203 protein-coding genes and 1 tRNA gene (2 of these 204 running past the window's edge) are annotated in these 230,686 nt (G+C 33.9%); 123 read left to right on the top strand and 81 right to left on the bottom strand.

Annotated elements, in window-relative coordinates; genetic code table 11:
* From I5M07_RS04680 to I5M07_RS04665, 4 genes are all read right to left on the bottom strand, one after another.
* Positions 1–1,125, bottom strand: partial view of a RagB/SusD family nutrient uptake outer membrane protein gene (locus I5M07_RS04680; protein WP_200105032.1) — the 5' portion only. It extends 354 nt beyond the left edge of the window; the window shows 1,125 of its 1,479 coding nt (coding positions 1–1,125); the start codon lies at positions 1,123–1,125; its stop codon lies off the left edge, out of view.
* A gap of 12 nt (positions 1,126–1,137) precedes the next feature.
* Positions 1,138–4,863, bottom strand: coding sequence for a SusC/RagA family TonB-linked outer membrane protein (locus tag I5M07_RS04675; RefSeq protein WP_200105031.1), 3,726 nt, complete (start codon positions 4,861–4,863; stop codon positions 1,138–1,140).
* A 159-nt stretch (positions 4,864–5,022) separates the two neighbouring features.
* The gene (locus tag I5M07_RS04670) at positions 5,023–6,138 is read right to left on the bottom strand and encodes a FecR family protein (RefSeq protein ID WP_200105030.1); all 1,116 of its coding nucleotides are present in this window, start codon (positions 6,136–6,138) and stop codon (positions 5,023–5,025) included.
* A gap of 100 nt (positions 6,139–6,238) precedes the next feature.
* A complete protein-coding gene (locus I5M07_RS04665; RefSeq protein WP_233621942.1) occupies positions 6,239–6,847 on the bottom strand; it encodes an RNA polymerase sigma factor in 609 nt (202 codons plus the stop codon).
* Between the two features lie 236 nt (positions 6,848–7,083).
* Here I5M07_RS04665 and I5M07_RS04660 point away from each other — a divergent pair, with 236 nt between their 5' ends.
* The 5 genes from I5M07_RS04660 to I5M07_RS04640 all read left to right on the top strand — a co-directional run bounded on the left by I5M07_RS04660 (position 7,084) and on the right by I5M07_RS04640 (position 11,298).
* Complete coding sequence (locus tag I5M07_RS04660) at positions 7,084–8,361, top strand: MFS transporter (RefSeq protein WP_200105029.1); 1,278 nt, start codon at positions 7,084–7,086, stop codon at positions 8,359–8,361.
* A 200-nt stretch (positions 8,362–8,561) separates the two neighbouring features.
* Positions 8,562–8,948, top strand: a complete 387-nt coding sequence (locus I5M07_RS04655) for a lanthionine synthetase LanC family protein (RefSeq protein WP_200105028.1) — start codon at positions 8,562–8,564, stop codon at positions 8,946–8,948.
* Positions 8,949–9,260: 312 nt separating this feature from the next.
* Complete coding sequence (locus I5M07_RS04650) at positions 9,261–9,695, top strand: hypothetical protein (RefSeq protein ID WP_200105027.1); 435 nt, start codon at positions 9,261–9,263, stop codon at positions 9,693–9,695.
* Positions 9,696–9,746: 51 nt separating this feature from the next.
* Positions 9,747–10,097 (top strand): hypothetical protein, encoded by a 351-nt coding sequence (locus tag I5M07_RS04645; protein ID WP_200105026.1) that lies wholly within the window; start codon positions 9,747–9,749, stop codon positions 10,095–10,097.
* Positions 10,098–10,275: 178 nt separating this feature from the next.
* Positions 10,276–11,298 carry an alpha/beta hydrolase gene (locus I5M07_RS04640; RefSeq protein ID WP_200105025.1) on the top strand — a complete coding sequence of 341 codons (1,023 nt, stop codon included), beginning with the start codon at positions 10,276–10,278 and terminating at the stop codon, positions 11,296–11,298.
* Between the two features lie 50 nt (positions 11,299–11,348).
* Here the strand turns inward: I5M07_RS04640 and I5M07_RS04635 are convergent, their stop codons facing one another.
* Complete coding sequence (locus I5M07_RS04635) at positions 11,349–11,549, bottom strand: hypothetical protein (protein ID WP_200105024.1); 201 nt, start codon at positions 11,547–11,549, stop codon at positions 11,349–11,351.
* A gap of 572 nt (positions 11,550–12,121) precedes the next feature.
* On the opposite strand from I5M07_RS04635, the gene I5M07_RS04630 reads away from it, so the two are divergent.
* From I5M07_RS04630 to I5M07_RS04595, 8 genes are all read left to right on the top strand, one after another.
* On the top strand, positions 12,122–13,195 hold the full coding sequence (locus tag I5M07_RS04630) for a Fic family protein (protein WP_200105023.1): 1,074 nt from the start codon (positions 12,122–12,124) through the stop codon (positions 13,193–13,195).
* A gap of 204 nt (positions 13,196–13,399) precedes the next feature.
* Entirely contained in the window at positions 13,400–15,622 is a 2,223-nt protein-coding gene (locus tag I5M07_RS04625) for a B12-binding domain-containing radical SAM protein (protein ID WP_200105022.1), read from the top strand.
* Between the two features lie 10 nt (positions 15,623–15,632).
* Positions 15,633–16,097 (top strand): GNAT family N-acetyltransferase, encoded by a 465-nt coding sequence (locus I5M07_RS04620; protein WP_200105021.1) that lies wholly within the window; start codon positions 15,633–15,635, stop codon positions 16,095–16,097.
* A gap of 42 nt (positions 16,098–16,139) precedes the next feature.
* Positions 16,140–17,720, top strand: coding sequence for a L,D-transpeptidase family protein (locus I5M07_RS04615; protein WP_200105020.1), 1,581 nt, complete (start codon positions 16,140–16,142; stop codon positions 17,718–17,720).
* A gap of 149 nt (positions 17,721–17,869) precedes the next feature.
* On the top strand, positions 17,870–18,973 hold the full coding sequence (locus I5M07_RS04610; protein WP_200105019.1) for an SGNH/GDSL hydrolase family protein: 1,104 nt from the start codon (positions 17,870–17,872) through the stop codon (positions 18,971–18,973).
* The gene (locus I5M07_RS04605; RefSeq protein WP_233621941.1) at positions 18,963–20,357 is read left to right on the top strand and encodes a sialate O-acetylesterase; all 1,395 of its coding nucleotides are present in this window, start codon (positions 18,963–18,965) and stop codon (positions 20,355–20,357) included. Before I5M07_RS04610 ends, I5M07_RS04605 begins: the two co-directional genes overlap by 11 nt.
* Before the next feature lie 43 nt (positions 20,358–20,400).
* Positions 20,401–22,629: a beta-glucosidase BglX gene (gene bglX / locus I5M07_RS04600; protein WP_233621938.1), complete on the top strand. Its 2,229-nt coding sequence runs from the start codon at positions 20,401–20,403 to the stop codon at positions 22,627–22,629.
* Between the two features lie 233 nt (positions 22,630–22,862).
* Positions 22,863–23,822 carry an SRPBCC family protein gene (locus I5M07_RS04595; protein ID WP_200105017.1) on the top strand — a complete coding sequence of 320 codons (960 nt, stop codon included), beginning with the start codon at positions 22,863–22,865 and terminating at the stop codon, positions 23,820–23,822.
* Positions 23,823–23,896: 74 nt separating this feature from the next.
* Here I5M07_RS04595 and I5M07_RS04590 read toward each other — a convergent pair whose 3' ends face one another.
* The 5 genes from I5M07_RS04590 to I5M07_RS04570 all read right to left on the bottom strand — a co-directional run bounded on the left by I5M07_RS04590 (position 23,897) and on the right by I5M07_RS04570 (position 30,239).
* Entirely contained in the window at positions 23,897–25,183 is a 1,287-nt protein-coding gene (locus tag I5M07_RS04590; RefSeq protein ID WP_200105016.1) for a glycoside hydrolase 5 family protein, read from the bottom strand.
* Between the two features lie 93 nt (positions 25,184–25,276).
* Positions 25,277–26,476, bottom strand: coding sequence for an AGE family epimerase/isomerase (locus tag I5M07_RS04585; RefSeq protein WP_200105015.1), 1,200 nt, complete (start codon positions 26,474–26,476; stop codon positions 25,277–25,279).
* A 3-nt stretch (positions 26,477–26,479) separates the two neighbouring features.
* On the bottom strand, positions 26,480–27,664 hold the full coding sequence (locus tag I5M07_RS04580; RefSeq protein ID WP_200105014.1) for a glycoside hydrolase family 130 protein: 1,185 nt from the start codon (positions 27,662–27,664) through the stop codon (positions 26,480–26,482).
* A 19-nt stretch (positions 27,665–27,683) separates the two neighbouring features.
* On the bottom strand, positions 27,684–29,075 hold the full coding sequence (locus tag I5M07_RS04575; RefSeq protein WP_200105013.1) for an MFS transporter: 1,392 nt from the start codon (positions 29,073–29,075) through the stop codon (positions 27,684–27,686).
* Positions 29,076–29,108: 33 nt separating this feature from the next.
* Positions 29,109–30,239 carry a glycoside hydrolase family 26 protein gene (locus tag I5M07_RS04570; protein WP_200105012.1) on the bottom strand — a complete coding sequence of 377 codons (1,131 nt, stop codon included), beginning with the start codon at positions 30,237–30,239 and terminating at the stop codon, positions 29,109–29,111.
* Between the two features lie 282 nt (positions 30,240–30,521).
* Here I5M07_RS04570 and I5M07_RS04565 point away from each other — a divergent pair, with 282 nt between their 5' ends.
* The 9 genes from I5M07_RS04565 (at position 30,522) to I5M07_RS04525 (ending at position 44,923) form a co-directional block, all read left to right on the top strand.
* Positions 30,522–31,400: an AraC family transcriptional regulator gene (locus I5M07_RS04565; protein ID WP_200105011.1), complete on the top strand. Its 879-nt coding sequence runs from the start codon at positions 30,522–30,524 to the stop codon at positions 31,398–31,400.
* A 311-nt stretch (positions 31,401–31,711) separates the two neighbouring features.
* Complete coding sequence (locus I5M07_RS04560) at positions 31,712–34,906, top strand: SusC/RagA family TonB-linked outer membrane protein (RefSeq protein WP_200105010.1); 3,195 nt, start codon at positions 31,712–31,714, stop codon at positions 34,904–34,906.
* A gap of 11 nt (positions 34,907–34,917) precedes the next feature.
* Positions 34,918–36,519: a RagB/SusD family nutrient uptake outer membrane protein gene (locus I5M07_RS04555; protein ID WP_200105009.1), complete on the top strand. Its 1,602-nt coding sequence runs from the start codon at positions 34,918–34,920 to the stop codon at positions 36,517–36,519.
* 15 nt (positions 36,520–36,534) lie between these two features.
* Positions 36,535–37,590: an IPT/TIG domain-containing protein gene (locus tag I5M07_RS04550; RefSeq protein ID WP_200105008.1), complete on the top strand. Its 1,056-nt coding sequence runs from the start codon at positions 36,535–36,537 to the stop codon at positions 37,588–37,590.
* A gap of 91 nt (positions 37,591–37,681) precedes the next feature.
* Positions 37,682–40,549: a beta-galactosidase GalA gene (gene galA, locus I5M07_RS04545; RefSeq protein WP_200105007.1), complete on the top strand. Its 2,868-nt coding sequence runs from the start codon at positions 37,682–37,684 to the stop codon at positions 40,547–40,549.
* Complete coding sequence (locus I5M07_RS04540; protein ID WP_200105006.1) at positions 40,546–41,781, top strand: glycoside hydrolase family 27 protein; 1,236 nt, start codon at positions 40,546–40,548, stop codon at positions 41,779–41,781. The genes galA and I5M07_RS04540 overlap by 4 nt, the downstream gene beginning before the upstream one ends.
* Positions 41,782–41,790: 9 nt before the next feature.
* Positions 41,791–42,750, top strand: a complete 960-nt coding sequence (locus tag I5M07_RS04535) for a glycoside hydrolase family 5 protein (protein WP_200105005.1) — start codon at positions 41,791–41,793, stop codon at positions 42,748–42,750.
* 188 nt (positions 42,751–42,938) lie between these two features.
* Positions 42,939–43,949: an aldo/keto reductase gene (locus I5M07_RS04530; RefSeq protein ID WP_200105004.1), complete on the top strand. Its 1,011-nt coding sequence runs from the start codon at positions 42,939–42,941 to the stop codon at positions 43,947–43,949.
* 59 nt (positions 43,950–44,008) lie between these two features.
* Positions 44,009–44,923, top strand: coding sequence for a helix-turn-helix domain-containing protein (locus I5M07_RS04525; protein ID WP_200105003.1), 915 nt, complete (start codon positions 44,009–44,011; stop codon positions 44,921–44,923).
* 115 nt (positions 44,924–45,038) lie between these two features.
* Here I5M07_RS04525 and I5M07_RS04520 read toward each other — a convergent pair whose 3' ends face one another.
* Entirely contained in the window at positions 45,039–46,280 is a 1,242-nt protein-coding gene (locus I5M07_RS04520; protein ID WP_200105002.1) for an ABC transporter permease, read from the bottom strand.
* A gap of 148 nt (positions 46,281–46,428) precedes the next feature.
* Between I5M07_RS04520 and hisS the strand changes: the two genes are divergently transcribed.
* The 3 genes from hisS (at position 46,429) to purU (ending at position 49,631) form a co-directional block, all read left to right on the top strand.
* On the top strand, positions 46,429–47,802 hold the full coding sequence (gene hisS, locus I5M07_RS04515) for a histidine--tRNA ligase (RefSeq protein ID WP_200105001.1): 1,374 nt from the start codon (positions 46,429–46,431) through the stop codon (positions 47,800–47,802).
* A 204-nt stretch (positions 47,803–48,006) separates the two neighbouring features.
* The gene (locus I5M07_RS04510; RefSeq protein ID WP_200105000.1) at positions 48,007–48,723 is read left to right on the top strand and encodes a DUF4197 domain-containing protein; all 717 of its coding nucleotides are present in this window, start codon (positions 48,007–48,009) and stop codon (positions 48,721–48,723) included.
* A 53-nt stretch (positions 48,724–48,776) separates the two neighbouring features.
* The gene (purU, locus tag I5M07_RS04505; protein WP_200104999.1) at positions 48,777–49,631 is read left to right on the top strand and encodes a formyltetrahydrofolate deformylase; all 855 of its coding nucleotides are present in this window, start codon (positions 48,777–48,779) and stop codon (positions 49,629–49,631) included.
* A 325-nt stretch (positions 49,632–49,956) separates the two neighbouring features.
* Here the strand turns inward: purU and I5M07_RS04500 are convergent, their stop codons facing one another.
* The gene (locus I5M07_RS04500; RefSeq protein WP_200104998.1) at positions 49,957–50,757 is read right to left on the bottom strand and encodes an ABC transporter substrate-binding protein; all 801 of its coding nucleotides are present in this window, start codon (positions 50,755–50,757) and stop codon (positions 49,957–49,959) included.
* Positions 50,758–50,762: 5 nt separating this feature from the next.
* Positions 50,763–51,578: an orotidine-5'-phosphate decarboxylase gene (gene pyrF / locus I5M07_RS04495; protein ID WP_200104997.1), complete on the bottom strand. Its 816-nt coding sequence runs from the start codon at positions 51,576–51,578 to the stop codon at positions 50,763–50,765.
* Between the two features lie 154 nt (positions 51,579–51,732).
* On the opposite strand from pyrF, the gene I5M07_RS04490 reads away from it, so the two are divergent.
* The 11 genes from I5M07_RS04490 to I5M07_RS04440 all read left to right on the top strand — a co-directional run bounded on the left by I5M07_RS04490 (position 51,733) and on the right by I5M07_RS04440 (position 58,173).
* Positions 51,733–52,206 (top strand): Dps family protein, encoded by a 474-nt coding sequence (locus tag I5M07_RS04490; protein WP_200104996.1) that lies wholly within the window; start codon positions 51,733–51,735, stop codon positions 52,204–52,206.
* A 98-nt stretch (positions 52,207–52,304) separates the two neighbouring features.
* A complete protein-coding gene (locus I5M07_RS04485; RefSeq protein WP_200104995.1) occupies positions 52,305–52,490 on the top strand; it encodes a CsbD family protein in 186 nt (61 codons plus the stop codon).
* A 174-nt stretch (positions 52,491–52,664) separates the two neighbouring features.
* Positions 52,665–53,219: a helix-turn-helix domain-containing protein gene (locus I5M07_RS04480; protein WP_200104994.1), complete on the top strand. Its 555-nt coding sequence runs from the start codon at positions 52,665–52,667 to the stop codon at positions 53,217–53,219.
* 25 nt (positions 53,220–53,244) lie between these two features.
* Positions 53,245–53,694 (top strand): response regulator, encoded by a 450-nt coding sequence (locus tag I5M07_RS04475; protein ID WP_200104993.1) that lies wholly within the window; start codon positions 53,245–53,247, stop codon positions 53,692–53,694.
* Between the two features lie 27 nt (positions 53,695–53,721).
* Positions 53,722–55,509, top strand: a complete 1,788-nt coding sequence (locus tag I5M07_RS04470) for a sensor histidine kinase (RefSeq protein WP_200104992.1) — start codon at positions 53,722–53,724, stop codon at positions 55,507–55,509.
* A 137-nt stretch (positions 55,510–55,646) separates the two neighbouring features.
* Complete coding sequence (locus tag I5M07_RS04465; RefSeq protein ID WP_200104991.1) at positions 55,647–56,219, top strand: hypothetical protein; 573 nt, start codon at positions 55,647–55,649, stop codon at positions 56,217–56,219.
* 68 nt (positions 56,220–56,287) lie between these two features.
* A complete protein-coding gene (locus I5M07_RS04460; protein WP_449536176.1) occupies positions 56,288–56,896 on the top strand; it encodes a porin family protein in 609 nt (202 codons plus the stop codon).
* A gap of 31 nt (positions 56,897–56,927) precedes the next feature.
* Positions 56,928–57,080, top strand: coding sequence for a lmo0937 family membrane protein (locus I5M07_RS04455; protein ID WP_200104989.1), 153 nt, complete (start codon positions 56,928–56,930; stop codon positions 57,078–57,080).
* A 48-nt stretch (positions 57,081–57,128) separates the two neighbouring features.
* The gene (locus I5M07_RS04450; RefSeq protein WP_200104988.1) at positions 57,129–57,419 is read left to right on the top strand and encodes a YtxH domain-containing protein; all 291 of its coding nucleotides are present in this window, start codon (positions 57,129–57,131) and stop codon (positions 57,417–57,419) included.
* Positions 57,420–57,457: 38 nt separating this feature from the next.
* A complete protein-coding gene (locus I5M07_RS04445) occupies positions 57,458–57,817 on the top strand; it encodes a phage holin family protein (RefSeq protein ID WP_200104987.1) in 360 nt (119 codons plus the stop codon).
* A 20-nt stretch (positions 57,818–57,837) separates the two neighbouring features.
* The gene (locus I5M07_RS04440) at positions 57,838–58,173 is read left to right on the top strand and encodes a hypothetical protein (RefSeq protein ID WP_200104986.1); all 336 of its coding nucleotides are present in this window, start codon (positions 57,838–57,840) and stop codon (positions 58,171–58,173) included.
* A gap of 253 nt (positions 58,174–58,426) precedes the next feature.
* On the opposite strand, the gene I5M07_RS04435 is transcribed toward I5M07_RS04440, so the two are convergent.
* Together I5M07_RS04435 and prfA are read right to left on the bottom strand one after the other, a co-directional pair.
* The gene (locus tag I5M07_RS04435) at positions 58,427–59,758 is read right to left on the bottom strand and encodes a DUF5723 family protein (protein WP_200104985.1); all 1,332 of its coding nucleotides are present in this window, start codon (positions 59,756–59,758) and stop codon (positions 58,427–58,429) included.
* Positions 59,759–59,894: 136 nt separating this feature from the next.
* On the bottom strand, positions 59,895–60,971 hold the full coding sequence (gene prfA / locus I5M07_RS04430; RefSeq protein WP_200104984.1) for a peptide chain release factor 1: 1,077 nt from the start codon (positions 60,969–60,971) through the stop codon (positions 59,895–59,897).
* 224 nt (positions 60,972–61,195) lie between these two features.
* On the opposite strand from prfA, the gene I5M07_RS04425 reads away from it, so the two are divergent.
* Positions 61,196–61,675, top strand: coding sequence for a DUF6265 family protein (locus I5M07_RS04425; RefSeq protein ID WP_200104983.1), 480 nt, complete (start codon positions 61,196–61,198; stop codon positions 61,673–61,675).
* 114 nt (positions 61,676–61,789) lie between these two features.
* On the opposite strand, the gene I5M07_RS04420 is transcribed toward I5M07_RS04425, so the two are convergent.
* On the bottom strand, positions 61,790–62,314 hold the full coding sequence (locus I5M07_RS04420; RefSeq protein WP_200104982.1) for a hypothetical protein: 525 nt from the start codon (positions 62,312–62,314) through the stop codon (positions 61,790–61,792).
* Between the two features lie 575 nt (positions 62,315–62,889).
* Between I5M07_RS04420 and mtaB the strand changes: the two genes are divergently transcribed.
* A complete protein-coding gene (gene mtaB / locus I5M07_RS04415; protein ID WP_200104981.1) occupies positions 62,890–64,218 on the top strand; it encodes a tRNA (N(6)-L-threonylcarbamoyladenosine(37)-C(2))-methylthiotransferase MtaB in 1,329 nt (442 codons plus the stop codon).
* Positions 64,219–64,290: 72 nt separating this feature from the next.
* Here mtaB and I5M07_RS04410 read toward each other — a convergent pair whose 3' ends face one another.
* A complete protein-coding gene (locus I5M07_RS04410) occupies positions 64,291–65,007 on the bottom strand; it encodes a 3-ketoacyl-ACP reductase (RefSeq protein WP_200104980.1) in 717 nt (238 codons plus the stop codon).
* A 167-nt stretch (positions 65,008–65,174) separates the two neighbouring features.
* On the opposite strand from I5M07_RS04410, the gene I5M07_RS04405 reads away from it, so the two are divergent.
* Positions 65,175–66,062, top strand: a complete 888-nt coding sequence (locus tag I5M07_RS04405) for a L,D-transpeptidase (RefSeq protein ID WP_200104979.1) — start codon at positions 65,175–65,177, stop codon at positions 66,060–66,062.
* Positions 66,063–66,132: 70 nt separating this feature from the next.
* Here the strand turns inward: I5M07_RS04405 and I5M07_RS04400 are convergent, their stop codons facing one another.
* Complete coding sequence (locus I5M07_RS04400; RefSeq protein ID WP_200104978.1) at positions 66,133–66,969, bottom strand: DUF6929 family protein; 837 nt, start codon at positions 66,967–66,969, stop codon at positions 66,133–66,135.
* A gap of 138 nt (positions 66,970–67,107) precedes the next feature.
* Here I5M07_RS04400 and I5M07_RS04395 point away from each other — a divergent pair, with 138 nt between their 5' ends.
* Positions 67,108–67,983: a PPK2 family polyphosphate kinase gene (locus I5M07_RS04395; RefSeq protein WP_200104977.1), complete on the top strand. Its 876-nt coding sequence runs from the start codon at positions 67,108–67,110 to the stop codon at positions 67,981–67,983.
* 80 nt (positions 67,984–68,063) lie between these two features.
* On the opposite strand, the gene I5M07_RS04390 is transcribed toward I5M07_RS04395, so the two are convergent.
* The gene (locus I5M07_RS04390) at positions 68,064–69,167 is read right to left on the bottom strand and encodes a pectate lyase family protein (protein ID WP_200104976.1); all 1,104 of its coding nucleotides are present in this window, start codon (positions 69,165–69,167) and stop codon (positions 68,064–68,066) included.
* A gap of 245 nt (positions 69,168–69,412) precedes the next feature.
* On the opposite strand from I5M07_RS04390, the gene I5M07_RS04385 reads away from it, so the two are divergent.
* Together I5M07_RS04385 and I5M07_RS04380 are read left to right on the top strand one after the other, a co-directional pair.
* A complete protein-coding gene (locus I5M07_RS04385; protein ID WP_200104975.1) occupies positions 69,413–69,982 on the top strand; it encodes a Crp/Fnr family transcriptional regulator in 570 nt (189 codons plus the stop codon).
* 79 nt (positions 69,983–70,061) lie between these two features.
* Positions 70,062–73,502 carry a methylmalonyl-CoA mutase family protein gene (locus tag I5M07_RS04380; RefSeq protein ID WP_200104974.1) on the top strand — a complete coding sequence of 1,147 codons (3,441 nt, stop codon included), beginning with the start codon at positions 70,062–70,064 and terminating at the stop codon, positions 73,500–73,502.
* An 86-nt stretch (positions 73,503–73,588) separates the two neighbouring features.
* On the opposite strand, the gene I5M07_RS04375 is transcribed toward I5M07_RS04380, so the two are convergent.
* The 13 genes from I5M07_RS04375 to trmD all read right to left on the bottom strand — a co-directional run bounded on the left by I5M07_RS04375 (position 73,589) and on the right by trmD (position 86,683).
* Positions 73,589–73,996: a secretion protein gene (locus I5M07_RS04375; protein ID WP_200104973.1), complete on the bottom strand. Its 408-nt coding sequence runs from the start codon at positions 73,994–73,996 to the stop codon at positions 73,589–73,591.
* A gap of 320 nt (positions 73,997–74,316) precedes the next feature.
* Positions 74,317–75,612, bottom strand: coding sequence for an APC family permease (locus I5M07_RS04370; protein WP_200104972.1), 1,296 nt, complete (start codon positions 75,610–75,612; stop codon positions 74,317–74,319).
* 105 nt (positions 75,613–75,717) lie between these two features.
* Positions 75,718–76,380 (bottom strand): thiamine diphosphokinase, encoded by a 663-nt coding sequence (locus tag I5M07_RS04365; RefSeq protein ID WP_200104971.1) that lies wholly within the window; start codon positions 76,378–76,380, stop codon positions 75,718–75,720.
* A gap of 37 nt (positions 76,381–76,417) precedes the next feature.
* Complete coding sequence (locus I5M07_RS04360) at positions 76,418–76,897, bottom strand: GyrI-like domain-containing protein (protein ID WP_200104970.1); 480 nt, start codon at positions 76,895–76,897, stop codon at positions 76,418–76,420.
* Between the two features lie 5 nt (positions 76,898–76,902).
* The gene (locus I5M07_RS04355; protein WP_200104969.1) at positions 76,903–77,721 is read right to left on the bottom strand and encodes a DUF4249 domain-containing protein; all 819 of its coding nucleotides are present in this window, start codon (positions 77,719–77,721) and stop codon (positions 76,903–76,905) included.
* Between the two features lie 25 nt (positions 77,722–77,746).
* Positions 77,747–80,128 carry a TonB-dependent receptor gene (locus I5M07_RS04350; protein WP_200104968.1) on the bottom strand — a complete coding sequence of 794 codons (2,382 nt, stop codon included), beginning with the start codon at positions 80,126–80,128 and terminating at the stop codon, positions 77,747–77,749.
* 110 nt (positions 80,129–80,238) lie between these two features.
* Positions 80,239–81,507 (bottom strand): MFS transporter, encoded by a 1,269-nt coding sequence (locus tag I5M07_RS04345; protein WP_200104967.1) that lies wholly within the window; start codon positions 81,505–81,507, stop codon positions 80,239–80,241.
* A gap of 70 nt (positions 81,508–81,577) precedes the next feature.
* A complete protein-coding gene (locus I5M07_RS04340; protein WP_200104966.1) occupies positions 81,578–81,748 on the bottom strand; it encodes a hypothetical protein in 171 nt (56 codons plus the stop codon).
* A gap of 5 nt (positions 81,749–81,753) precedes the next feature.
* The gene (locus I5M07_RS04335) at positions 81,754–82,344 is read right to left on the bottom strand and encodes a TetR/AcrR family transcriptional regulator (protein WP_200104965.1); all 591 of its coding nucleotides are present in this window, start codon (positions 82,342–82,344) and stop codon (positions 81,754–81,756) included.
* Positions 82,345–82,480: 136 nt separating this feature from the next.
* Positions 82,481–84,718 carry an NADP-dependent isocitrate dehydrogenase gene (locus I5M07_RS04330; protein WP_200104964.1) on the bottom strand — a complete coding sequence of 746 codons (2,238 nt, stop codon included), beginning with the start codon at positions 84,716–84,718 and terminating at the stop codon, positions 82,481–82,483.
* 285 nt (positions 84,719–85,003) lie between these two features.
* The gene (gene rplS / locus I5M07_RS04325; RefSeq protein WP_200104963.1) at positions 85,004–85,354 is read right to left on the bottom strand and encodes a 50S ribosomal protein L19; all 351 of its coding nucleotides are present in this window, start codon (positions 85,352–85,354) and stop codon (positions 85,004–85,006) included.
* A gap of 224 nt (positions 85,355–85,578) precedes the next feature.
* Entirely contained in the window at positions 85,579–85,938 is a 360-nt protein-coding gene (locus tag I5M07_RS04320; protein WP_200104962.1) for a hypothetical protein, read from the bottom strand.
* Between the two features lie 67 nt (positions 85,939–86,005).
* Positions 86,006–86,683, bottom strand: a complete 678-nt coding sequence (gene trmD, locus I5M07_RS04315; RefSeq protein ID WP_200104961.1) for a tRNA (guanosine(37)-N1)-methyltransferase TrmD — start codon at positions 86,681–86,683, stop codon at positions 86,006–86,008.
* A 265-nt stretch (positions 86,684–86,948) separates the two neighbouring features.
* On the opposite strand from trmD, the gene I5M07_RS04310 reads away from it, so the two are divergent.
* The 5 genes from I5M07_RS04310 (at position 86,949) to I5M07_RS04290 (ending at position 93,787) form a co-directional block, all read left to right on the top strand.
* The gene (locus I5M07_RS04310; protein ID WP_233621953.1) at positions 86,949–89,021 is read left to right on the top strand and encodes a M3 family metallopeptidase; all 2,073 of its coding nucleotides are present in this window, start codon (positions 86,949–86,951) and stop codon (positions 89,019–89,021) included.
* A gap of 180 nt (positions 89,022–89,201) precedes the next feature.
* Positions 89,202–90,197 carry an alpha/beta fold hydrolase gene (locus tag I5M07_RS04305; protein ID WP_200104959.1) on the top strand — a complete coding sequence of 332 codons (996 nt, stop codon included), beginning with the start codon at positions 89,202–89,204 and terminating at the stop codon, positions 90,195–90,197.
* A 78-nt stretch (positions 90,198–90,275) separates the two neighbouring features.
* Positions 90,276–91,412 carry an MFS transporter gene (locus I5M07_RS04300; protein WP_233621937.1) on the top strand — a complete coding sequence of 379 codons (1,137 nt, stop codon included), beginning with the start codon at positions 90,276–90,278 and terminating at the stop codon, positions 91,410–91,412.
* 60 nt (positions 91,413–91,472) lie between these two features.
* Positions 91,473–92,405: a peptidylprolyl isomerase gene (locus I5M07_RS04295; protein WP_200104957.1), complete on the top strand. Its 933-nt coding sequence runs from the start codon at positions 91,473–91,475 to the stop codon at positions 92,403–92,405.
* A gap of 152 nt (positions 92,406–92,557) precedes the next feature.
* Positions 92,558–93,787, top strand: a complete 1,230-nt coding sequence (locus I5M07_RS04290; protein WP_200104956.1) for a PQQ-dependent sugar dehydrogenase — start codon at positions 92,558–92,560, stop codon at positions 93,785–93,787.
* A 101-nt stretch (positions 93,788–93,888) separates the two neighbouring features.
* Here I5M07_RS04290 and pepT read toward each other — a convergent pair whose 3' ends face one another.
* The 3 genes from pepT to I5M07_RS04275 form a co-directional block, all read right to left on the bottom strand.
* Positions 93,889–95,154, bottom strand: a complete 1,266-nt coding sequence (gene pepT / locus I5M07_RS04285) for a peptidase T (protein WP_200104955.1) — start codon at positions 95,152–95,154, stop codon at positions 93,889–93,891.
* A 95-nt stretch (positions 95,155–95,249) separates the two neighbouring features.
* The gene (locus I5M07_RS04280) at positions 95,250–96,389 is read right to left on the bottom strand and encodes a formylglycine-generating enzyme family protein (RefSeq protein WP_200104954.1); all 1,140 of its coding nucleotides are present in this window, start codon (positions 96,387–96,389) and stop codon (positions 95,250–95,252) included.
* Between the two features lie 112 nt (positions 96,390–96,501).
* Entirely contained in the window at positions 96,502–97,560 is a 1,059-nt protein-coding gene (locus I5M07_RS04275) for a DUF6515 family protein (protein WP_200104953.1), read from the bottom strand.
* A gap of 233 nt (positions 97,561–97,793) precedes the next feature.
* On the opposite strand from I5M07_RS04275, the gene I5M07_RS04270 reads away from it, so the two are divergent.
* Positions 97,794–98,813 carry a quinone-dependent dihydroorotate dehydrogenase gene (locus I5M07_RS04270; protein ID WP_200104952.1) on the top strand — a complete coding sequence of 340 codons (1,020 nt, stop codon included), beginning with the start codon at positions 97,794–97,796 and terminating at the stop codon, positions 98,811–98,813.
* Here I5M07_RS04270 and I5M07_RS04265 read toward each other — a convergent pair.
* Positions 98,799–99,509: a DUF3307 domain-containing protein gene (locus I5M07_RS04265; protein ID WP_200104951.1), complete on the bottom strand. Its 711-nt coding sequence runs from the start codon at positions 99,507–99,509 to the stop codon at positions 98,799–98,801. The two genes, I5M07_RS04270 and I5M07_RS04265, sit on opposite strands and share 15 nt — an antisense overlap.
* Complete coding sequence (locus tag I5M07_RS04260; protein WP_200104950.1) at positions 99,506–100,117, bottom strand: SatD family protein; 612 nt, start codon at positions 100,115–100,117, stop codon at positions 99,506–99,508. Before I5M07_RS04260 ends, I5M07_RS04265 begins: the two co-directional genes overlap by 4 nt.
* Before the next feature lie 195 nt (positions 100,118–100,312).
* Here I5M07_RS04260 and I5M07_RS04255 point away from each other — a divergent pair, with 195 nt between their 5' ends.
* The 8 genes from I5M07_RS04255 to I5M07_RS04220 all read left to right on the top strand — a co-directional run bounded on the left by I5M07_RS04255 (position 100,313) and on the right by I5M07_RS04220 (position 107,522).
* A complete protein-coding gene (locus I5M07_RS04255) occupies positions 100,313–101,179 on the top strand; it encodes a beta/alpha barrel domain-containing protein (protein WP_200104949.1) in 867 nt (288 codons plus the stop codon).
* Between the two features lie 79 nt (positions 101,180–101,258).
* The gene (locus I5M07_RS04250; RefSeq protein WP_233621936.1) at positions 101,259–101,762 is read left to right on the top strand and encodes a hypothetical protein; all 504 of its coding nucleotides are present in this window, start codon (positions 101,259–101,261) and stop codon (positions 101,760–101,762) included.
* Positions 101,759–103,156: a DUF5723 family protein gene (locus tag I5M07_RS04245; protein ID WP_200104947.1), complete on the top strand. Its 1,398-nt coding sequence runs from the start codon at positions 101,759–101,761 to the stop codon at positions 103,154–103,156. Before I5M07_RS04250 ends, I5M07_RS04245 begins: the two co-directional genes overlap by 4 nt.
* A gap of 211 nt (positions 103,157–103,367) precedes the next feature.
* Positions 103,368–104,840, top strand: coding sequence for an IMP dehydrogenase (gene guaB, locus I5M07_RS04240; RefSeq protein WP_200104946.1), 1,473 nt, complete (start codon positions 103,368–103,370; stop codon positions 104,838–104,840).
* Positions 104,841–105,055: 215 nt separating this feature from the next.
* Complete coding sequence (locus I5M07_RS04235) at positions 105,056–105,490, top strand: PaaI family thioesterase (protein ID WP_200104945.1); 435 nt, start codon at positions 105,056–105,058, stop codon at positions 105,488–105,490.
* A gap of 2 nt (positions 105,491–105,492) precedes the next feature.
* A complete protein-coding gene (locus I5M07_RS04230; protein ID WP_200104944.1) occupies positions 105,493–106,563 on the top strand; it encodes an isochorismate synthase in 1,071 nt (356 codons plus the stop codon).
* Between the two features lie 92 nt (positions 106,564–106,655).
* Positions 106,656–107,372, top strand: a complete 717-nt coding sequence (gene bshB1, locus I5M07_RS04225; RefSeq protein ID WP_200104943.1) for a bacillithiol biosynthesis deacetylase BshB1 — start codon at positions 106,656–106,658, stop codon at positions 107,370–107,372.
* Between the two features lie 76 nt (positions 107,373–107,448).
* Positions 107,449–107,522, top strand: a tRNA-His gene (locus tag I5M07_RS04220).
* Between the two features lie 118 nt (positions 107,523–107,640).
* Here the strand turns inward: I5M07_RS04220 and I5M07_RS04215 are convergent.
* The 6 genes from I5M07_RS04215 to I5M07_RS04190 form a co-directional block, all read right to left on the bottom strand.
* Positions 107,641–108,816 (bottom strand): OprO/OprP family phosphate-selective porin, encoded by a 1,176-nt coding sequence (locus tag I5M07_RS04215; RefSeq protein WP_233621935.1) that lies wholly within the window; start codon positions 108,814–108,816, stop codon positions 107,641–107,643.
* A 109-nt stretch (positions 108,817–108,925) separates the two neighbouring features.
* Positions 108,926–109,207: a GNAT family N-acetyltransferase gene (locus I5M07_RS04210; protein WP_200104942.1), complete on the bottom strand. Its 282-nt coding sequence runs from the start codon at positions 109,205–109,207 to the stop codon at positions 108,926–108,928.
* Between the two features lie 2 nt (positions 109,208–109,209).
* Positions 109,210–109,605 (bottom strand): OsmC family protein, encoded by a 396-nt coding sequence (locus tag I5M07_RS04205; protein ID WP_200104941.1) that lies wholly within the window; start codon positions 109,603–109,605, stop codon positions 109,210–109,212.
* A gap of 3 nt (positions 109,606–109,608) precedes the next feature.
* The gene (locus tag I5M07_RS04200; RefSeq protein ID WP_200104940.1) at positions 109,609–110,490 is read right to left on the bottom strand and encodes a pirin family protein; all 882 of its coding nucleotides are present in this window, start codon (positions 110,488–110,490) and stop codon (positions 109,609–109,611) included.
* Between the two features lie 71 nt (positions 110,491–110,561).
* Entirely contained in the window at positions 110,562–112,520 is a 1,959-nt protein-coding gene (locus I5M07_RS04195; protein ID WP_200104939.1) for a heavy metal translocating P-type ATPase, read from the bottom strand.
* Positions 112,521–112,576: 56 nt separating this feature from the next.
* Entirely contained in the window at positions 112,577–113,677 is a 1,101-nt protein-coding gene (locus tag I5M07_RS04190; protein WP_200104938.1) for a DNA alkylation repair protein, read from the bottom strand.
* A gap of 290 nt (positions 113,678–113,967) precedes the next feature.
* Here I5M07_RS04190 and nadC point away from each other — a divergent pair, with 290 nt between their 5' ends.
* The 4 genes from nadC (at position 113,968) to priA (ending at position 118,886) form a co-directional block, all read left to right on the top strand.
* Entirely contained in the window at positions 113,968–114,825 is an 858-nt protein-coding gene (gene nadC / locus I5M07_RS04185; RefSeq protein WP_200104937.1) for a carboxylating nicotinate-nucleotide diphosphorylase, read from the top strand.
* Between the two features lie 14 nt (positions 114,826–114,839).
* Positions 114,840–115,766: a YihY/virulence factor BrkB family protein gene (locus I5M07_RS04180; RefSeq protein WP_200104936.1), complete on the top strand. Its 927-nt coding sequence runs from the start codon at positions 114,840–114,842 to the stop codon at positions 115,764–115,766.
* Between the two features lie 87 nt (positions 115,767–115,853).
* The gene (locus tag I5M07_RS04175) at positions 115,854–116,285 is read left to right on the top strand and encodes a DUF2147 domain-containing protein (RefSeq protein WP_200104935.1); all 432 of its coding nucleotides are present in this window, start codon (positions 115,854–115,856) and stop codon (positions 116,283–116,285) included.
* A 150-nt stretch (positions 116,286–116,435) separates the two neighbouring features.
* Positions 116,436–118,886 (top strand): replication restart helicase PriA, encoded by a 2,451-nt coding sequence (priA, locus tag I5M07_RS04170; RefSeq protein ID WP_200104934.1) that lies wholly within the window; start codon positions 116,436–116,438, stop codon positions 118,884–118,886.
* Positions 118,887–118,890: 4 nt separating this feature from the next.
* Here priA and I5M07_RS04165 read toward each other — a convergent pair whose 3' ends face one another.
* Positions 118,891–119,592, bottom strand: coding sequence for a LytR/AlgR family response regulator transcription factor (locus I5M07_RS04165; RefSeq protein ID WP_200104933.1), 702 nt, complete (start codon positions 119,590–119,592; stop codon positions 118,891–118,893).
* A 179-nt stretch (positions 119,593–119,771) separates the two neighbouring features.
* Between I5M07_RS04165 and rpsF the strand changes: the two genes are divergently transcribed.
* The 6 genes from rpsF (at position 119,772) to I5M07_RS16095 (ending at position 124,422) form a co-directional block, all read left to right on the top strand.
* Entirely contained in the window at positions 119,772–120,116 is a 345-nt protein-coding gene (gene rpsF, locus I5M07_RS04160; protein ID WP_200104932.1) for a 30S ribosomal protein S6, read from the top strand.
* A gap of 1 nt (position 120,117) precedes the next feature.
* Positions 120,118–120,414: a 30S ribosomal protein S18 gene (gene rpsR / locus I5M07_RS04155; RefSeq protein WP_125017757.1), complete on the top strand. Its 297-nt coding sequence runs from the start codon at positions 120,118–120,120 to the stop codon at positions 120,412–120,414.
* A gap of 74 nt (positions 120,415–120,488) precedes the next feature.
* On the top strand, positions 120,489–120,926 hold the full coding sequence (rplI, locus tag I5M07_RS04150; RefSeq protein WP_200104931.1) for a 50S ribosomal protein L9: 438 nt from the start codon (positions 120,489–120,491) through the stop codon (positions 120,924–120,926).
* Positions 120,927–121,111: 185 nt separating this feature from the next.
* Positions 121,112–121,585, top strand: a complete 474-nt coding sequence (locus I5M07_RS04145; protein ID WP_200104930.1) for a DUF6495 family protein — start codon at positions 121,112–121,114, stop codon at positions 121,583–121,585.
* Between the two features lie 137 nt (positions 121,586–121,722).
* A complete protein-coding gene (ligA, locus tag I5M07_RS04140) occupies positions 121,723–123,723 on the top strand; it encodes an NAD-dependent DNA ligase LigA (protein WP_200104929.1) in 2,001 nt (666 codons plus the stop codon).
* Positions 123,724–124,422, top strand: a complete 699-nt coding sequence (locus I5M07_RS16095) for a lysoplasmalogenase family protein (RefSeq protein ID WP_394369037.1) — start codon at positions 123,724–123,726, stop codon at positions 124,420–124,422.
* Here I5M07_RS16095 and I5M07_RS04130 read toward each other — a convergent pair.
* Together I5M07_RS04130 and I5M07_RS04125 are read right to left on the bottom strand one after the other, a co-directional pair.
* Positions 124,408–125,319 carry a bifunctional metallophosphatase/5'-nucleotidase gene (locus tag I5M07_RS04130; RefSeq protein WP_200104927.1) on the bottom strand — a complete coding sequence of 304 codons (912 nt, stop codon included), beginning with the start codon at positions 125,317–125,319 and terminating at the stop codon, positions 124,408–124,410. The genes I5M07_RS16095 and I5M07_RS04130 overlap by 15 nt on opposite strands.
* 4 nt (positions 125,320–125,323) lie before the next feature.
* Complete coding sequence (locus I5M07_RS04125) at positions 125,324–126,103, bottom strand: 5'-nucleotidase C-terminal domain-containing protein (protein WP_200104926.1); 780 nt, start codon at positions 126,101–126,103, stop codon at positions 125,324–125,326.
* Positions 126,104–126,150: 47 nt separating this feature from the next.
* Here I5M07_RS04125 and I5M07_RS04120 point away from each other — a divergent pair, with 47 nt between their 5' ends.
* The 14 genes from I5M07_RS04120 (at position 126,151) to I5M07_RS04055 (ending at position 140,207) form a co-directional block, all read left to right on the top strand.
* Positions 126,151–126,672: a DUF6913 domain-containing protein gene (locus tag I5M07_RS04120; protein WP_200104925.1), complete on the top strand. Its 522-nt coding sequence runs from the start codon at positions 126,151–126,153 to the stop codon at positions 126,670–126,672.
* Between the two features lie 3 nt (positions 126,673–126,675).
* A complete protein-coding gene (gene dapA, locus I5M07_RS04115; protein ID WP_200104924.1) occupies positions 126,676–127,563 on the top strand; it encodes a 4-hydroxy-tetrahydrodipicolinate synthase in 888 nt (295 codons plus the stop codon).
* 129 nt (positions 127,564–127,692) lie between these two features.
* Positions 127,693–128,487 (top strand): outer membrane protein assembly factor BamD, encoded by a 795-nt coding sequence (locus I5M07_RS04110; protein ID WP_200104923.1) that lies wholly within the window; start codon positions 127,693–127,695, stop codon positions 128,485–128,487.
* Positions 128,488–128,495: 8 nt separating this feature from the next.
* Positions 128,496–128,813: a DNA-directed RNA polymerase subunit omega gene (locus tag I5M07_RS04105; protein ID WP_200104922.1), complete on the top strand. Its 318-nt coding sequence runs from the start codon at positions 128,496–128,498 to the stop codon at positions 128,811–128,813.
* Between the two features lie 7 nt (positions 128,814–128,820).
* Entirely contained in the window at positions 128,821–130,029 is a 1,209-nt protein-coding gene (gene coaBC, locus I5M07_RS04100) for a bifunctional phosphopantothenoylcysteine decarboxylase/phosphopantothenate--cysteine ligase CoaBC (protein ID WP_200104921.1), read from the top strand.
* On the top strand, positions 130,026–130,910 hold the full coding sequence (gene porD, locus I5M07_RS04095; RefSeq protein WP_200104920.1) for a type IX secretion system protein PorD: 885 nt from the start codon (positions 130,026–130,028) through the stop codon (positions 130,908–130,910). The genes coaBC and porD overlap by 4 nt, the downstream gene beginning before the upstream one ends.
* Positions 130,911–130,948: 38 nt before the next feature.
* Entirely contained in the window at positions 130,949–132,601 is a 1,653-nt protein-coding gene (recN, locus tag I5M07_RS04090) for a DNA repair protein RecN (protein WP_200104919.1), read from the top strand.
* 85 nt (positions 132,602–132,686) lie between these two features.
* Positions 132,687–133,877, top strand: a complete 1,191-nt coding sequence (gene fabV / locus I5M07_RS04085; RefSeq protein ID WP_200104918.1) for an enoyl-ACP reductase FabV — start codon at positions 132,687–132,689, stop codon at positions 133,875–133,877.
* A gap of 5 nt (positions 133,878–133,882) precedes the next feature.
* The gene (locus I5M07_RS04080; RefSeq protein WP_200104917.1) at positions 133,883–134,719 is read left to right on the top strand and encodes an enoyl-ACP reductase FabI; all 837 of its coding nucleotides are present in this window, start codon (positions 133,883–133,885) and stop codon (positions 134,717–134,719) included.
* Positions 134,720–134,816: 97 nt separating this feature from the next.
* A complete protein-coding gene (locus I5M07_RS04075) occupies positions 134,817–135,812 on the top strand; it encodes a glycosyltransferase (RefSeq protein WP_200104916.1) in 996 nt (331 codons plus the stop codon).
* A 6-nt stretch (positions 135,813–135,818) separates the two neighbouring features.
* Positions 135,819–136,415 (top strand): dephospho-CoA kinase, encoded by a 597-nt coding sequence (gene coaE / locus I5M07_RS04070; protein WP_200104915.1) that lies wholly within the window; start codon positions 135,819–135,821, stop codon positions 136,413–136,415.
* 59 nt (positions 136,416–136,474) lie between these two features.
* Positions 136,475–138,058: a sensor histidine kinase gene (locus tag I5M07_RS04065; RefSeq protein WP_200104914.1), complete on the top strand. Its 1,584-nt coding sequence runs from the start codon at positions 136,475–136,477 to the stop codon at positions 138,056–138,058.
* 4 nt (positions 138,059–138,062) lie between these two features.
* Positions 138,063–138,779, top strand: a complete 717-nt coding sequence (locus tag I5M07_RS04060) for a response regulator transcription factor (RefSeq protein ID WP_200104913.1) — start codon at positions 138,063–138,065, stop codon at positions 138,777–138,779.
* A gap of 96 nt (positions 138,780–138,875) precedes the next feature.
* Positions 138,876–140,207 (top strand): DEAD/DEAH box helicase, encoded by a 1,332-nt coding sequence (locus I5M07_RS04055; protein WP_233621934.1) that lies wholly within the window; start codon positions 138,876–138,878, stop codon positions 140,205–140,207.
* Positions 140,208–140,249: 42 nt separating this feature from the next.
* Here I5M07_RS04055 and I5M07_RS04050 read toward each other — a convergent pair whose 3' ends face one another.
* The 5 genes from I5M07_RS04050 to I5M07_RS04030 form a co-directional block, all read right to left on the bottom strand.
* A complete protein-coding gene (locus tag I5M07_RS04050; protein WP_200104912.1) occupies positions 140,250–140,393 on the bottom strand; it encodes an SsrA-binding protein in 144 nt (47 codons plus the stop codon).
* 31 nt (positions 140,394–140,424) lie between these two features.
* Complete coding sequence (locus tag I5M07_RS04045) at positions 140,425–142,176, bottom strand: M56 family metallopeptidase (protein ID WP_200104911.1); 1,752 nt, start codon at positions 142,174–142,176, stop codon at positions 140,425–140,427.
* A 3-nt stretch (positions 142,177–142,179) separates the two neighbouring features.
* Entirely contained in the window at positions 142,180–142,542 is a 363-nt protein-coding gene (locus I5M07_RS04040) for a BlaI/MecI/CopY family transcriptional regulator (protein WP_200104910.1), read from the bottom strand.
* A gap of 163 nt (positions 142,543–142,705) precedes the next feature.
* Positions 142,706–143,608, bottom strand: a complete 903-nt coding sequence (locus tag I5M07_RS04035) for a right-handed parallel beta-helix repeat-containing protein (protein ID WP_200104909.1) — start codon at positions 143,606–143,608, stop codon at positions 142,706–142,708.
* A gap of 380 nt (positions 143,609–143,988) precedes the next feature.
* Positions 143,989–145,188 carry an MDR family MFS transporter gene (locus I5M07_RS04030; RefSeq protein ID WP_200104908.1) on the bottom strand — a complete coding sequence of 400 codons (1,200 nt, stop codon included), beginning with the start codon at positions 145,186–145,188 and terminating at the stop codon, positions 143,989–143,991.
* A gap of 95 nt (positions 145,189–145,283) precedes the next feature.
* On the opposite strand from I5M07_RS04030, the gene I5M07_RS04025 reads away from it, so the two are divergent.
* Genes I5M07_RS04025 through I5M07_RS04005 form a run of 5 tightly spaced genes read left to right on the top strand, consistent with a single transcriptional unit; the run spans position 145,284 to position 148,860 of the window.
* Positions 145,284–145,886: a DUF1684 domain-containing protein gene (locus I5M07_RS04025; RefSeq protein ID WP_200104907.1), complete on the top strand. Its 603-nt coding sequence runs from the start codon at positions 145,284–145,286 to the stop codon at positions 145,884–145,886.
* Positions 145,886–146,542, top strand: a complete 657-nt coding sequence (locus I5M07_RS04020; protein ID WP_200104906.1) for a TatD family hydrolase — start codon at positions 145,886–145,888, stop codon at positions 146,540–146,542. Before I5M07_RS04025 ends, I5M07_RS04020 begins: the two co-directional genes overlap by 1 nt.
* A 10-nt stretch (positions 146,543–146,552) precedes the next feature.
* Complete coding sequence (locus I5M07_RS04015) at positions 146,553–147,281, top strand: tRNA threonylcarbamoyladenosine dehydratase (RefSeq protein WP_200104905.1); 729 nt, start codon at positions 146,553–146,555, stop codon at positions 147,279–147,281.
* 3 nt (positions 147,282–147,284) lie between these two features.
* On the top strand, positions 147,285–147,953 hold the full coding sequence (locus tag I5M07_RS04010) for an HAD family hydrolase (protein ID WP_200104904.1): 669 nt from the start codon (positions 147,285–147,287) through the stop codon (positions 147,951–147,953).
* Between the two features lie 58 nt (positions 147,954–148,011).
* A complete protein-coding gene (locus I5M07_RS04005; RefSeq protein ID WP_200104903.1) occupies positions 148,012–148,860 on the top strand; it encodes a DUF2911 domain-containing protein in 849 nt (282 codons plus the stop codon).
* 66 nt (positions 148,861–148,926) lie between these two features.
* Here I5M07_RS04005 and I5M07_RS04000 read toward each other — a convergent pair whose 3' ends face one another.
* Positions 148,927–150,654 (bottom strand): sodium:solute symporter, encoded by a 1,728-nt coding sequence (locus I5M07_RS04000; protein WP_200104902.1) that lies wholly within the window; start codon positions 150,652–150,654, stop codon positions 148,927–148,929.
* Between the two features lie 117 nt (positions 150,655–150,771).
* Entirely contained in the window at positions 150,772–153,303 is a 2,532-nt protein-coding gene (locus I5M07_RS03995) for a PIG-L family deacetylase (protein WP_200104901.1), read from the bottom strand.
* A gap of 107 nt (positions 153,304–153,410) precedes the next feature.
* On the opposite strand from I5M07_RS03995, the gene I5M07_RS03990 reads away from it, so the two are divergent.
* Positions 153,411–154,373: an alpha/beta hydrolase gene (locus tag I5M07_RS03990; RefSeq protein WP_200104900.1), complete on the top strand. Its 963-nt coding sequence runs from the start codon at positions 153,411–153,413 to the stop codon at positions 154,371–154,373.
* 48 nt (positions 154,374–154,421) lie between these two features.
* On the opposite strand, the gene ccsA is transcribed toward I5M07_RS03990, so the two are convergent.
* Positions 154,422–157,655, bottom strand: coding sequence for a cytochrome c biogenesis protein CcsA (ccsA, locus tag I5M07_RS03985; RefSeq protein ID WP_200104899.1), 3,234 nt, complete (start codon positions 157,653–157,655; stop codon positions 154,422–154,424).
* A 194-nt stretch (positions 157,656–157,849) separates the two neighbouring features.
* Here ccsA and I5M07_RS03980 point away from each other — a divergent pair, with 194 nt between their 5' ends.
* The 8 genes from I5M07_RS03980 (at position 157,850) to I5M07_RS03945 (ending at position 165,027) form a co-directional block, all read left to right on the top strand.
* A complete protein-coding gene (locus I5M07_RS03980) occupies positions 157,850–158,611 on the top strand; it encodes a Rossmann-like and DUF2520 domain-containing protein (RefSeq protein WP_200104898.1) in 762 nt (253 codons plus the stop codon).
* Positions 158,595–159,122 (top strand): KdsC family phosphatase, encoded by a 528-nt coding sequence (locus tag I5M07_RS03975; protein ID WP_200104897.1) that lies wholly within the window; start codon positions 158,595–158,597, stop codon positions 159,120–159,122. Before I5M07_RS03980 ends, I5M07_RS03975 begins: the two co-directional genes overlap by 17 nt.
* 66 nt (positions 159,123–159,188) lie before the next feature.
* Positions 159,189–160,121: a geranylgeranylglycerol-phosphate geranylgeranyltransferase gene (locus I5M07_RS03970; protein ID WP_200104896.1), complete on the top strand. Its 933-nt coding sequence runs from the start codon at positions 159,189–159,191 to the stop codon at positions 160,119–160,121.
* Positions 160,114–160,698 (top strand): Maf-like protein, encoded by a 585-nt coding sequence (locus I5M07_RS03965; protein WP_200104895.1) that lies wholly within the window; start codon positions 160,114–160,116, stop codon positions 160,696–160,698. The genes I5M07_RS03970 and I5M07_RS03965 overlap by 8 nt, the downstream gene beginning before the upstream one ends.
* Positions 160,699–160,711: 13 nt before the next feature.
* Complete coding sequence (locus tag I5M07_RS03960) at positions 160,712–161,242, top strand: mechanosensitive ion channel family protein (protein ID WP_200104894.1); 531 nt, start codon at positions 160,712–160,714, stop codon at positions 161,240–161,242.
* A 172-nt stretch (positions 161,243–161,414) separates the two neighbouring features.
* Positions 161,415–161,879, top strand: coding sequence for a hypothetical protein (locus I5M07_RS03955; RefSeq protein WP_200104893.1), 465 nt, complete (start codon positions 161,415–161,417; stop codon positions 161,877–161,879).
* 157 nt (positions 161,880–162,036) lie between these two features.
* Positions 162,037–163,146: an AI-2E family transporter gene (locus I5M07_RS03950; protein WP_200104892.1), complete on the top strand. Its 1,110-nt coding sequence runs from the start codon at positions 162,037–162,039 to the stop codon at positions 163,144–163,146.
* 57 nt (positions 163,147–163,203) lie between these two features.
* A complete protein-coding gene (locus I5M07_RS03945; protein WP_200104891.1) occupies positions 163,204–165,027 on the top strand; it encodes a BamA/TamA family outer membrane protein in 1,824 nt (607 codons plus the stop codon).
* Here I5M07_RS03945 and I5M07_RS03940 read toward each other — a convergent pair.
* Positions 165,024–166,778, bottom strand: a complete 1,755-nt coding sequence (locus tag I5M07_RS03940) for an ABC transporter ATP-binding protein (protein WP_200104890.1) — start codon at positions 166,776–166,778, stop codon at positions 165,024–165,026. The genes I5M07_RS03945 and I5M07_RS03940 overlap by 4 nt on opposite strands.
* A gap of 131 nt (positions 166,779–166,909) precedes the next feature.
* The gene (gene truA / locus I5M07_RS03935) at positions 166,910–167,677 is read right to left on the bottom strand and encodes a tRNA pseudouridine(38-40) synthase TruA (RefSeq protein WP_200104889.1); all 768 of its coding nucleotides are present in this window, start codon (positions 167,675–167,677) and stop codon (positions 166,910–166,912) included.
* A gap of 109 nt (positions 167,678–167,786) precedes the next feature.
* Here truA and I5M07_RS03930 point away from each other — a divergent pair, with 109 nt between their 5' ends.
* Positions 167,787–168,284 (top strand): metallophosphoesterase family protein, encoded by a 498-nt coding sequence (locus I5M07_RS03930; protein ID WP_200104888.1) that lies wholly within the window; start codon positions 167,787–167,789, stop codon positions 168,282–168,284.
* A gap of 1 nt (position 168,285) precedes the next feature.
* Here the strand turns inward: I5M07_RS03930 and I5M07_RS03925 are convergent, their stop codons facing one another.
* Complete coding sequence (locus tag I5M07_RS03925) at positions 168,286–169,971, bottom strand: tetratricopeptide repeat-containing sensor histidine kinase (RefSeq protein ID WP_200104887.1); 1,686 nt, start codon at positions 169,969–169,971, stop codon at positions 168,286–168,288.
* Between the two features lie 263 nt (positions 169,972–170,234).
* Positions 170,235–170,900 carry a response regulator gene (locus tag I5M07_RS03920; RefSeq protein WP_200104886.1) on the bottom strand — a complete coding sequence of 222 codons (666 nt, stop codon included), beginning with the start codon at positions 170,898–170,900 and terminating at the stop codon, positions 170,235–170,237.
* Positions 170,901–171,190: 290 nt separating this feature from the next.
* Here I5M07_RS03920 and I5M07_RS03915 point away from each other — a divergent pair, with 290 nt between their 5' ends.
* A complete protein-coding gene (locus I5M07_RS03915; RefSeq protein ID WP_200104885.1) occupies positions 171,191–172,144 on the top strand; it encodes a phosphoribosylaminoimidazolesuccinocarboxamide synthase in 954 nt (317 codons plus the stop codon).
* Positions 172,145–172,282: 138 nt separating this feature from the next.
* Entirely contained in the window at positions 172,283–172,861 is a 579-nt protein-coding gene (locus I5M07_RS03910) for a glutathione peroxidase (RefSeq protein ID WP_200104884.1), read from the top strand.
* A 57-nt stretch (positions 172,862–172,918) separates the two neighbouring features.
* On the opposite strand, the gene I5M07_RS03905 is transcribed toward I5M07_RS03910, so the two are convergent.
* A complete protein-coding gene (locus I5M07_RS03905) occupies positions 172,919–173,239 on the bottom strand; it encodes a YbaB/EbfC family nucleoid-associated protein (RefSeq protein WP_200104883.1) in 321 nt (106 codons plus the stop codon).
* 142 nt (positions 173,240–173,381) lie between these two features.
* Between I5M07_RS03905 and I5M07_RS03900 the strand changes: the two genes are divergently transcribed.
* The 3 genes from I5M07_RS03900 to I5M07_RS03890 all read left to right on the top strand — a co-directional run bounded on the left by I5M07_RS03900 (position 173,382) and on the right by I5M07_RS03890 (position 177,777).
* Positions 173,382–175,442 (top strand): S9 family peptidase, encoded by a 2,061-nt coding sequence (locus I5M07_RS03900; protein ID WP_394369036.1) that lies wholly within the window; start codon positions 173,382–173,384, stop codon positions 175,440–175,442.
* Positions 175,443–175,511: 69 nt separating this feature from the next.
* Complete coding sequence (locus I5M07_RS03895) at positions 175,512–176,552, top strand: PLP-dependent cysteine synthase family protein (protein WP_200104881.1); 1,041 nt, start codon at positions 175,512–175,514, stop codon at positions 176,550–176,552.
* Positions 176,553–176,865: 313 nt separating this feature from the next.
* A complete protein-coding gene (locus I5M07_RS03890) occupies positions 176,866–177,777 on the top strand; it encodes a LamG domain-containing protein (protein WP_200104880.1) in 912 nt (303 codons plus the stop codon).
* Between the two features lie 62 nt (positions 177,778–177,839).
* Here the strand turns inward: I5M07_RS03890 and I5M07_RS03885 are convergent, their stop codons facing one another.
* Positions 177,840–178,409, bottom strand: coding sequence for a 2'-5' RNA ligase family protein (locus I5M07_RS03885; RefSeq protein ID WP_200104879.1), 570 nt, complete (start codon positions 178,407–178,409; stop codon positions 177,840–177,842).
* Between the two features lie 240 nt (positions 178,410–178,649).
* On the opposite strand from I5M07_RS03885, the gene I5M07_RS03880 reads away from it, so the two are divergent.
* The 3 genes from I5M07_RS03880 to I5M07_RS03870 all read left to right on the top strand — a co-directional run bounded on the left by I5M07_RS03880 (position 178,650) and on the right by I5M07_RS03870 (position 182,841).
* Entirely contained in the window at positions 178,650–180,575 is a 1,926-nt protein-coding gene (locus tag I5M07_RS03880; RefSeq protein ID WP_200104878.1) for an amino acid permease, read from the top strand.
* A 179-nt stretch (positions 180,576–180,754) separates the two neighbouring features.
* Positions 180,755–182,158: a dihydrolipoyl dehydrogenase gene (lpdA, locus tag I5M07_RS03875; RefSeq protein WP_200104877.1), complete on the top strand. Its 1,404-nt coding sequence runs from the start codon at positions 180,755–180,757 to the stop codon at positions 182,156–182,158.
* 143 nt (positions 182,159–182,301) lie between these two features.
* Complete coding sequence (locus I5M07_RS03870) at positions 182,302–182,841, top strand: lipocalin family protein (RefSeq protein ID WP_200104876.1); 540 nt, start codon at positions 182,302–182,304, stop codon at positions 182,839–182,841.
* Positions 182,842–182,894: 53 nt separating this feature from the next.
* Here I5M07_RS03870 and I5M07_RS03865 read toward each other — a convergent pair whose 3' ends face one another.
* Entirely contained in the window at positions 182,895–183,269 is a 375-nt protein-coding gene (locus tag I5M07_RS03865) for a DoxX family membrane protein (RefSeq protein ID WP_200104875.1), read from the bottom strand.
* A gap of 222 nt (positions 183,270–183,491) precedes the next feature.
* Between I5M07_RS03865 and I5M07_RS03860 the strand changes: the two genes are divergently transcribed.
* The 3 genes from I5M07_RS03860 (at position 183,492) to I5M07_RS03850 (ending at position 188,284) form a co-directional block, all read left to right on the top strand.
* Positions 183,492–184,790 carry an anthranilate synthase component I family protein gene (locus I5M07_RS03860; protein WP_200104874.1) on the top strand — a complete coding sequence of 433 codons (1,299 nt, stop codon included), beginning with the start codon at positions 183,492–183,494 and terminating at the stop codon, positions 184,788–184,790.
* A 78-nt stretch (positions 184,791–184,868) separates the two neighbouring features.
* The gene (tilS, locus tag I5M07_RS03855) at positions 184,869–186,182 is read left to right on the top strand and encodes a tRNA lysidine(34) synthetase TilS (RefSeq protein ID WP_200104873.1); all 1,314 of its coding nucleotides are present in this window, start codon (positions 184,869–184,871) and stop codon (positions 186,180–186,182) included.
* Positions 186,179–188,284 (top strand): protein-disulfide reductase DsbD family protein, encoded by a 2,106-nt coding sequence (locus tag I5M07_RS03850; RefSeq protein WP_200104872.1) that lies wholly within the window; start codon positions 186,179–186,181, stop codon positions 188,282–188,284. Before tilS ends, I5M07_RS03850 begins: the two co-directional genes overlap by 4 nt.
* 87 nt (positions 188,285–188,371) lie before the next feature.
* Here I5M07_RS03850 and I5M07_RS03845 read toward each other — a convergent pair whose 3' ends face one another.
* The 7 genes from I5M07_RS03845 to I5M07_RS03815 form a co-directional block, all read right to left on the bottom strand.
* Positions 188,372–189,685: an ammonium transporter gene (locus I5M07_RS03845; protein ID WP_200104871.1), complete on the bottom strand. Its 1,314-nt coding sequence runs from the start codon at positions 189,683–189,685 to the stop codon at positions 188,372–188,374.
* A gap of 211 nt (positions 189,686–189,896) precedes the next feature.
* The gene (locus tag I5M07_RS03840) at positions 189,897–190,970 is read right to left on the bottom strand and encodes an alanine/ornithine racemase family PLP-dependent enzyme (protein WP_200104870.1); all 1,074 of its coding nucleotides are present in this window, start codon (positions 190,968–190,970) and stop codon (positions 189,897–189,899) included.
* Position 190,971: 1 nt separating this feature from the next.
* A complete protein-coding gene (gene alr, locus I5M07_RS03835) occupies positions 190,972–192,120 on the bottom strand; it encodes an alanine racemase (RefSeq protein WP_200104869.1) in 1,149 nt (382 codons plus the stop codon).
* A complete protein-coding gene (locus I5M07_RS03830) occupies positions 192,110–193,264 on the bottom strand; it encodes an amidohydrolase (protein ID WP_200104868.1) in 1,155 nt (384 codons plus the stop codon). The genes alr and I5M07_RS03830 overlap by 11 nt, the downstream gene beginning before the upstream one ends.
* Positions 193,265–193,269: 5 nt before the next feature.
* A complete protein-coding gene (locus tag I5M07_RS03825; protein WP_200104867.1) occupies positions 193,270–193,704 on the bottom strand; it encodes a GNAT family N-acetyltransferase in 435 nt (144 codons plus the stop codon).
* A complete protein-coding gene (locus I5M07_RS03820; protein ID WP_200104866.1) occupies positions 193,689–195,155 on the bottom strand; it encodes a sodium:solute symporter family protein in 1,467 nt (488 codons plus the stop codon). Before I5M07_RS03820 ends, I5M07_RS03825 begins: the two co-directional genes overlap by 16 nt.
* A gap of 322 nt (positions 195,156–195,477) precedes the next feature.
* On the bottom strand, positions 195,478–196,680 hold the full coding sequence (locus tag I5M07_RS03815) for an NAD(P)/FAD-dependent oxidoreductase (RefSeq protein ID WP_200104865.1): 1,203 nt from the start codon (positions 196,678–196,680) through the stop codon (positions 195,478–195,480).
* A gap of 152 nt (positions 196,681–196,832) precedes the next feature.
* Between I5M07_RS03815 and I5M07_RS03810 the strand changes: the two genes are divergently transcribed.
* Positions 196,833–198,368: a YifB family Mg chelatase-like AAA ATPase gene (locus I5M07_RS03810; RefSeq protein WP_200104864.1), complete on the top strand. Its 1,536-nt coding sequence runs from the start codon at positions 196,833–196,835 to the stop codon at positions 198,366–198,368.
* A 53-nt stretch (positions 198,369–198,421) separates the two neighbouring features.
* On the opposite strand, the gene I5M07_RS03805 is transcribed toward I5M07_RS03810, so the two are convergent.
* The 3 genes from I5M07_RS03805 to I5M07_RS03795 form a co-directional block, all read right to left on the bottom strand.
* The gene (locus I5M07_RS03805; protein WP_200104863.1) at positions 198,422–199,636 is read right to left on the bottom strand and encodes an RsmB/NOP family class I SAM-dependent RNA methyltransferase; all 1,215 of its coding nucleotides are present in this window, start codon (positions 199,634–199,636) and stop codon (positions 198,422–198,424) included.
* A gap of 126 nt (positions 199,637–199,762) precedes the next feature.
* Positions 199,763–201,730, bottom strand: a complete 1,968-nt coding sequence (locus tag I5M07_RS03800) for a KUP/HAK/KT family potassium transporter (protein WP_200104862.1) — start codon at positions 201,728–201,730, stop codon at positions 199,763–199,765.
* Between the two features lie 124 nt (positions 201,731–201,854).
* A complete protein-coding gene (locus tag I5M07_RS03795; protein ID WP_200104861.1) occupies positions 201,855–203,084 on the bottom strand; it encodes a hypothetical protein in 1,230 nt (409 codons plus the stop codon).
* Positions 203,085–203,178: 94 nt separating this feature from the next.
* Here I5M07_RS03795 and I5M07_RS03790 point away from each other — a divergent pair, with 94 nt between their 5' ends.
* A complete protein-coding gene (locus I5M07_RS03790) occupies positions 203,179–204,231 on the top strand; it encodes a WD40/YVTN/BNR-like repeat-containing protein (RefSeq protein ID WP_200104860.1) in 1,053 nt (350 codons plus the stop codon).
* Between the two features lie 68 nt (positions 204,232–204,299).
* Here the strand turns inward: I5M07_RS03790 and I5M07_RS03785 are convergent, their stop codons facing one another.
* The 4 genes from I5M07_RS03785 to I5M07_RS03770 are packed head-to-tail and all read right to left on the bottom strand — an operon-like array spanning position 204,300 to position 206,925.
* Entirely contained in the window at positions 204,300–204,749 is a 450-nt protein-coding gene (locus I5M07_RS03785) for a sensor of ECF-type sigma factor (protein WP_200104859.1), read from the bottom strand.
* Positions 204,750–204,756: 7 nt separating this feature from the next.
* Positions 204,757–205,170: a hypothetical protein gene (locus I5M07_RS03780; RefSeq protein ID WP_200104858.1), complete on the bottom strand. Its 414-nt coding sequence runs from the start codon at positions 205,168–205,170 to the stop codon at positions 204,757–204,759.
* 30 nt (positions 205,171–205,200) lie between these two features.
* The gene (locus tag I5M07_RS03775) at positions 205,201–205,743 is read right to left on the bottom strand and encodes an RNA polymerase sigma factor (protein ID WP_200104857.1); all 543 of its coding nucleotides are present in this window, start codon (positions 205,741–205,743) and stop codon (positions 205,201–205,203) included.
* A 60-nt stretch (positions 205,744–205,803) separates the two neighbouring features.
* Complete coding sequence (locus tag I5M07_RS03770; RefSeq protein ID WP_200104856.1) at positions 205,804–206,925, bottom strand: SRPBCC family protein; 1,122 nt, start codon at positions 206,923–206,925, stop codon at positions 205,804–205,806.
* A gap of 371 nt (positions 206,926–207,296) precedes the next feature.
* Here I5M07_RS03770 and I5M07_RS03765 point away from each other — a divergent pair, with 371 nt between their 5' ends.
* Positions 207,297–207,677, top strand: coding sequence for a pyrophosphohydrolase domain-containing protein (locus I5M07_RS03765; RefSeq protein WP_200104855.1), 381 nt, complete (start codon positions 207,297–207,299; stop codon positions 207,675–207,677).
* A gap of 60 nt (positions 207,678–207,737) precedes the next feature.
* Here the strand turns inward: I5M07_RS03765 and I5M07_RS03760 are convergent, their stop codons facing one another.
* The gene (locus tag I5M07_RS03760; RefSeq protein ID WP_200104854.1) at positions 207,738–208,808 is read right to left on the bottom strand and encodes a branched-chain amino acid aminotransferase; all 1,071 of its coding nucleotides are present in this window, start codon (positions 208,806–208,808) and stop codon (positions 207,738–207,740) included.
* A gap of 288 nt (positions 208,809–209,096) precedes the next feature.
* Between I5M07_RS03760 and mnmD the strand changes: the two genes are divergently transcribed.
* Both mnmD and I5M07_RS03750 read left to right on the top strand, forming a co-directional pair.
* Complete coding sequence (gene mnmD, locus I5M07_RS03755) at positions 209,097–209,762, top strand: tRNA (5-methylaminomethyl-2-thiouridine)(34)-methyltransferase MnmD (RefSeq protein ID WP_200104853.1); 666 nt, start codon at positions 209,097–209,099, stop codon at positions 209,760–209,762.
* Positions 209,763–209,928: 166 nt separating this feature from the next.
* Positions 209,929–210,126, top strand: a complete 198-nt coding sequence (locus I5M07_RS03750; protein WP_200104852.1) for a hypothetical protein — start codon at positions 209,929–209,931, stop codon at positions 210,124–210,126.
* Between the two features lie 33 nt (positions 210,127–210,159).
* Here I5M07_RS03750 and I5M07_RS03745 read toward each other — a convergent pair whose 3' ends face one another.
* A complete protein-coding gene (locus I5M07_RS03745) occupies positions 210,160–211,101 on the bottom strand; it encodes a LysR substrate-binding domain-containing protein (protein WP_200104851.1) in 942 nt (313 codons plus the stop codon).
* Positions 211,102–211,217: 116 nt separating this feature from the next.
* Between I5M07_RS03745 and I5M07_RS03740 the strand changes: the two genes are divergently transcribed.
* Positions 211,218–211,697: a Dps family protein gene (locus tag I5M07_RS03740; protein WP_200104850.1), complete on the top strand. Its 480-nt coding sequence runs from the start codon at positions 211,218–211,220 to the stop codon at positions 211,695–211,697.
* A gap of 75 nt (positions 211,698–211,772) precedes the next feature.
* Here I5M07_RS03740 and I5M07_RS03735 read toward each other — a convergent pair whose 3' ends face one another.
* The 3 genes from I5M07_RS03735 to I5M07_RS03725 all read right to left on the bottom strand — a co-directional run bounded on the left by I5M07_RS03735 (position 211,773) and on the right by I5M07_RS03725 (position 215,102).
* The gene (locus I5M07_RS03735; protein WP_200104849.1) at positions 211,773–213,212 is read right to left on the bottom strand and encodes an MFS transporter; all 1,440 of its coding nucleotides are present in this window, start codon (positions 213,210–213,212) and stop codon (positions 211,773–211,775) included.
* Between the two features lie 164 nt (positions 213,213–213,376).
* Positions 213,377–214,078 carry a LytR/AlgR family response regulator transcription factor gene (locus I5M07_RS03730; protein WP_200104848.1) on the bottom strand — a complete coding sequence of 234 codons (702 nt, stop codon included), beginning with the start codon at positions 214,076–214,078 and terminating at the stop codon, positions 213,377–213,379.
* The gene (locus tag I5M07_RS03725) at positions 214,068–215,102 is read right to left on the bottom strand and encodes a sensor histidine kinase (RefSeq protein WP_394369035.1); all 1,035 of its coding nucleotides are present in this window, start codon (positions 215,100–215,102) and stop codon (positions 214,068–214,070) included. The genes I5M07_RS03730 and I5M07_RS03725 overlap by 11 nt, the downstream gene beginning before the upstream one ends.
* A gap of 279 nt (positions 215,103–215,381) precedes the next feature.
* Here I5M07_RS03725 and I5M07_RS03720 point away from each other — a divergent pair, with 279 nt between their 5' ends.
* The 6 genes from I5M07_RS03720 to I5M07_RS03695 all read left to right on the top strand — a co-directional run bounded on the left by I5M07_RS03720 (position 215,382) and on the right by I5M07_RS03695 (position 226,956).
* Positions 215,382–218,414, top strand: a complete 3,033-nt coding sequence (locus I5M07_RS03720) for a SusC/RagA family TonB-linked outer membrane protein (protein ID WP_200104846.1) — start codon at positions 215,382–215,384, stop codon at positions 218,412–218,414.
* 10 nt (positions 218,415–218,424) lie between these two features.
* On the top strand, positions 218,425–219,993 hold the full coding sequence (locus tag I5M07_RS03715; protein WP_200104845.1) for a RagB/SusD family nutrient uptake outer membrane protein: 1,569 nt from the start codon (positions 218,425–218,427) through the stop codon (positions 219,991–219,993).
* A gap of 93 nt (positions 219,994–220,086) precedes the next feature.
* The gene (gene nagB, locus I5M07_RS03710; protein WP_200104844.1) at positions 220,087–222,024 is read left to right on the top strand and encodes a glucosamine-6-phosphate deaminase; all 1,938 of its coding nucleotides are present in this window, start codon (positions 220,087–220,089) and stop codon (positions 222,022–222,024) included.
* Between the two features lie 136 nt (positions 222,025–222,160).
* Complete coding sequence (locus tag I5M07_RS03705) at positions 222,161–224,230, top strand: beta-N-acetylhexosaminidase (RefSeq protein ID WP_200104843.1); 2,070 nt, start codon at positions 222,161–222,163, stop codon at positions 224,228–224,230.
* A gap of 326 nt (positions 224,231–224,556) precedes the next feature.
* Positions 224,557–224,973, top strand: coding sequence for a lipocalin family protein (locus tag I5M07_RS03700; RefSeq protein ID WP_200104842.1), 417 nt, complete (start codon positions 224,557–224,559; stop codon positions 224,971–224,973).
* Between the two features lie 366 nt (positions 224,974–225,339).
* On the top strand, positions 225,340–226,956 hold the full coding sequence (locus I5M07_RS03695) for an ABC-F family ATP-binding cassette domain-containing protein (protein ID WP_200104841.1): 1,617 nt from the start codon (positions 225,340–225,342) through the stop codon (positions 226,954–226,956).
* Positions 226,957–227,020: 64 nt separating this feature from the next.
* On the opposite strand, the gene I5M07_RS03690 is transcribed toward I5M07_RS03695, so the two are convergent.
* Positions 227,021–227,197 (bottom strand): hypothetical protein, encoded by a 177-nt coding sequence (locus I5M07_RS03690; RefSeq protein ID WP_200104840.1) that lies wholly within the window; start codon positions 227,195–227,197, stop codon positions 227,021–227,023.
* A 196-nt stretch (positions 227,198–227,393) separates the two neighbouring features.
* Here I5M07_RS03690 and pyrR point away from each other — a divergent pair, with 196 nt between their 5' ends.
* The 5 genes from pyrR to pdxH form a co-directional block, all read left to right on the top strand.
* Positions 227,394–227,933 carry a bifunctional pyr operon transcriptional regulator/uracil phosphoribosyltransferase PyrR gene (gene pyrR, locus I5M07_RS03685; RefSeq protein ID WP_200104839.1) on the top strand — a complete coding sequence of 180 codons (540 nt, stop codon included), beginning with the start codon at positions 227,394–227,396 and terminating at the stop codon, positions 227,931–227,933.
* A gap of 48 nt (positions 227,934–227,981) precedes the next feature.
* On the top strand, positions 227,982–228,908 hold the full coding sequence (locus I5M07_RS03680; protein WP_200104838.1) for an aspartate carbamoyltransferase catalytic subunit: 927 nt from the start codon (positions 227,982–227,984) through the stop codon (positions 228,906–228,908).
* 70 nt (positions 228,909–228,978) lie between these two features.
* Positions 228,979–229,311: a ribonuclease Z gene (locus I5M07_RS03675; protein WP_200104837.1), complete on the top strand. Its 333-nt coding sequence runs from the start codon at positions 228,979–228,981 to the stop codon at positions 229,309–229,311.
* Positions 229,312–229,383: 72 nt separating this feature from the next.
* Positions 229,384–230,301, top strand: a complete 918-nt coding sequence (locus tag I5M07_RS03670) for a ribonuclease Z (RefSeq protein ID WP_200104836.1) — start codon at positions 229,384–229,386, stop codon at positions 230,299–230,301.
* An 11-nt stretch (positions 230,302–230,312) separates the two neighbouring features.
* Positions 230,313–230,686 carry the 5' portion of a pyridoxamine 5'-phosphate oxidase gene (pdxH, locus tag I5M07_RS03665; protein WP_200104835.1) on the top strand. It continues 274 nt past the right edge of the window, so only the first 374 of its 648 coding nucleotides appear in the window; its start codon is at positions 230,313–230,315; the stop codon falls past the right edge of the window.

The following is a 230,686-nucleotide window of genomic DNA, read 5'->3' as shown; positions in this document are numbered from 1 at the left end:
AGCCAAATCAATTTGACCCGCCATTACATGGGCTTCAATTCGGTTTAAGAAGAACTCATCATTACTTAATAATACTTCGGCTACATAAGGTTCGCCAATTCCGGCGGTTACGTTTGTATATTTGAAATATTCATAAAATTTAGGCATGAATACGGTAATACTGCTGTTATACGAGTAAAAATTGAATAACCAACTTTTGTTAAATAAACTGGTACTAGAACCTAAAATTTCAGAATAACGCGCTCCCGATAAATAATACCTGCTTTGAGAAGCCGATCTCATAATGATTGAATTGGCTGAAACAAGCAATAAATTGGTTGGAGCATCACTAGCAGCGTAAGCAACACGTTGTTGATCTGCTGTCATTAAATCATAAGAAGCAAAATCACGAAGTCTACCTTCTGGTCTAGAACCCAAATCGTTTGATAAATCAATTACTTTTTGCCAATCTCCTTTAATTAAATAGAAGCGGCTAGCAAATGCTTTAGCTGCATCTTTATTGAAATGAAATTTAGGTTCTTTGTAATCGTTGGTAACCAAGGGCAAACCTTCGGTAATGTCGGCCTCAATAAAATCAAAAACTTCTTGAACGCTATTTCTTTCATAGGATGCCAATAAAGAAGTTTCGGGTGCAGTTACATACGGAATTCCCATATCTGTGCTAGCTGTAGCCGGATTGTATCGTTGTGACCAAAGTGATACCAACATATAATGAGAATACGCTCTAGCCAATAAAGCTTCTCCTTTTTGCGGATTTAAATTGCTCGGACTTCCTAATTCTTCAATGGCTTGTAAAGCCGTATTGGCATGCGCAATAGCTCTGTAGCATGCATCCCAATAATAAGCTTGTGTGTCAATATTATTGGTTTCGGTTTGAATTTCCCAATTGTAATTTTGCTCGTTTTTTTGCAAAGTTTCGGCCATTCCGCTATCAAAAACGTTATCCGACATGGTTTCGGCAATGTCAAAATAACTCATCTGAGGATAGGCGTAGACTAAAATTTCAGAAATTTTTTCGGGTGTATTAATTTCGGTTCGGTTATCTGGTTTTTCAGACAAGAAATCATCACAACTACTCACACTTATAAGTAGTAACATTAAATATAGTGGGTTTAATTTTTTCATACTCATGAATTGTTAAAATGAAATGTTTAAAGCAAGTGTGTACTGTGTAGTTACCGGCATGGCAACACCACCGCTGTTACGGAATTCAGGATCTTGGCCGTTCAGTTTTTTATCTGAATAAATTAACCAAGGGTTTACTGATGAGGCTCTTAATGTGAAAGCGTTTACTCCTAAGTCTTTTTTGAAATTACTTGGGAATTCCCAGCTTAACGAAATGTTTTTTAATCGAACAAAATCACCATCGGCAATTCTAACATCCGAGTAATTGTAAGTGTTGTATGCTCTTGCTAAGGTTCTTGCACCTCCGTAATTAGAATTTAAACGTTGATCGGCAATAACAGGAACATTCGTGAAGTTTTCGTCGCCAGGATTAATCCAACGGTTGGTGAAGTCTTTGGTAAATACTGTTAAATCATCATAAGTACTGTCGTAAATAGGATTTAAACGAACTTTGTTTCCACCCGATCCTACAAAAAACACATACAAAGACCAATTTTTATAAGTAAACGTGTTGGCCAAACCAATCGATTTATTAGGTTCTATTGAACCTTCGTATTTCAAGTAATCGGTCACATTTTGATTGTCTTGAAAATCGGCACCCGTAATATTATCGGTTTCACCATCAGGCATAATAAAAGTAGGTAAACCTTGATCGTTCAATCCTGTAAATTGATAAGAATAGATAGAATTACGAGGATGTCCTACTGTATTTCCGCCATTACCATCAATTAAATCAAAAACAGTTGGTTTGTTTTCCAATTTCGTGATTTCTTGGTGGTATACTGAGAAATTTAAAGTAGTTGACCATTTAAAGTTATCAGAGTTGATATTTTTAGTAGTAAAACCAACTTCGATACCTTTGGTTTCCATATTTGCATTATTACCTTGTTTGATGCGTTGTCCGCCAACTCCAGAAGTAATTACGTAATCTACCAAGTCAAATGCTTTACGACGGTAAATATCTGTAGTAAGTTGTAAACGGTTGTTGAACATTCCTAAATCAACTCCTAAGTTGGTTTCAAATTGTTTTTCCCAAGTTAAGTCACCATTTTGTAATTCGTCAATTTGAATTCCAGTTTCTCTATCATCTAAACTAAAACGATCAGTAACATAACTTCTGTAAATAGCTAATGAATTGGTTGCTGGACCTGCTGTAGCTGTTAGTCCATAAGAACCTCTAACACTTAAATTGTTGATAGATTCTACGTTTTGCATAAAACTTTCTTCCGAAATATTCCACTTTCCACTGAATGTGTAGGTTGGTAACCATCTCGAAGATCCACTGTCGCCTTGTCTGTTAGATCCGTCATAACGACCAGTAACGGATGCAGTGTAACGACGATCAAAAGTATAACCTACTTTTCCGAAGAAACCAACGGTTCTTTCTTTTTCTTCGTTAAAACCAAAATACGAATCACCTCCATTGATGATTTTTTCGATAATTCTAGGATCGGTAAAAGCCGTTAAACCTCTGTCAAATTGAATACCTGCAGCCGTAAAATTATCGCTACTACGGTCTACAACACGCATTTCAGTTCCAAAAAAGCCTTCCACTTCGTGTTTGTCGTTAAAAGTATTTCGGTAATTGATACTGTTTCTAAGGTTATAAGAAGTCATGTCGTTGGTGAATTTTCTTAAAAACCCGCCATTTGGTAAAACGGATACTTTTGGAGCCGTTAAATCGTTTGGATCTTGGTATAAAAAGATGTTTTGATCTCTTACTAAGGTATTTACACCATCTTCACCTTCGGGAGTTCCGGCTCTGTAAGCACCTACTACGTTAGAGTTCTCTAAGATTTTATGTTCGCGACTGGTATTGGCATATCGCGCCGAACCGGTTAGGTTGTAGGTTAAATGCGGATTTATTTTGTAATCCAAATCCAATTGAAAGCGAATGTCTTTTACTTCAATTTCCATGAAGTTATTTTCCAATTCGTTCAAAATGTTCATTTTGGCCCAGTTATTACGGTAATATTCTAAATTTCCGTTGTCGTCGTAAGGTCTTAATGTTCTGCTAGTATTTAAAACGTAGTTAAATGGGTTAATGTCAAAATCACGAGTTACTTTTCCAAAAACCACATCTTTTTCGCTTTCATAACTTCCTGGTGCTTCTTGATCACGAACCGAAGCCAAAGTAGACAGCGTTACGTTTAATTTATCGTTTATAAAAAAAGTGCCTTTAATGTTGGAAGAAAGTTGGTGCACTTTGTCCGCAATGGTCCATCCCGGATCGGTATAGTACCCTAAAGAAGCATAAAAAGTATTGTTTTTTCCACCTCCAGAAAAACTCAACGAATGATTTTGAGTAATCGACGGACGGAATAAAACGTTAAACCAATCGGTATTAGCCAATTCGTATTTCTTTAAAAAATTATTTCGGCTAACAGGATCGTTATTTACTAAATAACCACCAGTTTCGGGCACAAAAGTATTGATGGCTCTTCCTAAAATATTATAAGCACCGCCATATCGACCGTTTACTGTTGATGGCAAGTCTAAATATCCTTTAGACTCCATTTCTTTAAAAATACTCATCGATTCTTGCGAATTCAAGATGTCAAATTGGTTGTAGTTGGGTACAGTTCTAACGGATTGCTCTAACGAATACGTAACTTTTAAAGGCGCATCACGTCGACCTTGTTTGGTAGTTACTACAACAACACCGTTCAAAGATCTCGAACCATAAATCGAAGTTGCCGATGCATCTTTAAGAATTTCGATACTTTGAATATCGTTGGCATTAAGACCTGCAATAGAAGAACTTAATAGTGTTTCAGAATTTCCAGAAGCCAAATCAGCAAAAGATAAATTAATGATGTCTTCTTGAACTACACCATCAATAACCCAAAGTGGTTTGGTATCACCAAAAATAGAAGAAGATCCGCGAACGGTAATTTTAGGTGCTGTACCAAAAGTTCCGGTAACGTTTTGTACCGTTACACCGGCTGCTTTTCCTTCTATCATACGGCTCACATCCACCACACCATCTACTTTTAATTCGGCTGCACTAATTTTGCTAACAGCACCTGTAAAAGTTCGTTTTGATGTTTTTTCATAACCCGTTGTGATTACCACTTCGTTTAAGTTCTGACCCAATTCAGGTAATACCACGGTAACATAATCACCCGTAGCATCAATTTCTTTGGATTGCATTCCAATATAGCTAATAACTAATTTTGTGCTATTGGCCGGCATATCAATGGAAAAATTTCCATCAAAATCGGTTAAAACGGCTAATTTGGTGTCTTTCACCATTACAGTAGCTCCCGGAAGCGGATTGCCTAATTGGTCTACTACTTTTCCTTTTACGGTTAAAAATATAGGTTTAGAAGTAGCAAACGGCGACTGAAATAACGCCTCGCTCGTTTCTTTCTTCGTGTTGTTTTGTAAAACAATTTGATTACTTACTTCTGCAAAACCGATATGTAATGGTTTTAAAATTTCATCTAAAACAATCGAAAGCCTTTGATCGGTAGCCGAAAAAGTAATTCGTTGGTTGAGTTGTGATATCCTTGAGTTATACGAAAATTTTACATTCGCAGATTTTTCAATCTTTGATAACGCATCGGTTAAACTCAAATTAGTGATCGAAATGGTAACTTTTGTATCTAATTTTTTTTGCCCCTTGACACTATTGGCCATCATAACGGTCGAAAATACAAAAGCCAATACCATTTGAAAGAATGTTATTTTCATGATTCGATAGAGTAATCGTTGTGTAACAACAGGTTTTTTCATAATTTTGGGTTTGTTTTAATTAATACTTTTTAGACAGGTGTTTTTTAAAAAAACGCTTCAAAAAGCTTTTTACAGAAAGCATTTTTGATTCCAATTAAGCACCGATTTGTTACAGCATTTCGGTGCATTTTTTTAATCATTATTACATAGGCAATTTTTTTAGTTGCATCCCTCTGAAGAGATGATAATTACGTTTCCATTCATTTCGTAGGTGGTGTTATTTCCTAAACTTTTACAAATAATTTTTAGTTTTTCTGGCAAAGGTTGATCGCTTAACGAAGTAGTTAAATGACAATTTTTTAAAGCTTCTTTTGGAAAATCAATTTCAACTTGGTAGGCTTGTTCTATCGTTTTAAATATTTGATTAACCGGAATATCTGTGAATTCAAAACTAAGCTGTTCAATATTTTTGGTTGCTTGTTTCAAAATAACATCTTTAGTAATATCGGTTATTTTGTCAAATTTGGCCGTTTGTCTTACAAAACGGATGGCTTCGTTAGGCAATAAAGTAACTTCTTCCTTGTTGGTTTTTGAGTTTTCATTGTTAGATGTTACTTTAACTTTTCCGGTGCGTACAATTACTTCTACGTTTGGTTGGTTTTCAAAAGCACAAATTCGGAAACTAGTTCCCACTACTTTGGTAATAACTTCATTAGCAAAAACATAAAAAGGTTTTTTCTTGTTTTTACTTATCTCAAAAAAGGCTTCACCAGACAAATACACTTTTCGTTCGGTTGTGCTAAAAATTTTAGGGTAACTTATTTTACTTTCGGGTTGTAATAAAACGGAACTTCCGTCAGATAAGGTTATAATTTGAGGGTTTTTAGAATTGTTGGTTTGTTCTACCAGTCCTTCATTATTTTCAATTATTAATTCTTCATAAACAGTCTCACTTTCGGTAGTGTACACAAAATGTTTGAATCCCCATGCAATAGAAAGTAGGATTAGGAATAAAGCAGCTGTATTTTTGAACCAAGGAGCATTCCATATTTTTATTCTAGTATTTTCGGTATGGTGAAGAGTTGCTTCTTTAGTTGCAATGCGGTTCCAAGTTTGTTGAAGGGCAGAGGAAACCGTACTTTGTAATACGGGAGTTTGATCCACCTTCATGGCCAAAATACAAATACGAGCTTCTTCTACTAGTTTGGCTCTTTCGGGATGTTCAACAGTCCACCTTTCCCAATTCTCCGAATTTGTATTGTGTAGAATCCATTGACGAAACGATTTATCGTCTAAAAAGTCTTCTACTTGAGTATATTGATTCCGATTTTGCATCTTTTAGTATGTGGGTTATATTTACTAAAAGGACACTATCGCGATTATATACTCATTTAATTAAGATTTTTTTTAAAATTAATTAATGTTTTTTTAAAATTTAAATAAACGATGTAGTTAGGAATATCAAAATAACTAAGTTTTCTTTCCATTCGGAACGTAGTTTTTGTATTGCTCTAAATAAGATATTGGTAGCCGATTGGTAATTAACCGACATAATTTCGGCAATTTGATTAACCGATAATTGTTCGTGATACCGCAAAAACAAGGCTTCTTTTTGTCTTGATGGTAAGTTGTTAATATAGGTATTTAGTTTTAGCACTTTTTCAGCCGTAACTTCATCTTCAATTAATTGCTGCTCAATCGAAAAATCGAATAAAAATTCGGTCGTATCAATATTTTGTTCTTTTTTAAAAAATGAATCTCGTTGGTATAATCGTGCTATGCGTTTGCGAACACTACTAAGTAAATAGGCTTTAATACAAACTTGTTCTGATAAATTGGCTCGGTAAACCCAAATATCAGTAAAAACATCTTGCACACAATCTTGCACGCGTTCGCTATGTGCGCATAAAGAATTTCCATAGCGCACTAAATCAGCATAATATTTCTCAAATAATTTAGAAAAAGCTTGTTCATCTCCAGATTTCAAATTCATCCATAAGATGTTGTCATCTAAAATGTATTTTGGGTTTAGTTGGATTTTCAATTTAAAATTTGGGTTAGTTAAGTTTTAAGATAATGTTAATCAGGGCGTAATTTTACGTTTTTTTTAACATAAACCAAATTTTTTATTGTTTTCGACGGCGATTTGTGATATTAATAATTTAGTCTTTGTTTTTTTTTATTGTAAAAAAATATTGCGCCATAAAATATTAAATCGAAATATTTGCCTCTTTCAAAAATAAGAATGACTTTTGTGCAATTTTTTAACAATTTTATTAAATGGAAGCAGGTTCTAAGAAGGTAAATTCTATTAAACATGTACTTTTTGGGAGTTTAATTGGTACGACCATCGAATTTTTTGATTTTTATATTTATGCCAATGCAGCCGTGTTGGTTTTTCCGCAATTATTTTTTCCAGGAGCAAATGCAACGGTAGCCACTTTAGAATCGTTGGCTACTTTTTCAATCGCATTCTTATCTCGCCCATTGGGTTCGGCTTTTTTTGGACATTATGGCGATAAAGTGGGCCGTAAATTTACCTTAGTTGCCGCCTTGTTAACCATGGGGATTTCAACGGTGAGTATTGGTTTTCTGCCTAGTTATGCGAGTATTGGGGTAGCAGCTCCTATTTTATTAATGCTGTGTCGTTTTGGGCAAGGTGTAGGTCTTGGCGGAGAGTGGGGAGGAGCGGTTTTATTGGCCATCGAAAATGCACCACCAAACAAAAGAGCTTGGTACGGAATGTTTCCGCAATTAGGAGCACCAATAGGTCTGCTCCTTTCAGGAGGCACTTTTTTATTATTGACAGACGCAATGTCTACCGAAGATTTTATGGATTACGGTTGGCGAATTCCGTTTATTGCCAGTTCTCTTTTGGTCATTATAGGTTTTTATATTCGAACTAAAATTAGCGAAACACCATCATTTGAGAATGCTAAAAACGAGCATGAAGAAGTGAAAATTCCGTTTGTAACCGTTTTTAAAGAATATAAAAATCAATTGATTTTCGGGACCTTGGCAGCAATCACTACTTTTTTGGTTTTCTATTTAATGACCGTTTTCATGCTGAATTGGAATACTAAGAGTGTTGGTTTTACCAATCGCGAGGCGTTGTTGATTCAGTTGTTTTCGGTGTTGTTTTTTGCCATTTTTATTCCGATATCGGCTTTGGTTGCCGATAAAATTGGTCGAAGAAAAATGTTGATTAATACTACTGTTGCCATTGCAATATTTGGTTTTTCCTTTCCTTTTTTCTTAAACTCGGGTAGCACCTTTTTAGTAACTTTTTTTGTGTGCTTAGGCATGTCATTGATGGGGTTCATTTACGGTCCGGTAGGAACATTTTTATCTGAATTATTTCCGACAAGCGTTCGTTACACAGGAGCTTCCTTAACTTTTAATATGGCTGGAATTTTGGGTGCGGCTTTTGCGCCTATGGTTGCCATTTGGTTATCTGACAAATACGGGATTGGTTCAGTAGGGATGTATCTCACGATTGCGGCCTGTATTTCGTTGGTTTCTTTACTGGTGATTAGTAAGGAGGAGCATAAGTTTTAAGTGTTTTTTTAATGTTTAAACCAGTGATGTAAAAAGTTACTGCTTTTTTTGCAGATTTAAAAAGTATTTAGATACTTGTCTAAGTATATAAATGGTTATGAATGATATCATTAAAGCACTAAATAAAGCAATTCGTTGATTATAACGAGTATTACCATAAAATATCTAGTTTTAACAAAATTTCTTTATTTAATTTTCCTGTGAATACTTTTTACATTAGTGAATTTTATATTGAGGAGGGAATTAATATTAACGAGTTAAACGATAATGCTATATCTTTGATTTTAAATTGGATAGAAAAGTCTTGTATAGAAGATAAAGACTTTGATTTGGTAGGTGGTGGTGCCGGGACTATATTATATTTAATAAAACTGTACGATAGAATTAAAAATAATAGAATTTTGAAATTATGTGAAATCATTGCAGAAAATATTATTGATAAAGCTAAAGTAATTGATAATAATCAAATTTGCTGGCTTTCAAAGTTTGAGAAAGCATCTACAGGTTTTTTTACAGGTACCTCAGGTATAGGAAATACACTTTTGAATATTGAAAATGGTAATTTTACTGCTAAATTATTTAGATAGGTATGTTGTATAAAAAGTATTTTTTTTTAGTTGTTTTACAATCCTTTGCTCAGAAATTTTTTCCAAGTATTTCGGCCAGAGTTGATACTTCGAAAACTTCAATAAAAAAGGTGTATTTATTATACACTAGTTATCTTAATTCGAGACCTGATAGTATTTATAAAAATCCATACTGGAATTCCAAAGAAGTTGAATATTTTATGCAAAATAAAAAATATAAAATAGATAGATCAGCTAATTTAATGTTTGTTTATAGTGGTTCACAAAAGTATTATAGTTATTACAGTCCAAAAATTTTACAAATCGATAGTATTGGTATTAACAGATATCAAGTTAAAACTATTTTCTCTGCAAAATCTCCAGATACAGATTACGAAAAATATACCAGAATATATAACAAAACTTTATGCTGTAAGAGACTCTAACGGCGCATTTAAACTTGAAAATTGTATAAATTATGATACAAGAAATTGGGAGAAATATCAATATGGATTTATAAATTATGTAGTACATCCTGATTGTACTTTTAATAAAAAAGAAGCAATAAAAGCAAATGATTTCTGTAAAATAATATCAAAAAGGTTTAAATTAAAGATACTTCCTTTTAAATATTATTTATTGCCTAATAATGATGCATTGGGCAAATTATATAATTTTGAATATTGGATGTCTTATGTAGGAGGGCAGGCATATCCTGATATAGGTGAAATTTTTACAACATATAGTAATGAAAATTATCCACATTAATTTGTTCATATGTTGTTTAATAATTCAAATTCCTATTCAGCAAGTTGCCCAATGATTATAACTGAAGGTCTTGCAACCTGGTTAGGAGGTGCAGGTTGGAACGAAAGTTTTGAAGAAGCATTAAAAAAAACTTCAAAAGTTTTAAAAAGGCATAAAAATGTGACAATAGATGATATCATTAATTTTAAAATAAGGAATGAGTTTGATAACTCTATAATATCTGCGACAGGTGGAATGATTTGTAAACTTGTTTATGAAAAGCATGGTGCAGATGGAATCATAAAACTTATTAGTACTAAGCAAGAGAACTTTAAACCTATATTGGAAAACTTGTTTGATTTAAGTTATATTGAAATAGAGGAACTTATAATTGATAAAATTTTATTGTCGGATCAATCTTAGAATTTTAGTAATAAAACTATGGTGGTACTGCTTTGAAAATTAATTTTACTTTTTTCTTAGTAATTTACTTTTTGTAGTAATTATTTTCCGAATTTCATTTTTTAGAGCTTGTGAATAGATAGGTTAGGTTCTAGTTTTGAACCAAGATTAATTTTTATTTTATTTTAGTTAGATGTATATGATTAAGTATTTTACAGTAATATTCTTCTTTGTAGTTGTTGGGTATTCTCAAGAGTCATTATCTTATGAGAAAGAATTGACTAATAAACAGAATTATAATTATATCGATGTTTCAGCCATACATGAAACTGAAAATTTTGTTTTACGAGGCAGTCTAACTACACCCAAAAGCAATTTTGAAAAAATAGTTGTCATAGTTCCAGGAGCGGGAAAAGATACTAGGAATTGCCATTTTGTTTTGGCCGAAGATTTTTTAAAAAAGAACATTGCTGTTTTTAGGTATGATGAAAAAGGGCTTGGAGCTTCCGAAGGAGAATATAGCCATCTTAAGAATGGTATTATTTCTAAAGCATGGGATCTTTATTACTTGATTAAACGTTTGAAGGAGATTGACATTGTCAAGGGAAAAAAAATTGTTTTGCTGGGTCATAGTGAAGGAGGATTTATTACCATTGGAGCTATTGAAAAAGGTGCTAAAGTTGATTATTTGCTTCAATGGTCAACACCAATAGTTAGTAGAGGATCACTTTTTAAATATCAGATAAAAAGTGGAGAAAATAAACAAGAACATAATTTAAAATATTCTGATGATGCTACTAAATATGCAGTAATTGATAGTATAAATAATATTGTTGCGAATAATAGTGAACTTAATAATACGGATTTAAGAAAAGTCATCATTAGTTCCATGAAAAAATCTGGTTTTAAAGAGAAATCTTTTCGTTGGTATATTACTTTTCCAAATTATCTAGAGTTGCTACGATCAGATTTTCAGCCTACTTATAAAAACCGAACCATACCTATGTCATATATTATAGGGTCAAAGGATATACATGTAGATCCTATTGAAAACGTTGAATTATTAAAATCATATAACAAAAGTAATATTGAAATTAAAGTATTTGAAGGTTTAAATCATTACTTAAACAATGAAGATATATCAGTAGTAACCCAAGATATCTACAAGATAAATGAAAAGGCAGAAGAATATATTATTCACTGGGTACTTAAACAAAAATAATTTACAGAATGAAAAAGAATTCTTTTTATAAACCATTTAACAAATTTGTTCTAAGAACTCCTTAATTTATCACTTGGCGAAATAAACAGCCTTAATGAAAAAGAAATTAAGGATTTATGTAAAAGGACTGATGTTTTAGAGGCTATATATGATTTTAAGGCTTCAAGATTATCGCCATTTATGATAAGATTTCCAGAATCAACAGCGGTATTGGTTTTACCTTCTTCAGAAAAACCATATTCGTGATTCAATACTTTATAAGGAACTCTTGATGATTGATGATTTTGTCTTTTCCAATCCAGTTTAGTCTGGGCATATTTTTTGGGTTTTCCAAAAAAAGAAGCGCAGGCTAATTGCTATTACTTGTTTACTGAGGTGGTCGAATACCTAATCCACAAAGCAAAGCAACGCCCACGCTATGCGTGAACGTTAGCCTAAACTTCCCTGTAGGTATTATGAAGTGTCGAATTTTCAGAATACAGGTTCTTTCGCTAAACGCTAATTTTATATGTTGTTATTTGACTGTTTCTATATTACTTTGTTTTATGAAATTTTAGCAAATATAGTTGATTAACATGATTAATACCGCCAAAAAAATGATTCATGTTAAGGATTTGGTAGGAGTAGTGTTTTTTTTGGTTTTATATAAAATGTTTATAAGAAAATCCATTTTAGTAGGTATGTTACTTGCGACGTGTATAAGAAAGTGTGGTTTTTTATACGTGTTGTAAAAACGTGTATAAATAAGTGGTATTTTTATACACCAAATAAAAACATGTACAAATAAGTATACGTTTTTATAAATGAAATAAAACCTATAAGTATGAATGAAGATTTTATAGTAAGTCCATTACCTCCAATTTATGATGTAGAGAATGTAAAAATTTTGAAAGCATTAAATGCAGCAAGCAGAGCTTTAGGAGAGTTGAGGGGCGAAATAAAAAAAATACCCAACTCACAAATATTAATTGATACTATTTCCTTGCAAGAAGCAAAAGACAGCAATGAAGTTGAAAATATTGTTACAACCGACGACGAATTGTACCAATCGTCAATAGAGTTTGATAATGTTTCGCAAGCGGCTAAAGAAGCTCAGAATTATGCAAGAGCTTTAAAACTTGGTTTTTCAATAATTAAGGAAAAAGGAATATTAACGATTAACGATATAAAGAAAATTCAAGAAATTGTATCGCCTAATCATCCAATTAGAAAAGTACCAGGAACCGTTTTGAAGAATCCAAAAACGCAAGAAATTGTTTTTACTCCACCTCAAAATCATATTGAAATAGTTGATTTACTTTCTAATTTAGAAATTTACATTAATGATCCAGGGTTTCATGATGTTGATGGTTTGATTAAAATGCCTATTGTTCATTATCAGTTTGAAAGCATCCATCCGTTTTATGATGGAAATGGAAGAACAGGTAGAATATTAAATATGTTGTTTTTAGTACATCAAAAGTTATTAGACATTCCTGTTTTATATTTGAGTAGTTATATTATAAAAAATAAAGCAGATTATTATAGACTACTACAGGAGGTTCGAACTGAAAATAAATGGGAAGAATGGGTTTTATGGATGTTAAAAGGAGTCGAGTTGACAGCTAAGGATACTATTATAGTGGTAAATAATATTAAACATTTAATGGACGACTATAAGATAAAAATTAGAAATAATCATAAATTTTATAGTCATGATTTGATAAACACGATATTCAAACATCCCTACACAAAATATGAATTTTTAGAACGTGAACTTAAAATTCATCGACACACAGCAAGAACTTATTTGAATGCTTTGGCTGATGATGAAAATAAATTTTTGACTAAAATTAAAATTGGAAAGAGTAATTATTTTATCAACGAGAAATTGCTCCAAGTTCTTAAAAATAGATAAAAACAAAAAATCCATTTGTCTTAGCGAACGGTTGTTTTCTTTTTAAACCACTATATCTAAGTGTTTTAGTTTTTGGTAATCATAAAAAATAAGATAAACCCAGACTTGCTCTGGGTTTTGTATTTTATAGCATTTAACTCTTTTAGTGTTTCAAACATTTAAAGGGTTTTATTTTTATGTACTTTTGCAAAAAAATAATTCCTTTTGAAACCAAAACTTTTTCTTATCACGCCACCCTTTACGCAACTGAATACACCGTATCCGGCAACGGCTTATATCAAAGGGTTTCTGAATACTAAAAATATCGAATCGATTCAGGCAGATTTGGGTATTGAAGTGATTTTGAGATTGTTTTCAAAAGAAGGATTGACTGATTTATTTCGTCATTTCGAGCGCAGTCGAGAAACTAACAACCATCAACCAACAACCGACAATTGCAGGCGAATTCTCGCTCTCCAAGACGAATACATCAAAACGATAGATTCTGTTATTCAATTTTTACAAGGGAAAAATCCAACTTTGGCACTTCAAATTTGTCAAGAAGATTATTTGCCAGAAGCGTCTCGTTTTGCACAGTTGGAAGAATTGGATTGGGCTTTTGGTTCGATGGGAACACAGGACAAAGCCAAATATTTGGCAACTTTGTACCTCGAAGATATTTCGGATTTTATTGTAGAATGTATCGATGAAAATTTTGGTTTCAGTCGGTATGCCGAACGTTTGGGTCGAAGTGCGAATTCGTTTGATGAATTGTACGAAGCGCTTCAGCAAAAACCAACGTATATTGACGAAGTTTTATTTTCACTTTTAAAAGAACGAATCGAAACGGTACAGCCAAATTTATTTTTAATTTCGGTACCTTTTCCTGGGAATTTATATTCGGCTTTTCGATGTGCACAATGGGTGAAAAAACATCATCCCGAAATTAAAATTTCAATGGGTGGCGGTTTCCCAAATACCGAATTGCGATCACTTTCGGACAAACGAGTTTTTGAGTTTTTTGATTATATTACTTTGGATGATGGGGAGGTTCCAATTGAGGAATTGATTTTAAATTTAGAGGAAGAAAGAACAAATAATCAAGATAAAAGAGTTTTTAAAAGAACTTTTGTATTAGAAAATGGTGAAGTTGTTTACAAAAACAATTCACAAAAACACGATTACAAACAATCCCAAGTAGGAACTCCCGATTATTCCGATTTGTTGTTGGACAAATACATTTCGGTTATCGAAATTGTAAATCCGATGCACCGAATGTGGAGCGACGGACGTTGGAATAAACTCACGATGGCGCACGGTTGCTATTGGGGAAAATGTACGTTTTGTGATATTTCGCTTGATTATATAAAAGTTTACGAACCTGTTGCGGCTAATTTATTGTGTGACCGAATGGAAGAAATGATTGCCCAAACAGGCGAAAATGGTTTTCATTTTGTCGATGAAGCGGCACCACCAGCTTTGATGCGTGCTTTGGCTCTGGAAATTCTCCGTCGAAAATTATCGGTGACTTGGTGGACAAACATTCGTTTTGAAAAGAGTTTTACCAAAGATTTATGTTTACTACTAAAAGCCTCGGGTTGTATTGCTGTTTCTGGAGGATTAGAAGTAGCTTCGGATCGGTTGTTGAAATTAATTGACAAAGGCGTAACAGTGGAGCAAGTGGCGAAAGTTACCCGTAATTTTACCGACGCAGGAGTGATGGTACACGCGTATTTAATGTACGGTTACCCAACACAAACCATTCAGGAAACGGTGGATAGTTTGGAAATGGTACGTCAATTGTTTGAAGCTGGTGTTTTGCAATCGGGTTTTTGGCATCAATTTGCTATGACTGCCCACAGTCCTGTGGGAATGTATCCAGAAAAATTTGGAGCTGTAAAAGAAACCGAAACCATTGGAACTTTTGCTAATAATGATATCAATTACGTTGATAAAACTGGAATTAATCATGATAAATTTAGTTTCGGATTAAAGAAGTCGCTTTTTAATTTCATGCACGGGATCTGTTTTGATTATGACTTGCAGGATTGGTTTGATTTTAAAATTCCAAAAACAAAAATAAGCCCTGATTTTATTTTTGATGCTTTACAGGAAGAAACAGATTTTAATATAAAACCGACAGCCAAAATAGTTTGGTTAGGAGGAAAACCTTCCGTTGAACATTTTACCAAATCCAAAAAAGGAAATTCTTGGGAACTTATGTCTTTGACTTTTCACGACAAAAAAGAAAGTTTTACCATTCAAACCAATAAAACAGAAGGCGAGTGGTTGGTAGAAATGCTTGATAAAATTTCGGTTTCGCAATCTAAAACGTATTCTTTTCAAGAAATCAAAACCGATTTTGAAACCAATTTAGAGGATTTCGAATTATTTTGGTATTCCAAACCTGTGAATACGTTGAGAGAATTTGGGTTATTACAATTATAGGATTTAAATTATGCACTTTAGAAAAGCGAATAATTCGGATTTAGAAGAAATGAAAAATCTTTTTCAAGAAACCATTCGGTCGGTTTGTAGCCACGATTACAATTCGGCTCAAATAAACGAATGGATTTCAACAGTTCAAAATACGCAACGTTGGTTGGAGATGTTGGCATCGCAATTTGTTTTATTGGCTATTGTTGATGATAAAATGGCAGGTTTTGGAACGTTGAAAAATGGAAATTACATTGATTTTTTCTACATTCATAAAGATTTTCAAAAGCGGGGAATAGCTACACAGCTTTTAGAAAAACTAGAACAGGAAGCTCGTCATTTAGAAAGCAAAACGATTTCTTCGGATGTAAGTATTACCGCGAAACCTTTTTTTGAAAAACTGGGATTCAAAGTTTTGAAGGAACAACATAATCACAGAAACGGCTTAATTTTGATTAATTACAAAATGCGAAAAGAGTTGCAATAGCTTTTTTGTTAAAAAACCTTTATTTTTATAAAAAATAAAAATATGAAAAGGTTTATTCTATTGCTTTTTGCGGCTTGTATGCTGGTGTTTTTTTCCTGTAATAAAGCCAAAAAAGATAAAATTATTTACAAAAAACCAGCCCAACAAGAACTGCCCGAATTCCAAATTCCCATTGATAGTAATACGATTACAAATTTTTACGAGCGTTTTCCTAAACTGGCTTCTTATCAAAAAGATGTTCGCTATTTATATCAAAAAAACGGCAACAAACAAGTTTGGTTAGATCATAAAGGAATAATTGAATTTGGACATACTTTGTTTGATAAATACCGGGATATTGAAAGCGAAGGACTTTCAAAAAGTTTTCCGTACAATGATTCTTTGATTGGTCTTTTTGAAAACAATAAAAAACAAGTAAAAACAGCAAGCAACGATTTGCTTATCAGTAATTTATATTTTTATTATGCAGATAAAGTCTATCGTGGTGTTGATGCCAAAACTACTACTTCTTTAGAATGGCTTTTGCCTCGTAAAAAACTCGATTATCAAAATTTTATCGATTCACTTTTTAAGGCCGATTCCAAAGTTAAAATAGGACAACCTAAAATGTTCAGTCAGTATTATAAACTTCGTGAGGCACTTCAAAAATATAAAAAAATAGAAACGAATGGTGGTTGGAAAAGCATCGCCGTTTCTGAAGATTTCAAAAGTTTTACCATTGGCGATTCGGCCGAAGCCATTTTGCAAATAAGAGAGCGTTTGGTTTTAACGGGTGAATTGGCCGAAAATAACCAAAGTCCAGTTTGTGATTCCACCTTACTTGCAGCCGTAAATCAATACCAAATCCATCATGGCATTAAGTCGAAAAACAAAATAATTTCGCAAGATATTGCCGAAATGAACGTACCGGTTGCCGACCGAATAAAAACCATTGTGGTTAATATGGAACGTTGCCGTTGGCTTGATCCAGAACTTGAAAAAGACAAAGAATTTTTAGCGGTTAATATTCCAGAATTCAAATTGTATTTGGTAAGAGACGGTCAAGTTGCTTTTACCTCGCCAGTAGTAGTGGGTAAAATGATGACGCAAACGGTTATTTTTAGTGGTATGATGCAGTATGTGGTTTTTAGTCCGTATTGGAATGTTCCCAATAGTATCATCAACAAAGAGATAAAACCAGGTATGGCACGTGATAAAAATTACCTAAAGAAGAAAAATTTAGAATGGAATAATGGTCGGGTACGCCAATTGCCAGGCCGAAATAATTCGCTTGGGTTGGTTAAATTCTTGTTTCCCAATTCCAATAATATTTATTTGCATGATACGCCTTCCAAAAGTTTGTTTGAAAGAGAAAGTAGGGCTTTTAGTCACGGTTGTGTACGTGTAGGTAAACCAAGAGATTTAGCAATAGAATTACTAAAGGATAACCCAAATTGGATACCCGAAAAAATTGATACAGCCATGCACGCTGGTAAAGAAAAATGGGTGACTTTACAACATAAAATTCCGGTTTATATTGGCTATTTTACCGCTTGGGTTGATCGTGATGGTAAATTGAATTTTTACAGAGATGTTTATCAACGAGACAATCCGTTAGCCAAATTGCTTTATAACGAAAATTAGTGTCAGTACTTTTTTTGAAATTTCCATTTTTAAATGTTAGCTTCATTTAGAAATGGAAATTTTTTATTACCATTTGATATTTTAGTATAGGAAATAATTATAAAAAAAAAATAGGTTTGTAATATCTGTTTTTATCTAAACAATTTTGTATGAAAATTAAAAACAAATGTCTTTTTATTGCAGTATTCGTAATTTCAGTGTTAATTTCTGCAAAAGAAACTCCAAAGAAAAATAATTTATACCAGTTTGCAGGACGAATAGAACATTTAGAAGATGGAGGTACTCTTTTAATCGGTTCGGCTTCTTCTGTTACGTTTGAATTTACCGACTTATCCTGCGAAATTTATTTAAAAAGTGTCGATAAAAACTATGAACATCACAATTATGTGGTATTGGAATTAGATGGCGAGTATTTAGGTCGATTTACGATCAAGAAAGGAGGTTTAAAAACGTTTCCTATACAAGTTACTAAACTACAACCCATGCATCGGTTAACCATTTTCAAAGCTACCGAAGCTGCGAATGGAAGTGTTTTGTTTACCGGAACTAATGCGCATTTAACCAAAATTAAACAGCCAAAAAAGAAAAAAGTTGAATTTATTGGTGATTCGATTACCTGTGGTTATGGCAATGATGCGACATCTATTCCGTGTGGAAAAGGCGAGTGGTACGATCAGCATAATGCCTATATGGCGTATGGGCCACAATTGGCGCGAATGTTAGATTTTGATTATGTGTTAAGCTCTGTTTCCGGAATTGGAATGTACCGAAATTGGAACGACGAACACGAAAACGAAGCCATCATGCCCGATGTTTACGAAAATCTATACCTCAATAAAGATTATGGAAAGCCGTATGATTTTGCTTTTCAGCCTGATTTGGTGAGTATTTGTTTGGGAACTAACGATTTATCTGATGGAGACGGTAAAAAAAAGCGATTGCCTTTTAATGAAAATAAATACGTATCAAATTATATCGATTTTATAAAAACGGTCTATTTGCATGCACCCAAAACTCGAATAATTTTATTGACAAGTCCGATGGTTTCTGGAACAAAAAATGACGTATTGTTGCGTTGTCTCAATCGGGTAATCACTGCTTTTGCAGCAGATAAAAATCACCAACCCATTCAGTTATTTGAATTTGAACCAATGCGCCCAAATGGTTGTGGATACCATCCCGATATGATTGATGATACGGTAATGGCCAATCAACTGCAGCCTTTTTTTAAAGAACTACTCGATGAAAACTAATTATTATTTGAATTTTCTACTAATTTTTTTTACAAATGCAATGATGGCAAATGTAATTCTACCGAATATTTTTTCGGATCACATGGTATTGCAACGTAATACTGAGGTTTCCATTTGGGGTTGGGGAAATCCTAAAGAGGAAATTACTGTAGTGGGCAGTTGGGACAATCACGAGTATAAAGTGGTAGCCAACAATCAAGCAAAGTGGCAAGTCACGATGAAAACTCCCGAAGCAGGCGGTCCCTATTCAATAAGTATTAAAGGTTATAATGAAGTAGTTTTAAACGATATTTTAATTGGTGAAGTTTGGCTTTGTTCCGGACAATCGAATATGGAAATGTCCGCAAGTTGGGGAATTGAAAATGGCGATGAAGAAATGAAAAAAGCCAATTATCCGAATATTCGCTTTTTTACCGTTCCCAAATTAACCGCCGAAACCCCTCAAAATAATCTTTCAGGAAATTGGTCTGCTTGTACACCCGAAACCATGAAGTATTTTAGTGCAGTTGGTTATTTTTTTGGGAAACGATTGCAAGAAGAATTAAAAAATGTACCTATCGGATTGATTTCATCTAATTGGGGAGGAACGCCTGCCGAAATCTGGATGCCAGAAGACGTGGTTCAAAACGATGAAAATCTTTTAGCAGCAGCTAAAAAATTGAATGAACAAGAATATGGTCCTCGTCAACCAGGTCGTGCTTTTAACGCTATGATTAATCCGATAGTTGGTTTTGAAATTGCTGGGGTTTTGTGGTACCAAGGCGAAAGTAATGTAGGTTCGAAAATTTATGATAAAACGCTCGAAGCTTTAATTGCTTCTTGGCGAGAAAAATGGAAGCAGGAATTTCCTTTTTACATCGTACAAATTGCTCCTTTTAAGTATGGCGGGAACGGCCAAGATGGGGTGGTCATTCGCGATTTACAGCGCAAAGTAGTACAAAATACAGCTAAAACGGCTTTGGTGGTCACTAGCGATATTGCTCACATAGATGATATTCACCCAAAAGATAAAAAATCGGTAGGGGTTCGTTTGGCTAATTTGGCTCTTTCAGAAAATTATAAAGCAAATGTGGGACTGTCACAATCGCCATTATTCAAAAGTTTTACAGTTAAAAATAATCTTGTTGAAGTGACTTTTGATCATGCCGAGAGTCTTCATTTTTCATCCGATAAAAACCACCAATTTGAATTAGCGGGAACAGATGGCCTATTTTTTCCTGGCGATGCGATGGTAAAAAACAACAAGGTTATTGTAACTTCAAAAAAAGTGAAGCACCCTACTGATGTTCGTTTTGCCTGGAAAAATACCGACTTGGCTGTTTTATTTAACAAAGCCAATTTACCGGCTTCATCTTTTAGCTCAAAAGAATATGATCAAAAATAAAAAAGGAATAATAGGGCTTTTTTCCCTGTTAATAGTTTGTAGTATGGAAGCACAAAAAAAGGCACATTTAGACAAATCAAAACCGATTAATGAACGAGTTGAGTTGTTATTGAAAGAGATGACATTGGAAGAGAAAGTCGGACAAATGAATCAATACAATGGTTTTTGGGATGTCACCGGACCGGCTCCCAAAGGGGGTAGTGCCGAGCTGAAATACGAACATTTACGTAAAGGTTGGGTAGGCTCTATGTTAACGGTTCGAGGGGTAAAAGAAGTGCGTGCGGTACAAAAAATCGCAGTCGAAGAAACCCGATTGGGAATCCCGTTAATTATTGGGTTTGACGTAATTCATGGGTATAAAACGTTGAGTCCAATTCCGTTGGCTGAAGCAGCTAGTTGGGATTTGGAAGCCATTCAAAAGTCGGCTGCAATTGCCGCAGACGAAGCATCGGCGTCAGGAATTAATTGGACTTTTGGTCCCAATATGGATATTTCACAAGATGCTCGTTGGGGACGTGTTATGGAAGGTGCTGGTGAGGATCCTTATTTAGGTAGTAAAGTAGCAGTCGCTCGAGTAAAAGGTTTTCAAGGGAAAGATTTAGCCGCGACCAATACTATTGCGGCTTGTGCCAAACATTTTGCAGCCTATGGTTTCGCAGAATCGGGGCGGGATTATAATACGGTAGATATGAGTAATTCTAAATTATTCAATTCGGTTTTGCCACCTTTTCATGCCGCTGTAGATGCTGGCGTTCGTACACTCATGAATTCTTTTAATATTTTAAATGGCGTTCCGGCAACGGGAAATGTCTTTTTACAGCGTGATATTTTGAAAGGGAAATGGGGTTTTGATGGTTTTGTAGTATCCGATTGGGCTTCTATCCGAGAAATGATTCCACACGGTTTTGCAAAGGACGGAAACGAAGCTGCTTTGAAAGCTGTGGTAGCGGGCTCGGATATGGATATGGAATCACATTTGTATATCAAAGAATTGGTGAAATTGGTCGAATCTGGAAAAGTGAAAGAAAGCTTGGTGGATGATGCGGTTCGCCGAATTTTAAAAGTGAAATTTGAATTAGGTTTGTTCGATGATCCCTATAAATATTGTGACGAAAAAAGGGAAAAAAATGTCATTGGTAACAAAGCGAATCACGAGGGTGTTTTGGATATGGCTAAAAAATCCATCGTTTTATTGAAAAATGATAAAAATCTATTACCGTTAAAGAAATCGGGTCAAAAAATTGCATTGATTGGTGCTTTGGCTAATGATAAAAACAGCCCTTTAGGAAGTTGGCGAATCGCCGCTGAAGACAATACCGCCGTTTCTGTTTTGGAAGGAATGCAACAGTATAAAGACAATCAATTGACTTTTGAAAAAGGAGCCGAGTTAGTAATCAGTAAACAGGCTTTTAAAGACGAATTGGTTTTTAATACAACTGATAAAAGTGGTTTTGAAGCAGCTAAAAAAGTGGCGAAAAATGCCGATGTGGTTGTAATGGTTTTAGGAGAAATAGGGTTTCAATCCGGTGAGGGAAGAAGCAGAACCAACCTCGATTTACCCGGACTTCAGCAAGAATTGTTGGAAGGAATCTACAAAGTAAATCCAAATGTGGTTTTGGTATTAAACAACGGAAGACCGTTGGCATTGCCGTGGGCGGCAGAACATATTCCCGCCATTGTAGAGGCTTGGCATTTAGGTACACAAGCCGGTAATGCTGTAGCGCAAGTTTTATACGGAGATTATAACCCAAGCGGAAAACTGCCAATGTCTTTCCCTCGAAATGTGGGTCAGGTGCCTATTTATTACAACAATTACAATACAGGTAGACCGAACAATAGTGATACTAATGTGTTTTGGTCGCATTATATGGATTCTGAAAAAACACCACTCTATCCTTTTGGTTTTGGACTGAGTTATACTACTTTCGACTATAAAAATTTAAAAATTAATAAAGCTGCTTTTGCAAAAGGTGATCCGGTAGTAGTTTCTGTGGATATAACCAATTCAGGGAATTATGACGGAAAAGAAGTGGCACAATTGTACATTCAAGATGTGGCGGCTAGTTTGGCAAGACCAGTAAAAGAATTGAAAGGCTTTGAATTGGTAAGCTTGAAAAAAGGGGAAACCAAAACGGTTCAATTTGCTTTAACCGAAAAAGAACTTGGTTTTTATGATAATGATGGGAATTATTTAGTAGAACCAGGAACGTTCAAAGTTATGGTTGGTGGAAGTTCTGATAAAAGTTTAGAAAGTAGTTTTGAGTTAAAATAATAGTCACTTCTGTTTTTCTGAAAAATCAATTTGAAGATTTTAGAGCATGCTTGTTGTTTTTTAGTATGTTTGAGTTTCTATTGGATTTTAAAATTATTTTAAATCTGAAATGGATTAAAGTAAAAATCATTTTGAAAAATTAGAATGTTAGAATCTATAAGGAGGTCTTATGCCTATTTTATGAAACTAAAACCGTTCTTTTAACCGATAAACCAAAAGCTAAAATTAAATAAATGAAACTAGTTGGCAAATTATCTCAATTATCAGAAAGAAAACGAAAGTGGATTTCAATAATAATTACAGTATGTATTGCGGGTGTTTTATCACTATGGGGAATTTATGGAATTAGGGAATATGGCATAGCCCTTTTTATACTAACACCTTTTTTAATTGGCTTTTGTTCTACAGTTCTTTACGGTTACCAAAACAAAATTTCGAAGAGTGATGCTATTTATATTGGATTTTCAACTCTTGGAATTTGTACATGTGCCTTAATTCTTTTTGCAATTGAGGGACTGATATGTATTGTAATGGCAGCACCAATCGGAATTGGATTAACATTTTTTGGAAGTTTGATAGGATATAGTTTGCTAAAAAGAAACAATAACTCCACCCCTTCGGTTTTGTTAATTCTTGTAGTACTAATTCCTTTAACTTCATTTGTCGAAAATAAAATAAAACCCGAATTAACAGCTGTGACCACTTCAATTGTTATAAACGCAACACCAATTGAGGTTTGGAAAAATGTGATTGAATTCCCTCCATTAGATGATCCAACTGAATTTATTTTTAAAACCGGAATTGCATATCCGATTAACGCAAAAATTGTGGGAAGGGGAGTAGGTTCTATTAGGTATTGTAATTTTACGACAGGAAGTTTTGTAGAACCCATAACAGTTTGGCATGAAGGGAAACTGTTAAAATTTGATGTTCTTGAGCAACCTGCCCCAATGAAAGAATTAAGTTTTTGGAAAATTGATGCACCACATTTACATGATTATTTTGTTTCAAGAAAAGGCCAATTTAAATTAATCGAACTAGAAAATGGCAAAACTTTACTAGAAGGAACAACTTGGTACTATCACAATATCAGACCCACTTTTTACTGGCAAAAATGGAGTAATTTAATTATTCATAAAATTCACAATAGAGTATTGGATCATATTAAAAAGAATTCCGAAAAAGGGAAATAAAAGATTTACTCTCCAATACTACTTTTATTATCTAAGTATTCCCAATTTTTAAGAATATGGAATTAGAAAAATACTTAAGGCATTTGATGCACTATTTTGTTGTATTTCTTCACCATATTCAAAGTCGATTTATCGGTTGAAAAAACTGAATTCAAGCCTTGTGGTTCTTGCGGGGGGTCGGTTGTTAAGGGATCACCAGGTTTCCAGTGACCATCAGGTGTAACCGCTTTTCCTTCGCCTCCAAATCCCCAGAAATTTGCGGCTTGTAACGGACCGTTATTTTTTTTGCTCATCACAATTCGGTTAAATACAAAGTCGTAAAAAACATCACGATTGGCTACCGATGTGGTATCCGACAAGGATTCAGCTGCTCTTGGTAAGCCAAATTCTTCGATAATGATGGGGCGTTTTAAATGATTGGCCACTTCAATATGTTCGTCAATATATTGGCCCGCATTTTTTAATGTTTGCGGTAACGTTTTTTCGGCCTCATCGGCTTTGAACCAATTCCAGTTTTTGGGCCAAATATGCATCGTTAAATAATCAATATTCGGATTTTGGTGTGTATGTTCAAAAATAGCCATACTGTCATTTGAACTGTTTTTACCTTCAGAACCCGTTGAAATTAAATGATAAGGGTCAATACTTTCTATTAAATCCACAATAGCATTTAACCAGGATGTAAATTTTGCTTCGTTTTCTACGGTAAACAAACGCGGTTCGTTGCCAACTTGCCAAGCCATAATGGTGTTATCTTCGGTATATTTTTTCTTGGAATACGAATTGGTTCTACCGATAATAAATTTCACGTGATTTTCTAACGCTTTCATGCAGGGGGCACAACTGTGGAATTTTTCGGTGTACGACATGAATTCTGGCCAAGTATTAGGCGAAATATTCGGAATAGGAATTTTTCCATGCCCATTCCATTCTAAATATTGCGACAAGCCACCGGACCATTCCCAATTATTGGTTAAATACAAAACGGCATACATGTTTCGTTTGCCCATTTCGGCTACTAAAAAATCCAATCCATCAAGTAAATCGTCATCATATTTTCCTTGCTCGTATTGCAAAGCGGGCCGCACCGTATAATCGTAAGTACCACCATCGGCACCGACCAAAATCCGGAGGTTGTCTATGCCGTTTTTTTTCATCAAATCCAATTCTCGCATTAGTCTTTTTCGGTCGCCTATTTTTTTTGAAGCTAATAAACTGCCGTACCAATAATTGGTTCCGATATACGAATACGGTTTATTGCCTTTATAAAATTGGTTTCCTTTGACCGTGATTCGTTCTTGCGAATGCATTATAATCGTGGTGAAAAAGGTGAAATAGAGTAGCTTTTTTAAAAGTTTCATTTTTCTATTTTTAGGATGACCATTTAGTTTTGTTACTTCTAGGATATGCTTTTGAAACATTTCAAATGAAGTTTATGCATTTATTGTTTGGTTTTATATTTGATAATTCGGAATGCGTTGCAAAAGTTCGATGCAGCCCCGGGTGTTGTGGTAAGGACATTTCCAAAAACCAGCTTTGTCTTTTGGCATAATCGAATAATCAGCATAAATTCCCCAAAACCATTCGCCTTTTTGATGGTCTATTAGGTGTTTTTTGGTGAATTCCCAATTGCGAAACACCATTTCTAAATAGCGTTGATTTCCTGTCAATTCGAAAGCGGTAAAAAAACCAATTTGCAACTCCGATTGTGGCCACCAGTGCTTTTCTCGAATCAAATGATTGTTATGTATTTCTTTTTCGTACCATAATCCGCCGTCGGTGTCGATTCCTTCGATAGTGGCATTGGCAATTTGCAAAGCGTATTGTTGAAAACGCTGAATAAAGCTTTTATTTTCTATGATTTCGGCACATTGCAAGAGTAACCAAGCCGCTTCAATATCATGGCCATACGAAATTACATCTTCTTTTTCGTTCCATTTTTCATCAAAAAATAAGTGAAGATGCCCTGTTTTGGTATTGATAAAATGCTTTTCGATAACCTGTAACAAATTCTCAATACGTTCTTTTAAAGCCTCATTTTTCCAAATTTTATACAAATTGGCATAGCCTTCCACAATATGCAAATGCGTATTCATGGTTTTTTTTTCATTGGCATCTTTTTCGCTCAAACGCAAGTCATCAAGTGGTTTCCAATAACGTGTAAAAGCTTCCAAGTAGCCGTTGTTTTCCTTATCAAAACTATATTTTTCAATTTGTTGGTATAAGGAAATAGCCAAATCTAAGGCTTTTTTATTTTGAGAAATGGCAACATATTCGGATAAACCATAAATGGCAAATGCCAAAGCATAAATTTGATTTTTAGTGTCATTTGGTTTTCCTTCGGCGGTAACGCTCCAAAAAATACCGCCAAACTCCGTATCGTAAAAATAATTCGAAAAATAGTCAAAAGCGCGATTGGCCATTTTTTTGTAGTTTTCCTTTTGCGAAATACTGTAAGCCGCAGAAAAACTCCATAAAATCCGAGCATTTAAAACCGAGCCTTTTTCGGCATTGGAAATAATGTCATTTTTATAATCAATTTGACCAACAAAACCGCCATTTTTCGAGTCAATAGTATATTTTACCCAATAGTTTAAAATACTTTCGAGCTCCTGAGTTAATTCGGTTTGAAGTTGGTTTAATGACGCATTCACGGTTTATATGTCTTTGTTTTTTGAAATTAAATCTATAATTGTATTGACAGATCCTGCCGAAATAAAACTGTCTTCGGGTGTTTGCGTCACATAATCGACCAATTGATTAATCGACGAAACGGCAACATGCATACGAGTATCAGACGAAGCGTAATAAATGTAAACAGTGCCATCTTCATCGGCAATCCAACCGTTCGAAAATAATACATTGGATACATCACCAACTCTTTCAATTCCTTCAGGACCCATAAAATGCCCAGCGGGAACATGCGTTACTTTGCTAATGTCGTTTAAATCGGTCATAAACATATACAAAGTATAGCGCAAACCAGCAGCAGTATTTCGAACCCCATGTGCCAAATGCAACCAACCTTTTTCGGTTTTAATAGGCGAGGGCCCTAAACCATTTTTTAACTCGTAAATAGTATGGTATTTTTTGCCAAAAATTATTTTTTCGTTTTGAACTACCGGATTTTTCATGTCATCTATGAAACCTAGACCAATTCCACCACCACTTCCTACATCTATAAAACCATCTTGTGGGCGGGTGTACAAGGCATATTTTCCGTTTACAAATTCGGGATGAAGCACTACGTTGCGTTGTTGTCCGGTATTCGAAATTAAATCAGGCAAACGTTCCCAGTTTAGTAAATCTGTGGTACGAACAATTCCGGCATTGGCTACGGCCGAGCTTGTATCTCCTTTTGACGCTTTTGGGTCTTTTCTTTCGGTGCAAAAAATACCGTAAACAAAACCGTCTTCGTGCTGCGTTAGTCGCATATCGTAAACATTAGTATCGGGTTCTAGGGTTTGCGGAATTACACAAGGCTGCTCCCAAAACTTGAAATTATCAATTCCGTTGGGGCTTTCGGCAAGGGCAAAAAACGATTTACGATCAATGCCTTCCACACGAACCGCTAGGATGTAATTGCCATTCCATTTTATCGCGCCAGCATTAAAGGCAGCATTTATTCCGATGCGTTCCTGTAAAAAAGGATTGGTTTTTTTATCAAAATCAAAACGCCAATTTAGCGGAATATGAGCTGCGGTTACCACAGGGTTTTCATAGCGTTGGTAAATACCATTACTAATTTTAGATTGCGGTAGGTTTTTTTGTTCAATCAATGCGCTATGTTCTTTTTCGAGCGCAATTTTACGCTTTTCGAAAAGGTTAAATGATGTTGTCATGTTTACTGTAACTAGTTTGTTAATTTGTTGCGTTTCTGAGTTTATTTAGATCGGTTTCAATTTCTTGTAATTTTTCTTCGCTAAGCGGATAAAAAAGAATAAATAAAACCGAAATGGCAGCGGCGATAGCGGGTAAAATGCTTAACATTAATTGAATTCCGTTTTGGGTTCCGGCAGTTTGTTCGGCATTGGCAACAAAACCATAATAAGCCAATAACCAACCTGTTGCAGCTCCTCCGATGGTCCAGCCGAATTTTTGCGACATGGAAGAAGCCGAAAATACTAATCCGGTAGCACGACGTCCTTGTTTCCATTCGGAATAATCGGCACTATCGGCGTACATTGACCAGATTAAAGGAAAAATACAGCCCGCGCAAATACTTATAAGTACTTGAAAAGTCATAATTAATAACACATCTTCCTTCCCAAAAAAGTAAAAAATAACGCTTAAAACAGCCGCGATAAACATGGCTCCTAAAAAGGTTTTTTTCTTTCCGATTTTATTAGCAATCGGACTGGCAATTATTACTCCGATAATATTTGCAGCTTGCCCCAATACCAAATAAAATGAAGTGGTTGTCATGTGAAAAGTTTCTCCAAACAAGGTAAAATCAAAATTGACAGCGCTGCTTACATAATATTTAAAATAATAAATGGCTGCTCCATCACGGATGGAATTAAAAATCAAAGCTCCAATTCCAGCTCCTAGTAAAATCCACCAAGGTTTGTTTTTCAGCAAATCCTTTAAATCCGATTTTAAATTGGGTTTTTCATCCGAAATGGGCTGAATGCGTTCTTTTGTCCAAAAAAAACAACACCAAAAAAACACTGTAGTTATGCATCCGAAAACGGCAATGGTGGCTAGCCAACCGGTTTTAGAATTCAAATTGCCACCAAAATAGGTTACCAAAGGTTCAATAAGCCAAAGCGCAAGTAAACTTCCGCCAAAGGCAAACACCATTCGGTACGAAGAAAGTGTATTGCGATCTTTTCGGTCGGAAGACATGACGCCTAGTAAAGAGGCATAGGGCACATTAATGAGCGAATAGACCATCATCATCAACGAATAGGTAACATAGGCATAGATTATTTTCCCTTTTTCATCAAAATCGGGCGTGTAAAAAGTTAATACACCAATGATGGCAAAAGGCACTGCAACCCAAAGTAAATACGGTCTAAACCGCCCCCATTTGGTCAATGTTCTATCAGATAGGATGCCCACTATAGGGTCGAAACAGGAATCCCAAATACGCGTAATTAAAAACATGGTTCCCACAACGGCGGGTGCTAAGCCGTAAACATCGGTATAAAAAAACAACAGGTACATGCTGAAAATTTTCCAAAACATAGAAGAAGCGGCATCACCTAGTCCGTAACCAATTTTTTCTTTTAAACTTATTTTTTCTTGCATTTGGTTGGGTTAAATAGTGGGTTTATGGTTTTTTTATTGAATGTCTTTTTCAAATAGAGTTTGTGGTAATTGGTAAAAACGTACAAAATCAGCGGCACTTTTTTGTCCCGTATATGGAGCATAATAATGCATGTGAGGCGGGTTCATGTGCTCGTTGAATCCGTGATTTCTCCAAACTAAAACATACGAAATACGATAATCGCCAATAGCTTTTAACAAGGTATCGGTCCACCAATTGGCATACGGAATTTGCTCGTAACCGGTTTCGGCAAAAGCCATCAATTTGTCTTTTTCTTGTGCCACTTCGTTCATAATTTTAAATTGTTTTTGGCAATCTTCTACAAACGAATTGTCTTTGGTAGGATCTTTATATTGGTATTTGTCAAAACTGAGAATATCAGCATAATTATCTCCGGGATAATATTCTAAAAATTCTTCCTTAGTTTTAAAATCAGCTGTATTGTAAACATAAATTAAATTATGAACACCTTTTTTTTGTAAATAATCCTTTGTGAATTTCCAAGCCCTTTTAAAATCTTCAGGTTCACATTTTCCCTTTCCCCACCAAAACCAATTACCGGTTAATTCGTGGAAAGGCCTAAAAAGAATGGGTATATTTTTACCATTTTTATCTTTTAACGATAGAAAAAATACAGCCGATTTGTCTAGCCAAGAGGTGAATTTTTTGTGGTTTTTTTCGTCAGGTAAAATAGTTTTTAAAGAATTTTCTTGATTATCCCAAGCATTTTTTCCACTTTCAGGATTGTCAAAATGCCAGCTAATTGTATTAATTCCTCCACGAGCATTCGATTCAGTAATATATGATTTCATTTTATCAAAGGGAACTCCGTCAATATTTACGGATTTATCATTTTCGATCCCGGCAATATCCCATCCATAAACGGCCGGATAATCGCCTACTACTTCGTTTACATCGCTTCGACCTTTTTCGTACCGCCAATTTACACCATACGCCAAATCATCTTGATGGCCAAACAAAATTCCCTTTTGAGTGAGTTGTCCTAACTTTTGATATAAATTAACAGTTTGTTGGGTTGCATTTTTGTCCGACAATGATAAAATAGTATCATTTTTAACGACGGAGTCACTACAGGCATTAAAATTCAAAAGGGCTGAAAGTAAAAGACTTGCGTATAAATTCATTTGAGTGCTACTAAGATGAATATTGATTTATTTTTAAAAAAGGGCATTATTACATTTAATCGTAAACCTATAAAAATAGCGATAATATTGTTTAAATTTTAAACAAAAACCATTATTAAAACAAATATGGTTTTTTTATAGGCTTCTTTTTGTAAACTTCACAATCTGGTTTTTCAAAGATAATTCGATCTTATTGTTTCATTTAATATTATTTTATCAATTATATATCATATTATTGCATAAAAAGTTTCTGTTTGGATGTTTAATTTTAAATAACAAGGTATGGGAGATTCTAAAAATTTTTTGCGGGAAATTGCTCCATTGTCAGATGAGGATAGTTTTTTGGTATTTGATCGGGTAAAAGATAGTTTTGATTTTCCGGTGCATTATCATCCTGAATTCGAAATTAATTTTATCGTAAACGGAAAAGGAGTTCGTCGGGTTGTGGGAGATAATATTGAAGAAATTGATGATATCGAATTGGTTTTGATTGGACCAAATTTGTATCATGGTTGGGAATTAAATACTTGCAAATGCAAAAAAATTCACGAAATAACCATTCAATTTCATAATGATTTATTTCATGAGTCGCTGTTGTCTCGTCGGATTATGATGCCGATTCGTGACATGTTCAATCGTTCTATTCACGGTATTTTATTCTCTAAAAAAACGGCCGAAGAGTTAAAGATAAGGTTGCTAAAGCTTTCAAAATTAGATGGTATGGATTATTTTTTAGAAATAACCTCTATTTTATACGACTTAGCTAATTCTCGTAACCAACGGTTGTTGTCTACCTATACTGTAGATTTTGATACGTTTGATGATTATGATAAAATGAAATTGGTTTATGAGTATGTACAAAATAATTTTGCCGAAAAGATAACACTCGAAGATGTGTCAAAAGTGGCCAGCATGTCGAGTATTTCGTTTAACCGATTTATAAAAAAACGAACCGGAAAAACATTTGTTAATTACATAAATGATGTTCGTATAGGATATGCTGCTCGTTGGTTGGTAGAGAAAGATATGAGTATTTCGGAAGTAGCTTACAAGTCAGGTTTTAATAATATCGCCAATTTCAATCGAAGTTTTAAATCAATAAAAAATTGTACTCCCAGTCAATATCGGGAAGATTTTTCGGGAATGAAACGAATTTTATAACTGATACTTTTTTGTTACTTGTTGGTATTATATTTACGAAATCGTTTGCGTTTTTCTATTTTTCTTGTTTTTAATTTATTAAAATAGCTGTTTTTTTAATCATTATTACGATTATGATAAAAAAAGATGGCTATTTTTTTTATATGTGTTTTTTAAAGTTTAAAATGTAAAAATATTATCAATAAATGATGTTATTTTATTAATTATATTAGTGTTAGTGTTATAGATTTGTTAAACCCTATTGATACCATTTTATTTATCCGAATTAGATTCAAACCAATAAATCAATTTTAACTAACTAAACTTTAATTATGAAAAAACTATTGTCTAATTTATTTCATAGGGAGGCATATCCTAAATGCATTCCGTTGATGGCCTTGTTTTTTGTGAGCAATATTGTTTTAGCTCAATCTAAAATTTCAGGTACGGTAAGCGATCCTTCAGGACTTGGTATTCCGGGGGCAAATATTACTTTAGTAGGCGGATCAACTACCGTTTCTACCGATTATGACGGGAAATATGAAATTGTAGCGCCATCCAATGGCACATTGTCTTTTTCTTTTATTGGATTTACTACGCAAAAAATTAATATTGATGGAAAATCAGTACTAAACATTGTTTTAAAACCCAATGCTGAAGATTTAAAGGATGTGGTGGTTATTGGATATGGGACACAAAAACGAAAAGATGTTAACAGCGCCATTTCGAGTATTAGTTCTAAAGACATGGAAAACCTAAAAATGGCTTCTTTTGATCAAATGATGCAAGGTAAGGCTGCAGGAGTTGTGATAAATAGCAATTCGGGTGAACCAGGAAGTAATGTTTCGGTTCGTATTCGTGGGGTTTCCTCTTTAACAGGTACCAATGAGCCTTTATATGTAATTGACGGTGTTCCAATTTCTGGAGATGCTCGTAATTCGTCAACTTCTGGTAGGAATGCTTCAGGAAATTCTAATTTTTCAAATGCAGGTAACATTACTTTAAGTCCGCTCTCATTGATTAATCCTAATGATATTGAGTCCATTGATATTTTGAAAGATGCTTCGGCAACAGCCATTTATGGTTCTCGTGGTGCGAATGGGGTTATAATTGTTACCACTAAATCGGGTAAAAAAGGAACTGGGAAATTAACTTATGAAAATTCATATTCTTTCAGTAATCTGCCAAAAAAGTTGTCTTCAATGAATTTACAAGAATATGCCATCCATCAAAATGCGTTGGCTGATGTGTATGATCCAACTTCAAAACGACCAGAATTTGCACATCCTGAACTTTTAGGAGCAGGAACCGATTGGCAAGATGCTATTTACCAAACGGGGTTTATGAAGTCGAACCAATTGTCTTTTTCTGGCGGTAAAGAAAGTGTTACGTATTACATTTCTGGAGGGGTTTTAAATCAAGAAGGAATTGTAATAGAGTCCGGATTTAAAAGATATAATTTTAGAGCCAATGTGGATGCAAAAGTAAACAGTTTTATAAAAGTAGGAGCTAACGTTAGCGGTACTATTACCGATGAAAAATTGACTCTAAACGGGCAATTTAACGGAGTAGTAGCTACCTCATTATTAGCTACTCCCGATGTAGCGGTTTATGAATTATCGGGTGCTTTTGCAGGGCCACCTTCAGGAGGAGCAACTTCATTTGTTAACCCAGTTGCAACTTCATTATTAGGTTCTAATACATTGGTTAGAAAAAATTATTCAGGAAATTTTTATACGCAGGTAGATATTCTTAAAGGTTTAGATTATCGTTTTGAAGTAGGAGGATACATTTATAATAATTTAGGGCAACAATTTGATCCTATGTATTCCTTAGGAAATGCGGTTAAGGCTTATGCTAATTTGTATTATAACCCATCCGAAGGCAATTCTTGGAACTTAAAAAATATGTTGACCTATCGCAATACTATTGGCAAACATAATTTTACTGTTTTGGCTGTTCAAGAATCCAATAGAGCACATTGGGAGGGATACTCCATAAATGCAACAGGATATAAAGACAATAGCGATCATTCCTTAGCGGCATCCGATTTAAATAAAGCTATTATAGGTAGCCCTTATAGTGGTACTCAAACCCTATCTTCTTATTTAGGAAGGGTGGTGTATGATTATGCTGATCGTTATGGACTTACGGCTTCAGTTAGAGCGGATGGTTCTTCAAAGTTTTTTGTTGGAAATAAATGGGGTGTGTTTAGTTCTTTTGGGGGTTCTTGGAAATTGTCAAACGAAGCCTTTATGGAAAACACTAAAAAATATGTGGATAATATTAAATTCCGATTCGGATGGGGGCAAACGGGTAATAATCAAATTGGTAATAACCTATACGAGTCAAACCTTCATATTGTGAATAGTACTATGGGGACTTCATATTTGCCTTCTAATACACCTAATAAAGATCTAAAATGGGAAACTCAAGAACAAACCAATTTAGGTTTAGATTTTACTTTATTTGATTCTAAATTCTCAGCTGCTTTTGATGTTTATAAAAAAGTTTCAAAAAATTTCCTTTATCAAGTGCCGTTACCCAATTTCCTTTCAGGAGGTGGAGATTATGAAGGTGGGGTAAATCCGCCGTACTTTAATCTTGGTAGTATGGAAAATAAAGGGGTAGAGTTTACTTTAAGTTATGATAATAAGTTTACCGAAAATTTCTCTTGGAATTCCAGTTTAAACTTTACTCGTTACGTGAATAAAGTTACCAATATGGCAGGTTTAAACATTACCAAAAGTATGAATACGTTGGCATATAACACGGTAGCAGTATCCAGAACACAAGAGGGGTTGCCAATTGGATCTTTTTATGGTTATGAAGCAGTAGGAATTTATCGTTCCGATGCTGACTTAACCGCTTACGGACATACTGATGCCTCAGGAAATAAAGTGGTTTTAAAAAACGGAACAAACTCGTTAATGCCCGATTTTGTTAAAGGAGATGTGATTTATAAAGATCAAAATAACGACGGTATTATTGATCAAAGTGATTTGGTTGCAATAGGAAATCCAAATCCGAAATTTTCTTATGGATTTACCAATAATTTCAAATACAAAAACGTGGATTTATCTATTTTTCTTCAGGGAACAGTTGGAAATGACTTGATGAATTTAACACGTCATTCAGGTACTATGAATAGTAATATTGGAACAAACTATTTGACTGAAGCTGCTAATTTTTACAGAGCAGACAATATTGATGCCGCATTTCCTAGACCATCAACTTATGATCATATAAATAACGCTATTTCAAGCCGTATGATAGAAGATGGTTCTTATCTAAGAATTCAAAATGTAACATTAGGATATTCTTTGCCATTAGATATGATTTCAAAAATCAAATTATCAAGATTAAGAATATACGCATCAGGACAAAACCTTTACACCTTTACAAATTTTAAAGGATATGACCCCGAAGTAGGAGCCTACAACCAAGATGCTTTATTGTCGGGTATTGACAATGGAAGATATCCGGTACCAAGACAAATTACTTTTGGTTTTAATGTTGAATTTTAATTAAGAAAACAATGAAAAAAAATATATATAAAAAGGCAAGTGGTTTAGTACTAGCTGGTTTAATGCTGTTTTCATCATCCTGTTCACAAGATTTTATTGATGTGCCGGCTGAAGGAGCGCCAACTATGGGAAACTATTATAATTCGGATGAAAAACTAGACAATGCAACCAACGGATTATATGGAATTGTTTGGTTTAATATGAATAAATCAGCTTTTTTTGGAATAACAGATGTTATTTCGGGAAATATGTACGCGGATGTCTATAACGATTTTGGAAAATTTACCGATTTAAGTTTCACCAATTCACAAAGTTTTATTTCGGATGCATGGCGTTCCTGTTATGGTGCTATTGCCAATTCTAATGCCTACATCAATACATTGCCACAGAGTGTTGGTCCTGAGGTTAGCGAGGAAGCACTTAAAAATACGTTAGGTGAATGCCATTTTATTCGCGCATTTTCGTACTTCTTTTTAGTAAGATTATGGGGAAATGTTCCTATTATTGAAAATAATGCGGATTATTCTCAAAATTTTGTGGTTCCAAGTAATCCAACAGAAGATGTTTATAAATTCATTGAAATGGATTTAAAATATGCTATCGAAAATTTGAGAAAAAAAGACAGAGGAACTGATTATGCTGCCAATGCGCATGTTTCTAGTGGCTCAGCAAAAGCATTTTTAGCCAAAGTTTATTTGTATCAAAAAAGATATGCCGAAGCTGCTGCATTGGCTCAAGAAGTAATTAATAGTGGCGAATTTAAATTATTAGGTGGTGACGAATTGCCCAATATGTCTTTTGCAGATTTGTTTTTACAAAAAAACAACAACAACCAAGAGTCCATTTTTTCTTGGCAATGGACCGGAACCGGAACTTACTTCGAAGGAAATTTTTCTAATACCTTGTTTGCACCAGAAAATAGATTGGTTGAAACCTCTTATTCGGGTCAAATTGCACCTTCCCAAGATTTGATTCACAATGTTTATGAAAATGGAGATAAAAGAAGAATCGAAACATTCATGTTACCAGGCGATTTTTACCCTAATTTAAGTTATGCCGAAACACTTGATGTAGATTCAAAGATACTTTTAGGGTATACTTTTGAAGAAGAAAATGAAGCGCAAAATTCGGGAGCAGGCTTAAAAAAATATGTAATTGGTAAAGAAAATTTGCCTATCACAGGACCTTTCAACAGACCCTTTAATGGTGAAAGTAGCATGAATAGCTATATGATGCGTTATGCCGAACTGTTATTAATTCATGCCGAAGCCCTTTTAGGATCGCAAACCGGAAGTACCTCTGATGCGAATGCTTTAAAATCGTTTAATGCGGTTCGTAGAAGGGCTGGTTTACCAGAAAAAACAACTATAACATTTGATGATATTTTTAAAGAAAGACGTGCAGAATTAGCTTGCGAAGGCGATTACTATTTTGATTTAGGTCGTTTGCCTTTTAGTAAAGCAAAAGAAATAATGGAAGCTCAAAATCGAGGAAATCAGGAGGTTGAAAAACACATTTCTATTTCAGCATCTAACTTATTATTGCCGTATCCAGCCGATGATTTAATTAAAAATCCAAAATTAAGAGAGGTTGTTCCTTATACTTTCAAATAATTTAAAACTAAAGCGATGAAAAATATCAATTTATATATGTTAAGAAGTAGTCTTACTAGTTTGTTTACTTTGTTTGTGCTTCTAACTTCATGTTCCAGTGATGATGGTGGAGAAGCTTATACAGGAGCGCCCATAATTGAGTCTGTAATGCCGTCAGGTTATAATGAAGATGGTAGTTTAAAACCATTAGAACCTGTAATTAAAGTAGATCCTAATAATTATTATGTAATTCATGGTAAAGGATTTTCTTCCGTACAAAAAATTTATTTTAACGATTACGATACCTATTTTAGATCCACATTTGTGACGGATACGGATATTATTGTAATGGTGGATGAAAACACACCCTATGCCGATACTTCTAATCAGCTAAAAATTGTTACAGAAAAGGGTACTGTTGTATATGATTTAATAGTTGCTCCACCAGCACCCACTATAAATTGGTTTAATTCAATAAATGCATTAGCTGGTGAAGTGGTTACCGTTAGCGGGAAGTATTTTTTAGATCCAATTGTGAAAGTCGGTACAACAGATGCAGTTGTTATTTCATCAACTTTGACAGAAATTAAATTTACAATGCCGACAAATTCTACTAATAAATTAATCTCAGTAACCAATATAACGGGAACCGCTACTTCTAAAATGGCAGTCGGTTCGGCATTATATGACGATATTATTCAAGGGGATGCGGGCCATTGGACATGGGATGGTAGCGCGTTTACAACTGATTTTACTGAAGATAAGGCTCAAGGCAATTTATCAATAAAATTGGTTTTTCCAGGTTGGGGTGGTGCCGATATGAAATTTAATGCTAAGGATGTATCTATGTATAAATCTTTTACCGTAAAAGTAAAATCAGTTTCTGAAAACCCTGATGCAAAATTAACCTTTGTTTTTGGCGGTTGGGCTTATCAAATACAAAAAGCGATTACATCACAATGGACGGTTATTGAAATTCCTTTCTCCACAATAGGGAATCCTACATCATTTGACCAATTGACTTTTCAAGAGTCGGGCAATTTTGGAGGGAATACCATATTGTTAGACGAAATGGGCTTTGTCCTTAAATAGATATTTCTTTTTATTTGAGTTTGGTTAAGCAATTCCCCGGTTGAAAAATTGGGGAATTCTTTTTTAAACGGACTCTTTCAAATCCTGAATTATGAATTTTTTCAGCATACTTTCGTTTTTAATAATCTCTTTTTTTTATACCATTCCAGCTCAATGTCAAAACCATCGAGAACGGATTAACATCGACAAAAATTGGCGGTTTGCTTTTGGACATCCTTTTGATGCTCAAAAAGATTTTAATACCGGAACAGCTTATTTTTCTTATTTGGCCAAAGCAGGTTTTGGAGATGGTGCCGCTGCCAAAGATTTTGATGACCGTGCATGGAGAAAATTAGACTTGCCTCATGATTGGGCAGTTGAACAAGAATTTAGCCCAAAAGCCAGTTTTAGTCATGGTTTTAAAGCTATCGGTCGGAATTTTCCCGAAAAAAGTGTGGGTTGGTATCGTAAAAAAATTGACATTCCATCAGGAGATTATGGAAAACGGATTCATATTGTTTTCGACGGTATTTTTAGAAATAGTATTATTTGGGTCAACGGACATTATTTAGGTCAGCATGATAGTGGTTATTTGGGAGTTGAATATGATATTTCTGAGTACCTGAATTACGGTGGAGAAAATACAATTGCAGTTAGAGTTGATGCCACTATGGAAGAAGGTTGGTTTTACGAAGGCGCCGGAATTTACCGGCATGTGTGGTTAACCAAAACCCATAATTTACATGTAGCTAGCAATGGAACTTTTGTTAAATCCATGCTTAATGATTCTTTTTCAGAGGCTACTATTGATGTAATGGCTAGTGTTTCGAATGATACGAATGCAACAGCTCAATTTCAATTAGTACACGCCATTTTTGATTCGAAAGGGAACCAAATAGCTTCAAAAAATATCGAAAAGGCTACTTTAAAACCAAGAGAGTCAAATGATTTTACAACTGAAATACAAGTACAAAATCCAAACTTATGGTCTACCGATTCGCCTTATTTGTACAGGATGAAAACGTCGATTCTAAAAGACAAACAGTTAGTTGATATGTACGAAACACGATTCGGAATCCGATCTATAAAATTCGATTCCGATAATGGTTTTTTCTTAAACGGAAAATCATTAAAAATAAAAGGAACCAATAATCACCAAGATCATGCAGGTTTAGGTATTGCGCTTCCGGACGCGGTTCAAAAATACCGATTGGAAGTTTTACAGTCTTTCGGAAGCAATGCCTATCGTTGTTCCCACAATCCACCATCACCCGAATTATTAGGGTATTGCGATGAAATGGGTATTTTGGTCATTGATGAAAATAGATTAATGGGCATTACCGAAACGCATTTAGGCGATGTGAAAAAATTAATAGCACGTGATCGTAATCATCCATCTATCATAAGTTGGAGTATCGGTAATGAAGAATGGGCTATAGAAAACAGTAATATTGGTGCAAGAATAGCCAGTAATATGCAAGCTTTTGTAAAATCACTTGATGAAACCAGACCAGCCACTATTGCTTTTAGTGGAGGTATTGGTAGCGAAGGTGTTACCACTACAATTGATTTGCTTGGCGTAAATTATGTTGCCAAACGAAGCACCGATAAACAGCACGCATTATTCCCGAATCAAAGTATTTGGGGAACCGAGGAGGGGAGTACCAATGCAACTCGTGGCGCTTATTATAGAGATGATGAAAAACACATAATTCCGGCTTATGATAAATCACCAAATGATAATTTTCTGAGCATCGAGGACGGTTGGAAATATTATAATTCTAGAAAATATTTAGCCGGAATGTTTGTTTGGACTGGTTTTGATTATCGAGGTGAACCCACTCCTTACGGTTGGCCTTCGGTGGGAACCTATTTCGGAATGGTTGATCAATGTGGTTTTTATAAAGATTCGGCTTGGTATTTAAAAGCGTGGTGGCAAAATGAACCGGTTTTACATTTATTGCCTCATTGGAATTGGGCGGGTAAAGAAAATCAAAACATCGAAGTGTGGGTCTACAGCAATTGTGATGAGGTGGAACTTTTTTTGAATAAAAAGAGCTTAGGAAAACAAAAAATTGAAAAAGAGGGTCATTTACAATGGAATGTACCATATCAACCTGGTACGCTGGAAGCCATAGGTTACAAAAAGGGTAAAAAAATAAAAACAGAGACTATTAAAACCGCTGGTCAATCGGCTGCATTAGTATTAAAATCGAATAAAAAAACGCTTCAATATAATGAAAATGATGTGGCCATGATTACAGTAAGTTCTACAGATAAAAACGGTATTTACGTTCCTACAGCTAATCATGATGTAACTTTCTCTATTTCCGGTCCTGCCAAAATAATTGGAGTTGGGAATGGTAATCCGACTTCTTTAGAACCAGATAAATTTTTAGAGACTATAACGGTTTTACCATTAGATTCATTAAAAGAAAAATACGGCAACACTAGTTCGGTTTCAAACGAAATAAAGAAAGAATTAGATGATTCTTCGTGGCAAAAAGCTTTTTTAGAGGATAGAAATGCTGATTTTGGTGGAAAAGTAAAAAATATAGTGTATCGTTCCACTTTTGAATTGCCGGCGCATTTTGAGTCGAATGCTATAACCTTGTTTTATAAAAGTGTCGGTAAAACGCAATCGATTTATATTAACGGAAAATTAATTGCCGATGCAATTCCCGAAAACCCAAAAGGAGATACTTTTAGGTTAGATAAAAAAATCCTTAAGGCAGGAAAAAATAGCATTGCTGTGGTAGCCACACCTTTATTAAAAGTGAATACATGGGATGTACTAAACCAAAGTTTAGGTTGTATTCAATTGCTACATCCCGCTCAACAATACAAACGAAAATTATTTAACGGATTGGCCCAAGTAATCGTGCAAACTACTGGCGGAAAGGGAGAAATCAAACTTACTGCTGTATCTAACGGATTAAAATCGGCTGAATTCATTTTACAATCAAATAAAAAAATATGAAAAAAATCACATGTACCATCGCATTCTTGTTAGTTACTATTTTAAGTTTTAGTCAAGGAAATGTCTACCAACAGGAGGGAGGAAAGTTTGAAGGTTTGGCACTAACACCACCAATGGGGTGGAATTCTTGGAATACTTTCGATACCCGAATTGATGAAAAATTGGTTAAAGAAATAGCCAATGATTTAGTCGATAGCGGCATGGCAGCAGCTGGGTACAATTACATTGTTTTGGATGATGGCTGGATGACTCGTGAGCGCGATGCCAACGGAAATTTGGTTCCCGATCCTGCCAAATTTCCAACCGGAATGAAAGCTTTAATTGAGTATGTGCATAGTAAAGGCTTAAAATTTGGTTTGTATAATTGTGCCGGCACCAAAACCTGTGCGGGTTATCCGGGAACGCGTGGCTACGAATACCAAGATGCTCGTTTTTATGCTGCTTTAGAAATTGATTTTTTAAAGTACGATTGGTGTAATACACAAGGAATTACCGCAAAAGAAGCCTATACTACTATGAGTAACGCGCTAAAAAAAGCAGGTCGCCCAATTTTGTTTAGCATTTGCGAATGGGGCGATAACCAGCCATGGGAATGGGCAGAACCACTTGGAAATATGTGGCGAATTTCGGGAGATATATATCCTTGTTTTGATTGCGAACACAAGCATCCTGAAAATTGGTCTTCTTGGGGTTTCATGAAAATTGCCGATATGCGAAAAGACATTCGTAAATATTCAGGTCCCGATCATTGGAATGATTTTGATATGATGGAAGTAGGCAACGAAATGAATGATACCGAAGATAAAGCGCATTTTAGTCTGTGGTGTATGCTGGCTTCTCCCTTATTTTCGGGTAATGATTTAAGAAAAATGTCAAAAGAAACGGTAGCTATTTTAACTAATAAAAATTTAATTGCTATTAATCAGGACAAACTCGGAATTCAAGGATTCAAATACACAGTTTTGGAAGGTGTTGAAGTTTGGGTGAAACCTTTAGCCGATGGAAATTGGGCTGTAACCTTTTTAAACAGAACCGAATCAACTCAAAAAATTGCTTTTGATTGGAAAAAACATACCATAAAAGACCTAGATTTTGGTTACGAAGCAAATTTTATCAAACAGGTTTTTAAAGTAACCGATTTATGGAAAAATAAAAGTATAGGAACTACTGAAAAAGTATTTAAAACAGAAATTGCTTCTCATGATGTAGTCACTTTAAAGTTATCTTTATAAACCAAGTTCATGAAAAATGTTACTGCTTTTTTGTTGTTTTTTAGTACGATTGGTAATGCTCAGTTTGTTAGTCAACACGGACAGCTAAGTGTTAGCGGCACACAATTGCTTGATGAAAACAAACAAGCAGTAGTGTTACGCGGAATGAGTTTTGGCTGGCATAGTTTGTGGCCACGATTTTATAATGAAAAAACAGTTTCGTGGTTGCTAAAAGATTTTAATTGTACGGTAGTTCGCGCTGCTATGGGAATTGAATTTGGGAAAAATTCGTATTTGGATAATCCAAAAGCAGCGCAAGAAAAAATAGAGAAAGTGGTGCAAGGCGCTATACAATCGGATATTTATGTTATTATCGATTGGCACAGTCACAATATCAATTTAGCTGAAGCAAAAGTGTTTTTTGATGGCATATCTAAGAAATACGGAAAATTCCCGAATATCCTTTACGAAATCTTTAATGAACCCGATCACGAAACTTGGCCAGAAGTAAAACGTTATTCGGAAGAAATTATAAAAGTCATTCGAAAAAATGATTCCCATAATATCATTTTAGTGGGAAGTCCGCACTGGGATCAGGATATAGATTTGGTTGCGGATAATCCCATACTGAATCAAAAAAACATCATGTATACGTTGCATTTTTATGCTGCTACTCACAAAAAAGAATTACAGGATAAAGCTGATTATGCTTTACAAAAAGGAATTCCCCTTTTTGTCTCAGAGTCTGCAGGAATGGAAGCTTCTGGTGATGGAAATTTGGATATGGAATCTTGGAAAAGTTGGATAAATTGGATGGAAAACCGAAAGATAAGCTGGGTAACCTGGTCAGTTTCGGATAAAGACGAAACCTGTTCTATTTTAAAAAAATCGGCTTGCTCAACCGGAAATTGGAAAGATTCGGATTTGAATGAATCCGGAATTTTAATAAGATCGTTTTTAAGAAAATACAATAGTATGGAAATGGAATGATCAACACGATTCTAAAAATCAAAATAATTATTTAGTGACGAGAAAAAAGAAATTCAGAAAACCTAAATTTGATCAATTGCCTTAAAATAGTATGTTTTATCCGATTTGGATACAATCTCAAACCATTTGGATACTTTTTTAACAAGCAATATGTTGACCTTTGTTTATAATATTTAAAACGAAATTTTATGAGCACTATTAAACAAGTAAAATTAGGAAGTCAGGGATTAATTGTTCCAGCATTAGGTCTTGGCTGTATGGGTATGACCACTGGTTTTGGAGGAGATATTTACGGAAAAGCAGATGAAAAAGAAGCCATAGCAACCATACACAGATCATTTGAGTTAGGCGGTAATTTTTTAGATACGGCAGATATATACGGTCCTTTTCTTAACGAACAACTAATTGCAAAAGCCATTCAAGGAAATAGAGAAAAGTACATCATTGCATCTAAATTTGGTTTTGAAATTGACGGAAATGGGCAAGCTACATGGGCTTTCAATGGAAGTAAAGCCTATGTAAAGAAAGCTGTTGAACGTTCATTAAAAAATTTGGGTACCGATTATATTGACATGTATTATCTCCACAGATTGGATACTAATACACCTATTGAAGAAACCGTAGAGGCAATGGGTGAATTAGTAAAAGAAGGTAAAGTGAAATATATTGGTCTTTCGGAAGTAAGTTCCGAAACAATCAGAAAAGCGCACCAAATTCACCCGCTTACTGCCGTTCAATCGGAGTACTCACTGTTTGAAAGACAAATTGAAGAACTAGGTATTTTAGCTACACTGCAAGAATTGTGCATTGGGTTAGTAGCCTATTCTCCCGTAGGAAGAGGTTTTTTAAATGGTACTATACAAAAACCGGAAGATTTTGATGAAAATGATTTCAGAAAATCGATACCTAAATATCAAGGCGAACAATTTTATAAAAATGTAGAATTAGTCAATGAAATTAAAAAAGTAGCAGCCGAAAAAAACATCACTTCCGCACAATTGGCTATTGCCTGGGTTATTGCCAAAGGACATACTCCTATTCCGGGAACAAAACGGGTGAAATATGTAGAAGAGAATATAGCTGCTGCCGCTGTGTTGCTAACTCAAGAAGATTTAAACCGCTTGGAAAGCATAATTCCTTTGGGTACTATTACCGGAGATAGATATGATGTTGCATCAATGAAAGGGGTTAATTTATAATATTTTAAAACAGCGGATGAGTGATTTACTTGTCCGCTATTTTATTTTAATTTTATACAATGAAAAATAGCAGAACATATTTTCTCAACTCCGTTTCAGAACTTCATGATTTTCTGAACATCCAAAAACCAACACATCCTTTGGTAAGTGTAGTAAATTTAGAAGATATTGCGGTTTCAATTTGTGAAGAAATGAATAGTATTGTTTATAATTTTTATACTGTTTATTTGAAAAAGAATTTTGATGGAAAAATTAAATACGGGCAACAGTATTACGATTTTGATGATGGAATAATGACATTTTTTGCTCCAAAACAAAAGTTTTCGATTGAAGAAAATAGCTCAACCAAAGTAGAAGGCTGGATGCTTGTTTTTCATCCCGATTTTATGCAGAGTTATGCTTTAGCAAAACGCATCAAAGAATATGGTTTTTTCTCTTACGCCACTAACGAAGCCTTACATCTATCCGACAAAGAAGAAATTATTATCTCGGGCTTAATGCAAAATTTGCAACTGGAAATACAAGCCATGATTGATAATTATACACAGGATGTAGTAATTTCTCATATCGATTTGTTATTAAATTACTGCAACCGCTTTTATAATCGTCAATTTATTACAAGAAAAAAAGCATCTAATGATTTGTTCTTGAAATTTGAAGATTTACTGCTTAATTACTTTAAAAATAAGAGCTACAATGAAGAAGGATTGCCAACGGTTCAATATTTTACCGAAAAATTAGTTGTATCACCTCATTATCTAAACGATATGTTGAAAAGCCTTACGGGACAAACCACACAACAACATATCCAAAACCAATTATTGGAAAAAGCCAAAGAACTTTTATCCACAACCAACCTAACAATTTCTGAAATCGCTTATCAATTAGGATTTCAATATTCGCAATCATTCAGCAAAGTTTTTAAAAACAAAACGAACCAAACACCATTGGAATTTCGACAGTCATTTAATTAATCAAAAAGGGAAAAAGCTAAAAAGTATTTCTTTTTTAAATTTGCTTATTAATAGTTAAAGAATATCCTTCCGAATAAACTTTAATAGCTATAATTACAACCCAATACTCAATAAACTACTCGTAACGCAATGCTTCTATAGGATCTAAAGTAGAGGCTTTAATAGCGGGGTACAAACCAGATACCAATGCCACCATAAAACTGGTTGCAAAAGCGGCAAAAATCGCCATCCACGGAATGACAAAATCAAAATTCATAGCGGTAGAAATTCCAAAACCAATTAAAATTCCCAATACAATTCCAACCAAACCGCCCATTTGTCCGATAAGCATGGTTTCGATAAAAAATTGAGTCGCAATTGTGGTTTTTTTAGCGCCCAATGCTTTACGCACGCCAATTTCTCGGGTACGCTCGGTTACCGAAACAATCATAATATTCATAAGCGCAATCGAAGATCCTAAAATGGTAATCACACTAATGAGCCAAGAGGCCATTCCGAGGTATTTGGTGATACCTAAAATACGGTTAATCAGGTCGTCACTGCGAACGATTCCGAAGTTGTTGTCCCGAACCGGACTTAATTTACGCACTCTTCTCATTGTGCTAGTTGCATTATCGATGGCTTCGTCTAAAAGCTCTTTTTTAGAAACCATGATACTTACCGTATAATTTATTTTGGGAGCTGTAAACAAGGAACGAGCTACTTGAATCGGAATTAAAACACGCAAATCCTGACTATTACCGAAGGTAGAGCCTTTCTCTTTTAAAACACCGATTACTCTAAAACGAGCACCTCGAATAGAAATTATTTTATCAATAGGGTTAACGTCTTTTAAAAGTCCTTTTTCAAAATCAGAACCCACAATGCAATTGTATGTATTGTTATCGATGTCAAATCGGTTAAAATTACGCCCTAACGTAGTTTCCAAACCCGAATTTGTTAAAAAATGTTCATCGATACCCACAACCCGAATTTCGGGATCGGTTTTTTGTGCCAGGTATTTTACTTCGGCGGTTGAGGTCGCCGTAAAGGATAACGAGGTTTGTGTAAAGGGAAAATGGTATTTGTTTTTAAACGCAACGGCTTCGGGATACGAAATAATCGGATTGATGATTTCACGTTCTTTGCCCCCTCTTTGTCGAACTTCGTTTGCGTATTGGTTAATGTTAAATGTATTGGCGCCCATCGAGGCAAAATCGGTCGAGATGGTGTTCTCTAGAGCCGAAACCACAGTTAAAATTCCGACCAAAGCGGTAATGCCAATAGCAATAATTAAGATAGTTAAAATGGTTCGCAAAATTTGCGTTCGAATAGAACCAAAGGCAATTTTTATATTTTCTTTAAATAATTTTAGCATCGTACCAATTTGTCACGAAAATACAATTTTTGTTACAAGTTTAATTTCGAAGCGATGTTATTTATTTTAAAAAGTAAGATATTTGCAATCGATTTAGCATTTCAAAATATAGAAATCTAAAGTAAAGAATCTAAAATTTAAAATAGAAATGGCATCAAAACCAAGCATACCCAAAGGAACACGAGATTTTTCACCAACCGAAGTGGCCAAACGCCAATACATCATTCAAATCATAAAAAGCAATTTTGAAAAATTTGGATTTCAACCGATAGAAACTCCTTCTTTTGAAAATTCGGAAACTTTAATGGGAAAATATGGAGAAGAAGGTGATCGTTTGATTTTTAAAATACTGAATTCGGGGGATTATTTATCAAAAGCAAATTCTGAATTTTTGGAGGCGAAAGACAGTACCAAATTAACTGCAAGTATTTCTGAAAAAGCGTTACGATATGATTTAACAGTTCCGTTTGCGCGTTACGTGGTGCAGCATCAAAGTGAAATTGAATTCCCATTTAAACGATACCAAATTCAACCTGTTTGGCGCGCCGATCGTCCTCAAAAAGGACGTTTTAGAGAATTTTTTCAGTGCGATGCCGATGTAGTGGGTTCCAAATCGTTATGGCAAGAAGTAGAGTTGGTGCAATTGTACGATACCGTTTTTACGCATTTGGGTTTAAACGGAGTGACCATCAAAATTAACAACCGAAAAATTTTATCCGGAATTGCAGAAGTAATCGGTGCTTCGGATAAATTAATCGATTTTACCGTGGCTTTGGATAAATTGGATAAAATTGGCGAAGACGGTGTTAAAAAAGAAATGCTCGAAAAAGGAATTGCCGAAGAAGCGATTCAAAAAGTGCAACCGTTATTTAATTTTACTGGAACTATTTCAGAGAAAATAGAAAAATTAGCGCAACTTTTAGCGAGTTCTGCTGAAGGAATGAAAGGAGTAGATGAGCTTCGTTTTATTTGCGATAAAGTTTCGGAATTGGAGTTGAAAACAGCTATTTTAGATTTGGATGTAACCCTTGCTCGTGGTTTAAATTATTATACAGGTGCTATTTTTGAAGTGGCTGCTCCCAAAACCGTGGCAATGGGCTCTATTGGCGGCGGCGGTAGATACGATGATCTCACGGGTATTTTTGGACTTAAAAACATGAGTGGTGTCGGAATTTCGTTTGGTTTGGATCGCATTTATTTAGTTCTTGATGAACTACAATTGTTTCCCGAAACGGTTACCGCTTCTTCAAAAGCTTTGTTTGTTAATTACGGTGATAATGAAGCTTTTTATGCCATGAAAGCCATTCAAAAGTTACGGGCAGCGAACATTAAAGTAGAATTGTATCCCGACAATGTAAAAGTGGGCAAACAATTTCAATATGCGGATAAACGAAATATTCCTTTTGCCGTTTTAGTTGGCGATCAAGAAATGAAATCCAATACGTATGCCTTAAAAAACCTCGTTTCGGGCGAACAAACCGAAGTCGATTTTGAAGGATTACAGAACGCGCTTCTTTCGTAAAGCAATTGAAGTTCACCCATAAAATAAAATTCATTTTAAAACAGAAACAGCTTTAGAGTTGTTTCTGTTTTTTGTTTTCCGAATAGGAATAATTAAAAATAAAATAGGGATATTATCAAATTGGTAAATCGAGTTGTTCTTATGGGGATTTATGTCTGATGTTTTCTAATTAATGTTATTTTTGAATTCAAATTTAGAATACAAATGAAAAAAATATTTTTTTTAATTTTGGGCGTTTCCCTAAATACTTTTGCTCAAAATTTACCTTCCTTATCTCAAATTAAAAATCTAGTTAGTACGGGTACTGCAACTCAATTGGATATTGCTTCTGGTTTGAAAGAAGCGCTTAACAAAGGTGTTTCTGAACAAGTTACAAAATTAACGGCTCAAGATGGTTTTTATAAAAATGAACTAGTTAAAATCGTGTTGCCAGATGAATTACAAAAAGTAGATGCAACTTTACGACGTTTTGGTTTAGGATCCTTGGCTGATGAAGGGATAAAAGTCATGAATCGTGCTGCCGAAGATGCGGTAAAAGAAGCGACTCCTATTTTTGTAGATGCCATAACCAAAATGACTTTTTCGGATGCTAAAAATATTCTTTTAGGAAACGAAAATGCAGCAACAAACTACTTGCAAACGGCCACTTCTACTTCTTTATATTCCAAATTGAGTCCAGTGGTTAAAAATTCATTCGATAAAGTAGGGGCAGATGGTATCTGGAAAAGCATTATTACCAAATACAATACCTTGCCTTTAACAAAAGATGTAAACCCTGATTTAACCGATTATGTTACCAATCAGACCTTGTCGGGCGTTTTTAAAATGATTGCGGTAGAAGAAAAGGAAATTCGTTCGGATTTAACCACTAGAACTTCTCCTTTATTAAAAGAAGTTTTTGCTTTACAAGACAGCAAATAAATAAAAAAACCAGTTGTACTATTAATGACCACCAAAAAATAATTACAAAAAAAATGCAAAAAATAACCTTATTAATTCATTGTAAAGACCAAAAAGGAATCATAGCTGCTGTAACCAGTTTTATCGCCAATTTAGCCGGAAATATTACGTATATCGATCAGCATGTGGACCGCGAACTCAATGTTTTTTTCATGCGATTGGAATTTGAAATTAGCAATTTAGAAATAGCATTTGAAGTTATAAAAGGCGATTTTGAGCAAAATATTGCCTCCGAATTCGGAATGAAATGGGAAATGTACAACCAAGATTTAAAACCACGAATGGCCTTGTTTGTGTCTAAATACGACCATTGTTTGTTTGATATTTTAGGAAGATACAGTGCAGGCGAATTAAATGTTGAAATTCCGCTGATTGTAAGCAATCACAACGATTTGAGAACTATTGCAGATCGTTTTGATATTCCGTTTCATTATGTTCCTTTCACTAAAGATAGTAAAGAAGAAGGCGAAAAAATGCAACTAGAATTGTTAGAGCGTTTCCAAATCAATTTTATAGTTTTAGCTCGTTATATGCAAATTGTAACACCAAAAATAATTGAAAAATACACCAATAAAATTATCAATATTCACCACTCTTTTTTACCTGCTTTTCAGGGTGCAAAACCTTATCATGCAGCTTTTAAACGCGGTGTTAAAATTATTGGTGCAACTAGTCATTATGTAACCGAAGAGCTGGACGAAGGGCCCATTATCGAACAAGATATTACACGTGTTTCGCACATTCATTCAGTTGAAGATTTTATTATGAAAGGCCGCGATTTAGAACGAATTGTTTTGGCACGAGCTATTAAATTGCATGCCCAACGTAAAACTATGGTATATAATAACCGAACCGTTGTTTTTTCCTAATTAGTTGTAATTGAGTGTTTTTTAGTTGTGAAATAAAATTTTTAATTCTTTAAAATGAGGCGGATTTATTGGTGTGAATTAATAGTAATCTCAAAATTTAAGGAGATGATTTAAGAATTTGATTGAAAATCACCGAAACGCAATTTGAATCTTAACTAATGAGCAACAAAGTAATAACAAAATCTTAACAACATCGCATGTATTAATGTCGGATATTTGCAATGTAATAAACTGGTTATTTATTATTTTGGTTTTGGTTAGTTAAATGATTGCCCGCATTTCTTTTTTAAGATCTGCGGGCTTTTCTTTTGGATTTGTTTTAGCTTTAAAAAGCCAAACGCTCTTGTATTTGTTTGAAGTAAGGTAATGCCTTTAGCAAACGCGTTCCGTGCCAAGAAAACATTTCGCCATCAACAAAAACCGTTTTAGCATGATGTGTAAACCGACCAATTTCAAAAGCATCTTCTTCTTTAAAAGGATAGGGTTCTGAAGATAAAAAAACAACATCGGGATCGCCCTCTAATCGTAGTTTTTTAATTTCTATTTCGGGATAACGAGAACCATTTTCGTAAATGTTTTTAAAATGATTGAGTTGTAAAAGCGTATCAATGTAGGTGTTTGATCCTGCAACCATATAGGGATTTTTCCATATAAAATAAGCGGCTTTTTTAAGGGGTTTATTTTGGATGTAATTATTAAAATCCGAAAGCGCAAAATTAATTTTATCCAGCCATTTTTGAGATTCGGTGCGACAATTAAAGAGTTTTCCAAAATCGGAAATCATACCAAAGTTATCTTCAAAAGTGATGACATCGGTTACCCAAACCGGACAAATTTCACTTAATTTTTCAACTAATTCTAGCGTGTTTTCCTCTTTATTGCAAATAATGACATCAGGTTGTAAGGCTTCTATTTTGTCAAAATGAACTTTTTTTGTACCTCCAACTATCGTTTTTGTGGCTTTAAAATGATAAGGGTGTACGCAAAATTTAGTAATACCTACCAACGATTTTTCTAAACCCAAATCATACAGTAATTCGGTTTGAGAAGGCACTAACGAAATGATTCTTTTTGGTGTGTTTTCAAATGTAATTTCCCTGCCTAATTGGTCCTTGAAAATTTTCATAGTGATTATTTTTGCATAATTTCAGCCATTTCTTGCTGAACTTTCAAAGCTTCGGCTCGGGCTTTCTCGGCAAAATCGGTTTCTTTTGAAGCATAAATAATAGCTCTGGCAGAATTAACCAATAATCCAATTTGACTGTTCATTCCGTATTTGCATACTTCGGATAAACTACCACCTTGCGCACCAATTCCGGGTACTAATAAAAAACTATCAGTGACAATTTTTCTGATTTCTGTAAAATATTCGGCTTTGGTAGCACCAACCACATACATTAAATTATGGCTGTTTTTCCATGATTTTGAGGTTTCCAAAACTTGTTTGTACAATTCTTTATCGCCCAACATTTTGGTTTGAAAATCAAATGCACCTTCGTTTGAAGTTAATCCCAACATAATGGTATGCTTGTTTTCGAAAGCCAAAAAAGGCTCAACCGAATCCTTGCCCATATAGGGTGCCACAGTAACACTATCAAATTCCAAATCTTCAAAAAAAGCTTTTGCATACATGCTGGAGGTATTGCCAATATCGCCGCGTTTTGCATCGGCAATGGTGAAAATTTCAGGATGCTTTTCGTTTATATATTGAATGGTTTTTTGTAATGACAACCAACCCTTTATTCCGTAAGCTTCAAAAAAAGCGGTATTGGGTTTGTAGGCCACACATACATCGTGCGTAGCATCAATAATCGCTTTGTTGAATTCAAAAATGGGATCTTCTGTTTGTAATAAATGCGAAGGCATTTTGTTTAAATCGGGATCCAATCCAACACATAAGAAGGATTTTTTTTGCTGAATTTGCTCGTAAAGTTGTTGTGTTGTCATGTATAATGTAAAGATTTTGTGCGCCAAAATTAAGAAATTAAAAGCAATCCGTTTAAACTGATGTTGAATTCCTGTAACAAGAGTTTAAAATTGTATAAGGCAATAGCTTTATGATGGTTTTACCTTTGAAAAACAACTTTTAAACAAATACATTATGAAACCGAATATAGGAATTACGCAAAAAGAATTAAAGAAAAGCACCTCACTTTTAAACGTTTTATTGTCAAACGAAATGACATTATACGTTAAAACACGAAAATTTCATTGGAATATTGGAGGAAATAGCTTTATGGAATTGCACAAATTGTTTGAAGGACAATATAACGCACTAGAAGCTATTATTGATGAAGTTGCAGAAAGAATCAACAAATTGGGCGAAAAAACAATTGGTACCATGAAAGAGTTTTTGGATCATACTACTTTGAAAGAGTCACCTAATACCTATCCTAATCAAAAAGAAATGTTGGCGGAATTGCTTGATAATCACGAGCATATTATTACCGAAATTAGAGAGTCGCTTTCGGTTTACGAAGAAGAAGCAAACGATGCGGGTACAACCGATTTTGTAACGGGCATTATGCAAAAACACGAAACGATGGCTTGGATTATCCGACGTTATTTGAGCTAAATGCGAATTTTACAAGGTTGCGATAAAATCATGTAACGACAAGCAAGATTAAAGGATGTACCTTTACTAATATAAATTAATACTTAAATATAAATATCATGAATACTACAGAAATAAAAGGAAATTGGAACGAATTGAAAGGAAAGTTAAAACAACAATATGCAGATCTTACAGATGATGATTTGTTGTACGCTGAAGGAAAAGAAGATGAATTATATGGAAGACTTCAGCAAAAGTTAGGAAAATCAAAAGAAGAAGTGCAACAAATGATTTCGGATTTGTAATTCCTTACAAGTTCCATTAATTTACCGTCTGGTTTTACTATTCCAGACGGTATTTTTTTAGTGTGTTTCTAACCGTCTAACGTTTAATGATTTCCAAATTTAAAAAAAGTCTTATAAAATCATTAACACAAAAACCAAGATTATTTTAATTATCTTTATCCATATTTAGGAACTATGAAGTTATTTATAAAGTTTGATATTAATACAATTTGTTCGCTTTTTTTAAAGGAAAAGTTAGAACAACTTAACGTCGATTTTGACACTTTGGGTTTTGGCGAAATTCAATTAAAAACCAACGTTTCAAACGAAGAATTGGATACTATTAAAAAAGAATTGGTTCCGTTTGGGTTTGAAGTTGTCGAAAACCAGAAAAGTGTTTTGGTTCAAAAAATTAAAGATGCCATTATCGAAATGGTCTTTATGGATGAAAACGAAAATAACCTAAAAAGTTCGGTTTACCTTTCCGAAAAACTCAATCATAGTTATGGCTATTTATCCAATGTTTTTTCGGAAGTAACCTATTCATCTATAGAAAACTTTATCATTATCCAAAAAATCGAGCGTGCCAAACAATTGATTTTAATTGGAGAAATGAGCTTAACCGAAATTGCTTTTTTACTTAATTATTCGAGTGTGGCGCATTTAAGTACGCAGTTTAAAAACACAACCGGAATAACCCCTTCGGCATTTCAAAGAATTATCAAAAAACGCCGCGAAAATTTAAAATAAAAACTAACTAAAACTTTTTTTATAGATGCAAAAAGACGCATTACACATTTTGCTTGCCGATGATGACGAAGATGATCGTTTATTTTTTAAAGATGCTTTTGATGATATTAAAGTTCAAACAAAAGTCGATTTTGTGCATGATGGGCTACAGTTAATGGAACATTTAAACCAACCCGATGTGGTATTACCCGATGTATTGTTTTTGGATTTGAACATGCCTAAAAAAACAGGGAAAGAGTGTTTAATCGAAATTAAAAAAACACCGCATTTAAGAGATCTTATTATTGCCATCTATTCCACTTCTTCTTCTGATGAAGATATAGAAGATACTTTCGTACAAGGTGCCAATATTTATATCAAAAAACCAAGCGACTTTAATACGCTTAAAAAACTAATTAACGAAGTTATTACGCTTAATTGGCATTATCATACTTCTGGTTTAAACCGTGATAATTTCTTATTGAGTTTAAAATAATTTACTTTTTTTAAATAGTACTTTATTATGAGACGCATATTCAATTTTAATTCTTCAAACTTATTAAGAGTTATTTTTGTAATAGCTGTCTTTATATTGTTGTTTATATCTTCGATATCCTATAAACACAATAGAGATACCCACGAATCCAGTCAGTTACTCTTGCATACTTTCGAAATTAACATCGAATTAGAACGTTTGATTTCAAGTATAAAAGATGCCGAAATTGGGCAAAATGGGTATATAATTACACACAACGAAAGGTATTTAACACCTTACGAGTTTTCCAGAGATAAAGTAAATCGCAGTTTTGTTGAACTCAATAAGCTAACAGCCGAACGTAAAGGACAACAAAAAAACCTGAAGCAACTTTTTTTACTCATCAACAAACGTTATCAGTGTTTAGAGGAAGCTTTAAAGTATAGCAATTCCGACTCCTATAATAAAGAAAAGCTAGAAAATGCGTTGCAAAGAGGGCGTGTTTTAATGGCTAATATCCGCGCTCAAGTGGATAATATGAAAGAAAGAGAAAAGCAGTTTTTACAAGAAAGACAAGCAAACTACGACAATGAAATTTCGTTAACGCCTTTGTTTACTGTTTCGGTCTTTTTGGTCGCTTTAATTTTGATTATTCTTTCGTATCGTCAAATTAGTAAGGATATCGAACGTTTAAAAATCACCAACAAAAAACTCCTAATTTCAACCAAATTAATGGATGAGGCGGAAATGATTGGGAATTTTAGTACGTGGCAATGGGATTTGCAGCAAGATAAAATTCATTATTCCGATAATCAATTCCGATTGTTAGGGTTTTCACCCGATGCTTTTGTACCCGAAAGAGGAACTTTTTTAAATTTCGTGCACCCAGACGATAAAGAAACCTTAGTCAATTCGATGCAAACCATTAAAGAGCAAAAAAAACTTCCTTTAATTTATTACAGAATTGTTCGACAAGATGGTAGCATTCGCCATTTTAAATCGATTGGAAAATTGTTAGTCGAAAACGAAGAAAATGCGCATATTATTTTAGGAATTTCTTTTGATGTTACTGATGAATACGAGCAAAACATAGAACTTTCTCAACGAAATAAAGAGCTTGAAATTAGCAATCAAGAATTGGCTTCGTTTAACCATGTTGCCAGTCACGATTTGCAGGAACCTTTACGAAAAATACAAACTTTTATATCTCGTTTTTCTGAGGATGATAAAAAAGCAATATCTGTTAGAGGAAGAGAATATTTTGAAAAAATCGATGCTTCTTCCAAAAGAATGCGTGTTTTAATTGATGATTTATTGTTGTTTTCCCGAACCAATACTACAAAAAAAGAAGTTGTAAAAGCCAACCTGAACGACTTATTCCAAAATGCTAAAACCGAACTTAACGAGGTCATAACTGAGAAAAAGGCAGAAATCAATTCCGAGAAACTACCTAAATTAAATGTTATTCCGTATCAGATAGAACAATTGTTCATCAACTTAATTGGTAATTCCTTAAAATACAGTTTAGATAATTTAGCGCCTATTATCCATATTGGCTGTGTCAAAGTACTTTCCAAAAATTATCCAGATGTTCTCAATCAGAATGTAAAGAAGTATTATAAAATTACTTTTCAAGACAACGGAATGGGTTTTGATCCTCAGTTTAAACATTCCATTTTTGTGTTATTTAAAAGATTACATTCTAAAAATGATTATCCAGGCACGGGTATCGGATTAGCCATTTGTAAAAAGATAGTTGATAATCATAATGGTTTTATTACAGCCGACAGTAACCCTGGTGAAGGTGCTGTATTTACGGTGTTTTTGCCGGAATAAAAGGCTTTCTATTAAAACGAAAAATCGTTATATAATATCCACAATGGAAATTATATAACGATTTTTTTTTAGGCTGTAAGGTAATTCTTTGTAGTGGGTTGCATATTTGTAATGTAATAATAATCAAAGTAAAGAGAATGTCGCTAGCTAAATTACAATCTCAAAAAAAACATATTTCGCTGCTATTGGGTTTAGCACTTATTGGTTTAAGTTCCTGCGAAAAAAGAGACGCTAAAAAGGCCGGTTTTCAAGGCACCGTTCAAAATTTTAGAAGTTCTCAGGCAAAAGATGCCAACCAGTTAATTACGTTGGCCAATTTGGGTAAAGCTACTCTAGAAATAAATAAAAATTTAGGTTTACAAAACAGAAATAAGCGAGTAGTTAATTTTAGCAAAGTGATTGATGACAACCAAAATGAGCTTTTAAAATCATTGCAAGAAACAGCCGACTCAAAATTGATTATTATCAATAGTATTATTAAAAATGAGATACAAGAGGATTCTATTTTACACGAAGAATTGTATTTCGATTCGATAGAACAAAACTTAGTCGGACAAATTGAAGTATTACAAGATTTAAAACAAAATACGTTGGATACTATTATTTCTGAATTTGCTTTGGATCAATTACAAAAACAAACAAGGATTTTAGAATTAACCAGGAAGTTTAAAGTAAGAATTATGGCTCCTGAAATTTCCCAAATCGAATAAATAATAAAAATTAAAAAGTACCTATGAAAAACAAAAATTTAAAATACGCATTTGTAGCATTTTTATCAATGAATTTAGGCGTGGCAGTCGCGCAAAGTACAACATCTTCATCAGAACCAGAATTTGGTGTAAAAGGAGGAGTTAACCTTTCTAATTTGTATCAATCCGATGCAGATGATGAAAATGTCTTAGTTGGTTTTAATGCTGGTTTATACGCCAAATTACCCATAAGTGATAATATTGCTTTTCAACCCGAATTATTATATACAACAAAAGGTTCCGAAGTAGAGTACAATAATGCCATTGCTTCTGGAAAAGCCAAAATCAGATTGGATTATATCGAATTGCCTTTGCTTTTTAAATTCAATATAACCGAAAACTTCAACATTCAAGCTGGTGGATATGCCTCTTATTTGGTGAATTCAAAAGTAAAAAACGATGTAGATGGAGGAACAAGTTTTGATTTTGAAGACAATATTGATACCGACGATTTAGAACGTTTTGATGCGGGATTGGCAGCCGGTATTGGAGTTGATTTTAATCCAATTAGCGTAGGATTGCGTTACAATTACGGATTAACCACGATTGGTAAAGAAAGAACCATTCTAGGTCAAACGTATACCTTTCCAGATGCAAAAAATAGCAGCTTAAATTTATATGTTTCGTATAAATTATAAAAAAATTAGTAATCATTAAAACATAGAAATCATGTCAAACTTATTATACACAGTCGCAGTAATTCTTGTCATACTTTGGGCCTTAGGGTTTTTTGTATACAGTTTAGGAAGTATCATTCATATCTTATTAGTAATTGCCATCATTGCAGTACTATTCAGATTAATTAAAGGAAGAGAAGTTTAATACATTAGAAGTTTAATACATTATATAAATCATTTAAAATACATTATTATGAAAACAAGTAGCACATTATTAGGAATTGTAGGAGCAGCAGCAGTAGGAGCAGTAATCGGAGTTTTATTTGCACCAGATAAAGGTTCAAAAACCAGAAAAAAAATCGCCGATAAAAGCAAAGATTGCTCAGAAGATTTTAAAGGAAAATTCAGCGATTTAGTAAGTTCATTATCAGAAAGTGGTAAAGAAATGCTAGAAAATGGAAAAGCAAAATACAATGAAATGAAAACTGAAGCTCGTCAAGGAATTCACGAAGCTGGTAACGAAATTAAAAATTCTACCATCTAATATTCCTTAATCAATAAGAAACCTTAAAATGCAACCAAATGGAAACTAACACTTCAAGAACCGAAATGCTTTTTGACAAGGCAGAAACATATGCTAAAACGAGTTTTGAGATTATCAAACTTAAAACAGTATCGAAGACGGCTGACGCTTTGTCAACGTTGACTTCTCATATTGCCATTGGTGTTCTTGTAGTGTTTTTTGGTTTCTTTTTAAATATTGGATTGAGTTTATGGATTGGGGAACAATTGGGAGCCTCATATTACGGCTTTTTTATTGTTGGAGGTTTTTATTTTTTGATAACCCTTTTGCTTGCTATGAATAGAAGATCTTGGTTAAGAAAACCAATTGGGCAACTTATTTTATCTATTTTATTGAAGGAAGACGAAGACAACGCATAACGCAACTAAACAAAATGATTATGAGACCAAATTATTCCATAGACGATTTAAATATCGACATCAAGCTTTTAGAATTGCGCCAAAAACAAGAATGGCAAGAATTAAAAGATCAGATAGATTTAACTAAAGAAAGCCTTAAACCCATGCATTTTATTAAAAAAACATTAGGCAACTTTAAGGTAAATACACAAGATAAAAAAGACCTTTTTAGTACTTTGTTTAGTATTGGAACGGCTTATTTAACCAAAAAAATTGTAGTCGGTAAAACCGATAGCAAAGTTAAACGCTTTTTTGGAAACATGTTGCAATTAGGCTTAACTAATTTTTTGACCAAGAAAACAGCGGTCGAAAATTAATTGTAATGTAAAAGCTACTTATAAATTTTAAAACAACTGTCATGAAAAAAATAAACCAAATAGTTATTAAAAGTGGCATCGCTATATATTCAAATTATTTTAACTTTTTTGAAGTCACTAGAGTTTTTTTAGGTATATAATTCTTTCCATACGTTGTCTAGGAAACGGTTGGAGTGTTAGTACCCATTATATAAAATCAATACGTATTTGTACAAAAAGAGGCATTTTTAATTTAAAAAATGCCTCTTTTTTATTATTTATAATTTTGATAAACTGGAATTTTTAATCCAACGTACACATCGGTAGCTTTGGAATTATTCGAAAGCAAATTAGATACTATTGATCCAGACCCAATAAACAAAGGCCCGGCTCTAAATCCTGTTCCTACTTGCGTTCCGCTGTATTCCATCCATGTAAGGGGAATGTAAAAACTAAATTGACGAATTTCAAATCGAGGAGTTAAGCTAGCCGAATTAGTGATAGCAGTAGCATTTAGTTTTTTGACATTTACCAAGCTAAAATCGCTGCTTAAATTCAAATAAAACTTATTATTAATGTTCCAGTCAAAATTGGTGTGCAAGGCGGTTGGCAAATTGGCTTTAATTCCCTTTCGAGTACTGGTTTTGGTATAATAGTTATCAAAAAATTCGAAAATATCATCGGCATTATCAATATCTTCTTGCGTCACTTGACCCGTTAAATTATAGGTGTTTTCGATGGCATTTTTATAATTTATTTTTCCAATATCAGTAATCGAAGCTGCAGCTTTAAATTTATAACGGTTTCCTTGACAGGTGTGGCAATTGGTCCTGTATTCATAAGTAAAACCCAAGTCAATTCCTAATCCAGCCGATGTGGTGTCAAAAGTTGGATCTTCATCATTCTCATAATCGTAGCTTGCCGAAGTTGTTAAATTTCCCGTTGAATAAAACGTACTTTGCTCTGGATTTAGTTCCGATTTTGTAAAGGCAATCCTCAAATCTTTTCCCTGAATGTATCCGTTAATTCCGGCCATTAAATATTTTAATGTAATTCCCGCTTTCACAAAATGTTCGTCTCTGTCCAATAAAATGGTTCCATAACTCGCTCCAATTTCTGCCCAAGAATTCGAAACGGCATTTGGGTTACCACCTGTAATTAAAAAACTATTCGAATCGTCGATGTCTTTTTCCAGTTCATCAATAAGTTCTCCGTTGATGTCAATCAAATTGGTTATGCTTCTCACTCTCGAAAAAAGCGCAACACTATGTTGTGGCGTAATATTAAATAATACCGAAGGACCTAGAATGTCTACATTGGCATTTCCTCGATTGTTATTTTTGATGGTTTTACTGGCTTGTGTATCAAAATCAAAATCGCCACTAACAACATCAGTAAATTGAACTCCATACAAATCGTTTTGACCCGAAGAACCAACCGAAAATAGCGTAATATCTATTTTGTATTTTGAATCGACTACCGCCGAAGGATTAAATAAAACCGATTGAATTCCGGCATAACTGTCGTCTCGAAACCCAAAATACGATTGTGCTTTGGTAGTAAAAAAACTGCCCAAAAGACAGCCTACGAGTAATGTTTTTTTCATAAAATAGGGATTGGTTTGTAAATTTCTTTTCTTGTTAAAGAATATAAAGCAAATGTGGTAATAAAAGACATAAAAAAAAACCTAACTAAAAATGAATAAGTTAAGTTTTTTATAGGTTTAAATAAAGTGTTGCGTATTAAAATACTTCGCTAGCTTCTTTTAATTTTTCGGTATTATTTACCAATTGTAATTCGTCTACAATTTTTTGAATATCGCCATTTACAATATTTCCCAAATCGTATAAAGTCAATCCAATTCGGTGATCGGTTACACGTCCTTGTGCATAATTGTAAGTACGAATTTTGGCCGAACGGTCACCCGAACTCACTTGCGAAGAACGTTTAGAAGCATCTTCGGCTTGTTTTTTAGCCAATTCTTGTTCGTATAAACGAGAACGTAAAACTTCTAAAGCTTTGTCTTTATTTTTATGTTGCGATTTTTGATCTTGGCATTGCGCCACCAAACCAGTAGGAATATGCGTTAAACGAACCGCCGATTTAGTCGTGTTTACCGATTGTCCACCTGGTCCCGAAGAACAAAACAAATCAATACGTACATCATTCATGTCAATTTGCACATCAAATTCTTCGGCTTCTGGCAAAACCATTACAGTAGCGGCCGATGTGTGTACACGTCCTTGTGTTTCGGTTTGAGGGACACGCTGCACACGGTGAACGCCTGCTTCAAATTTTAGAGTGCCATAAACATCTTCTCCCGTAACTTCAAAAATCACCTCTTTAAATCCGCCCGAAGTTCCTTCGTTCATGTCTACAACCGAAGTTCTCCATCCTTTCGATTCGCAATATTTGGTATACATTCGGAATAAATCTCCCGCAAAAATACTGGCTTCATCACCTCCGGTACCAGCTCTAATTTCCACCATAACGTTTTTGGCATCTTCGGGATCTTTTGGTATCAGCATGAATTTGATTTCATCTTCTAATTCAGGCAATCTTTCTTTTGATTCGTCCAACTGCATTTTGGCCATTTCTACCATATCGGCATCGCTACCATCAGCAATGATTTCGTTGGCTTCATCAATATTGGCCATTAAAAGCACATATTCATCACGCTTTTCAGCCAATGCTTTTAAGTTTTTATATTCTTGATTTAATTGTACATATCGTTTTTGATCCGAAATCACGTCGGGTTGGATGATTAAATCCGAGATTTCGTCGAAACGTTGTTTTACTATTTGAAGTCTATCTAACATTTTTTTCTCCTTTTATGGAGTGCAAAATTACAAAATTTTTATTGAAAGTAAAGACTTGATTTCTTTTGCACCGATTTGTAACTTCCTTTTTTATTTTTTTTATGTAAGTTTTTGTAAATGAATAGATTGTAATAGGTCTCAACTTTTGTTAATGAGTAGTTAAACTATTGAGATTTTTTTTACATTTGCCGAAATTTTTATGCATTTTTAAAGTCTCTTTCATTATGAAAAAATCGGTACCTTTTTTTATGATTTTTAGTTTGCTATGCGCTTGTCAAAAAAACAATAGTGGTAGCGAAAATAAAGTGCAAAAAGCTTCGTGGCTGGTAGGTAATTGGGAAAGTAAATCGGAGTTTGGTACTTTAACCGAATCGTGGCAAAAAGTAAACGACAGTACGTTTACAGCGACTTCTTATTTTGTGAATTTAACCAAAGACACCATTCATTCCGAAACGGTTTCGCTTTTTCAAAAAGGTGATAGTTTGTATTATCGTGCCACGGTAAAAGGGCAAAATGAAGATAAACCGGTAGATTTTGTATTGAAATCGGAATCGGAAAATGCCCTGATTTTTGAAAATCCTAAACACGATTACCCTCAAAAAATAGCCTATACTAAAAAAGGAAAAGCCAATTTAGAAGCGACTATTTCAGGTTTACAAGCCGGAAAACTAAGTTCCGAAAAATACGCTATGATAAAAAAATAAGCCTCCCTTTATGATTGTAAATTTTGCCAAAACAAATGGTTAGTAGGTAAAATGTTTTTGGTAGGTGTACAAAGGGAGACTTTTACGATCTTTTTTTGGGTAAAATTGAGGGATTTATTTTTTAGCAACCGAGATAAAATATTTATTTCCATCGCCCATTGTTAGTTTTACGCGTTCATCGCAAACATCGATAGAAAATCCGGTGTTTTCGTAACAACTGCACGTCGTATTTTTTTCTTTAGACATGGGAGTGGAGCAGTTTAAGCGTTTGTAACCCGCTAATTGTGGCGAATAAAAGCTTACTAAATCGGTAGAGGCAGTAACTAAGGAAATGATACTGGCCGAGTTATCGTTGGTAATTCGGTACACAATACGATCGGTATACGAAATGTTGTTTACCACTACTTTTCGGATGTAAGTATAGGCCGTTGAGGCATCGTCACCTTCTTTTTCTTCAAACTTAAATCCTAATAAACCACGAACCGCAATATCAAATTTGGTTTGCGAATTGTAACTGGCCCATTCGGTCAAGGTACTGATGGTTGGAAAAGGGTTGCTATTTGTTGTTGAGCTACTTTGCGCTTTTGTAATCCCAAGCGTGAGGAAAAATAACAAGATTGTGGGGTAAAAAAATCTCATAAATTTAGTATTTTATAATATTGCCTACTCTGTATGGTTTTCGGCTTCTCCAGGTTTATACAATTTCTAATCTTTAACTAACGAAACGAATGGAAAAATGTTGTAATTTCTATTTGATTCAAACTAAAAAAAGCCAATTAAATAGCAGTTATAGCTATCAATTGAAATTTTATAATCGATAAAGTTGTCATCCTGTTTTAATTAGCTTTTAGAAACCAAAAGATTTCGTAAAACGTGAAATTACAGTTTATTTTTAGGAGATAAAAACGATTTAGGAAAAAGAAACTATTTTTTAAAATCTCATTATTAAATGGGCTAACGTGCAAACAAATTGTAATTTTTAAATCTTTTATAGCATTTTTTAATATTTGCTTTGTTTTTAGGAAAGGAAAAGGCTCTAATATTCTTGTAATTCTTCTATTTTGATTGGTTTTAAAATGTTAATAGCTTGCAAAATATTGGTATTCAGGATAGTAATGATTTTATTTTAAAAAATATTGTATGTAAATTTGCAAACTCTTTACAATTGAAGAAAATTTAAAAACCCAAACTACATTGGCTTGTAGTTTCTTCCTATGGAAAATAAGAAAAAAGTTGCCTTTTATACGCTCGGATGTAAACTGAATTTTTCAGAAACCTCTACCATTGCGCGAAACTTTCAAGACGAAGGTTTTGATCGTGTTGATTTTGAAGATGTGGCCGATATTTATGTCATCAATACTTGCTCCGTTACCGATAATGCCGATAAGCAATTCAAGCAAATTGTAAAAAAAGCAATGAAACGCAACGAGAAAGCTTTTGTAGCGGCTGTTGGCTGTTATGCACAGTTAAAGCCCGAAGAATTGGCGCAGGTAGATGGTGTTGACTTGGTTTTGGGTGCCACCGAAAAGTTTAAAATTACCGATTATATTACCGATTTAAGTAAAAACGATATGGGTGAGGTGCATTCCTGCGAAATTGCCGAAGCCGATTTTTACGTAGGAAGTTATTCGATAGGCGACAGGACCCGTGCTTTTTTGAAAGTACAAGATGGTTGCGATTATAAATGTACCTATTGTACGATTCCGCTGGCGAGAGGAATTTCGAGAAGTGATGCTTTAGAAAATGTGCTTAAAAATGCGCAAGAAATTTCGGCTCAAGATATCAAAGAAATTGTTTTAACCGGAGTAAATATTGGCGATTACGGAAAGGGAGAATTCGGAAATAAAAAACACGAACATACTTTTTTGGACTTGGTAAAAGCCTTGGATGAAGTTGAAGGAATTGAGCGTTTACGAATTTCCTCAATCGAACCGAATTTACTTAAAAACGAAACTATCGAATTTGTATCGCAAAGTCGCACTTTTGTACCGCATTTTCATATTCCGTTGCAATCAGGAAGTAATGACATTTTAAAATTAATGAAACGCCGTTACTTACGCGAAGTGTATACCGAGCGTGTTTCTAAAATTCGTGAAGTAATGCCACATGCTTGTATTGGTGTTGACGTAATTGTTGGTTTTCCAGGCGAGACTGACGAGCATTTTTTAGAAACCTATCATTTTTTAAATGATTTGGATATTTCGTATTTGCACGTTTTTACCTATTCCGAAAGAGATAATACCGAAGCCATTCATTTAGATGGTGTAGTCCCAACGAATGTACGTGCTAAAAGAAGCAAAATGCTGCGAGGATTATCTGTAAAAAAACGCCGAGCTTTTTACGAAAGTCAGTTAAACACCAATCGCACTGTTCTTTTTGAAAGTGAAAATAAAGAAGGTTATATTCATGGTTTTACCGAAAATTATGTAAAAGTAAAAACACCATGGAACCCCGAATTGGTTAATACGCTACAACAAGTTAATTTAACTAAAATTGATGAAGACGGAAGTGTTCGTATGGAATTTTTGAAGGAACTGGTTTAGTTTGAAAATCTTATAAATAAACAACAAAACCCCATTTTTATGGGGTTTTGTTGTTTTATATGCAGTTTAGATTTATGGATTTGTTGACCAAATTCCCGATTCTTTAATAAAAACCCTGCGGTTCAATTTAAGTTGTAAAACAATCAATTCGGCAATATCTTCGGCCTGCATTACTTTTTCTGGATTTCCATCGGTTAATTTTAATTCGATAGCCATATCAGTTGCGGCGGTACTCGGAGTTAAAGCCGTAACCCGAATATTGTGTTTTCTAACTTCTTGCATTAGCGATTCGGTTAAACCCAAAACAGCAAATTTAGAAGCACTATAAGCACTAGTCAAGGCATTTCCTCTTTGTCCCGCAGTAGAAGAAATATTGATAATATCTCCCGATTGTTTTTCAATCATAGTTGGCAAAACCGCACGGGTAACATAATAGGTCCCCATTAAATTTACCTGAATAATTTTCTCCCAATCAGTTGGTTCCATTTCAAGGAATTTTCCAAAAGCAGCAATTCCGGCATTGTTTATTAAAATGTCAATGTTTTCAAAAGAAGTCAACGCTTGAGCAACCGCTTCGTTAACCGATTGCATATTCGAAACATCAGCGGTAATGGCAAGTGTTTTTACCCCCAACGAATTAATTTCTTGAGCCACTGCATCAATATCTTTTTGGGTACGAGCCATCAAAATAATAGTAACACCTTCTTTAGCCAAAGCAATAGCAGTGGCTTTACCAATTCCTTTTCCTGCTCCGGTAATTAAGGCAGTTTTGTTTTTTAAGTCAATCATTGTAGTTTTTTTTAGAAGTAGAACAAAAATACGGTTTTGGCGGTAAGATTTATGATCGCAGATTTTAAAAAAAAGCTAAATATTAAAATTTGATAAAGATTCTGTAAAATTCTGTAACGACATCTTTCTACTGATGTCGCACATTTGTAATATAAAATTTCACATTTATGAAAAGAATAACACTACTATTTTTATCGCTTACCGTTCTTATGAGCGTTGTTTGTTGTAAAAATAATGACACTCAAAAACAAACCGATTCGCAAAATGAAATACAAGAAGATACTATCAAAATTGTTCATAGAGATAAAGCCAAAGGAATTGAATATAATTTAGAATCTTCCAAAAAATGGTTGCAAGAAAACAAAACCGATTCGCTAAAAATGCAAATTGTTTTGGCTGTAAACAGAACAGACAAAGCCAGTGTTGGTAAAATCGATTCCATTATAGTACCCAACACTTTTGACAACAAAGTAGAAGATTATTTGCCTTTTCCTTTGCAAATTGAAGCCATTAAAAAGATTTCGAAAATCATTATTTTTTCATATCCAACGCAAACATTTGCGGCATATAAAAATGGTACGATGGTTTATACCGGACCCACTAATATGGGGCGAAAAAAAGATCCAACTCCAACGGGACTTTTTTATACCAACTGGAAAGCTGAAGAAACTACCAGTACGTTTAATGATGAATGGGATTTAAAATGGAATTTTAACATCGAAAATAAATTAGGTGTGGGTTTTCACGAATATATTTTACCAGGTTATCCAGCATCGCATTCGTGTTTGCGTTTACAAGAAAAAGATGCACGTTATTTATACGATTGGGCCGAGCAATGGGTTTTAGCTGATAAAGAAACTGTAAAAGCCAAAGGAACTCCCGTATTGGTTTATGGAAGTTATGATTTTGATGCGCCAAAACCTTGGGCAAAATTAATCACAAAACCCGATGCTTTAGAAATTTCTGAAAATGAATTGGCTGGTTTACTTGAGCCACACGTAAACGAAATATTGAAAGAACAAAAAAACAGTGAAAATATTAGATTGCAATTGTAGGTTTTTGCAATACTATTTTTGGGGCGGTTCCACTAAACTTGAACAATTCGGTTGCTAGTTTAGTGGAACTTTATTTTAGGGGTAAATTCAGTTTGTAGATTGTTGATTCCTGTAAATTATCATCTTTGTCTTCGCAGAGTAAAAAACTAATGTGGTCTTTGTTTTTTTCGTACAAAGTGATACCTTCAAATTTTTGCGAATTACTTATTTTTTGAGTACTTCTAATTTTCATTTCGGCAACATCCATTTTACCTATGAAACTTCCTAAAATTTCGCCATCTAAATAAGTTGATTTTGTATTTTCAACTGTGGCTAAAAAATAAATGGCATCCTCAACCAAAACGGCATCGGTAAAACTGGCTCGAATACCTTTGATTTTTGGTAATTTATATGGTGTGGCCACAATTGCTAATTCTTTTGATAAATCCGTAGCATGAATGGTAAAAATGGTGTTTTTATTACTCAAGCCATTTCCTCGATTAAATAAATACCAATTTTCGCCTTCAAAAATAGCACCTTCAATATTAAAATCTTCGGGTTTTATTTCCGAAAATTGTTGCATTAAAGCATACAAATAGGTTAAATCATTATTCTGAATTTTCTTTTTCGATGGCAAATCAAAAGCAATCATTTTATTGCGATTTGGAGTAGATCCCGATCCAAAAACAAATAGAGTATCTTTAAAACAAGTTAAGGATTCTAAATCGGATTTTTCTTTTTTCGGCGTGCTTTCTAGCGGATTTTCAATCAAAGGATATTTGTTTAATTCTTTTGAATTTATACTGTATTCGTATAAAAAACCGCTATTATCGCCAATCATATAAAGCGAATTATCTTGGTAAAAAAGACCGGAAGCAGCTCCAATTCCGATAATATGAAATAAAATTTCTAAAGTGAATTTTTCCATTTGAATCAATTTTTAGCGAAGATAAGTTTTAATGCGAAAACTTTTTAATTTAAAAGTATTCGGATGGCTTTTTGCGCAGCACACTTTCGATAATTGTTTTTAAAATATTATATTTAAGAGAATTTTAATGCAAGGTATATGAAATCGATAAAGCCAAAAGATTTTAAAGTTTCGGGAAAAATAAAACTCCCTGATTTTCCCACGCTCTTGGATGTAAAGGCTTCCGACGATGAAAAAGAAGATAAATTAGATGATATCCGAGAAAAATTAAGCGATTTGCAAGATACAATGTATGCCCATAATCGGTATGGCGTTTTAATTTGTTTGCAAGGAATGGATACCTCGGGGAAAGACAGTTTAATTCGGGAAGTTTTTAAAGAATTTAATTCGCGTGGTGTAGTCGTGCATAGTTTTAAAACACCAAATTCAACCGAGTTAGAACATGATTATTTATGGAGGCATTATATTGCATTGCCCGAAAAAGGGAAATTTGCCATATTTAATCAAACGCATTACGAAAATGTATTGGTAACGCGCGTGCATCCGGACTATATTTTAAACGAAAATTTGCCTCATATCAATTCGGTTGAAGATATTCCGGAAAATTTTTGGAAAAAACGCATGAAACAAATCAATCATTTTGAAGAACATATTGTTGAAAATGGCACGATTGTTTTAAAATTTTATTTGCATTTAAGTAAAGAAGAACAGGCGAGGCGTTTGTTGCGGCGTTTAGAAGAAGAAAAGCATAATTGGAAATTTTCACCAGGCGATTTAAAAGAGCGAGAGCACTGGGAAGAATACATGAAGTACTACGAAGAAGCTATAAGCAAAACGTCTAAAAAAGAGGCTCCCTGGTTTATAGTTCCAGCCGATGATAAGGATATGGCACGTTTTATTGTAGCCAAAATTATTTGGGAAGAACTGCAAAAATACCACGATATAAAAGTCCCAGAATTAGATCCTAAAATTAAAGACGATTTTGAAGTTTATAAAAAAGAGTTGTTAGGATAAATTAAAAAAATTATAAAATAAAAAACGTCTTAAAGGGAATTTAGCTATCCACTTTAAGACGTTTCTCTTTTTAGTTCCGATTAAAACGAACCGCAGGTATTTCCAGAGAAAGTAGCTCCGGCTCCAGCTGTAATATCGGCTTTCACAGCCGAAGCAGCCAAGGTAACAATGCTGTAAGGTGGTTTAAACGCGGTGTTTTTACCAGCTGTATTTCCAGAAGTTGAGGTGAAGATATTTCCAGTCGCCGTTACCGCAGTATAACCGCTTAACAAATCAATCGGATTTTTAACTCCTTCAAAAACATTGTTGTCAACGCGAATGTTAGCTTCTAAACCAGCCGAGATGCATTTGTTGCTCACGGTACTGTTAAAATAGCTGTTGATGATGTGAACTTGTCCAAAGCGAACTCTAGGCATTCTTTCTCTACAACCGCTTGCCCACCAACAACGTGCAAAAGTAATTTTAAAAGTACCACGGTCTCCGGTTGCGCTATCGCTAGAACCAATTAGATTTGAATAACGGTGGTCATCAGATCCGCCCGAACCACCTGCTTTAGGTGCTTTTAAATAAGTGAATTTAGTATACGAAACGGTCACGTAATTCGATTTGTTTTTAATATCGAAATTTCCGTCTACACCATCTCTAAATTCGCAATGGTCTACCCAAACATTTTGACAATTGTCTAAGGTAGCATTGTCCCAACCATCGGTGTCATAAGCGCCTGGTCCTTCAAAAATCAAATTTCGGATAATTAAGTTTTTACAGTTTTTAAAATAAATAATTCCAGAACCATCTTTGGTTTGATTGGTAGAAACCAATTTAGCTCCTTTGACACCATAAATGGTTTTTCCGCTTTGATTTTGAAAAGAAATACGAGCCGAAACCGTAATGGTTCCCGAAACTTTAATCACTTTTACAGAGGTATTTTCTATAGCCGATTTTAGTTGAGCATAAGTGCTTACAGCGGTCTCAGTAGCGGTTCCACCTCCTTTTGTTCCGCCATTTTGCGAAGCCCATCCCGGAACTTGTGAACAGTCGCCAACTTTTGCGGTTACATTTGCGGTACTATTTTCGGAAACAGCAGTTGTTCCCGATTGTTCTACGGCAGCATCTTCGGTGGTGCAATTCGCAAAGCTTAGTACCAAAGCTAAAGCAAAAAATTTTAATTTGTTTTTCATTTTCATTGTTAAAAAATTGTTTGGTTAAAGTTGATTTATTGAGGACAAATTTGTGTAATAAATCCTTTAAAAAAATTGAACAAGTTCAATTTTTTAGTGATATTTTTTAATATTTAATTTTTTTAACATATTGTGTTTGAGTATAATGTAATTTTAATATTTTTACGTAATCGATTACATATTGAGAAAAGGACTTGAAAATTTTGAGAATATCCACTGTTTATTGGGTATTGGTGTAAAACAATAAATGTATGTATGAACTTTTAAGAAAAAATCTTCTGCGTAAAATAACTCTTACAGAAGAAGAATGGGAAAAAATTGTTGAAAAAACAGAATTTATAAAACTTAAAAAAAATCAATTCTTACAAATTCAGGATTGCAACTGCAAATACGAAGCATTTGTTCTGAAGGGGTTGTTTAAGGTTTTTATTGCCAATGAAAATGGTTCCGAAAGTGTGTTTTCATTTGTATTTGACGAAGAATGGATTTGTGATATCGAAAGTTATTACCATCAAAAACCCAGTAGGTTTAATGTAAAGGCATTAGTTGATAGTGAATTGTTGGTGATTAGTAAAGCCAATAAAGCGCAATTGTTTAAAGAAATTCCGCAATTGTTGCAGTTTCATATTTTTTTAGTAGAAAATACTACTATAAACATTCAGCAAAGATTGATTGATGTTTTAAATAAAACTACCAAACAACGTTATCTTGATTTTGTAAATAAATATCCGCATAACACTCATAAAATAAACAATAAAAATTTGTCTTCTTATTTGGGAGTTTCGCACGAGTTTTTATCCAAAATCAAAAAAACTTTTTAAAACGTATTACTGTTATCTAAATTCGGTCTGCTTTTATAAAATTCGTAAATTAGAAATGTTTAATTGATAATTTTATAAAATGAAATCGCTAATTCCGTATATTCCTAAAAATAAAGTAAGAATTGTTACAGCAGCTTCACTTTTTGACGGACATGATGCCGCCATTAATATCATGCGTCGTATCATTCAAGCAAGTGGTGTAGAAGTCATTCATTTGGGGCACAATCGCAGCGTTGAAGAAGTGGTTACTACGGCCATTCAAGAAGATGTTAATGCCATTGCCATGACTTCTTATCAAGGTGGGCATATCGAATATTTTAAATACATGTACGATTTGTTGCAAGCAAAAAATGCGGGACATATCAAGATTTTTGCTGGTGGAGGCGGCGTGATTTTACCTACTGAAATTGAAGAATTACAAGAATATGGTATTGCCAAAATTTACTCGCCTGATGATGGACGAGAAATGGGTTTGCAAGGAATGATTAACGATTTGATTCAACAATCTGATTTTCCAATTGGCGAAGATTTGAATTTTGATTTAAACGAATTAACTCGGAAAAAAGATGCTGTAATCGCCCGATTGATTTCGGCAGCCGAAAATTTCCCAGAAAAATCAAAATCTGTTTTAGAAACAATTCACCATAAAATAGGACACACTGCCATTCCGGTTTTAGGAATAACTGGAACCGGAGGAGCCGGAAAATCATCTCTTATTGATGAACTTGTACGTCGGTTTTTAATTGATTTTTCGGATAAAAAACTTGCCATTATTTCGGTAGATCCTTCCAAGCGAAAAACGGGTGGTGCTTTATTGGGCGATCGTATACGCATGAATTCAATCCATAATTCCAATGTTTATATGCGTTCGTTGGCAACTAGGCAATCACATTTGAGTTTGTCGCAACATGTAGCCGAAGCAATTGCTATTGTAAAAGCCGCAAAATTTGACTTGATAATTCTAGAAACTTCCGGAATTGGTCAATCAGACACTGAAATAACAGCACATTCGGATGTGGCCATGTATGTAATGACTCCAGAATTTGGTGCAGCCACGCAATTAGAAAAAATTGACATGTTGGATTTTGCCGATTTGGTTGTACTCAATAAATTTGATAAACGTGGTGCTTTGGATGCTCTTCGAGATGTCAAAAAACAATACCAACGCAACCATCAATTATGGGAGGTGAAGAGCGATGATTTGCCTGTTTTTGGTACTATTGCTTCGCAGTTTAATGATTTCGGAATGAATACTTTGTATAAAGCGCTTCTCGATATACTTTTTAAAAAAGCAAACCTTGATTGGCAATCTACTTTTGTAGTTTCTAATGCAATAAGCCAAAAAGCAGAAATAATTCCGCCACAACGAAACCGCTATCTTTCCGAAATTTCGGAGAGCAATCGTTTATATGATAGCAAAGTAATTTCGCAAAAAGAAATTGCCCAAAAATTATACGGAATTTTTAAAACCATTGAATCGGTTTCGGGGAAAGAAGCTCTAATAGATGCTAATGGAATTGTAGAAAGTACAGTATATAAAAGTGCAATTGAAGGCGAAGACGAAAACCGGATTTTCTTGAATTTACTTTTAAATCAATTTGATAAGGTAAAAAAAGAATTAGATTCTGCAAATTGGGAATTGATTTTGGGTTGGAATGAAAAAATCGATACTTATAAAAATCCCGTTTACCACTTTAAGGTTCGTGACAAAGAAATCAATATTAACACCCATATCGAGAGTTTATCGCATTTGCAAATACCTAAAATTGCCTTACCCAAATACCAAGCGTGGGGCGATATTTTGCGCTGGAGTCTGCAAGAAAATGTTCCGGGTAAATTTCCTTTTACTTCAGGGTTGTACCCTTTTAAACGCGAAGGTGAAGATCCGTCTCGAATGTTTGCAGGCGAGGGTGGGCCAGAGCGAACCAACAAACGGTTACATTATTTAAGCAAAGGTATTCCTGCTAAACGGCTTTCAACTGCTTTTGATAGCGTGACTTTGTACGGAAGCGATCCTAATTTACGACCTGATATTTATGGAAAAATTGGAAATGCTGGTGTTTCTATTTGTTGTTTGGATGATGCTAAAAAAGTGTATTCGGGTTTTAATTTAACTGATCCGCTTACTTCGGTGAGCATGACGATAAATGGTCCAGCTCCCATGTTGCTCGCTTTTTTTATGAATGCCGCCATTGATCAGCAATGCGAATTGTATATCAAAAGCCATAATTTGGAGCAGGAAATAGAAGCAATAATCGCAAAAATATTTAAGCAAAAGGGCATTGAGCGACCACGTTACCAAGGCGATTTACCAGAAGGGAATGATGGTTTGGGGTTGTTTTTGTTGGGTGTAACAGGTGACCAAGTTTTGCCATCATCGGTTTACAACAAAATTAAAAGACATACTTTAACGCTGGTGCGCGGAACCGTTCAGGCGGATATTTTAAAAGAAGATCAAGCACAAAACACCTGTATTTTTTCAACCGAATTTGCTCTTCGATTGATGGGCGACGTGCAAGAATATTTCATTCAAAATAAGATTCGTAATTTTTATTCGGTATCAATTTCGGGTTATCATATTGCCGAAGCAGGCGCCAATCCTATTACGCAATTGGCTTTTACTTTGTCAAACGGTTTCACTTATGTCGAATATTTTTTGAGTAGGGGCATGCATATTGATGATTTTGGCCCTAATTTATCGTTTTTCTTTTCAAATGGAATCGACCCCGAATACGCTGTTATTGGTAGAGTTGCCCGCCGTATTTGGGCTAAAGCATTAAAAAACAAATACCAAGCCAACGAAAGAGCGCAATTGTTGAAATATCATATTCAAACTTCGGGACGTTCCTTACACGCACAAGAAATAGATTTTAATGATATTCGAACCACCTTACAAGCGCTTTATGCTATTTATGACAATTGTAATTCGCTTCATACCAATGCATACGACGAAGCCATTACCACACCAACTGAGGCCTCGGTTAGACGCGCGATGGCAATTCAATTGATTATTAATAAAGAGTTTGGACTCACACAGAACGAAAATCCAATTCAAGGGGCTTTTATTATTGAAGAATTAACCGATTTGGTAGAAGAAGCGGTTTTAAAAGAATTTGATCGAATTACCGAAAGAGGCGGCGTGCTTGGCGCTATGGAAACCATGTACCAACGTTCCAAAATTCAGGAAGAATCCTTGTATTACGAGACCTTAAAGCATGAAGGAGCGTTTCCTATTATTGGCGTAAATACTTTCTTGAGTTCAAAAGGATCACCCACAATAATTCCAACAGAAGTGATTCGTGCTACCGAAAATGAAAAAAAATACCAACTGACTATGTTGGGAAATTTGCATCAGCTTCAACAAGAGTCCGCTACAAAACAACTCCAGCTTTTAAAAGATGCAGCCATTCAGAACGCTAATATTTTTGAGGTTTTGATGGAAGCAAGTAAAGTTTGTTCGTTAGGACAACTTACCGAATCTATGTTTGAAGTCGGCGGAATGTATCGCCGAAATATGTAGGCATAAAAAAAGCAGCCCAAACCAAAGGCTGCTTTTTCTAAATCAAACTTTACTAACTATTTAACCAAATTTTTCAAAAAGAACTACTAACGTGAAGCAACGCTAGTATTTTTTTCATCCAAATTATTTTTATAAACTTCTGAAATGGCAGTTGTAGACAAAGTAGTGTTTTTATCTGTTACCGAAATTTCATGAGTTAATTTTTTGTTTTCATTTTCAACTACAATCAAGTAGTCACCTTCTGGGAATTCTTCAAGGCTAAAAGTTCTCAAAATTCCATCTTCTGTACCTTTAATTTTTTCAAAATAAATTAATGTTCCGTCTTTTTCATAAATTGAGACTTTGGCGGCTTTTACCTTGTTCAATGAGAAAGAAATTTGTTTTCCTTCGTTTTTGATTACATGAAGTCTAAAATCTTCATTCCCTTCAATTGCATACGAATTTACTCCCGTAAACATAACTGCAAGCACTAATAATTTTAAAATCGTTTTCATAGCTTTTAATTTTTAAATTAATTAATAGTTCTAATTTGCTATTGCTAAATTAGTTGGATTGTGGCTATAAGAACACATGCGAATTTGCAAATTTGTGTGCTAAATTCGCAATAAAGAAAACGTTTTAGTTTGTTTTGTTGATTAATTAATATTGAATTAACGATTTGGTAAAAAATTATTCAACACCTGTCAAGGCAGGTAAAGAGGGAGAATAGGCGTAATTAGGAGTTCTTATTTAATTTGATTTCGACAAAAAAGCGGAGCAATACGTTTATAGTTTTAAAAAAGTCTACTTTTAGGAATTTCGAAAAAAATCAGATTTAAATAGCCTTTTTATCTGCGTATTTTTTATAAAAAAATTCAAGTAAAAAGCAAAATAAAATAATTCCGACCGAAATGATAACGCCCAAGCTATTGTTTTTGAATTGCTGAACTAATAAGGTGAAAAAGGCTAAAAAACAAAGAAAAGCTGCTAATAAGTGTATCCATTTATTCGAATTCAATTCGAGGTGTTTTTTAAAACCTATGTAGTTGACAATACCAAAAATCATTAAAAACCCGGCGCTTCCAGCTGTTGAAATGCTTTGTAAATTAAATACATTTACCAGGGCGATAGATAAAATGGCTGTAACTAACAATCCAATAGGTTTTCCCCATAATTTGTGGCAAAAATATTGAGGTAGTTCTTCATCTAAAGCAATATCGTAATTGACTCTTCCGCTACCTAATACCGTGGCATTTATGGCAGAAAATGTGGAAATTAAAGCTGTGATTGTAATAATTGTAAAACCAATTTGTCCCAGAGTTGGTTGTGCTGCCTTGGCTAAAACATAATCTTGTGCATTAGCAATTTCTTTAAAAGGTAAAGCGCCTACGGTAACAATAGCAATTAAAATATATAGAATAATAACGAAACCCACCGCACCGAAATAGGCTTTTTCGGTGTTTTTTTCTCTGTCTTTTAAGTCAGAAACGGAATTGGCAATTAATTCAAAACCTTCATAAGCAACAAAAATGACCATCCCGCCCGAAAGTAATAAAATGGGATTTTCCCAATTTGCAGGCGACAATTGAGCAATGTTTTCCGGTTTTATAGAGAGACCATAAAAGCCGACACCGATAAACGCAATTAGAATCAATAATTTTATGACCACCGAAACCGATTCGATAGTGCTGACTAATTTAACACTGAAATAATTTATTAACAAGGCTATAATTAAAATCGAGGTTTGGTAAATAGAAATATCCCATTTTTTGGAACCAGTCATCGAAAAAAGTGCCGCCGCATACGACCCGAAAGCAGAAGCATACAACGCCAGCATGACAATATAACTTACCCAAAGAAGGTTATTAATGGCTCCCGAAAATAATCCGTTGCCAAATTGTTTGTTTACAAAAGCTACTGTTCCGCCTTTATTAGGATATTTTTTTGAAAGTTTAGCATACGAATAAGCCGTTACTAATGCAATTATACCAGCAAATAAAAAAGCAATTGGAGTTCCTCCTTTTGCTAAAGAAACAGCAAGTCCCAAAACGGCAAAAATTCCGCCACCAACCATTCCACCAATTCCAATAGAAATAGCATCTTTTAGTCCAATTTGATCATTTTTTTTCATAGTATGGATTTTTCAAATGGATTCGTTAATTGTTGCTGATTCCTACGTTGTTTATTTTAAGGTAGTATTTTATTTTTAAAAACGCCCCATGATACGGCTCCGACATTAATCAAAACATTCCATTAATAACAAGTCGCCTTTAGTATGGGTGATGGTTACCAGGCCGTCTTGAGCTACATTGTTGCTGCTACCGGTGCGGTATCCCATTGTTAAGGTATCATTTTCTAAGGAATAGGTAAGGTTTTTTGAAAAGATTCCGGAAACAGTTCCAATCGGAATTAACGAAATAGGGGTGGTTGCGGGGTACCATTTTTCGAATTTTTGAGGTAAAAGAAAAATTTTAGAATGGTCGTCGAGAATTACAATTTTCAATAGATCACGGTAACGCACAATATTGGTTAAGTTGGTAATGGTATGGTCGGCACGTCTTCCGGTAGCCCAAACAACATTTACGGCTGGAATATTTCGGGAAATAAGGTAATCGAAGGCTTTTTCTAAATCGGTTTTTTCTTGGTCGGGCGTATGCACAATTTCGATAGGATATTGTGTGGTTTTATAGATTTCGGGATCAAAACCACGATCAAAATCGCCTAATAAAACATCTACTTTTATGCCCAATTCTAAAACGCGCTCTATGGCCGAATCAAGTACGATTACCAATGGCGACCATTCTAACAACTGTCCTAACAATTCGGGATGGCAAGCTGCTCCGTTTGCAATTATTAATGCGGGTTCTTGGTCGTCGCGAACAATATGGTGTGAAGACATAATAAAGGTTTGTCTACAAATTTAGCTAAAAACAAGCTTATAAAGTCCGAATCGGAATCCAAATTTCTTCTTCAGAATCGGGTTGGTCCTTTTTGTATTTTTCTCCCATAATAGCAAAATGGGGTCTGTGGTCTAATTCGTAACTGGATTGTGGTAACCATTCCGAAAAAATCCAATTATAGGTTTTAACTGCTGCTGCTTGTGGGCCAATATGCGTAAATACGGCATAGAGGCTACTCGGAATAGTGATGGTTTCCATACTTTCAGGAACAGTTCCTAAATCAGTAACAGCCACGGCAGCCCATTTTTCGAAAGGATGGTTGGGACTGTAATTTTGGAAGAAATCTTCGGGATATACTTCAACTGAATATAAATCAGTGTTGATGGCATTTGAAATAGTCGCCTTTATCGGCATGAAATTACGCCATAATTCAAATGGATTGTGGTCAGAAAATGTCATGGTCTTGTGTTGACCTACTAAATTGGTTTCGGGTAAAATTTCGATGCGGACTTCCATAGTTTTTATTGAATGGTAAAGGTTTTGTTATCCGTTTCACACAAAGAAAAATAACCTAAAGGATAATTGTCAAATTGCGTTTGATTGATGATATTTCCTCTTACGGTGGCAGGTGGCGCCTGAAAAGGACCATTGTTTCCACCGGCAACATCTATCAAAATAGACATGTATTCGTAATATTGTTTTGAAATTCCGAAGTGAGTCACTTCTATGTTATCTCCCGCTTTCAAATCGTCATTGTCGGAAGTACTGTTAAATTCATTTCCTTGAAAAAAGGTGTCTTCTAAGGTGTAATAATTCGAAGTTATTTTGTTAGAATACACGTAATGAATAAGGTAAAAATTATCTTCGGTGGCTGGATCGTTAAAAAAAGCTTTTATTTCGATATCATCTCCCGTAAAACCGCCTTCGTTATTTTGCTCAATTCGGGTGATAGGAGCAACAGGTTGTAACTTTTCTGTAGCCGTATAGGTTTCCCCATCGTGCATTATGGTCAATTGATAGGTTTCGTTTAAAACCGGTTGAAAATTGGTACAAACGTATTTCCCTGTATTCGGAATTTCGGTAAAGTTAAATCGGGTTTGAGTACTATTGGTAATAAAAACCGTTGCACCCGAAACTACAGGAATGGTTTGGCTGTAATAATCGGTAGTGGTAGTTAATTGTACAAATTGTTCGTTACCAGGAGTGCCTTTTTGCCAATATATTCCGGCTTCTATAACCAATTTTGGTGCAGCAGTATCTAAATCTAAATCAATTACTTCTTCGCAACTTGTAAAAAGGCAACTAAGTAAAACGGTTAGTAATAAGGTTATTTTTTTCATATTTCTATGTATTTGCAAGTGCTGATTAAAATTTGAAATTATAGGTTACGGCTGGAACGGCTCCAAAAATAGATAATTTAACTGCCTCGTTGTAGCCAGTGTCTTCATTTTGCCCAAAACTAACCGAAGCAGCATTCATGCGGTTGTAAATGTTGTAAATACTAAATACCCATTCGCCTTTCCAATTTCGGTTTTTGTTTTTTCGAGGGGTTAAGGTTGCCGACAAATCCAAATGGTGGTAAGTTGGCAAGCGGTTAACATTTCGGTCTCCAAAGGTAGGTACACTGATACCTAAATAATCGTATTTGCCGTTTGGATATGTTACAGGCTGGCCTGATTGCAGAATAAAATTGGCGCCAAAACTCCATTTTTCATTTAAACTATAGGCTCCCGTTACGGCTAAATTATGGGTTTTATCGTAAGCTGATCGGTACCAATTTCCGTTATTTATACCCGTTTCAGAAGCATTTCTTCCAGGAGTTTGCTGCTCTGATTTTGATAAGGTATATGAAATCCACCCTGTAATGTCGCCTTCGTTTTTCTTTAACATCAATTCGAGTCCATAGGCACGCATTCGTCCATTTAATATAACTTGTTCGAGTGCTTCGTTGGCAATTAAATCGGCACCGTCAATATAATCCAAACGGTTTTGTATTTTTTTATAAAAGCTTTCTACTTCTACTGAATAATCACCATTTTTAATATTTCTAAAATATCCCACCGCTACTTGGTCGGCAATTTGTGGTTGAATAAAGTTATCGCTCGGTGTCCAAATATCCAACGGAGTAGGAGATGACGTATTGGAAACAAGTTGTAAATACTGCACCATTCGGTTGTAACTGGCTTTTACAGCTTGATCTTCGTTGAGCTGATAGCCAACAGAAAACCGCGGTTCTAAATTATCAAAACTTTGAATGACTTTGTTTTTGCCGTAATAAATGGAATCTATCGGAGTTGCTTTTTGATAAATTTGCAAATCGTTGTTAAAAATAACGGGATTATTATCCTGATAAACATTTATGGTGGAGCTTCCAAGTCGGTAAAATAAGCTATAACGCAACCCATACGCCACTGATAATTTTGGGGTAATCTTGTTTTCGGCTTCGATATATAAAGAAGGTTCGAAAGCGTATTTTTTATCCAATTGATCCGAATTAATTCCCGATTCTTCGGATGTAGGATCAATTGTACCTGGATTGAATTCGTAATAATTGCCGTTTATACCATAATTGAGTTTGAATTTTTCGGAAATATAGTTCTTAAAATCGTATTTCAAATTATAGGTTTTGATTCCAGAATTCCACTTGAAACCCACAAAATCCAAATCCAATCCATAATAATAATCACTGTAAATTAAAGATAAATTCGAAAAGAGTTTGTTAGAAAATAAGTGGTTCCAACGTAAATTTAAGGTGGTATTTCCGTAAATATTACTAAAGCTTTTGTTGAGTTTAAACAAATCACGACCAAAATACCCCGACATGTACACACTGTTATTTTCGTTCAGTTTGTAACTTAATTTGGTATTCAAATCATAAAAATAAGCCGAATTGTTTTTGTTGTCTTCGCTCAGTTTTAAAAACAAATGCGCATACGAAGCTCTTCCTCCAATTAAAAAGGAACCTTTATCTTTTACAATTGGTCCTTCGGCAAGCAAACGACTCGATATAAGTCCGATGCCACCACTCATATGAAAACTTTTACTGTTTCCATCTTTTTGATAAATATCCAAAACCGAGGATGCTCTTCCTCCAAATCGAGCTGGAATTCCCCCTTTGTACAATTTTAAATCCTTAATAGCATCGGGATTAAAAACCGAGAAAAACCCGAAAACATGCGAAGAATTAAATAAGGTTGCCTCATCTAATAAAATCAAGTTTTGATCGGCTCCACCACCACGAACGTTAAATCCAGAAGTGCCTTCTCCAGCATTGGTTACCCCGGGCAACAATAAAATAGATTTGATTACATCTACTTCGCCTAAAACCACGGGCATTTTTTTGATAGTCGAAATCGACATTTTGTTCACGCTCATTTCTGGAGTTCGCGTATTGGCTCGACCTGCATTTCCTGTAATAACGACCTCTTCTAATTCTTGACCTCCTTCTTTTAAGGCGAAGTTGAGTTTAGCATTTGGTGTAATGGTAATGTTTTGTTGAAGGGTTTCGTAACCAATATAACTAATTTCAATATTTTGATTTCCGCTCGGGACAGCAACCGAATAAAAACCATATTCGTTTGTAGTGGCTCCAATTTTTAAATCGGGAAAATACACATTTACCCCAATTAAGGTTTCGTTGTTTTTTGAGTCGGTTATGATTCCGCTAATGGTTACTTTTTCTTGTGAAAACACCCATATTGGGAGGAAAATAAAAAATAAGAATACTTTTTGAAGGTTATTTTGCATTTTTTTGGCTTGTTTGGTACAAATATCTGTGGTTTAATAATACGAACGAACAAAACACTTGTTAATTTAATACTAAGAGAAGTTTATCTTAAATTTGAGAAGTGAACAGGTTATTCATTAAAGTGTAAAACTGCTGTCGTGGTTTCTTTTGGATTTTTTTTGAGATGTTTATCAACCCGTTTTACTAATAGAATTGAGATAATCGAAATGGCAATAACAAAATATCCTAAAGTATCGTAATGTTCTAACGGACTAAAATTGTCTTTTTGTACCACAATTGTTCCAGCAAATGCCGCTGCAATGCCGCCCGCTATTTGTTGCAACGAAGCATTGATACTCATAAAAGCACCACGATCTTTGAGTTGCGGTATAGCAGTTACCAAAGCGGTAGAAGGAACCATTCGGCTCATTATTCCCATCATCATTAATATGTTTAAAAAGGCTACTAATGCAAACGGTGTAACTTGTAGGTTAGTATAAATTCCAATCATGATAATGGACCAAATGGAAGCATACATAAAAATTTTAAATTTATCTTTTCGATCGCTCAATTTTCCAACAATTGGCATGATGATCAGTGTTGCCAATCCGGCTATCATGAAAACCAAAGGCAATTGGGCTTCGGTAATTTTAAGGTTGTTAATGGCAAAAGCACTTCCAAAAGGCATCATCATAAATCCACCCACAGATAAAATAGCGGTAGCAGCAAATCCTATTCGGTATTCTTTTTTCAGTAATGTATTTGTTAAATGTGATAAAGGCGATTTTATTGGTTGCGCAACCAAATGACCTGTTAAGGGTTTTAATTTAAAGAAAATTAAAAATACAATCAAAACAGCCATTACGGCAATCCATAAAAAAGGAGCGTGCCAACCCCAAGCATTTGCTAGATACAAGCCTACTGGAATACCGAAAATTTGACTAGTTCCGAAAGCCATTTGAATAAAACCCATCACCCGACCTCTTTGTTGTAAGGCAAACAAATCGATTACAATGGCCATGGAAATAGAACCAATTACACCTCCAAATAAACCTGTAAAAATGCGAGCTCCTACTAAAAGCGGATAAGTGGTTACTGTGCCACATAAAATGGTTCCGATGATAAAACCGATATAAAAGAATAAAAGTAATTTTTTTCGATCAAACTTATCGGCAAATCCAGCGGTCAGCAAGCCCGAAATACCGGCACTAAAGGCATAAGCCGAAACTACTAAACCAAAATCAGTTGGTTTTAAATGCATGGTTTTCATTAAAATATCACCCATTGGCGACATGACCATAAAATCTAAAATAACTGTAAATTGGGTAATAGCTAAAATAAAAATAACGAATTTTTGGTAGCTACTAAAAGTAGGTATTGCTTGTGTTTCTTTTTTCATAAAAGGATAATTATTCGTCTAATTCGCTGCATTTAAAATCATTTTGTTTGATGAGTTCGATAATTTGAGTTCAATTTAAAGTAGATGATTCAATTCGCAATACCGAATCTACATCTTCTAAATCAATATTCCATTGCAAAATTGCTTCATTTTGATTTAGAATTGTACTTATAATTTGTTTGTCTTTTTCCGTTTTAATATTGGTTGCAAATATTAAAATATGATTTAAATTGATTTCCATCCGTTTTAAGGAGTTAAGGCTTTTATGACTAATTCGAATACTTCTTTGGTGGTTTTTGCAGTTAATTTAAAGGGTTTACCTCCAAAATTTTTTCCATCACGTTCAAAATGAAGCAAGGAATAGAGAGGGCCATAGGCAACACTCCAAAAAATTTCTTTTGACATGGGAGCTAATTCTTTATTCGCTATTGCATTTTGAAAAAAAACTTCCATGATGGCTTTAAATTCATTTAAACTAGGATCTAAAATGGTTTGGCTGTAACTAGAATGTGTTAAAAGTTCCCAACAACGTACCTCTAAGGGATTTTTTTGTGTGAAGGAAATTCTGTTTTCCCATTGTTTGTAAAGCCCATTTCGAAAGGACATGGTAGGTAGAAAATCTCTTGTCATTTCCGAAAAAAAACGGGTACCAATTTCAATTCCGATTTTTCGAATTAAATCATCTTTGTCTAAATAGTAAATGTATAAAGTAGCTACCGAAATGTTGCATTTTTTAGCAAGTTGGTTCATACTAAAACCTTCTATGCCTTTTTCAACCAATAGTTCAATTGCATTTTGCTTTACAATTTCTTCTTTATTATGATCTCTTGTTCTCATCCGAGTGGAAATTTGAAAGCAAAAATAATAAAGATAAATGAATATTCATTCATTTATAAAAAATATTGTTTCTAGAATAAAAAAAAGACAACCCTTTCGAGTTGTCTTTTGTAAAGTAAGTAGTAAAAAGTTGAAATTAAGCTGTTTTTAAAGCAGCAATTTTATCTATAATACTGTTAAATGTGTTACTTGGACGCATTGCTTTACTAACCAATTCTGGATTTGGTTGGTAATAACCTCCAATATTTTGAGGTTGACCTTGAGCGGCAATTAGTTCGGCGTCAATTTTAGCTTCGTTTGCTGTTAATTCACTAGCAATTGGAGTAAAAAGAGCAGCTAATTCGGCATCTTTTGTTTGAGCTGCTAAAGCTTGTGCCCAATATAAAGCCAAGTAAAAATGAGAACCACGGTTATCAATTTGACCTACTTGACGGGCTGGTGATTTGTCATTAGCTAAGAATTTATCGTTTGCTTCGTCTAATGTTTCAGCTAAAACAAGTGCTTTTGAGTTGTTTTGTGTTTGTCCTAAATGCTCTAAAGAAGCACCTAATGCTAAAAACTCACCTAATGAATCCCAACGTAAGTATCCTTCTTCAACAAATTGCTCAACGTGTTTAGGAGCAGAACCTCCTGCACCAGTTTCGAACAATCCACCACCGTTCATTAACGGAACAATAGAAAGCATTTTTGCAGAAGTACCTAATTCTAAAATTGGGAATAAATCAGTTAAATAGTCACGCAATACATTTCCGGTTACCGAAATAGTATCTTGACCTTTAATAATTCTTTCTAAAGTAAATTGTGTAGCCTCGATTGGAGCTAAAATACGAATATCTAATCCAGTAGTATCGTGGTCTTTTAAATAAGTATTTACTTTTTTGATTAATTCTCTATCGTGTGCTCTGTTTTCATCCAGCCAAAAAACAGCAGGAGTTTCAGACAAACGAGCTCTGTTTACAGCAAGTTTAACCCAGTCTTGAATAGGGGCGTCTTTTGCTTGACACATTCTGAAAATGTCGTTGGCTTCAACATTTTGTTCCATCAAAACAGTACCGTTTTGGTCAACTACACGAACTACTCCGCTTTCTTTAACTTGAAATGTTTTATCGTGAGATCCGTATTCTTCTGCTTTTTGGGCCATCAAACCTACGTTAGGAACACTTCCCATTGTTTTTGGATCAAAAGCACCGTGTTTTTTACAGAAATCGATAGTTGCAGTATATATACCAGCGTAAGAACGGTCTGGAATGATAGCAATTGTATCTTGTTGCTTTCCGTTTTTATCCCACATTTGCCCCGAAGTACGGATCATAGCAGGCATAGAAGCATCCACAATTACATCTGAAGGTACGTGTAAGTTTGTAATTCCTTTATCCGAATTAACCATGGCTAAAGCTGGGCCATTATCTATAGCGGCAGTTAAAGCAGCTTCTACTTCAGCTTGTTCTGGTTGTCCCGCGATTTTGGCATATACATCACCTAAACCATTACGGGTATCAATATTTAATTTTTTGAATAAATCAGCGTATTTTGCAAAAACGTCTTTAAAGAATACTTCTACAATCGCTCCAAAAATGATAGGGTCAGAAACCTTCATCATTGTAGCTTTTAAGTGTACCGATAAAAGAACATTTTCTTTTTTTGCTTCGGCAATTGTAGCGGCTACAAATTCTTTCAATGCGGCAATATTCATTACAGAGCTGTCAATGATTTCTCCCGCTTTTAAAGGAGTGCTTGCTTTTAAAACGGTAACAGTTCCATCTTTCGATACAAATTCTATTTTTGCGTCGTTAGCATCAGCTACAGTTAATGATTGTTCGCTTCCGTAAAAATCCCCTTTTGACATAGAAGCTACTTTTGTTTTTGAATCTGCCGACCAAGCACCCATTTTGTGTGGGTTTGCTTTTGCAAAGTTTTTAACGGCTCTCGGTGCTCTACGATCTGAATTTCCTTCACGTAAAACTGGATTTACAGCCGAACCTAATACTTTTGCATATTTGGCTTTGATTTCTTTTTCAGCATCATTTTGAGGGTCTTCAGGGAAATTCGGAACAGCATATCCATGTGCCTGTAATTCGGCAATAGCTGCTTTTAATTGTGGTACCGATGCAGAAATATTAGGTAATTTAATAATATTTGCATCAGGTTGTGTTGCCAATTGTCCTAATTCGGCCAAAGCATCTCCTACTTTTTGGTCTGCTGTTAAAAATTCAGGAAAATTAGCTAAAATTCTACCGGCAACCGAAATATCTCGGGTTTCGATACTTATTCCTGCAGTTGCAGTAAATTCTTGTACAATTGGTAAAAATGAATAAGTAGCCAATAATGGTGCCTCATCAGTTAAGGTGTAAACAATTTTCGAATTCTGTGTCATTTTGCTTTTTTTTATAATAGTGTTACCTAATATATAGATAACATAAAAATTGTGATAGGCTTGAAACAAGCGGAAGCAAATATATGAAAATCAGTCCGAAATTGCAGGGTGTTTTAGGTAGTTTTACTTAAATTAACAGAATGTTATATTTGTGATAGTATTATAACAACCCAAACGCAAAACCATCTGTTAAAGGAACGGTTTTTAAGTATGTTAGTAGTAAAAAAAAAAATCTCGTTTCGAAATTTAGCCGAAACGAGATTTTTGTATAATTTAGATAAGTTATTATCTTCTTTTATCTTTAATCTTAGCTTTTTTACCAGTAAGTTCTCTGAAGTAGAAAATTCTTGCTCTACGTACAGCACCTTTCTTGTTGATTTCAATTTTTTGTAAAGCTGGCAAGTTAACTGGGAAGATACGCTCTACACCAACTGAACCTGACATTTTACGAATAGTAAAAGTTTCTGTAGTTCCAGAACCTCTTCTTTGAATAACAACTCCTTTAAAAAACTGAGTTCTTGTTTTTTCACCCTCTTTAATTTCGTAATAAACGGTGATTGTGTCTCCAGCTCCAAATACTGGGAAATCTTTTTTAGTAACTAATTCGTCTTTAACGAATTTCATCAAATCTGCCATGATATGTTTTAATTATGGTTTGTAATAGAGCAACATGCACGGTTTTCGCCAGAGGTTGGTCTAAAATTGGCTGCAAATATAATTAAAAATCATTAATTACAATATGTTTAATGTAGAATTTTTTTTAATGTAATTGTCTTTATCTTAGTTGGTTAGCTTTTTTAAAAATAAAAAACAGGACTTTCTATTATAAAAGCCCTGTTTTTTTTTAAGAATTTAAATAACTAAAGAACCAGTTTTGCTAATTTTATTTTGCGTTTCGTTTGATTGATGTTTTTAGTTAAACCGCTACTTTTTCCTGGACCTAAAGTAGATTTTAAACTGTTATTTCTTTTGTCAAAAAGGTTGTCTATTTCTTTATCTCTTTGGTCTTTAGGTAGGTTTTTTTTGTCCATATTAAATAAACCTGTAGCCAAGTCGGCGTTTGCTTTTTCGTAACTAGCTTTTTCTTGTGCATTTAACGAAACACCATTGGTGTTGTTTAGTTCCGATAATAATGAATTTTTGTTTAGGCTTTGAGCAAAAGACATGGTGCTCACAAAAAAACTGACTACGAGACAAATTTTAAAAATTAATTCTTTCATGATTTGTACTTTTTAAAGTTAAAGGGTTTAGATAAAGTTACTTTTTTAAAGTATAAATATAAGAAAATTACTCTTGTAATAAATCGGGTCTTCTGTTTTTTGTGTGTTCGTATGCTTTTTCTTCTCGCCATTTTTCAATTTTGGCAAAGTGTCCGCTGGTTAAAACATCGGGAACTTTCCAACCTTTATAATCGGCTGGGCGTGTGTAGATGGGGCCTGAGAGTAAATTATCCTGAAAACTATCGGTTAGTGCAGAGGTTTCATCGCTCAAAACTCCAGGAATTAATCGAATTATTGCATCGGATAAAACCAAAGCACCTAATTCGCCACCCGAAAGTACATAATCGCCAATTGAAATTTCTTTGGTAATAAAATAATCACGAACCCTTTGATCGACTCCTTTATAATGACCACATAAAATAATAATGTTTTCATACATCGACATGGTGTTGGCCATTTTCTGATTTAGCGTTTCGCCATCGGGTGTCATGTATATAATTTCATCGTAATTCCGTTCACTTTTTAAGTGCGAAATGCAGGCGTCAATGGGCTGTACCATCATGACCATTCCGGCACCGCCACCAAATTGGTAATCGTCTACACTTTTTTGTTTGTTGGTGGTATAATCGCGTAAATTATGAAAATGAACTTCGACTAATCCTTTGTCAATGGCACGTTTCATAATCGAAGCCTCAAACGGACTGCGTAATAATTCGGGTAGAACGGTTATAATATCAATTCGCATCGTATAAAAATATAGAGCGCAAAGTTAACATTATTAATTGGAGTAAAAAGTAATTTAGTTCAACACTGAAATAGAAATTAGCTTGAAGTCCTGATGGTGAAAAATCTTCTATTTTTGGTTTTTGTTGCGAAATATTTAAAATAATAATTTAACAACATTAATTTGTTGCATAATCTCATTTTATTTTACATTTAGGAACAAATTTTAAAACTCCAAAAACATGACCCTTTTTACTAAAAACTTTCGAAATTGTACAGCAGCCGTAATGCTGGTTGCTTTTTCGTCACCGCATGTATTTGCACAAACTAATTCCACTATGAATAACCCTTTATTGCAAAAAAGTACGCTACAGTACCAAGCTCCGCCTTTTAATTTAATTAAAAACGAGCATTTTAAGCCCGCATTTGATTTTGGTTTGAAAAAACAAGAAGAAGAAATTGAAAAAATTGCAAACAATACAGCAAAACCTACTTTTGAAAATACGGTTTTAGCATTGGAATTAAGTGGGAAAGATTTGAATCGGGCCACAACGGTTTTTTCAAATTTAACAGGCTCTAATACGAATGATGAATTGCAAAAATTAGAAAAAGAATATGCTGCTATTTTTGCGGCTCATCGTGATAAAATTTATCTCAACAGTAAATTATATCAACGTATAAAAGCCATTAATTTAGGAAGTTTAAAAGGAGAAGATAAAAAGTTAACCGAGCATTATTTAGAAGTTTTTGAGTTAGCTGGTGCTAATTTGTCAGAAGCTGATAAAGCCAAAATGAAAGCCATTAATAGCGAATTGGCTGTTTTAAGTACTGCTTTCGGTTCTAAATTATTAATTGCTCGTAAAAATGGAGCAGTTTTGTTTGACTCCCCATCCGATTTAGATGGTTTAAGCCAACAAGAAATTGATGCTGCTAAAGAATTGGCTACAAATGCTGGACAGTCGGGTAAATACTTAATAAGTTTACAAAATACGACGCAACAGCCTGTTTTGCAGAATCTTAAAAACAGAGCCTCGCGCGAAAAAATATTTAAAGCTTCTTGGAGTCGTGCTGAAAAAAATGATGATGGGGATACCCGTGCTACTTTAGAAAAAATGGCTCGCTTGCGTTTGCAAAAAGCGCAATTAATGGGTAAAAAGAGTTTTGCCGAATGGAAAATTCAAGATCAAATGGCTAAAACACCGGAGGCAGCGATGACTCTTTTGGCCGAAATTGCGGCTCCAGCTGTAAAAAAAGCCAAGTTAGAAGCCAAAGAAATTCAGACTTTAATTGATTCTCAAAATGGTGGCTTTAAATTAGAACCTTGGGATTGGAATTTTTATGCAGAGCAGGTTCGTAAAGAAAAATACGATTTAGATGAAAGTCAAATTAAACCGTATTTTGAGATTAAAACAGTTTTAGAAAAAGGCGTTTTTTATGCGGCCAAACAAATGTATGGCATCACTTTTAAGGAACGTAAAGATTTACCCGTTTATCATTCTGATGTAGTGGTTTACGAAGTTTTTGATAAAGATGGAAGCTCTATGGCTATCTATTATTTAGACTTTTATACACGTGACAACAAAAGGGGAGGAGCTTGGATGAGTTCTTTTGTAAAACAATCGCATTATCTAAAACAAAAGCCAGTTATTGTAAACGTTTATAATTTTGAAAAACCGGTAAACAATAATCCTTCCTTGGTTAGTTTTGATAATGTAATTACCATGTTTCATGAGTTTGGACATACTTTGCACGGTCTTTTTGCCAATCAGCAATACGCGACACTTTCCGGAACAAGTGTACCGAGAGATTTTGTAGAGTTTCCTTCGCAAATAAACGAACATGCAGCTTTAGATCCTGTAATTTTAAAAAATTATGCCTTGCATTATCAAACAAAAGAAGTAATTCCGCAGGCGTTAATTGATAAAATAAAAAAATCAGAAACGTTTAATTCGGGATATAATGTAACCGAACTTTTGGCAGCCTCAACCCTTGATATGGCTTGGCATACCGTTACAAACGAAGCTGATTTTAAACCAACTTTAACTTTCGAAACTGAAGCTTTAAAAAAGTATGGTTTATTGGTTGATGAAGTACCAACACGTTACCACAGTCCTTATTTTGCGCATATTTTTAGCGGAGGATATTCTGCGGGTTATTATGCCTATACTTGGTCGAAAACCTTAGATTATAATGCCTACGATTGGATTAAAACGCATGGTGGAATGACGCGCGAAAATGGTGAACGTTTTAGAAAATATATTTTGTCCGTTGGAAATAGCGTCGATTTAAATAAGGCATTTACGGATTTTGTGGGTCACGAAATGCAAGTAAAACCGTATCTTGAAAACGAAGATTTATAGTCAGAATAAAATAATTAAGATACTAAAACCTCCTTTTTTCGGAGGTTTTTTTATAGGTTTTAAAGTTATGTTGTTTGACTTCAAAAGAATTTGTGTTGAATAAATTGTAAAATTTTCTTAATCGTTTTTATCTGCTACTTGGAATGCTTAAATTTACTTTTCTTCAAAAAAATACTACTCATGAACATCAAATTTAGTTTTATTCTTATTTTATTCACCCTAATTTCGTTCGGGCAACAAGACCAATTGAAAGAGTTGGATATTAATTTAGCCAATTACGAATATCCTTATCCGGTACACTTTATCACACTTTCTGAGCAAGAGCAACAATTGCAAATGGCTTATATGGATGTGAAACCAGCCAATTATAATGGCAAAAATGTATTGTTGTTACACGGTAAAAACTTTAACGGAGCTTATTGGAAAACCACAATTCAGGCGTTGACAAAGGAAGGATTTCGCGTTATTGTTCCCGATCAAATTGGTTTTGGAAAATCCGATAAACCGGCTCATTTTCAATTTACTTTTCAACAACTAGCCCAAAATACAAAAGCAATTTTAGATCAAATTGGAGTAAAAAAAACAGCGGTTTTAGGACATTCTATGGGCGGAATGGTTGCAACACGTTTTGCTTTGATGTATCCTGAGATTACAGAAAAGTTGATTTTAGAAAACCCAATTGGCTTGGAAGATTGGAAACTGAAAGTACCTTATCAAAATGTAGATTGGTGGTATCAAAATGAATTAAAACAATCGTATGAAAAAATTAAAAAATACCAATTAGAGAATTATTACGACGGAAAATGGAAACCCGAATACGACGAATGGGTTAATTTATTAGCGGGTTGGACATTAAATGCTGATTTTAAAAAATATGCTTGGAATGCCGCTTTAACTTACGATATGATTTTTACACAGCCAGTTGTGTATGAATTTAAAAACATTAAAGTCCCTACTTTATTGATTATTGGTACCCGCGACAGAACCGCTTTAGGAAAACCGCTTGTGAGCGAAGAAGTGCGTAAAACCATGGGTTTGTATGAAAATTTAGGAAAAGAAACCCAAAAGAAAATTCCAAATGCACAATTAGTCGAAATTCCAAATATCGGACATATGCCTCACATTGAAAGTTTTGACAAATTTATAACACCATTAAAGACCTTTTTAAAAAAATAATTTAGCTATATAAAATCGCAACTTTTAATCAAGTTGTACTTTTGCAAAATGAAATTATCAAAATCTAAAGTCCTTTTTATGGCAGTTTGCACGGGACTCATCGTTGCAAACTTGTATTATTGTCAGCCTTTAATTGTTTTAATAGCAAAAGAATTTAATATTCCAGAGGCAAATGCGGGCACCATTACGTATTTAACCCAAGCTGGTTATGCTATTGGCTTGTTTTTTATGGTTCCATTGGGTGATAAAATTGAACGAAAAAGACAAATTGTACTTACTACTTTTGCTTCGGTTATTGCTTTAATTATAGCAGCTACAGCCAAAAGTTTTTTGGTTTTAGAAATAGCATCTTTATTAATCGGAATTACGTCTATTGTACCCCAATTGATTTTACCTTTAGCAGCTTCATTAAGTGAAAATCATGAACGCGGAAAAGTAGTGGGAACGATCATGAGCGGTTTGTTAGTCGGAATTTTATTATCGAGAACATTAAGTGGTTTTATTGGTCAATTATGGGGTTGGCGTGCCATGTTTTGGATTGCCGCAGGTTTGTGTATGCTCATTTTAGTCCTTATTCAGAAACAATTTCCATTTAATAAACCGATATTCGAAGGGACTTATGGACAATTAATTCAGTCACTTTTTTCTTTAATAAAAGAGCAGCCTTTGTTACGCGAAGCCACTTTAATTAATGTGTTTTGTTTTGCGCAATTTGGTGCTTTTTGGACTACTATGGTTTTATTACTTTCCGGAGATCCTTTTCAGTTTAATAGTGCCACCATTGGTCTTTTCGGAATTGTAGGGGCTTCTGGTGCTTTGGCGGCTCCATTAGTCGGTCGGTTAGGAGATAAAGGTGGTGCGCGTGTTGCGGTAGGATATGGTGGCGCTTTGATTGCGTTGAGTTTTGTGGTTTTTTATTTTTCGATTCAAAGTGTAATCGGAATTGTAATTGGTATTGTTTTGATAGATATTGGTATTCAAAGTGTTCATATTTCTAACCAAACCCGAGTATATTCGATACTTCCTGAAGCTAGAAATAGGATGAATACCGTATTTATGTCCTTTTCATTTTTAGGAACTGCTGCAGGGTCTGCCTATGGTTTGTTTTTATGGCAAATAGGAGGCTGGCATGCAGTAACAGTTGGTTGTTTGTTTTTGTCTGCTTTGGCTTTTTTAGTTTATGCGTTTACCTATAAACAAAATCGAAACCTGTAGAAACCTCAAATCAATAAAAATTAATTTGTAAATTTGCGTTCAATATAAAAAAACAGCATAATGGAAAACGGAATATATGCTAAATTCAACACCAGTAAAGGTGCTATTTTAGTAAAACTTACACACGATTTAACGCCAGGAACAGTAGGGAACTTTGTAGCTTTAGCCGAAGGTAATCTTGAAAATTCAGCAAAACCACAAGGAAATAAATACTACGATGGTTTAAAATTTCACCGTGTGATACCTGATTTTATGATTCAAGGTGGATGTCCTCAAGGTTCTGGTACAGGTGGTCCTGGTTATAAATTCGACGATGAATTTCATTCTACTTTAAAGCACGACCGTCCTGGAGTGCTGTCTATGGCAAATGCAGGTCCTGGCACCAACGGTTCGCAATTTTTTATTACGCACGTTGCTACTCCTTGGTTGGATAATAAACACAGTGTTTTTGGCCATGTTATAGAAGGGCAAGATGTGGTTGATGCCGTGGCACAAGGTGATGTTCTTGAAAGTTTAGAAATTATTCGTGTAGGAGAAGAAGCTGAAAAATGGAATGCCATTGAAGCTTTTAGAGTTTTTGAAGGAGCTCGCGAAAAAAGAATAGCTGATCAAAAAGCAGCAGCCGAAGCAGAAATGGAAAAATTAGCAGCAGGGTTTGATAAAACAAATTCAGGTTTGCGTTATAAAATGATTCAAAAAGGAGAGGGTAAAAAAGCAGAAAAAGGTAAAACAGTTTCGGTTCATTACCAAGGTTCTTTATCTGATGGAAAAGTATTTGATTCTTCTTACCCAAGAAAAAAACCAATCGAGTTTAAATTAGGTGTTGGTCAAGTTATTGAAGGATGGGACGAAGGAATTGCTTTGTTACAAGTTGGTGATAAAGCGCGTTTTGTTATTCCATCTCACTTAGGATACGGTTCTGCTGGAGCAGGAGGTGTTATTCCTGGAGATGCTACACTAATTTTTGATGTAGAATTAATAGATGTGAAATAATATCCTCTTTCATAAATTAAAATCCTGTTTCTCACGAGGCAGGATTTTTTTTTGATTGTAATTATATAAATATCCGATTAAATTCTGTTACTTCTTTAAATTTAAATCGCGTAATTTTCTTAACGCTGTATAATTAATTTAAAAAAGAAGAGATGAAATATTATAATCAAATTCTATTGTTTTTTGCTTCAATTTATTGTTTGTCAAGTTGTTCAAATAATAATGAAAGTTCGCAACCTGTATTACCCGAAACAGGAGATCCTGTAGAAAACCAAACTGCAAATACGAATTATGCTCCTGCATTTGTTGGTCAAACTCGAATTGGGAGTGTGACAACTTCCACACCAATTTCTATCGAAATGATTGCTTCGGGATTAGATAAACCGTGGGGGATTGTTTCTTTGCCAGATGGAAGATTATTAATTACTCAAAAAACCGGAACGATGCGAATAGCAAGTAATTCTGGTGAATTAAGCGCTCCTATAACAGGAATTCCAACCGTAAACAGTGCAGGTCAAGGTGGCTTATTAGGGGTGTGTATTGATCCAAATTTTAATTCTAATAAAATGATTTATTGGTCTTTTTCGGAAGCGGTTACTGGCGGTAATTGTACCTCGATAGCAAAAGGACAACTTTCAGAAGCAACAAATAAGGTAGAAAACGTTTCGGTTATCTATCGCGCTTTACCCGCTCACTCAAGCACCTTGCATTATGGTGGTCGTATATTGTTTGATGCTACTGGAAATTTGATTATAAGTACTGGTGAACGTTCAGATTTGGCAACAAGGCCTTTAGCCCAAGATGCTTCAACAAGTTTAGGAAAAATTATAAGAATTACAACTTCCGGGCAGCCTGCCTTAGGTAATCCTAAGTTTTCACAAGCCAATGCATTGCCAGAATTGTATTCTATCGGACATAGAAATCCTCAAGGGATAGCGCTTCACCCAATTACCGGCGATTTGTGGCAGAGCGAACATGGTCCTAGAGGAGGTGACGAAATTAACCGAGTGGAACCTGGAAAAAATTATGGCTGGCCTACAATTACTTATGGAATTGAATATGGAGGAGAAAAAATTGGAGATGGAATTCAGCAAAAAGAGGGACTAGAGCAACCTATTTATTATTGGGATCCAGTAGTTTCTCCGTCTGGAATTACTTTTTATAAGGGCAATAAAATTCCGGAGTGGGAAAACAATTTATTTATAGGCGCTTTAAGTGGGCAACATATTGTTCAATTGGTAATACAAAATAATAAAGTGGTGGGAGAAGAACGATTGCTTGCTTCTGAAAACCAACGTTTTCGCGATATAACCCAAGGAACCGATGGTGCTTTATATGCTATTACCGATGCTGGGCGTTTGTATAAAATTGATAAAAAATAAGAGTTATTTAGAATATTATAAAAAGAGTTTGATGGCAACTTTTAGATTGATTTTAGTAAAATCAGAAGATGAAATTAAACTCTTTTTTTTATTCCTGTATTTTATTTCTTTTTTGAACTTAAACCATAGTTTGGCAATGCGGTCATTTCAGCAATTTTAACAATTACATCCATCGCTTTTACCATACTCTCAACTGGCACATATTCGTATTTACCATGGAAATTATGCCCTCCGGCAAAAATGTTTGGGCAAGGTAAACCCATATACGATAATTGAGAACCATCAGTACCACCACGAATAGGTTTGATAATAGGTTTTATACCAATCGATTTCATCGCATTTTCGGCAATATCCACGATATGTTTAACAGGTAAAACCTTTTCTTTCATATTGTAATATTGATCTTTTATTTCGGCAATAGCGATATCTTCTCCGAATTTTTTTGCGAATTTTTTGTTTATTTTTTTAACGATTTTTTCAATTAAGATTTTTCGTTTTTCGAATTTTTTCTTGTTATGATCGCGAATAATAAGTTCAACAACAGTTTTTTCAATAGTTCCTGTTACATGATTCACGTGAAAAAATCCGTCATATCCTTTAGTTTCTTGAGGTATTTCATCTTTGGGTAATTCATTGATAAAGTCATTAGCAATCAACAACGAATTGATCATTTTTCCTTTGGCATAACCCGGATGCACGCTTTTACCACCGAAGATGATTTTTGCGCCAGCCGCATTAAAATTCTCGTATTCTAATTCACCAATTTGACTTCCATCCATTGTATAAGCCCATTCTGCACCAAATTTTTCAACATCAAAATGATGGGCACCACGACCAATTTCTTCATCGGGAGTAAATCCAATTCTGATTTTACCATGTTTAATTACTGGATTTTGAATTAAATACTCCATAGCCGATACAATTTCTGTAATTCCCGCTTTATCGTCGGCTCCCAAAAGGGTATTCCCATCGGTTGTAATTAAAGTTTGACCCTTATATTGTAACAAATCCTTAAAGTAACTAGGCGATAAGACGATGTTTTTTTCTTCGTTTAGTAAAATATCTTTTCCGTCATAATTTACAATAATTCGTGGCTTTACATTTGCGCCACTAAAATCAGGCGAAGTATCAAAATGGGATACAAAACCAATGGTCGGAACCTCATGTTCTACGTTGCTCGGAAGTGTAGCCATTATATAAGCCTTTTCATCAATAGTAACGTCTTGTAGGCCAATTGACTTGAGTTCTTCAACTAGTTTATTGGCTAAATCCCATTGTTTTGGAGTACTGGGAGTGGTTTGCGAATTTGGATCTGATTCGGTATCAATAGTTACATAACTAATAAAACGGTCTATGATATGTTGCATTTTTTTGTATTTTATGCAAAGATAGGTAATTTTAAAATTTGCTGTAAAATTAAAAAAGTATAAAAAAAGCTCCTTAATTCAGGAGCTTATATGGTTTATTTTACACATCTAAATCCGACATGGTTTGCGGGCGAATTAGCTTCCCCTTTTCCTCTTGTACCCACCATATAACGTGTGCAATATTGATCGGTGCATAAAAAAGAACCTCCGCGGTGAACGCGTTTTGGAGTATAAGGATCGGTAGAATCGCTATATTCTAAAGGTCCTTGTGGATTTCGGGCTACTGTGTTGGCATCTGCTAAAGTTTGGTAATAATCACGGCTATACCAATCCGAAACCCATTCCCAAACATTTCCACCAACATCATAAAGTCCATAAGGATTTGGTGTGTATTGAGCCGTAGGTGCAATCCCTGCATATCCATCCTCACCCGTGTCTCCATCAGCTACAGGAAATGTGCCTTCATAAATATTAGCTTGAAATTTCCCTTTTACTTTTAGGGTGTTTCCCCAAGCGTATAAATTTCCTGTTTTGCCTCCTCTAGCAGCAAATTCCCATTCTGCTTCCGTTGGTAGTCGTTTTCCAGCCCATTTAGCATAAGCCAAAGCATCTTGGTAAGCAATTTGAACTACAGGATAATTATCTTTTCCAACAATAGAACTATTAGCTCCAGTAGGATGTCTCCAATCGGCTCCTTGTTCATAGGACCACCATTGTAAAAAATCATTTAAAGCTACTTTTGATGGTGTTGGCTTAAAAACTACTGAACCTGCAATTAAATTTTCTTCAGGTGCATCGGGAAATTCTTCTCTTGTAGGTTTTTTTTCAGCATAGGTTATATATCCTGTCGCTTTAACAAATTCAGCAAATTGTTTATTAGTAACTTCTGTTTTATCCATCCAAAAACCATCTACATATACCCTGTGTATTGGGTTTGCATCGCTTGTTACACCTTTCACGCTACACAAACTTTCGTCTTCTACATTACTTCCCATAGAAAATTCACCTCCTGGAATCCAAACCATCCCTTCGGGAGTATTTCCTGGTTTATTGTTTTTATTTTCGACGGTTAATTCAAAAGGGGAGTTTGTATTTTCAGGAGCAGTATCCGTACAATCTTCGGTACTTGCTAATGATTTTTTATCTGCTATTTTAGTATAACCAAATGCCGCTCCAATAATTACAATGGTAGTAATTGCAGCAATCCAAAATGTTTTGGGTTTATTTGTTGTCATAAAAAGTAATTTAATAAACGTAAGAATAGTATTCAAATATACTTAAAAAAGACAAAAGACTTTCCAATTTTTAAATTGAAAAGTCTTTTAGTCTGAATGCTTGATTTATAAATTAGTTATCTTCTTCTACAAGAACAACCTCGTATTTTTGTTTTCCATCTACTTCTACAGGCTGGTAATATGTTTCTCCAAATTTCACATATTTCACATCGCCAAGTGTTACTTCTTCTCCTCCTTCGGGTAAATTATCCACTAATGTTCCTGCAGTAGGTTCAACTACGGTGTATTTTCCATCTGATTTTTCGTAATACGTTCCACCGTAATAATAATTATTAACGGTTCCTGTATTAACTGTTTCGGCGCCACTTGGAATATTATTAACAGTACCACCCACTGGAGCGGCTACTACTTGATAACCATTGTTGTAAGGTTGGTACCATACTCCTTGGTCGTAATGGTATTGTGTGTTTTCAATACTTACCACTACAGCTGTTACAGCTAAACTAGTTAAGAAAAAGCCCCACGGATGCCATACTGGTCCCCAATAAAATGGTCGATAAGGTCTTGGGTAGTAAGGATGGTAAGCATGATAACTATAACCACCATAACGATAGGGAGGTCTCGTATAAGGTCTGTTGTTTCTTCTTACAACGGTATTTCGGTTGTTGTGAACATTCATGTGTTTGCTATTATCAATGTTAACATTGACATTCTTTCTGCTTTTATCCACATTTACTTTGTTCCCTACGTTGGTTTTGTTTCCAATTTTTGTATTGCGGTCGCCTACAGTAGTTTTATTTCCAACCGAAGGTTTTTTATTATTGGCAATATTTCTATTAGTACCAGTTCCAATTTTAGACCCAGAGTTGTTGTTTATTTTTTTAACTCCCGAACTCGAAGGTTTTTTTATAGCTGGTTTTGATGCAGTTGAGGGTCTGGAAACAGTGTGATTTTGCGTGGGTCTAGAAACTGAATGGCTTTGCGCAGGCCTAGAAACATTGTGTGATTGCGCAGGTCGGGCTGCAGTGTGGCTAGCCGCAGGTCTAGATGGAGCAGGTCTTCGAGCGGCACCTCCTCGGTGTTGCGCAAATCCATCCATTGTAAAAATAAAAAGAGCACTAATCATGCAGATAAGTTGACCTTTTTTTAAATATACTTGTAAGTTTTTCATATTTGTTGTTTTAGTTTTTAAACATGAATAGGTGAAATTAGTAAGAACATCTGTACACAAAATTACTATTTTTTTATATATCAGGATTTAATTTTTGCAATTATCTTTCTTTAAAATATTGATATTGTTTCTTTTTAAAAATTGTGATGGTTTTTTTTTAGTTTTTGACTTAATGACGTAATTATAGTTTAAATATGTTTTGGAATTCTTAAATTTGCAGCCAAAAAAACTTCATGTATAAATTACTTATTCGCCCGATTCTCTTTTGGTTTGATCCTGAAGAAGTACATTATTTTACTTTTTCTACTATTAAATTTTTATCTAAAATACCTGGTATTGCGGCTTGTATTCGCGGTATTTTTAAAGTGAAAGACATTCGTTTAGAGCGAGAAGTTTTTGGAATTAAATTTGATAATCCGGTAGGATTAGCGGCGGGATTTGACAAAAATGCTGTCCTTTATAAAGAATTGGCCGATTTTGGATTTGGCTTTATAGAAATAGGAACGGTGACGCCTGTTGGACAAGAAGGAAACCCTAAAAAAAGATTGTTTCGACTGAAGGAAGATCAAGCTATTATCAATAGAATGGGGTTTAATAATGGAGGAGTAGAAGAAGTTATTAGTCGACTGAAAAAAAATAAAGGAACGTTAATAGGAGGAAATATCGGCAAGAATAAAGTGACTTCTAACGAAAATGCCGCTTCGGATTATATCATTTGCTTTGATGCTTTGTTTGATTATGTTGATTATTTCGTGGTAAACGTTAGTTCGCCTAATACACCCAATCTTCGAGCTTTGCAAGATAAAGAACCCTTGACCGCCTTATTGCAAACGCTTCAAAATCGCAATGCAGAAAAAATCAAATCGAAACCGATTTTGCTTAAAATTGCTCCGGATTTAACCGATGAGCAATTGTTGGATATTATCGATATCGTTAAAACAACTCAAATTGCGGGAGTTATTGCTACCAATACCACAATTTCTCGTGAAGGCCTTCAGTCTGAGAATAAAATTGAAGTAGGCGGAATGTCTGGTAAACCTTTAGCTAAACGTTCTACAGAGGTGATTCGTTTTCTTTCTGAAAAAAGTAACAAAGCCTTTCCTATTATTGGTGTCGGAGGTATTCATTCGGCAGAAGATGCGCTCGAAAAGTTAGATGCCGGAGCTTCGTTAGTGCAATTATACACTGGGTTTATTTACGAAGGCCCAGCTTTGATTAAAAAAATCAATAAAAAAATATTAGAAAGATTGTAAAACCAATTCGGTAAGCAATCCGATACAAATCGCTATTCCGAAACTTAACAGGCTGCCAATTAAAACGTATTCTGTTAATTTTCGGTCTTTGGCTTCTTTCAAATCTCCAAATCTAAAAATTGATTTTGCGGCCAGTAAAAAACCAATGGCTTCAAAATGATGTGTCAAAATAAAACAAAGTATTAGCAAGCGCTCTAAAATTCCGATAAAATTACCTGCGTTTGCCAACGAGTCGTCGGTAGTATTTTTGTTTTCGGGAGTCCAAATCGAAATGATGGTTTTAATGATGATTGAACACGGTTTGCTTACAAACACAACTGCTGTGATTACAACCCAAAAACCATTGCTAAATTCCTGAAATTCTAAACCTTTATTCTCGTATAATAAAGCAATTATGGCAAGAGAAACTATATGCGCTATTTGATCGATTATGAACCAAGTGCGTTTGTTTTTGCTTTTTTGAAAGTACAGTTTTACATAATCGATAAATCCATGTACGACTATTAGTAAAAGCGCAAAGCCTGCAAACATGGCATTTCCTATTAAAATCCAAGCTATAATTCCGTGTACAGCGGCATGAAGATATAAATAAATACTTTGCTGTTTTTTCTTTTCTTTATCGGCTACCCAAGCATTTGGTTGTAAGATAAAATCTCCAATTAAATGTGCTAAAATTAACTTTATAAATACAATCATCTTGAAATGGTTTTGATTTGATTTCTAAAATAAGCATCCAATTCAAGAATTAAATCAAAGTGTGCTCGTTTTTTTCGACGGCTCACTGCTGCTTGATTGATACCCAATTTTTTTCCTATTTCTTCTTGTGAAAATTCGGGATTTTGTATCGCGATTAACACCAATTCGGCAGCTTGAATCAACCAACTATCTATAAAAGTTAGTGCTAATTTTAGTTTTAAATTGAGATTGCTATCGAAATCAAAATTATTTGATTGCAAAGCCAAACTTGTTTTTTCCCTTTTTAAAGAATCAAAAATAGCTCCCGAGTTTACAAATGCGGAGCCGTTGCTTTGGCTTATTTTTTTGGAAGTATGATTTTTTTCTCCCAAGCCAATACCAATTCGGGCATCTAGTTTAACGGTTTTTAAATACGCTTTTATTAAAATAGCACATATAAAGGCATCCTCTGGATTTTGAATTTCAAGCTGAAACTCATCTCCTCTGTATATTTCCCATTGTTCCGAATTCATCGCAAGTTGGTTCAGTAGTGCTTTGAGCCCTATTATCCATAGCGCGCTATCCACACTTCTTGAGTTGATTATATCTCCTGTTAAAATGCTTGTCATATTCAAATATAGCTAATTATTTACAAAATGTGAACGTGTTTTATGTTTTAATATTACAAATATAGGTAATATTTTTATTTATTACTTTTTTGTGTAATATTTTGAAATATTACGAAATTGTGTAATGTAATAAAAAGGGGCATATTTTTTTATTCTGGAAAAATCCAACTAAATTAGCACTAGAAATAAAAAGCTTTGAGTCAAAAAATTAAAATTATCGAATGTCCGCGCGATGCCATGCAAGGTATAAAAACCTTTATTCCTACTCAAAAAAAGGTGTCGTATATTCAGGCACTGCTGCGAGTGGGTTTTGATACGATTGATTTTGGAAGTTTTGTTTCTCCTAAAGCAATTCCGCAAATGCAGGACACAGCCGAAGTTTTATCGCAATTGGATTTATCGCAAACAAGTAGTAAATTATTAGCTATTATTGCCAATACAAAGGGAGCGGCGTTGGCTTCGGAATTTCAACAAATACAATACCTAGGATTTCCTTTTTCTATTTCCGAAAATTTTCAAATGCGAAACACGCACAAAACGATTGCGCAATCTATCGTTACTTTAGAAGAAATTTTAGAAATAGCGTATAAAAAAGATAAAGATGTAGTAACGTATTTATCGATGGGTTTTGGCAATCCGTATGGAGACCCGTGGAATGTTGAAATTGTGGGCGAATGGACCGCCAAACTTTCTAATTTAGGAGTTAAAATATTATCACTTTCAGATACTGTGGGTACTGCCACTCCCGAGGTTATTGATTATTTGTTTGCCAATTTAATTCCAAAATACCCTGCAATAGAATTTGGGGCGCATTTGCACACTACTCCCGATTCCTGGTTTCCTAAAATTGATGCGGCTTACAAAGCTGGTTGTTTGCGTTTCGATGGTGCTATTCAAGGTTTTGGCGGATGTCCTATGGCCACCAATCATTTAACAGGCAACATGCCGACCGAAAAATTAATTTCTTATTTTACAGCAAATAAAACCTTTACTAATTGTAATAGTTTAAGTTTTGAAAGTGCTTATAACGAAGCTTCAAAATTATTTAGTACCTTTCAGTAAGAAATTTACTGAAATTAATATGTGGTATTTAAAAAAGTACAAACTTTTAAAAAACGGCTGGATATTTTTAATTTTTCTTTTGAGCGCTATCTCTTGCTCGAGTGAATTGGACTTTGACCAAGCAAACGACTTGAAATTAACACCAGTTTTCGTAGCGAACTTAACTTACTTTAACATTCCTGTTTCGGCTTTTATCGAAAATAATATTGATGGGGGAGTTGCTATTGATGTAGAGGATTTTAGTCCGTTTCGGGATGCTTTTTTTAGAAAAAATCTTAAAAAAACAGTTTTGAATTTCGAAGTCGAAAACTCGATTTCAAGGGCTTTTTCGGTAGATTTATTATTGTTGAATGAAAACAATATTCCGATAGATACCATCAGACTAAGTGTAGCAGCTTCTAACGGAACTACCGTTACTGTAAATCAAACAGTAGTTTTTGAAGGAGAACGACTCGAAGCCCTACAGCAAATGGCTCAAGTGGGATTTATTGTAAAAATGGCAGCAGGATCGCCATTAACTACAGATAGTGTGGGAAGTATCCAATTACGTTCGAGTGCTACCATTTATTTAGAAATAGAATGAAAAAAGTATTCTATTTCATAATTTGTTTTCTAGCTTTAAAAAGCCATGCGCAAAATAAACAAGTGCTGTATAATTTTGCTGGAATTCCGCAAACCTTGTTATCAAATCCGGGTAGCGATGTAAGTTACGAATGGTATGTGGGAATTCCTTTGTTATCTGGAATTTCGGCACAAGCAGGTAGTAATAGCGTTTCGGCTTATGATTTGTTTGCTAAAAACAATACCAATTTTAACGAGAAACTTCGAAATGCAATCTTTTTGAGTTCTCCAAAAGATAAAATTCTAGTAAACCAACAATTGGAGGTTTTTAGTGCCGGAATTAAATTAGGCGATTGGCAAAGTAATAGTTATTTGTCTTTTGGATTGTATCAAGAGTTTAATGTGTTGAGTTACATACCAAAAGATCCAGCGATTTTAGCTTTAGAAGGAAATCAAAATTACATGGGAAAATCGTTTCGGTTGAATGATATTAATTTTAAATCTGATTTGCTTTCGGTTTGGCATATTGGCTATCATAAAAAGGTTTCGAATCAACTCCTAATTGGCGGAAGAGCTAAAATTTATTCAAGTGGTTTTACTATTAATTCTACTCGCAATTCAGGTTATATTTATACAGATTATGATGATACTACGGTGTATAATCAAATTATTTCGTCTAATTTAGAAGTCCAAACTTCAAATGTATCCCAATTTTTAGAAGATGATTACAATGGAAAAATAGGTATCGATTTGGCTCAAAATACTTTTTTTAAAGGCAACTTAGGCATCGGTTTTGATTTGGGAGCAACCTATTATCCTAAACCAGAATGGCAAGTTACGGCAAGTATTTTAGATGTTGGATTTATTCGGCACACTAAAGATTTGGCAACGTATACTTATAAAGGGTATTACAAATACGAAGGAATAAATCCTAATTTTATTCCAAATGACGATCCCGATAATGTTATCAAGTCCTTTGAAGAAGCGATACCAAGAGATACATTGTATACCAAGTTTACAACATGGCGATCTGTAAAATGGAATGCTTCGGCGCAATATTCTTTCGGAAAGCCTCAATCTCAAAATTGTAATTGTACCACTTCCGAAAACAAGTATCAAAACGCTATTGGTTTGCAATTGTTTGCTATGAGTATGCCTAAAAATCCTTTTTTGGCCGCAACAGCATATTACCAACGTTCTCTTTTCGAGGCTTTGCAAGTAAAGGCTACTTACACGCTGGATACATTTTCGAAATCCAATATTGGGTTTGGACTTTCGGCAAATTTGGGTGCGTTGAACTTTTATACAATGGTCGATAATGTGTTAGAATATCGAGATGTATCCAAAGCCAATAGCTTGTCTTTTCAGTTGGGACTTAATTTTATTATTCCTCAAAAGACCCGTTATTTTGATTGAAAGATTGTACGGTCTTCGATTGGTAACTTTATAAAACTTGTTTCTTGCTGGATTATTCAAAGTAGCGTACTAAAATAATTATATAGAGGAGGAGTTTTAAAATCGGAATTTTACTATAATCAATTATCAAATCTTAATTTCTGGTCTTAAAAACATACAAGTTTTTAATATATTCACTATATTTGCACGCAATTCAACTAGAAATTGCACCATGATAGCACACAACACCAAGATTATCGGCGAAGGATTAACTTACGATGATGTATTATTAGTTCCCAACTATTCGAATGTGCTTCCTCGCGAAGTAAGTATCCAATCAAAATTTTCAAAAAACATCACTTTAAATGTTCCTATTGTATCTGCAGCAATGGATACAGTTACCGAAAGCGCTATGGCTATTGCTATGGCTCAAGAAGGAGGAATAGGTGTTTTACATAAAAATATGACTATTGAGCAACAAGCGGCCAAAGTTCGCAAGGTAAAAAGAGCAGAGTCAGGAATGATTTTGGATCCGGTTACGTTACCTATGAATTCTACCGTTGCAGATGCTAAAAACGCAATGAAAGAATTTGGAATTGGCGGAATCCCGATTGTTGATGAAAATAAAATCTTAAAAGGAATTGTAACCAATCGTGATTTGCGTTTCGAGAAAAACGGCGGAAGAGCTATTTCGGAGGTTATGACCAGCGAAAATTTAGTTACCGTGGCCGAAGGAACTTCTTTAGAACAAGCTGAAGTGGTTTTGCAAGGGCATAAAATTGAAAAATTACCAGTAGTAAACAGTGCTAACGAATTGGTAGGACTGATTACTTTTAGAGATATTACCAAATTAACACAAAAACCAATAGCCAATAAAGATATTTACGGGCGTTTGCGTGTGGCAGCTGCAATTGGTGTTACGGGAGATGCTGTTCAAAGAGCAGAAGCATTAGTAAATGCTGGGGTTGATGCGGTGATCATTGATACAGCTCACGGTCATACCGAAGGCGTTGTAAATGTTTTAAAAGAAGTGAAAGCTAAATTTCCTTCTATTGATGTAATCGTGGGAAATATTGCTACTCCAGAAGCAGCAAAATATTTGGTTGCTAACGGTGCAGATGGTGTAAAAGTAGGAATTGGGCCTGGGTCTATTTGTACGACACGTATCGTGGCAGGTGTTGGATTTCCTCAGTTTTCGGCGGTTTTAGAAGTGGCTTCTGCGCTTAAAGATACTGGAATTCCAGTTATTGCTGATGGTGGAATTCGTTATACCGGTGATATTCCAAAAGCTATTGCAGCAGGTGCCGATTGTGTGATGTTGGGTTCTTTATTAGCAGGTACCAAAGAGTCGCCAGGAGAGACCATCATTTTTGAAGGAAGAAAATTTAAGTCTTACCGTGGAATGGGTTCTGTGGAAGCCATGCAAGGTGGTTCTAAAGACCGTTATTTTCAAGATGTGGAAGATGATGTTAAAAAATTAGTTCCAGAAGGAATTGTAGGACGTGTACCATACAAAGGCGAATTGAACGAAAGTATGTTGCAATTTATAGGAGGTTTACGCGCAGGAATGGGATATTGCGGTGCTAAGGATATCGAAACGTTGAAAGAAAACGGGCGTTTTGTTCGTATTACTTCAAGCGGAATTACCGAGAGCCACCCACATAACGTAACTATCACGAAAGAAGCTCCTAATTATTCTAGATAATTTTTTTCAGTAAATAAAAAATAAACCCTCAAGAGTTACCTTCTTTTGAGGGCTTTTTTTTATAATCAAGTTTCTTTTTTTGAAATAGTATTGTGTTCCGAAGCGTAAAAGTGTTTGAAGAAAACATTGTGTTTGAGGATCTTTTTAATTTTAGAAAATCCTTTAGAGTTTGGTCGGTAATCTTTTAGTAATTTTACGAATCTAAAAAAATAAAAATGAATTTGAATAAAGAGGAGATTTTGCAGCTTTGTCAAAAAGTATCTCAAAATACTTTAATGCAAACCTTACAAATTGAATATATCGATGCTGGATCTGATTTTTTAAAAGCCAAAATGCCTGTAAATACTAGCGTTCATCAACCAATGGGGCTGTTACATGGCGGTGCATCTGTGGCTTTGGCTGAGAGCGTAGGGAGTATGGCGTCTTACTTTTTTGTTAATCCTGAAGAATTTGAAGTGCGCGGCATCGAAATTTCGGCCAATCATTTAAAAAGTATACGCGAAGGTTTTGTTTTTGGCACAGCCAAGCTTATTCACAAAGGAAGAACTTTGCATTTGTGGGAAATTAAAATTACAGACGAAGCCGATAACCTTATTTCACTTTGTAAACTTACCAATATCGTTTTGGATAAAAAGAAAAACAATAGGTAAGGATGATACATTTTTTTGATAAAATTAAACAACATAAAAGTCAAAATTTGCCTTTTGTGATGTACAGCAAGCCCAGTTCTGAATCCGTTTTTGCTCTTTTACAATCCAATGCTACATTGTGTAAAGTGGAAGATTTTACTGAAAAAGGATTCGTTTTTGCTTCTTTTGATGGGAGTCAAGCTTTTTTAATCCCCCAAAGTTTATCCGAAATAATTCAAACTACTTTTGAGTGTAAATCAATTTCATCAACGCAACAATTACCTGTTTTATATGAAAAGGAAACTCAAGCAAATTTTGAAAATTTGGTTCAGTCCGGAATTGAAGCTATAAAAAAAGGAGAATTTAAAAAGGTTGTTTTATCCCGAGAAGAAGTAATTGAACTTCCGAATTTTGATTTTATTAGCTTTTTTGAGGATTTACTTTCGCTATACCAATCTACATTTGTTTATTGCTTTTTTCATCCAGAAATTGGCTTTTGGATGGGTGCAACACCGGAACAATTGTTACAAGTAAATCAGCATACTTTTGAAACAACGGCACTAGCCGGAACACAAAAAGAGGCTGGTTTGGATTCGGAAATTGTTTGGCAACAAAAAGAAAAAGAAGAGCAGCAGTATGTGACGGATTTTATTTTAAAGAAATTAAAAAAAGTAGCAACCGATGTTGTGGTAAGCCAGCCGTATAGTTTAAAAGCGGGTGCCATTTGGCATATAAAAACCGATATTTCGGGCAAAATGAATTCGAATTCAAGTATAAAAGATATTTTGGATTTATTACATCCTACACCCGCCGTTTGTGGTTTGCCAAAGAAAAAAGCAATGGAATTTATTTTGGATAAAGAACCCTATAATCGGACTTTTTACAGTGGTTTTTTAGGTGAATTGAATACTAATTTTGAAAAGAAAACCAACGGCTCGGATTTATTTGTTAATTTACGCTGTATGCAAATTCAAGAAAATCAAGCCAAATTATATATGGGCTGTGGCATCACGCAAGATAGTATTCCAGAAAAGGAATGGGAGGAAAGTGTCAATAAATCACAAACAATGAAAAGGGGATTGGGAAATAGATAAAAGAAGGAAGAAAGAAGAATATAGGGTTTATAAAACGATAGCTCTTTTTGAAATTTTCCGACCAATTAAATTAAATGATAAAAATTAAACAAATGAAACTAGATATTTTAGCCTTTGGAGCTCACCCAGACGATGTAGAATTAGGTTGTGCGGGAACTATTTTAAAAGAAGTTTCTTTAGGTAAAAAAGTAGGTATTGTAGACTTAACTCGTGGTGAATTAGGAACTCGTGGTTCTGCTGAAATTCGAGATGAAGAAGCGGCAGCAGCGGCAAAAATATTGGGTGTTCAAGTTAGAGAAAACTTACGCATGCGTGATGGTTTTTTTATTAATGATGAAAAGCACCAACTCGAAGTCATCAAGATGATTCGTAAATACCAACCCGAAATTGTCTTATGTAATGCTATTGACGATCGACATATTGATCATGGTAGAGCAAGTAAATTGGTTTCGGATGCTTGTTTTTTATCGGGTTTAAGGAAAATTGAAACCGAATTAAACGGTGAAAAACAATTGCATTGGCGCCCCAAAGTAGTGTATCATTATATTCAATGGAAAAATATAGAACCTGATTTTGTTGTGGATATTACCGGTTTTGAGGATAAAAAAATCGATTCGGTTTTAGCATATAAAACACAATTTTATAATGAATATTCGAATGAACCCGCTACGCCTATTACGAGTAAAAACTTTTTAGAGAGTTTAAATTATCGAGCTAAAGACTTTGGTCGATTGGTTGGAGTCGATTTTGCTGAAGGTTTTACTGTAGAGAGGTATTTGGCGGTCAATAGTTTAGCAGATTTGATTTAAAAAAGTATGTTTTTTTTCGATTTTTTATTTGCGGAAGTAAACATTAGTTGTATATTTGCAACCGCTAAGCAAAATGGTGGTTGTAGCTCAGCTGGTTAGAGTAGCGGTTTGTGGTGCCGCGGGTCGCCGGTTCGAACCCGGTCAGCCACCCAGAATTAAAGCCTTGAAGAAATTCAAGGCTTTTTTTGTTAATAGAGCTTAATAGTTAAAGCGAAATATCCCATTGTATCCTAAAACGCCAACCATCAGCGTAAGGTAGTGTTACATCTTACGAATCAAAATGGCTAACTTCTGCGGTTAATTTGTTTTTATGCCCTTTAAAGAAATAATTAAAAGCGAGGGAAGATTCTGTTTGAAGATTTTCTTCCAATGTTTTATCAGGTCGATATACACCATGTCTTCCGGCAATTTCGAGGTGTTCCGGTACCCATGACAAAATGTTATGAAAAAAATAACCCGCTTGTATATAATAGCCTGTTAGCTGTGTTAATTGGTCGTTATTGTATTTGTCGATAATATTTTTATGATGCCATTCGGTTTGCCAAGAAATACCCCGATACATAAAAGCAGTTTCTAAATTGTACTGATTTACTCTATATTGTCCTACATTTTGTTCTTCAAAACCTTCAAGTGAACCACCTCCGGATTGTGAAAAACGAGTATAAGGACTACGGTTTGTAATTCCTGATAAGGCTATAATTGCAGTTGGTTTTTCATGAAATTCTAAGTCGCCACCTTCAAAATCAAGTGGTCTACCTAAAAAATTCCATTGCGCTCTCCCAAAATACATTAAGTGGTTGTCATCATTTTTGGAACTTCCTCTACCAGTTCCTGTTAAAGCCGCAAACCAATAGTTGAAATCGGCAATGCCTTTTCCTTTCAAATGACCATAAATTTCAACTCCTAATTGTCTGTCAACAGTAAAGGGTCGGTTTAATATTGATCGTTCTACCATTTGCTGTTCGCCACTGCTTATAAAACGTTCCCGGGTAAACTCGGTTTTCCATTGGCCAACTTTAAAACTCAACCAATCCCATTTTTCTATCATGATTCTAAAATCGAGCAAATTCGATTGGCTCAATTCGTATTCCCAATAATATTTCAACCAAGGTTCAAAGGCATGTCCGCCTACTTTTAATCGCGCTCTGTTAATTTTAAAAGTAGTTTGTTTAATTTGATTGTAGTCGTCATAAGTAAGTGGATCTACATCATATGGCGTTGAAAAACGAAATTGTAATCTGCTTTGTAGTTGAAAAAGAAATTTATTATCCTTGGTTTGCAATTCAATCCCTTTTTTACCATAACTCACTTTCATTAGTTTCGTGGTGTCTTTTTTAAATTCTTGCGAATGCGAAAGGACACTTAAAGAAAGTAAAAGAATACAAAAAATTTGTTTCTTTTGACTAATAATAATATGGTGGACTAATCTAAAATATTTAAACATACAAATTAGGAATTTGAAACCATTAACGGAGTAAGCTATCAAGTTCAAATTTAATTATTTATTAAATAATAGTAGATTTTCCTGTAAAAAAGAGATTAATTGTGTTTACTTAAAATAAAATATCTTGTAACGCAGGATGTTTGTCAAAATATCCTTTAGCAAAAGGACAAAGCGGAATAATTTTTAAATTATTGCTTTTTGCAAATTCTACCGCCGCTATAACCAATTTTTTCCCCACACCTTGTCCGTTAAAACTTTCCTTCACTTCGGTGTGGTCAATTATAAATTTATCTTCTCCTGCCCAGGTATAGGTCATTTTTCCTGCTTCTTGATTTGATTCAACAGCTTTGAAATAGCCGTTTTTAACATCGTTGATTTGTTGAATTTCCATAACTATGATTCTAATTTGTTTTCGATTTTTATTTGATTTAAGAGTATTTTGTGTATCGGACATTTTTTTGAAATATCAAATAAGCATTGTCTTTGAGCTGCATCTAAATCACCAAATAATTTAATATTAAGTTGAAAGCGAGTTGTTTCATCTTCTTCTTTTACTAAATTGGCTTCTACAATGACATCGACTAAATTCCATTCTTTACGTTGCGCATACATCCGAAGTGTTATAGCAGTGCAAGAGGCTAGGGCAGAAGCGAGTAACTCACTAGGCGAAAAACCTAAATTTTCTCCTCCAAGTTCTTCGGGTTCATCGGCAATTAAAGTGTTGCCGCTTGTTGAGCGAATGGTGGTTTTGTAATTACTAAGACCGATGTGTGCCGAGATGGTTTCCATACATTATTTTTTAAAAGGTTTAGGTAAAGGCACAAATTCGGTTTCGTTGGGCACTTTAGGAAAAAGTTGTGCTTCCCAATCTTGTTTTGCTTTTTCAATCCGATTTTTATCAGAAGAAACAAAATTCCAATAAATAAAATGTTCTTCAGGAAAAGGAGTTCCTCCAAAAATATAAATAGTCGAATTCGCATTTATTTCAAATTCACACAAACTACTGTCGTTCGTAATCAAAATTTGTTTGGGACCAAAAACTTGATTGTTGCTGGTGATACTTCCTTCTAAAATATACAAACCACTTTCGCCGTATAATTGATTTCCAATAGAAATGGTTTTGTCTTTTGAACTTTTTATTTCGATAAAATACAAATCACTATGAACAGGTACAGGAGATTTTTTACCTAAAGCAGTTCCAGCAATGACTTTATAAGTTACATCATCTTCTTCCCATTGCGGAATTGCATTGGCTTCAATATGTGTAAAATGAGGTTCCATTTCTTCTAATTCTTTCGGTAGTGCCACCCAAATTTGTAATCCGTGTAACATTTTTTCTGAAGTGCGAAGGTATTCGGGAGTGCGTTCGGAATGTACAATGCCTTTTCCGGCTGTCATCCAATTTACAGCACCGGGTTTTATTTCGAGTTCTGTACCCAAACTATCGCGATGTAAAATGCTGCCTTCGAATAAATAAGTTAACGTAGATAAACCAATATGTGGATGAGGAGGAACATCTAAATTTTCGTATTCTTTTAAACAGGCTGGTCCCATATGATCAATAAAGACAAATGGACCAACGGCTCTTTTTTCCCGAAAGGGTAACAAACGGCCTACTAGAAAATTGCCGATATTGGCTGCTTTTTCTTCTATTATTAAATTGATATTAGACATAGTTTATGGTTTTTAATTTTTCAAATGTAAAGCTGTATGGGTTGTTTTCAGGTTAATCTAGGTTAAGAAAATTAGGTGTTAAAGTTGCTTTTCTGAATTCGGATTGCGTTTAAAATGGCTAAAAATGCGACACCCACATCGGCAAAAACAGCTTCCCACATGGTGGCCAAACCGCCGGCTCCTAATGCTAATACTATGAATTTAACTACAAAAGCCATTGCAATATTTTGCCAAACAATTTGTTTGGTTTTTTTAGCAATTTGAATAGCTGTACTGATTTTATGAAGTTGATCATTTTGAATGACCACATCAGCGGTTTGAATGGCTGCATCACTTCCTAAACCGCCCATTGCTATGCCAACATCGGCTAATGCAATAACAGGCGCATCATTCACTCCATCTCCCACAAAGGCAATTTTAAGGTTTTGTTTTTTTAATTCATTTACTTTATCGACTTTATCTTCGGGTAATAAATTGCCGTAAGCTTTCAAAATTCCCAATTCTTTTGCAACGGCATTAACGACTTTTTCTTTATCGCCAGATAAAACTACAGCAGCAATGTTTTGTTTGGTTAGCTGTTGTATGGTTGTTTTCGCATCTTCTTTTAGTTCGTCTGCAATTACAAAATATCCAGAAAATTGATTGTTGATAGCTACGACAATTAAGGTATACGGAATATCATCTAAAGTTTTATCATAGGTAATATTGAATTTTTGTAAAAGCTTGGTGTTTCCAACAAGAACTGTTTGTCCATTTACGATTCCTTTAAGACCATGTCCAGCAATTTCTTCTATTCCGCTAGCCGTAATTTGCGGAACTTTTTCTTTAGCAAAAGCAACTATAGCCGAAGCAACAGGATGAGTGGATTGTGTTTCTAAAGCCGCAGTATACTGAATTAATTCGGTTTCGGAGGTATTTACAGGAACTACTTTTTGGACTTTAAATAAGCCTTTGGTGAGCGTTCCTGTTTTATCCAATACAACTGTATTGAGGTTGGCCATTGCATCTAAAAAAACGGCACCTTTAAATAAAATACCATTTTTGCTCGCGGCTCCAATTCCGCCAAAGTAACCCAACGGAATAGAAATTACCAAGGCACAAGGACATGAAATTACCAGGAAAACCAACGCTCGATAAAGCCAATCTTTAAAAATATAATCTTCAATAAAAAAGTAGGGAAGGAGGCAAATTAGAACTGCCAAAACGGTTACAATTGGTGTGTAAATTTTAGCGAATTTGCGAATAAATAATTCGGTTGGTGCTTTTTTTGAGGTTGCCTCTTGTACTAATTCTAAAATTTTAGACAACTTACTATCCGAGTAAACGTTGGTAACTTTTATTTGAACTACGGTATTCAAATTAATCATTCCGGCCAAAACAGTTTCGTTTTGATGTTTGGTATCCGGAGTACTTTCGCCAGTTAAAGCGGCAGTGTTAAAAGAAGCTTTTTCGGATAGAAGAACGCCATCTAATGCAGCTTTTTCGCCCGCACGAAGCTCGATAATAGAACCGATAGATACGTTAGCTGCGGCTACCTTTTTGGGAATACTGTTTTCTAGTACAGTAACTTCATCAGGACGTTGATCGAGTAAGTTTTTAATGTTGGTTTTGGCTTTGTTAACTGCTATATTTTGAAGGTTTTCGCCCAAGGTATAAAATAACATAACAGCAACTCCTTCGGGATATTCGCCAATTACAAAAGCACCAATTGTAGCAATGCTCATCAAGAAAAATTCTGAAAATAACTCACCATTACGAGCACTCTCAAACGCTTCTTTAACTACTGGAAATCCAACAGGTAGAAAAGCACTTAAATACCAAATGAAACGAATTTCATTTTGAAACCAATTTGGGTTAGTGTAATTATCCCAAATAATTCCGGTAATTAAAAGTAAAAATGTGAGTAGGGCAGGAAGAAAAATACGGAATTTGGTAGGGCTGTTTTCTTCAAAATGAGCGTTTTCATGATCATGAGAGCAGCATCCTTCTGTGTTTTTAGTTGATGAATTTTGATGATTATGTTGACTCATATTTTATTTTGTTTTGGAAATGAGTCCTTAATTTACAAAATAATACCCTAACTAAATCAACGGATTAATTCGAAATTCAAAACTTCATTTTCCTTTCCGTTAATGATAATGCTCAGTTGATGCAATCCTGGATGAAAAACGCGCGTTGTAATTATTTTAAAAGATTGTTTACGGACAAACTTTTGAATTTGATTCGGAACAAAAGTTCGTTCACTAATTTTGAAGACTTTTTTAGCCAAATGCCCTTTTGATTTTTGGTAGTATATAGCATATTCTAACCGAATTGTTTTAGATGTTGCGCTTAAATTTTCTATTGTGAATTGAAATTGTAACGAATCACCAATTTTAACAAGAGGTGTGTCAATTTCAAAAAAAGATAATGCTATATTTTTGGTGTCCAATTCATAATGCGACAAAATTTTTGGGTCACCTTGCTTTAAAAGTGTTCGACACCCATGTTTAATTATGGCATTGGTTTGTGGACTGAAATTGTGCCATTTTTGAGCGATTTCCAATACAATTTCGGGATTGTCTTTTGAAATATCGTTTAAATTATTGGCAACACTTTTACGAACATATTCAGAACTGTCGTTTTTTAGATTTTCTAAAATAGGTAAAATAGAACGAGGATCTTTTTTTAAAAAAGGAAGCGCCATAGCCCAAGGTAAACGGGGTCGCGAGCCTTCACTTGCTAATCGGCGAACATGGTGATTTTCGTGTAAGGACCACTTTATCATTTCGGCAATCATTTTTTCGGGATATTTCAAAATGAATGGGCGTACGGCAAATTCACAACTAATAAATTGCGTAATGTTTTCAAAGGCTTTTACCGCGACATCAAAATCATTTTGACCGTATTTTTCGATATAATCGGGAAAAAACATAAATGCTAAGGTGTTTTTTCCACATGGACTTTGTTTTACTTCAATTATAGTGGTTTCTATAATAGCAACTGCTTCGGTGAAATTTTTTGGTAAAAATTGATGGAAAATACTGGTAGTATATAACATTCGCTCTTTCCATTCTTTCGCTTTGAAATCGGGGTTTGTAAAGTGATTAACAAATTTCTTTTGATCCAAATTGGGCACTGATTTCGATAGACATTGTGCAAAATCAATATAAAAAGCATCGGAGTAAATATCTTTAATGAGTGCCATACTAGGTTTTTATTTGTATTTGTCCTCAAATTTACCCAGGAAAAGTTGATAAAAAAAACGTGCTACAAGATTTATGTAGCACGTAGGGTTGAGTAGTATTTATTAAATTTGTCTGTATACTTTTTTATATTTATAAAGGTAAGAAAATTCATTGATTAACAGCGGTTTGAAAAGTTAAATTTTGAGAAAAAACTTATAAAATTTTCCAAATTTGAAAAGCATAAACTGCTTTATATTTTAAATTAGCTGAAATATATCTTACTTTAGCATAATGAAAAATTTGTGTACTAATGATTAATGATATTCAGTTTCAAAACGAAATTCAAACTCTTATTTTTAATGCTATTCGCGAAGATGTTGGTCCAGGCGATTATAGTTCTTTGGCCTGTATTCCTGCCTCGGCAACGGGTAAAGCAAAATTATTAGTTAAAGATCAAGGAATTATTGCCGGTGTAGATTTTGCTCAAATGATTTTGCAGTATGTTGATCCGAATTTAAAAATGGAAATTTTTATCAATGACGGAACTGCGGTGCAATTTGGAGACGTGGTTTTTGAAGTTTCAGGAAGTTCTCAATCTATTTTGAAAGCCGAAAGAGTGCTTTTGAATTCGATGCAGCGAATGTCGGCTATTGCAACTAAAACCAATGAATACGCGAAATTACTTGAAGGTACCAAAACAAAAATTTTAGATACCCGCAAAACGACTCCCAATTTTAGAGTTTGCGAAAAATGGGCTGTAAAAATCGGAGGTGGCGAAAATCATCGATTTGCACTTTACGATATGATAATGCTTAAAGACAATCATATTGATTTTGCTGGCGGAATTACATTGGCCATTGCTAAAACAAAAGCTTATTTAAAAGAACATAATTTAGATCTAAAAATAATTGTCGAAGCGCGTACGCTAGATGAAATCCGAGAAATTTTACAATCAAATGGGGTGCACCGTATTTTGATTGATAATTTTAATTACGAAGATACCAAAACAGCTGTGGCGTTAATTGGCAACAAATGTCAAACCGAATCATCGGGAAATATCAACGAAAAAACCATTAAAGAATATGCTTTGTGCGGCGTTGATTATATTTCGTCAGGAGCATTAACTCACTCTGTTTACAATATGGATTTAAGTCTGAAAGCAATATAAAGTTGAGATAGCGTATGTCTGAAAAAATTGAAAAACAACTAGAAAGCATACCGGTAGTGCGTTCGTTAGTTCGTTTTCTAAAAAAAATTAAATTGCCCTGGCTCAACGGATTTTCTTTGTACGACTTGATCGAAATGTATGGCAAAGGAATTCTGGAGGGTGCTTTTTCGTACCATGCTAGTGCGGTTGCGTTTAGTTTTTTCATGGCGCTTTTTCCTTTCGCATTGTTTATTTTAAACTTAATTCCGTACATACCAATTCAAGGATTTCAAGAAGATTTTTTGCGCTTTGTTCAGCAAGGTGTTCCTCCTAACACCTTTGATGCCATCGAAAAAATAATCAATGATATTTTAAATAATAGTCATTCAGGGTTGCTGTCGTCGGGTTTTTTGCTTTCCATTTTTTTAATGGCAAATGGGGTAAATGGCACTTTAGGAGGTTTTCAGTCTTCTAAGCATGTTTTTGACAAAAGGGGTTTTTTAAATCAATATTTAGTAGCGCTCGCTATTTCTTTAATTCTTTCCATTTTATTACTGGTAACCGTTGCTACCATTGTCGTTTTCGAGGTTTTTATTCAAAAAACAATTGTTCAGGATATACTAAGCGATAAAATTCCACTTATTATTTTAGGAAGGTATGCTTTTGTGGTTTTAATGATTTTAATTACAACCTCTATTTTACTTCGCTACGGAACCAAACAATATCGTAAAGTTCCTTTTTTTAGTATCGGTGCAGTTTTTACCACGATTTTGGTGGTAATTTCATCCTATTTTTTTGGAATTTGGGTTATAAAATTTTCAAAATATAACGAACTTTATGGGTCAATAGGTACATTATTAATTCTAATGTTTTACATTTGGATAAATTGTATGATATTACTCTTGGGTTTTGAATTGAATGCTTCAATCAGTAAATTGAAACAAAAAAACAAGACCATTTAATTTTTCGATTTATAAAAAACAATTGCTCAAAGGAAATTGGGTATAAAGTTTGCTTCTTATAATTTTTAACTTTTAAACAAAAAAATGATGAAAAAAGGTTTCTTTACATTCGCTTTGTTTTTAATGACAATTTCAGCTATTTACAGCCAATCGGTAATAGGGAAATGGAAAACCATAGACGATGAGACTGGGGTAGCTAAATCAATTGTAGAAGTATACGAAAAATCGGGAAAAATTTACGGAAAAGTGATGGATATTTTGCGTGAAGGCCATAAAAACGACGTTTGTGTTGGCTGCACTGGAGCTAATAAAAACAGACCTATTTTAGGAATGGTAATTATTAAAGATTTAGAAAAGGATGGGTCGGAATATAATTCGGGAACTATTTTAGATCCTACTTCCGGAAAAGAATACAAATGTTATATTACTTTAGAAACGGCCGATAAATTGAAAGTGCGAGGCTACGTGGGCTTTTCATTAATGGGAAGAACGCAATATTGGCAGCGTGTCAAAAATTAAATAGATTAATTAATTATTTAATTCTAATCTTTTTTTGTATCGGGTTAAATAATAGACAAAATAATAATCCAAAATTAAATATCAGTCATCTTATGGGTGACTTTTATCTTTATAAAACCTCATTGAAATTTACAAATTAGCACTAAAAGCATGTTTTTTGTTGAAGTAATTTTACCACTTTCATTAGCCAAAACCTTTACGTATCGCGTTTCCGAATCCGAATTTAATTTTATTAAAAAAGGAATGCGAATTGCGGTGCCTTTTGGTAAAAGTAAAATATACACCGCTTTAGCAATCGAAACGCATCAAAATGAACCAACCCTTTACGAGGCGAAAGAAATTCATCAAATTCTAGATGAAAAACCCATTGCAACTGCTATTCAAATTGAGCATTGGCAATGGATTTCAACTTATTATATGTGTGCAATTGGTGATGTTTTTCGCAATGCTTTTCCAAGTGCTTTGCTTTTAGAAAGTGAATCGGTAATAACGAGCACAAACAATGCTGATTTTTCGGTTAAAGATTTATCCGATGACGAATATCTTGTTTATGAGGCTTTGCAAAAACAAAATGTTCTTAAAATTGGCGACATTGTGGCTATTGTAAATAAAAAAAATGTTTTACCTCTTTTACAAAAACTTATTGATACGGGCGTTTTGGTTTTGCAGCAAGAGATGAAAGAAGCGTACAAGCCAAAATTGATTCGTTATGTGAGGTTGCATTCTCAATTTGATTCTAATGAAGGATTGTCAATTTTGTTAGAAATGCTTAAAAATGCTCAAAAACAAAAAGAAATTGTTTTGGCTTATTTTCAATTAAGTGCTACTGAAAAAAAGCCGATTACAGTTAAAAAGTTAATCGAATTTTCGCAATCTAACACAGCTGTTGTTAAAGCTTTAATTGACAAACAAATTTTTGAAGAATATTATGTTCAGCATGATCGGGTAAATTTTTCAGGAAAAATAAACGATTCAGCATTGCAATTGAGTCAAGCGCAAGAATCGGCTTTTACTGCAATACAAAATAGCTTTTCAGAAAAAACGGTTAGTTTGCTGCATGGCGTAACTTCTAGCGGTAAAACGGAAATTTATATAAAACTTATCGAAGAGTATTTATCACAAGAAAAGCAAATTTTGTTTTTGCTCCCCGAAATTGCTATAACAGTGCAATTGGTAAATCGTTTACAGCTTTATTTTGGAGAAAAAGTAGCCGTTTTTCATTCGAAATATAGCAATAACGAACGAGTTGAAGTTTGGAAACAAGTTTTGCATAATGCTGAAAAAGCACAAATTGTCATAGGAGCGCGTTCGGCACTTTTCTTGCCGTTTTCTGATTTAGGTTTAATTATTGTGGATGAAGAACACGAGCAAACCTTTAAACAGTCAGATCCTGCGCCTCGATATCATGCACGAGATGCGGCAGTAGTTTTAGCAAATTTGCATCAAGCTAAAGTTTTATTGGGTTCGGCAACTCCGAGTTTAGAATCGTATTATAATACCCAACTCAACAAATACGGATTGGTGACTTTGTCCGAAAGGTACAATAATGTTAGGATGCCAGAGGTTCTTTTGGTTGATTTGAAAGATAAATATTTCCGGAAAAAAATGACCGGTCACTTTAGTGACGTTTTATTGGAACAAATTACAGAAACGTTATCGTTAGGAGAGCAGGTTATTTTGTTTCAAAATCGAAGAGGTTATGCGCCAATAATTGAATGTATGACATGTGGTCATGTTCCCGATTGTCCGCAATGCGATGTAAGCTTAACGTTTCATAAATTCAAAAGTCAATTGCGATGTCATTATTGTGGCTACAGTATGGCTAAACCTTCTCATTGCCATCAGTGTTCGAGTGTTGATTTGAATACAAAAGGATTTGGAACCGAGCAAATTGAATTGGAAATTAAAAACCTATTTCCTTCAGCCAAAATTGGGCGAATGGATCAAGATACTACTCGAGGAAAATTTGGCTACGAAAAAATTATAGACGAGTTTAAAAATCGTGAAATTGATATTTTGGTTGGGACTCAAATGTTAGCCAAAGGTTTGGACTTTGACAACGTAAATTTAGTCGGAATAATGAATGCTGATACGATGTTATATCATCCCGATTTTAGGGCTTTCGAGCGTAGTTATCAAATGATGACACAAGTTGCAGGTAGAGCAGGTCGGTTTAAAAAGCAAGGGAAAGTTGTTATTCAAACCTATAACCCCAATCACAATACAATTCAGCAAGTTACAAATCATCATTATTTAGGGATGTACAAAGAGCAGTTGTACGATAGACAGATTTACAAATATCCACCTTATTTTAAATTAATTAAGCTAACTCTTAAGCATCGCGATTTTGATAAGTTAAAAGAAGGTGCAATGTGGTTGTATCAAGTAATGAGTCAAACCTTACCGATGCCTGTTTTAGGTCCCGAAGAACCTGCTATTAGTCGCATACGCAACGAATATATTCGGACTATTATGATTAAGATTCCGCAAAATTTTGCCTTGGGTGAAACAAAAAAAACTATTCAAAAAATATTGAATAGTTTTGATGCGGTAGCTGTTTATCGTTCTATTAAAGTAACAACAAACGTTGATTTTTATTGATTATTTAATGAGAAGAGCTAGATAATGCTTTTACTAAATCTTCTTTTTTGTTGCGACTTAGTGGGATTTTTGTAATTCCAATTTCGGCAAATTTACTGTTAAAGCGTTCTACTTTGTCAATATTAATAATATAGGACTTGTGAACGCGAATAAATTTTTCTTTAGATAAATCTTTTTCAAAAGCTTTCATGGTAGAAAGTACCAAGTTGCTATCGTCTTCGGTTACGACTCTAACATAATCGCCATAGGCTTCTATCCACTTGATTTTTGAAGTAAAAATTTTTAATTTTTTAAGGTTACTTTTAATAAAAATGTGTTCGCCTTCCTCTTCTTTGGTTTCGTTGCGAAGCGCATATAAATCGATAGCGCGTTTTACCGATGCATTAAACCTATCAATGGCAATGGGTTTTTGCAGGTAATCGGTAGCGTCATAATCAAAAGCTTTTAAAGCATATTCTGCTTTAGAAGTTATAAAAATAATTTGTGGTTTCGTTTTTAAACCATCCAAGAAATCGAATCCATTAATTACTGGCATCTCAATATCCAAAAATATTAAATCTACATTGTTTAAAGAAATACAATTCTTAGCTTCGATTGCATTAGAAAAATCGCCTATTAAATGTAAATTTGTATGATTGTTGACAAGCTTTGCAATAATGGTTCTTTGTATAGAACTATCATCTACAACGACACAATTTAACTTCATAAGATTAATTTAAGCTAGTAAAATGGGTAACTAAGTGTAAATATACATTTTAATATTTTAATTTAGAAATATTAATAATCCTTTTTTTGCACTTCATCGAATAAATTGGTTTTGATAGTTGTTTATTTAAAATTAATCGTTACTTTTGCACCCAATTTTAACAAATAAATATATTGTTTATGAATCATTATGAAACTGTTTTCATTTTAAATCCCGTTTTATCTGAAGTTCAGGTAAAGGAAACAGTAAGCAAATTTGAAGATTTTCTTACTAGTAGAGGAGCTGAAATGGTAGCTAAAGAGGATTGGGGTCTTAAAAAAATGGCTTACGAAATCCAAAACAAAAAAAGTGGTTTTTATCACTTATTTGAATTTAAAGTATCAGGAGAAGTTTTACTAGCTTTTGAAACTGAATTTAGACGTGACGAGAGAGTAATGCGTTTCTTAACTGTAAGTTTAGATAAACACGCTATTTCTTGGGCAGAAAGAAGAAGAGCAAAACTTAAATCTCAAAAGCTTAATTAGTATGGCATCAATAGAACAATCTGCAAAAGGAAAAAAAGACGGAGATATCAGATATTTAACGCCTTTGAACATAGAAACTAACAAAACTAAAAAGTATTGTCGTTTCAAAAAATCAGGAATCAAATACATCGATTATAAAGATGCTGATTTCTTATTGAAATTTGTTAACGAGCAAGGAAAAATCCTTCCACGTCGTTTAACAGGAACATCATTAAAATACCAAAGAAAAGTTTCTGTAGCTGTAAAAAGAGCGCGTCACTTAGCTTTAATGCCATACGTGGCCGATTTATTAAAATAATCAAAAATTAATCTGTTGTTGGTTTTCTGTTCTAAAAGAAACCTAACTTCAATAATCTATAAAAGGACAACAACATGGAACTTATTTTAAAACAAGACGTTCAAAACTTAGGTTTTAAAGAAGATATCGTAACTGTAAAAAATGGTTATGGTCGTAATTACTTAATTCCACAAGGATTAGCACAATTGGCAACTCCTTCTGCAAAAAAAGTATTAGCTGAAAACTTAAAACAAAGAGCACACAAAGAAGCTAAAATTATTGACGATGCTAAGAAATTAGCTGAAGCTTTAAAATCTATCGAAATTAAAATTGCTGCAAAAGCAGGTGGAGAAAAATTATTTGGTTCTATTACCAATATTGATATCGCTGCTGCTTTAGCAAATGGAGGTCAAGAAATTGATAGAAAATTCATTACAAGCGGAATTGTTAAACGTATCGGTAAATATACTGCTTCTGTACGTTTGCACAGAGATGTTGTAGTTGAATTGCCTTACGAAATTGTTGCTGAATAGTAATAATTTTAATTTATAATACGAAATCCCGATTTTTGTCGGGATTTTTTTTTAATCTGAATTTATTTCAGATTTTTTACTTTATATTAATTAGCATTATAGCAGTACTAGATGCTCAAATAAATTAGCATAAATGACTTGAGCTTTGCGAAAGCATGACTCAATTTAAAAAAATAATATTCAGAATGAAATACGCAAGACTTACAAAAGAACAATTTGATGAATTACATAATGAATTTGCCACTTTTTTAGCAAGTCAATCCATTGATAAAACGGAATGGGATGCTATTAAAGAAAATAAACCCGAAGTGGCCGAGCAAGAATTAGATGTTTTTTCAGATTTAATTTGGGAAGGCGTTTTGTCAAGAGCAAAATTTTTAGAACATTTTTCTAAAACTCATATCTTTTTATTCGAATGTTTTGATACTGAAATAAAATCGATTATACTGAAAACATTAAATCCAGAAATTGATTTTATGACCAAAGAGGGGCTTCAATGGTTAGGAGACAATATGTTTACCGATAACATTGAAATGAAAATTGGTAAAAAAGTTTTTACCGAAGATCGAAACGAATCTATTTTTCAACTCATTAAACAAGGTGCTTTTTTAACCGATGGACAATTGTTTACGCAAATAATCACGATTGTAGAGTCGTAAATACACGATTTTTATTCATTTTATAAAAACCATTTTTTTGAAATGGTTTTTTTGTTTTCAGTCAAATTTTCGATAAGAATTATTACTTTTAAAGTTTAATTACATTAATAAACGTTTCACTATTTCTAAATCAATTTATGGAAATTCAGCAGCAAATTCAGGCATTACGGAAGGAACTTAACGAGCACAACTACAATTATTATGTGCTGGATAATGCGACTATTTCTGATTATGATTTTGATATTAAATTGAAAGAACTTGAAGTGCTGGAAAAAAAGTATCCAGAGTTTTTTGATGCCAATTCACCTACACAACGAGTTGGTGGTGTTATAACCAAGAATTTTCAAACCGTAGCCCATCAATACCGCATGTATTCGTTGGATAATTCGTATTCTAAAGAAGATTTACAAGAATGGGAAAACAGATTGCAACGTGTTTTAGGAAATGTGAATTTGACGTATACTTGTGAGTTAAAGTATGACGGAGCATCTATCAGTATTACTTACGAAAATGGCAAATTAAACCGAGCTGTGACTCGGGGAGATGGTTTTCAAGGGGATGATGTTACGCAAAATATTAAAACCATAAAATCTGTTCCGCTAGAATTAAAGGGTGATGATTTTCCTCCAAGGTTTGATATTCGAGGCGAAATTATTTTGCCTTTGCAAGGTTTTGAAAAAATGAATCAAGACTTGATTGAAATTGGAGAAACGCCTTATTCTAATCCAAGAAATACAGCTTCCGGAAGTTTAAAATTACAAGATAGTAGTGAGGTTACCAAAAGACCATTAGAGTGTTTGTTGTATTATGTTACGGGCGATAAACTTCCTTTTGATACGCAATATGAAGGATTGGTTACTGCTAGAAATTGGGGATTTAAAGTTCCAAAAGAAGCTAAATTAGCTCATAATTTAAGCGAAGTTTTTGATTTTATTGATTACTGGGATGTGCACAGGCATGAATTGCCTTATGAAACCGACGGAGTTGTGGTAAAAGTTAACTCGATTCAGTTTCAAGAAGAGTTGGGTTATACAGCAAAATCCCCTCGTTGGGCAATGGCCTATAAATTTAAAGCCGAACGTGTTGCGACCATCTTAGAGTCGATTTCGTATCAGGTTGGTCGTACCGGTGCTATTACTCCAGTCGCAAATTTGGTTCCGGTTCAATTGGCAGGTACTGTGGTTAAACGGGCTTCTTTGCACAATGCAGATCAAATTGCTAAATTAGATATTAGGGTAGGAGATACTGTTTTTGTTGAAAAAGGAGGTGAAATTATTCCGAAAATAATTGGAGTCGATTTGGATAAACGTCCGGCTAATACAGCGCCAACAGTTTATATTTCTCAATGTCCCGAATGTCAAACAGAATTGGTAAGAAATGAAGGAGAAGCCAATCATTATTGTCCTAATTTTTATGGATGTCCTCCGCAAATTATAGGACGTATTCAGCATTTTATTTCGCGAAAAGCAATGGATATTGAAGGATTAGGTGGTGAAACCGTTGCTCTATTGTATGCGAATGGTTTGGTTCATGATTATGCTGATTTATATGAATTGACAGTAGAGCAAATTCTTCCTCTAGAAAGAATGGCTCAAAAATCGGCCGAGAATTTAGTAAATGGAGTTGAGAAATCTAAAAACATACCTTTTGAGCGGGTTTTATATGGTCTTGGAATTCGATATGTGGGTGAAACTGTTGCGAAAAAATTAGCCAAACACTATAAAAATATTGATAATTTAAGCAGAGCCACCTTATTAGATTTGGTTTTAGTAGATGAAATTGGCGAGCGAATTGCGCAAAGTGTACTTGATTTTTTTGCAAATGATGCTAATAAATTAATAATTGAACGATTAAAAAATTTCGGTATTCAATTTGAAATTGTTGAAAAAATCAACCTCAATGCTACTAATAAATTAGAAGGTAAAACCTATGTTGTTTCGGGTGTTTTTGCGACTTTATCGCGAGATGAATTAAAAAAAGCTATTGAAGACAATGGTGGTAAAGTGGGGAGTTCGATCACGGCAAAAACAAATTTTGTAGTGGCAGGCGATAATATGGGGCCAGCTAAATTAGAGAAAGCCAATAAATTGAATATTCCTATTCTATCGGAAGCGGAATTTTTAAATCAAATTCAATAAATGCAACCCAATAAACCGTCTCTTTATTTGTTTTTTGCCACTATTTTTTTTTCAATTGTATTTGAAAGTTTTTTTGGTAATCATGACATAACAATTTATTTAAGATCCTTAGCAATTCCGCTGATTTTTATTTATTTCTTAATTTCTAATAATTATAAAATAAGTTGGTATCAAAGCATCCTTTTTTTCTTTTGTTTTATGGGTGATGTAATGAATATTCTTAATCCAGTTTATGCAAGTTATGGTTCAATATTTAGTTTTATAACCGTTTACTCGTTGTTTTTTTGGATTTTTTATAACGTTTTTAAAAGATCTAAAATAAAAAAGAAGGACATGGCTCCAGTTTTAATGGTATTGGTTTTTATAGTTTTCTTGACCTTGTCGGTTTTGAATTTGACCGTAAATAAAAATGATAAGTTTGATTTGTATATCTTATACGGAATAGTAATGTCGGCAATGAGTATTTGTTGTTTTATTAATTATATTTTGCGCCCAACAGTAGTGAATTTATTTGCAATGATAATGGTTATTTGTTTTTTGTTGTCGGATATTTTTTTCGTTTTTAATAAATATTCACATGAATTGCTCATTTTTAGGCTCATCCGAAATACTACACAATCCCTAGCGTATTATTTCATGGCGCGTTATTTTTTATTACTAAAAAACAACAAAAGGTATAATAAATTAAACCACAATTGATTTTCCTTGAGCAATACTATTTTTGTCTTTATCAAAATAAAAATCGATTCGACCTAAATTAATGCCATAACAGCCCACTTGATTTATTAAAACATCTTTTCCAGCTTTGTTTTTTAAAACGGTTGGTTTGTCTAAAAAAGTGTGTGTATGTCCCCCGATTATTAAGTCGATATTTTCTGTTAATTCAGCTAATTTCAAGTCGCATATTTTAGTTTCGTTATCTCGGTATTTGTAGCCCAAATGCGATAAACAAATAATTAAATCACATTTTTTCTCATTTTTCAAAATACTAACCATGTCTTGAGCTGTTTCTACGGGGTCGTTGTACACGGTTTCTTTACACATTCGTTTGTCCACTAAGCCGTTGAGTTCAATTCCAAGACCAAAAACACCAACTTTTAGTCCTTGTTTTTCGAAAATCTTATAAGGTTTAACCAAGCCGTTCATTACCGTATTGGAAAAATCATAATTGGAGGAAATAAATTCAAATTGTGCATGTGGCATTTGTGCAAACAACCCGTCTACTCCATTATCGAAATCATGATTTCCAATTGTAGAGGCATCATATTGCATCATGCTCATTAATTTAAATTCTAATTCGCCACCATAATAATTAAAGTAAGGTGTTCCTTGAAAAATATCACCTGCATCTAGTAAAAGCACATTTGGATTTTCTTCTCGAATGGTTTTTATCAAAGCAGCTCTTCGGGCTACACCACCCATATTCGGATTGCGCGCGTCATCCGCCGGAAAAGGGTCAATATGACTGTGTACATCATTAGTATGTAAAACGGTGAGGTGTTTTGTAGTAATTGATTCGAAACTACTTAATGATAATCCTAACCCTAATAAAGTAGCGCTAGCTGTTGTTTTTTCTATAAATTCTCTTCTTTTCATACTTTTATTCTTCAGTAATTCGAATTTCATTTTTAACAGTAACCGTATCTATTTCGGTAAAATAATCAATTAAGATGTTTCTAAGTTTATAATCTAAATCGAATTTTTGAATACTGTTTTTAAAGAAATCCATATTATCTCCTCCATTTGCTAAATAATCGTTAGTGGCTAGATAATAATTTTTGTTGGTATCAAAAGCTTTTCCTTGAATTTGAATGTTTTTAGGTTGCCCGTTTTTATCAATTGTAAATGTCATGCCTGCTATAGGATGGGCTTTTTTTTCGGTAATGAAATAATGTACAAAAGCCAATATTTGATCGGCTTTTAATTGCAAAACAACCAAGCTATTTTCAAAAGGCATAATTTCGTAAGCGTTTCGTGCAGTTATATTTCCTTTTGGTAAGGGAGCTCTAATTCCACCAAAATTCAGAATGCATAAATCAATTTTTTGATGTTCTCTTTTTTCGAAAATAAGATTTCCTTTTTCCAAACAAGCATCGGCCATTAAATTTCCAATCGCTGTTTGCCATTTGCCATCATTTTTATTCAAATCTTCTGGACAATAGGCTAAAACGGCATTCAAATCATTATTGATATGCTCTCGATATGGTTTTATATACGCTTCAATTTCAGGTGATTCGGAAATTGTACTAGCTATGGGAATTTGTTTTCCTGTGATTTTAGTAGGTTGGTAATGTGATGTACTGCAAGAAGTGATTGTTAGGTGTGTTAAGAATATAACAAAAAGTTTTAAAACTTCATTATACTTTTTTAGTTTTACCATCTCAAATGCGGCTTAAATAATTAATTTTGTAATCTTGTAAAAGTACTATGTTTTTAAAAACAGTAAAGTTTTTTTTTATAAAAAAATCGTTAAAAAAAAGCTTGCAAGATACCGTTATGTCAAGGTTTGTAGGGCAATTCAGCACAGTTGGGTTACTTATAGAAAAGATTAATTTGGGTAAAGTTGATGTGATTTTAGATGTTTTACTTGCAAATGGTTTTGATGCTAATAATATTTCGGTTTTGGTATTTGATAAAAGAAAGAATGACAAACAATCGAGTACATTTGCATGCTTTGGATGCGAAGAAGTAAATTATAAAGGTGCGTTTAAAGAAGGAATTTGTACCGAATTTATTCATTCAAATTTTGATTTATTGATAAATTATTACCAAGATTCTAATCCTTTATTGCTTGCAATAACAAACCAGTCAAAGGCAAGTTTTAAAGCAGGTTTACCAATAAATGGGTATTTGTTGAATGATTTGATTATACAAACATCGTTGGATAACGAAAAAGCCTTTGCAAACGAATTAATAAAATATATAAAAATATTAAAAAATAGAATTTAGATTATGCAATCATTAATAGGAACGGGTGTTGCTTTGGTAACTCCTTTTAACAAAGATCTTTCGGTTGATACAGAAGCTTTACAGCGAATAGTGAATTTTTCTGTTGATGGTGGGGTAGAATATTTGGTGATTTTAGGGACTACCGCAGAAAATGCTATGTTATCTGCCGAAGAGAAAGAACTTGTTATTGATACGATTGTAAAAACAAATAAAGGAAGATTGCCTTTGGTATTAGGAGTAGGAGGGAACAATACTTTGGAGGTAGTGAATGAATTAAAAACCAGAAATTTTGCTGATTTTGAAGCCATACTTTCGGTTTCTCCCTATTACAATAAACCAAGTCAAGAAGGAATTTATCAGCATTTTAAAGCTATAGCCGAGGCTAGTCCAATTCCTGTAATTTTATACAATGTTCCAGGTAGAACGTCAAGTAATATGTCGCCTAAAACCGTTTTGCGTCTAGCTAGCGATTTTGAAAATATAGTTGCTATAAAAGAAGCCGCAGGTGATTTGGTTCAAGCTATGCAATTGCTAAAAAACAAACCTCAAGATTTTTTAGTTATTTCGGGAGATGATATGATTGCTTTACCAATGGTTTTGGCCGGCGGCGCAGGTGTAATTTCGGTCATTGGTCAAGGTTTTCCAAAAGAATTTTCAGAAATGATTCGCTTAGGATTGAATCGAAAAGTAGATGAAGCTTTTAAAACGCAGTATTTTTTAGATGAATGTATCGATATGATTTTTGAGCAAGGAAATCCGGCTGGTATTAAAGAAGTTTTTCATTATTTAGGTATTGCTGATAATACCTTGCGTTTACCATTGGTAAATGTTGATGAAGATTTATCGAAAAGAATAGAAAGTTTTGTTAAAAAAAGTATTAAAAAGGACTAGATATTGTTGTAATTTTATAAGTTTAAAAATATTTTGTTATAGCTAAATTAATGACTAAATTTGCCGCCGCAACTACGGTGTAATTTGTGCTGAATAACAGAACTTTTTAATCATTGTAATCGTAATTAAATGAAAAAAATAACTGCTTTGTTTCTTCTTCTTGTTCTTTGTAACGCCTGTGGAGATTACCAAAAAGCCCTTAAAAGTGAAGATGTAGCAACAAAATTTGCCATGGCTTCAGAATTGTATGATGCTGGGAAATATTCAAAAGCGATTCGTCTTTTTGAACAATTGGCGCCAAGTTACAAAGGGAAACCGCAAGCAGAAAAGTTGTTTTATATGTTTTCTAAATCATATTACAATACCAAGCAGTACAGTTTATCAGGTTATCAGTTTGACAGTTTTGTGGCGGGTTACCCCCGAAGTGAAAAGGTCGAAGAAGCTGCTTTTTTAGGCGCTAAAAGTTATTCGAAATTATCACCGGCTTATAGTTTAGATCAAACGGATACCTACAAAGCTATCGAAAAAATGCAAAATTTTATTGATAATTATCCAGAGTCGCAATATATTGTAGAGGCAAACGAAACCATGAAGGTTTTAACTGAAAAACTGGAAAAAAAGTCATACGAAATTGCTAAACAATACAATACTATTTCGGATTATAAATCGGCTTTGGTTGCTTTTGATAATTTTGTGGCCGATTATCCAGGAACAACATATAAAGAAGATGCCTTATTTTATAAATTTGATTCGGCTTATCAATTGGCAATCAATAGTGTGTATGATAAGATGAAAGATAGATTGAATGTGGCTAAAACATCCTATAATAATTTGATGAAGTTTAAAAGCGACACCAAATACAAACAAAAGGCAGAAGAAATGAATGCCAGAATTGATGAAGATTTAGAAAAATTTAAAATATAACTAAAGTAATGGATTTAAAAAAGACAAGTGCTCCAGTAAATACAGTAACTTATAATAAAGCTCTTATTGAAAAACCTACTGGTAATGTGTATGAAGCGATTACCATTATGGCAAAAAGAGCCAATCAGATTAATTCTGAAATTAAAAAAGAGTTGACCGAAAAATTAGAAGAATTTGCTACTTATAATGATAGCCTTGAAGAGGTTTTTGAAAACAAAGAGCAAATTGAGGTTTCTAAATTTTATGAAAAATTACCAAAACCACATGCTTTATCTGTGCAAGAATGGTTAGATGGTAAAACTTTTTACAGAAATTCAAACAAATAATTCTACTATGTCGGTTTTAAAAGGGAAGAAAATTTTGCTAGGAGTTTCTGGCGGAATTGCTGCCTATAAAACTGCTGGTTTGGTTAGACTTTTTATAAAAGCAGGTGCTCAAGTTCAAGTAATTATGACGCCTGCTTCTAAAGATTTTGTAACGCCACTCACTTTAGCTACATTATCTAAGAATCCCGTATTTTCTACTTTTTTTAACGATGAAGAGCAAGAAGCGCAATGGAACAACCATGTAGAGTTGGCTCTTTGGGCTGATATCATGTTGATTGCTCCTGCAACTGCAAATACCTTGTCTAAAATGGTTCATGGTACTTGCGATAATTTATTGTTGGCTACGTATTTATCGGCTAAATGTTCGGTTTATTTTGCACCAGCAATGGATTTGGATATGTATATTCATCCTTCTACGATCACCAATTTTACTGAATTAAAAACTTTTGGAAATATCATGATTCCTGCTGAAAAAGGGGAATTAGCAAGTGGACTTTCTGGTGAAGGCCGAATGGCAGAACCCGAAAACATCATTGCTTTTTTAGAAGCTGATTTAGAAAGTAAATTGCCTTTAAATGGAAAAAAAATATTAATTACTGCTGGACCTACCTATGAGGCCATCGATCCTGTTCGATTTATAGGAAATCATTCCTCAGGCAAAATGGGTTATGATATTGCCAATGAAGCGGCCAATTTAGGTGCGTCGGTAATTTTAGTTTCTGGACCAAGTCACTGTAAAGTTAAAAATGAAAACGTAGTGTTAATTTCTGTAACTACTGCTCAAGAAATGTATGATGCTTGTCATCAATATTATGAAAATGTTGATGTGGCTATTGCTGCTGCCGCTGTTGCAGATTACCGCCCAAAACTAATTTCCAATCAAAAAATTAAAAAAGAGGCTTCTGAATTTTCAATTGAATTAGAAAAAACACAGGATATTTTATTATCGCTAGGGCAAACTAAAAAAAATCAGTTTTTAATTGGTTTTGCACTCGAAACCGAAAATGAAATTGAAAATGCAAAGCTTAAAATTCAGAAAAAAAACTTAGATTTGATTGTTTTAAATTCCTTGCAAGATAAAGGAGCTGGTTTTAAAGAGGCAACCAACAAGGTGACTTTTATAGATAAAAACTTTGTTATAGAACCAATGGATTTAAAACCCAAAGAAGCTGTTGCCGCAGATATTTTGAACAAAGTCATTTCTTATTTTTTATGAAAAAATATTTCGTATTAGTTGCATTTTTTATTTTTGGATTGCTTCAGGCGCAACAATTAAATTGCACCGTAACAATTAATACGCAAATGTTAGCTAGTACCAATCAGCAGGTCTATAAAACTTTGCAAAATGCAATTTCCGATTTCGTAAATAATACCGATTGGGCAGGTAGCGCCTTAAAACAAAACGAAAAAATTAATTGCTCCATGTATATTACGTTGACTTCGCAAAATTCGAATCAATTTTCAGGAACAATTCAGGTTCAGGCCTCTCGATTGGTTTATAATTCGACGTATTCATCGCCAATTTTTAATTACAACGATAAAGATTTTACATTTAATTATACTGAATTTCAAAATTTAATCTTTAATCCCAATACGTATGACGGAAATTTAATTTCGGTTTTAGCCTTCTACAGTTATGTTATTTTAGGATTAGATGCGGACAGTTTTGCGCCAATGGCAGGAAATCGTTATTTCGAAATTGCTCAAAATATTGGTAATGTAGCGCAACAGGGCAATAATAAAGGTTGGACACAAGCGGATGGTTTGCAAAACAGGTATTATTTAATTAACGATATGATGTCGCCTATGTATATGGAATTGCGTCAAACATCGTTTAATTACCACAAAGGGTTGGATTTGATGACACAAGATGTGAAATCGGCGAAAGAAAAAATTAAAGCATCGTTACTGAATATTACCAAAGTTAGTTCGGTTAAACCGAATGCCTTTTTAACGCGTGTCTTTTTCGATGCCAAGTCAGATGAAATTGTTTCTATTTTCTCGGGAGGCCCCACAATTCCGGTTTCGGATTTGTTAGATACTTTAAATAAAATTTCGCCTTTAAATTCGAGTAAATGGGCCGAAATTAATTATTAAATCCAAATTGCACTTTTTATTTTTTTGATTTTAATTTTATGATAACTGCACTTACAATAAAAAATTATGCACTTATTGAAAAACTTTCTATTGATTTTTCAAAAGGATTTTCAATCCTAACGGGTGAGACAGGAGCCGGAAAATCAATCATTTTGGGTGCTATTGGATTGGTTTTAGGGAAACGAGCCGATTTGTCATCCTTGAAAAATAAAGAAGAAAAATGCATTATAGAAGCGCAATTTGATATTTCTAAATACAATTTGAAGCCATTTTTTGAAACCAATGATTTGGATTTTGAAGAAGAAACCATAATTAGAAGAGAGATTTTACCATCTGGGAAATCAAGAGCTTTTATTAATGACAGTCCGGTCAATTTGCAAGAATTGCAAGAGTTAAGTGATTTTTTAATTGATATTCATTCGCAACAGCAAACACAAGAACTTTCGGATGAAAAAGTACAATTTCAAATTATTGATGCGATTGCTCAAAATTATGAAACCATAGCTGATTACCAGGTGCTTTTGAAGACATATAAGTCGGATAAAGCAAAATTAAATACGTTACTTAAAAAACAAAGTGATTCGGTCAAAGAACACGAATACAACAGTTATTTATTAAAAGAATTAACTGAGGCAAAATTGAAAATTGGCGAGCAAGAAGAATTGGAGGAGGAGTTTGAAAAATTAAATAATGTTGAAGTTATTAAAGAATCCATTGATAAATCCTTGGCCTTAGCTAATGAAGAGCAATTTGGAGTTTTTCATAATTTGAATGAAATTAAAACAGCTCTTCAAAAAATTGCTGCTTTTTCACAAGAATACGACTCTTTTTTTACTAGAATTTCGAGTATTGCCATTGAATTTGACGATTTTTCGAAAGAAATAGAAAGTGTGTCGGAAAAATTAATAAATGATCCCACGCGATTAGAAATGATCAATCAGAAATTACAAATCATTTATAATTTACAAAAAAAACATCAAGTCAATTCTGTGGCTGAATTGTTAAGCATTCAATCCGATCTAGAACTTTCTGTTTCTGAATTAGAAAATATTGAAGATGAAATTGCAAAATACACCGAATTATTAGATAGTAAAAAGTTACAATTAGATGAATTAGCTAGTACAATTCACGGTAATAGAGAAAAAGCTATTCCCGATTTAAGTCGTGATTTGGTCGCGATTTTATCCACATTAGGTATGCCTAATTCTCAATTTAAAATTACTTTGCTGCCTTCGGATACTTTCTTTGAAAACGGTAAAGATGAATTACAGTTTTTATTTTCGGCAAACAAAGGTTCTGATTTTGGGCTACTGAAAAAAGTAGCTTCGGGTGGTGAAATGTCTCGAATTATGTTGGCAGTAAAAGCAATTTTAGCTAAATTTTCAAAACTTCCAACCTTAATTTTCGATGAAATTGATACTGGAGTTTCGGGAGAAATTGCCATTCGAATGGGAGAAATCATGAAAGAAATGAGTCAGACAATGCAAATTTTTGCCATAACACACTTACCGCAAATAGCAGCTAAGGGCGATGCTCATTTTAAAGTTTCTAAAACCATAGTAGGTGAAGATACGCAATCGGAATTACGTTTGTTATCGGCAGACGAGCGAGTGGTTGAAATTGCGCAAATGCTATCAGGATCCATTGTTTCTGATTCGGCTTTAAATCATGCCAAAGCCTTGTTGAACTAAAAAAATAGGCTATATTTGTCAGCCTTTACAGGCGATTTACTTCGTTTACGATATTCAAATATTAAAAGATAAATAATTTTAAATTATGATTATAGAACCAAGAATGCGCGGTTTTATTTGTTTGACAGCTCATCCAGAAGGCTGCGCGCAAAACGTAAAAAACCAGATTGAATATGTTAAGTCAAAAGGTGCGATTGATGGACCTAAAAAAGTGTTGGTAATTGGAGCTTCAACCGGTTTTGGTTTGGCGTCAAGAATTACTAGTGCTTTTGGCTCTAATGCAGCTACAATCGGAGTGTTTTTTGAAAAAGCGCCAGCAGCAGGAAAAACAGCTTCACCAGGTTGGTATAACTCGGCAGCATTTGAAAATGAGGCAGAAAAAGCAGGTTTGTATGCAAAAAGTATCAATGGCGATGCTTTTTCTAAAGAAATTAAACAACAAACTATCGATTTAATTAAGGCCGATTTAGGTCAAGTTGATTTGGTAATTTATAGTTTGGCTTCTCCAGTTCGTCAGCATCCAGAAACGGGAGTTTTACATCGATCTACTTTAAAACCTATCGGAGGAACTTTTTCAAACAAAACAGTTGATTTTCATACAGGTAAAGTTTCAGAGGTTTCAATTGAACCCGCTAATGAGGAAGATATTGCCAATACTGTGGTGGTAATGGGTGGCGAAGATTGGGCTATGTGGATAGATCAAATGAAGGCCGCAGGAGTTTTAGCACCAGGGGCAACAACTGTCGCTTATTCCTATATAGGCCCAGAAGTAACGGAGCCAGTTTACCGTAAAGGTACAATCGGACGTGCAAAAGATCATTTGGAAGCTACTGCTTTTGAAATTACAGATAGTTTACAAGATATCGACGGCAAAGCGTATGTTTCTGTTAATAAAGCTTTGGTAACACAAGCCAGTTCAGCTATTCCTGTAATTCCATTGTATATTTCATTATTGTACAAGATTATGAAAGCAGATGGTATTCACGAAGGTTGTATAGAACAAATTCAGCGTTTGTATCAAGATCGTTTGTATTCTGGAAAACCAGTGCCAACAGATGATAAAGGAAGAATTCGTATTGATGATTGGGAAATGCGTGATGATGTTCAAGCAGAAGTTGCTGCTTTATGGAAAGAAGCCACTACCGAGAATCTTTCAGAAATTGGCGATTTAGCAGGTTATAAAAATGATTTCTTGAATTTATTTGGTTTTGGTTTCGAAGGTGTCGATTATGATGCTGATACGAATGAATTGGTTCAAATAAAAAGTATTTCGTAAATAAAATGTATAATTTACTGAAAGGGAAACGAGGTATTATTTTTGGTGCTTTGGATGAAAATTCAATTGCTTGGAAAACGGCCGAACGTGTTTTTGAAGAAGGAGGGACTTTTGTTTTGACCAATTCACCAGCTGCGATGCGATTGGGAAGTCTTCAAGAATTAGCGTCTAAAACCAACTCTCAAATTATTGCAGCCGATGTTACGCTTGTTTCTGATTTAGAAAATTTAATTGAAAAAGCGCAACTTATTTTAGGAGGCAAACTTGATTTTGTATTGCATTCCATCGGGATGTCGGTCAATGTGCGTAAAAAAAATCATTATATTGATGAAGATTATGATTTTACACAAAAAGGTTGGGATGTTTCGGCACTATCTTTTCATAAGTTAATGCAAACTTTATATAAAAAGGATGCCATGAACGAGTGGGGTAGTATTGTGGCTTTATCTTATATAGCTGCGCAAAGAGTATTTCCAGACTACAACGATATGGCTGATAATAAAGCCTATTTAGAATCAGTTGGTCGTAGTTTTGGTTATTTTTTTGGTAAAGATAAAAAGGTAAGAGTTAATACCATTTCGCAATCACCAACACCAACTCGAGCAGGAAACGGAGTTAAAGGATTTGAAGAGTTTATTTCTTTTTCAGAAAAAATGGCCCCTTTAGGCAATGCTTCGGCAGCCGATTGTGCCGATTATATTATTACTCTGTTCTCCGATTTAACTCAAAAAGTAACGATGCAAAATTTGTTTCATGATGGCGGTTTTTCTAACGTAGGAGTAAGCCAAGCTGTTTTAGAAACCTTTTCAAAATATAACGAAAATAGTTCAAATACAAGATGACCATCAGTTTTTTAATTGATGGTTTTTTTATATTTATAAGTACCTTTGTGTTAAAATTCAATATTTTTAAGTATATTCTAATATCGATTGATTGAATATGATATTTTCATTAATTATCCCCGTTTTTAATCGTCCAGACGAAGTAGATGAACTGCTTGATAGCTTAATGCTAAGCGATTATGAAAAACCTTTTGAAGTAGTTCTGGTTGAAGATGGTTCAACTAAACCTTGTTTAGAAATTGCTGAAAAATATGCGCACAAGCTAAAAATATCGTATTATTTTAAGGAAAATTCTGGACCCGGCGATTCTAGGAATTACGGGATGAAAAGGGCTCAAGGTGATTATTTTATCATATTTGATTCGGATTGTATTATTCCTATAAATTATTTATCCGAAGTAGAAAAAGCATTAAAAGAAGATTTTGTAGATTGTTTTGGAGGCCCCGACAGAGCGCTTGAGAGTTTTTCGGATATTCAAAAAGCAATAAATTTTGCCATGACTTCATTTTTAACTACAGGAGGAGTTCGAGGTGGCTCTGAAAAAATAGGAAAATTTCAACCCAGAAGTTTCAATATGGGACTTTCTAAAAAAGCATTCGAAGCTTCAAATGGTTTTGGAAATATTCATCCTGGCGAAGATCCCGATTTGGCAATACGATTATGGAATTTAGGTTTTCGTACAAAACTTTTTCCTGATGCTTATGTATATCACAAACGCAGAATTGATTGGGATAAATTTACTCTTCAGGTTAATAAATTTGGTAAAGCAAGACCAATCTTAAACAGTTGGTATCCGCAACACCGTAAATTGACTTTCTTTTTTCCAAGCTTTTTTATTTTGGGCTTGATTGTTGCTTTTCTTTTAATGTTGATTAATTACGATTGGTTGTTGCAATTGTATTTTGCTTATTTCTTTATCATATTTCTAGTTTCAACTTATCAAAATAGAAGTCTAAAAATCGGACTTTTATCTCTTGTGGCAGTTTGGAAGCAGTTTTTGGGATATGGTTTAGGTTTTTTAGAATCGTATTTTAAAGTGGTAATTTTAAAGAAAAAGCCAGAAGAAGCTTTTCCTAATTTATTTTTTAAATAGTAAGAAATGACCAAAGTAATTGGCTTAACGGGCGGAATAGGTAGTGGTAAAACCACGATTGCTAAAATGTTTGCCGATTACGGAATTCCGATTTACATTGCTGACGACGAAGCTAAAAAATTAATGCAATCGGAAGTGATTGTTACTGCTATTCGTAATGCTTTTGGAAATGCTATTTTTGATGAAGAGAAATTAAACAGAGGTAAACTTGCAGCTATTGTTTTTAAAGATGCTGAAAAGCTCGAAATTTTAAATAAAATTGTACACCCCGAAGTAAAAAAACATTTTGAAAATTGGCTGGCTGAAAAACAAGATTTTGATTATGTGATTTATGAAGCAGCCATTTTATTTGAAAGTGGCCGTTACAAAGATTGCGATTTAATTATTACGGTAATAGCCCCTTTAGCGCTTCGAATTGAACGAGTTAAATTGCGTGACCAAACAACAGAAGAAGAAATTACAAATAGAATAAAAATGCAATGGAATGACCTACAACGTTCCGAAAAAAGCAATTTTATTATCAATAACGTCGATTTACGTGAAGTAAAGCAAGAAATTGTTAAAATTCTTAAAATTTTAAATATTAAACAAAATGATTCTTAAATGTTAATATTTGGTTAATGCATTATCCTGTATAATGTTAAAATATTAATTTTGTTTCGATGAATAAATTATTTTTTAGAATACTAGTCTTGTTAATGAGTTTGTCTTTAATAGGAATTATACTAGTTCAAGTGTATTGGTTTAATAGTTCGTTTCAAAATAACGACGAGCAATTTAAATTTCATGTAAAACAAGTTATTGGAGAAGTAGCTCAAAAATTAGAGCAACAAGAGGCTTATAGTTTTTACGATAAATACAATCATATTAAAGATAGTACAGGGAAATTACCTAAAAAAGACGATTTATTAGAATTTTATTACGTTCAAAAAAATACAAAAACCAACAAAACCATTGTCTATTCTAACAGTATTATATCCGAGGATTATAATATTACTGGTTCGTTCTTTGATAAAAAATTTAACAGCGAAAGGTTTAAAAATTTTAACGCCAAACGAGTTACCGAAATTTTTAATGATAATTCGATAGACAACTCAACTGTTGATCCGAATATTATTCCTGATGTGAAAATTGAAAAATCAGGAAATTTAGGAATTTTAGACAATGCCCAATTCGAAATTTTCTATAAAGATATCGCATCGGCCATGCCTATTAATGAAAGAGTTTCAGTAGAAAAATTGCAAAAGCTTTTAAAAAAGCAACTCGAAGAATCGGGTGTTAAAACCAAATTCGAATTTGGAATTTACAGTAGTGGAATTGCCACTAAAATCAAGTCAAACGATTTTCAATACGTACAAGATTTAACCTATAGTATTCCGGTATTTGTTGATAATGAAGGGAATAGTAAATACGAATTGATGGTAACCTTTCCGAATAAAAAAAGGTTTTTGTTGTCGGAGTTAGTGAGTATCACAGTATTATCGATCATTTTTACCTTGATTATAATTGTGGCTTATTCGAGCGCTTTAAATCAATTAATAAGACAACGTCACATTGATGAAATTAAAACAGATTTTATCAACAACATGACACATGAATTTAAAACACCTATTGCTACGATTAATTTGGCTTTAGATGCAATCCGAAATCCTAAAATAATTGAAGACAAAGACAAAGTCTACCGTTATTTACAAATGATTCGAGATGAAAACAAACGAATGCATGCTCAGGTTGAAAATGTGCTTCGCATCTCTAAATTAGAAAAAAGAGAATTAGATATCAGTAAAGATCCTACTAACGTAGAAGATATTATAAACGACGCAATCGAACATGTTAGTTTAATTTTAGAAGACAAACAAGGAAAAGTTAGCACGCATTTTGATGCAGTACGAACAACAGCTTTATTAAACGAAGTGCATTTTACCAATGTTATTGTAAATATTTTAGAAAACGCCATAAAGTATACTCCTGGAATTCCCGAAATAGAAATTTTTACAGAAAACATAAAAGATATGATTCTGATTAAAATAAAAGATAACGGGCAAGGAATGAGTAAAGTAGCTCAAAAACGCGTTTTTGAAAAATTTTACAGAGAACACACAGGTGATTTACATAACGTGAAAGGTCATGGTTTAGGATTGGCCTATGTAAAACGAATTGTAGAAGACCACAACGGTCAAGTCTACGTTGAAAGTGAAAAAGGAAAGGGTAGTACCTTTATAATAAAAATACCTCTAATAAATTAATATTATGGAAAATAGCAATAAAAGAATACTATTAGTAGAAGATGATTTAAATTTTGGTGCCGTACTAAAAGATTATTTAATGTTAAATGACTTTGATGTTACTTTGGCCAAAAATGGAATGGAAGGTTTCGAGAAATTTAAAAAAGATGTATACGATTTGTGTATTTTGGATGTGATGATGCCTTATAAAGATGGGTATACACTTGCAAAAGAAATACGCGAAAAAAATAGCGAAGTGCCTATTATCTTTTTAACAGCCAAATCAATGAAAGAAGATGTGTTGAAAGGATACAAAGCAGGTGCCGATGATTACTTGAACAAACCATTTGACTCTGAAGTGCTTTTGATGAAAATTAAAGCCATCATTCAAAGAAAATCTTCGGATGTTAAAACAGAACAAGTACAGTTTGAATTTAATATTGGTAAATTCCATTTGAATTCGAAACTACGTTTTTTAACCTTTGAAAATGAAGAACCAATTAAATTGTCACCTAAAGAAAATGAGCTTTTAAAAATGCTTATTTTACACGAAAACGACTTAATGCCAAGAGAATTGGCTTTGACTAAAATTTGGAGAGATGATAACTATTTTACTTCCCGAAGCATGGATGTTTATATCGCTAAATTAAGAAAATACCTAAAAGCCGATGAAGATGTTGAAATTTTGAACATTCACGGTGAAGGATTCCGTTTGGTAGTAAAAAATAAAGCTACTGCTTAATTTGAAAAAAAATATACAGTATTAAATGGGGTTTTATGCCCCATTTTTTATTGGTAAAAAAAGTAAATTTCCAACCGTTAGCTTTAAATTTGCATCATGAATACAAAAACAATACTGACTCATTTGGGCATTAAAAGTTTAAATGAAATGCAAGAAGTTGCTAACGAAGCAATTTTAAATAATTCCAATACACTTTTGCTTTCCCCCACAGGTTCCGGAAAAACGATTGGTTTTTTGTTGCCTATTTTACAACTTTTACAACCTGAAATTTTATCTGTGCAATGTTTAATTTTAGTTCCTTCGAGAGAGTTGGGCTTGCAAATTGAACAGGTTTGGAAAAAAATGAAAACGGATTATAAGGTTAATAGCTGTTACGGTGGGCATTCTATGGAAACAGAAATTAAAAATTTATCCAATCCTCCAGCAGTTTTAATTGGAACACCAGGCAGAATTGCCGATCATATCGAAAGACAAACTTTCCGAACTGATAAAATTCAAACACTTGTTTTAGATGAATTTGACAAATCATTGCAATTGGGTTTTCACGAGCAGATGTCTTATATCATTGGGAAATTAGTCAAAATAAACAAACGGGTTTTAGTTTCGGCGACTGCTGAAATTGAAATTCCGAAATATACCCGAGTGGTAAGTCCAACAATTTTAGATTTTTTAGAAAATGATTCTGCGTCTTCAAATTTGACAACCAAGCTTGTTATTTCTAAAGAAAAAGATAAATTGAATACGTTATTTCAATTGTTGTGTAATTTAAAATCGGAGTCGGCTATTGTATTCTGCAACCATCGTGATGCAGCTGAAAGAATTAGTGATACGTTGAATACAAAAGGCATCTTTTCGACTTATTATCACGGCGGGATGGATCAAGAGGAACGCGAGCGTGCTCTAATTCAGTTTAGAAATGGCAGTATGAGTTATTTAATTACAACCGATTTAGCCGCTAGAGGATTGGATATTCCGGAAATGAAACACGTTATTCATTATCATTTGCCTTTAAAGGAAGAAGAATTTATCCATAGAAATGGTCGTACGGCTCGTATGCAGGCGGAAGGAACAGCTTATTTATTGGTTCATGAAAGTGAAAAAAAATTAGATTATGTTGATTATGAGATGGATATTTTGGAATTGAAAAATACTTCAAATTTACCAAAACCTCCTCTTTTTCAAACCATATATATTAGTGGGGGAAAGAAAAATAAAATCAATAAAATCGATATTGTTGGCTTTTTTTCTCAGAAGGGAAAATTAGAAAAATCGGATTTGGGATTAATTGAAGTAAAAGACCATGTTTCGTTTGCCGCTGTAAAATATGGTAAAGTCATCGATTTACTTAAAAATGTAAAAGATGAAAAAATGAAAGGGAAAAAGTTTAAAATTCAGGTCGCACGAAACGTCATTAAAAAAGAAGAATAAAAAAATCTCACAAACAATATAGGAGTGTTTGTGAGATTTTTTTTAGGAGTCTAACGCCTTTTTGGTTACATAAAACCGATAGCCAATCAAAGCTAATTGCCATTTTTTAGCCTTGGCTAGGTCTAAGCCTTGTTTGGTGAAACTCGGTAGTAGTAATTTGTTTATTTTGGCTAGGATTTTGAACATTCTTATTGAGTTTGTTTCCTACAAATATAAGTTATTTTGTTTTAGAATAATAGGCCTCAATCTTCTTGCCGTATTCTTCCATTTTTTTCTCATATAATTTCATTTTTTCTTCATATTTTTTCATTTGAAGTTCAAATTGCGACATGTCTGGTTCGATTTTTTTCAATTGTGCTTCATATTGCTCCATTTTCTTTTCAAAATTCAGCCATTCATTTTGATTGCTTTCATTTGGCATTTTTTTAGGGGCTTGTGGTGCTTCCGGAATAGCTGGAGTTTTAATTACCATTTTTGGAGCAGTAGGAGGAACCGGAGGTGTAGGGAAATTGCTGCCATTTTGTTGGATGGTTTTAACTCGAAATATTTTTTTATTTGAATCAGTTGAACCGTAATTACCTTTAGTATAAATATTAATACTTGGTTTATCTGAATTTCTAATTACATTAATCGATTCAATTAATTGCGGATCGAGTTCGTTCATTTCTTGTTCTGTTACCTTTTCACCGTTGATAAAAATTTCTTTTTTAGTGACACTATCATTTTTTGTTTTGGTTGTAACGATTTTAATGGTTTTCGTTTTTGCTACTTCAGGCATCGTTTGAAGGTCTAATTTAAAAGCACCATTCTCGTCTTTATTTACCAAAATTTGGAAATTTTTGATAGGTTCACTGCTTTTCGTTTGCATGACTTTATTAACTTCTTTGCCTTTTTTTAAATCGACTTTTATAGCAGTTAATTCATTGGTTTCATTTCGTTTCGTATCCGAAAATTTTGCCGAAACATTGTAATCTTCTTTTAGTTTAGAAGAAATGTATTTTAATTGGTTTTCTGAAGTATTTTTATTGATTGTAAAAATACCCTGATTGTGTTCGTCGTTTGTTTTTGAAACTGATTTGTTTTCAGTTACAGCTTTTTCTTGCGCAATTACTTCTACTTGAAAAAGCAGCATAAAGGCAATTAGAGCTGGAATTACTAGTGTGTACTTTAGGTAATTTTGCTTTTTTGATTGATTTTTGTTTAACATGACAATTCGTTTTTTGATTAATGATTGATAAAAATGATTGGTGATGGCAACACAATTTTGGTGTGTTGTTATTTTTAAAAGCGTGTATTGATAAGCTTTTTTGTCGGCAATTTTTTTAGTAGCATCGTTATCGGCAATAAATTCTAAATTTTGAATGATTGCTTTTTTGTATAACCAAATGATGGGATTGAACCAAAAAAGAATACAAAACAACCGAGAAATTAAAACATCAATAGTGTGTTTTTGCTCGGAATGAATTTTTTCGTGTTCTATTATACTGTGCAATTCAATTTCATTGTAGAGATTGGAATTGTACACGATAAAATCAAAAAAAGAAAAAGGGGCAATATTTTCAGAGGTGTTAATAAACTTAAATTTGCCCTGACGCTGAATAGTTTTGTTTTTAAAAAGTTGTCGGAGACTATAGAATTCACGTGCTAATTTTATTAAGAGAAAAATGACTACTAAGCCATAAGTCAATAACAGAGCAGGAAAAAGATACGCTTCTGTCCAATTTATTTCAACTGATTCATTTGGTATTGAAAGGACAGTATTATCCATTGAAACAGCTGGGGAAGGATTAACCCAAATTGTTTTGGTAAAGGTTACAAAAGGTAAAAGGACAGCCGTTAACAAACCCGATAATAAAAACCATCTATTGGCTTTAAAAAACGTTTCTTTTCGGAGCAAACTCACATAAGTTAGATAAAATAGAGTGAATAGCGCCGCGCTTTTTAAAAGGTAGAGGGTTATGGTTTCCATGGTTTAGTCTTTTTTGTTTTCGATCATTTCTAAGATTTCGCGTAATTCATTGGCCGATATTTTTTCTTCTTTTGCAAAAAAAGAAACCATGTTTTTATACGAATTATTGAAGTAGTTTTCAATAGCCGTATTCATGAATTTTTTGCGATATTCCTCTAAGGTGACAATCGGAAAATATTGATGTGTGTTTCCAAAAGCTTGGTGGTCTACGTATTTTTTCTCTTCCAAATTCCGAACAATCGTTGATAAGGTGTTGTAATGTGGTTGATCTTCCGTTATTTCGGCCTGAATTTCTTTTACAAAAGCTTTTTTGAGCTTCCATAAAATGTGCATAATTTCTTCTTCTTTATTTGTTAACTTTTGCATTTTGTTTTTCTTTGATTCAAACTTACAACTATTTTTTTAGTTGAATAACTAGCTTTTTAGTTTTTTAACTATTTTTTAAGTTTTGAAAGTACTTCTTTTCATAAAATAAAAAAAACTGCCACAAAAGCGGCAGTTTAAAACGTATAATATGTAAGATTGAAATTTAGTATAAACGGGCAAAAAGTCCTTTTCCATTTCCTGAACCTCCGCTTCCGGTAATTGTGATATGTCCTGTATTGCCGTTACCATCATAGCCCCAAGCTAAATTTTTTGTGGCGGTATTATTTGTAACTGTATGGGCAACATTTTGATTTGCACTTCCCAATTTAAATCCATTTCCGTCACCATTTGAGCCAAATCCGTTGTTGCTTGCAGTACAGTTTCTAATGGTAACTGTATACGGTTGACCATATAAATCCCAGCCGTCATCAGAATTGTGATTGGCAACGCAACCATCAAAAACATTATTTTTTCCTGCTGATAATTTACAAGCATAACCATCGGCATTTTCGCCGCCATTGGCTGCATCATAGTTGTCATTTGATTTGCATTTGTAAATAAAATTGTCATGCGAGCCATTATAAATTTGCAAGCCTGAATCGCCATTATTGGAAGTAGTTACATTATAAACATAATTATAGCCACCGGCCTGAAATACAATGCCACAATCGGGAGCATTTTTAATAGTCATGTTGGTAATATTCCAATAACTGCCATTTACTTTTACGCCCCAACTTCCTGAAGGTAATCCAGAGCAATTTAAAGTTCCTCCTGTAAAATTAATTTTCGACGAGGATGTACCGCTTTTTGCTAATTCTAATGTTTTGGTTAAATTAATTGTGCCACTTATGGTTATTATATCACCTGCAACGGCATTAGAAATTGCGGAACGAAGCGCTGATTCTGATGTGACTGTTGTATTTTTTGCGGTTAAATTGGAATTCTCAATGGTAGTTTGGGTGTTGTTAACGCTGTTTTCTGTTTCCAAAATAGCCGAATCACTAGTGTCGCAAGAAGCGAAACCGATAGTTGCCATAGCTAAAAGTAGCTTAAGATTTGTTTTCATACATAAATTAATTAATAGGTTAAAAGTTGATTTGTTAAAAAAAGGTCTTTTTTTAACATACTGATAATCAGTATGCAATCGATTACTCAAACTTATATAAAAAACAAATACAAAAGTAAATTTAGAGTAAGTTTTTTTTTGTAAAATTATTAATTTCTCTTTTTTTAAGGTTTATATTGCTTAATTGTAGTTTTTTGGAAGTTAAACTATTAATTCGTGTTTTATATTAAAAGTAGAATTACGGTAATTTTTCAGAAGATAGTTTATTTAAAAAATTCATATCGATTGTAAAAATGAATATAATGCATATTTTAATAGTGTTGTTACTAATGTGATAAAGATTTTTAAACAAAAATAATTAAGAGGAGAATAAATCCGTTTTATAATCTTTTTTGTATCCAAAGACAACAAGCTACAGCCGAAAGCCCAAGTGTACCCATAATAAACCAATTAATTTGATAGCCCCAATTGCCAATAATTTCGAAACCTAATTTGGAGCTAATAATATGTGCCAAACTAAAACTCATGGTATATAAAGCCATATACCGACCTTCTTGCCCTTTTGAAGCACGGCTTAGAGCAAAGGCGTTTGCAAAGGGAAAAGCCATAATTTCACCAAAAGAAATGACAATCATAGCGATAACCAGCATGCCGACCCAAGTATTAAGGAGAAGAAAATAAAAACTTATAGCCATTAAAAAAGAACCCCAAATTAGGATTTTAATTTTTGGAATTTCTTTACGAACTAAAAAGCCTACAATAGGCATTTCAAATGTAAAAATTAGTAATCCGTTCAATGTCATTAAAAGCCCAGTTTGAAACTCGGTTAAGCCAAATTTTTCGTTATGATAAAGCGGTAATGAGGTAAACAATTGGAAGAAAATCATAGCTGTAGCAAAACTTACAAACAAGAAAACCCAAAAAATTCGGTCTTTAAAAACCGAATCGGAATTGGATATTTCTTTATCTGAATTATCAAATTCTGATTTTTTCTTTTCTTTAACTAACAAAGCGAAAATCGAAATTGCTAGAATACACGAAGTCCCATCTACCCAAAAAAGGCCACTGTAGCCAATATTCATAATTATTAAACCACCAAGCGCAGGACCTGCTGCAAAGCCTAAATTCACAGCCAAACGAACCAAAGTTAGTGCTCGTGTTCGGTTTTCGGGTTTGGCATAGGCGCCTAATGAGACAAACATGGCGGGTCTAAACATATCGGCTAATACCATAATCAAAAACATCCCGAGGCATAATCCCCAAAATGAAGTAACAAATTGCAATGCAAATAATGATAATCCGCTTGTGAATAAGCTGAAAATCATAATTTTATAAAATCCGATTTTATCGGATAATTTACCACCAAGCCATGAACCTAACATGGATCCAAAACCGAAACAAACCATAATCCAACCGACTTGGTTGTACGAAAAATGCAAGTCTTCTTTTAAATATTTGGATAAAAATGGCAGTACCATAGTGCCTGCACGATTGATAAAAGTGATCAAAGTTAATATCCAGATTTCTTTTGTAAAGCCGCGAAAATTATTTAGATAACGTTGAAAAGCTGATGTAAGCATTGTGATAAAAATGTATCAACAAAGGTAGAAAAGTTTGTATTATAACAAGTTTGTAGCTTTGTTTCTTTTAAGTATTTTTGCGAAAAGTTTTAGCCATGAAAATACGCTTCCTCCTTATTTTTTTGATTCTGATGCAATTTAGTGTAGCGCAATCTAAATTTAATTTGGCTGCTACACAAAAATTCCAGACTAAATTAAATGCAGAATTTGCTAATGCTAAAACAAGTCCGCTACTTCCAGAAGACTTGAAAAATTTCAAAACACTCGATTTTTTTCCCATACAGGCTGCCTATTTTGTGACTGCAAAATTGGTGAAATCCACAGGAGAAAAACCTTTTGAAATGAAAACTTCTACAGCAAGAAAGCCAAAATATGTTAAATACGGAACCGTTTATTTTTCGATTAAAGGGAAAAAAATGCAATTGAATGTTTACCGAAATCTCGAATTGGTTCAAAAAAAAGAATATAAAAATCATTTGTTTTTGCCTTTTTCGGATTTGACTTCGGGTAAAGAAAGTTATATCGGCGGACGTTATATCGATTTGGAAATTCCTAAAAACAACCAAATTACAATCGATTTTAATCAAGCGTATAATCCGTATTGTGCTTATAATCCTAATTTTTCGTGTCCGATTGTACCCTTGGAAAATGATTTGAATATAGCCATTGAAGCGGGTGTTAAAAAATTCCACGATTAATGCTTTTTTTCAATCTCCATACACATTCTAGTACGAAACAAAACGATGTTTTAGAGTTGGTTAATCAATGTCCGCATGAGTTTGAAGCGAGTTTTGACGCTTATTCTATTGGAATCCATCCGTGGTATATTCAAGAAAATAGAGTTGATTCGGATTTAAAACTAATAGAAGAAAAATTAACAACTCCAACTTGTTTAGCCATAGGAGAATGTGGATTGGATAAAAAGATCCAAATCCCTTTACAATTGCAAGAAACTGTTTTTGAAAAGCAATTACTTTTAGCGGAACGTTTCCAAAAACCGGTTATTATTCATTGTGTGGCAGCTTTTCAGGAAATAATTGCCATCAAAAAAAAATTAAAAATAAGCGTGCCAATGGTCGTTCACGGTTTTTCGAAAAACCAGCAAACGGCCAAACAATTATTAGAAAATGATTTTTACTTGTCGTTTGGTAAAAATTTAATACAAAACTCCAAATTAGAGTCGGTTTTTAAGGAAATTCCCTTAAATCGTATTTTTTTAGAAACCGATATGATGGATGTAAGCATTGAATCGGTTTATGAATTGGCATCAAAATTTAAAAATATACCCATTTTGGCAATGCAACAAGCTATTGCCGAAAACGTTGAAAGAGTCTTTAAAATAGCAAATAAATAAAATTAGTATTATGGCAGAGTGGACCGAGAGAGCCGAGCTTTTATTTAAAAAAGAAGGATTAGATAATTTAAAAAATGCCCATATTTTAGTAGTTGGTTTGGGTGGAGTAGGCTCTTTTGCAGCCGAGTTTTTGGCAAGAGCTGGAGTTGGCAATATGACTATTGTAGATGGTGATGTAGTTGATATTACAAATATTAACCGTCAGTTACCCGCCTTGCATTCTACCGTGGGACAGCCGAAAATTACTATTGTAGGTGATCGTTTGATGGATATTAATCCCGAATTAAACTTAATCAGAATTCAAGAGTTTTTATCACCCGAGCGCGCTTTCGAAATCGTAACCAATCAATTTGATTATGTGTTGGATTGTATTGATAGTGTAACCCCCAAATTAAATTTGATTATTGCAGCCAAACGCAAAAAAGTAAAAATTATCAGTAGCATGGGAGCGGGCGGTAAAATGCTGGCTTCAAAAGTAAAAGTAGGTGATATTTCGAAAACGGCCTATTGTCCTTTTGCTAAAACAATTCGTCATCGATTACGCGATGTTAAAATCAATAAATTGAAAGTGGTTTTCTCAATCGAAAAACCAGACAAAAACAGTCTAAAAATGACCGACGGCAAAAACTATAAAAAATCTTTTTACGGCACGAACAGTTACATGCCAGCCCTTTTTGGATTACATGCCGCCGAAACAGTAATAAATACTGTTGTAAATGCTAAAAAAAACAATAAATAAACAATGATAAAAACGGTCATATTTGATATGGATGGCGTAATTGTAGATACCGAACCGGTACATTATTATGCGTATCACAAACAATTTAAAGAGCTCGGAATTGTAGTAAATGATGAAATGTATGCATCCTTTACTGGATTTTCAACTCGAAATACATTTCAAAAACTAAAAGAAACCTTCAGCTTGGTTCCTGAAGTTGAGCATTTGATTCAAAGAAAAAGGACGATTTTTAATGATGCTTTTGACACCAAAGAAGATTTGTATTTGCTTGAAGGTGTGGAAGATTTAATTAAAGATTTGCATCAAAACGGTATGCAGTTAATTTTGGCTTCATCAGCTTCAAAAGTAACTATAGATCGCGTTTTTACTCGATTTAATTTGCATCCTTATTTTACTCATATTGTTAGTGGTGAGGACTTTCCACAATCTAAACCCAATCCAGCTATTTTTTTACATGCTGCTTCGTTGTCTGTTGCACCGAAAGAAAACTGCATTGTGATAGAAGACAGCACTAACGGTATCAAAGCGGCGAATTCTGCTGGAATTTTTTGCATAGGTTACAATAGTGAACATTCTAAAATGCAAGATTTGAGTTTGGCAGATATGAAAATTAATCATTTTTCGGAATTGAATTTTGATAAAATCTCACAAATCGAGTCATATATTAGGTAATATTTAACAATTGTTAGCCTACTGAATTTGTAATTTTGAAGAAACTAAAATAAACAGCATGAAAAAGTTATTAATTGCTTTAGCAATTGTTTTGGCGCCCATTATGGCCAATTCTCAAATTAAAACGCCCGCGGCGAGTCCGAAAGGTATTGTAAAACAAACAGTTGGTTTAACTGATGTAGAAGTCGTTTATTCAAGACCTAGCGCAAGAGGAAGGGCTGTTTTTGGTAATTTAGTTCCTTTTGGTAAATTATGGAGAACTGGAGCAAATGAAAATACTATCATCTCGTTTAGCGATGATGTAGTTATTGATGGTAAAACCTTAAAAGAAGGAAAATATGCTTTATATACCGTTCCGAGAATCGAAAGTTGGGATATAATTTTTTATAAAACTACCGATAACTGGGGTTTGCCTGAAAAATATGACGAACAAAAAATTGCTTTAAAAGCTACTGTTAAAGAAGAAGCCTTATCGAAAGCAGTCGAAACATTTACTATCGGAATTAATAATTTGGATCCAAATTCAAATTATGGTCATTTGGATATTAGTTGGGAAAATTCTTCTGTATCATTAAAATTTGAAGTTCCGACTTCTAAAACAGCAACAGAAAGTATCGAACGTGTTTTAGCAGGCCCAACAGCAAATGATTATTTTTCGGCGGCTCAATATTTATATCAGACCAAAGGCGATATTAACAAAGCAAGAGAATATATCGATAAATCATTGGATATGAGCAAAGAGCAACCGTTTTTTTACAACCGTTTAAAATCGTTAATTCAAGCACGTCAAGGCGATAAAACGGGTGCTATTGAAACTGCAAAAATCTCTTTGGCAGCTTCCGAAGCGGCTGGAAACCAAGATTATGTAAAAATGAATAGAGATAGTATTGCCGAATGGAGTAGATAATTTCGTCACTTTTGAAATAAAAAAATCCTGTTTTGATTTTATTCGAAACAGGATTTCTTGTTGGCTTTAATTTTCTAAAATCGTTTTGTCATTTCGAAATAGGGTAAACTGCATTAAGGCAGATAATATAATGGTGAGCATCGCACCAATAAAGTTGAGCCATAAATAGCCTAATTTTTCTTGTCCGCTAGGGTAAATATAAATGGCAAAATAGTAAATAATAAAAATAGTGATTTGGCTAATTACAGCGCTGTAAAATACCGATTTCGCTTGTATATTTTTGGTGTAAAACCCAACCAGGAAAATTCCTAAAACAGTTCCGTAAAAAATAGAACCAATGATGTTTACCAGCTGAATTAAATTTTCAAATAACGTTCCGACACAGGCAAATAGTATGGCGATAACTCCCCAAAACAAGGTGAAAAACTGAGTTGCATTTACATAATGTTTTTCCGATTTTTCTGTCTTTACATTTCGCTTGTAAATGTCAATTGCCGTAGTCGAAGCCAAAGCATTTAAACCAGATGCTGTAGAAGACATAGCAGCAGACAAAATTACGGCAAGCAACAAACCAATCAATCCCTTAGGCAAGTAGTTTAAAATGAAATGAAAAAATACATAATCTTTATCGTTTGTTTCTGTGTTGCTGTCGGCTTTAGCGATGAGATCTCGAGCGCGATCGCGAAGGTCTTTCTCTTTATTGGAAAGCGTCACCAATTCTTTTCTTAAAATCGGATTATCGTAATCTTGGTTTAATTGATCGATATATAACAAATTGATAACTTTTTTATCTTCGGATAAAGCGGTAAGTTTTGTTTCTAATTCTTGATATTCGTTTTTATAAATCGATTTTTCGATAATAACTTTGTTGTTTGGGTTAAAATTTAAGGGTACCGGATTAAACTGGAAAAACACAAAAACCATTACTCCCGTAAGTAAAATAAAAAATTGCATGGGCACTTTTAAAAGTCCATTCATAATTAATCCCATTTGACTTTCTTTAACTGATTTTCCCGATAAATAGCGACCAACCTGAGATTGATCGGTACCAAAGTAGGCCAAAGCCAAGAAAAAACCACCCGTTATTCCGCTCCAAAAAGTATATTTTTCTTCGGGATTAAATGAAAAATCAACAATGTTCATTTTAGCATTTGCACCTGCAATATGAAGCGCACTGTTAAAAGTCATGTCGTTAGGCAAATAATGTAAAATCAAGAAAAATGTAATAAACATACCCGACATGATAACAAACATTTGCTGTTTTTGGGTAACGTTTACCGCTTTTGTTCCTCCCGAAAAAGTGTAAACAATTACTAAAACTCCGATAATAATGTTCATTATGGTTAGGTTCCATCCTAAAATAGCCGATAAAATGATGGCAGGTGCGTAAATGGTAAGTCCGGTTCCGAGTCCTCTTTGAAACAAAAACAAAAAAGCGGCCAAGGAACGGGTTTTTAAATCAAAACGTTTTTCTAAAAATTCATAAGCCGTATAGACTTTGTACTTGTGATAAAGCGGAATAAAAGTCAAACAAATTACAATCATGGCGATAGGTAATCCAAAATAAAATTGAATAAAACCCATACCATCATGATATGCTTGTCCAGGGGTTGATAAAAACGTAATCGCGCTCGCCTGAGTAGCCATTACCGAAAGTCCCACTGTGTACCAAGGAGTTTCGTTATTTCCTAAAATAAAATCTTGTACATTTTGGCTTCCTTTGGTTTTCCAAACGCCATAAATAACAATAAATAAAAGGGTGACAATTAAAACAATCCAATCAAATAATTGCATAAATTAAGAGTATAATTCCATTATTAAATAAAAAATAGCAATGTAAATGGCGTTAGCCAACAGTACGTAGGTATAGCTTTTTTTCCAGTTTCTAACTTTTTTATCGTGCATTTCTTTTTAATTTTTTATATTTTGATTGGGTAGTTCAACCGGTTGTTTTAAAGCAATTAAATTGGCTAATAAACGGTAAGCGCCAGATACGCCTTCGGGTAGTTCTCTAAAAAAACTCAAACCTGTATAGACGTAAAATCCTTTGCCATAAGGAGCCACTAATAATGCGCCCTCTTTAGCTGATTCGCCTTGATCATGAGAAGAAATAAGCGGCGTAAAGGCTTTGTCGTATTGATTCGGGTAATATAAACCTTGCTCTTGTGTCCAACCTTGAAAATCGGTTTTCGATATTTTATTAGGTATGTTCATTGCAGGGTGTTGTGGCGCTAAGAAAGTTATAGCTGCATTTTCTTCAGTAACACGGTCTTTCGAAATTTGTAACGGATAGGGAGCAATAGCATTGGTAATCAAACTTCCAGCAGTGTTGTATTGCACAATCATGTTTTTTCCGTTTTTTACAAAATCGAATAAAATGGCTTGTTTGTTGGTTAAAGTTTGAATGGTATTGTAGGCTCGAATTCCGGTCATGACTACATCAAAATGTTCGAGTCTTTCGGGTGTTATTTCTTCGGGTTTTATAATTGTAACCGAGTAACCCATTTGCGCCAAACTTTCGGGTACATTATCTCCAGCTCCCATTATATAGGCAATAGTGCTTTTACTGGTTTTCAAATCCATCCGCACGCATTTTGATTCAGATGGCAATAAAACTTGCTGTTTGGTAATGTGCGGAAATTCGATGATAGTTTGTTCGTTTTCATAACGCTTTCCATTTACTATTGCATAACTTTTAGGCGTGGTTTCTTCCGCATTTTTAGGTGGCGTTACTTCAAAATAAACCGTTTGCTCTGTTCCTTTTTTCTCCAAATTAAAAGGGATTTCAGCAGGCGAAATTTTCCAGTTTGAAGGTAATTCTAATTGTACTTTTCCTTTTACATCGGATTTTCCGGCAAGAATTTTCACGGCAACTGATTTGGTGTTTTCGTTCGGAAATAAAATTACTTTTTGCGAAATTGCGGTTGTAACTTCAGGAACAATATCCAAAAAATTATACATTTCGCCTTTTACAGGGTCGTTGTATTTGTAAACGATAGTGCGTTCAAAAGGCAAAATTACATTGTTGATTTTTACATTAAATATAATCTTGGTGGTTCGAATAATATCGGCAATTCCAATATTCTCTTGATTGTTTACGGTGTACATTCCCACCGAAAATTTTTCGTTTAACCAATAAGGTTGCGTGTACGGAATATTTTCAGGTAATACCAATTGTAAAGCCGTTTTTTGATCGTTGTTGCTTGTTAGATTTTGATTCAGAATGGTTTTTTTATTATTGGGTAATGAAACCACACTTTCCAATTCCATTGCGATAGAAGTCCTATTAATAGTTTCCAAGTTTAAATTTACAGTGCTTCCGGGAGTAACTTCTTGTTCATCGGCCACGGCTTCTAAATACAATCCTGCACAGGCCGAAATGCAATTTTTAATGGCTTCGAGTTTTATCGGTTTCCAATGATTTTCGGGCAAAGCGGCTATCATTTGATAGGCTTTTACTAAATCGGGAATACTGGCAGATGGATTTGTAAATTGATAGTTTTGGATGATATTTTGAATTAAATCGGCAATGGGTTTTCCGTTTTCAACTCGGTTCCAAGTAGTATCAATTCCTTCAAAAACATTATTTTGAGTGGTTTTTTCACCTGCAATAAGTTCCAAGTATTCGGTTTCTAAGCCGCGACTTCCTGTACTTCCAAATCCTTGCGATTGATGCCTGCTTCGACTTAAAGCGGCAATTTCTTGATTTGATTTTCCTATTTCGGGGTAGTAAATTCCGGTTTCAAAATGAACCATTTTGGATTTATCGGCTTTTTCAAATTTTTCTTGACTACCATAAAACCACCACGATGGATTAAAAAACAAGCGTTTGGGTTGCCACGGTTTTACCCATTCGAGTTGTTCGGGATGAATTTTTGGATTATTTGTAAGTTGAAAACTTTCGACGCTTAACATGGCCGATGCGGTATGGTGACCATGCGTTGTGCCAGGTGAACGGTGATCAAACCGATTGATGATAACATCGGGTTGGAATTTTCGAATGGCCCAAATTACATCGGCTAATACTTTATCTTTTTCCCAAATTTGTAATGTTTCGGTAGGATTTTTAGAAAAACCAAAATCATTAGCTCGCGAAAAAAATTGTTCGCCACCGTCTATTTTTCTGGCTTCAAGCAGTTCTTGTGTTCGAATTACACCTAAAAGTTCTCGCAATTGCGGACCGATTAAATTTTGACCACCATCACCGCGAGTTAATGATAAATAAGCAGTTCTTGCTTTTACTTCGTTGGCAAAATACGTTATCATTCGGGTGTTTTCATCGTCGGGATGAGCGGCAATGTATAAAACCGAACCTAAAAAATTTAATTTTTGAATTTGATTGTATATTTCTACCGAAGTAGGTTTTTGAGGTTGTTGTGCCTGTAAAATTACAGAGGCAAAAAGGCTGATAAATAAAAAGGATTTTTGGAAATAAAGTTGCATAATGGGTAAAATTGGTACGCTATTTCAAAAGTAATAATTCTAAGATACTATGAATGCCAAAAGAAAGTTTTATCTTTAAAAATGTGTTTTTTTAACATAATTGGGTTATGAAAGAATTGGTATATAAAGAGGATGTTTTAAAAGATAACTTCGAGCAAACTACTTTGATTTTGAACGATGATTACGAAGGTAAAGTTACAGCCACTTTAGTTCGGAAAAAAACGGAAGAAAGGAGTTCGAAGGCGGTGTTGTATTTACATGGTTTTAATGATTATTTTTTTCAAAAAAGCATGGCTAATGAATTTGTAAAAAATGAATTTTATTTTTATGCTTTGGATTTACGAAAATATGGTCGCTCGATTTTATCGCATCAAAAAATAAACAATGTACGTGATTTAGAAGAATATTTTGAAGAGATAGACGCCGCTTTAAAAGTCATTCAAAAGGAACAAAATACACACGTAATTTTGGCCGGACATTCAACAGGTGGTTTAATTATTACCCTGTATGCAGCCGCTCGAAAAAAATCAAATTTGTTTAGTGCTTTGTACTGTAATAGTCCGTTTTACGATATGAATTTACCTCATTATCTGAAGAAATATGCAATTCCGATGGTGGCTAAAGTGGGCGAAAAATTTCCAGATTTGCGTATTTCGGGAGGTTTTTCTGAGTTTTATGGTTTGAGTTTACACCAAGCTCATTTTGGCGAATGGGATTATAATTTAGATTGGAAACCAAATAAAGCCAATCCGATTCATGCAGGTTGGATTGCGGCCATTCATAAAGGGCACTGCCAAATAAAAAAAGGTGTTGAATTGGATAAACCGATTTTGATTATGCATTCGGATAAATCTGTTTTTCCATCCGAATGGAGCGAAGAAATGTTTACAGGAGATGCTATTTTAAACATTCACGATATTGTAGCAAATGCCCAAAAAATTAAAGCACCTCAAAAAAATATCATCGGTATTGAAAATGGCATGCACGATCTGGTTTTGTCCCAACAAAAAGCAAGAGAAAAAGTCTATTCCATCCTTTTTGATTGGTTGGATAAAAATGTAATGTTATAGTTAAAGTAAAAATATTATACTGAACCTTTTTTTATGTGAGCATTTCAATTATTTTTTCTTGTAATATTTTCGGTATTTTGGGTAGGTTAGGGCACCAATTACAGCCATTGTTCCTAAGGTATAGTAAATCCAATTTAACGATTTTGCTTCACCACTTGCGTACGAATGCAATCCAACTAAATGAAAGTTAACGCCATAGTAAGTAAATAAAATCGATACAAAAGCAAACATACTCATGAGGTTAAAAAACCATTTGCCTCGTAAAGCCGGAACAAATCGGGCGTGAATAACAAAGGCATAAACCATAATACTAATTAAAGCCCAGGTTTCTTTAGGATCCCATCCCCAATAACGTCCCCAACTTTCATTGGCCCATTGTCCTCCTAAAAAGTTTCCAATAGATAGCATGACCAAGCCAATGGTTAAGGCCATTTCGTTAATGTAGCTTATTTCTTTAATGTGTAAATCCATTTTGGCTTTATTTTTTGAATTGGTAAACCCAATTAATAACAAAGCGACAAAACCTAAAATCATTCCAAGTGTAAATGGTCCATAACTAGCCACAATAACCGCAACGTGAATCATTAACCAATAGGAGTTTAAAACCGGTTGTAAATTGGCTATTTCGGGATCAATCCAGTTTAGATTCGCAGCGAAAAAAATCATGGAGGTAACAAATGCTGATGAAGCAACTGTAAGTTTTGATTTTCTATTGAATGCTAAACCGAAAAACATGGTTGACCAAGCTACATATACAATAGATTCGTAGGCATTACTCCAAGGCGCATGACCCGAAATATACCAGCGTGCAATTAAATCAATAGTATGAATAACAAATATTAATCCTATTAAGATATGAAAACCATTTACTATTATGCGTAAAAACTTTTTATCAAAGAAAATATTAAATAATGTAAATATCAGCATCAAAATCCCTGAAATTGAATACCAATAAATCATTTTTGGTAAAATATCGAATGTATTGTAAGCGATCTCAAGATCAATTTTTTGTTCACTTGGTCGTACAGCAGCTCCAAATTTTTTCTGGAAACCATTAATACTTTCTACTAATTCATCGGCAGTTTTGTAATCTTTGGTTTTGGCAGCATTACTCAATGTCCCGAAATACAAGGGTAAAATTTGCTTGGTATAGGTTGCATCCATTCCTTTTAAACCGGCCTCATTCAATTCTAAATACGAAATCCATTTGTTGTTAGGGTCGTTTGGAATCGGGAAAATTTTCAATATTCTGCCGCTTAAAGCCGATTCCATTAAATTGACTTTTTTATCGGTTTCGATAAAGTCACTCTCAAATTTGTTTGGATTTGCACTTTTATATGCGTCTTCCAAGTATTTAGATAATTTGTAATTTCCTTTTTCATCAAAAAAAGATACAAAAGGAGCGAATTGATCTGCTTTATTAATACCAATAATTTTACGAATACTATCATTCCCTCGCGGAATGTAAATAATAGGAATTTCAATCCAAACTTGCGCATATTGTGTCATCGAAAGCAATACTTGATCCGCATTCATCCCTTTGTACGTATCGTTGTGACTTACTTTACGCAACAATTCTGACGAAAAAGTATTAATCGGTTTCATTCTCCCACCAGCATCCTGAATGATTAAACGGCCAAATTTAGCAGCATGTGATTCGGGTGCTTTGTACACGTTTAGTAAAGAATCTATTTGCGTAAGTGTTGGTTTTTTTGCGGTTGTATGTACATGTCCTGTTTCTGTATGTTCATGTTCATGTTCATGATTGTGAACGCTATCTACCGCTTGGTGTTCGTGTGTATGATCGTGTTCGGGCTGGGTTTGCGCAAAAGAGGTAAGACTACAAAAAAGCACCAAAAGCACCAAAAGGCTTGATTTTTTTTGATTCACTTTATTTAATTTTCTTTTTAAATCGCTAAAACGAGAAGATTTGGTAAATAAAATTCCAAGTAACCCAATGTACAATAAGGTGTAACCAAAATACGTAATGTTAGTACCCCAAAAATCGTGATTTACAGAAAGAACCGTTCCTTTTTCATCCGGATCAAATGAAGATTGAAAAAAGCGGTACCCTTTGTGATCCAATACGTTGTTCATATATATTCGAGCATCAAAAGTATCTTCTGGATCTTCGACAGTTACTTTGCTTTCAAACGAAGAATAACTTTTTTCGGTTCCAGGGTATTTTTGGGCGATAAAATCGTTTAATCGAATTTTAAAAGGCAACTCGAAAACTTTACTTCCATAAAAAAGCGAATATTCAATAGTTCCTATTTTCACGGTTTCAACATCTCCCATTCGGCCTTTAGAGCCTAAAAGGGCAATTTCTTTTTCTTTTCCGTTTTCTTTGAGTTTTACAATTAAAGCATCGGTATGGTTTTTTGCTTTATAGTCGTTATCCGATTCGTATGTTACCACTCCTTTAATAGCAGGATCTGGAAAAACTACCCGCATATCGCCAATGCTATAAAGTGAACGCATCATTAACGGTTGAACGACATCTTTATCCACTTTTCCTTGAAGTTTGTCGGCCATTCGCATAAAATTTCCTTCAAAAGGAGTCTGAATGGTATATTCTTTTCCAGTAGTGGTAATGTTAATAGCACCGTCGGTTGGTTTGTTTAAAGCAAATAAAACGTTATGAATACTTTGTACTTCGCCTTCTTTTAAGAAATGCTCCTCGCGACCATGATCACCTGCTTCAACGAGTTTTAAATATAAAATGCCGTTAGCATCGGGTTTAATTTTTTCTTTGGCACCCATTATAAAATTAACGTATTCCACTTCAAATGGTGTTTCGGCAAATTGTCCCGAGATACTAAAATCATTATTGGCAACCGGAGATAAAAGTAAAGGTTCTTCAAAAACACGACGTTTCATTTCGCCTTTGTATTCGCCATCGGCATAAATGCTTAAAAAGGTTTTATCCGAATAAAAACGATTTTCCGAAGCGCCTTCACGAATGGGCATCACGCCTTCGTAGCTAATGTATCGGGTAATAAAAGCGCCTAAAAGAATAAAAATAAAAGCTAAGTGTAATAAAAGAGTAGCCCATTTTTCTTTTTTATGCAATTGATATCTTTTAATATTTCCAAAAAAGTTAATTAAGAAAAATACCATGATAGCTTCAAACCACCACGAATTGTAAATCCAAATTCGAGCCGTATCGGTATTGTATTTACTTTCAACAAAAGTTCCAATTCCCATTGCCAAAGCAAATGTTAAAAAAAGAACGGCCATTAATCGAGTAGAGAACAAAAAGGAGAATATTTTTTTATCCATTATATTGGGATTTCTGTGTATAAAAAGTGGCACAAAAGTACTTAAAATTGTTGAGTGCAGGATTCGCGTATTTGTTAATTAAATCCAAAAATAAAATCTTATAAAATAAATACCGTTTCAGTCTAAAGTCCCTATTTTTGAAGCAATGTAGGGCTAGTGTAGGTATACTTTAAAAAAAACTATAATTTTGCGAAATGATTAAAATTGTCATTATTGGTTCTGGAAATGTGGCACAACATGTAATAACGGCTTTCGAAAAAAATGAAACTGTATCGCTTGTGCAAGTATATGCAAGACAAGAAAACACCAAAATATCTGGAATAGATACCTATCGAATGGTGTATGATTTAGCGTCTTTACGTGAAGCCGATTTGTATATTTTAGCCGTCTCGGATGATGCTATTGCAGCAGTTTCTGAGCAATTGCCTTTTATTAATAGATTAGTGGTGCATACCTCGGGAACGGCGTCTATAACTGCTATTAACGACAAAAATAGGAGAGGTGTTTTTTATCCGTTACAGACATTTACCAAAAACAAACCAGTTGATTTTTCACAAATCCCGATTTGTTTAGAGGCCGAAAACAGTACCGATTTTAGGGTAATTGATACGGTAGCCAAAAGTATTTCGGAGTCGGTTTATCCAATAAATTCGGCACAACGAAAAGCCCTGCATGTTGCCGCTGTTTTTGTGAATAATTTTACCAATCATTTGTTTCAAATTGGCGAAGAAATTTGTCGCGAACATCAGGTTCCTTTCGAAGTTTTAAAACCGTTAATCAAAGAAACCGTTGCAAAAATCAACGATTTAAGTCCGATGCAGGCACAAACCGGACCGGCTAAACGAAATGATCAAACTACCATTCAATCGCATTTGCATTATTTAACCGATGACAATCAAAAAAATATTTACAAAATTCTAACCCAATCAATACTTGAAAATGGAAAAAAGCTATAAAGAAATAATGAACGATATTACCACCTTTATTTTTGATGTGGATGGCGTTTTAACCGACGGAACCGTATTTGTTAACACTCAAGGCGAAATGTTACGTACCATGAGTACGCGCGACGGTTATGCCATGAAAGCGGCGGTAGATGCAGGTTACAACGTGTGTATTATTTCTGGCGGAAGTAATGAAGGAGTACGAGTTCGTTTGCGCTATTTAGGTATTACCGATATTCATTTGGGTGTGGCCAGTAAAATTGAAACGTTTGACGAGTACACCGATATTTATAATATTAAACCCGAACAAGTTTTGTACATGGGAGATGATATTCCGGATTTTCAAGTCATGTCATTGGTGGGTTTGCCCGCTTGTCCGCAAGATGCATGCCCTGAGATTAAAGGTATTTCGCGCTATATTTCGCATGTAAAAGGAGGTAAAGGTGCCGTTCGTGATGTGATTGAGCAAGTAATGAAAGTGCAAGGCAAATGGATGGAAAGTTTTAACGGCAAACACAACTAAATGGATTTTATATCCTAATAAAAAGGCTTTTTCTACAGTAAACTTAAATTTGAATTTTTCCCCAAAATGAAATACTTACAATTGGTTCGTTACCAAAATTTACTCTTGTTGGCCTTTATGCAATTGGTTTTTCGATTTGGATTTATGGCTTATCAAAATTCGCCTTTAGCATTAAGTGATTTTAATTATATTTTGCTGGTAATTAGTACCGTTTTAATCGCAGCTGCGGGTTACGTAATTAATAATATTTTTGATCAAGAGTCGGATACTATTAACAAACCTCAAAATGTCGTGGTAGGAAAATCAATTACCGAAGCTGCTGCCTATAATATTTATTTTGTATTAAATATTTCGGGTGTAGCTCTGGGTTTTTATTTGGCTAATATAATCGGGAAACCAAGTTTGGCTTCTTTATTTATTTTGGTAGCTGCAGCGCTTTATTTTTATGCCACCACTTTAAAACAAATTCTGATTGTTGGAAATATAGTTGTAGCTTCTTTACTAGCATTTAGTGTGATAATTATTGGTGTTTTCGATTTGTATCCGGTGACCAACATCATCAATCAATTGCAAATGAAAAGTCTGTTTTCTATTTTAATGGACTTTGCCTTTTTTGCCTTTTTGATTAATTTTTTACGCGAAATTGTCAAAGATATGGAAGATGTAAAGGGCGATTATAACCAAGGTTTGCAAACATTACCTATCATTATTGGAATTTCTAGAACGGCCAAACTTGTTTTTTTGGTTGCACTTGTTCCTTTTTTATTGTTACTATTTTATATTAAAGATTATTTTGTAGCCAATAATTTGTTCCTAGTAGCCATCTATGCTTTTGTATGCATTTTAGCGCCTTTATTGTATTTTATGGTCAAAATTTGTGTTGCCAAAACCACATCTGATTTTCATCATTTGAGCACAGTTTTAAAATGGATTATCTTTTTTGGAATTTTGGGAGTTTTAGTTATTTCGTACAATTCAAATCTAAAATATTATGCTTAAAGAAAAATTAGCTTCATACAATCTTATTTTAGCTTCGGGTTCGCCAAGAAGGCAACAGTTTTTTAAAGATTTAGATTTGGATTTTGAAATTCGAGTTAAAGAAGTAGACGAAATTTATCCCGACAATTTGAAAGCAGAAGAAATCACCCATTTTTTAGCCGAATTAAAAGCGGCTGCTTTTGAAGGACAATTAGCGTCAAATGATATTTTAATTACCAGTGACACTATCGTTTGGCATCAAAATAAAGCATTAGGAAAGCCCAAAGATAAAGCAGATGCTTTTACTATTTTAAAATCATTATCAAATAGTACACATCAAGTTATAACTTCGGTTTGTTTTAAAACGGCTCAAAAAAGTACCCTTATTTCAGATGTTACCAAAGTTACTTTTAGCGAACTTTCGGATGAAGCCATAGCATATTATCTAGAAAAATACCAACCTTTTGATAAAGCCGGTTCTTACGGAATTCAGGAATGGATTGGCTTTGTGGCAGTAACCAAAATAGAAGGTTCTTATACCAATGTAATGGGGTTGCCCACAGCTAAAGTTTTTGATTTTTTGAGTAATTTAGAATAAAAAAATGAATGACATGTTTGTATTTAATAATTATTTTAAAGAGATATTTACTTCAGTCATAGTCGTGATTCTGCTTTTTTTGCTCAGAATGTTCTTTGCAAAATTGGTTCGGAATTATGCGAAAAATAATCAAAGTATCGAACACCGTACCAATTTGGTAATAAAATACATTAGCATTTTATTGAATATCATCGCGGTAATTAGTTTAATAATTATTTGGGGAGTCGAAACGAAAGATATCTTTTTTACGGTATCTTCTTTAGCCACCGTAATTGGTGTTGCCATGATCGCGCAATGGTCTATTTTGAGTAATATTACTGCAGGTGTGATTTTGTTTTTTTCTTTTCCTTTTAAAATTGGCGATACTATTCGCATTCATGATAAAGATTTTCCAATAGAAGCTGAAATTATCGACATCAATGCTTTTCATCTTAATTTAAGAACGAAAGAAGGAGAACGAATTGTCTATCCAAATAATTTAATTCTGCAAAAAGGAATTTCTATAATTGATTCGCATACTTCTCCTCATGAATTTTTCGATTAATATTCTTTTTTAGGAAAAAAAAGAGGTTTTTTAATTATTTGAAAATAAATAGTTTGCTTCTTTTTTTTCTTGTTTTTTTGACTTTAAAAGAGGTTTTTAAATTTTGTTTCTGATTTTTTGGCACGATATGTGGATTTTGACAATCAAATCCAAATCTTAAAAATTAGAAAGTATGAAAACGTTACAATTAACGACCGCTTTAGGAGTTTTATTATTTGCTGCTTCTAGTATGCAAGCACAAGTTTCTGTTAATGTAAATATTGGCACACCTCCTGTTTGGGGACCTGCCGTTAGTGCCAATGTCGATTATTATTTTTTACCCGATATTGATGTGTATTACGATATCAGACAGACACAATATGTTTATTTAAACCAAGGAAGATGGATACGTTCGCGTAACTTACCAGTAGTTTACAAAAACTACGATTTACGTAGAGGACGTACCGTAGTTATTAATGATTATCATGGTAGAACACCATATATTTATCATGATAAACACATGAGCAAATACCATAAAGATTACGGTAAAAGAAAAAATTATTATGCTTATAACGACCATCATGATCATCATGATCATCATGATAATCATAGAGATTATGATAAAAAAGGAAAAGGTCATGACAAACACAAACATTAAAAAGCAAAAGAGTACTGTAATAAGTGCTCTTTTTTTATGAATATACTCGGTGTAAGTATTATATAAAAAACAACTTGAATCCTGTAATTTAATTTCGTTATAATTAAAGAAATTTGAAGTAAGAAAACCTAATCCTAGCCATAAAATTTCACCTAATATGACGACTAACTATACTCCGCCGCTTTATATAAAAATTGCCTCTATTTTCATTACTTTATTAAGCATTGGTTTGATTTTTTTTATCGGAAGAAATGTGCTTAAACCAGTACTGTTAGCTTTTTTGTTTGCGGTTCTTTTGTTACCTATTCATAGTTTTTTACGTAAGAAATTGAAGCTATATAATACATTAGCATCCTTAATTTCGGTGTTGTTTTTTGTTGCAGTTGTTATAGGAATATTGACATTTATTTCTTTTCAAATAAGTGCTATTTCGAGTGATTTTGATATTATTCAGAAAAATTTTAATTCTTTTTTATACGAATGCCATAAATTCATCAAAGAGCATTTTAAAGTGAGCATTTGGGAGCAAAAAAAATATTTAGAAGATGTAACGAAAGACTCTGTCAAAAAAGGAAACGAAAGCATCGGAACCATGCTAGTTTCGGTAACCGACGTATTACTTGACAGTACTTTAATTCCCATTTACACTTTTTTATTTTTATTGTATAAAGATCATTTTATCTTGTTTTTATCGAAGTTGTTTAAAAAAGAAAACCACGCAAAACTCAAAGAGATTTTGTGTCAGATAAAAATTTCAATCAACAATTATATCTTAGGATTGCTGCTAGAAATGGTTGCCGTATCGGTTTTAACCAGTGCAGGACTTTATTTTATTGGAATAAAGTATTTTATTTTGTTGGGACTAATAACGGGTATTTTAAACATGATTCCGTATATTGGAATTGTAATTGCAGGTGTTTTAACCGTCATTGCTTCGTTATCAGGAACACCCCAAATGAGTGTTTTAATCGGTATTTTAGTGGTCAATATTGTGGTTCAACTTTTGGATAATAATATTTTGGTGCCTTTAATTATCAATTCTAAAGTCGAAATCAATGCATTAGTTTCCATTATCGGAATTATTGTGGGTGGGGCTACAGCCGGAATTGCGGGTATGTTTTTAGCTATTCCATTATTGGCTATTCTGAAAATTATTTTTGATCGTTTGGATGGATTTGAACCTTGGGGGTATTTAATGGGAAATCATTTGCCTAAAAAATTTATTTGGAAGATTAAATCCAATAAAAATGTAGAAGGGAATGTTTAAAAAAACAATCAAATTTGGTAATTTTAAAAGGTACACTTTCTTAAATCTCTATGCAGCATGCCTACGTTTTTTAAAATAGTTCTTTTGCTGATTGGATTTTGTATCTCGGATATTGCTTGTGCGCAAGTACCACAATCGAAAAAAGACAGTACTGATTTATATCAAAATATTAAAAATTACTCGCAACGAAATAAGTTTACCAAACTCATGCACAAACTCATGTTTCGTTCGGCTAAACCAAAAAAAATGCCAGAAGCGGTAATTCATCACGAAAATTCGTTAGAAGCTGAAGGAAAAATTATTCGAAATATAAACATTATTACCTTAGATCCTTTTGGGAATTCTATTTCAGATACCACTAGAAAACCTCGAAATTGGGGAGAACGAACCGGAAATAGATTGCATTTAAAAACCAAGCAACTCGCTATAAAAAACTTGTTGTTGTTTAAAAAAAACACACCTTATGACGGTTTTAAAATAAAAGAATCCGAACGTATTCTTCGTACCCAAAAATACATTCGAAGTGCCTTGATTACAGAAGAAATTTTATCGCAAAATAATGATTCGGTTGATGTTACAGTTCGTGTTTTGGACTCTTGGAGTTTGCTTCCTAAATTTTCTGCTTCTTCCTCTAGGGTAACGGTTGGTTTTGATGAGCGAAATGTTTTTGGAATAGGACATCAACTCAAATACAAATTTACAAACCGTTTTGATGATGGGAAAAATGCTAATGATGTGTCGTATTTTGTCCCCAACATTAAAAATACTTTTGTCAATACTGGACTATATTACAAAAACGATTTGAATAATTATTACAGTAAAGGAATCAGTATAAACCGTCCCTTTTATTCGCCATTAGCAAAATGGGGTGGGGGAATCGATTTAAAACAAGATTTTCGCCGGGATAGTTTGCAAGGACCTGATTTCTCGTATGAAATGCAAAATTTTAAGTACAACAGCCAAGATTATTGGTTGGGTCATGCTTTCCGATTATTTAAAAACCAGATTAATTTAGACAGAACAACTAATTTGATTGTTTCTGGGCGCTATTTGGATATTGATTATTTAGAAAGCCCTACTCTAGATTATGATCCAATTGATTTTTTTTCGAATGAAAAGCAAATTTTAGTTGCAGTAGGCGTAAACACGCAACAATTCGTGAAGGATAGTTACATTTTTAGATACGGAATTACTGAGGATATTCCTACTGGAAGAACTTTTTCTATTACTGGCGGATACCAGCATAAAAATAATATTTGGCGACCTTATATAGGGACCGAATTGTCTTATGGTAATTATTTTAATTACGGGTATTTTAGCACCAGTTTCCAGGCAGGAACCTATTTTTATGAGGGGAAAACATACCAAACAGCTTTTAATTTAGAACTGAATTATTTTACCAATTTGCTAGAATTAGGTTCTTGGAAATTGAGACAATTTGTAAAACCCGAATTGATAATTGGTGTAAACCGACAAAATTCTATTGGCGATATGCTCAATTTGAATGATGACAATGGTTTGCCAGCTTTTGATACCGCGATTTATGGAACTAGTAAAATGATGCTGACATTACAAACCCAAACCTATTCACCCAAAGAATTGTGGGGTTTTCGTTTAAATCCCTATTTCAATTGCTCGGTTGGAATTTTAGGCGATGATAAACGCAGCATTATGAAAGGTAAAGTGTTTTCTAAATTGAGTTTAGGCTTATTAATTAATAATGATTATTTGGTTTTTAGTTCCTTTCAACTTTCTATTTCGTATTATCCTTCGGTTCCTTATGAAGGCGGAAGCAATTTTAAAACGAACGCTTTTGAAACCACCGATTTTAGTTTTCCAAATTTTGCACTCAACAAACCCCAAACAGTCGATTATAATTAATTGGCGACCATAAACTGCGAATCGTATAAATTTTTATAATATCCGTCAACTTTGGTTAAAAGCTCTTGGTGATTGCCTTCTTCTACAATTTTCCCTTTATCCATTACGATGATTTTATCCGCATTGACAATAGTCGCCAAGCGATGAGCAATTACGATAGAAGTTCGTCCTTGTGTGATGGTTTCGGTGGCGCGTTGCATCAATTCTTCAGAATAGGTATCAACCGAAGAAGTGGCTTCATCTAAAATTAAAATACTTGGATTGCTAACATATGAACGTAAAAAAGCAATTAATTGGCGTTGCCCCGAAGATAACATTACACCACGTTCTTTCACATCAAAATCATAATCGCCAGGAAGTGTCATTATAAAATCATGAACACCAATTTCTTTTGCCGCTCTTATAACTTGGTCTTTTGAAATTTCGGGATTATTAAGTGTAATGTTATTAAAAATGGTATCGGCAAATAAAAATACATCTTGTAAAACCACCGCAATTTGTTTGCGTAAAGAGGCCAAAGTATAATTTTCGATGTTTTCGTTGTCAATAAAAATGGTTCCCGAATTTATTTCGTAAAAACGATTCAGCAAATTGATAATAGTTGATTTCCCTGCTCCGGTTGACCCTACAATCGCCACAGTTTGACCAGCCTCAACCGATAAATCGATGCCTTTTATCACTTCTTCTTCGGGGATATAACCAAAGTGAACATCTTTAAAATCGATTTTTCCTTCAAAAATGGGAGCTTCAATTTTTCCAGTATCCTGAATTTGGTCTTGGGTATCAATAATATCAAAAACACGATTGGCTGCAATCATTCCGAGTTGCATTTCGTTGAATTTATCTGCAATTTGACGCAATGGGTTAAACAACATCGAAATGAACATTGTATACGAAAACAAATCACCAAAAGTGGTAAATTGATCGCCATTTAAAATGCGCATTCCGCCATATAACACCACGCATCCAAGCGTTAATGACGAAATAATATCGGCAATAGGAAAGAAAATGGAGTTGTATAAAATGGTTTTAATCCAAGCTGTTTTGTGTTTATGATTTATTTCTTTGAATTTTTCGTATTCAATTTTTTCGCGATTAAAAAGTTGTACAATTTTCATCCCCGTTACACGCTCTTGCACAAACGAATTCATATTGGCAATTTGCGTGCGTACTTCTTCAAAAGCAACTTGCATTTTTCGTTGGAAAATACGGGTAATAAAAACCAAAACAGGCATGGCTACAATCACAATCCAAGTCAGTTTCCAGTTCATGTAAAACATAAAAATGAGTACTACAACCATTTTCATCAAATCGCTTATGATCATAAACAAACCTTGACTAAAAATGCGCGCAATAGCTTCAATATCCGAAACCGATCGGGTAACCAATTGTCCTACCGGAACCAAATCAAAATATTTCATTCGAAAGCTTAAAATATGTTTGAAAAGTTTGGTTCGAATGTCTTTTACAATATCTTGTCCCAGCCAATTGGCCCAGTATACAAAATAAAATTGCGAAAAAACTTCGGCCAATAACACCATTCCCATTAAAACTACATACAACAAAAGCCCTTGTTTATCTTGAGTTTGAATGTAACTGTCTACGGTCTGTTTTAATAAATACGGACGAAGGGCGGCAAAAATAGAAAGCGAAATGGCAAACACAATTACACCGTTAAAACGCCAACGATAAGGCTTTGTATAGGTTAAAATCCGCTTAAATAATCGGGTATCAAATGCTTTTGCTTTCATTGTTTTTTAATCAGGTTCAGGAGCTGTTTCCTGCTTTTCGCTACAAGTTTTCCTCAAAAATACGCTTTTGTTTTGTTTTTCTCAAGGCTTCCGTTGGTCGCCTTGCAAAAAACACAAAATCAGTATTTTTTTCACAAAAGCTTTTCGCTGCAATCAGGGCTAGGGTTCAGGTTATCGTATTCAATTTCGGTTAAATATAAGCCGTGAGCAGGAACCGAAAAACCTGCTTTTTCTCTATTTTTACTAGCAATAATGGCTTCAAAATCGGCTAAATTTATTTTACGTAAGCCAATATTGATTAGGGTACCCACAATGGCACGAACCATGTTTCGCAAAAAGCGATTGGCCGAAATAGTAAAAATTAATTTTTCACCTTCTTGCTTCCAATATGCTTCAAAAATAGTGCAATCAAAAGTGTTTACATCGGTATTCACTTTTGAAAAACATTGAAAATCGGTGTGTTGTAATAAAATTTGAGCCGCTTTGTTCATCAACTCCACATCCAACGGCTGACTAAAATACCAGCTTAATTGGTCTATAAACGGATTTTTGAGCGTATGAATGTGGTATTCATAAGTCCGTTTTGTAGCATCAAAGCGGCAATGCGCTTCTAGACTTACTTCAAAAAAATGATGTACTGCTATATCTTTAGGTAAAAAAGAATTGATTTTGTATACTAAAAGAGCTTTGTTTATATGTTTCTCGTAATCAAAATGAGCAAACATTTTTCGGGCATGAACACCTGTATCTGTGCGTCCTGCTCCCATTAAAATAATATCGGTAGCTAGTAAAACAGAAAGTGCTTTTTGTAATGTTTCTTGCACCGAGCTGGCATTAGGCTGTATTTGCCAACCGTGATAATGCGTGCCATTGTATGCAAATTGTATAAAATATCTCAATTTTTTGCTTAAATAAAGTGTGGGTGCAAAGGTACAAAGTTTTCTTTTGAACTATTACTCATAAAAGGGTAGTATCTTAGCTTTTTTATAAAATCAAAAAGAATACCCATTGAAAAAAATTTTGCTTCTTTCGGACACCCATAGTCATCTTGATGATGTTATTTTGAAATACGTTGGCCAAGCCGATGAAGTTTGGCATGCTGGCGATATTGGCGATTTGCACGTAACCGATACTATTAAAAAACACAAACCTTTACGAGCAGTTTACGGCAATATTGATGACGCAAAAGCAAGAACCGAATTCCCGCTGAACAACCGATTTATTTGCGAAAATGTTTCGGTATTAATAACGCATATTGGGGGATATCCCGGGAAATACAATCCTAAAATTAAAGCCGAATTGTTAGCTAATCCGCCACAATTGTTTATTTGTGGCCATTCTCATATTTTAAAAGTACAATTTGATAAAAGAATCAATTGTTTGCACATGAATCCTGGAGCTGCAGGAAAAAGTGGTTTTCATAAAGTAAGAACCATGTTGCGATTTGTAATCGATGCCGATAAAATTAAAGATTTAGAAATTATTGAATTGGAACAACGAGCTTAATTTAATATAAAATCGGAATTCGCATTTTGACAGAAGTTCCGTAATTTATTTTAGAATTGACTTTAAAATCGCCATCTAAATTTTTAATTCGAGCGCGAATTTGATTGAGTCCAAAACCTTCTATGTTTACTTTTTTCGAATCGAATCCCTTGCCATTATCATGCACATGAAAAAGCAATTCGTGGTTGCCTAAATTGATTGATACCTGTGCTTTTGTTGCTTTACTGTGTTTGTTGATGTTGTTTAAAAGTTCAGAAATGATAAAATAAACCCGCATTTCGAATTTAGAATTGTATCGAGTATTAGTCGGAATTGTACTCAAATATTCATAATGAATTTTAGAATTTGAATTTTTTTCACATAAATCTTCGATGGCATAAAAAAGTCCAAAACGAACTAATAAAGTAGGAAGCAATTCGTGGGATAAATCCCGAACACGATCGTGTGCTTCATCGATAATAGCTGCCGTTTTTGTAATTTCTTCGGGTATATTTTCTATTTCAGAGTGCACGGTTTTTAAGTGCATTCCAGCCGAAGAAAGCATCGCACTAATGTTATCATGCAAAAAAGCCGCTATCCGAATGCGTTCTCTTTCTTGCCCATCAATACTAGCGTTTATGAGGTTATCCTGAATTTTACGTTGAACATCTTTTAACTTATTATTTTGTTTCAGTTTGGTGTTCTGAAAAAAGAAATAAAACAAAATCACAAAAACAACAAAAAGTGACACCATGATACCAATAACCCTTTTGTTTCTGGATTTTTCGTATTTTAATAATTGCTCTTTGTCGCGGTAAAGGGTTTCTATTTTTTCTAATTCACGTTTGTATTCATCTAATTCAAGATTGATTCCGGTTATATTAATTTTATTTTGTTTTTCTTCAGAAGTTATCTTTTGATTTAAACTATCATATTTAGTTAAATAAATATACGCCTGATCTGCTTGTTGGTTTTTAAATAGATATTTAGAATATTCTTGATAAATGTATTTTAAATCGGTACTTTCATTTTGGTTTATTGCTTGATTAATAGCATTTTCAAAATTACTTTTTGCAGCAACCGTATCATTAATATAGGTATAATACATACCATTAAGCAATTGCAAAATTGTAAGCGATTCATCATCGCCATATTTTGTTTGATTTTTATTAGAGAATTTTAAATAAGGGAATCCTTTTTGAAATTCATTAATGTCAAAGTAAGCCCAAGTAATGTTCATTTCCGTTGAAAGGATTTGTACAGAATCCTTTGCTATAGCACTAAATCGGAGCGATTTTTTGTAATAATCAATTCCTTTGCTATAATTTTTTTTATCAAAACAATAGATATTACCAAGGTTGTTATAAATCTGTTTTAAAAGGTTTGGGTTATTGGTTTTTTCCGCATAGATCAATCCTTTGCTGTAGTAATAAAGAGCTTTATTCGATTCAGATAATTCATCAAAATTGGCTGCTATTATATTGTAATTTTGAGCAATTAAATTATTATCGTCTAAAATTATAGATTGCTCGAGTGCTTCGCGAGCTTGAACTAAAGATTTTTCATATTTATTTTCACATAAATTTGCTACAGCTTGCTTAGATAATTTAGTGATGTATTCTTTAGAATTTTTTTTGTTTTGTGGGTAAGTTAAAAATGGAATGATAACACAACACAGCAGTTTAAATATTTTGATTTTTGATTTCATTAATTATTTTAAACGTTTTTATGTAGGTTTTTTGTGTAATTGTATTGTTAGCTATTAAAGAACTAGAAACATGAAAAAAGCAGTTTTAGTAATGACAGTAATTTTAATTGGTTTCGCTTTTCAATCCCATACAATTAAAAAAGAAAAAAAGGCAACTCTCGATCAACTTAGTGATAAAGAGGTAAGCCAGATGCAAGATCGAAAAAATCTTAATTCAATAATTTTTTCACAACTCCTTGTAATAATCAACCACAAGGAGTTTTTTAATTGTCTTTGATCAAATTATTTTTGATAGCGTATTTTACCAAGCCAATAGTATTTTTTGTTTTTAATTTTTTCATAATATTTTTGCGATGTGTTTCAACAGTATTAGTACTAATAAACAGTTGCTCGCTAATTTCTTTACCGCTGTATTCTAGTGAAATTAAGGTTACAATTTCGAGTTCTCGTGTGGTAAGTAATTCGTGTTTTTGTGGTTCAAAAGCATTTAATTTTGGATTGTTTTTGCTAAACGTATCAAAAATTTTAGAACGAACATCTTTGCAAAAATACTCTTCTCCTTCATTTACCGTTTCAATTGCTTCCAAAATATTTTCGCCAGCACATTTTTTGGTTAAATAACCGCTTGCACCTAAATTCATGACTTCTTTGATTATTTTAAGATCATCATAACTCGATAAAACAATCACCCGACAAGGAAATCCTTTCTGCTGGAATTCTTTTAAAACAGCAATACCGTCTTTTTGAGGCATACTAATATCCAACACCAAAATAGAGCTTTGATTATCCAGCACTTCCTCGTAAATGTTGTTACCATCGAGAGAGGTTCCTACCACTTCGTAGTGTTTTACGGTATGTATAAGCCTGCTTAGTCCGTCTAGTAAAACCTGATGATCGTCGGCAAGATGAATTCGTATTTTTTCTGTCATAATTTATTTAAACGAAATAGTAAAAGGATTATTATTTACAGCTAGTTACGTTTGAAAAAAACACAACATTCTGTAACCAAAAGTAAAAATAATCATATTTTTTTAATAAAATTTAAACAAAACAAAAAAACACATTAATTACCAATTGTGTGAATCTGTATCTGTTGAACAGAATTTTAATATAAGGTCTTGCTTTTAAATTGAAATTAAAGCGATACGAATAAACTTTTCATTATGTTACTCAACGAAATAGTTTTAAATTTGCGTTGTATAAAACGAAAATATTTCAAATGAGCAATACAATCACCACTACTAATTTTAATTTTCCAAATCAAAAATCGGTTTATCGCGGTAAAGTCCGTGAGGTCTATAACATAAACGATGATCTTTTGGTTATGATAGCTACAGATAGACTTTCGGCTTTTGATGTAGTTTTACCAAAAGGAATTCCGTATAAAGGGCAAATTTTAAATCAAATTGCTACCAAATTCATGGAGCTTACGCGGGATATTGTACCCAATTGGTTAATTGCAACTCCAGATCCTAGTGTAGCCGTTGGTCATTTGTGTACACCTTTTAAGGTTGAAATGGTAATTAGAGGTTATTTATCTGGTCATGCCTATCGCGAATATGCTTCAGGAAAAAGAATAATTTGTGGTGTAACAATGCCCGAAGGTTTAAAAGAAAACGACCGTTTTCCGGAGCCGATTATTACGCCTACAACAAAAGCAGATAATGGCGAACATGATGCAGATATTTCACGCGAAGCAATTTTGGCTAACGGAATCGTATCAGAAGAAGATTATTTGGTTTTAGAAAAATATACCAGAGCATTATTTGAAAGAGGTACCGAAATTGCAGCCAGCAAAGGTTTAATTTTGGTAGACACCAAATACGAATTTGGAAAAACAAAAGAAGGTAAAATTGTTTTAATTGACGAAATTCACACGCCCGATTCTTCTCGTTATTTTTATGCTGATGGGTACCAAGAAAGACAGGAAAAAGGAGAGGAGCAAAAACAACTTTCGAAAGAATTTGTAAGACGTTGGTTAATCGAAAATGGTTTTCAAGGTAAAGAAGGGCAACAAATTCCGGATATGACCGATGCTTATATCGAAACGGTTTCGGACAGATATATTGAGTTATATGAAAATATTATTGGCGAAAAATTTGAAAAAGCCGATATTGATAATATCGAAGAGCGAATTTATAACAATGTAGTAACGTATCTTGCTTCGAAATAATTCGTTATTGAGTTGATTTTAAAGTAATGTATAAAAATCAAAGTGGTAACAATGAAAATTAGAATTGTTAACTACTTTGATTTTTTATTTTAACACAACTTGAAAATGAATTTGATTAACTTTATAAAAATAAAAATTATGAAAAAGATATTGCAATTGGTTTTGGTAGCAACACTTTTTTGGAGTGGTATGAATTACGCACAAACCAACAAACAAAAAGACATCACAAAAATGACAAAAGAAACCATTTATCAGTTTAAAGTAGAAGATTTATCAGGAGAAATTTTTGATTTTGCTTCGCTAAAAGGAAAAAAAGTTATGATTGTAAACACAGCTTCAAAATGCGGATTAACGCCTCAGTACAAAGATTTAGAAGCCATTTACAAAACGTATAAAGATAAAGGATTTGTAATTGTAGGCTTTCCAGCTAATAATTTTGCTTCGCAAGAGCCGGGTACAAATGAAGAAATTGGAGCTTTTTGTCAACAAAATTATGGCGTAACTTTTCCGATGATGGCAAAAGTTTCGGTTAAAGGTGCAGATATGTGCGAGGTGTATCAATTTTTAACTCAAAAAGCTAAAAACGGTTTGCAAGATTCGGAAGTGGAATGGAATTTTCAAAAATATTTAATTAATGAAAAGGGCGAATTGGTAAAAGTAATCCATCCTAAAACGGTTCCCACCGATCCTGAAATTATCAGTTGGATTAAAGGTTAATTCAATTTCTTAAAATAGAAAGCTGTATCATGATAAAAATGATACAGCTTTTTTTTGTTATTTAAATAAATTATCCATGCCCGGAATCATCGGCATATCCATTTTAGCAACGGCATCCAATTCGGTTTGATTAACAGCGTTAGCTCTTTCGATAGCTTTATTAAGTGTAACAATTAAATAATCTTCCAATTGTTCGTTATCGGTTAACAAAGAGTCGTCAATAGCAATCGATTTAATTTTTGAGTTAGCTGTTATGGTTACTTTTAATAAGCCATCAGTACTTTGTTCGTCTATCAAAACAGAATCTAAACGTTTTTTTGTATCTTCAATTTTTTGTTGGGTTTCTTTAAGTTTGCCCATCATTCCCATTAAGTCCATTAGGTCGTGTATTAAAATTAATTTTAACGAAAGTACTAAATCTGATCTATAATCAATGTTAAATTAGATGAAAAACCAAGTGGTAGTTTTGACAGTTTCGCTTATTTTTGCGACAACTTTTACAAAAACAAGAGCGCAAAAAATGACTGAAACAGTACAATTTCCCGTTGCAAAAATCAATTCTAAAACATTCAAAAAATTCGGGACAACAAGAGTCGATGACTATTTTTGGTTAAATGACCGTAATAATCCTGAGGTTATCGATTATTTGAATCAGGAAAATAAATACTATCAAGAAAGTACAGCGCATACGCAAAAAATGCAAGAATCGCTTTTTGAAGAGATGAAAGCACGAATAAAAGAAGATGATTCTTCGGTACCTTATTTTTACAACGGTTATTTTTACATCACTCGATTTGAAACCGGAAAAGGGTATCCTATTTATGCTCGTAAAAAAGGCAGTTTAGAGGCTCAAGAAGAAATTTTATTTGATTGTAATAAAATGGCAGAAGGACACGCTTATTTTAAATTAGGAGGCTTAAGCGTGAGTGAAAATAATGAGTTAATCACTTTTGCAACCGACATAGTAGGAAGGCGTATTTATACCATTCAAATTAAAAATTTACAAACCAACGAAATTCTTCCTGAAAAGATTGAAAATGCTACTGGAAGTTCTGTTTGGGCCAACGATAACGCAACGATTTTTTATACCAAACAAGATGCAGTAACACTTCGTTCGGATAAAGTTTATAAACATACATTAAATTCTCCAATAGAAGATGATGTTTTGGTTTTTAACGAAACTGACGATACTTTTAATGTTTCGGTAAGCAAAGAAAAATCTAGAAAATATATTGTAATTGGATCGGGAAGTACCTTAACAAACGAATACCGTATTTTAGATGCAGATAAACCAAATGAAGAATTTAAAATTTTTCAAAAAAGGGTTCGTGGCTTAGAATACAGTATTTCGCACTACGGAAATGAGTTTTATATTTTAACCAATAAAGATAAAGCGACCAATTTTAAATTGATGAAAACGTCCGAAAATGCAACCGAAAAGAAGCATTGGAAAGAAGTGGTCATGCACCGAGAAGATGTGCTTTTAGAAGATGTTGAGATTTTTAAAAATTTCTTGGTTTTAGAAGAACGTTCTAATGGTTTAAACCGAATTCGTATTAAATCTTGGGATAATACTTCTGATTATTATTTGCCTTTTGGAAGCGAAACTTATAGCGCTTTTACAACCACCAACCTAGATTTTGATACCGATGTTTTACGATACAGTTATCAGTCTTTAGCAACTCCTTCTTCGGTGATTGATTTTGATATGAAAACCAAAACTAAAACCGTTTTGAAAGAACAGCAGGTTTTAGGAGGAACTTTTGATAAAGAAAATTATATCGAAGAGCGCGTATGGGCAACGGCCGAGGATGGAACTAAAATTCCGATTTCGATGATTTACCGTAAGGGATTAAATAAAAATGGAAACAATCCGCTCTTGTTATACGCCTACGGTTCATATGGCGTAACAATGGATGCTTATTTTTCCTCAACTCGCTTATCTTTATTAGATCGTGGTTTTGTGTATGCCATTGCGCATGTTCGCGGAGGAGAAGATTTAGGAAGATCTTGGTATGAAGACGGAAAATTATTGAAAAAGAAAAATACCTTTTCGGATTTTATTGCCTGTTCAAAATATGTAATCGAACAAAAATATACTTCTGCATCGCATTTATATGCCGAGGGAGGTTCGGCAGGAGGCTTATTGATGGGGGTAATTGTTAATTGGGCGCCCGAATTGTATAATGGGGTAATTGCACAAGTGCCATTTGTTGATGTAATGACAACGATGTTAGATGATACAATTCCGTTAACCACAGGCGAATACGATGAATGGGGAAATCCGAATAAAAGAGAGTATTTTGAGTACATGCTTTCCTATTCGCCTTATGACAACGTCACAAAACAAAATTACCCTAATATGTACGTTTCTACGGGGTTACACGACTCGCAAGTGCAATATTGGGAGCCAGCAAAATGGGTGGCCAAATTGAGGCAAAATAAAACTACAGACAAATTATTGTTTTTGGATACCAACATGGATGCTGGGCATGGAGGGGCTTCAGGACGTTTTGAAGCACTTAAAGAACTTGCAAAAGAGTTTAGTTTTTTATTAGATTTAGAGAAAATTAAAATGTAATTAGTTTTTTTTTGTTAAATTTGCAACCTATCGTGTTTTAGTTAATAATCTACGATTAACTATTTTTTTATGAAAGAAGAAATAAATGCTTATAATAATGTTTTAGAATTAATAGGAAACACACCTCTTATTAAGCTAAACAAAGTCACCGAAGAGTTAGAAGGAAATTTCTATGCAAAGGTAGAAGCTTTTAATCCGGGACATTCCTCAAAAGATAGAATTGCATTATACATTATTGAAGAAGCTGAAAAAAAAGGAATTATAACACCAGGTGATACTATCATCGAAACTACTTCAGGAAATACTGGTTTTAGTTTGGCAATGGTGAGTATAATTAAAGGGTATAATTGCATTTTGGCTGTAAGTTCTAAGTCGTCTAAAGATAAAATTGACATGTTACGTAGTTTAGGTGCCAAAGTATATGTTTGCCCTGCCCACGTATCAGCAGATGATGAAAGATCGTATTACAGTGTTGCAAAACGCTTACACGAGGAAACAAAAGGATCGGTTTATATAAATCAATATTTTAATCAATTGAATATTGATGCGCATTATAACACTACTGGCCCTGAAATTTGGAATCAGACCAACGGAAAAATCACTCATTTGGTTGCTTGTAGCGGAACAGGAGGAACTATTTCTGGTACAGCCAAGTATTTAAAAGAACAAAATCCCAATATTAAAATTTTAGGTGTAGATGCTTTTGGTTCGGTTTTGAAGAAATACCATGAAACTAAAGAATTTGATGCTAAAGAAATTTACCCATACCGTATTGAAGGATTAGGTAAAAATTTGATTCCATCAGCAACCGATTTTGATATTATTGATAAATTCATGAAAGTTACCGATGAGGAAAGTGCACATTCAGCTCGTGAAATTACACGAAAAGAAGGCCTTTTTGTTGGATATACTTCGGGAGCAGTTATGCAGGCAATAAAACAATATGCCGAGGAAGGAGAATTTGATGCGAATAGTAATGTTATTGCCATTTTCCCAGATCACGGTTCTCGTTATATGAGCAAAGTATTTAGCGACGATTGGATGAGCGATCAAGGTTTCTTTGATAGCATAAATGAAGAAGAAGCTCAAAAAATTGAATTTGTGAAATAATTTTCAATCAAAAGATAACTATGAAACTCCAGTTAATCTGGAGTTTTTTTATGCCTTATTGTAAAGCCTTTTAAATCATTTAAATGCATATTTTGTAAAATTGTTATCTATAATGTTATTTGAATTAGTGAATTATTATTGTTTTAGTTAAAAATTTTTTTTTCGATAGATGTTAATGCGTATAAATACCTAGTGGGTGATTTTAAATGAGTTTTTGAACCGATAAACGGTAATTTTTTTTAACAGAATTGTTTCAGTATAGTTTTGAAGTAGTAAATGCGATAATGCTTTTAATGCCTTAAACCTATCTATTATGAAAAAGTTACTATGCACTTTGTTGGTAGTACATTTAACTACTATTAATGGCCAAAATCCTATCCAAGAGTTTAATTTTAATGGTTCGCTTTTAAATACTGTTGGTGAAATTACCTTTATGGGAACACCTACTTATGTTGCGGATCGTTTTGCAATACCAAATAAAGCCATTCGGTTAGCGCAATCGGATTTAGAGGCTGTAATTAAAAATTTACCACAAAATAACGAACCTCGTACTGTTTCAATTTGGGTAAAATTTAATGATGTTTCGGATGCTAATTATGTGTGGGGATATGGAACTGCTTATAATGCGCAATATTTTGGATTAATTCATCAAGCTGTTTTTAATTCAAATTCAAATTTGAGTTTAGCTGGGTGGGGCCCAACCAATGATTTGATAACCAATACCGATTTGTCAACTAAAAATTGGTTTAATTATGTTGTAACCTATGACGGATCTACTTCGAGCATTTATCGGAATGGAGAATTGTTAAAATCGGCTGTTACTCCAACTCGTTATACAAAAGGGGATGTGTTTAAATTAGGGAAAATTAATGCTGCTATAGGAATTAATGCTGATATAGATGATTTGAAAATTTATAATATTGCTTTAACACAGCAAGAAGTCGCTAGTTTATATTTGAACGAAAAACCGTCTGTTCTAGTCGCTCAAACTCCTACTGTAAAAACAAAAACAACAGTTAAAAAAACAACTTCGCAAACGCAAAGCAAAACGGTAATAACAGCAACAGAGTTAATAAGTACAACTCCAAAAGAAATTGAAATTTTTTCGCAAGGACAAAAAGTCTTAGGAAGCTCAAAAAAAGCTGTTAACATAAGTGAATTGCCAGCAGGTACTTATTTGTTGAAAATAAGCGATGCAACTTCTAAAACAGTAACAGCTAATTAATATTTTTTTTTGAATTTTAAGGTTTGCTGTTTGAAAAAATAGTAAGCCTTTTTTTTTGTAATTTAAAAAAGGGATTGTTGCCCAAACAAGGCACCCACTTCATCATTTCCTACAAATTCGATTTCATGAATGACGTCGTATTGTTTTCTGCTTTTATTAAAACGTCTTACGTACAAGCTTTTTAAATGAAATTCCATCGAAATTTTTTGAAAAGTTTGAAAAGCGACTTGCATTTGTTCGGAAGTTAGTTTACGAGCGATAGAAAGATGAGGAGTGTTGCTGGTAAATTTATCCTTAATTAATATGGATTGGTTAATTCTTTTCATCAAATCGCTTAAATATTTTTTTGATTCGGAACTCGGTGCAATAAAAAAAGTACCATTGCTTTCAAAAGCTTCATAATGGTCAAAAAACACTTTTTTACTTGATAACGAGTCACAAATTTGACTTAGCTTTTTTAATACCAAAGGAAAATTTTTTTCTTCCATTTCAAATTCACAAATGGTAATATGACCCAGCGCATTTTTGCTAGAATACCATCCAATTAAATCACTTAACTGAAATTTCATTGTCGTTATTTTCTCTAACCAATCGGCATCAGGCATAAAAACAATTGAGTATTTGGAGGTCATAATAAAATTTTTAAAAAGTGAATTTTTGACTTAAATGTAAAAACAAACTTAAATAAAATAGATAATCGCTGATGTAAAAATGCTTAAATTTGAATGATAGGTAATTATTATAAATGCATTTCGACTTATTAAAATTGAAAATTGTTACCTATTGTTTGATTTTGTTTGTAAAAATTACATTATTTGCATGACAAAAGCAAAATCGTTATTAAAAATTAATTATAATTTTACCCGAACTATATGGCATTTTCTAATTTATTTCGTAAAAAAACCGTTGAAGATATATTAAAACAAGTTGAAAAAGATAAAGTAGAAGGGCATAATACGTTGGGTAAGTATTTAACTACTAAAGATTTAACCGCTTTTGGAATTGCCGCTATTGTAGGTGCTGGTATCTTCAGTACAATCGGAAAAGCTAGTGCTGATGGAGGTCCAGCAGTGATTTTTTTGTTTTTATTTACAGCTATGGCTTGCGGTTTTGCTGCCTTTGCTTACGCCGAATTTGCTTCATTAGTACCAGTTTCGGGTAGCGCTTATACCTATTCTTATGTGGCATTTGGCGAATTAATTGCTTGGATTATTGGCTGGGCTTTGATTATGGAATATGCCATTGGAAATATAACGGTAGCTATTTCATGGAGTGACTATTTTACAGGACTGCTTGAAAGCGGAGGTATACATTTGCCCGAATGGATTCAGATGGATTATTTAACGGCTTCCAATGGTTACGCAGAAGCAACTGCTTTAATGGAAAACGGAAAAGCTTTTGAAAATTTAGATGAAGGTATTAAAGCGGCTTATATGGCTTGGACTTCGGCTCCCACGATAGGTTCTTTTCATGTTGTGGCCGATTTACCTGCTCTTTTTATCATCATTATTATTACCACTTTGGTCTATCGCGGAATGAAAGAATCACGTAATGCCAGTAATTTAATGGTTGTGGTTAAATTATGTATCATTTTGTTGGTTATTGCCGTAGGCGTTTTTTATGTAGATACAGATAATTGGTCGCCTTTTGCGCCAAACGGAATTAATGGTGTTTTAAAAGGTATTTCGGCAGTTTTCTTTGCTTATATTGGTTTTGATGCCATATCTACCACAGCAGAAGAATGTAAAAATCCACAACGCGATTTACCGAGAGGCATGATGTGGGCCATTATCATTTGTACTATTTTGTACATTGTAATTGCCTTAGTCCTCACCGGAATGGTAAAATACAATCTTTTAGATGTGGGCGATCCGTTGGCTTTTGTTTTTCATCAACTGGATTTAAAATGGATGTCGGGAATCATAGCAGTTAGTGCCGTAATCGCCATGGCGAGTGTTTTATTGGTTTTTCAAATGGGGCAACCCCGAATTTGGATGAGTATGAGTCGCGATGGGCTTCTTCCAAAGCGTTTTTCAACGATTCATCCGAAATATAAAACGCCCTCTTTTGCAACCATAGTTACCGGATTTGTAGTGGGAGTTCCTGCTTTGTTTTTAAATCTTACAATGGTAACCGATTTGTGTAGTATAGGAACTTTGTTTGCCTTTGTATTGGTTTGTGCCGGAGTTTTGGTATTGCAAAACAAACCCGATATTCCGAGAGGAAAATTTAAAACACCGTACGTAAATGCAAAATACATTTTTCCTGTAATGTTGTTAATTGGAATTGGCTATGCGTTGTTTTTTAACACCCAGGCAACAATTAATTTTTTAGAAAATAATCCTAAAATTAATGATGCAAAAACTATTATTACTTCTTTAAATAAAACACAAGCAAAAGCAGTTTTTGGCTATTTGCAATCAATTGATACCGAACAAAAAACAACAAAAACGAGCGATTTAGAGCATTTGTTAAGTCAATACGAAAGTAATCCAGAACACTATCAAGAAATAGTTTCCCACCTTCCTATTGCCGATAATTTAAAGTACGAAAGCGGTTTTAGTTTATTTAAACATAAAATTCCGATGTGGATTTTTATGATTACACTTATTGGTTTGGCTTTTTGGGCTTTTCGAAAAAACCTATCCTTAATTCCGCTTTTGGGCTTAGTTTGTTGTTTGTATATGATGGCCGAATTAAGCGTATGGAACTGGATTTATTTTACCATTTGGTTGTTGATTGGTTTGGTTATTTATTTCGGATTTAGTCATAAAAACAGCAAACTCAATTTTAGTTAAATTGCGTTGTAAATGGTTTCTTGGAAATGAAAGTGAAAATCCCATTTCATTCGGTTTTAGTTCAAAAAATGTCAGAACGTTTTATATAATTCAACAAATCCTCACAAAAAACATCAAACTTTAAAGTTTTAACAAAACAGAATTCCTTAATTTTGTACCACAAATAAAAAAATCAAACTATGAGTTCATTTGACGTAGTCGTTATAGGTTCAGGTCCTGGAGGATATGTATCAGCAATTCGTTGCGCACAATTAGGTTTTAAAACTGCCATTATCGAAAAGTACAATTCATTAGGAGGAACTTGCCTTAACGTAGGTTGTATCCCTTCAAAAGCGTTGTTGTCATCTTCACATCATTACGCCGAAATCAAACATTTTGCAGATCACGGAATAGAACTTTCTGGTGATGTAAAAGTTAATCTTGAAAAAATGATTGCTCGTAAACAAGGTGTTGTAGATCAAACTGTTGGAGGAATCAATTATTTAATGGATAAAAATAAAATTACTGTTTTTAACGGAGTTGGATCTTTTGTTGACGCTACTCATATTGCAGTGAATAAAGCAGACGGAAGCTCAGAAACTATCGAAGCCAAACATACTATTATTGCTACAGGTTCTAAACCTTCTTCTTTGCCATTTATTCAAATTGATAAAGAACGAATTATTACCTCTACCGAAGCTTTAGCGCTTAAAGAAGTGCCTAAACATTTAGTAATTATTGGTGGTGGTGTTATTGGAATTGAATTAGGACAGGTTTATTTGCGTTTAGGAGCAGAAGTTTCTGTAGTTGAATTTATGGACAGAATTATTCCAGGTATGGACGGAGCGCTTTCTAAAGAATTGACTAAAGTCTTGAAAAAACAAGGAATGAAATTTTATACATCCCACAAAGTACAATCAGTTGAGCGTGTTGGAGATGTAGTAACAGTTAAAGCCGAAAATGCAAAAGGCGAGGTAATTACGCTTGAAGGAGATTATTCGTTGGTTTCAGTAGGTCGTCGTCCTTATACAGACGGATTGAATGCTGAAAATGCAGGAGTAAAAATTTCAGAAAGAGGTCAAGTTGAAGTAAACGATCATTTACAAACATCAGCTTCTAATATTTATGCTATTGGTGACGTAGTGCGTGGTGCTATGTTGGCTCATAAAGCGGAGGAAGAAGGCGTAATGGTTGCTGAAATTTTAGCAGGTCAAAAACCACATATCGATTATAATTTGATTCCTGGAGTTGTCTATACTTGGCCAGAAGTTGCTGCAGTGGGTAAAACCGAAGAGCAATTAAAAGCAGAAGGTAAAAAGTATAAAGTGGGTAGTTTTCCTTTCAAAGCATTAGGTCGTGCCAGAGCTAGTGGTGATTTGGATGGATTTGTAAAAATTATCGCCGATGAAACTACAGATGAAGTATTAGGAATTCATATGATTGGAGCCAGAACTGCTGATTTAATTGCTGAAGCGGTAACTGCAATGGAATTTAGAGCTTCTGCTGAAGATATTTCAAGAATGAGCCACGCGCATCCAACTTTTGCCGAAGCTATCAAAGAAGCGGCTTTAGCTGCAACAGATAATAGAGCATTACACGTATAATTGCCCCTTCAAAGAATTACAAAAATCGTCAATTTATTGGCGATTTTTTTTTTGTTTTAAATCTTGTAAATTTTCAATAGAATTCTATAATAGAGTGCGTTAAGGATTGAAATATCTTTAATTAAAATTTAAAATATAGAATTATGAAAAATAGATATATTATTGGTGGCTTGGTTTTATTAGTCGCTGGCGCGGTTGTAACATCGTGTTCGTGTAAAAAAATGCCTGAAAAAGCGACTGCTGTTCAAAATTTTGATAAAGCAAAATATTTAGGTAAATGGTATGAAATTGCCCGATTAGATTATAAATGGGAAAAAGACATGAACAATGTTACCGCCGAATATTCGTTGAATGATAACGGTACAATTAAAGTAGACAACAAGGGATATGATGTAAAAAAAGAAAAATGGGAGCAAAGTATTGGTAAAGCTAAATTTATTGAAGCTGACAACATAGGTAGGCTAAAAGTTTCATTTTTTGGACCCTTTTATTCTGGTTATAATGTAATTGCAGTTGATAAGGATTATAAATATGCTTTAGTTGCAGGAGAAAGTTTAAAAAACCTGTGGATTTTATCAAGAGATACTACTATCCCAGAGAACATTAAAAGCGATTATCTGAAAAAAGCGCAAGATATTGGATATAATACTTCCGATTTAATTTGGGTGGCACACAATAAATAAAATAAAAAAGCTCGTGACTAAACGAGCTTTTTTTTATGTTTTTTAGTTTGTAATTACGGGGTAAAAACCGATTTATAATTATCCCAATACCGGTATATTAAAAATAAATTACCGATAAAAAGCAAAATGGCCAAAGGTAAGCCGTCGGGAGCCATGAAGTAATTTATAAACAAAATATTTACGGTAATAGGAAGTATTAAAATGTTTGCCAAAGTCACAAATCTGCCAATAACAAAAGCAATTCCGCACAAAAGTTCGATTGATTTAGCCAATGGCATTAAATAGGTCGACGCTACTAATCCTACATTAAATGCTTTGAAATTTCCGGTAACTTCGGGTTCTGGCATCAAATGCAAAAAAAAGCTGATAGAAGCAAAGAGAAACAAAAGTCCGATTAAAACTCGAACAATAATGGTAGCAATTTTCATAATTTAAGGTTTTAGAGATTACATTAAATTTTATAGAATAGAAATTGTAGCTTATTATTGATTAAAGTTAAGAAATTTTTTATTTTAATTGGTGTTTTTTTGTTGTTTTAATAAAAAATCAATTGAAAAATTTTAAAAAAGCAACACTTTTAGCGAATTGAAATTGGATTTCTTTTAATTGGTTTTTTTTATCGTAATTTTGAAAAACAAAAATTATTCTTTTTGAGAGTTTCAGTTTATAAGCAGGTTCTAGAACCACAAAAGTTAAAAAAACAGCTCCTAAATTGGGCACAACAATTTCGGGAAATCACTTTTTTAGATAGTAATAACTACCAACAAACGTTTTCAAGTTTTGATTGTCTTTTAGCAGTAGATGCTTTTACGGCTATTCAAACTGATTGTTTTAACGCGTTTGAGGATTTAAAACAATACCAACAAACCACCAAGGATTGGTTATTTGGTTATTTATCTTACGATTTAAAAAACGATACCGAAAACTTGAGTTCAAAAAATTTTGATGGATTGCATTTTCCTGATTTGTATTTTTTTCAGCCTAAAAAGCTCTTTATTTTAAAAGGAAATCGACTCGAAATTCAATATTTATTAGTTTGCGATGACGAGCTTGAAAGTGATTTTAATGAAATTCAAGCTATTACGTTTGAGGAAGGTTCTTCAAAAATGCAGCAACATGAAAAAACAGCAATCAAACAACGCATCTCCAAAGAGCTTTATTTTGAAAAAATCAAACAAGTTTTAGAGCATATTCATCGAGGTGACATCTATGAAGCTAATTTTTGCATGGAATTTTTTGCAGAAAATGCAATTATCAATCCGTTCGAAAAATTCGAAAAACTCAATCAAATTTCTCAAGCGCCTTTTGCTACGTTTTTTAAAAACAACCATTTTTTTGTCCTTTCGGCTTCGCCCGAACGTTATCTTCGAAAAACGGGTCAAGAAATAATTTCGCAACCCATAAAAGGGACTTCTAAACGTTTTGAAAACCCAATTGAAGACCAGGAGTCCAAAATAAAGTTGCAAAACGACACTAAAGAACGCTCAGAAAATATTATGATTACCGATTTGGTGCGGAATGATTTGTCAAAAACAGCTCAAAAAAATTCAGTCGAAGTAACGGAATTGTGCCAGATTTATTCCTTTTTGCAAGTCCACCAAATGATTTCGACCGTAAAAAGTCAATTGAATGAAAATTACGATGCAATATCCGTTTTAAAAACAACTTTTCCGATGGGAAGTATGACGGGTGCACCAAAAGTTTCGGTTATGAAAATTATGGAAGAGTTAGAACTGACTAAACGTGGTTTGTATAGCGGTGCGATTGGCTATTTTACACCCAATTCCGATTTCGATTTTAATGTCGTCATTCGAAGTATTTTGTTTAATTCAAAATCGCAATACCTGTCCTTTTCTGTTGGTAGTGCCATTACCGCAATGTCGCAACCCAATAGCGAATATGAAGAATGTTTGCTAAAAGCCAAGGCGATGTTTGAGGTTTTGCAATAGGCTTATAATTGATAATGTTGTATTTTTATCGCGAATTTGAAGAATATTTTTAAAAATTTTTTAATTTGATTTTAAAAAATGCTGCAAGAATTTAAAAAACACATTGAGGTTACTTTTCCTTTTTTATCTCAAAAAAAAATAATTTTAGCAACCAGTGGCGGATTAGATAGTATGGTTATGGCACACTTATTTGCCAAACTCGATTATAATTTTGCAATTGCTCATTGCAATTTTCAGCTAAGAGGAATTGAAAGTTTTGAGGATCAGAAATTTGTCGAAGATTTTGCGCAACAACTCGCAAAACCTGTTTTTGTAACACAATTTGACACCTTGGCTTTTGCTTCCGATTATAAATTATCGGTTCAGGTGGCGGCTCGCGAGTTGCGTTATAATTGGTTTTATGAACTTTTAGAAACGGAGCATTATGATTATATTTTAACAGCGCACCATTCGGATGATAATCTGGAAACTTTTCTCATCAATTTGACACGAGGTACAGGATTGGAAGGCTTAGTTGGAATTCCGGAAAGCACCGAAAAATTACTTCGCCCTTTATTGCCTTTTTCTCGATTGGAAATAAAAGAATTTGCTGAAGAAAATCATATAAAATGGCGCGAAGACAGTAGCAATGCTTCTACCAAATACATTCGGAACAAAATCAGACACGAGTTGGTTCCTATTTTAAAAGAAATTAACCCGAAGTTTTTAGAAGTTTTTCAAAAAACACAAAGCTATTTGCAACAAGCCCAAGAAATGGTAGAGGATGCTTCGATTATGATTTACCAACAAGTAGCCGAGGAGATTGGGGACGAGGTGCATGTAAATTTAGATGAATTGAAAAGATTACCCAATTACCAATCATATTTGTATCAATGGTTTAACGAATACGGATTTACGGCTTGGAATGATATTTATGATTTGGTGAATGGTCAATCGGGTAAACAAGTGTTAGCAGCGCATTTCCGTTTGATAAAAGACAGAAACACGCTCATTTTATGTCCAAACCAACCCACCGATGCAGAATCGTTTTATCTGATTGAAGAAACGCAACCCAACGTTAATTTACCCTTAAAATTGACCTTTGGTGATGTGAGTCACTTAAGTTCCGTTTCCAATAACACTATATTTGTGGATAAACAAAAATTGCAATTTCCGTTAACTTTGCGAAAATGGAAAGAAGGCGATGTGTTTTACCCTTTTGGGATGGATGGAAAGTCTAAAAAAATCAGTAAATTTTTTAAAGACGAAAAACTATCGCTTCCCGAAAAAGAAAATGTGTGGCTACTTTGCTCCAATAATCAAATTGTTTGGATTGTAGGAAAAAGAGCCGACGACAGATTTAAAATTGAAAATACAACAACGCAAATATTTAAAATTACTTTAAACGAATGAAAAATCAACCTGTTTTTCTTAAAAGAATATCCAGTTCTTTTTTACTCTTTTTTTTATTTACTTTTTTTAACGGAAATAGTCAGATTATCGAACCGGTTAAATGGACTTCTAAAATTGAAAAAAAATCGGGAAATAGTTTTTTATTGACCTTTGATGGTGTGATCGAAAAAGATTGGCACTTGTATTCTCAATTTACCCCAGAAGGAGGCCCCCTTGCTTTAGAAATTGCATTTAAAAATCAAAAAGATAATTATTTGCTGAACGGGAAAGCGAAAGAAAGTAAAACGCGCACGGCATATAACGAAATTTTTGAAGTAAATGAAACCTTTTTTGAGAAAAATGTCCGCATTGAGCAGTTGATTACCATTACTAATCCAGATTTAAAAAATGTTCAGGTAGAGTTTGATTATCAGGTTTGTAAAGAAGTATGTATTAACTCGAATAAAAAATTCAGCTTTGTAATTCCGGCTTCTTTTAAAATGGAAACTGCTTCGGCTCCAAAGCCGGAACAAATTGAAAATGCAGAAAAAAATATCGAAAATCCTGTAATAACAGAAAATGAAAAAGCAACCGATGCTTTAGGAATTGTTACGGATACTGTTGCTGCCAAAGAATCTCCATCTGTTATTTCCCCTGCTGGTGCTGATAAAACAGAAAACAGCATTGCGTCACCACAACCAAGCAGAAGTTTGTGGTCTATCTTTTTAATTGCATTTTTGTCGGGTTTTGCGGCCTTATTAACGCCTTGTGTTTTTCCAATGATACCGATGACGGTTAGTTTTTTTACCAAACAAAGTAAAAACAAAGCCGCCGGGGTACGAAATGCCATTATTTACGGTATAGCAATTATTGTAATTTATGTGTTTTTAGGATGGGTTGTAACTGCTATTTTTGGTGCAGATGCTTTAAATGCACTTTCAACAAACGTGTATTTTAATGTTTTCTTTTTTATCCTTTTAGTGGTATTTGCTGCTTCATTTTTAGGTGCTTTCGAAATTATGTTACCCAATTCATGGGCAAATAAAGTAGACCAGCAAGCCGATAGAGGCGGAATAATTGGCATTTTATTCATGGCATTGGCGCTTGCTATTGTATCTTTTTCATGCACCGGCCCCATTGTAGGAACTTTGTTGGTAGAAGCGGCTTCAAACGGAGGAATAGCACCTGTGGTAGGAATGCTTGGTTTTTCGTTGGCGTTAGCACTTCCGTTTATGCTTTTTGCCATGTTCCCAGGTTGGATGAATTCGCTGCCAAAATCGGGAGGTTGGTTAAATACCGTAAAAGTATTTTTAGGGTTTTTAGAATTGGCCTTGGCTTTTAAGTTTTTATCAAATGCCGACTTGGTTTTACAATTGCATTTGTTAGAAAGAGAAGTCTTTTTAGTAATCTGGATTGCTATTTTCGGAACTTTAGCAATGTATTTATTCGGAAAAATTACCTTACCGCATGATAGTCCATTACCTCACATTTCTGTAGGAAGATTGTCATTAGGATTGATAGTTTTGGCATTCACCATTTATATGATTCCCGGTTTGTGGGGAGCTCCATTAAAAATTATTAATGCCTTTCCGCCGCCTTTAGAGTACAGCGAAAGTCCATTTGGCTTAGGTAATACTTCCCATTCTAATGTAACCACAGAAGGTTTACCTGAAGGAGCTAAATTAGGACCCCACGGGATTATGGTTTTTGATGATTACGAAAATGGATTGGCTTATGCTAAAAAAATCAACAAACCTATTATGCTTGATTTTACTGGATTTGCTTGTGTGAATTGCCGTAAAATGGAAAACAATGTTTGGTCAGATCCTAGCGTTTTGCCTATTTTGAAAAATGATGTGGTTTTGATTTCGTTGTATGTAGATGACAAAAGAGAATTGCCAAAAGAGAAACAATTTACTTCTTCTACTGGTGAATTAATTGAAACGATTGGCGATAAATGGACCGATTTTATGATTTCGAAATACCATACCAATACGCAACCTTTGTATGTTTTAACTGATTTAGAAGGGAATAATTTAAATGTTTCTCAGCCAACAATTAGTTATGTGGGCGTTCAAGAATATTTAGATTGGTTGCAAAAAGGAATCGCCTCTTTTAAATAAAAAGGATATTGTTCTAAATAAAAAAGTTCTCCGAAATGGTACTCGGAGAACTTTTTTTGTTGTAATAAATGAATATATAATTGGATTTTATAAGAATTCGCCGTGTTGCGAAATATCCAAACCTAATTCTTCTTTTTCTTCGGTTACACGTAAAGGAGTGATTTTGTTTACAATAAAGAACAAGATATACGATCCTACGAAAGCAAAAACCGAAACCATTAATAAAGCAATAACTTGATGCGTAAAAAGAGCCGTTTCACCAAAAACCAATCCTTGCTCTGCCACGGCCGGATTTATTGCTTTTGAAGCAAATACACCCGTTAATAACATTCCCATCATACCGCCTACGCCATGACAAGCAAAAACGTCAAGAGCATCATCGATTTTTCCTTTAGGAAATTTACTTACCGCAAAATTACTCACCAAACTACTAAATAATCCAATAAAAATAGCATGCGGTATGCTAACAAAACCAGCAGCTGGCGTTATGGCTACCAATCCTACAACTGCTCCGATGGAAGCTCCCATCGCAGAAAGTTTATGTCCTAAAATTTTATCCATGAAAACCCATCCCATAGCAGCGGCAGCGGCAGCAACTGTTGTAGTTCCTAAAGCTTGAACAGCTAAACCGTTAGCACCCATTGCAGAGCCAGCATTAAATCCGAACCAACCAAACCACAAAAGGGCTGTTCCTAATAAAACATACGTTATACGAGCTGGGTTTGATTTTTGACCTTTTCTTTTTCCTAAAAACATGGCACCTGCAAGTGCAGCCCATCCAGCGCTCATGTGTACTACAGTTCCTCCTGCAAAATCTAAAACGCCCATTTTAAAGAACAATCCTTCTGGATGCCAAGTCATGTGGCATAAAGGAGCGTAAATCAACAAAATAAATAGTACCATAAAAAGCATATAAGCCCAAAAACGTATTCTTTCGGCAAAAGCTCCTGTAACCAAAGCCGGTGTAATGATGGCAAATTTTGCTTGAAATAAAGCAAAAAGCAATAACGGAATAGTAGGTGCTAAACTCCAAGCGGTATTGGTACCTACTCCATTAAAAAATATAAATTCGGTTGGATTACCAATTAATCCATTGATAGAAGTTCCAAATGAAAGGCTGAATCCGATAACTACCCACAAAATAGTTACCACAACCATTGCCATGTAACTTTGTAACATGGTACTAATAACATTTTTTTTGCCTACCATTCCTCCGTAAAAGAAACCTAGTCCCGGTGTCATCAGTAAAACCAATGCGGTGGCTACAATCATCCAAGCAGTATCACCCGTATCAAAGGTAACGGCTTGAGGAGCTTCTAAATTAATAGTGAAAATTTGGTTGGAAAGAAAAGTTAAAACTAATAGTGTAATTAAAATAACACTTAAAACAATTTTACGCATATTTTTTTCTTTTTAATTCGGTGTAAATGTATAAAATTAAATGTACCCCCCTCTTTAAAAGATAGGTTATATACGTATTTTTACGTAATTTCCAATGATGCCCCCTCAAAATAGCTGCTAATTGTTTATTTTTTATTTTTTTTAAGTTGATTTTATAATTTCTTAATATTCCACGTTTATTTTGAATTACTATAAATGAATTATGTTGGTATTAAGCAATTGTTTTGTCAATATAGTTGGAATTCAATAGATAAAGCGCCCCCATATATTTGATTTTAAAAGAAATTAAATCGCCAATTTTATAGGCAGTCTTCGATTTGGAAATATCAATTACCAACATGTCTGAACTTGCATCAATAATTGAAATTTCAGGATCTTCCGGTTCTAAATATTGCGGTTGCATGTCTAATAAACCAATATCGATTATGGCACGTAAAGAAGTGGTGCTTAAATCTTTAGAATCCTGCATGCTAAACGTATTTCCTGCCACATTTTCACCTAATTCTCCTGTTGGAATATTCGGTTTTTCGGTAATTTCGATGATTTCTGTAAAAAGTTTAAAAACATCATCGTGCATCCCTTCGATGGTTTGGTTGGTAAACAAATCTTTTCCAAAAAATAAAGCTTCTCCCACTCTAAAATGGTTAACGGCCATAGGGCGCGCATTTTTTAAAATTAATGGAATGGCTACAGAAGTCCCTCCAGAAACCCACGGAATTTGAATATTGAATTTAGCCTCAATGAGTTGTTTGTAAAGACTCAATTGAATTAATTTGTCTTGTGTGGGCATTACGCCACTTAAACAATTTAAATTGGTACCAATTCCAGAAATTTCGATGTTGGGTAATTGTATGATTTTGCCGTAAAATTCAATTAATTCTTCTCCCATAACACCTTCACGCAGGTCGCCCATTTCAATCATAATAATGATTTTATGGATTTTGTTTTGTTTTTGCGCTTCTTTAGAAAGCATTTGTATGGTATAAATTTCAGTATTAAAACTTACATCGGCATATTTTACGATGCTTTCGATGCTTCTTTTTGCTGGTGGTTTTATATACACAGTTTGCACGTTAGGCGCAATGGCTTTGATTTTGCGTAAATTACTAACTCTCGAATCTAAAATTTCGTGAGTTCCTAAATCGATAATTTCTTTTAAGTAAATTTTGTTACCGCATAAAAGCTTGGATACAATTCCCCATTCGATATTTCTCGACTCAAAAATTGCATTCAAAAACGTGTAATTTTCTTGTAATTTTTTTCTATATAATTGAATGAAAGCCATGTTAGATTATTTTTCTTGGAATCGTTTTAGAAATTCGGGTTAGTAATTCATAGTTCAATAAGTTGCTTAAATCGCTAAAAGAAGCCACAGAAATAGCGACATCATTTTGAGAGCCAATCAGCACAACTTCATCGCCTTTTTTAAGTTTTTCGATGTTGGTGACATCCACTGTAATCATGTTCATGTTAACAGAGCCCACCACAATACAGCGTTGACCGTGAATGAGTACACGGCCTTGATTGCTCAGTGCACGACTATATCCGTGTGAGTAACCAATGGGAATTACGGCAATTTTCATTTTTTTCTCGGCTAAAAAACTAGTGCCGTACCCAATAAATTCTCCCGTTGTTACTGTTTTAATGCTCATCACCTTGCTTTTCCAAGTAATAACGCGCTGTAACGGATCGATTTTATTTTTTTTTGTATTTAAAAAGTAAACCAAAACCTCTAAACTCGGCCATAATCCATATTGCATAATACCGATTCGAACCAAATCCATTCTGGTTTCGGGAAACATAATCGAAGCTGCTGAACAAGCCGTGTGTTTGAGTTCCGGCTTTATACCTTGAGCACAAATATATTCGTATAAAGCGTTGTAACGTTCTAATTGTTTGGCCACTCGGTAATAGTTCGAAATGCTTTCTGCTCCTGCAAAATGAGTACAAAAACCTTTGCAATACAAAAAATCGGATTCCTCTTTAAAGAGTTTTATCACTGCGTTTAATTCTCTTTTTTCAAAACCGGTTCGGTTCATTCCAGTTTCCACTTCAATATGAATTTTGGCTATTTTATTGGCTTTTTTGGCCGTTTTTAAAGCTAATTGCAAACGCATTTTATCGAAAACAAAAAACTCAATCGAATTTTCTATCACCCATTCCATATCCAATTCGGAGATGAATCCCATAATCATGATTGTGATTTGGTTGCCTAAAACGGCATGGGCAATTTTTGCTTCGTTTACATCAAAAACCGAAAAATGCGTTACACCCGAATCAAAAGCCATTTTTACAAATTGTGTAATATCATGGCCATACGCATTTCCTTTCACTACTGAAGAAAGAATGACTTTTTTGCCAAAAGTTTTCTTTAAAAAAGCAATATTTTGCTGATACGCATGGGAGTTAAGCTCTATAGTCGAATTAGTATGCATTGGTAATTTGTTTGCTTATTTCGTAAAAAATGGTCGCTCCCGTGGCTATAATTTCGTCTGGAAAATCATAATCGGGATGATGAAGAGCGGGAGTTTCAATTCCTGCTCCAAGTCCAAACATGGCGCCGGGAAACCGTTGGGTAAACAAACCAAAATCCTCTCCCCAGGTAAATGGGAATTCCTTTTTTTGAATAGAAAAATCTTTTTGTAAAGCCGCTTTTTCAATCAAAGTAACGGCTTCTAAATTGTTTTCATTCGCTTGAAAGCTTTGTGCCCATTTTAAGGTTGTTATAAGTCCGTATTTTTCAACGATAGAAAGGGCTACTTTTTCCAATTTCTTTTCGATAAATTGCATTTGTTTGTTACTGTTGCTTCGAATCGTAAAATGAATTTCGCCTTCTCCTGCCGAAACCCCGTACGCTTTTTTTCCCATTGAGGAATAAATGGGCGTTACAATGCAGAAATTTTCTTTAGTCATATCTGTTTGTGTAAACGCCAGAAATTGTGTGGTAATTTCGGCTAATGCCAAAGCAGGATTGATGCCTTTTTCGGGTTCACCAGCGTGTGAAGTAACACCTTTCAACTGAACAATAATACTGTTTACAGCGCAGGTAAAAGTGCCATTTTTAATGATAATTTGGTTTTTGGAATAACCTGGTAAATTGTGTAACGCAAAAGCAAAATCGGGTTTGATTTTTTTGAATTGCGAATCGTTTACGATTTTTTTGGCTCCTAAACCATTTTCTTCTGCAGGTTGAAAAAGCAATACGACTTTTCCTTTTTGAGGTTTTTGAAAATGCAATTGCATTGCTAATCCGCATAAAATGGCCATATGTCCATCGTGCCCACATTTATGCGAAATGCCTTTTATTTGAGAACGATGTTGAAAGTCATTTTTTTCGTCAATGGGTAAAGCATCCAATTCGCATCTAAATAAAACGGTTTTTCCTTTTTCTTTACCTAAATAAGTAGCTATAATTCCGGTTTTTCCAACTTTTGATAAAAGTTCATCAGGGGGGTATTTTTCTAAAAAAGAAAGAATAATTTTTGCTGTATTAGCTTCTTTTCCTGATAATTCCGGAAATTGATGTAATTTTTTTCGTAAAGAAATTAGTTCGTTTATTTTTAGAAAATCAGATTCCATGAGTTTTATTTATTTAATCGCATTTCTAAATACTTATTGGTAAACCCTAATTTTTTATACAACAACAAAGCAGGATTATCAGGTTCAACATGAAGGGCAATATTTCCTTCGGCTGTTGCAATGGCTTTTTGCATTAATTTTTTACCATATCCTTTTCCGCGTTGCGAATTATCGACAGCTATGTAAACCAAAATATTCTCTGGAATGTAATCTTTCATTCCCGTATTATTTAAAATGACAACTCCCACAATGCGATCATTATCTAACCCAATAATGATATTACCGCCTTTATTTGGATTCATAACATAATCGATGCATTTCAAAATATCTTCTATTTTGTCGCCATATTGCTCTAAGTGTGTATATAAAAATGCGGCAATCGTTTTGTTGTTGTATATGTTATTTTCGCCAGTAGTATGATTTATTATTTTAAATTCCATGTTGTTTCTTCTTTTTTATTATGATAAAGTGATAAAAGGATAAAAGCGAGTAAAGAAATGCTTATACCGTAAATATTAGCATCTAATTTATCTGTTAATGAATGACTTAAAGATAAGTTGTTTTTGGTTAGTATCAGAATAATAGTCGTACTTCCTCCTAAAAGCATGCTCCAAAATGCGGCAGTAGGATGACTTTTTTTCCAGAATAACGCACCCAAAACTGGAACAAATAATCCCGAAACCATGAAAGCGTAGGAGTAAAGCATGAGTTCTAAAACATTTTGCATTTGGGAGGCTATTAGAATAGAGAATACCCCCACCGAAAGTGTTACAATTTGAGAAAGTTGTAACGATTTGGCATGACTCATTTCTTTTTTCGAAAGTTTCGACATGATATCTGTCACAATATTTCCGGAGGCCGCCATCAAACAGCTATCAGCAGTTGATAAAATAGCCGAAAAATAAGACGATAACATTAATCCTAAAAGACCAACTGGCAAAATAGTACTCAGCAAAATTGGTAATCCCATTTCGCTATCCATACTGTTTGCATCTGCAATTCCGGTAAATAATCCTTGGTTGGCTGCTACTTTGGCCAGCATTCCTAAAATAACGCCCATAAAAGCCATTATTGGCCATTCAAAAAGTCCCGCAATAAACCATGCTTTTTTAGCTTCTTTTTCATTTTTGCTGGCATAAATTCGTTGATACAAGGTCATTCCAACAAACCAAATCGGAATAATTGTAATAGCCCAGTTTAAAATTTGATAACCCGAAACGTTAGTCAAACTAAGATAGGAAGCAGGTAATGAGGCTTTTATTGCTTCGTAACCACCCACAGCATTGTAGGCAACCGGAATTCCGATAAAAACCAAACCGCTAATTAATACTAGCCACTGTATGGTATCCGTGTAAATTACCGCTTTGAGTCCGCCAATTGACGTATAAGCAACTGCAATAACGCCCATTACAATTAAAGCTGTTTGAATATTTAAACCATCAATTGTGGCTGAGGCTAATTTTGCTCCGGCTAAAACTTGCGAACTTGTAAAACCAATGTAGCCAATGGCGGAGATTATCCCAGCTAAAAAAGCCACTTTTGAATTATAGAAATGATTAAAAATTTGAGGAAAAGTGAAAAATTTATGTTGATGACCCAGTTTACTTATCGTTGGAATTAAAAAAACGGCACTAAGCCAAGCGCCAATTAATCCTGTAAAAAGCATCCACGAACCCGAAAGTCCCATTGTAAACCCGAGTCCGCCAAGACCAATTGAAAATCCGCCTCCAACATCGGTAGCCACTACCGATAAACCAATATGCCAACTGCTCATGCTTCGGCCACTTACGTAAAAGTCCTCAGAAGTTTTGTTTTTTTTAAAGAAATACAAGCCAACTCCTAACATAGCTAGCATGTAAATAACGAAGATTACATAATCGATTACGTGCATCTTTTTATTTTGATTATTACAGCCTGATTAAGGAATTTTTCCAGTAGGCAAAAAAAAGTTGCGGTTTTAGGCCGCAAAATGTGTTGATTTTTAAGTTGATTTCTAGAAAATGAAATCGAAAATTAGATGAAATAATGTGTCCTTTTTACAACATTATTTGCGATAAAAATCATTTAGATATTTGCAAATATAAGAAAAACTATCCAAAATCCAAGTTAAGAGCTAGTATCAAGAAGATACATACATCTAAAAAATCATAAAATATGGAGCATTTTACAATAAAAAAATAGTACTTAATGAAAAGCTAAAATTCTATTTAAAATTACCTTTCAAAAGAAAAAATAGACGAATCGGTTTCTTTTCCTAAATATAAATCTGTAATTATTTCGGCAGCTATAACGCTAAAAGTTATTCCGTTACCGCCATATCCTAAAGCAAAATACATGTTAGGATGATCTTTGTGTTCACCAATGTAAGGCAAGCCGTCTTGGGTTTCTCCAAAGGTACCACACCAATAAAAATCGATTTCTATGGGGCAATCTGGAAATAATTTTTTGAATTTTTTTATAATGGCTTCGTTTTTTTCATCCATTAAAGCATCGCGCTTTTCGGGATCCTGAAATTCTTCATCTAAACCTCCTACCATAATTCGGTTATCTTGAGTTGTTCGAATATACAAATAAGGTCGCGCCGTTTCCCAAATTAAACAGCGTTCTTTCCACAAAAATTCGTCTTTCATGGGTTTGCTTACAATTACGTAAGTCGAATTGAGTTGCATCACTTTTTCTTTGAGCAATGTTTCCGATTCAAAGCCCGGTGCAGCAACAATTTTTTTGGCTTTAATGGTATTTTTTTTCTTCGTATAGGCCCAAATTTCGTCTTTTTTGCTTACTATTTTAGTGATTTCAGTATGACTATAAACGACCAAACCCGATTTTTTTTTGTGGTAATTTAAAATTTCAGTGCAAAGTTTAAATGTATCAATTTGTGCAGAACAATTGTTATACAAAGCCCCTTTTCGTCGGATATTAAATTTCTTTTGTAATTCTTCTTGGTTAAGAAGTTTTACTGGGAGTTTGTGTTTTTTTCGAATTTTGTATTCTTTTTCAAGCTCTTTAAAATCCTTTGCATTTGAAGCTAAATACAAGCTGGATTTCCATTCAAAATTACCGTCTATTTTTAATTTTTTGATAATTTTCTCTAAAGTATAGATGGATTCTAGACATTTTTGGTAGGCTTTAACGGCTTTTTCTTCTCCAATTTTTTCAATTAATTCAAAAAGATAAGTGTCAATTTCATATTGCAACTGAGCTGTACTAGCTGTGGTGCTACCAGTTGAAGCCATTCGTTTATCTACAATAATGCATTTTACGCCCGCTTCGCATAAAAAATGGGCGCACAATGCGCCAGTAATTCCAGAACCAATTATTAATACTTCTGTTTCGGTATTGATATCAAGTGTGCGATAATCTTTTGCTAAACCGTTTTTTATGAGCCAAAAAGGCAACCCCGATTTTAAGTTCATGTTAAGTGGATTATGTTTGTGTTAAAAGTATTTAAAAGTCAGTTCTTAATGTTGTGTTTTTTATCGTAAAATTTCTACAATTACCATAATTTATATATAAGATTAATTTTGTTAATTTTTTTAGTAGATTTGATTGAATTTTTAAAAGAGGTATGTTAGTAAAAGTTTTTGGAAGTGCTGTTTTTGGTGTAGAAGCTACTACGATTACAGTTGAAGTTAATATGGATAAAGGGATTGGTTATCATTTGGTTGGTTTACCCGATAATGCCATTAAAGAAAGCAGTTACCGAATTGCAGCTGCGTTAAAAAATAATGGTTACACCATGCCGGGAAAAAAAATTACTATTAATATGGCACCTGCCGACTTACGTAAAGAGGGTTCGGCTTATGATTTGACTTTGGCAATTGGAATTTTAGAAGCGTCTAATCAAATTAAAGCGAAGGAAATTGATCAATACATAATAATGGGAGAACTTTCATTAGATGGGAGTTTGCAGCCTATAAAAGGCGCTCTGCCTATTGCTATTAAAGCAAAAGAAGAAGGTTTTAAAGGTTTTTTTCTTCCTCTTGAAAATGTTCAAGAAGCTGCAATTGTAAGTGGATTGGATGTTTATGGTGTTCAAAACTTAAAAGAAGTGGTTGATTTTTTAGAAGGAAAAGGAAATTTAGAACCTACTAAAATTGATACCCGCACTGAATTTTTCAAAACCTTAGATTTTCCTGAATTTGATTTTAGCGATGTTCGCGGACAAGAATCGATTAAGAGATGTATGGAAATTGCGGCTGCCGGCGGCCATAATATTATTTTAATTGGGCCACCTGGAGCAGGAAAAACAATGTTAGCCAAACGGTTACCTAGTATTTTGCCGCCCATGACCTTACGTGAAGCTTTAGAAACAACTAAAATTCATAGTGTCGCTGGCAAATTAAAAGAAGTAGGATTAATGAATCAACGTCCGTTTCGTTCACCGCATCATACGGTTTCAAATGTGGCTTTAGTAGGAGGGGGGAGTTATCCTCAACCAGGCGAAATTTCGATGGCTCATAACGGGGTTTTGTTTTTGGATGAATTACCCGAATTTAAACGAGATGTTCTTGAAGTAATGCGGCAACCTTTAGAAGATAGAGAAGTAACGATTTCAAGAGCTAAATTTACAGTTACCTATCCGTCCTCTTTTATGTTAGTTGCTAGTATGAATCCGAGTCCGAGCGGTTATTTTAACGACCCAAATGTACCACAAAGTGCTTCTCCACACGAAATGCAACGTTATTTAAGTAAAATTTCAGGTCCTTTGTTAGATCGTATCGATATTCATATAGAAGTAACGCCTGTACCATTTGAAAAACTGGCCGATAATCAAAAAGGCGAAAGCAGCGTAGCAATACGGGAACGTGTTATTGAGGCGAGAAATAAACAATCGAAACGATTTGAGAATTCAGATACGATTCATTACAACGCTCAAATGAGTACGCGCCAAATTCGAGAGTTTTGCGAATTGGACGAGAATTCCAAAAACTTATTAAAAAATGCAATGGAAAGACTGAATTTATCAGCTAGAGCTTATGATCGAATCTTAAAAGTCTCCAGAACAATCGCTGATTTAGACAATTCCGAAGCTATATCTGCAACCCACATAGCCGAAGCCATTCAATACCGAAGTTTGGATCGAGATGGCTGGCTGGGATAAAAAAAAACGAGCAATCCAAGTGGTTGCTCGTTTTTTTTATTTAGCTATTAATTTTAAGCTTTTCGCTCTAATAAGGCCATATAAAAGCCATCAAAACCTGATTCGGAAGCAAGCATTTTTTGGTCTTTTACAAACTTAAATTCTTTACCAATTTCGGTTTTTAAGAATTTTTCAACTTGCTCTTGATTTTCGGAAGGTAAAACAGAACAGGTAGCATAAACTAACTTTCCTCCTGGTTTTACTATTTTAGAATAACTTTCTAAAACTTCGGCTTGTACTTTTTTAATGTTATCAATAAATTCAGGTTGCAATTTCCATTTGCTATCAGGGTTGCGTTTTAAAACGCCTAAACCACTACAAGGCGCATCAATTAAAACACGATCCGCTTTTTCGTGCAATTTTTTAATCACCTTTGTTGAATCGATAATTCGATATTCGATGTTAAAAGCACTATTTCTTTTGGCTCTCAATTTCAATTGTTTCAACTTACTTTCGTACAAATCCATGGCAATTAATTGCCCTTTATTTTCCATTAACGAAGCAATATGAAGCGTTTTTCCACCCGCACCAGCGCAAGTATCTACCACTCGCATTCCTGGTTTTACATCCAAAAATGCAGCGACCAATTGTGAATTTGCATCTTGTACTTCAAACAAACCTTGTTTAAAAGCATCGGTTAAAAATACATTAGCTCTTTCTTTCAATACCAAAGCTTGCGGTTGGTCTTTTAAAAATTCGGTTTCGATGTTGGCATCCATCAAAATAGCGCGTAATTTTTCTTTAGTCGTTTTTAAAGTATTCACTCTTAAAATAACTTTAGCTGGCTGGTTTTGAGCAGCAATTTCGGTTGTCCACGTTTTTTCGCCCAATTCTTTCACGCCCAATTCATCCATCCAATCCGGAATAGATTCGCGGTAAACTCGTTTTTTAGATAGTTCATCAAAACGACCTTTAATCTTACGCTCGGGCGTTCCTTCTAATTGCCTCCAGTCTGGAATAGGATAGCCACGTAAAACTGCCCATACAGCAAACATTCGCCATAAATTATCGCGATCGTAGGGTTCTCTAACTTCAGCAATTTCAGCATATAAACGTTTCCATCTTACAATTTCGTAAATGGTTTCGGCAACAAATTTTCGGTCGGCACTTCCCCAACGTTTGTCTTTTTTTAAAGCACGAGCCACCACTTTATCGGCATATTCTCCTTCATTAAAAATTGCATTTAAAGAATCGATGGTGGTATAAACTAAATTTCTGTGTAATCTCATTTGAATGTATTGAGGTGCAAAGGTACTATATATTGATTGAAACTTAAATTTTTAATTAAAATCCCAAATTTTATTAATTTTAAACTCATAAAAAACGCCCTTTTAATAAGAGCGTTTGATGTATTTTTAATTGCTTTTGATACGGGTAAGGCCTATGTTTTCGGGAGTATGAAGTACCATTGGAAATTTTTCTACTTTAACCGAGCTACTGTCTAACCCAAAAGCACTTTCTTCAGATTGGCTTAATTTTTTTATGAAGAAATAGGAATTCATAATAATATTTTCGTGCCATTTCAATTCGTTATCATTCGATAAAAATTTCTCGGATAAAACAAATTTGAAATCGCCAATAATGTTGTTTTTATTCAATGATTCATAACGACTTCTAACGTCAACTTCACCTTTTTTTACCATATCCTTTATAACTTCTCTAAACATCAAATTGATTTTAGTAGGCTCTCTAAAACCTAAATTAAAATCGATTCGATAAATATCATCTTTGGCAATTTCGGTAACTTTATACTGTGTTTTATAAGGTTCGGATAAAATATTTACGTGAACAAACCAGTAAATATCGGCTCTTTTGGGTCTTTTTTGTAAAATGGAATAAATTACTTTTTCTTCTAATTCATCTACACTATTGGCGTTCGTTAAGTAAACCAAATGCGTAGCGTATTTAGGGATAGATAAATCGGCGCTTAACTCGGTAATAACCCTTTTATAATCTTCAATTTTGATGATTTTAGTATAACTTTTGTTGATTTTTTTAGCCAAAAACCAAGTTGTCATCACTGCAATTAAAATTAAGGCAATAATTAAAGTTACATAACCACCTTCGCTAAATTTGGTGATGTTGGCAAATAAGAAACTAAATTCGATTGCTAAGTAAATGGTAATAAGCGGAACCATAAAATACAGTTTTACACGCTTCATTATCAAATAAAAATTCAGTAAAATAGTAGTCATAATCATGCATAAAATAATGGCTAAACCATAAGCATGTTCCATATTTCCTGATTCTTCAAAATGCAGCACAATGCCAATACATCCTAATAATAATAACCAGTTGATAGAAGGGATATAAAGTTGTCCTTTTACTTCGGTAGGGTATTTGATTTGAACTTTTGGCCAAAAATTCAAGCGCATCGCTTCGTTAATTAAAGTAAACGATCCACTGATTAAAGCTTGAGAGGCAATAACGGCTGCTAAAGTAGCAATAACAATTCCAAAAGGTTGAAACCAATCGGGCATAATCAAATAAAACGGATTGCCATTTTTTCCACCTAAACCTTGCAAGGTTTGGCCTTCATGATGAATTAAATAAGCCGCTTGACCAAAATAATTTAATACCAATGCCGATTTAACAAAAATCCAACTTACTCGAATGTTTTTTCGGCCGCAATGTCCCATGTCAGAGTACAAAGCTTCGGCACCCGTTGTACATAAAAAAACAAATCCTAAAACAAAAAATCCGTCGGGATGTATGGAAAGCAAATGATAGGCATAATAAGGGTTAATGGCTTTAAAAACCTCAGGATATTTAACGGCTTGAATAATCCCGAGTGTTCCTAACATGGTAAACCAAACCAACATCATGGGAGCAAAAAATTTCCCCACTAATTTTGTTCCAAACTGTTGTATGGCAAAAAGAATAACTAAAATGGTAATAACAATTGGAACAGTATTTATGTCGGGATAATAAGTCCGAATACCTTCAACGGCAGAAGAAACAGAAATGGGTGGCGTTATAATTCCATCGGCTAACAAGGCACTACCTCCAATGATAGCGGGGACTATCAACCATTTTATTTTAGTTTTTTTGACTAATGCATAAAGCGCAAAAATTCCGCCTTCTCCATGATTATCGGCTCCTAATGTGATAACAACGTACTTTATAGTTGTTTGAAGTGTTAAGGTCCAAAAAACACAGGAAATTCCACCTAAAACAATGTCTGTGTCGATAATATGAGTTCCTAAAATGGCTTTCATTACATAGAGCGGCGAAGTACCAATATCTCCATAAATTATTCCAAGTGTAATTAACAATCCCCCTAAAGTTAACTTACTGTGTAAGTTTTTATGCGATGCGCTCATATTACTTTTTTAACAGACGGTGCAAATTTACAGTATTATATATAAAATTTCGACATTAAAACTTAAAAACATAAAAAACACGATGACCTGCATCGTGTTTTGAAAATTTTTAAAGGCATTATTTTTAACCTCTTCGGTTGCTAAAATTACTGTTATTGCTGGAAGAACGCTCTCTATTCTGACTCATATTCGAACCGCTTCTAGAGTTGTTTGTAGCAGTTCGTGGACTTTCGCTTCTAGTCGCAGGAGCAGCTGAGCTACGATTTGTATTGGCAACAGAACTTGAATTTCTTCTAGATAAATTATCATTTGATGTCGAATAACTTCTGGAACTGTTATTTCTAGAAATAGTGTTTTGGCTAGAATTTGACATTCTTGAATTAGTGTTTCTAGATGTATTGTTGTTCGTTATGCTGGCCGAAGATGATTGTCTATTTGTGTAATAATTACGATTATTTGTGTTTGTGATTACACGATTATTAACAGAGTTTGGAGAGCTACTAACACTGCTATTTTCGCTGTTTGAAGAACTAGTTCTAGCGGTTGTATTTCTTGAATTTATGGTAGTTGTATTCGAACTAAAATTGCTGTTACGTCTTTCTGATTGATAAGAAACACGTCGTTGTTCTAATTCATAACGATTATTTACATTGGCATTTCGGTTTACAAAACTATTGTTTGGATGTAGTCTTTCATAACCATTACTTCTTCTAGAATCGTAAAGCACAACCGCTCTATTGCTTCGTCTAACATTTACATAATTGTAGGTATTATGAACATTAATACACACATTTACATTATTTCGGTAACGATATATTGGGTAAGGTCTCCAAGAAATATAATAATTAGGATAGTAATTCCATCCCCAAGTTGAATAATAGGGGCGATAATTTGTTACCCAAAATGAAGTATAAATAATGGGATTACTTACAAAAACCGGCTCATAAATAAAGTTGGGACCATATAAATAGTCGTTACCCACAATTTGAATATTTACGTTGTTATAATTGTTTCGTTCAACTTCGATGGTTGCCACATCTTGGTAAACATCACGATCTAAAATGGATTGAATGATAACCAAATGCATTCTATCTTCTACACTTTCAATTACGCGTAAATAATCAACTCGATTGTCATTATTTAAATCTAAATTTGAAATTTGGTATTTAGGTTCGTTTAGTCGACGCTCAAAATCTTCTAAATTTCGAGATTCTCCAAAAATAGAAGCTACGGCTCTAAGATCAAGATTATCGCTAATATCTGAATTTTTAGCGTAAACAGTAGCGCCTGCTTGTGCATAAATAGAAGTAGTTATTGCAAAAACTAGGCTAAGTATAAGTAATTTCGTTTTCATGGCAATTCTGATTAAAGATTTGTATTTCAATTTATCCAATTACTATGCCACAAAAAAAAATGATTTGTACAGTTTTTAAAATAAGTTTTTAATTATGAAAAATATAGGATTTCTTTTTTTGATTTTTTTAATAGTAACTAATTGTAAATCAGCTAGTAGCTTAAATATGGTTGAAAGTGATACTGTTGTAAAAATTGATACTTTATTTCAAGATAAAATAAGTATAAGAGCTATTGTTTGTGAGAATTCAAAGGTTTGGTATGCAGCTGATGCTAATCGATTTGGCTATTTTGATTTAATCGAAAATAAAAGAAATGAGATAAAAATTGTGTCCGATTCGCTAGCATTAGAGTTTCGAAGCATAGCTCAAAATCAAGAAAATATTTTTGTTTTAAGTGTTGCGAATCCGGCTTTACTCTATAAAATATCCAAAAAAGATTTGACATACCAATTGGTATATAAAGAGACCCACGAAAATGTATTTTACGACAGCATGCAATTTTGGGATAGTGAAAACGGAATAGCGGTTGGCGATCCTATTGAGGGTGTTATATCGATAATTTTGACACATGATGGTGGGCAAAGTTGGCAAAAAGTCGCACAAAATCTTGCTCCGAAACTTTTTGAAGGAGAAGCATTTTTTGCTGCAAGTAATTCTAATATTGTCATCAAAAAAAACAAAACATGGTTGGTAACTGGCGGAAAAAAAGCCAGAATATTTTTGTCGGATAACTTTGGGAAATCATGGAGTGATTATCCAACACCCATAATTCAGGGGAAAACCATGACCGGAATTTTTTCTGGCGATTTTTATGATGCCAAAACAGGTATGATAGTAGGTGGCGATTACGAAATTCCAAATCAAAATTCGGGTAATAAAGCGATAACTAACGATGGCGGAAAAACATGGCAATTGGTTGCCGAAAATAGGGCTTTTGGGTATGCTTCTTGTGTCCAGTATGTACCAAATAGTAAAGGGAAAAAAATAATTGTTGTAGGAGCTTTGGGAATTCATTATTCTCTTGATGGAGGACAGAGTTGGTTAAAATTATCTGATGATAGCCAATTGTACACTATTCGTTTTATGAATGAAAAAACAGCGATTGCTGCCGGTCGCAATAAATTGATTCGTATCAAATTCAATTAAAATAAAAGTCCCCTGAATAACAAAATTATTCAAGGGACTAGGCAAATTCGTTATTTTATAAGCAAGTCTTATTTTTTGTCGCGGTATTGTTGCAATAATTTTCGGTTAAAATCGTCTTCTGATTTTTTTAATAAGATGATTTTTTTTGCAGGGAGAATTCTTTTCAATTCCGAATTGTATTTCTTTTTTAGGGCATACAATTCATCATCCGTATTTTCAATTTGGTTTAAAAGTGATAATGCTTCTTTTTCTGAAAGTGCATTTACATTTTCATCTTTTAATTTTCGTAAATATGTTTTCATTTTTTTATGACGCAAATCAAATTGTTTATCATCATAAGTAGTGTACATAGGCCAAAATTTCTCTGCTTCGGCCGAAGTTAAATTCAATTCACTTGTAAGAAAAGAAATTTTATAGGCTTTAATTTTTTCGCGTTTAGGATCGCTACTTTCTTTTTGAGCATAAAAACTAATGCTTAGTAAAAGCAATATGATAGTGAAAATATTTTTTGTTTTCATAAGCGGATTATTCTGAAATATAATTCTCAATATTTGGATTAGTAATCAAAACATCTTCAATAGCCTCATCTTCCAATGTTATGCTTTTATTGAGTTGGTTTACATCTTGCATATCCAATTCATTTATCAAATCGTATTGATTTAAATTGGTTTGGTAGGATAAATACGACTCTAAAGTGGCTTCATCTACTTGTCGCAGTGGATTGTTAAAATAATTAATTGTAGGTACCATCAAAGCCAATACTAAAACGGCAGCTACTGCATACCAAAAAGTGGTAATTTTTTTATTTAATGCAACAACCGGTTTTTCTTCTACTGCAATTTGATGTGTTATTTTAGCTGATAACGTTTCAAAATAATTATCGGGAGTTTGAAAACCCGATGCTATTTTTGGATGGTTATGTAATTTAAAATCATTCATGTATGTAAGACTATTTTAAATGTAAAAGGTTTAATTTGAAGTGATAAAAGTTTCTATTTTTTTTACAGCATGGTGATAGGAAGCTTTTAAAGCACCAACCGAAGTTCCTAAAATTTCGGAGATGTCCTCGTATTTAAGTTCTTCAAAATATTTCATTTTAAAGACCAATTGTTGTTTTTCGGGCAAGGTCGCAATGGCTTTTTGTAATTTTATCTGAATTTCGTTTCCATCAAAATAACTGTCCGATTGTAAATTGTTGATGGTTTTGTTTTGTAATTCTTCCGATGTTATTCCGCTTAATTTTGCCTTCTGATTTAAAAAAGTCAATGATTCGTTGGTCGCAATTCGATACATCCACGAAAACAATTTGCTTTCGCCTTTAAAATTTTTTAAGTACTGAAAAACTTTTACAAAAGTATTTTGCAAAACATCATCGGCATCATCATGATTCAAAACAATGTTTCGAATGTGATGGTACAACGGCTTTTGATATTCGGACAAGAGTTTTTGAAACGCAACATTTTGCGTTTTCGGGTTTAATAATTGTTGTATAAATTCTTTTTCGTCAATCAAAATTAAATGTTTCCTTTTTTTAGAATAGAATTTATAGAAAAGGTTTAAATGGCTAACGAATTAAAATTCGGATGTTTCTTGTTCAGGTTCTTCGTGTTTAGGCGCTGGTGCTACCTCAACTGGTTCTGCTCTTGGTTGGTATACCGGTCTTGCAACTGCAACCGGTTTTGGTTTTAAAGGGTAATACAATTCGGTTACCCATTTTGAAGGACTTTTTATGTCTTGTTTGCTAGAAGTTAAGATTTCTAGATGAGACCAAGATGGATTTAGTATTAATTTTTCGTTGTTAACAAACTGAATTGTTTTGGCAATGGCTTCTTCTCTATGCGAATAATCACCGGTTAACGTAGTTTTTACTGCTTCAAAAGCTTCGAGTTTTCCAGTTAAAATATCGCTTCCAGAACTGGTGAAAATTTCTTTATTGATAGGCAAGCAAATTGATATTTTAGCTAGGTTTTTGGAAGTGTCGTAAGTATGGTAAATTATAAACGGTTTTCCATTTGCTGCAATGCCATTATTTGAGCAAAATTCAACTAATTTAGGAATTACGATGCGAGCATTTTTAGTAATTTTTTGAATTTCGCTGGTAAAAGTTTGTTTGATATAAAAACTTTCCGATTTTTTTACAACACCGTTTACTTTTATGGCGTACGTATTGGTTTCAAAATCCAAAATTTTATCCAAATTTAAAAGCGTTTTTTCGTATACTGTTCCAATAATTTTATCGGCTCCGCCATTTAATGAGGTGTAAACTTTATGATAAAAGCTCATTTCACCTTTGGTTTCCCAAGTTACTTTGGTTCCGCCAATAGTATCTTTAAATGTAATCTGACTATCAATTAAAGTACCATCGTAGTTTAATTTTTGCTGAATTTCATCCGTGTTTTTTGTAGAAATGGTTTTAATATCTCCTTGATTTTCATTGTTAACCCAAGAAACATAAGCATTTTTACCTGATGAAATTTCGCCATAATTAACTGTATTGGCAGAATTGTCAATCATCCAAGAACTAAAATCTTCCCAATTTCTATAATCGTTTATATAATTAAATAAAGCGGTTTTTGGTGCTTTTATAATTCGGCTTCTTTCGATAGTAAAATCCCCTTTTTGAGTAGCTAAAAAAACAGTAACTGTAATTAAGCTTAATAAAAGTAATAGAAAAATGTATTTTAAAATCTTCATATCCGAATAGTTAATGTTTTGGGGATTAAGTTATAAAAGTATAAATTTTTATAGGAAAATAACAACTCCTCTTTTAAAAAAAGAATTTAAAAAAGGTGTTTTAAGTTATCTTTTGAAAAATATTTTAATCAAGAATAAAATAAGTATAAAAGCAATAAATCCTAATAAGACTTTAAAATTGCCTTTATAAAATAAGCGGTGCATTTTTAGGTCTTTACGATATGCAATGCTAATAAAGATTACAAATGCGATAAAAAAACAAATGGCAAATATGAGCTGTCCTTGGCTAAACATAATTTAAAATTTTGAGACAAATGTAGCGAATAGTTTAAGAAATGTTGCTAATTTGCGTTTCAATTAATTGAATGATTATGCAAAAACAATTGGATGCAGTTAAAGAATTTCATACTGCTTTTAAAATAGGTTACCAACAAAATCCTACGGCCGATTTGGGTACGGTTAAAAATTTACTTCGATACAATTTAATGAAAGAAGAAAACGAAGAATATTTGGAAGCAGTGCAGAATAATGATCTAGTCGAAATTGCCGATGCCTTAGGCGATATGATGTATATTTTGTGCGGAACCATTATCGAACATGGTTTACAAGATAAAATTGAAGCTGTTTTTGATGAAATTCAGCGTAGTAATATGAGTAAATTAGGCGAAGATGGTCAGCCCATTTATCGTGAAGATGGAAAAGTAATGAAAGGACCAAATTATTTTAAGCCCGATTTTTCTAAATTGATATAAAAAAGATAGGGATTTTCAAATTTGAAAATCCCTATCTTTTTTTAAGTATACAATTAATATTTATTCTACTTTTACAGTCCAACCAAAAGTATCTTCTGATAATTTATTTTGCAAACTGGTAAGTTTCTCTTTTAGTAATTCTGCGTAAGAATCAGCTGGTTTTGTCATTTCGTAATATTCATCTTTATATGAAAAACCTTTTATAGGACTAATAACAGCTGCAGTTCCCGCTCCAAAAATTTCTTTTAAAGAATCGTTTTTGGCAGCCTCAACCAATTCAGAAGCCAAAACCGAACGAACTTCCGTTTTAATTCCTTCTTTTTCGGCCATAGCTAATAAACTTTTACGCGTTATACCATCTAAAATACGCTCACTTGTTGGAGCAGTTAACAAGGTGTCATTTATTCTAAAAAACACATTCATTGTCCCTGCTTCTTCTAATTTAGTGTGGGTGGCATCATCGGTCCAAATAATTTGCTGAAAACCATCTTTATTTGCTAGTGTCGTTGGATAAAACTGTCCAGCGTAATTTCCAGCCGCTTTTGCAGCACCAATTCCGCCGTTAGCGGCTCTACTGTAATGCTCGGCAATTACTACTTTTACTTCGCCAGCATAATAAGCTTGTGCTGGGGATAAGATAATCATGAATTTGTATTCATCAGAAGGATTTGCAACTACACCAGCACCGGTTGCAATCATAAATGGACGAATGTACATGCTACTCCCATTTCCTTTTTGAACCCATTTAGCATCAATTTTTAATAATTCGTTCAAACCTCCAATAAAAATTTCTTCTGGTACCTCAGGCATTGCCATACGGGTAGCAGAGCTATTAAAACGTTTGAAATTTTCGTCTGGACGAAATAACCAAATAGCATCGTCTTCATCTTTATACGCTTTCATTCCTTCAAAAATAGCTTGACCATAATGAAAGACTTTAGCAGATGGGTCTAACGAAAATGGGGCATACGGCTTAATGACCGGTGTTTGCCATGCTCCATTTTTAAAATCACATTCAAATAAATGGTCTGTAAAAACAGCACCAAAGCTTAAGTTGTCAAAATCTACCGAATTTATTTTTGAAGTGGTAGCCTTTGTAATTTCGATTTTGTTTGTTAGAGTTATACTCATGGTAAAGTGTTGTTAATGTGCTATTTAATCGTATTAACGAATTGTTTAAGAGGATATGTTAGTAAATATTTACACAACATAACTGCAAAATTAAATAAAAAATACATATTTGCTTGCCAAAATGATAGATTTTAAAGCAATTAACTGCGATTTATTTATTTTTTAAAATTCGATTCGAAACCCTGCTTTTTTATATCATATTTTCGAAATATCTCTTTTTTTTTAACGCATACGCATTTGATTTGTTTAAATTTGGATATAATTAAACAAAAAACGACCCTTTTTATTGTGAAAAGAGAAATTATACAAACCTCCGATGGTTCAACCACTATTCATTTACCCGACTGGGACGAATGTTATCATTCTAAACACGGTGCGATTCAAGAAGCGAAACATGTTTTTATTAAAAACGGATTATCTTTATTTAAGGTAAAAGCCATTTCTATTTTAGAGATTGGATTTGGAACGGGACTTAACGCATTTATTACTTTTTTAGAAGCTCAAAAAATCAATCAAAATATTGACTATGTTGGAGTAGAGGCTTATCCTGTTTCTGCAGAAGAGGTGGTAAAATTAAATTATGTACAGGAATTAAATGCGGAAGATTTTAAACATAATTTTCAATTGATGCACGATTCAAATTGGGAAGAAAAGACAGCTATAGCCCCCCATTTTTCCCTTATTAAAAGAAAACAATTTTTTGATACCATTAGGGATGAAGAAGCTTTTGATTTGATATACTTTGATGCTTTTGGTTTTCGGGTGCAACCGGAATTATGGAGTACCGAAATTTTTAGAAAAATGTATGTTGCTTTAAAACCAAATGGTGTTTTAGTTACTTATGCTGCTAAAGGAGTTGTTAAAAGAAGTATGTTGGAAGTAGGATTTATCGTAGAAAAACTAGAAGGACCGCCTGGCAAAAGAGAAATGCTTCGGGCAACTAAAAAGGCTTGATTTTAAAGCTACTGAGGTGTTTTTTTGTTGCACAATTATAATTAAGAAAACGTATTCGTAAAAACAAAATGAAAAAATAATGTTAAAAAAACCGTGATTATTTTAAAAACTTTTTATTTTTACTACTAATTAAAATAATAAGATAACCCCGAAATCTTAAGTTATTATGTCTAAAATGATGTTTGATTACACGAAATCAATACTTGAAAGAGTAAGTTTCGACCCGGTGCTTTTTTGTAAAGAATTAGAAAAAGCTATCAAAACACTTTTACCTTACGAAATGGAATTGTTGCAAGAATGGCTATTGAGTTTTACAACTGAAAAACCAGAATTAAAAGAATGCTTATTGTTAGTAAAGTTATAAAATATAGAAAGGAGTCTCTAAAGGGCTCCTTTCTTATTTTTTAGATAACGGACTGATTATTTGTACGTTTTGAAATACGATAGCACCTTTGATTACACCAGCAATAGTACTTCGTAAAGCATCTATAATTTGCATTTTTAATTCTGTTTTAGGGAAAATTAAACTCACTTCTCTGGCTGGTTTTGGTTCGGCAAAATGGCGAAGTTTTTTCTGGTCATTTTCTTTTAAATCGAGCGTATGTAAGTACGGTAATAAAGTAGTTCCTAAACCTTCATCGGCTAATTTTATAAGTGTTTCAAAACTACCACTTTCTATTTGAAAATTCTTTTGATCGGTAGTGTTTGCCGTTTTGCATAAATTTAAAATTCCATCTCGAAAGCAATGTCCGTCTTGTAAAAGCAAAATTTCACTCACATCCAAATCATTTATGGTAATTTCTTCTTTTTGGAACGAGCTATGACTTTCGGGTATATAGGCTACAAAAGGTTCAAAATACAATACAATTTCTTTTATTTTTTCATCTTCCAATGGTGTGGCGGCAATAGCAGCATCTAAATGACCATTTTTTAATTTTAAAATAATTTCATCTGTATTTAATTCTTCAATGAGTAATTTAACCTTCGGATATTTTTTAATGAAATTATTTAAAAACATCGGTAATAAAGTGGGCATTATAGTGGGTATTATTCCCAATCTGAATTCACCACCAATAAATCCTTTTTGTTGCTCTACAATGTCTTTGATTCGGTCGGCTTCGTTTACTATATTTTTGGCTTGAGAAACAATTTTTTGACCAATTTCGGTAAGTTGAATGGGTTTTTTAGTTCTATCAAATATCAAAATGTTCAATTCTTCTTCAATCTTTTGAATTTGCATACTCAATGTGGGTTGGGTTACAAAACATTTTTCGGCAGCGAGAGTAAAATTTTTATATTCGGCTACTGCCAGTACATATTGCAATTGTGTAATGGTCATATTGATAGATTTTTATGATGCAAAAATAATAAAATATCATTTTTAATTATATGTTTTTGAGTTTAGTTTCCTTAAATTTGTAATTATTACTAAAAATCGCATAAAATATCCACACTATGAAAACAAATATATTAGGATTACCCGTAAAGGAATCGGAGGAAATGGTTAAAGAATTAAACATTTTATTAGCTAATTTTCAGGTGTATTACCAAAATTTAAGAGGAATTCATTGGAATATTAGAGGAAAACGTTTTTTCGAATTACATGTGAAATTTGAAGAACTTTATACCGATTCGCAATTAAAAATTGATTTAATAGCCGAGCGTGTGCTAACAGTAGGAGGTACGCCATTGCATACTTTTGAAGATTATATTTCTGAGAATAAATTAAAAGTTGGTAAAAATATTTCGAAAGATGAAAAAGCGGTTCAATTGATTGTAGATTCGTTAACCGATTTACTTAAAATTGAAAGAGTAATTTTGGAAAAATCAGACGAAATTAACGATGAAGGAACCAATTCTATGATGAGTGATTTTATCGCTGAGCAAGAAAAAACGATCTGGATGATGCAAGCTTGGTTAGAAAACGACTTGTAAAATTTGGTATTTTAGTTATAAAAAGAGGTTTTTACGCAAAACCTCTTTTTTATTTTTTTTAAATAGTGTTTTTAGTTAATGGTTTGCCGCTATTTTTTTATCAAAATCAATACCTTGTTTTTTCAGCGTTTTGCTGGCACTCCAAGCATAAAAGGCTAAATAAGCAAAACAAAATACACCAACTACATAACTAAATTGAATACCGATACTTTCGGCTACCATACCTTGAAAAACGCTTACAAATCCACCACCCATAATCATCATAATCAAAAAGTTACTTCCTTGACTGGTATTTTTTCCTAAGCCACTAACTGCTAAGGTGAAAATACAAGGCCAAAGGGTACTGCAAAATAATCCTACGCTGGTAAAGGCATATACACTAACAATTCCGGTAGTAAACATTCCGATTAATAAAGCCACAATGCCACAAAAAGAAAAAATCAATAACATTCGGGCAGGATTTCCTTTACTAGCCATATCAGCAGCAATTAAAACCAAAATAATTAATCCGTAAATATAAAAAGGAGTTAAATCGTGATTAGCAATGGCGTTTACTGCTAAAAAGATACCAAAAGCCAAATAAGGAGCAATAAAACGCAGTATTTTTTGTAGGCTTAAATCGTTTGTAAAAGCTTCAACAGCTCCTGTCCAACGCCCAATCATTAAACTCGCCCAATACAGCGAAATATAAGGCGCTACGTCTTTGGTTAAAAAGCCTAGTTTACTTTCCATATATGCCGGTAAATTACTAGCAGTTGATACTTCTACGCCCACATATAAGAAGATTGCAATCATTCCCATGATCAATTGTGGGTATTGTAAAGCTGAATTTTTATTAATACTTCCTTGGGCTAATTCCTCTTCTACAATAAGTTCTGGTTTATCGGGTAAAGAAGAGAATTTAAGAAAAATAGCAACCAAAAGAAACGCCAATCCTAAGACCAAATACGGAATTTTAACACTTTCAATGCTCGCTGTACTAGTAGCGTTGGTATGAGGTCCAAAAATGGCAAAACTTACAATTAACGGACCAATAGTCGTTCCGAAATTATTAATACCGCCAGCAAGTGTTAAACGTTGCGATCCCGTTGCAATAGGGCCTAAAGCAATAGCAAGTGGATTGGCGACTGTTTGTTGCAACGAAAAACCTAAACCTACAATAAACAATCCGCTTAGCATTAAAGTAAATGATCCTGTGTTGGCTGCGGGATAAAATAATAAAGTTCCTAATGCTGAAATGATTAATCCGCACGAAAGACCATTTTTATAGCCAATTTTATTGATTAAGTCTTCTTTTAAAACAAACGAAATACCCATATAAATTAAAGAACCTACTGTGTAAGCAATATAAAATGCAAAAGCTACTAATTGACTTTCGCCTTGTGAAAGGTTAAATGCTGTTTTGAAAACCGGAATCAGAATGTCGTTACTAGCGGCTACAAATCCCCAAAAGAAAAATACGATTACTAACGGGATAAATTGCCCCCATTTGGTTTGTGCATTGGTTGAATTCATAATAGAATTGGTTTAGTTTTTTAAATTTTTTAGTTTTTAGAAGAGCGTAAATATATTTGTTCAACTTTTTAAAAAAAAATTTAAACCTATAAAAATTGCGGATTTTAAACCAACGACATGTTTTTTTCAACAATGTGTTATTTTTTTGAAGTATAAAGAAATAATTATTCGAAAATTTTTGTTTTTACCTCTTTGCTGTAATTTCGACCTATAGGTAAAGTGAAAGAAGCAATTTGGATTCGGTTACCTTCAATTGATTTTACTTTATCTGTAGCTATTAAATACGATTTATGAATGCGCATAAAACGATCGGTCGGAAGTTCGTCTGTTAAAGCCGTTAATGATTTGTGCGTGATGTAGGTTTTTTCGGGAGTAATTACTTTTATGTATTCTTTCATCCCTTCTACAAACAAAATTTCGTCGATGTTTATTTTAATCATTTTTTTATCGACTTTTATAAAAATATGCGGTTCTACGCGGTGACTTTCAATTTTAATATTGTGTTTCAGTTGGTATTCGGTGGTAATTTTGTTGATGCATTTTATGAAACGTGGCAATGGTATGGGTTTTACCAAATAATCTAGAACATCCAAATCGTAACTTTCGGCAGCAAATTCTCTAAAAGCAGTCGTAATAATAACTTTGGTTTTACTTTCAATTAAATGAATAAGCTCAAAACCAGTCATCATGGGCATGTTAATATCTAAAAAAACAGCATCAACCAAATTAGAATTGATAAACTCCAAGGCTTCAAGGGCATTATTAAACGTGCCTATTACTTCAAAATCGGTAAAATTTGCAAAGTAATTTTCTAAAACTTTTATGGCTAACGGTTCATCGTCAACTAAAACACATTTAATCTTCATTCGTAATGGGTATTTGTAGGCGTATTATAAAAAAATTAAACTTTATTTTTTGTTCAAAAACAAAATCGTCTTTAAAAAGCAGTCGCAATCTCTTTTTGGTATTTTGTAAACCAATGCCCTTTTTTTCTTTTAAATTGGGTGAAAATACAAAATTATTTAAGATTTCAAAATCGAGTTTTTGATCGGGCGTAATGCTGCAATTGATTTTTATTTTTAAATTTTCGTTTTGATAGCCACCGTGTTTAAAGGCATTTTCGATAAGGGAAATGTAAATTAAAGGCGGAACCAAAACAACATCAATATTAGATTCGATATTAAAAGAAACCTCAACATTTTTAAACCTCAATTTTTCAATTTCGATGTAATTTTGAATGTAATCTATTTCTTTAATGAGAGGAACCCATTTGGTATTTTGAATATCATATAAAACATATTCCATTAACCCCGATAATTTTAAAATCACGTCCGGTACTTTATTAGAAGATTCTAATGATAAAGCATATAAATTATTTAAAGTATTAAAGAAAAAATGCGGTTGCATTTGATTTTTTAGGTATTTCAATTTTATTTTGAGTTGGTTTTCACGTAATTCTCGGTTGCGTTCTCGTTCTTTCAACCAAGTCAAAGTTAAATATACCGATGACGCCATAGCAAGTACATACAATTCGCCAATGCAAACGGCAATAATGTGATTAATGTCAAAAGGATGGTATTCATTATTGGCTTCAGGCCAAATATCTTCCGAAATTAAATAATAGGTTAAACTCGTTTTTAATAAATAAACCACAAAAAGGGATAGTACTAAATAAAGGGCGTATTGCGTGTATTTTGATTTTAAAACATATTTAGGTACTAAGAAGAATAAATTGAAATAAACCAAGGGAATGTGCAACGAAAATTCGACCAAATTTGATTTGAATGAATATAGATAATCTTCAAAATAGGCTCCCCAACGTAAAAAATTCAAGATAAAATAACCGCCCCAAAACCACAAATGATTTTGGAGTTTGATATCGAACTTCATTTCTTTAAATTTTCCCAATTTATGATAATGTTAACGTAGTTCGTAAAAAGTTTGTAGTTTTAAAGCTAGTTGAAACAAGGTCGAAATGTACATATTTTTAAATAATTATTCGCTTTTTTTTAAATTCCTTGCTTTATATTTTAGATATAACGTTTTCGTAAAACGCATTATTGATTGAAAAATGCTGTTTGTTGAAAGAAGGATGCTGTTGGTATAAATTATTTTTTTTAAGAATGCGTTAACAATACATTTACACCATAACTAACAAAATAAATAAACATGAAAAAAATTCTCTTAATCTTTATGATGGCTTTTACTGCGCAAGTTTCGCTTGCTCAAGTAAAAAGTATCAAAGGGGTGGTAACAGATGCTGATGGAATGCCTTTGCCAGGAGCTTCCATTGTTGTAAAAGGAAATACAACGGGTGCTGCTACCGATTTTGATGGAACTTTTACCATCGAGGCTACAAAAGGTCAATCTTTGGTTTTCTCTTATGTAGGTCTAGAAACACAAACTGTTGTAGTAGGTGACGCAGCTGTTGTAAATGTACAGTTACTGCAAGGTGCTACAAATGCTCTTAATGAAGTAGTCGTAACTTCTTTAGGTATTAAAAAGACAAGAAAATCGTTAACGTATGCCGCTCAGGAACTGAAAGGGGAAGAGCTTACACGTGTGAAAGATGCCAACTTAATTAATACAGTAGCCGGTAAAATTGCTGGAGTTGCTGTAACAAAGAGTTCTTCTGGAGCAGGTGGTTCTACTAAGGTAGTTATTCGTGGTAATTCGTCTTTCACAAACAACCAACCTTTGTATGTAATAGATGGTATTCCTTTAGTTAGCTCTGGAGCTGCTCAACCCAACGGCACGTTTGGAGATTTAGCAGGAGGTAACCGTGATGGAGGTGATATTACTTCATTAATTAATCCCGATGATTATGAAGGAATGACGGTTCTTAAAGGTGCGGCGGCTTCAGTATTATATGGTTCTCAAGGAGCTAATGGTGTTATTTTGCTTTCTTCTAAAAAAGCAAAAGCTGGTTCTGAAACCTTTAATGTTAATTCGGTAACCAATTTTGATTCTGCTGCTTATTTACCAGAATTTCAATCCGATTATACTTCAAATGAAGGAGACGCAAGATCTTGGGGAGCTAAACAAAAAGTAGAAGGTGATATCAAAGATTTCTTTAATACCGGTGTTACTCAAATTACGTCTATGTCTTTCTCTAAAGCTACCGAAGGTAATTCAACTAGTTTAACGTATGCCAATACAAATGCTTCGGGAATTATGCCTGGAAATCATTTAAAGAAAAATAACTTTGGAATTCGTCAAACTGGTAAATTTTTTCAAGATAAATTAAGCGTTGCTGTAACAGGTAATTACGTGGTTCAAGAAATTGACAACAGACCCGTAAATGGTTTGTATTTTAACCCAATTGCCGGAGTTTATTCTCATCCAAGAGCTTTTAGTTTAAATGATTTGAAGAATTATGAAATTTATGATCCGGTAAGAAATATGATGAAACAAAATTACCCAGGATTTGCTGCTGTAAACGAAAGTAACGAGAATCCGTACTGGCAAATTAACAGACAAAAATCGGTTGATAGCAATAATTTCTTTAACGGTGCAATTGCGTTAGATTATAAAATTGCAGATTGGTTTCACTTAACTTCAAGATATAGTTATAATAGAAGTGAGGGTAATTTTCAAAAAGAAATGTTTGCTACATCTGCCACTTCAATTGTGCATGCCAATGGTCGATTTATAAATTCAACGTTAACAAGTTCTCAAAATTACGCCGATTTAATTGGTCTTATTGATACAAACATATCTGAAAATTTTTCTTTTAACGGAACAATTGGTGCTAGTATTAATAATGGTAAAAGCGCAGGTGTAAATCTTGACTCTGGAATTGGTGCTGGTTTGGTTTATGCTAACATTTTTACTTTAGGAAATTTTGTTAATAATTCAGGAAATGTACAAACAGCTTACCAAAGAGAGGTTCAGTCTGTATTTGCTGCAACTACTTTTGGGTACAAAGATTATTTGTTTTTAGATGCTGCTGCTCGTAACGACTGGTCATCTACATTAACAAATACTGATAATCCAAGTTTCTTTTATCCATCTGTTGGTCTTACAGGTATTCTGAGCGAAATGTTTACAATGCCAGATGTTATCAGTTTTGGGAAAGTTAGAGCTACTTATGCTCAAGTGGGTAACGATATTTCGGCTTATATTACAAACCCAACAGTATCTATAGTGGCAGGTAGTATTGTGCCAACTAGCGGACCAATACCAGGAACTACTTTGAAACCGGAGTTAAAATCGGAGTTTGAGTTAGGTACCGAATGGAGATTCTTTAACAATCGATTTGGATTCGAATTGTCGTACTATAATTCAGAAACAAAAAATCAGTTAATGCAAATTCCAGCAGCATCAACAAACCTTAACGGATATGTAAATTATTTCATCAACGCAGGAAGTATCACTAATAAAGGTTTTGAAGCTGTTGTTTATGCAGACATTATCCAAAATGATAAATTCAGTTGGAATACCAATCTAAATTATTCTCAAAACAAAAGTACTGTAAATGATATTCCGGCAGATCAAGGAGAAGGAGGAAGAATTACACTTACAGACCCAGGATCTAATTCATACCGATTCTCATTAATCGAAGGAAGACCTTTTGGAGTAATTGAAGGTTATAATTTTAAAAGAGATGATCAAGGAAGAATATTAGTTAATAGTGATAATACAATTCAAAGAACAGATTGGGAAGAAGTTGGAAATGCTAATCCTGATTTTATGTTAGGTTGGTCAAATACTTTCAAAATTGGATCATTTACAGCAAATGTTTTAATTGATGGTCGTTTTGGAGGCGAAGTTTTAAGTTTGACACAAGCTATCAACGATCAAAATGGAGTTTCAAAAGCAACGGGTGATGCTAGAAATGCCGGAGGAGTTCAAATTAATGGTGTGAATGCAACAACTGGAGCACCTGTAACAACAATGGATGCGTTTACTTATTACACGCAAACTGCAGGAAGAAACGGAGTATCTGGAGAGTATGTATACGATGCAACGAATGTTAGTGTAAGAGAGGTTTCGGTAGGATATACTTTTAAGAGAGATAAATTACCTTTAGTGCAGGCGGCAACAATCTCATTAATTGCTAGAAACTTATTCTTTATCTACAAAGATGCACCTTTCGATCCAAACGTTGCATTAAGTACAGGAGAAGGTTTGCAAGGAGTTGATGTATTTGGTTTACCATCAACAAGAAGCATTGGTCTTAATTTAAACTTAACTTTCTAATCTTACAATCATGACAATAAATAAATTAAAAAGAACAGCAATTTGCTTCTCTTTACTTGCAGCGTTTAGTTGTACAGATAATTTCGAGGAGATAAATACAAACCCAGAAGGTGCTACCACAGGGCAAATTGAGCAAGATTACAACAATATTAAAAGTTTGTTTAAACCTTCTTTTAGTAGAATGTATATTTCAGATATTACTTGGCAATATCAAATACAACAAAGTTTACAAGCCGATGCTTGGTCCGGTTATATGATTACACCAGTTCCTTTTGGACCTCTAAATAATTATGATTATGCGCTAAATCCGGGATGGAATTACTATGCATGGGATGTCGCTTATTTAGATGTTATTTCGAATATGTATAAAGTAAAACAAAGGGCTGAAGGTAAATTTGATCAATTTTATGCATGGTCATTGATTATAAAAGTGGCGCAAATGCAAAGAATAACCGATATGTATGGACCAGCTGTTTATTCTAAATTTGGTGATTTAGGAGCTGTTCTTTACGATTCTCAAAAAGATATTTACACCCAAATGTTTAAAGATTTAGACTTTGCAGTGGAAGAATTGACTAAAAGAGTTAACGCTGGTGAAGCCTCGAGTTTTAAAGGAACAGATTTATCTGTTTATGACGGAGATTATTCACAATGGATTAAGTACGCTAACTCACTTCGTTTAAGAATGGCAATGCGTGTTGTGAAAGCCGATGCTGCATTAGCAAAAACGGAAGCCGAAAAAGCAGTGTCACATTCTATAGGTGTTTTCAAAACAAATAGCGATGTGATGAATGTAAAACCATCTGTTAATTTAGAGGTTATTGATGTAATGAGTCACTCTTGGGTTGGCCTATTTATGGGAGCCGATATGCAATCTATTCTAGGAGGGTATGAAGATCCTCGAATTGCTAAATACTGGAATACTGCAGAAATTACTCCAGGACAATACGCTTCGGTTAGAACAGGCGTTACCTATCCATCTGGAACATCGTATGCTAAATTTTCACAAACAGGACCAAGAACAAAAAATGGTCTAGTTACTTGGATGACTACGGCAGAAGTATATTTCTTAAGAGCCGAAGGTGCTTTAAGAGGATGGAATATGGGTGGTACTGGTAAAGAATTGTACGAGGCAGGTATTGCAGCATCTTTTGAGCAAAATGGTGTTAGTGGAGCCGCTGCTTATTCTGCAGATAATACTAAAAAAGCATTGGATTACGTAGATCCATTGTTCCCTGCAAATAATACGCCAGCCGTTTCTAAAGTTACAGTGGCTTGGGGTACTACCAATGAAGAAAATCTTGAAAAAATTATCACCCAAAAATGGATTGCTACCTATCCTGATGGTCAAGAGGCTTGGTCGGAGTTTAGAAGAACAGGTTATCCAAAATTATTCAGAATTGCGAACAACAAAAGTGGTGGCGTAATCAGCACTGAATTAGGTGTACGTAGATTACCATTTGCGCAAACTGAGGTTGCAAATAACCCTAAAGGGGTTGAGTCTGGAGTTGCGGTATTAGGAGGTCCAGACAACGGGGCTACACGTTTGTGGTGGGATGTTAACAAAGCTAACTTCTAAAAACAAATAATAAATAAATGGCACAAGCATACCACGTTGCTTGTGTCATTTTAAAAAAGATCAATCTTTATATACTTTTATAAAAACAATACAATGAAAAGTGCTTTAGATATACAACCGGATATTAGCTATAAAAGTGCTGGTAAATTTGAGGAAACGCGTTACGAAAAAATTCATAACGAAATTTTTAAAAATTCTGCCGAAGCTTCTAAAATTGTGGCTCAGGAAATCGCACAGTTAATACGTACTAAACAAGAAAAAAATAAAATGTGTGTGCTGGGGTTAGCCACAGGTTCTTCGCCCATAAAGGTTTACGAAGAATTGGTTCGGATGCACAAAGAGGAAGGTTTAAGTTTTAGCAACGTAATTACTTTTAATTTGGATGAATATTATCCAATGTCGAAAGAAAACAATCAGAGCTATCATTATTTCATGCACGAAAATTTATTCAATCATATTGATATTAAACCCGAAAATATTAATATCCCGGATGGCACCATCGCTATCGATGAATTAAATCAGTATTGTATTGATTATGAAATGAATATAAAGAATGCTGGTGGACTCGATTTTCAGTTACTCGGAATTGGTCGTACGGGACACGTGGGTTTTAACGAGCCTGGTTCGCACATCAATTCAGGAACTCGAATCATAACACTGGATCATATTACCCGAGTAGATGCTTCTTCGGCTTTTAACGGAATTGATAATGTGCCTAAACGTGCCATTACAATGGGGGTTTCTACAATTTTACGTTCTAAACGAATTGTGTTATTGGCTTGGGGACAAAACAAAGCCGATGTCATTAAACGCACTATTCAAGGGGATATTTCATCCGAAGTTCCGGCTACTTTTTTACAAAATCACAACAATGCCACTTTTGTTTTAGACCAATCGGCTGCTTCCGAATTAACTCGATTTAAAACACCTTGGTTGGTGGGCGAATGTTTATGGAACGAAGAGTTAAAACGAAAAGCTATTGTTTGGTTGTGTGAAAAGACAAAACAATCTATTTTAAAATTAACCGACCGCGATTACAACAATAACGGAATGTCGGATTTACTGGCGCAAGAAGGTTCGTCGTATGATTTGAATATCAATATGTTTAATGTCTTGCAACACACCATTACCGGTTGGCCAGGAGGAAAACCCAATACCGATGATTCGCATCGTCCGGAAAGAGCCAATCCTGCTCAAAAAAGAGTGATTTTGTTTAGTCCGCACCCCGATGATGATGTCATTTCTATGGGCGGAACATTTTCAAAATTAATCAAGCAAGGACACGATGTACATGTTGTTTATCAAACTTCAGGAAACATTGCTGTTACTGATGATGAAGCTTTAAAATTTGCCGAAGTTTGCAACGATTTTATCGGCGAAGATGCGTCGGGAATTAATTTTAAAGAGGTAATTCAGTTTCTAAATAATAAATCGGAAAATCAAATAGATTCTCTAGAAGTTCGAAAATTAAAAGGTTTAATTAGAAGAAGAGAATCGTATGCTGCTGTTCGTTATATTGGATTAAAAGATGAAAATGTACATTTTTTAGATTTGCCTTTTTATGAAACTGGTCAGGTAAAAAAGAATCCTCTAGGCAAAGCCGATATTGCCATTGTAAAAGACATTATCGATCAAATTAAACCGCATCAAGTTTTTGCTGCTGGTGACTTAGCCGATCCGCATGGCACGCACGAAGTTTGTCTTAATGCGATTTTTGCTGCTTTAAAAGAATTAAAATCACAACCTTATATGAAAGATTGTTGGCTTTGGCTTTACCGAGGCGCTTGGCACGAATGGGATATTCACGAAATTGATATGGCCGTTCCGTTAAGTCCTTCAGAAGTATTGTTAAAACGTCATGCTATTTTATTTCACCAATCGCAAAAAGACCGCGTGATGTTTCAAGGAAATGATTCTCGCGAGTTTTGGGTGCGTGCAGAAGATCGAAATAAAAACACGGCCATTTTATACGATGATTTAGGTCTTGCCGAATATGAGGCCATCGAAGCTTTCAAACGCTTTGATTATTAAGAGAAAACTCAAAATTCTATATTGCTAATTCAGAGCGGTTTTTCTATTGTGAGATTACCGTTAAACCGTTCTGTTTTATTTTTTTAAAGAATGCTTGTATCCATTTTCGTTTTCGAACGATTAAAAAAAAGATAAAATGAAACAATTCATTGCCTTACTTTTCGTTGGGGTTTTGGCCACTGCTCAAGTCAAAAAAGAGCAATTAAACCTAATGCCTTGGCCTCAAAAAATAACTGTAAATGAAGGGAATTTTCTACTTGCCAAAAATTTTAAAGTTAATATTACGGGTCAGCAAAATGACCGTTTATGTGCTGCTGCCACACGTTTTTTACGCAGATTAGACGGTAGAGTGGGCTTGTTTTTCGAACAAGGATTTATTACGAAAACCAATGAAGAACCCCTTGCGCAATTGCAAATTAATTGTAAATCGGTAGGGAAAATTGGTTTATACGAAGACGAAAGTTATTACCTCAAGATACAAAACAACAGCATTGTGATTAATGCTACGACCGATTTGGGCGCTATGCATGCACTCGAAAGTTTATTGCAATTGCTTCAAAATAACGGAACGGATTTTTATTTTCCGAATACCGAAATATCCGATCTTCCTCGTTTTACTTGGCGAGGTTTAATGATAGATGTTGCGCGTCATTTTCAGCCTGTTGATGTAATTAAGCGCAATTTGGATGCAATGGCCGCTGTAAAATTGAACGTTTTTCATTGGCATTTGGTCGACGATCAGGGTTGGCGAATTCAAATGAAAAAGCACCACAAATTAACTGATGTTGCTTCGGATGGTCTTTTTTATACACAAGAAGAAATTAAAGCAATTGTAAAATATGCTGAGGAGCGTGGTATAATGATTATTCCCGAAATTGATGTTCCGGGTCATGCCACGGCTATTTTAACTGCTTATCCCGAAATTGGTAGTAAAGTGATTCCGATTACAGCTAATAATATCGAAAAAAATGTCAATGCTTCTGGGTTTCAAACCTATACTGTAGAACGAAATTCGGGTATTTTTACACCCACTTTAGATCCTACCAATCCGAAAACCTATCAGTTGTTAAGCGAAATTTTTGATGAGGTTTGTCCGTTGTTTCCGGGAGCTTATTTTCACATTGGTGGCGATGAAAATGAAGGTAAAGATTGGGATGCTAATCCGAAAATTCAGGAATTTAAAAAGAAAAACAACATTAAAACCAATCATGATTTGCAAACATATTTCACTATGAAATTGGTGCCGATGCTTAAAAAACACGGCAAACAATTAATGGGTTGGGAAGAAATCATGACTAAAGACATGTCGAAAGACGCGATTATTCACGCTTGGCGAGGGCCAAATGAAGGTGTTCCCGCTGGAAAATCATTACTTGATGCGGCTCAAAAGGGGTATAAAACCGTACTTTCAAATGGATTTTATGTGGATTTGATGCAGTCTGTGGATTATCATTATTTAAATGAACCCATTCCGGGAAATGTTAGCTTGACAGAGGATGAACGCGCTCGGATCTTAGGAGGTGAAGCCACAATGTGGACCGAATTGGCAACTCCTACAACATTAGATTCGCGACTTTGGCCCAGAACAGCAGCCATTGCCGAAAGATTATGGTCGCCTAGAGAGGTTACCGATTTAGAGAGCATGCACAAACGACTAGTTGAGGTATCTTTTAGATTAGAAGAATTAGGTGTAACGCACATCCGAAATAAAGAAGTTTTACTTCGAAACATAAGCAATAATCAAGATACTAGTGCTTTGAATGATTTTTCTAATGTTTGCGAACCATTAAAAATTTATTCTCGTAACAAAGGAGGAACCGAATACCAAACGTATTCTCCTTTTACTCTTTTTGCAGATGTTTGCGTTCCCGATGCTACCGATGCGGTTGCTTTTTCAAAAGCTGTAGCTGATTATCAAAAAACTAAATCCGAAGCTGATAAAACCATTTTAAAAGGGTATTTAGAAAAATGGGTGGCTTTACATGATCGTTTGCAAACAACGAGCCAACAAGCTCCCTTAGTAAAACCTTTGCTTCCTTTGGCCGCAAACCTGAGCAATGCCTCTAATGAACTGTTGGTTTATTTGGATAATCCGGCAAAAAGTAATTTAAAAAGTTTAGAAAACCGTATTGAAAAGTGTAATACAAAAGAATATGCCGATGTGGAATTGGCTGTTTATGAAAGTTTTAAAAAATTAGTTCGCTAATTTAAAGATAGTTAATTCAAAAATTGAAAACGTTTCGAGTTAAAATTGAGTTTGGTTATTTGTGTTTTAATTTGGTTTTGTATTTTGAATTGAGTTAGTTTCTTTTAATTTGTTATTTGGTTTGTTTTAAGAAACTAACTGTAAAAACCTGGTCAATTGGCCAGGTTTTTTTGTTTACGCATTTTCCTGATTCAGGAAATTCACTATTTAGTGAATTAAATACCATTTCAAAAAGACATTATATAAAAGTTCTTAAAAATTGTGTAAAATAAAAAGCTTACGTTAAGAGTAATTTAGCCATTATTAATCATAAAAAAATAAACAAAATGAAAAAGAGAAATTTAATTTTAGCCCTAATAGCATTCATCGGAATTTTTGCAATCTCATGTAGCAATGATGATAACGAAGGAGAAACGTTAGCCCCAATTCAAGGAAAATGGTTGAAATCTCAACAAGGAATCATAGTTAATGGTGAAGAACAATTAACCGATGTTGGAGAAAATCCAGGTTGCGACAGAGATTATATGGATTTAAGAGCAAGTAACGTTGTTGTATTTGGTACATTTAATTCGTTAGATGGTTCATGTGATGAAACTGTACTTGAGGGTGTTTATGCACGATCACATAATAATTTGACAACTACTGTTGGTGGAGTTTCTACAACACAAGACATTGTGAACTTGACAGTTGACGAGCTTAAAGTAAAAGATAATTTAGGTGTTATTACCGTTTATAAAAGATAGTTTTTATTTACGTTTTTCTTAAATAAAAAAATCCGAAGGTATTTATACTTTTCGGATTTTTTTCTTTTATTAAGTTTTGGTAAGCCTACTGCTTTTGGTTTTTGAATTATAAATTCTATATTGCTATCGAAATTTTATAAACCTAATTTTAATTAAGATAGATGCAAACTTCAAAATTTACAAGATATGCCATCATAGCTTTGGTAGTCTTATTTATTGTCATTAGCGTAATTAGCTAATTTGTTTCAAAGCCTTCTGCAATTCAGAAGGTTTTTTTATTTGCGATCATTTTTTAGAAATCGGAAGAGCACTAAATAAGTCCGTAAAAATTCGTACTTTTGCACAAAATTTTAATAAAAGACATTCATGTTAACAGTCAATAATTTATCAGTTCAATTTGGTAAACGTATTTTGTTCGACGAAGTAAATACTACCTTCACTCATGGTAATATTTACGGAGTTATTGGTGCCAATGGTGCCGGAAAATCAACTTTTCTTAAAATCATTTCGGGCGATATGGATCCAACTTCGGGTCATGTGCATTTGGAGCCAGGTAAACGTATGTCGGTTTTAAACCAAAACCACAATATGTTTGATGAGCATACGGTTTTAGAAACAGTAATGATGGGAAACAAAGTACTGTATGCTGTAAAAAAAGAAATGGATGAATTGTATTTGGATTATAATGATGCCAACGCCGATAGAATTGGAGAATTGCAAGTTCAATTTGAAGAAATGAACGGTTGGAATGCCGATTCGGATGCTGCGTCGTTATTGTCAAATTTAGGAATTAACGAAGACAGTCATTATACTTTAATGGCGGATATGGAAGGTAAAATGAAAGTACGCGTGCTTTTGGCCCAAGCTTTATTCGGAAATCCAGATGTATTAATCATGGATGAGCCTACCAACGACTTGGATTTTGAAACCATTGCTTGGCTAGAAAATTTCTTAGCCAATTACGAAAATACAGTTATTGTAGTATCACACGACCGTCACTTTTTAGATGCCGTTTGTACCCATATTTCGGATATTGATTTTGGTAAAATCAATCATTATTCTGGAAACTATACTTTTTGGTACGAATCGAGTCAGTTAGCCGCTAAACAACGTGCACAACAAAACAAGAAAGCCGAAGAGAAAAAAGCCGAATTGGAAGAATTTATTCGTCGTTTTAGTGCGAATGTGGCCAAATCAAAACAAGCGACTTCTCGTAAAAAAATGATTTCGAAACTAAATATTTCAGAAATTAAACCTTCGAGTCGTCGTTACCCAGCGATTATTTTTGATCAAGAGCGCGAAGCGGGAGATCAAATCTTAAACGTTCAAAATTTAAGTGCTTCTCTTGAAGGAGAACTTTTATTTAAAGATGTGGATTTGAATATGGCCAAAGGTGATAAAATTGTACTTTTTTCTAAAGATTCTCGTGCTACAACTGCTTTTTACGAAATTTTAAATGGAAAACAAACGGCTGATTCGGGTACTTACGATTGGGGAATTACCACCAATCAAGCTTATTTACCTGCAGAAAATCACGAATATTTTCAAAATAACCTAAACTTAGTCGATTGGTTGCGCCAATGGGCAAAAACAGAAGAAGAACGCGATGAAGTTCACATTCGTGGGTTTTTAGGAAAAATGATTTTTTCTGGCGAAGAAGCCTTAAAAACCAGTAATGTATTATCAGGAGGAGAAAAAGTACGCTGTATGATTTCGCGCATGATGATGGAACGTGCTAATGTTTTGATGTTAGATGAACCCACAAATCACTTAGATTTGGAGTCAATCACGGCATTCAATAATTCATTGAAGAATTTTAAAGGATCGGTAATTTTTACCACTCATGACCACGAATTTGCGCAAACAGTAGGTAATCGTGTAGTGGAATTAACCCCAAATGGAGTAATCGATCGTTACATGACTTTTGATGATTATCTGGACGATGAAAAAATTCAAGAATTAAGAAAGAAAATGTATTCTTAAATCTTTTCAAATTAAAACAAGAACTCCTAAATACGAATTTGTTATTTAGGAGTTTTTTTTAGTTCTATTTATTACCGCCAAACAGTTTGCTAAAGGCAAAAATAAGTACCCCAATAATGGCAATTACTATAAATATACCAACGCCCATTCCAGCCTTAAAAATGCCGCCCACAATTTCGCAGCTTGTGAAAGTAAAAAGTACCGTTAAAAGTAAAAGTATTCTGGTTGCTATTTTTTGCATGATTTCTAGATTTTAAGTTAGTTCTTTTGTTATAATAAAAGTACTTCAAAGCGTAATGCCGTAGTTTATACAATTTTCCGATGTTGTTGTATTATTCGAAGTAACGTCAGTTTTAACTGTAATTTTTAATTCCTATATTTCTAAAGGTTATAAAACTGATTTTGTATATTTGCACAACCAAACATTTCACTTTACTATGAGTCAAAAAGTATTACTTAATTCAAAAGAAGTTACCATCATACTACATCGTTTGGCTTGTCAATTAATAGAGAAACATCTCGATTTTTCGGATACGGTTTTAGTAGGCATACAACCTAGAGGCGTTTTTTTAGCCGAAAGATTAAAGCAAATTTTAGAAAACGAATACCAAACTCCCGAAATTACATTGGGTTATTTGGATATTACCTTTTTTAGAGATGACTTTAGAAGAACCGAAAAACCTTTAGAAGCAAATAAAACCAAATTAAATTTTATTGTCGAAAACAAAAAAGTCATTTTTATTGATGATGTGTTGTTTACCGGGCGTAGCATTCGTTCGGCTTTAACGGCTATTCAATCTTTTGGGCGACCTTCCGAAATAGAGTTGCTCGTTTTAATTGACCGTCGTTTTAGTCGAAATTTACCCATTCAGCCCGATTATCGCGGCCGACAAGTAGATGCTATTAATGGCGAAAAAGTAAAAGTAAGTTGGAAAGAAAATGAAGGTGAAGATGGTGTTTATTTGATTACCAGTTAATAGTAAAACCTCTTTTTCAACATAAAATAAAATCATAAGCGTAAAAAAATGAAAGAATTAAGCGTAAATCATTTGTTAGGAATTAAATACATCAATGAAGCTGATATTAACCTAATTTTTGAAACTGCCGATCATTTTAAAGAAGTCATCAACCGACCAATTAAAAAAGTTCCTTCATTACGCGATATTACCATTACCAACATTTTTTTTGAAAACAGTACCCGTACCAAACTTTCTTTTGAGTTGGCACAAAAAAGACTTTCGGCAGATGTAATTAGTTTTTCAGCAGCACAATCTTCTGTAAAAAAAGGCGAAACCCTTATTGATACCGTAAATAACATTTTGTCTATGAAAGTAGACATGGTAGTAATGCGTCACTCTAATCCGGGTGCTGCTTATTTTTTATCGAAAAATGTAAAAGCTAGCATTGTAAATGCCGGAGATGGAGCGCATGAACATCCTACACAAGCGCTTTTAGATAGTTATTCTATTAGAGAGAAATTAGGCGATGTGGCCGGAAAAAAAGTCGTTATTGTAGGCGATATTTTGCATTCAAGAGTGGCGCTTTCTAATATTTATGCCCTGCAAATGCAAGGTGCCGAAGTAAAAGTGTGTGGTCCTAAAACCTTAATTCCGAAATATATTGAATCGCTTGGTGTAAGTGTCGAATCGAATTTGCGTAAAGCTTTAGAGTGGTGTGATGTTGCCAATATGCTACGGGTTCAAAACGAACGCATGGATGTTAATTTTTTCCCTTCAACGCGCGAATATTCGCAACAATACGGCGTAGATTTAGATCTTTTAAATTCTCTCAATAAAGAAATTGTCATCATGCATCCTGGCCCAATAAACCGTGGAGTAGAAATTACCTCCGAAGTAGCCGATTCTGATCATTCGGTTATTTTGAATCAAGTAGAAAATGGTGTGGCAATTCGTATGGCAGTTATCTATCTTTTGGCTTCAAAAATTCAATAATTTTAAAAAAAATAAAGTAACTTAGCGTTTCTTGTCAATTCGTAGGTGTAATTTATAATTCTGTAAAGTTATGAAAGTAGATCAAAAAGGACATACCATTACAATTAAGAATACCGAAGGAGATTTTACGGCTTTTTTGATGAAAATTACGCATCAATACAAAACTTTTGAAGGGCATAATTTAATTATTGATTTGTTGCCTCATACTAACGTTGATTTAAAACAAATTGTACTGTTTACACCCTTATCAAAACAACACAAAAAAGCAAAAAAATCTTTTGTAATTACAGCAAATAATATCGATTTTAATGCTGTGCCTTCCAAACTAACTGTTGTGCCTTCCTTATTAGAAGCGCACGATATTATCGAAATGGAAGAAATTGAACGGGATCTTGGATTTTAATTTGAATTTAAAATTGAGATTTCTGATTTTAGATTTGAAATTGAACAAAGTAATACAAAAATCTAAAATTAAATGAAATTGACTATATTGGGCTGTTATGCCGCAACTCCACGTACCTTTACCAATCCCACAGCACAAGTTTTAGAAATAAAAAACAGACTTTTTTTAATCGATTGCGGTGAAGGAACGCAAGTGCAACTCCGAAAAAATAAAATCAAGTTTTCTAAAATCAACCACATTTTTATTTCGCATTTGCACGGCGATCATTTTTTTGGACTTATAGGTTTAATTTCTACTTTTTCGTTATTAGGAAGAACAACCAAATTGCATATTTACGGTCCTATGGGAATTAAAGAAATCATTTTGCTACAATTGCGATTGTCTAATTCATGGCCAAATTTTGAATTGATTTTTCAGGAATTAACTAATAAAGAAAGTGAGTTGATTTTGGAAGATGATAAAGTAAAAGTACAAACCATTCCCTTAAAACATAGGATATACACCAACGGTTTTTTATTTGAAGAAAAAGAAGGTGACCGAAAACTCAATATCGAAGCGGTGAATAAATACCAAATTGATACTTGTTATTATTTGAAAATTAAAAAGGGAGGCGATATTACGTTAGACAATGGCACGGTGATTAAAAATGAGGAATTGTCTTTTCCTGGAATTCAACCTAAAAGTTATGCTTTTTGCTCGGATACCATTTTTAATGAAACGATTATTCCGAATATAAAAAAGGTTTTTGCCCTTTACCACGAAAGTACGTTTTTACAAACAGAAGCCGAATTGGCAAAAAAAACGTTTCATTCAACCGCTAGCGAAGCTGCTACAATAGCCGCAAAAGCCCAAGTAAGTTATTTGATTTTAGGACATTATTCTACCCGTTACGAAAATATTTCTCTTTTTAAAGAGGAAGCTCAACGTGTTTTTGAAAATGTTCTGTTAGCCGAGGACGGAAAAGTATTTGATTTTGATGCCTTACAATAAAAAATAAAATTATGAGTGATTTAAGCAACTATAGAAAATCGTATGAAAAAAGCGAATTATTAGAAAACACAATTCCGGAAGATCCGATGAATCTTTTTAATAAATGGTTTTATGAAGTGGAAGAATTAGGCGATGGGCGAGATGAAGTCAATGCCATGTCGGTAGCGACAATTGGTTTGGATGGTTTTCCTAAAACAAGAGTAGTTTTGCTTAAAAAATTCAACGAAGAAGGATTTGTTTTTTACACCAATTACAATTCCGAAAAAGGGAAGGCTATTTTAAATAATCCTCATGTTTGTCTGTCTTTTTTTTGGCAAGGTATGGAACGTCAAGTGATTATAAAAGGTATAGCCCAAAAAACATCGGTGAATGTGTCGGATAATTA

The organism is Flavobacterium agrisoli, from assembly GCF_016522065.1.
In the GTDB taxonomy this organism is placed as follows: domain Bacteria; phylum Bacteroidota; class Bacteroidia; order Flavobacteriales; family Flavobacteriaceae; genus Flavobacterium; species Flavobacterium agrisoli.
Note: the sequence above shows the minus strand (reverse complement) of the source record. Positions and strands in the feature narration are given on the sequence as shown.

Bases quoted from the DNA above. Each gene is read 5' to 3' on its own strand.
- I5M07_RS04675 (WP_200105031.1), bottom strand. From the start codon at position 4,863: ATGAAAAAACCTGTTGTTACACAACGATTACTCTATCGAATCATGAAA.
- I5M07_RS04670 (WP_200105030.1), bottom strand. From the start codon at position 6,138: ATGCAAAATCGGAATCAATATACTCAAGTAGAAGACTTTTTAGACGAT.
- I5M07_RS04660 (WP_200105029.1), top strand. From the start codon at position 7,084: ATGGAAGCAGGTTCTAAGAAGGTAAATTCTATTAAACATGTACTTTTT.
- I5M07_RS04645 (WP_200105026.1), top strand. From the start codon at position 9,747: ATGATTATAACTGAAGGTCTTGCAACCTGGTTAGGAGGTGCAGGTTGG.
- I5M07_RS04640 (WP_200105025.1), top strand. From the start codon at position 10,276: ATGATTAAGTATTTTACAGTAATATTCTTCTTTGTAGTTGTTGGGTAT.
- I5M07_RS04630 (WP_200105023.1), top strand. From the start codon at position 12,122: ATGAATGAAGATTTTATAGTAAGTCCATTACCTCCAATTTATGATGTA.
- I5M07_RS04620 (WP_200105021.1), top strand. From the start codon at position 15,633: ATGCACTTTAGAAAAGCGAATAATTCGGATTTAGAAGAAATGAAAAAT.
- I5M07_RS04615 (WP_200105020.1), top strand. From the start codon at position 16,140: ATGAAAAGGTTTATTCTATTGCTTTTTGCGGCTTGTATGCTGGTGTTT.
- I5M07_RS04610 (WP_200105019.1), top strand. From the start codon at position 17,870: ATGAAAATTAAAAACAAATGTCTTTTTATTGCAGTATTCGTAATTTCA.
- I5M07_RS04605 (WP_233621941.1), top strand. From the start codon at position 18,963: ATGAAAACTAATTATTATTTGAATTTTCTACTAATTTTTTTTACAAAT.
- bglX (WP_233621938.1), top strand. From the start codon at position 20,401: ATGGAAGCACAAAAAAAGGCACATTTAGACAAATCAAAACCGATTAAT.
- I5M07_RS04595 (WP_200105017.1), top strand. From the start codon at position 22,863: ATGAAACTAGTTGGCAAATTATCTCAATTATCAGAAAGAAAACGAAAG.
- I5M07_RS04590 (WP_200105016.1), bottom strand. From the start codon at position 25,183: ATGAAACTTTTAAAAAAGCTACTCTATTTCACCTTTTTCACCACGATT.
- I5M07_RS04580 (WP_200105014.1), bottom strand. From the start codon at position 27,664: ATGACAACATCATTTAACCTTTTCGAAAAGCGTAAAATTGCGCTCGAA.
- I5M07_RS04575 (WP_200105013.1), bottom strand. From the start codon at position 29,075: ATGCAAGAAAAAATAAGTTTAAAAGAAAAAATTGGTTACGGACTAGGT.
- I5M07_RS04570 (WP_200105012.1), bottom strand. From the start codon at position 30,239: ATGAATTTATACGCAAGTCTTTTACTTTCAGCCCTTTTGAATTTTAAT.
- I5M07_RS04565 (WP_200105011.1), top strand. From the start codon at position 30,522: ATGGGAGATTCTAAAAATTTTTTGCGGGAAATTGCTCCATTGTCAGAT.
- I5M07_RS04560 (WP_200105010.1), top strand. From the start codon at position 31,712: ATGAAAAAACTATTGTCTAATTTATTTCATAGGGAGGCATATCCTAAA.
- I5M07_RS04555 (WP_200105009.1), top strand. From the start codon at position 34,918: ATGAAAAAAAATATATATAAAAAGGCAAGTGGTTTAGTACTAGCTGGT.
- I5M07_RS04550 (WP_200105008.1), top strand. From the start codon at position 36,535: ATGAAAAATATCAATTTATATATGTTAAGAAGTAGTCTTACTAGTTTG.
- galA (WP_200105007.1), top strand. From the start codon at position 37,682: ATGAATTTTTTCAGCATACTTTCGTTTTTAATAATCTCTTTTTTTTAT.
- I5M07_RS04540 (WP_200105006.1), top strand. From the start codon at position 40,546: ATGAAAAAAATCACATGTACCATCGCATTCTTGTTAGTTACTATTTTA.
- I5M07_RS04535 (WP_200105005.1), top strand. From the start codon at position 41,791: ATGAAAAATGTTACTGCTTTTTTGTTGTTTTTTAGTACGATTGGTAAT.
- I5M07_RS04530 (WP_200105004.1), top strand. From the start codon at position 42,939: ATGAGCACTATTAAACAAGTAAAATTAGGAAGTCAGGGATTAATTGTT.
- I5M07_RS04525 (WP_200105003.1), top strand. From the start codon at position 44,009: ATGAAAAATAGCAGAACATATTTTCTCAACTCCGTTTCAGAACTTCAT.
- I5M07_RS04520 (WP_200105002.1), bottom strand. From the start codon at position 46,280: ATGCTAAAATTATTTAAAGAAAATATAAAAATTGCCTTTGGTTCTATT.
- hisS (WP_200105001.1), top strand. From the start codon at position 46,429: ATGGCATCAAAACCAAGCATACCCAAAGGAACACGAGATTTTTCACCA.
- I5M07_RS04510 (WP_200105000.1), top strand. From the start codon at position 48,007: ATGAAAAAAATATTTTTTTTAATTTTGGGCGTTTCCCTAAATACTTTT.
- purU (WP_200104999.1), top strand. From the start codon at position 48,777: ATGCAAAAAATAACCTTATTAATTCATTGTAAAGACCAAAAAGGAATC.
- I5M07_RS04500 (WP_200104998.1), bottom strand. From the start codon at position 50,757: ATGAAAATTTTCAAGGACCAATTAGGCAGGGAAATTACATTTGAAAAC.
- pyrF (WP_200104997.1), bottom strand. From the start codon at position 51,578: ATGACAACACAACAACTTTACGAGCAAATTCAGCAAAAAAAATCCTTC.
- I5M07_RS04490 (WP_200104996.1), top strand. From the start codon at position 51,733: ATGAAACCGAATATAGGAATTACGCAAAAAGAATTAAAGAAAAGCACC.
- I5M07_RS04485 (WP_200104995.1), top strand. From the start codon at position 52,305: ATGAATACTACAGAAATAAAAGGAAATTGGAACGAATTGAAAGGAAAG.
- I5M07_RS04480 (WP_200104994.1), top strand. From the start codon at position 52,665: ATGAAGTTATTTATAAAGTTTGATATTAATACAATTTGTTCGCTTTTT.
- I5M07_RS04475 (WP_200104993.1), top strand. From the start codon at position 53,245: ATGCAAAAAGACGCATTACACATTTTGCTTGCCGATGATGACGAAGAT.
- I5M07_RS04470 (WP_200104992.1), top strand. From the start codon at position 53,722: ATGAGACGCATATTCAATTTTAATTCTTCAAACTTATTAAGAGTTATT.
- I5M07_RS04465 (WP_200104991.1), top strand. From the start codon at position 55,647: ATGTCGCTAGCTAAATTACAATCTCAAAAAAAACATATTTCGCTGCTA.
- I5M07_RS04460 (WP_449536176.1), top strand. From the start codon at position 56,288: ATGAATTTAGGCGTGGCAGTCGCGCAAAGTACAACATCTTCATCAGAA.
- I5M07_RS04455 (WP_200104989.1), top strand. From the start codon at position 56,928: ATGTCAAACTTATTATACACAGTCGCAGTAATTCTTGTCATACTTTGG.
- I5M07_RS04450 (WP_200104988.1), top strand. From the start codon at position 57,129: ATGAAAACAAGTAGCACATTATTAGGAATTGTAGGAGCAGCAGCAGTA.
- I5M07_RS04445 (WP_200104987.1), top strand. From the start codon at position 57,458: ATGGAAACTAACACTTCAAGAACCGAAATGCTTTTTGACAAGGCAGAA.
- I5M07_RS04440 (WP_200104986.1), top strand. From the start codon at position 57,838: ATGAGACCAAATTATTCCATAGACGATTTAAATATCGACATCAAGCTT.
- I5M07_RS04435 (WP_200104985.1), bottom strand. From the start codon at position 59,758: ATGAAAAAAACATTACTCGTAGGCTGTCTTTTGGGCAGTTTTTTTACT.
- prfA (WP_200104984.1), bottom strand. From the start codon at position 60,971: ATGTTAGATAGACTTCAAATAGTAAAACAACGTTTCGACGAAATCTCG.
- I5M07_RS04425 (WP_200104983.1), top strand. From the start codon at position 61,196: ATGAAAAAATCGGTACCTTTTTTTATGATTTTTAGTTTGCTATGCGCT.
- I5M07_RS04420 (WP_200104982.1), bottom strand. From the start codon at position 62,314: ATGAGATTTTTTTACCCCACAATCTTGTTATTTTTCCTCACGCTTGGG.
- mtaB (WP_200104981.1), top strand. From the start codon at position 62,890: ATGGAAAATAAGAAAAAAGTTGCCTTTTATACGCTCGGATGTAAACTG.
- I5M07_RS04410 (WP_200104980.1), bottom strand. From the start codon at position 65,007: ATGATTGACTTAAAAAACAAAACTGCCTTAATTACCGGAGCAGGAAAA.
- I5M07_RS04405 (WP_200104979.1), top strand. From the start codon at position 65,175: ATGAAAAGAATAACACTACTATTTTTATCGCTTACCGTTCTTATGAGC.
- I5M07_RS04400 (WP_200104978.1), bottom strand. From the start codon at position 66,969: ATGGAAAAATTCACTTTAGAAATTTTATTTCATATTATCGGAATTGGA.
- I5M07_RS04395 (WP_200104977.1), top strand. From the start codon at position 67,108: ATGAAATCGATAAAGCCAAAAGATTTTAAAGTTTCGGGAAAAATAAAA.
- I5M07_RS04390 (WP_200104976.1), bottom strand. From the start codon at position 69,167: ATGAAAATGAAAAACAAATTAAAATTTTTTGCTTTAGCTTTGGTACTA.
- I5M07_RS04385 (WP_200104975.1), top strand. From the start codon at position 69,413: ATGTATGAACTTTTAAGAAAAAATCTTCTGCGTAAAATAACTCTTACA.
- I5M07_RS04380 (WP_200104974.1), top strand. From the start codon at position 70,062: ATGAAATCGCTAATTCCGTATATTCCTAAAAATAAAGTAAGAATTGTT.
- I5M07_RS04375 (WP_200104973.1), bottom strand. From the start codon at position 73,996: ATGAAAACGATTTTAAAATTATTAGTGCTTGCAGTTATGTTTACGGGA.
- I5M07_RS04370 (WP_200104972.1), bottom strand. From the start codon at position 75,612: ATGAAAAAAAATGATCAAATTGGACTAAAAGATGCTATTTCTATTGGA.
- I5M07_RS04365 (WP_200104971.1), bottom strand. From the start codon at position 76,380: ATGTCTTCACACCATATTGTTCGCGACGACCAAGAACCCGCATTAATA.
- I5M07_RS04360 (WP_200104970.1), bottom strand. From the start codon at position 76,897: ATGGAAGTCCGCATCGAAATTTTACCCGAAACCAATTTAGTAGGTCAA.
- I5M07_RS04355 (WP_200104969.1), bottom strand. From the start codon at position 77,721: ATGAAAAAAATAACCTTATTACTAACCGTTTTACTTAGTTGCCTTTTT.
- I5M07_RS04350 (WP_200104968.1), bottom strand. From the start codon at position 80,128: ATGCAAAATAACCTTCAAAAAGTATTCTTATTTTTTATTTTCCTCCCA.
- I5M07_RS04345 (WP_200104967.1), bottom strand. From the start codon at position 81,507: ATGAAAAAAGAAACACAAGCAATACCTACTTTTAGTAGCTACCAAAAA.
- I5M07_RS04340 (WP_200104966.1), bottom strand. From the start codon at position 81,748: ATGGAAATCAATTTAAATCATATTTTAATATTTGCAACCAATATTAAA.
- I5M07_RS04335 (WP_200104965.1), bottom strand. From the start codon at position 82,344: ATGAGAACAAGAGATCATAATAAAGAAGAAATTGTAAAGCAAAATGCA.
- I5M07_RS04330 (WP_200104964.1), bottom strand. From the start codon at position 84,718: ATGACACAGAATTCGAAAATTGTTTACACCTTAACTGATGAGGCACCA.
- rplS (WP_200104963.1), bottom strand. From the start codon at position 85,354: ATGGCAGATTTGATGAAATTCGTTAAAGACGAATTAGTTACTAAAAAA.
- I5M07_RS04320 (WP_200104962.1), bottom strand. From the start codon at position 85,938: ATGAAAGAATTAATTTTTAAAATTTGTCTCGTAGTCAGTTTTTTTGTG.
- trmD (WP_200104961.1), bottom strand. From the start codon at position 86,683: ATGCGAATTGATATTATAACCGTTCTACCCGAATTATTACGCAGTCCG.
- I5M07_RS04310 (WP_233621953.1), top strand. From the start codon at position 86,949: ATGCTGGTTGCTTTTTCGTCACCGCATGTATTTGCACAAACTAATTCC.
- I5M07_RS04305 (WP_200104959.1), top strand. From the start codon at position 89,202: ATGAACATCAAATTTAGTTTTATTCTTATTTTATTCACCCTAATTTCG.
- I5M07_RS04300 (WP_233621937.1), top strand. From the start codon at position 90,276: ATGGCAGTTTGCACGGGACTCATCGTTGCAAACTTGTATTATTGTCAG.
- I5M07_RS04295 (WP_200104957.1), top strand. From the start codon at position 91,473: ATGGAAAACGGAATATATGCTAAATTCAACACCAGTAAAGGTGCTATT.
- I5M07_RS04290 (WP_200104956.1), top strand. From the start codon at position 92,558: ATGAAATATTATAATCAAATTCTATTGTTTTTTGCTTCAATTTATTGT.
- pepT (WP_200104955.1), bottom strand. From the start codon at position 95,154: ATGCAACATATCATAGACCGTTTTATTAGTTATGTAACTATTGATACC.
- I5M07_RS04280 (WP_200104954.1), bottom strand. From the start codon at position 96,389: ATGACAACAAATAAACCCAAAACATTTTGGATTGCTGCAATTACTACC.
- I5M07_RS04275 (WP_200104953.1), bottom strand. From the start codon at position 97,560: ATGAAAAACTTACAAGTATATTTAAAAAAAGGTCAACTTATCTGCATG.
- I5M07_RS04270 (WP_200104952.1), top strand. From the start codon at position 97,794: ATGTATAAATTACTTATTCGCCCGATTCTCTTTTGGTTTGATCCTGAA.
- I5M07_RS04265 (WP_200104951.1), bottom strand. From the start codon at position 99,509: ATGATTGTATTTATAAAGTTAATTTTAGCACATTTAATTGGAGATTTT.
- I5M07_RS04260 (WP_200104950.1), bottom strand. From the start codon at position 100,117: ATGACAAGCATTTTAACAGGAGATATAATCAACTCAAGAAGTGTGGAT.
- I5M07_RS04245 (WP_200104947.1), top strand. From the start codon at position 101,759: ATGAAAAAAGTATTCTATTTCATAATTTGTTTTCTAGCTTTAAAAAGC.
- guaB (WP_200104946.1), top strand. From the start codon at position 103,368: ATGATAGCACACAACACCAAGATTATCGGCGAAGGATTAACTTACGAT.
- I5M07_RS04235 (WP_200104945.1), top strand. From the start codon at position 105,056: ATGAATTTGAATAAAGAGGAGATTTTGCAGCTTTGTCAAAAAGTATCT.
- I5M07_RS04230 (WP_200104944.1), top strand. From the start codon at position 105,493: ATGATACATTTTTTTGATAAAATTAAACAACATAAAAGTCAAAATTTG.
- bshB1 (WP_200104943.1), top strand. From the start codon at position 106,656: ATGAAACTAGATATTTTAGCCTTTGGAGCTCACCCAGACGATGTAGAA.
- I5M07_RS04215 (WP_233621935.1), bottom strand. From the start codon at position 108,816: ATGTTTAAATATTTTAGATTAGTCCACCATATTATTATTAGTCAAAAG.
- I5M07_RS04210 (WP_200104942.1), bottom strand. From the start codon at position 109,207: ATGGAAATTCAACAAATCAACGATGTTAAAAACGGCTATTTCAAAGCT.
- I5M07_RS04205 (WP_200104941.1), bottom strand. From the start codon at position 109,605: ATGGAAACCATCTCGGCACACATCGGTCTTAGTAATTACAAAACCACC.
- I5M07_RS04200 (WP_200104940.1), bottom strand. From the start codon at position 110,490: ATGTCTAATATCAATTTAATAATAGAAGAAAAAGCAGCCAATATCGGC.
- I5M07_RS04195 (WP_200104939.1), bottom strand. From the start codon at position 112,520: ATGAGTCAACATAATCATCAAAATTCATCAACTAAAAACACAGAAGGA.
- I5M07_RS04190 (WP_200104938.1), bottom strand. From the start codon at position 113,677: ATGGCACTCATTAAAGATATTTACTCCGATGCTTTTTATATTGATTTT.
- nadC (WP_200104937.1), top strand. From the start codon at position 113,968: ATGATTAATGATATTCAGTTTCAAAACGAAATTCAAACTCTTATTTTT.
- I5M07_RS04180 (WP_200104936.1), top strand. From the start codon at position 114,840: ATGTCTGAAAAAATTGAAAAACAACTAGAAAGCATACCGGTAGTGCGT.
- I5M07_RS04175 (WP_200104935.1), top strand. From the start codon at position 115,854: ATGAAAAAAGGTTTCTTTACATTCGCTTTGTTTTTAATGACAATTTCA.
- priA (WP_200104934.1), top strand. From the start codon at position 116,436: ATGTTTTTTGTTGAAGTAATTTTACCACTTTCATTAGCCAAAACCTTT.
- I5M07_RS04165 (WP_200104933.1), bottom strand. From the start codon at position 119,592: ATGAAGTTAAATTGTGTCGTTGTAGATGATAGTTCTATACAAAGAACC.
- rpsF (WP_200104932.1), top strand. From the start codon at position 119,772: ATGAATCATTATGAAACTGTTTTCATTTTAAATCCCGTTTTATCTGAA.
- rpsR (WP_125017757.1), top strand. From the start codon at position 120,118: ATGGCATCAATAGAACAATCTGCAAAAGGAAAAAAAGACGGAGATATC.
- rplI (WP_200104931.1), top strand. From the start codon at position 120,489: ATGGAACTTATTTTAAAACAAGACGTTCAAAACTTAGGTTTTAAAGAA.
- I5M07_RS04145 (WP_200104930.1), top strand. From the start codon at position 121,112: ATGAAATACGCAAGACTTACAAAAGAACAATTTGATGAATTACATAAT.
- ligA (WP_200104929.1), top strand. From the start codon at position 121,723: ATGGAAATTCAGCAGCAAATTCAGGCATTACGGAAGGAACTTAACGAG.
- I5M07_RS16095 (WP_394369037.1), top strand. From the start codon at position 123,724: ATGCAACCCAATAAACCGTCTCTTTATTTGTTTTTTGCCACTATTTTT.
- I5M07_RS04130 (WP_200104927.1), bottom strand. From the start codon at position 125,319: ATGAAAAGAAGAGAATTTATAGAAAAAACAACAGCTAGCGCTACTTTA.
- I5M07_RS04125 (WP_200104926.1), bottom strand. From the start codon at position 126,103: ATGGTAAAACTAAAAAAGTATAATGAAGTTTTAAAACTTTTTGTTATA.
- I5M07_RS04120 (WP_200104925.1), top strand. From the start codon at position 126,151: ATGTTTTTAAAAACAGTAAAGTTTTTTTTTATAAAAAAATCGTTAAAA.
- dapA (WP_200104924.1), top strand. From the start codon at position 126,676: ATGCAATCATTAATAGGAACGGGTGTTGCTTTGGTAACTCCTTTTAAC.
- I5M07_RS04110 (WP_200104923.1), top strand. From the start codon at position 127,693: ATGAAAAAAATAACTGCTTTGTTTCTTCTTCTTGTTCTTTGTAACGCC.
- I5M07_RS04105 (WP_200104922.1), top strand. From the start codon at position 128,496: ATGGATTTAAAAAAGACAAGTGCTCCAGTAAATACAGTAACTTATAAT.
- coaBC (WP_200104921.1), top strand. From the start codon at position 128,821: ATGTCGGTTTTAAAAGGGAAGAAAATTTTGCTAGGAGTTTCTGGCGGA.
- porD (WP_200104920.1), top strand. From the start codon at position 130,026: ATGAAAAAATATTTCGTATTAGTTGCATTTTTTATTTTTGGATTGCTT.
- recN (WP_200104919.1), top strand. From the start codon at position 130,949: ATGATAACTGCACTTACAATAAAAAATTATGCACTTATTGAAAAACTT.
- fabV (WP_200104918.1), top strand. From the start codon at position 132,687: ATGATTATAGAACCAAGAATGCGCGGTTTTATTTGTTTGACAGCTCAT.
- I5M07_RS04080 (WP_200104917.1), top strand. From the start codon at position 133,883: ATGTATAATTTACTGAAAGGGAAACGAGGTATTATTTTTGGTGCTTTG.
- I5M07_RS04075 (WP_200104916.1), top strand. From the start codon at position 134,817: ATGATATTTTCATTAATTATCCCCGTTTTTAATCGTCCAGACGAAGTA.
- coaE (WP_200104915.1), top strand. From the start codon at position 135,819: ATGACCAAAGTAATTGGCTTAACGGGCGGAATAGGTAGTGGTAAAACC.
- I5M07_RS04065 (WP_200104914.1), top strand. From the start codon at position 136,475: ATGAATAAATTATTTTTTAGAATACTAGTCTTGTTAATGAGTTTGTCT.
- I5M07_RS04060 (WP_200104913.1), top strand. From the start codon at position 138,063: ATGGAAAATAGCAATAAAAGAATACTATTAGTAGAAGATGATTTAAAT.
- I5M07_RS04055 (WP_233621934.1), top strand. From the start codon at position 138,876: ATGAATACAAAAACAATACTGACTCATTTGGGCATTAAAAGTTTAAAT.
- I5M07_RS04050 (WP_200104912.1), bottom strand. From the start codon at position 140,393: ATGTTCAAAATCCTAGCCAAAATAAACAAATTACTACTACCGAGTTTC.
- I5M07_RS04045 (WP_200104911.1), bottom strand. From the start codon at position 142,176: ATGGAAACCATAACCCTCTACCTTTTAAAAAGCGCGGCGCTATTCACT.
- I5M07_RS04040 (WP_200104910.1), bottom strand. From the start codon at position 142,542: ATGCAAAAGTTAACAAATAAAGAAGAAGAAATTATGCACATTTTATGG.
- I5M07_RS04035 (WP_200104909.1), bottom strand. From the start codon at position 143,608: ATGAAAACAAATCTTAAGCTACTTTTAGCTATGGCAACTATCGGTTTC.
- I5M07_RS04030 (WP_200104908.1), bottom strand. From the start codon at position 145,188: ATGCTTACATCAGCTTTTCAACGTTATCTAAATAATTTTCGCGGCTTT.
- I5M07_RS04025 (WP_200104907.1), top strand. From the start codon at position 145,284: ATGAAAATACGCTTCCTCCTTATTTTTTTGATTCTGATGCAATTTAGT.
- I5M07_RS04020 (WP_200104906.1), top strand. From the start codon at position 145,886: ATGCTTTTTTTCAATCTCCATACACATTCTAGTACGAAACAAAACGAT.
- I5M07_RS04015 (WP_200104905.1), top strand. From the start codon at position 146,553: ATGGCAGAGTGGACCGAGAGAGCCGAGCTTTTATTTAAAAAAGAAGGA.
- I5M07_RS04010 (WP_200104904.1), top strand. From the start codon at position 147,285: ATGATAAAAACGGTCATATTTGATATGGATGGCGTAATTGTAGATACC.
- I5M07_RS04005 (WP_200104903.1), top strand. From the start codon at position 148,012: ATGAAAAAGTTATTAATTGCTTTAGCAATTGTTTTGGCGCCCATTATG.
- I5M07_RS04000 (WP_200104902.1), bottom strand. From the start codon at position 150,654: ATGCAATTATTTGATTGGATTGTTTTAATTGTCACCCTTTTATTTATT.
- I5M07_RS03995 (WP_200104901.1), bottom strand. From the start codon at position 153,303: ATGCAACTTTATTTCCAAAAATCCTTTTTATTTATCAGCCTTTTTGCC.
- I5M07_RS03990 (WP_200104900.1), top strand. From the start codon at position 153,411: ATGAAAGAATTGGTATATAAAGAGGATGTTTTAAAAGATAACTTCGAG.
- ccsA (WP_200104899.1), bottom strand. From the start codon at position 157,655: ATGGATAAAAAAATATTCTCCTTTTTGTTCTCTACTCGATTAATGGCC.
- I5M07_RS03980 (WP_200104898.1), top strand. From the start codon at position 157,850: ATGATTAAAATTGTCATTATTGGTTCTGGAAATGTGGCACAACATGTA.
- I5M07_RS03975 (WP_200104897.1), top strand. From the start codon at position 158,595: ATGGAAAAAAGCTATAAAGAAATAATGAACGATATTACCACCTTTATT.
- I5M07_RS03970 (WP_200104896.1), top strand. From the start codon at position 159,189: ATGAAATACTTACAATTGGTTCGTTACCAAAATTTACTCTTGTTGGCC.
- I5M07_RS03965 (WP_200104895.1), top strand. From the start codon at position 160,114: ATGCTTAAAGAAAAATTAGCTTCATACAATCTTATTTTAGCTTCGGGT.
- I5M07_RS03960 (WP_200104894.1), top strand. From the start codon at position 160,712: ATGTTTGTATTTAATAATTATTTTAAAGAGATATTTACTTCAGTCATA.
- I5M07_RS03955 (WP_200104893.1), top strand. From the start codon at position 161,415: ATGAAAACGTTACAATTAACGACCGCTTTAGGAGTTTTATTATTTGCT.
- I5M07_RS03950 (WP_200104892.1), top strand. From the start codon at position 162,037: ATGACGACTAACTATACTCCGCCGCTTTATATAAAAATTGCCTCTATT.
- I5M07_RS03945 (WP_200104891.1), top strand. From the start codon at position 163,204: ATGCCTACGTTTTTTAAAATAGTTCTTTTGCTGATTGGATTTTGTATC.
- I5M07_RS03940 (WP_200104890.1), bottom strand. From the start codon at position 166,778: ATGAAAGCAAAAGCATTTGATACCCGATTATTTAAGCGGATTTTAACC.
- I5M07_RS03925 (WP_200104887.1), bottom strand. From the start codon at position 169,971: ATGAAATCAAAAATCAAAATATTTAAACTGCTGTGTTGTGTTATCATT.
- I5M07_RS03920 (WP_200104886.1), bottom strand. From the start codon at position 170,900: ATGACAGAAAAAATACGAATTCATCTTGCCGACGATCATCAGGTTTTA.
- I5M07_RS03915 (WP_200104885.1), top strand. From the start codon at position 171,191: ATGAGCAATACAATCACCACTACTAATTTTAATTTTCCAAATCAAAAA.
- I5M07_RS03910 (WP_200104884.1), top strand. From the start codon at position 172,283: ATGAAAAAGATATTGCAATTGGTTTTGGTAGCAACACTTTTTTGGAGT.
- I5M07_RS03905 (WP_200104883.1), bottom strand. From the start codon at position 173,239: ATGGACTTAATGGGAATGATGGGCAAACTTAAAGAAACCCAACAAAAA.
- I5M07_RS03900 (WP_394369036.1), top strand. From the start codon at position 173,382: ATGACTGAAACAGTACAATTTCCCGTTGCAAAAATCAATTCTAAAACA.
- I5M07_RS03895 (WP_200104881.1), top strand. From the start codon at position 175,512: ATGAAAGAAGAAATAAATGCTTATAATAATGTTTTAGAATTAATAGGA.
- I5M07_RS03890 (WP_200104880.1), top strand. From the start codon at position 176,866: ATGAAAAAGTTACTATGCACTTTGTTGGTAGTACATTTAACTACTATT.
- I5M07_RS03885 (WP_200104879.1), bottom strand. From the start codon at position 178,409: ATGACCTCCAAATACTCAATTGTTTTTATGCCTGATGCCGATTGGTTA.
- I5M07_RS03880 (WP_200104878.1), top strand. From the start codon at position 178,650: ATGGCATTTTCTAATTTATTTCGTAAAAAAACCGTTGAAGATATATTA.
- lpdA (WP_200104877.1), top strand. From the start codon at position 180,755: ATGAGTTCATTTGACGTAGTCGTTATAGGTTCAGGTCCTGGAGGATAT.
- I5M07_RS03870 (WP_200104876.1), top strand. From the start codon at position 182,302: ATGAAAAATAGATATATTATTGGTGGCTTGGTTTTATTAGTCGCTGGC.
- I5M07_RS03865 (WP_200104875.1), bottom strand. From the start codon at position 183,269: ATGAAAATTGCTACCATTATTGTTCGAGTTTTAATCGGACTTTTGTTT.
- tilS (WP_200104873.1), top strand. From the start codon at position 184,869: ATGCTGCAAGAATTTAAAAAACACATTGAGGTTACTTTTCCTTTTTTA.
- I5M07_RS03850 (WP_200104872.1), top strand. From the start codon at position 186,179: ATGAAAAATCAACCTGTTTTTCTTAAAAGAATATCCAGTTCTTTTTTA.
- I5M07_RS03845 (WP_200104871.1), bottom strand. From the start codon at position 189,685: ATGCGTAAAATTGTTTTAAGTGTTATTTTAATTACACTATTAGTTTTA.
- I5M07_RS03840 (WP_200104870.1), bottom strand. From the start codon at position 190,970: ATGGCTTTCATTCAATTATATAGAAAAAAATTACAAGAAAATTACACG.
- alr (WP_200104869.1), bottom strand. From the start codon at position 192,120: ATGCATACTAATTCGACTATAGAGCTTAACTCCCATGCGTATCAGCAA.
- I5M07_RS03830 (WP_200104868.1), bottom strand. From the start codon at position 193,264: ATGGAATCTGATTTTCTAAAAATAAACGAACTAATTTCTTTACGAAAA.
- I5M07_RS03825 (WP_200104867.1), bottom strand. From the start codon at position 193,704: ATGGAATTTAAAATAATAAATCATACTACTGGCGAAAATAACATATAC.
- I5M07_RS03820 (WP_200104866.1), bottom strand. From the start codon at position 195,155: ATGCACGTAATCGATTATGTAATCTTCGTTATTTACATGCTAGCTATG.
- I5M07_RS03815 (WP_200104865.1), bottom strand. From the start codon at position 196,680: ATGAACTTAAAATCGGGGTTGCCTTTTTGGCTCATAAAAAACGGTTTA.
- I5M07_RS03810 (WP_200104864.1), top strand. From the start codon at position 196,833: ATGTTAGTAAAAGTTTTTGGAAGTGCTGTTTTTGGTGTAGAAGCTACT.
- I5M07_RS03805 (WP_200104863.1), bottom strand. From the start codon at position 199,636: ATGAGATTACACAGAAATTTAGTTTATACCACCATCGATTCTTTAAAT.
- I5M07_RS03800 (WP_200104862.1), bottom strand. From the start codon at position 201,730: ATGAGCGCATCGCATAAAAACTTACACAGTAAGTTAACTTTAGGGGGA.
- I5M07_RS03795 (WP_200104861.1), bottom strand. From the start codon at position 203,084: ATGAAAACGAAATTACTTATACTTAGCCTAGTTTTTGCAATAACTACT.
- I5M07_RS03790 (WP_200104860.1), top strand. From the start codon at position 203,179: ATGAAAAATATAGGATTTCTTTTTTTGATTTTTTTAATAGTAACTAAT.
- I5M07_RS03785 (WP_200104859.1), bottom strand. From the start codon at position 204,749: ATGAAAACAAAAAATATTTTCACTATCATATTGCTTTTACTAAGCATT.
- I5M07_RS03780 (WP_200104858.1), bottom strand. From the start codon at position 205,170: ATGAATGATTTTAAATTACATAACCATCCAAAAATAGCATCGGGTTTT.
- I5M07_RS03770 (WP_200104856.1), bottom strand. From the start codon at position 206,925: ATGAAGATTTTAAAATACATTTTTCTATTACTTTTATTAAGCTTAATT.
- I5M07_RS03765 (WP_200104855.1), top strand. From the start codon at position 207,297: ATGCAAAAACAATTGGATGCAGTTAAAGAATTTCATACTGCTTTTAAA.
- I5M07_RS03760 (WP_200104854.1), bottom strand. From the start codon at position 208,808: ATGAGTATAACTCTAACAAACAAAATCGAAATTACAAAGGCTACCACT.
- I5M07_RS03750 (WP_200104852.1), top strand. From the start codon at position 209,929: ATGTCTAAAATGATGTTTGATTACACGAAATCAATACTTGAAAGAGTA.
- I5M07_RS03745 (WP_200104851.1), bottom strand. From the start codon at position 211,101: ATGACCATTACACAATTGCAATATGTACTGGCAGTAGCCGAATATAAA.
- I5M07_RS03740 (WP_200104850.1), top strand. From the start codon at position 211,218: ATGAAAACAAATATATTAGGATTACCCGTAAAGGAATCGGAGGAAATG.
- I5M07_RS03735 (WP_200104849.1), bottom strand. From the start codon at position 213,212: ATGAATTCAACCAATGCACAAACCAAATGGGGGCAATTTATCCCGTTA.
- I5M07_RS03730 (WP_200104848.1), bottom strand. From the start codon at position 214,078: ATGAAGATTAAATGTGTTTTAGTTGACGATGAACCGTTAGCCATAAAA.
- I5M07_RS03725 (WP_394369035.1), bottom strand. From the start codon at position 215,102: ATGAAGTTCGATATCAAACTCCAAAATCATTTGTGGTTTTGGGGCGGT.
- I5M07_RS03720 (WP_200104846.1), top strand. From the start codon at position 215,382: ATGAAAAAAATTCTCTTAATCTTTATGATGGCTTTTACTGCGCAAGTT.
- I5M07_RS03715 (WP_200104845.1), top strand. From the start codon at position 218,425: ATGACAATAAATAAATTAAAAAGAACAGCAATTTGCTTCTCTTTACTT.
- nagB (WP_200104844.1), top strand. From the start codon at position 220,087: ATGAAAAGTGCTTTAGATATACAACCGGATATTAGCTATAAAAGTGCT.
- I5M07_RS03705 (WP_200104843.1), top strand. From the start codon at position 222,161: ATGAAACAATTCATTGCCTTACTTTTCGTTGGGGTTTTGGCCACTGCT.
- I5M07_RS03700 (WP_200104842.1), top strand. From the start codon at position 224,557: ATGAAAAAGAGAAATTTAATTTTAGCCCTAATAGCATTCATCGGAATT.
- I5M07_RS03695 (WP_200104841.1), top strand. From the start codon at position 225,340: ATGTTAACAGTCAATAATTTATCAGTTCAATTTGGTAAACGTATTTTG.
- I5M07_RS03690 (WP_200104840.1), bottom strand. From the start codon at position 227,197: ATGCAAAAAATAGCAACCAGAATACTTTTACTTTTAACGGTACTTTTT.
- pyrR (WP_200104839.1), top strand. From the start codon at position 227,394: ATGAGTCAAAAAGTATTACTTAATTCAAAAGAAGTTACCATCATACTA.
- I5M07_RS03680 (WP_200104838.1), top strand. From the start codon at position 227,982: ATGAAAGAATTAAGCGTAAATCATTTGTTAGGAATTAAATACATCAAT.
- I5M07_RS03675 (WP_200104837.1), top strand. From the start codon at position 228,979: ATGAAAGTAGATCAAAAAGGACATACCATTACAATTAAGAATACCGAA.
- I5M07_RS03670 (WP_200104836.1), top strand. From the start codon at position 229,384: ATGAAATTGACTATATTGGGCTGTTATGCCGCAACTCCACGTACCTTT.